Genomic DNA, 182278 nt, shown 5'->3' with positions numbered 1-182278 from the left:
GAACAGGAAGTCGACCTTGTCGCACCTTGCCTTCGTCGTCCCTATCGGGGTCGACCGGCCGTGCTGGGGCTGTCGGTGTCCTCGCCCAGGTCGAGCTTGATGTCGTCCCCGTCGTCCTCGGGCATGGTGGTGGACTCTTCGCCGCCCGCCGTGCCCTCGGCCGATGCAGACGCGCTCGCCGTGGTGTTGGGCGGGGTCTGCCTTTCGCGAGGCCTTTGCTCAGGCGACGAACGCCAGCGTCGACAAGGCAAGAGTCCAACGATGCATCCGGGAAACCTACCACGAACCACCCGTAGACCCGTTGGAACGGCGGATCAGCGCGCGTCTCGTCGAAGCGGCAGGCCACGAGCTTCCAGGTGGAAGTGGTCGTCGTCCTCTTCGGGTCGCTGCCCGGGGGTGAGCGGATTGCGGAACGACGCACTGTCCGCAAACACCCGCTCGACTGCGGCCAACTCGGCTACGTCGCCGTAGTCCCGTTTCACCACCGCGACCCGGCCATCGTCCAGCCGCACCTCGAACACGTCCATCGCCAGCCCGATCGCATGACGGCTGAGGATGTTGGTCTTACGACCGGTTCCGCTTCACGTGGCGGTAGTCGCACATGGTGGAAAACCGAGGGCTTCCACGCCGAGCGCGCGAAGCTTTGGCGCGACTTCGTGCACCACCCTCGGCTTAAAGGCAGTCCATCACGAACGGGCCCTTCCGCCATGTGGGCTCCAGCCGAAGCCCTCCCAGCTCCATCTTGGAACCACGATCGGAGAGTTGACCTTCTTGCCGTGCCCCGGCTCAAACGGCACGTCACGGTGGCTCAACGCCTCACGACAGGCGGCATCGGCCTCGAGCATCGCGGCATTGGGCGGCCAGCTCCCCAACCGCGCGGCATGTTCGGCACACGCCGCTTTGCCTTTGCCAGCCACCGGCGGACGCGGGCGTCAGCACGAGGGCCAACGCCACGACGAAGATGCGAGACGCCACGTCTGCGGGGACCACCGCCCCGCGGGTCGGGTTCAAATCAGGCGGCGAGAATGCGCTGGGCCGCACGAAGGCTGCGCCCAGCTCACGGACGCGTCCCGAACTATCGCCGCCGAGTGCCGCGACGTAGAGGAGGTCGCCATCGACCTCCAATCCCCGCACGGTCATCTCTTCTTCTCACCGCTGCGCCGGATGCGAGGCACCGCCTTGCCACGACCAACGATGGGCGTAACAGCGGCCAGCATGCTGAGATCCAGCGGCGTGAGGCTGTTGCTCACCAGCAGGCCCGCATCGTCGACCAACAACACCGCGTCCACGATCTCGCGCGCTCCGCAGCGTACGTCGCTGGATTCCAGCGCCTCGGCGTGGTGTTCTCCGAGCGCTTGATTCGGCGATCGGTCTGGCCTCGCTGGGGTTTGGGAGCTTCGCGATCCGCAGCGACATCACACTGGCCGTCCTGGCATTCGACTACCACCTCCCCCCCCCTGGCGGGTGGCGACGGCACCTGCGCGATGTGGAAGTGTGGCTTGCCTCTGGCCCAACGCCGACATGCATGCGAACACCAGTCATTAACGGACGGAGAACACCCGCGCCCCACATGCACGTCGACGCCATCACACCGTGAACTCTGGACCCACCATGGCCGATGCTTGGTCGATCACGCCGATCCCGGGCGGATGGCGGTGGCCGCCTGCTGTTCGGGGGACTCACCGCCGCAGTCATGGCTGCGCTGGCGCGCGTCGCGTCGAGCCCGATCCACAACGCGGGCTCCGCACCTCCAGCGGATCCAGTTTTGATCGCGCCCATCGTCGCAGGCGAGGTGCGCGGCGAGGTCTCCGTCCTCCGCCTAGGCAGCAACATCTCGTTCCTGGAGGTGCGCCTGTACCAAGAGGGAGCAGACGGGTTGCGCGCGCTCCACTCTCGTGCCTGCCAAGGCCCTCGAGAGCACGCTCGACGTCGCGGGTCCCCCTGCTCCTCAGACGCCCCGAGCCCGAGTCCCTGCGCCGCCCTGCCATACGTCGAAGGCCTCTTCCCGAGTTCGCTGCACGCTGCGATCGACATGCGGTGGACCGACGGCAGACTTCTACTCGGGCGCAACCGCCGCTTTCACGGGCATGTTCCGCTACCGCAGTCCCGCTCTCGGCGGCCTGCGAAGTCGTGTGCTCACCCTGCTCGACACCTGGCCCCTGCCGAGCCTGCTCGCTGGCGAACAAACCCTGCCCCGCCAGCACCGTGTCCTGGACTGCCCACCTGCTGGAGCATCCGATTCCTCGACGGATGGTTCACTATGAGTACGAAACGCTGGTCGGCGCCAACGGCCTGCACACGGTGCAAGGGCAATTTCTACGATCGCCTGGGCTACTTCTGGTGGTGGTCTCGAACAGCTCGTGGCCGTGTTCGCCGATTCCGCATTGACCGCTGTCCGGACACAGCGCAGATGATGCTGCTCTGGTAAAAGTTATGAAGCGCTTGTCAAACAAGAATTGAAAGAAGACTTGGAAGACAACTGGTCTAACCGATGGAATTCATGGAATTATGTACAACTCGCTCCAGGAACGGATAAAGCAGCCGTAGAAACCTATTTATCAGACGTAAGTGTCAAACAATATGCGGAACAAGAAAATGATGTTCCATCCTTCTATCTTCAGAAGATCACTGACATCAATCCAGGTCCCATGGTCGGAAACGCGATAGGCCCTGGTATTCCAATGTTATTTGTTTACTTCCTCGCCGGTATGGCTCTGGTCATTATTCTATCGGCTTGTTTCAACTACACCAATCTATCCCTGGCACGATCGCTAAACCGGGCAAGGGAAGTAGGTGTTCGAAAGGTGTTTGGGGCGTCTCGGGCACAGATCATTACACAGTTCCTGGCAGAATCCGTCTTGATTTCGGTTTTCGCTTTTATCTTTTCTCTTGGTGTACTTACTTTCATCAAACCCATCTTTTTGGGGCTCAATTTCAGTCAGTTATTGGACTGGAACCTGAGTGAGTCCGTGTCTGTTTACACCATCTGTTTGGGCTTCTCAGTTTTTGTGGGGCTGGCTGCAGGTATTGTCCCTTCCATCTTTCATTCTTCGGTTAGAGCGATGGAAGCACTCAAAAGCCTTGCAGGAGTTAAAGTCTTTTCAAAAATGGGCATGCGCAATTTCCTGATTGTCTCGCAATTTGGCTTGTCTTTGTTTTTGATCATTACCGTGAAGCTGGTCTACAATCAAATGAACTTCATGATCAAAACGGATTATGGATTTGATGCCGAAAACATTGTAGTGGTCAGAATGAATGGCGCGGATCCGCAATTGCTTCAAAATGAACTGATCAAATATCCAAATCTCATCAGCAGTTCTCAAGCAGATTTTGTGCCTGCCTCCGGAACCAGTTCTACCTCGGATGTTATGTACAACGAAGAGGAATACACATTCAATCAAATGTCCGTTGACCATGCTTACGTCAACAATATGGGGCTTGACCTGCTGGCAGGAACTGGACTTATCAAAGGTCAGGAAGATAATCAGGTAATTCTTAACGAATCCGCCGCAAAAGCCTTGCAATTTGATTTCCCCAGGGATGCCATCGGCCAACGATTGTTAAGAGGAGATTCAACCTACAATACCATCGTAGGGGTTGTTGCAGATTATCATCATGAAACCATGTTTTCTGCCATAAAACCTTTGATGTTATTTCATGATCCGGAACGTTTGAACATTCTACAGGTGAAAGTAAATGCGACCAATTTCTCGGCAGCGCTTCATGATATTGAAGCCGCCTGGGCTACGGTGAATCCTGACCTTCAGTTCGATTACAAGATCATGAATGAGGAAATTGCCTTTTTCGCAGAGTTGATCTTTGGTGACCTTTCTAAGATTGTAACGTTTATTTCTCTATTGGCGCTGATCATTGCGGCCCTGGGATTAATGGGTATGGTTGTCTATGCAATGCAAGTGCGTATGAAAGAAGTTTCTATCCGAAAAGTGCTTGGATCGACGAGCGGTCAATTAGTATACGTACTTTCCAAGAAATTCCTGATGTTGTTGGTAATCGCCATTATCGTCAGTCTGCCACTCACTTACCTGGTTAATTCCTTGTGGTTAGATGCCATTGCTTACAGTGTGAACTTAAGCGTGGGAGTCATTCTGTTTGGTGTAGGAGTAATTGTCTTACTCGGAGCCCTGGTAGTAGGTAGCCAAACCTGGAAAACGGCCAACACCAATCCTTCGGAAGTGTTGAGGTACGAGTAGATTTCGCCCTTCCTGCCTCGTGGCAGGACGGGCGAGTGCCTTAGGGTTCAAATTTGGAACTTGTCACCCTGAGCTTGTCGAAAGGTAACAAGTTCATTCATCCCCTTTTCAACGGTTGATCACTTTGTCTTTTAAGAATCGGAGTAGGTCCTTCACTTTTGAATGAAATTCAAAAACTTATGAAAAGGATCATTACATTTTATACCCTGTTCTTCTGGACGATCAGCTCACCACAGGCGAATAACATTATCAAGCCAAAAAATACGCATCAATTCAAAGCCTTTAATGGCATTCGCTTTGAATACAGCCTCCTATTACCTGAAGGCTATGACCGTTCAAAAAAGTACGAGATCATTGCTCTGCTATGTGAGACACATGAAAGTCATCGGGCCTGGGACAAAACCATGAATCTGCTATCAGACATTGATCTGGACCGGTCAATTGTCATTGTTCCGAAGATCCCAATTGGGAAAGACGGCTGGGGCACGCATCCGATCCATCATGCCTTCAATGACCTGCTCAAACATGTCAGAACTTCGCACGGTCGTGCCAAACAAAAATTCCACCTTATAGGATACGAATTTGGTCAGGAAGTAGCTTTTTGGTGGACTTACGGGTCGAAGGAACTCATCGCCTCTACTTCCATCATCAATGGTGACCTCTGGAGTCAAAATCACTGGGACGAAAAATGGTACAACAACCTCATGCGTTCTGGCATACCCATCATTGCATATGAGTCCGAGGAGCCTTCTAAATTCGATATGTCGAAGATCAAATTCCGGAATAAAGCTTCGCTGGCTCAAGTCATTGATGACATTGAAGGAAGTTGAATCTAAAGAATCATGGTCGCCAGGCATAACCAATCTTGAAGAATAAGGTCTGATTGACTTGCGTCAATGCAATCTGTCGTTCTTCAAATTCATCATTTAGCCCAGTATGATTATCAATGTATCCCAGAAACACAACGGACTGTGGATTGACTTTGTAGGATAGCAGTAGTTGGGCAAACACCGACTTATCTACGGTGTGAACGCTTGTCTCATAGAGATCAGGATTTCTGACGGTGTGGCGGTATTGTAAGATGAACTTGAAAAACAACCTTGGATTAAAGTTATAGGCACCCTGCAATTGGGTCAAATTAGCGGTAAAAATGGTTAATCCAGTTTCCTGCTGACGGAGCTGGACAAAGCGATGATTGATGGTCATATCAATGTGTGTCCCGATTCGAATATCGGACTCAATTCGAAACTGGGTATTATCCGCCTTCCGGTTATTCGCAAAATCTACCGCCGGACCCAGGTTTATCCAGCCATTGATGCCCAGATTGCCCAGTGGCTGAGTATCAAATCCAAACCAGAGTCTGCGCAATGTGTAGTTGGAACCTTGAAACTGCTGCCAGATCACATCAGGGTTCACCCAGAAATTGGTTTGTAAGGGCCCATTGATAAATCCACTTACCCACATTCCTCCTGACTCCAGGAGCCCATCCGTTGAAGTTCGACGAAAACCACCGGTGTTCCCACCAAAGTTGACAATAGGACCTTTATTATCGGGCCAAAAAACCCGTTCGACCCAAAATCGATGGTGTACAAAATCCACTTGTGGTACAAATCCCGCATCTGCCCGAAACCCCGGATCCCGATATTCAAAAGTGTACTGGGCATTCCAATTTCTAGTATCAAACCGACTCGTCAGGTTATACGAATTCCCAGAAGGTGTATCATCAGACAAGTTATTCTCATCGACGATACGATCATCGTAGCGGGTATCAGAGCTCATGTATTGCCAGCGAAAAGTCAGAGGCTGCCAAGGACGAATAAATCCATCAACACCCCCTACTCGATTGAGATAATTGGCCGAAGTACGATGCGTGAATAATCCTCCTATGTTCACATTTTCTCCTATATCTCTTCGATATCTTCCGATCACATTGGTCACTTTTTCCTCTGCGATGAAACTGCTGGAACTTTGAAATCCAGGTAGGATCAATTGATTGGAACGATCATCGGCCACCAACAAACCAACGGCATTTCTACCAACCTTTCCCGTGAGCTTGGCGCCAAAAGTAGGTGCAACGATTGATCGAGTAAAAAAGGCCTGTAAAGGTGTATTGAAAAAATCTGCTCCTTCAACAAAGAATGGACGCTTTTCCGGGAATCGCAAAGCAAAACGGTTGTTGATGTCTATCTGCGCAGCATCCGCTTCTACATTCGAAAAATCAGGATTGAAAGTACCATTAAAGCTTAAATCCGTGGTAATACCCCAACGTGCATCAAGTCCGACATTGTGTTCCCAGCCTCCTCTGGACCATTCCTTCTCCGGAAAGTCAGGCCTCTGATCGATCTTGTTCAATGTATAGGTCGGTGTGAATTCCAGGTTTCTACCTGGTGTGATGCCTTGCAGTCCAGTGAATGTCCTGGCCTGACATAGCACACAGGCATTGTCCTGATCAACAGACATGTTGTGGAACACCTTGAAAACACTACGAGGATATACCCTTCGTGCAAAGAAGCGCCAGGTTTGGATGTCTGTCGTATTCGGGAATCTCAAGGATTTGAAGGGAATAGCCCCTTCCACCACATATCCCCGTTCCGTGATCCGCCCGTTAGAATTCCAGATGCCATCCCAGCTCAAGTCTTCATTACCCGTTTGCTGATCAAAAAAGCCATCTTGTTGTATTCCAAACGGATTCAAGGTGAAGAAAAAAGCCCTCCTGGAATCGTTGAATGGATCCAGGAAAAGCGAAACCCGATCATTATCATCCAGCCGGTCTCGATCATTCAGGATGGCGCGTATGGCCGTCGGGTCAGGGTCAAACACTTCAAAAGCAAAGTATAATTGCTCCTGATCATAGGCCAACCTGAGTATCGTCTCTGTGGTCGCTTCAAGGTTATTCCCCGGATGAGTTTCATAATTTAAGCTGATTGGCACCGCTTTTTGCCAAATCGACTCTTGCAGCAAGCCATCAATAGTTACTTTTTCCTGGATCGCTTCAATGGTTACACTTTCCTGCGCTGTTGCCGATAACAACGAAAAACAGGACAAACAAAAAATAAGACAGTGCTTCATCTGCTTCGAGTTTTTGAGGTTTATTGATGAGCACGTCCTTTACACGGCGACAGATGTCTGATTTCGTTCGGAATCCGTCTATTCGTACCTTTTGATGGCCCTATTCGGGTTCAGCCCACCCAACATTCAAGATTGAACTACCGTAAGATTGGAGTATATGCTCCTACTGCTGTTCGCTGCCTGGCTACAACTGATACCCATATCCGATTCTACCCAAATCCGACGGTACCAATGCCCGCCCTGTGGTTGTGAAGCGGATGGTCACGTTCATTCCGGGCCTGGAACATGTGAGTCTTGTCAAATGCCTTTGGTCCCTATCGAATCGGCGACAGCAATCCATATAGATCAATCGATAGGTCCACTATTTAACGATGGTGCGTTAGGTATTTTTTATCCCAAGCTGATCTATCCGGTTTTCGTCATTTCCATACTGATGGGTTTAGCCTTATTCTGGAAGTTTCTAACCCACAAGAAAACAATGGATCCCTTCCTCACGCTGTTCATTTTGGTGATCGCTTCATATGGTTTTAAAAATCAGATTTATGGGGTGGACAATGGCATTACCAATAATCCCTATTACTTGTACTTGCCTATTTCATGGATCGTAGCGATCGGGCCACTAATTTGGCTGCACGTCAACATGGTCATCCAAAAGGATCGACAGTTGAAGCGTAGATGGACTTATCATTTCCTCCCCGCAGGAATGATCTGGCTTGGGTACTTTGTGTTAGCCATAGGGCCAGACAGCTGGCGTACCCGTCTCATGATCACTCCTTTTGAAACAGCTTTCAGCCATCTGGAACAAATAATTGCCTTAATGCTGGGTTGGGGATATTGGTACCTGGCATTCCGTTCCTACCGAATTTGGTCCGGAGTAGCGTCGAACCACGTGAAACACAAAAAGTGGTTGCGAACCTTTCTGTTAACCACGGGTTCGTTATTATCGGTTTGGAGCATGATCATCTCACTCAACATAGGCATTTACAAAGGCGGCATAACCACCCTGACTTACAATCCTTTATGGCTTGCGATTTTCTTCACCATTCTCGTGGTTACGGTTGCCTTTTTAAGGGACTCAAAATTCTTTTTCAGCAATGGATATCAGTGGCCGGACAATGTAAATGCCTGGTCCAATCACCCAGTTGAACAACAATTGGAGGACTTCATGCAGTCAGAAAAACCATACCTGGACCCTGAACTCAGCCTTAACAAACTTGCCCAACAAACCGGAATCAATTCCAAGTTATTGAGTGCGACACTCAACAAAGGTGTGGGTCAGAATTTCTACGATTACGTCAATGGTTATCGAATCGATGAAGTAAAAAAACTATTGCTCAATCAGGAAAATAAGAACCTGACCATTGAAGCAATGGCCAACATGGCGGGCTTCAAATCTAAATCCAGTTTCAACATGGCCTTCAAAAAGGTGACGCAAATGACTCCCCGTGAATTTCTTAAGCACGAGCAAGCAACCTAAAAATTGGCTGCTACTCAAAACTATTCTCAGCTGAAACTAAGCTCTCTTTTCCTTCCATATTCACCATATACAATGCCGGATATCCTTCTTGCTGACCTTCGGATAAATCTCTGGTAAAGGCAATGAATTGACCATCAGGCGACCAGTTCGGATAAAACAACTGATAGCCTTCTTTCTTGACCAACACTTGCTTTTCCCTGGTTTTAATATCCAATACCCAAAGTTCAAATACGCCCTCAGTCACCTGAACATAGCAAATTTTATCCCCGCCAGGGGACCAATTCTGATGAAACTCTCCCCGCTGGCCAATAGTGACCTGTTCCTTTTGTCTTGTTTTTATGTCCATCACATAAAGGTCAGAAGCTCCGAATTCATCTGAAGCCATTTTGTAAAGTATCTTCTTACCATCTGGTGACCATCTTGGGGTATATTCGAACGTTGAAGTTTGCGTGAGTGCGGAGATAGTTTTGTCTTCGAGATCATAAATGAATAGGTCGCTGTTCCCACTCCTGTTGCTCGAGAAAACAACTTTCTTTCCATCTGATGAGAAATGTCCATCCGTATCCTCATCATCCGAAACAATCAGCCGTTCAGTTTCGCGAGTAGCTAAATCCATTCGGTAGATCTGATGATTTCCATCTCGAACACTCGTGAAAATCAAGCTGTTTCCTTCCGGGGACCAGTCGGGCATAAAATCACGCTCAGGATGTTGGTCCAGTACCTGGAAATTGCTCCCATCAGTATTCACCAGGTAGATATCCTCGATGGCGTGGATGTAGAAGAAAGCCAATTGACTTCCGTCCGGTGACCAAACCTGAGCGTATGTGGTTAATATGCTAAGAAAAGATAAGGCACAAAGAATTCGACGCATGGTCATTTTTTAAAACAAATGACCATTGTTTAGCGCACATTCCATCAACTTTTAAATCGGCAGATGTACGAATACCGTCGATTCGGACAAATAAGCAACGCTTCTATTATTTCCTCGCTACAACAATATACCTGGTAGAGGCACAGGAATCATCATTTTCCTCGATCGGCTTTAGGTCAACCGCGTCATACAAGTCTACGGATTGGAAGTACTTTTCGAAGTAGCTCCTGATTCGGAAGACCGGAGCCAAAAAGCGTTTGTGTTTACCTGCATGATGGATATGCATTTTCCCTTCAAGCGTGTTGATATTTACAATTTCTGATTCCTGGAATGAAGCACCATTTTCCTCGATCAATACAGGAGTTCTGATCGATACTACTTTCTTTTCAGGACCATAGATCACATTAGGATACCATCGAATATGATCCGGTGTGATGAAATCTCCGAGAAAGTAACCTCCATCGTTCAGGATGTCAGCAGTCCGTCTAACAGCTTCCTCCAGACGTTCATGTGGCAGATATTGGTACACATTCAATCCTGAATAAGCCAGGTCCCATTTCCTGACCTCAGGATCCAGTGTCAACAGGTCTCCAACATCGGCATGAATACGCTGCTTCGCTTCAACAATCATCGATTCTGAGATGTCTATCCCATAGATCTGATCAGCAGCGAGGTTGTATTTTGAAATGATCCGCTCTTCTACCAATCCTGTGCCGCATCCGATGGACAATGTATGCGCCTGCGCAAAATCGACTCCATACTTCGTCACGAAGAAATCAATATAACGTTCCATGAAGGAGTCTAAACAGGAATGCCCGATGATCCGATCATACACTTCAGCATACTTGTGGAAAGTATCGGCAGTATTATCTGACTGGTCATGAGACGCTTGTACAGCCGCCGCTTCTCTTAATTCCCTCTGCAGAATTTTCCACTGGATGGAATGATTGACTTTATCCGTTTCCACATCCGTGATCTCCTGCAGATAGGTAATGAAAGGATTGATGTGTGCCGGATCAAAGACATACTGATAGTAGTCCTCAGCCTCAGCGTCATCGGCTTTTAACATCCTTTTGTAAGACTCCAAATGAAAGCGAAGCTCCGTAGCAAAATCAGCCTTAGGCCCCTCCTGCTTTTTGACAATCTGGTCTTTCTTCAAGTTGAAGAATGCACCTCCATTCACGCGTTGGATCTCCAGGTTATGCAAGTCAAATATTCTGGCTTCACCTGTGATATTATCTTGGGGATCAACGTGTCCGTAGATGTGTAAACTCAAAAATGGCTCCTGATCACTGTTGCCCATCTGATGGACCAGCGAATGTCCCACACCTAGCACGTCTCCTTCTTTTACCTGCCATCGGGCAAGCGTTGAGATGTCTTCATCCTCCCATCGGAAAGTCGCATGTTCTGCTTGTCCAAAGATCTTTACCGCACCCCACATCGTGTGGCCATGATCATGGATCGCGGAGAAGTCACCTTGATTCCAGGACATCACCATGATCTCATAGTTATCTCCTTTATAGACCATTTTTCTGCCATAGCTGTCTTTTCCAGGGTGGTCAAAATCTGCGTAAGGCAACAGGTCTTCTTTGGTTACGCCCGATTTTTTGACAATCGAAACGATCTGTGAGGGCTTGGTAGGCTGTTCTTTCTCTAAAACATCGACAATGGCTGCCAGCGCTTCGGGAAGGTTCATTCGGGGTTAATTTGAAGGTTGGGTGAATCACTTAACCAAGAGGATTCCCGTCAGGAAAGTCATGGTTTTCACCCACAAATTTATAAATCTCCACGAGCTTACTTGTTATAACAAGGCTTTTTTATATCCCTAAGAAAAAACATAAAAATGGCTCAACTTTATCTGTAGAGCCATCCGGCTTCATCACTTAATAATCAGTCAGAGTCCTGAGTCGCTCGAAGGACGAAGACTACTCATCCCTCAAAGATTTAGTAGGATTGGCCAGGGCCGCTCCGATGGTTTTTAGGCTCATGGTAATCATGGAAACAAAAAACGTAACCAATGCCGCTACAACAAAAACACCCCAACCCATTGAAATACGATAGGCAAAACCATCCAGCCACTGATCCATGACCCAATAAGAGGCAGGAATTGCCATGACCAGTGAAAGCAGATACAATTTGATGAAGTCATAAGAAAGTAACGCAACAATTTTCTGAACGGAAGCACCCAATACTTTTCTAACCCCAATTTCCTTGGCTCGCTGAGCAGTACTGAAAATCGTCAATCCAAACAGCCCCAAACAAGCCACGAATATGGCCAACCCTGAAAAGATTGAAAACACATTTCCAAAACGTGCATCTGTCTCATATTGCCTATTGAAATTCTGATCGTTGAATCGGGAAACAAAGGGATAATGAGGAGCTAAACCATTCCATATACCTTCCAATTCAGCTAAGGTCTCCTGAAAATCCTGGGAATTCAACCTCATTGAAAGCATAGAAGTAGTCCATTTGGTGGAATACCTCAAGGTCATCGGTTCCACTTCCTGATGAAGCGACAGGTAATTGAAATTCTTCACCACACCAATTACCTGGCCTTCTCTGCCCCATTGTGAAAATTTCTTTCCGACAATTTCCTTCGGGTCCTCATAGCCATAGAGTTTTGCGGCCGCCTCGTTTACAATTAAGGATGTTGCTGAATCTGCTGGGAAGCGTCGATCGAAATTTCTTCCAGCTACCATCTCCATTTGGTAGGTTGGAATAAAGTCTTCATCAATCTCATACAAAGCCGGACTGAAACCGAGCATTTCACCGTTTTTGGAGGCAATGGATGTTCCTGCTCCGGGGAAAAAATCTCCAGGAGTAGCTCTGGATGCAGAAATGGCCTGGACAGATGGGTGTTCCGCCAATGCCGATTTGATCACTTTCAGGTTTCGCTGCACTTTATTGTCCCAACCATAATCGATGACCAACACTTGTTCTGAATCATATCCTTTATCGTAACTCCGCAAATAATTGAGCTGATTGGCAACAACTGTGGTGCCCACCAACAAAATTACCGACAATGAAAATTGAAGGACAACTAATCCTTTGCGTAACCAAACACCATTTTTGGAACTTTTGAAGGAGCCTTTTAGCACGGTCACCGCTTTGAAGTTCGAGATCACAAAAGCGGGATAGCTACCGGTCAGTAATCCAAGAATCAGTACTCCGACCACAAAAAGAACATAATTGACTGGCTGTAAAAGCCCACTGACTGTCAATGACTTCCCTACCAGTAATTCCAGGTAAGGAAATCCGACGATCACTAGAACCAGGGCTAATGAAGCTGCAATACTTGTCATAAGTGTGGCTTCCATCAGGAATTGCACCACCAGCGCGGACTTTCTGGAACCAATCGTTTTGCGAATGGCTACCTCCTTTGCTCGCTCCATCGACCTGGCTGTAGACAAATTCATGAAGTTGATACAAGCAATGACCAGAATGAAAATGGCCACCGAAATAAACAGGTAGATGTTGCTACTGTTTCCTACGGGGCCAGGTTGTCTTTTTGCGTCTGAATTGAGATAAGCATCCGCCAAGGCCTCAAACCTCAGGTGATACCACGAAATTTCGTCGTATCGCTGCTTCAGGAATTCGGGAATACGTGTCTCCATGGAAGCTATTGAGGTGTTCTCCCGCAAAGTGAAATACGTATAGAAATCGACATAACCCCAGTTCTCGAAGATTTGAGGGCGCATGTTGATGAAAGAGGTCATGGACATGAATGCCGGATAATCGAAATGGGAATTGGGAGGAATTTCATAGACGGCTGTGACTTCATATTTTTCATCACCATCCATGGTCATTTGCTCGCCAATAGGATTCTCATTTCCAAAATATTTTTCAGCCATTGCTGCCGATAAAATGATTGTACCTGGACGTGTTAGCGCTGTTTTTGGATCACCCGCAATCCAATCCCATTCAAATACCTGATAAAGGGTGGAATCCGCAAAACAAATCCCTTTCTCCTGAAACCGATTCCCGTTGTATTCAACTAGCCAGTCAAAATCACTGGTAAAACGAAAAACGTGTTCCACTTCCGGAAAGAAATCCATCATAGCGCCCGCAACTGGTGCATTACCCCAAACCTGATATTCCGAAACCGGCAATTGATCTTCGGGAGAAGTAGCGATTTCACCTCCAAATCGCTGCAAAACACGATAGGTTTGATCGTATTTTGAGTTATACGTGTCATATGAAAGCTCATTTTGCACGAAAATGAGGATCATGAGACAACTGGCGATACCTATACCAAGACCTAGCACATTCAATAGTGTGAATGTTTTCTTTCGAAGCATGCTACGCACACTTACTTTTAAATGATTTTTGACCATACCGTAATTATTGAGTTTTTGAGTTCCGTCTACAGGTTTGATGATGTCCTTTCGGAATAGCTTGATCACCTCCAGGGTAAATTTCCAACGAGCTTTTCTCAAGCCCTTTTGTTCGATATTGAGATCAAACAGTTCCAGGAGGTCTCCTTCCAGGTATTTATGCAATTCTGGTCTGCAGAACCACTTAAAGAACCGAAGCATCCATTGTGGCGGCTCGTACCGGACTTCCTTCATCTACAAGGCAAATTTCAGATCGAGGGCTACCTTGGGGATTTCATCATACAATTGATTTCTGATCTTTCGGGCGTACTCAATGGCATCCCGTCCTGCAGCTGTTAGTGTAAAATACAATTTGGGACGACCGCCCCTGGCACTGGTAGATTCGCCTTCCTTAGAAAGCAAATAACCCTTCTCTTCCAATCGTTTTAGTGCAGATTGCAGTGCGCCCACGCTTACGGATCGGTTGAGTCGTTCTTCAATAGAAAGCTTGATCGAAACCCCGTAAGCTTCTCCATAGAGCACCCCTACCGTCAGTAAAACGATCTCTTCAAATTCACCTAATTGATACTTACCCATGGTATTTTCCTAATTGCAGTGTTGCAATATTAGTACACCAATAGGTAATTTCCTAATTGCAGTGTTGGTATTTGAGTTTACTCCGGATGATAAACCCTTTTGGCCTTCTTCCTCACTTCATCTATATCTAGCGTCATGGGTTTTAGTTGTTGATTAGCAAACATTCCCATTTGGTCATCATAGTGAGGACTATTGGGTTGGTTGGAAGATCCGTAGACATTGACGGTTTCTATGATTGGCAATCCTTGTTCAGGATACCGTACCAACATGATGTAGGACTCCCCTTGCACTGCATGCCGGGTACCGTCTTTTTGAGGTTTACTGTTCATGGCCGCCAGCACATCATTCATTCCATGAATCGGCACCTTTTTATCTCCGCGTACAAGGAATTGAAATTCATCTAGGCGAACATCTACTTTTCCAAAATGCTCTGTCAGGTATTCATGGGCATGAACCAATGCAGAATCAAGATCTGATGTTGGTGGTTTGAAATAAGTGCGATAAGGCGTCTTGTGTTTTCTATTCAGCCACTCATAAGTAAGCATCGCTTGTGCTGGGCCTATCGCGTCTTTATCTGCTTTTCGATCCCATCGACTGATTAAATTTTTAACCTCCCGTGCCGCTGCAGATGCTGGACGGTATTCGGCTCTTAATAAAGCATTTACATCAATAGGAAACATCAATGAATCCGGTAAAGTCAGGTCATATTTGATGGTTTTGAAACGATCATAGGACAATGACTCCTGCTCGCTCATCAATTGCAACAATCGGGAACTCCGGTTGTTTTCCCAAACCCGGTAACCCATGGTCGGGTCGTATTTATCCGGGTCAGGGTTATTTCCTTCAGAACTGCTACTGAAGGCTGAATTGTTGGTATTGAAAATGAATCCACTCGATGGGTCCAGGTTTTGTGGTAAGTCATCGAAACCATGATACTTGCCTGACCAAAGATCCTCTTTGTTTCCTGGCAGTGTGGCCCCCCAATCATATCCTTTCTTCCTCACTGGAATTTTACCATAACCGATGTGATAGATATGGTCTTTTGCATCCGCATAAACGATATTGAAGCCAGGATTGGAAACATCTTTTAAGATATTTCGAAACTCCTCAAAAGTCCTGGATTTGTTCATGTAATACCATTGTTCGATGGCGCTGATATCATCCAGCGTGCTCATACGGAAAGCAAATACACCCTTATCATTTCTCAATGCCGGACCAAAATCTGACCAAAGCACATCGCGTTTTACTGTCACTACCACCCCGAATACTTTCACCTTTAGCTTCACTCGCTCTTTCTCCAATGTTTTCCATCGTCCGTCTACACGGTATTGGTCTTCATCGTCTGGGTTCAACTCCAATTGATACGTATCGATTTTATCAGGATAATTGACTGTATGTGCCCAGCCTAAGTTTTCATTGGTCCCATGTAAAATAACAGGAGCTCCTGGAAACATTCCTCCCATCATGTTCCACCCTTCATCACTGACCACATGCGCCTCATACCAGGCTACTGGGCCTTCAAGTGGTTGGTGACTATTTACGGCCAGGTAAGTGTATTCATCATCTGTTTTCTTTCTTGAAACAGCGATTGCATTGGAACCTGTTGCTCCCCAGGAAGCCACGGGTTCTACTTTGCCGTTGTATAAATTCTTGATCAGTCCATCCGCACCGGAAATCACGGATAAAGACAGGCCATAGGCTTTCAGCACATCCAGTTCGGTAATCGGAAATGCTTTGCTCACCAAAACCCGATTTGGGTACTTCTCTGCGAAAGCATTCATCGCTGCCGCATAAGCGTTGACAAGTTTCCTGAATTTGGGATCAATATTCCTTTGATAGCGTTTAGCCGTTTCCTCTAGTCGAAGCAAGGCCGCTACATAATCTACGGCGGCCCCTCCTTTGCCCAGGTGTCTACCCAGCATTCGTTTCGCCGAGATCAACGGCAATTGAATGGTCTCAAAGTCATCTTCCGCATGTGCCCAGGCCAATCCATAGGTTGCAGCCTCGTCCGTTGGCGCATCGATATGTGGCACGCCCCATTGGTCGCGGATGATGTCAATTTGAGCCGGATCGATGCGTTGTGCAGGTAAACTGAGGGCCACCACTGTCAAGGCGATCAGCAGGAAATAGGGTCTCATCATTTGAGTTAATCTAAAAGGTGACCCAAAAGATATTCAATAAGGTCATACAGCAGCTGGTTTACCCGAATTATTCTCTAATTTTATGTTTCAAAGCCAAGGCTCCCATGGAAGACTTCAAGAAGCTGACGACCAAAGAAAAAGCGCTTCAACTCAATCTGAATGATAAGATCTACGGCACCATCGCGGAAATCGGTGGAGGTCAGGATGTTGCAGCACATTTTTTCAAAGCGGGTGGTGCCTCAGGCTCTATCGCCAAAACCATGTCTGCTTATGACATGACATTTAGTGATGCCATCTATGGCAAGACCAAACGTTATGTCTGTGAAGAAAAGCTGCTGAAGATGCTCGATAAGGAGTATGGCTTGTTGGCTCGAAGACTGACGGGCAGATCTAAACGCTCTCACTTTTTTGCTTTCGCCAATACGGTAGAGACCCTGAACTACAAGAAGACCAATAATGGTCACGGATGGCTGGGTCTTCGGTTCCAATTGCATGCAAATTCCGAGCATAATGATTGTATTATTCATGTCAATCTAAAAGACAATGATGCCGTTTGGCAACAGCAGGTGCTGGGTATGATTGGTGTAAACCTGATCCATGCATGTTATCATTACTCCGATGCTGAGGAGATCATGATGGCGCTTGCCGATAACCTATCCAATGACCGGTTTGAAATTGATATGTTCCGTATCTCCGGGCCCGATTTTCATCATGTGGACAACCGTGTCATGACCCTGAAACTGGTGAAGAATGGCTTGACCCATGCCGCCATGTTCGGTCCGAAAAGAAACGTAATGCAAGCCTCTCAAACACTGTACAAAAAAAATGTATTGGTGCTTCGTGGCAGGTTCAGACCCGTGACCATGGTGAACGTCGACATGATGTTCAGTGGGATGCGCAGCTTCAAAAAGGAAAAAGACGTCAATACAGACAACATCCTAACGCTGACCGAGCTCACCTTGAATGACTTGTCCATGGGCGGGGATATCGATGAAGCTGATTTCCTGGATCGTGTAGATTGCCTGTGTTCTCTAGGTCAGAATGTAATGATCTCCAATTATCAAGAGCACTATAAACTGGCCTCCTATCTTTCTCAGTTTACCCGAAAACAAAAACTGGCCATCATTCTGGGATTCAACAATCTGGTTCGGATCTTTGACGAATCCTATTACCATAATCTAGAAGGTGGTATTCTGGAATCATTCAGTCGACTATTCGGGAGTAATGTTCAGTTATATGTCTACCCTACGCTAGATAAAGATGACCAGGTGAAAACGATCAAAGACTTTGAGCCTGAACCACATCTTGAACACTTGTTCAAATATCTGGTGGCAAATGACAAGATTAACAATTTGGGTAATGCCAAAACGAGTCATTTACATATCATCTCCGATAACATCCTGGAAATGATCCGCAACAATGAAAAAGGCTGGGAAAAGAACGTTCCTCCACGGGTAGCTCGCCTGATCCAAGAACACCACATGTTCGACTATCCCTATGAAGTTCCTCTTGACGAAGAAGAGGATTATTTACAGGTGGATTGAAAATCATAGTCACCCTCAATTCACCCTAATCATTCACTCCTACTCCACCTTGATCGCCTTTACGGGATTTGAGGAGGCTGCTTTCCAGCTCAGATAACTGACGGTGAATACTGCAATAAGAAAGATCAACAATCCGGTAATCACAAAGACCCAAATCGGTTGATCGATGCGATATGCGAATGCTGCAAGCCACTGACTCATCAACCAGGACGCTACAGGAACCGCCATAATGAAGGACAATATGATCAGCTTGATAAACTGATGGTTGATCATATACATCAATCGCAGCGTTCCTGCACCCAGCACTTTTCTCAAACCAATTTCCTTGAACCTTCGCTCAGTGGTGAATAAGGCAGAACCAAATAAACCAAGTGCGCCGAGGAGTATTGACACGAAACTAAAAATGGTGAATAATTGCGTATTATTCTTCTCTCTTTCATAAAGATCCAGTGCTTGTTGGTCGAGAAAGTTATAAAAGAAAGGAACGGACTCCCCAAAAGTCTGATACCATCCGGATTCCAATTGTGCAATATTTTGCTGGAAGTTGTTGGACTTTAATCGGACGGAAATATAGTCCAGGCGATCCCAATTCACATACATCACAAATGGCTGAATCTCATGATGCAAGGATCGGTAATGAAAGTCTTCTACTACTCCAATGATTTTACCCGTGATATCTAATCCTGTATCAGTGATCGTTTTACCAATGGCCGCTTCCGGTCTTAACCCGATAGCCTTTACCGCACTTTCATTGAGCACAAAAGCATTGGAATCTGTGGATATGCTATGATCAAACCCTCTTCCTGTCAGGACATTCAGATCAAAGGTTTTGAGATAAGATTGCTCTACTGTGTATCTCTCCCATTTGAATTCCTCGTCTATGCCATTTATCTCGAAAATGGAGATATAGGTGTAATCAGAAAACATCTCATGAGAGGCTGCCGATACTTGTTCAATACCCGGATGAGTCGTCACCTCATTACGAAAAGCATTGATTTTTGGGATTACTGCCTCATCATTGTGGATAGGCATATTCACGATGACCGAATGATCAAAGCCCAGTTCCTTGTTCTGTAAGTACTGTAGTTGCAGGAAAACCATCATCGTACAAATTATCAAAATCGTGGTAATAGTGAATTGCGCGGTAACAATGGTCTCTCTTACAGTTTTACCGCCAGCCCCACCACGTCCTTGTCGCATGAGATGCAGCGATTGAATACCGGAAATGTAGAGCGCAGGGTAAGCGCCCGCGATAATTGCAACAAGTAATAAGATTCCAACAAAGAGTGATACGAACTTGAGGTTCAATAGATCAGCGATCGCATATTGATGTGAGGTAAGCTCAGCCAACAATGGAAGCAACAGATAGGTAATTCCAAGGGAAACCATACCCGCAAAGCATACAAAACAGATGGTTTCAAATAAAGTCTGCTGAGCAATTTGCTTCTTCCTACTTCCAAGCACTTTTCTAACACCAACTTCCTTGGAACGCTGCCCTGCCTGAGCGGTGATCATATTGGTAAAATTGAAAGCGCCCAGGCATAGGATGATCAAGCCAATTACCGCAAACATAGTCAGACTTTGTTGGTCGTTGCTGCTGCTCCACTCACCGATATCCTGGGGTTCGCTCAGATGAATGCTGGTCAATGGCTGTAATGAGGTTTTCCAGGCCGTAGGGTCATCGGGAGTGAAATTGGCCGAAGTGGCTTTCTGAGCTTCTTCTAATACCAATGCTGTAGTACCTGGTTTCACCTGAACATATGCACTGACGAACATGTTGTTCCAATCTCGCCACCTTCTGCCTCGCCACATGGTTTGTTCACATGTCTCAATGTTCGAAATCAGATCCAGTTGGAAGCTTGTATTGGAGGGAAAATCCTGAAAAACACCTACGACTTCTAAGGCCGTTTCTTCTTCCCAGCTAAAGATCAAGGTCTCTCCTATTGGGTTTTGATCACCGAAATACTTCTGAGAGATCCGCTCGCTGATGACCACTACATTGGGCCGGTCCAATGCGGTGCTGGCATCTCCATGAATGAACGGTCTGTCAAACATGTCAAAGAATGATGGGTCCGCCCAACCAAAGCGCGGTTCATTGAATGAATTCTGTGTATTGACAGCAGTGATCGGAATAGCTCTTCTGTATTTAAATATGCGGACTCCATTCTCTACTGATCCCAGGTTTTCCAAGAGATGCGGAACCATGCCCAGGGGCGCAAATCCATAAGACCTTCCGGACTTTTGACTTAAATGATTGATCCGATAGACTTTATCCGCATTGGCGTACACTTCATTGTAGGTCACTTCTTTGTTGAGGTACAAAAAGATCAGTGCGGAACAGGTGATCCCAAGGGCCAGACTTATGATTGATATGGTGGAATACGTTCTCGAGCGAGCCATGTTTCTGAACAACACCCGGCCATATTGAAGTAGCAATGCCCAACTGTTCAGTACGCTTGATTGGCGATAATTTTCCATGATTCCCAGATTTCTTCGATTCAGAGATTGTAGAATTTCTTTGTAGAGATGTCGGCGAGCCTTTTGGGGAGTTTCCCGGCACCTATCCTCATAGGCTTCAAGGAGATCCCCCTCGACTTCATCAATGAGGTCTGCCTTACAATACCACCTGAGTAGCTTAAATGGCCAATTAGGTAATCCGCGGTTCGCCATCAGAAAGACATTTTTGGAATAAGTGTCCAGAGTTCCTCGCGTTGATTTCGCAATTCCGTAATCAGTTGATACCCGGAATTTGTAAGCGTATAAATCCTTTTCTTTCGTCCCCCACGCTCCTTGGTTGGTGCTGAATCCTGAGAACGTAACAGCCCTTTATCTTCCAGCCTTTTGAGTACGGTATGAATCGCAGGAATGGAAATGTCCTTACTGGTTCTCTGGACATATTCTCTTCTGATCGATACCGCATATGCATCTTCTTGCAAAGCCGCCACCAATAAGATGACCAGTTCTTCGAGTGCACCAATTTTATACATTGATTTAATAAACTTTTGTATAAGTACGGAGAGGTGTACTAAAGGTTACGTGATTGCCAACTCAGCTAATTATAATTCAGAATTTGAATTAACTTTCCTCGCAATGAGGGCAAACCAATTATGGCTAAAAAGAAAAAAGTAAATTCCGCATTGATCATCGCCATCCTCGCGTTGGTCATCAACATCATTACCGCAAGCATCTACATTTATCAGGCATCCATCATGCGGGAAGAACAACATGCTGCGGTGTGGCCACATGTTGAATGGGGACTCCACTACGTCCAGGATGAAAGTTTTTATCTGGAAGTAAGAAATAATGGCGTTGGACCTGCACTGATCAAAGACACGGAAATGAAACTAAACGGAACCATTGCACCTTCAATCGATTCGTTGCTAGTACTTGCTACCGGAACACGCTCGCTGCCGCATGTCTATGGTACCGTAGACAATCGTGTGATTGCTCCCGGTGAATCAATCAAACTGATCAATGTAACAGATGATCTATGGGCCGAGCGATTGTTCTATAAAATTGCCCATTCCAACAAATTCGAGTACACGATAGCCTATGAATCGATCTATGGGCAGCAATGGATCAGTGAAGGATATGAGGTCAGATCAGCCGACTAACATTGGTTCCCTCCTTGATTCTAATCTGCTTTCAGGTACACGATTAAAATTCTTTCTTAAGCAAACGATATCGCTGATTAACATCATAGATAGATACGTGCATTTCTCATGTTTCCCGGAAAACTGATTAAACACCTTTGTTTCGGTCAACAATCACAGACCACTTAAATAAAGGCGTTCAACAAAAAACCAGGAACCATGAAAAATACAAACCTGAAATCCATATTTGAAGGGCTCGACGAATTAGGATTATCTAATGCCAAAGGAGTCATGTGGAACCTCCAGCCTGCTGAGTTGATTTCAGAGGCCGTAAAAAACGGCGAAGGAGTATTGGCCAACAATGGGGCGTTGATGGTAGATACTGGAAAATTTACCGGAAGGTCCCCGAAAGATCGATTCATCGTCAAAGACGAATTCACGGAAGATCGGGTTTGGTGGGGTGATATCAACAAACCATTCGATTCAGATAAGTTCGATTCCCTGTTCAATAAAATGATCGCAGAGGCGAATATGAAAAAACTGTATGTCCGTGATGCCTACGCTGGTGCAGACCCTGAGCATCGAATGCGGGTAAGGGTTATTGATACGGAAGCATCTCACAACTTGTTTTGCTACAATATGTTCATCCGTCCTTCTAACGAGGAACTAGTGGACTTTCACCCGGACTTTACGGTACTGGCCATTCCAGACTTCAAAGCCAGCCCTGAAATCGACGGCACTCGTCAGGAGAATTTCGCGATCATCAATTTTACCCGAAGACTGATCATCGTCGGAGGAACGGGCTATACAGGTGAAACCAAAAAAGGCATTTTTAGTGTGCTGAATTTCTTACTTCCCGAAACGGAGAACATCTTATCTATGCACTGCAGTGCAAACAAAGGAGAAACCGGAGATACTGCGCTCTTCTTCGGCTTGTCTGGAACAGGTAAAACTACACTATCTGCTGACCCAAACCGTCTACTGATTGGTGATGACGAACACGGATGGACCGAAGAAGGTATCTTTAATTTCGAAGGCGGTTGTTACGCCAAGGCAATTGATTTGGAAGAAGAGAAAGAGCCTGAAATCTATCGTGCTATTCGGTTCGGAGCCATCCTGGAAAATACTCGGTTTATTCCGGGAACTTGCGACGTAGATTACACCAACAGGTCTGTGACCGAAAATACCCGTGTTTCTTACCCTATTGATCATATTCCGAATGCCGTAGAACCCTCTGTGGGTGGTCATCCTAAAAACATCTTCTTCCTGACTTGCGATGCCCATGGCGTATTGCCTCCTATCAGCAAGTTGACGGTGAATCAGGGGATGTATCACTTCATTTCCGGGTATACGGCCAAAGTAGCCGGAACTGAAACTGGAATTATCGACCCGGTTAGCGTGTTCTCCGCTTGCTTCGGAGCTCCTTTCATGCCACTTCATCCGACTAAATACGCAGAATTACTGGGTGATCGAATTGATCATTTCGGTGCGAATATTTGGCTGGTCAATACGGGCTGGACTGGCGGACCATTTGGTGTCGGGAAACGCATGAAACTGAAGTACACAAGGGCCATGATCACAGCTGCCTTGAATAGTGAATTGGATACAGTAGTTTTCGAGGAAGATCCGATCTTCGGACTGGTCATGCCCACCACTTGCCCTGGCGTTCCTTCAGAAGTACTCAATCCGAAAAACACCTGGAGTGATCCTTTGGCTTATGACAACAAAGCGCATGATCTGGCTGAAAAATTCATCAAGAATTTCCGACAGTTTGAAACTGAAGCAAACCAAAGTATTCTCGAAGGAGGACCGAAAATCTCCGAACGGGAATTGGTATAATTAGCTAGTTCATTAAGAGGATGTAAGGCCTCCCTGCAACCAGGGTGGCTTTCTTTTTTTTATATACTTGGTTATACATATCTATTCAAACTCTCTTAACAATGTGGGAAAGAATCCGTATTTGGAAGGGAATTACAATCAAGCAATGAAAATTCCAAGTTGTCCTCCTGCTCCTGCCAATAAAGCTCAATACATCAATGAAATTGGTCACGAATTAGTGGCTACTTATGGCAAAAAGGACTTTTACAACCCCGAAGAAGTACGCCAGATTCATCGCAAGAAAAGTAAAGATACTACCGTAGAACTTGATCCCGATTTTGTCTGTTGGGCCATGAGCATTTTTAGCTCTCACGAAGACTTTGATGAATATCACCTATCCAAAGGAGATTCTTGTGATTACATCGAAATGCGCCAGGAAATGCTGGGAGGTTCGGAATCGAGTATATGGGATGATTTGATCAGTATGCCCGATATCGACATGGACGCCTCCTGGATTTCTTTTACCGAAGTACTTGGCTCCGTCTCTGATGGCGTCGGAAGTATCCTCTCAGGACTTACGGATCTCCTTGATATCTAAGTATTACTTCAACTTATCAGCGAATTGCTTGACGAATTTGTCTACTTTCGGACGCACCACAAACTGACAATACGGCTGCGATCCATTTTGATTGAAATAATCATCGTGATAGTTTTCTGCCTCGTAGAATCGTTCGAATGGCGCGATCTCCGTCACAATAGGATCTTTCCAGGTGCCTGATTGATCCAGTTGTACCTTGTAAGCCTCTGTTTGCTTACGCTGTTCATCATCGTGATAAAAAACCACGGATCGGTATTGCGTACCCACATCATTTCCCTGTCGATTAAGCGTGGTAGGATCGTGCGTATTCCAAAAAACTTCTAATAACTCATCAAAAGTAATTTGTTCGTCATCATAAGTGATCTGCAAAACTTCAGCGTGCCCCGAGGTTCCGGAGCATACTTCCCTATAGGTGGGGTTGTCGATTTTCCCTCCGGAATACCCGGACTTCACCTTCGACACTCCTTTAAGTTTTTGAAAAACGGCTTCTGTACACCAGAAGCATCCATTGCCAAATGTAGCTACTGCTTGCATGTGCGGTTATTGATTTGATAGAAAACAGCTCGCCAATATTAATGGTTCGGAGGGATCTGGAAAAAATTGGAAGTCGATTTTCTGAGGATTGTACAAAATAAAACCCCGCCTCTTTAAGAGACGGGGTTTTACTAGCTTAGACAAATAATCAACCAACACGTGATACGTGTAGACTGCAAACATAAGCTACTAAAGAATATTCGCAATAGCAATGAGGGTGACAAAGAGTATACACCGGACCAGCGGTCATTATCTCTTCTAAAGATGTTAGACCTGATCAGGAGCTACCTGAAAGTCCTCCAGACGATCTCCGCTAATGACAATAACACCCGGCTTCGGAATGGTTCCCGTACCTCCCGGCCAATTTGATGTCAGGTACTGAATGCCTTTACTGGTCTCCCCGGGATGTTGTACACTTAAAAACAATTCTCCATCGGGACCAAAACACGGTCCGGTAAACTCCGCATCATTCGGTGCACTGGCCATCTGGATCACTTGCCCGGCATTGACACCACTCCGAGGTACCACAAACAACCCATTGTTCCCAAAACTGTCGTAAGGTGGCAGATTCAATTCACTACCTGAAATATCTGACGTAAACCACAAATTACCCGCCGGATCGAATGCCAGGTTATCCGGACAGGCAAAACCAGTTTCTTCGCCGCCTGTCAGGTAAGTTTCATAACTAAACGTCAATCCATCATAGCCGTCGGTTTCCTTCAATCGCATCAATGAACCAAAATAGTTCTCCTCGGGTTTGTTGTTGGTCAGGGCGATGATCACACTTCCATCAATCGGATCGATCTCTATGTCTTCGGGTCTATCCAGAGGCGTTCCGTCAACATACTTAGCCGCAAGCCTGGTCTTGATCAGCATCTGTGTCTCACTTTCAAAGCGGGTCTTTAATTCAGGTCGTTCGTAATTAATGGCTTGCCACTGACCTGCACTAAAATCACCCACATACAGCTTTCCGGGATAGATCTTACCCGCCTCATCTGAGACATATTTATACAAGCATCCGCCATTCATGTCATCACCAGAATAGATCACTACCCGACCATCCGGTAATTCTTTTACCGTTGCACATTCATGAGCAAAACGCCCCAAACCAATGTGTTTCTTCGCTGTTTTCGAGGAAGGATCATATTCTACGACCCAACCATAGTGTTCGGTTTTGTTTCTGGGAAAAAACAACTCCCATTGCAAAGGGCTTGCCTCGTAAGTTCCCAGAAGGTCATTATAATCGCCGTAGAAGGTATCGTAGTTCTCTTCACAAGTTAAAATCGTACCCCAGGGGGTCACTCCTCCTGAACAATTAGCCAGTGTTCCCATTGCTTTTTCAGCCCCTGCTACCCGATCATGCCACTCAAAAGGGATTTCACTACTACCTGTCAGTTTGAAATTAGCTTCATCGTCCTGAATGATATTCCAGGAGCCTCCACTTTTTTTAATACGAAAGATGGAACCGCCCACATCTTCCATTTCTTGTTTTATCTTTTTTCTTAATCGGGCCTTATCAGTATCATACTCCGGATCCAGTACTGGATTCACAGACTCATGATTTACCCACAATAAGCCAGAACGTTTCGAATCTTTGAGAAAAGCAATGTAGTCGTTGTTGTACCCAAAGTTCATACTTGCGGTGATGGGGTCACCCCATTTTACCAACAGGTCATATTGTAAACCATCAGCCAATACAACCTCATCCCTGGCACTCGACGAAATTCCGGTGATAGCTTCTGTTAAGTATTCTCCACCTGATGTACATGAGGACAACAAACTGGTCAAAACCGGTGCGGCCACCATTCCCTTACCTAAAAATTCAATGAAGGATCTTCTGTTCATAGTTTCTAAATCGCTTCAAATCTAAGCATGCCGATGGAATCCCGTCCTATCTATTATCCTCTTCTCGCGCCTTCCATCATGTCAAAGACAAGATAAAATCTGAATCCGCGTTATCTTGTGAACCGATGACTAACTTAATATGAAGAAAGAAATTTTTGTTATGCTAATGGGGCTCATTATATATGCATGTGGCCCTTCAGAACAGCCGTACGAGACCAAGACTGCTACGGAAAACGGCTATACTTACGAGTATGTGGTGGGTGATCCGATGAATACCCGGATATACACGCTGGAAAACGGACTAAAAGTATACCTGAGTGATTATGAGAACGCTCCTCGTGTCCATGTCTTTATTCCGGTAAAGGCTGGCGGAAAAAATGACCCTGCCGATAATACTGGTCTGGCTCACTACCTGGAACACATGATGTTCAAGGGCAATGATGAGTTCGGCACCTTAAATTACGAAGAAGAAGTGGCCATGCTGGATAGCATTGAACAAATGTTCAATCACTACGGCACACTGGAAGATGCTTCTGATCGAAAAGCTTATTATGCCAAAATAGATCAATATTCCAATGAAGCTGCCAAGTTGGCAATTCCGAATGAATACGATAAAATGATGTCGATGATCGGTGCAAAAGGCCTGAATGCCTACACTACCGTAGATCGAACAGTGTACACTGTAGACATCCCAGCTAATGAAGTCGGTAGGTTCCTTAAGATTGAAGGTTCCCGCTTCAGCAAGATTGTTAATCGTCTCTTTCATACCGAATTGGAAGCGGTCTATGAAGAAAAGAACCGGTCTCTGGACAATGATTTTTGGAAAGTTTATGAAACGATGTATCAAGGTGCCTTTGAAAAGCACCAATATGGAACGCAAACGGTAATCGGCACCATCGATCACCTCAAAAACCCATCAATCACGGAGATCAAGAATTACTTCAACAAGTATTACCGGCCCAACAATGTAGCCATTTGCATGAGCGGAGACATTGATTTTAATGAAACCATCCAACTGATCGATCAGCATTTCGGCAGCTGGGAGTCTAATAAAAATCTACCTAAATGGGAAAAACCAGAAGAAGCTCCAATAACTGAGCCGGTAGTAAAAGAAGTTTATGGCCCGGATGCAGAGTTTCTGAATCTGGCTTTCCGATTTGGTGGCACCAGCTCTGAAGAATTGGTTAAAGTGAAATTGATTGATATGATTCTCAACAACGCTGAGGCAGGACTAATTGATTTGAACCTGAAACAAAAGCAGGCCGTGCTCAATGCAGGTTCTTATGTCGATGACATGAATGACTATTCGCTTCATACGGTCTATGGAAATGCCAAAAACAACCAGTCGCTTGAAGAAGTCAGGGATTTGATTCTTGAACAGATAGCATTGGTGAAAAATGGTGATTTTGATGACTGGCTATTAGATGCGGTGATCACGGATCTTAAGAAATCCAGAATGCAGGGGCTTGAAAGTAATTGGTCACGTGCCAACAACATGGTGAAGGCCTTCACGAATAATATGGATTGGTCGGATTACATCCAGGAAATCGACAAGATGGAAAAAATCACCAAAGAGGAGTTGGTGGCTTTTGCCAATGAAAATTACAACGACAACTATGTGGTCGTCTACAAGCGTAATGGAGAAGATACAAATAAGCAAAAGGTGGAAAAACCCGAGATCAATAAAGTACCTCTGAACAGAGAAAATAAATCTGATTTCCATCAGGCGATGGCCGATACGGAAGTGAATAAGCTCACTCCTGCTTTCGTCAATTTTTCCGAAGACATTGATCAATTTTCTGTCAATAACGTGGACGTCTTGTCCAAGAAAAACAAGGAAAATGAGCTCTTTCGATTGACCTACTTGTTGGACCTGGGTAAAAATGCAGATCCAAAGATGGCGATGGCCGTGCAATATCTGGAATTTTTGGGCACCGATGCTTACAACGCAGAAGAATTCAAAAAGGAATTGTACAAAATCGGTTGCAGCTTCAGTGTTTTTGCCTCGACAGAACGGACATATGTCACTTTATCCGGATTGGATGAAAACATGGAAAAAGCTACTGCCTTATTCGAATCACTCCTGGCAAACCCTCAACCTGATCAGGAAGCGCTGGATAACATGGTCGATCGAACCTTTAAATCACGTTCCGATGCCAAGAAAAACAAAGGCAATATTCTTTGGGACGGACTATACAATTACGGTAAATACGGAGAGGTCAATCCATTCAACGATGTGATGGCCAATGCCGAACTGCAGGAAGTTCAGGCAGAAGAGTTAACCGATATCATCAAAGGGATCACTAAACTTCCCCACCGAATCTTGTACTATGGTCCCCGTGAAGCTGATGCCGTCAGTGAGTTTCTTGCTACGAACCACCCAGTACCAGCAGAATTTGATCCGGTTCCGTCCTTGAAAAGATATGAGGAGTTGGCCATTGATGAATCTCAGGTATTCTGGACAGATTATGACATGGTACAAACGGAGATCATCTTCCTGGCCAAAGGTGAAAACTACGATGCTCAAAATGAACCTGCTGTCCGTCTGTTCAACGAATACTTTGGCGGTGGTATGAATAGCATTGTCTTCCAGGAAATCCGGGAGGCGCAAGGCCTTGCTTACTCGGTATTCTCCACCTATTCTCAACCCTCGAAAAAGGACAAAGCAAACTATCTGTTTGCCTATGTAGGCACACAAGCCGACAAACAGGCCGAAGCCATGAATGCCATGATGGGCCTATTAAATGACATGCCAGAATCGGAAGAAGCCTTCAACATTGCCAAAAATGCGATTCTCAATAAAATCGAAAGTGAGCGAATCACAGGCTCGGGTGTCTTGTGGAATTACATCAGTGCTCAGGACAAGGGACTGGACTATGACGTAAGGAAAGATATTTACGAACAGGTCTCAAGCATAGAATTCGAGAACCTTAAATCCTTCCATGAAAATTACATCAAAGACCAAAAGTATGTGACCGTCCTGGTAGGTGCCCGGGATAAAATTGATTTTAATGCTTTGAAAACTTATGGAGAGGTAACTGAGTTATCGTTAGACGAATTATTCGGTTATACTGATAATGAGCCCATCGAACCGGGCAAATAAAGATCTTACCCAAAATTGATTAGTAAAAGGCCATTCTCAATAGGATGGCCTTTTCAATTTCAGGGCTTCGTAACAAATGGGCTATTTCGTAATCGCTTCTGAAGCTCAATCCCTCTGATATTCCAATCCGGGGCCATCACAAGCCAGCCAGGTTCCGAATAAAGCATTGTTTCGAAAAGAAAGCAATTCCTTCAGGTCTCCTGTACAATTGCCGATGATCTCCGAGCTTTCGCTGTAGGTGAATTCGAAATAGGGCCCATCTGATAGATCGACAATCTGATAACTCCCTATAGCAGTAATTGTGGCTCCATCTTCCTGTCTTTCTTTGGTAAAATCACCACTTTCGGTCAGCGTATAAACTTCTTGCCAGGCCATGTCCGCTCCGGTCGTTTCGGAGTTGATAAAACTACCAGTCATTCGAACCAATCTCCATTGTTGATTCTCAATACGAATACCTTCTTGTTCTGCAGCTTTCAATTTCAAATCGTTACAAGCAAAATAAATCAATAATACGGTCAAAAATAGTAGAGGTGATTTCATCATCATTTTGTCTAGTGTGTATCGTGATTGAAACTAAAATTGTGCCGAAATGGGTTAAGTCTATGAAGTGATCTCATTTGAAGTCAATTTTAATAAAAAAGATGAGTTAGATGGGTTTTCATTTTGTGATCCCCCCCCATTGACCTTGTTTTGCTGTCGTTGATCTACGTCGAAGTTATACTGCCATTGCCCCTTCCGGGAACATTTACTTATTCAGTCCCAGACGAATTTGCAGACTATGCGCAACCGGGCCACCGGGTAGTTGTTTCATTTGGTAAAACCCAATTTCACACGGGTGTGATCAGGAGGATTGTCGAGAAACAAGACCACCTCTCTCGGATCAAACCCATCATAGATGCCCTGGACCTGGAGCCGCTTGTATCGGAAGATCAGTTCTTGTTTTACGAATGGATCGCTGAATACTACCTCTGTACACTAGGCGAAACCCTTCAAGCAGCATTACCATCTGGCTTTAAGCTGTCTTCAGAGGCGTTCATTTCTCTGGCACCCAATGCTGAACCTGACCTCTATATTCTGACCGAAAAAGAGGAATGGATCCTACGGAAGTTGGAAGACAAAGACCTGCACATTAATGATGTCCGTAAACTCACGGGGCTGGAACAGCCAATCAAATTGATCAAGTCATTGCAAGAACGGGGCCTGATCCAATTATTGGAAAAACTGAAAGACAAGTACACGCCTAAAAGGGAAAAACGGATACGACTCACCCAACCGTACCTGCAAGAAGCCCAATTAGACGAGCTACTGCAACAGCTGGAGCGACGAACCAAGCAAATTGATGCATTGGTCATGTACCTGCGAGATGTGCCTGTATTACAAGACCCTTCTCAAAACCTTCTGGGTGCCAGTAAACCGGAGATGATCAAAGAAGGTGTCAGTCCTTCTTCTCTTCAGACATTGATCAAGAATGGTGTTTTCGAAGAATGGGATGAGATCGTAGATCGCTTCGGATATAATTCTCTGAATATCGGGCCTTTACCCGAATTGTCGGACATCCAGGGATTGAAAAGAGATCAGATCCTGACTGCCTTTGAAACCCAGCGTACTGTATTGTTAAAAGGGGTTACCGGAAGTGGTAAGACGGAAATCTACATGTCGCTGATTCATCAGGTCATCGAGCAAGGTGGTCGGGTGTTGTATCTGTTGCCGGAGATTGCACTCACCACTCAGATCATAGGACGGTTCAGAAAAATCTTCGGCAATCGTTTTGGCATCTACCACTCCCGTTTTTCAGATACGGAACGAATGGAAGTGTGGAAGAAGTGCCTTAAAGGAGAATTTGACTTTATCATTGGAGTGCGCAGTGCAGTATTCCTTCCCATGACCAATGTCGAATTGATCATCGTCGATGAAGAACATGAATCTTCTTTTAAACAGCACGATCCGGCACCCCGATATCATGCAAGAGATGCAGCCATCTATCTTGCCCATCAACTGGATGCAAAGATCTTGCTTGGAACAGCTACTCCTTCTCTTGAAACTTATACCAATGCCAGAAGTGGCAAATACGCACTGATCGAACTCAATGAACGCTTCAGTGATCAGCCCAAGCCCATTTACCAACTGGTCGACCTGACCGATGAGCGAAAACGCAAAACCATCAAAGGCAGCTTTTCTTCCCGATTGCTCAATGAATTGCAAGAAGTGATTGGCCGGGAAAAACAAGGCATTCTTTTCCAGAATCGACGTGGATATGCTCCGGTGGTCATGTGTGAAAGTTGCGGACATACTCCCAAGTGCCCAAACTGCTCCGTGAGCCTCACCTATCACATTTACGCCAATACGCTAAACTGTCACTACTGCGGCTACAAAGAATCCATGGTTGAAACTTGTGCATCCTGTGGTGAGAGAAGCTTAAAAACCGTGGGACTGGGCACGGAGAAGATAGAAGAAGAACTTAGTATCCTACTCCCTGAGGTAAGGATCCAACGTATGGACCTGGACAGCACGCGGAGTAAATATGCCTATCAGGACATCATTGACCGATTCGAACGTCGAGAAATTGACGTTTTGGTTGGCACGCAGATGATCAGTAAAGGACTGGATTTCGAACGGGTAGAACTTGTTGGCATTTTTGATGCCGATCGGATCATTCATTTTCCCGATTTTCGATCTCATGAACGTGCATATCAGTTGCTAACCCAGGTAGGTGGCCGTGCAGGTCGAAAACTGGAACGCGGTAGGGTCATCGTACAAACCAATGATCCTTCATTAAAGTTACTGACTCAGATCCAACAAGAGGATTATGAAGGGTTCTACCACGATGAGATGAAAGAACGCCACAAGTTCCGCTATCCTCCCTTCTACCGCTTGATTCAGGTTACGATAAGACATAAAGACAAACAGACGGCTTACGAAGCAGCTGATCAGCTTAGTTTCTTCCTTCGAAAACAATTGGGTGAGAGAAGTTCGCCTCCTATTGAACCAACAATCTCCAAGATTCGGAATTACTATCGGTTCCAACTGGTGATTCGTTTGGAAAAAGAAGGCATCAACCTGCCAGGAGTCCGCGAATTTTTAAAGTCAAGTAGGGATACGTTATTAGCTTTGCAGTCGTTTAAAAGTGTCAGGGTACACTTCGATGTAGATCCAATATGATCATTAAGAAATTAGGTTGGTTTAGTATGGTCTTGTTGCTCCTCGTATGGGGATGTAACGATTGTGAAGAATGTGTCACAACCGTGGACGCGCCGCGGGTTTCATTCGTATTCCTCAATCAGACTTCACTGGACACCTTAAATACGGATTTGGGGGCCATTGATGCTTCTCTGACGGAACTGCAAACCATGGCAACATCGCTGACAGCATCCAATGTGACTTTAGATTCCTTGCTGGATTCGCTAACCGCCAGAATTGCACGTGGCATGATCGAATTACGTGACGACTCTATGGCTACGGCCAATAAAATTGAAGCCAATAATCAGTTACTAACCAGTAATGCTGAATCACAAAACAGTTTAAATACGGAACGATCGGACCTTACCTCCATCATTGCAACGGTAGAGAGTGGAAACTTATTGGTGGATACGGTAACGAATATTGAAACAGGTACCTTTCAGACCTTCGCGGATTCTGCAACTGCCTACAAGCTACCTCTGGATCCGAATAATGCTGCTATCAGCTATGCCTTTTCCATTGCATCAATGGAATACGACCTAACGGTTACCTACACTACCTCTACTTCGCAAAGTGCCCGAAGGAACATACTGGTGGGTGCCGAGAACATTGCCTATACAACGACCTCATTTGATTCAGTCCGGGTTGATCCTGAAACCAATAATACAAATGCGACTACTACTATCTATTGTTCTTTTTAGTGGCTGCGTATTCTGCACCCTGGCGCAGGAAAGTGATAGTCTGACAGTTGCTGCGACTGATAGTGTTGCTGCGGAAGATTCTCCTGGAAAAAAAACATTTAATCTGGGATTCCACATCGATTACGGCAAGGTATTGACCCTGCCATTTGATTTTGAAAATAAAATAGAGGGCGGTGTAGTGCTGGAAATCGTTGAAAACATTGAATTAGTCGGAGAATACGGTTTCTGGGATAAATCCTCCAATCAGGCGATTGAAAATGGCACTTACAATTCGACAGGGAGCTATTACCGAGCCGGAATGGGGTTTTCGTTTCCCTTCAACACACCTGGTAATCGTATTGGCATTGGTTTCCGCTATGCCAGCAGTCAATTCGACGATGAAGGTACTTATACCATCGATCCCACAGATAACCTTTCTACAGAATTTACTGACTCCTTTCAAAGACAAAACCTATCTGCAACCTGGATTTCCGGAGTACTGACTTCCGTCGGACAATTAAAGCTGCGTAAATCCGTTCCAGAGTCTCCACTCAATCGCATGTTTCGCATCGGATTACAGCTTAGGTGGCGATTCTTACTGGACCGTGATCGTTTCGGAGATCCTTCTAACCCGGAAGTCATTGAAGTGTATACCATCCCCGGTTATGGACGTACGCTGGCAGACAGCAACCTCGCGATGAATTTCTTTATCCGGTTTTATCCCTTCGGAATCTAGAAGCTTTCACTGAAGCCATCGTTTGAGTCTTCTCAAACAGCACTGTCGTTACTTAAAAGTTTGTGAGGTCACTTCCGAGGAGGTTTTAGGTTAATCTGACCAATTTTCACCAGATCATGTATCTTTAATCTGATACCTCAATCGACCTCCCTTATGAAAAAATCACTACTGATCCTATTCCTTTCAACCGGAATTTGGGCCAATGCTCAGGAATTGAAAGACTTCCTCTCCTATTCCTTTGCATCAGATCTGGTTCGTTCTCCTTCTGCCACTAATGTAGCCTGGGTAGAAAACAAGGAAGGTGTCCGAAACATCTGGATTGCCACCACACCAAATCTGGAAGCAAAACAAGTGACTTACTTTGAATTGGACGATGGTCAGCCTTTGTCCAATCTGACTTTTACCAATGATGAAAATGCACTGGTATATGTCAAAGGTTCCGGTCCGAACCGACGGGGAGAATTCGCCAACCCTGCCTTGATCAGTTCAGGTGTAAACCGAGAAATCCGAGTGGTCTACTTCGAATCTGCGATCGACAGCTTGATTACAAGAGGGAATTCTCCTATGCTTTCGCCTAAAGGAAATACCATGGCGTTTGTGAAAGGTGGAAAAGTTTGGACAGTTGACCTTAGTAGCAAAGAAAAACCTACCCAGCTCTTCCATACACGTGCAAGCTGCAACACCCTTTGTTGGTCCCCTGAAGGCAATCGATTAGCCTTCGTCAGTAGTCGAGGAGATCACTCATTTTTAGGCGTTTATGATTTAGCAAGTAAAGCACTGAACTACCTCAACCCATCGGTGGATCATGACCGACATCCTGTATGGTCTCCTGATGGAAAACAATTGGCGTATGTCAAAATACCCAACGAACGAGAAAAACTCATCTTCGAACCGCACCGCAGCGGCCTTCCCTGGTCCATCTGGGTGGCTGATGTTAATAAAGGAGAATCAACGCAGGTATGGAAAGCAGACGAAGGCGCAGGAAGTGTCTATCGATCGATTAGCGCCAGTAATCAGATTTTTTGGAGCGCTGACAATCAAATTGTCTACCCGTGGGAAAAATATGGCTGGACCAATTTGTTCTCCGTGGACGTAGCATCGGGAAAAGTTCAGAGACTGACCGATGGAGAATTCGAAGTACAATTCGTATCCATGGGGCCACAAGGAAAATCTATGTATTACTCTAGCAATCAAGAAGACATAGACCGTCAGCACATCTGGAAAACGGAAATAAGCTCTGGTAAAACGACCCAATTATCGAAAGGTACTGGAGTAGAATGGGGACCAGTTGCCATAAAAGATCAAGTGGTGGCCATCGCTTCTACAGGAACGCAGCCTGCATCGGTCGTTAAACTCGAAAAGAAAAGTATTGAACCATTATCTGACGCTAATGACAATTATCGTTCAAGTCAACTTGTGCAACCCGAGCAAGTGATCTTCAAAGCAGAAGATGGCATGGAAATCCATGCACAATTGTTCAAGCCCAGTAATTATGACCCTAACAAACAGTATCCGGGCCTCCTGTTCTTTCACGGAGGATCAAGACGGCAAATGCTCATGGGTTTTCATCATCGAGGTTATTATCACTATGCTTATGCCCAAAATCAATATTTAGCTAGCCTTGGATATATGGTCTTATCTGTCAATTACCGCAGTGGTATCGGGTATGGCATGGAATTCCGTGAAGCACTTGCATATGGTGCAACCGGAGCTAGTGAAGTAAAAGACGTGATTGCCGCGGGAAAGTACTTACAGGCCAGAAACGATATCGATGCAAAACGGCTGGGATTATGGGGAGGATCCTATGGTGGATACCTTACCGCATGGGGATTAATCAAAGCCCCTGACATGTTTGCCGCCGGCGTAGATATTCATGGGGCCCACGACTGGAACATCATCATCAAAAACTTCATCCCTTCCTACGACCCCTTGAAACGATCAAAGTTCGCAAAACTAGCCTATGATTCCTCGCCGATCGCACATGTTCAAAGCTGGGAAGCCCCAGTGTTATTGATTCACGGAGACGATGACCGAAACGTACCTTTTAGAGAAACCGTAGATATTGCAGAAGCCCTCAGACGCAACAACGTGGAATTCGAACAATTGATATTCCCCGATGAAGTCCATGGCTTCCTCTTACATCAGAATTGGCTTGATGCTTATCAGGCTACCGCTGAATTTTTCAATAGAAAATTAGAAAAGTAAATTCGGGTACAGTTCAAGCAGAATACTGGGTGATAATGCCCTGTACCATAAAACGCCTTTCAAGTTGGGCACTGGAGTCTCCGGCACTTTTCTCAAGGTGCTGATACACTTTTTTGGCACAGGCGATCACATCACTGGATTCGTAGCTTTCAAGGTCTTTTCGGATCTCATCCAGAAACGCCTCTATAGAAGCTGGTAAATTCATTGGCTCTTTTTTATTAGGTTTTAGGTTATCACAAATAAATACAAAACTTAGAATAACATCCAAGATATTACTGAAAAAATTTAAAACACTATAAATGAGCGATTTACATAACCATACTTCAATCTTAAGATGAATTAATTAAAATACATAAAAAAACCCTTCAACTAGAAGTAGAAGGGTCTCACTGTTTGATCATCTTTCGTATCAATAATCCTTAAATCAGTAACATAGCTGGCTCCAAATCACATGGTCAGCCATACAGCTGTATCTTCAATTTCATTAATTCCAAACTGAACCTCAAATCTCTCTCTTTTTATCGGAGCGGTTGCATTCGAAACACATCAGCAGGAATAAACCCCTCCTCACCCGGAATACTCAGTATTTAACGACGTTAGATAGGCCCATATTTAATTGGAAATAATCGATCCTGCACTAATAAATCGGACCAAAACAGTAACTTTCCACCTTCAATACTTGAGAGCCATACATGACCTACACCTGCATCGCGATCGATGACGACCCTTTGTTCCTAAAAATGCTTCAGGTATTGATAGCCGATATCCCGGAGCTGGAACTGCTTGCTACTTTTACCAATCCAGTAGATGGTGTGATGGCTGCTGTGAAGCAAAAACCAAACCTGATGTTCGTCGATTATGAAATGCCTTATCTTGATGGATTCGAGTCCCTTGAGATCATGGATGAATTACCCAAGATCATTATGATCTCAGGTTACCTACAGGCATATGAAGTCGAGGATTCTGAACTTGATATTTCAGGCTTTATCAGTAAAAATGATTTACGTACTCCTGATATGTTGAGACAAAAGGTCCTGGATGTAATGAGTTAAATCTTCATTGGTTTCCATTTAGTTATTATCTTGGCTTCATATCTTCGGATACCATTACATTTGACAACTACTAAAGATTGATGACCAGGCCTAAAAAACCCTTTCCTATTCTACGACAGACAGGAATGATGGAATGTGGAACAACCAGTCTCGCTATGGTATTCAAATTCTATGGCTATTATGACATTAAGCGATTTCTTGCAGAATATGCCGAAGTAAACAAGGAAGGGATCGACCTGTACACATTAGCCCAGATCGCACAAAGCTTTGGATTCGAAGCTGATGGTTATCAAATGGGTTATGAGCACATTGCCCAAGTCTCATTGCCATTCATTGCTCACTTTGATGGAAATCACTTTGTGGTTGTTTATAAAGCTACTGAACAAAAAGTCTGGGTAGCTGATCCTGCAAATGGCAAGCGAGTTTACTCGAAAAAAGAGTTTGAAGAAAAATGGAATGGGATTGGGCTTGTACTGGAGCCCACACCCGACATTTTCAAACATAATGAGCTAACAGAGCTGGTAGAAGCCCAGCGAGCTAAGGAGAAAAGCCTGGCCAAGAGATTCTACCTCGCCTCACTGGAGGCTTCAAAAAAGAACCTCGTCTATGTATTGATCGGATCCCTCTTCATTATGGCTGGTGAATTGACCATACCGATATTCACCCAAACCATCATTGATAAAGTCCTGGTAAACAAGGACATTAAGATGCTATATGTCATCCTGTTCGGCATCGCAAGCCTAACAGTTGCCAATATCCTCTTAATGCATGGCAGGGACCTCATTCTTACACAGTTCAGGATCAATTTTGAGCGAAGTTTCTTTAGCAAATTCTTTTTGCATTTTGTGCGTTTGAAATTGAGTTACTTTGATCGGTTCAAAAGAGAGGACCTGATCAATCGCTTTCAGGAAAACCTCAAACTCAGGGAGATCATCACCCCTGCCACACTTGGTTCTATCCTTGACTTCTTCTTCTCCATTTTTCTGATCCTGATCCTGATCAATTACAATGCCCTATTGGGATATAGTACTGCGATCTTTTTTGTTCTGTTCATCTTATTAACTTCCCTGATGAACCCTAAGCTCATGCGGCTGGATGAGCAAGCTTTTCAGGAAAGCATGAAATCGATGGGGATGTTTCTGGATACATTGCTTGGCGTACAAGCCACCCGCCTGCTTGGCATTGAATACCTGAAGTACCAAAAGTGGCGTAATCAGTATACTAAGAGCCTGAATCGTGAGATCAAGATCACACGAACTTATCTGAACTACACCATGATGATCATGTCCATATGGTTTGCCGGACAAGTTTTTGTGTATTGGTACGGGGCCTACCTTATTTTTGATGGCTCCTTATCGATTGGTAGTTATGTTGCTTTTACGGCCATCTTCATGCGTTTATTTATGACCGTAGCCAGGACGGTCAATCTACAATTCATGTTTGTTAGACTCAGGTTATCGTACAATAAGCTTAACGATGTACTGTCACAACCGGAAATTGACCTGAAGGAAGGCGGAGTGCAACTCCCCGCTGCTCCGATCGCAATCAAGATCAATGACCTGACATTTAAATACCTCAAAAACCATCAGAACAATACGTTAGAGTCTCTAAACCTGGAAATCACACCGGGTTCATTTGTCGGAGTTGTAGGCAGAAATGGTTCCGGAAAGTCTACGCTCATCAAGCTGATCAGTAGACTGTACGACGAATACACGGGAGAAATAATGTTGTCCGGCTCAGACATTACAACAATTAGTGAAGCCTCACTTCGAAAGCGCATGGGAGTCATTCCTCAGGATGTCTTTGTTTTTGATGGATCGATTCGGGAAAACATTCTCTTAGGTAATCCCCAAGCTACTGAAGAGCAATTACTGGACGCCATAGAAAAGGCGGATTTCATGGATTACGTGAGATCGCAGTACCTGGGGCTGAACACGCACATTGGTGAGAATGGTACCAAGCTGTCTGGCGGAGAACAGCTGAAATTAGCATTCGCAAGACTATTTGTCTCATCACCGGAGTTGATCATTTTGGACGAAGCGAGTAGCGCACTAGATGTTGAGACAGAGAAAAAAATCATGAAAAATGTTCATGAACAATTTGGGGGCAAAACCATCATATCCATAGCACATCGATTGTACACCTTGAAAAACTGCGATCAGATCCTGGTGATCGATAAAGGGCAACTGGCCGAACAAGGAGATCATGCATCGTTGATGAAACAAGAAGGTTTATACGCACAATTTATCAGTAATTATGTCTCATTCTGATCTACAAGAACAATATGGCTTAGAAGAGCAACAAATCGACATTTTACTGCAGGAGGATGATGCTCCTCTGGAGAATATTTCACGAAGGGGTCATCGGGTGTTTTTCCTTACAGGTTTTGCCCTGGTTTTCCTGTTTATCGTGTTTTCGATAACCATTACCTTGCCACAAGAAGTGCAGTTGAATTTCGTTCTGAAAGGAGGCTCCGTTGAAGAAGTAAAACGTGTGGGTGAACCCATATTCGTTCACAAGTTATTGGTCACTACCGGAGATGAATTACCCGCCAATACCCCATTAATGGTGATCTCCTCCCCTGGCATCTTGCAAATGATCAGTGACGTAGATCGAAAGCGGCAATTACTGAAATTTCAGGAAAGCACAGCTACCGATTATTTACAAAAAGAATTAGAAGTCTATCGAACCAAAGGCTGGAGTTACAGGGAACAGGTAGTAGAACTTAAAAAAGAACTCACCATTCTTAAGGAAAACAGAGCGGCCGAAATTCAAGCCATAGAGCAACAGATTGCTATCCATAAAAATGACTTAAATCGTCAGGAAGCATTATTTAAGGAGCAAGTCATTAGTCAGTCACAGCTTGAACAAGCTCAATTAACGGTCCAACAGCAGGAACAGGATAAACGAACCGCATTACGTGCTTATGTCCTGTCAGAACAAACTTTACAGCAACAACTTCGTCTGGCGCAGACAGGCATTCAAGAGATCAACACAACATTGGCATTGCTTGAGCAAAAGCACGCCCTTGATCGGGAAAAGCTTCAACAGGAAGTATCAATTGCTGAAGAACAGCTTAAACTAACATTTGGCTCGAATCGCATTGACGGAGATCGATTAATGCTGTTAACGGAAACGCAGGGCACTGTCAATATGATTCGGGAACCAGAAACAAGAATAGGTGCCGGTGAAATTGTATGGCGTCTGGAAACGCAAAATCAAGCAGCATATGTCTATAGTGAAGCCAACTCTGCACAGGTTGGTCACTTAAAAGAAGGGCAAAAAGTTGTAATGAAATTTGAAAGCTTCCCCTATTTCTACTACGGAGCCAAAAGAGGACAGATCACCAGCATCGGAGATAGCCCATCCGATGAGGGTTACTATCCAATTAATATCCAACTCAATCAAAAAGATGATTTCAAACCCGAATTAAAAAAAGGGATGACCGGCAGGGCATCCGTACTGATTGAGGAACTGACGTTGGCACATCTCCTTTATAAGATGGTAGCAAGGAAAGTTGACGGTGAATAAAAAAACCTCTGACTGATCAGAGGCTTATTTCGTTCAATTAAGCTAAACGTTATCCATTAGGAATCTGAATTTCAGGTCCTCCTTTTATGGTCTGTTGTGCTTTGATCGTTAGCTTTTTCATTATGATTATTTATTTAATGGTGAATAAAAAGACAGTTCAATTCAATCTTGAGGAATTTTGACTTCTGGCCCCCCTTTGATGGTCTGCTGTAACTTTACAGTTAGCTTTTTCATTGTGATTATTTACTTTTTGTTGAATAAAAAGACAGTTTACTCAATCTTGAGGCACTTTGACATCTGGTCCCCCTTTGATCGTTTGTAACTGCATAGTTGTTAGCTTTTTCATTGTTTAATTTTTTAGCTTTTCAGAAAGACAATTAAGGAACAGGGATCGTAACATCTGGTCCACCTTTTACTGTCTGTTGCGCTTTGATTGTTAGCTTTTTCATTTAAAATGTATCTATTGGTAAACCTTTAATTTAATTGATAATTGACACAATTCCATGAATTTGCAGTATTCGCAAAAAATGTCACTTGGAGATTCCTTAAGTAGTTCCTGGTGAATAAAAAATCGCAGATAATCATCAGGAATACTTACATGCTTCCTCTAAGAATCACCATCCTTTGTATCAGAAATTAAATGATAGTCGGGCGTATAAGACGTGGAAGAAATCAAGGATCAGAAATAAAAAAGCCTCGATTTTGTTCGAGGCTTTCCACGTCAATTTTGAAAGTAGCCAGTTACGGCTGAGGAACCTGTGCTTTAGGACCACCTTTTACAGTCTGTTGTACTTTGATTGTTAGCTTTTTCATATGTATTTTATCTAATTATTATACCTCCAAATTAACCGATCGCATAGGCAATTACCAGTTTTTGCATAACTAGCCAAAAACATCATTTGGAGATTCCTGAGCCTAATGTAGTAGTTTAAGTTTGCGGGATCTTAATATCAGGCCCACCTTTAATTTCTCGCTGTTGCTTTTCTGTTAGTTCGGTCATATTCTATTGGAATATTATGAGAGATGAAAATAAGAAATTTCACCTTAGCATCAAAAAACAATAGATAAGTCCGTGATTTTCTTAGAAACAGAGAATTTACTCTACCTCTGCCTGGATTTGTTTAAGATCGTAGGTAGGGAGTTTTACAGTAAAGGTAGTGCCCTTATTATCCTGGCTATCGACAATGATCTGTCCCTGATTGAGCTCTACAAATTCATGAACCAGTTGAAGACCCAATCCAAGGCCCTTCTCTCCTTCTGTGCCCCAGGTACTGTTCTCTTCATTCAATTCGAACAGATGCCCAAGCTTTTCTTTGGGTATCCCTACGCCATTGTCATGTACTTCAATTTCCACGCACTCATCTAAACTACGAGCGTTGATGGTCACATGACCTTCCCGGGGAGTAAATTTCAGGGCATTGCTGACCAGGTTTCTAATGATGGTCATGGTGGTGTTTCGATCTGCCCAGGCATGCAAATCTTCAGGAACTGAACTGGACAAGTTAATTTGCTTGGAATTGGCCATGGTGGTAAATACATCTACCAAATCATCGGACATGGCTTTGATCTCGATCTTCTCAGGCACGTATGGAAATTCTCCCTGTTGTTGCACGGCCCAATTCAGCAGGTTGTCCAATAAAGAAGAAAGCCGATCCACCGATTGATCAATCTCTTCTGCTAATACTTCCAGCTGATCAATTTGCTTGTTTTGAACAAAAAACTTAATCATTCGAGATACCCCGTGAAACGCATTGACCGGCCCACGCAAATCATGTGAGATGATTGAAAAGAATCGGTCCTTGGTTCTATTTACCGCTTCGAGTTCGGACTTTTGTGTTTCCAATTCAGTTTTTTGATCTCGAAGCTCTTTATTTATTCGCATCCTTTGGCGACTGTTACGGTATTGCGCAATTCCAAAAACAGTTAATAGCCCCAATCCAAAGATCAAGGCAACATTGACCACCAGTTGGGTTTGTCGTTCGGCAGCCATCGCCGCTTCAGCCTGACCGATTTCAAATTCAGTTCTTTGGTTGGCAAGTTTTCGAACTGTCTCTGTGTTTTGAATACTGTCTTTGTACGCGACAAATTGTTTATGATAGCTTAATGCTTTTTCGAATTCTCCATTCTTTTGGTGTAAAGTACTTAGCAAATCCGAAGCATCTCGAATTTGTGCTTTCAAGTCAATTTTTTTTGCTATTTCAAGGCCCTTCGATATCGTTTCGATTGCCTTTTCATCATCTCCTCTCTCAACGTAGACTTTTCCTAGCTCATTTTGAAAGTCAGCAATTCCATAATTATCTCCTAGTGGATCTAATATATCAATGGCTCTTTTAAAATCCACTTCGGCTTCTTCAGTTAATCCCATCGCAAGCTTAGCAATTGCTCTATTTCCCACTACGTAGGCAATTCCAAACTCAAATTCTGAGTCTTCAAAAATCTGTTCAGCAATTGAGTAATGATGAAATGAAGAGTCCATGACACCAATTCTGTAAAACTGATTTGCCGCATTCAGCGTAGATAGTGCATAAGAAATATTATCACCAAGGCTTAAAAAAAGATCCGCCGAAAGCTGATTGTATTTCAGAGCATTCCGAAAATCACTATTTGATGAATGAACTGTGGCTATTTCCCCATAGGCCTCCGCAAGTCTTTTGAAGCTTTTATTCGTCTCTGCCAAACGCGCACTTTCTATTAGATATTCAAGGGCTTTGTCTAAATTTCCTATTAACCTATAAGCAGTGCCCAATGAAATAAGAGCTGCTTCTATATACTTATCATTATTTCGAGAAGTAGCTAAATCCATCAGGTCGTTTGCATAATTAATCTTATCTGATGGTGATGAGGACCAAATGGATATCAAATAAATAGACTCCATTCTAGCAGAATCACTTAATTCATTTTTAAGTGATGCCACAAGGCTATCCGCTTTTTGTTGATTTTGTGCTTGTAATTGAGCAACCCAGAATAGATTGGATAAAATGGAAATTACCAATAAAATCCTGGGCTTTGCTCCTAAAAAGGTCCTACAAATAAAGTCTCTATCCTTGAGGAATCTGAACATCCGGATCAACCGTAGTTTCTTTCCCGTCAGGAGTCTTATAGGTAATGTCATATCCGTTGTACTCAGGGTCACTAGGATCTACAGAATCACTTTTGATAGTACCCTCAAAAGTCTTTCCAGAACTATCGGTCTTCTTAGGCTTTGATTCCCAGAAATCCTTCCAATTCTTGTATCCTGACTTTTCTTTGTTCACATCAATCTTCTGAATTTTTTCAATTGAATCGTCGGCGCAAGTCCATGCTACAGTCTGACCAGGATCTGCCCCAACGGTGGAGTCTTCTTTCACTATCTCATACTCGGACATTTTAGCGGTTTTATAATAAAGGACGCCATCCTTATCAATTAAATTAATTGTTACGTCTGCCATGGTTATAAAATTAAAATAGTTAGTTACGGTGGTGGGTGTACGCAAATGCGTTGTGGCAGTCCGTTTTGCCTCTGGTTCGTCAACATGAATATAGCTCTCGGTTGGTCAATGGTGGGAAGATACACCAAAATTCCTTTATGGCATTGTGAAGCACATATTCATAGTAGGCTCAAAACGTCCAAACAGGAAAATTCGGGGATCAACCGGAATTATTCAAGCATTTTCGGGAACTGCTACTTCTTCGAAAACAGGTAGCCAAACACTGAATGTGGTGCCTTGATCAGGTGTACTCTCGACATTGATCTTACCCTTATTCAAAGCGACAAAATCATAGACCAATTGTAACCCGAGTCCCAGGCCTTTCTCACCATCCGTACCCCAGGTACTCTTCTTTGCCTGTAGCTTAAAGAGGTCATTTAACTTCTCCGCTGGTATTCCTACTCCATTGTCCAGCACCTGGATCAATATGGATTCATCATCTACGTCTGCTTTGATCTTCACTTCACCTTCATGTGGAGTAAATTTCAGTGCATTACTGACCAGGTTTCTGATGATGGTCATGGTGGTGTTTCTATCTGCCCATGCTTCAGTACCTTCTTCTACTTCTGCGACCAGAGCAATGTTTTTAGAAGTAGCCATGGTAGAAAAAGTCTTGACCAGATCATCTGCTATGGCATGAATATCCAGTTTCTCGGGGACGTAAGGGAAATTTCCTTGCTGCTGTACGGCCCAGTTCAATAGATTATCCAAAAGACTTGATAATCGATCAACTGATTGGTCTATGTCTTCTGCCAACTCTTCCAATTGTCCCATTTGCTTCTGTTGGACAAAGAATTTAATCATTCGAGATACGCCATGAAATGCGTTTACAGGACCTCTTAAGTCATGGGATATGATCGAGAAAAAGCGGTCTTTGGTCTGGTTCAATTCCTCAAGCTTCGTTTTCTGATCGTTGAGGATACGATTGGTCTTTTTCTTCTGGATGTTGTTTCGGTACTGGATTAACGCAAAAACCACCACAAATGCCAATCCAGCGATTAGGGAAATCCGAACAACACGTTGCGTTTCTCCTTCAGCTGTCAATAAATCCACCTCGGCTTGTTTCTGTCCTACTTCAAATTCCGTTCTCAGATCTGCCATACGTTGGATATTTTCCGCGTTGGTTATACTATCACGATAAGCGTAGTATTTATTCAGGTTTTGAATTGCAGGACCGTAATCCCCTGTATCCATATATATTTCATAAAGCTTGTAAGAGGCATCTCGTGCCTGAACTTTTAAGCCTTTTTCTTCTGAAACTTCCAGGCTTCCTCTCGCGTACTGGAGAGCTTGCTTATAATCCTTTCGCTGCCGATAGATATCAGCTATTTCTTTTTCAAAATCTGAGATGGCGTAGTAATCTTCATATTCCCGAAGACCAGTAACAGCGTCCTGCATGTTTTGCTCAGCTTGAGCATGTTCACCCATTTTAGCATAAACCAGTCCAATGTTCCCTAAGCAATACAATACTCCTGTCTCATAATTAATTGAATCAAACATTACCGAAGCCATCTTATGGTAAAGCAATGAAGAATCCAGCATTTCAACCCGATAAAGTTCGTACCCTAGATTAGCTAATGTTGCAGCAATGTGTATAGAATCATTACTTCGAGATAAGATACCAAAAGCTTTTTGATAGTATGAAATGGCGTTTAAATGATTTCCATTATCTGAATAAACATCACCTAAATTAGAATAGACCTGACCCAATCCGTCTTCGTAATTAAGGTTTTCAGCTATCTTGATCGCTTGAAAATAAGATTCAATTGCTTGCTCTAGATTTCCACTCAGCGTATATCCTTGACCTAAAGAATAATATCCTTTCCAAAGATCTGTTTGACTCGATAACCTCCCAGCCACTTCAATGAGCTTTTGAGAGTAAGTCACCATTTTCATTGGGTCGTTGTGATTGAAGGCAATTTGATATAAAATATCCATTCTGCTACTGTCATGATAATCCACAGATTGCAGAATGGAAATTAAACTGTCAGCGATCCTCTTATCTTGACTCGCTACTTGAAACAAGACAGAAAAAATAAGAAATACGCTAAATAAACAATTTTTATAATTCATCCTTCATTATCGTCCTCAGGAGGGGGATCCCCGGCAGGAACTTTAATTTTTGGATCTAAGATGAAACTTTCGCCAGACCTATTGGACACTTCAAATACGATATCATATTTCATTTCATAGGTCGTATCACCGTAATTACTTATCAATGACCCTAACCACATATCGGTTCCAGATTCTAATGATGGTTCTACATCCCAAACATCATCACCAGTCACTTTATTAATTCCGGTAATGCTTACTGAATCAGTACCATTTTTGGATTCAGGTGTCCATTGAATGGAAACACCTCCTCCAGCTTTGATGATGTCGAATGTACTGCTATCCCCGGGGATATCATCTGTGTCGTCATTGTCATCTGACAGGACTACTGTCGTGTTTACGTTTTCTGCTGTTAGGTTCTCCGTGTCCACGGTAACCAAAACATTAATGTCGGCCATAGTTTTCTTTTAGATTAAGTGTGATTTAATAGGACTTTCGGTTGCTGCGACCAAATTAGCCAAAAAACCGCTTTTCAGATTGTACAAGCAAAAAAGTTTGTCGAACCTGGAAAAATGTCATGGATGTGACCCGACTACAATCGTCCCATCCCTCCTATTTCAACGCTGACTCAAAGATATAGAATTACTATGGCTCAGATTTATTCGTTACGCAAGACGTTTGCCGGGTTGGCCCTCGTGGCTGCACGGGTTTGCCAGGCAATTGTTGAAAGCCCGATGATCAACACCACCAGCACTCCCGACATCAGATCCAGTGCATTTACCGTAACGCGGTTGACAAAATCGACCAGCACCATCTGCTCGAAGAAGAAATAAGAAAAGGGCATCGCGATCATTGCCGCAATTAGGAACATCCGCAAGAATCCCTTAGAAAGCAAGTAAAACAAGCTATTGGAAGAGGCTCCTAATACTTTTCTTACACTGATCTCTTTCATACGCGTTTCTGCAGTAAATACGGCCATTCCTAACAGACCCATGGAGGCAATAGAAATGGCTAAAAATGCCAGAAAAGTAAAAACCCTGAATTGCATTTGAAAATCCCTGTATGAATGTTCGATTCGCTCTTTGTAGTAAAGTGCTTCGAATGTGTGTACCTTGTCTACATCGGCAAATACTTTCTCTAATTTCGTCATGAATGCCAATGGGTCTGCGGCAGAAACTTGCAAATTGATCCAGGTAAAATCTTCTGCTTTACCCTGTATCAGTACACTTGGCTTGGACTCACTCACAATTTTCGTGTACTGGTAATCATTGATGACTCCTGTGATCTGCAATTTCATTCTCCCTTGATCCAGAGACAATACTTCACCAACTGCATCTACTGGTTCAGAAAACCCAAGCCGTTTTCTCAACGACTCATCAATCACCACAAACTGACTACTATCCTTATCATCGAATGGGAAAGTAGTTCCCGCTACAAATTGCAGCTCATGAAGATCTATATAGTCCTTGTTTACATAGTTAACGTGGACATCAACCGAATCCATAGGGTCTTTGTATTTCGCATCATCCCCCCATTGCTCTCCAGTATTTGGCAGCATGCCTGACATACTGATCTTCTGGATTTCAGGTATCTGTTGCAGACCAGGAAGGAATAGCTCCGGATCATTTTCATATAGCAGCATATTGACCAAATTGTCTGTCTTGAATCCAAGATCAAAATTGATGGAGTATTTGTACTGACGATAATCTATGGTTGCGGCTATGATCAATGCCATGGATATGACAAACTGAAATACAATTAACACCTTCCGAAAATTGATGCCTTTGATCAGCCCTTTGCTTGTCGCATCCTGAATGATGGAAATGGCCTTGACTTTGGAAAGCATCCAAGCAGGCAATCCCCCCGCCATGAAGCCAATGACAATGGCAAAAGCTAAAAAATATAGTCCATGGATCCATTCAAAATCGAGTGCCATGGGTGTGGTCTCCAGGACTATTTGCACAAAAGAAGGTTTGATGATTTGATACAATCCAAAGGCCAGGATCAGCGCCAAAGTAGATAGTATAATGGCCTCAAAAACGAATTGTGCAAATACCTGTGGGCGGTTGGCCCCTACTACTTTTCGAATACCCACTTCCTTCATTCTTCGCAGAGATCGCGCAATAGAGAGGTTCGTATAATTAAAACAAGAGGAAGCGATCACGATAGCAATCAGAAGGCCTAACTGTGAAATCATTAGCCAGGAAGTTGTGGGACCAATATTATTGGATAATTCAGGTCCAGGTGTCATTTCAGTAAGGTTCTGCAAATGAAAAGTAATGGTGTATCGATCTCTCGTTGCATTTTCCCCCGCTGCGATACGATCCAAATTACTTTGTAATGCTTCCGATGCATAACCTTCTGGCAATAACACATAAACATGGTTCATCCAGATACTACGCCATGTGTTGAAAGACTCCTGCCCCTCTTTCAATGCTATTACTTCAGCCGTTTTGAACGAACATAGCACTTTGAACTGCATATGACTATTGAATGGAACATCCGCCATCAATCCCGTGACCGTAAAGGACTCTTCTCCGGAGTGTACTATTTGACCAAGGGCCGGTTCGTTGCCAAAGAGTTTTTTGGCAACACTTTCAGTAAGGACAAGAGAATACGGCTCAAGCAAGGCTGTTTCCGGATCTCCTTCCAGCAAATCGAATGAAAATAACTCAAAAAACGCTGCTTCCGCATACAGTCCTCTAGATGGGATCACATTGTCACCCTTTTTAAAATCACGTCTGAAATTCCGTCGCATGATCAACACCTCTTCGAGATCCGGCATTTCTTCGCGAAGTTTCTTGCCTAAGAAGACGGAATTGGAACCCAGATCAAACGGATCTGAACCTGTAATGTCACTGTAGGTTGAGTTGACACGATAGATGCGGTCTTTCTTATCATGAAACACGTCATATGAGAGCAGCTGACTCAAGTATGTGATCATCAGTATGCCTATGGACATGGAAATCGCTAGCCCCACAATATTGATCGTGGAGAATAACTTGTTTCTGGCAAGGCTTCTGATAGATGTCTTGAAGTAATTCTTGGAAAGGTGGATAAAACTCATTTGTCCTAATACTTTGGGTGTTCGAATGGTGTACAGGCGAAAAAACTTGATCACGTCAATCAGGAAAATCAGGTTAGCGAAGGGTTTTCCTTTCTTTGAGCAATTGCGTTGGTAGTATTCATGTAAATCTCCTTGTAAGTCTTCCAGCAATTCGGGTCGACAGTACAATTCAATAAGGCGGTCCAGCCAACGTGGTGGATTTGGAAGTGAACTTTCCTTCATTTCAATCCTTCAAAAACAATGTCCGGAATGCCACTCCACAAACGATCACGCTGTTCTTTGGCATTCAACAAGGCCACTTTCCCAGCATGGGAAACCTGAAAGAAACGCTTTCTTCGACCGCCCCTTTCTTTGGTGGGTTCCCCCAACTCCGAGGTGATCAGCCCTTTGTCTTCCAGACGCTTAAGCACCGCATGTACTACGCCCAATTTGGTCTGACGGCCTGTCCCCTCGCCTATGGCATCCACGATGTTGACGCTGTAAGCTTCATTCATCAAAGAGGCAATGGTCAGCAAAACAATCTCTTCAAATTCGCCCAGATGAGCTCCTTTCATAATCGAAATCTTATTTATTCACCAAATGTATGAAAAATGAATACGGAACTCATATGGCGAAGGTTTTATTTATTCACATTTTGTATAAAAAATGCAATATCGGAATAGCAACCCGATCCTGTGAATCTCTTTTAACTTCGTAAAACACATCACCTCGAAACTCACTCATGATAAGGAAATTGCTAATTCCAATCTACCTCCTTTTGTTTGTTGGTGCTGCTGTTGCCCAAGAGGAAACCGATACTACCTTCAACAAGATTGCCAGTAGGATATTTCTTCCCTCCTTTGATATTGGGTACCAGTTTTCGGGCTCTGACCTTATTGGAAATTCACTGGTTGCGAAAACATCGATAGAATATCGATTCAGGAACAATGATGATTTTTTCATCCGTCTTAGTCTGGATACTTATGGTGCTGAGTACAACCTGCGAGAAATCAACAATACCACAAATAACATCGAGGGCACCGTCCAATTCAATGACTTTCTTCTTGCGCCTGGTTATCGATTTGGCGATCATGAATTTCGAGTGTTGGTAACAGCCATGTCCGGGATCAAAACCTATGAATTTCCTACTGCAGATCTGAATGGAACAACAATTACCGTCAGACAAAAAAGCCGATCCATCTTCACCTCTACTTTTTTGATTGCGGGTGAACTTTATTTCGATCAAAAGTCAGCCGTAACCTTGAGTCTGCATTATAACCAGGTCTGGAAAAACATTGACTTTTGGGAAGATGGTGGCGGCGCCTATGGCATTTCCATGGGGTTCATTACCTCTCTCCTGTAAGGATCAATTACTTTGGATAATTGGGATGGGCTTTTACCTTCAGTATCTGCTTCAAGTGACGATCTGTATGTGAAAAGATCACCATATATTGCTGGTGTACATTCTGACTAAAGTTGATGTAGTGCTTTCTCAAATTCCGGGTTTCAGCTTGTATAAAATCAATGGACTCGGTACGCATGCCCAGCCACCAACTGATGTTATCGATCCCTTCATTGTACCCTCTGGGAATGGTGTACGTAAATGGCTTTGTAAATGACTCAGTTTTATTTGGATTGACTTCCGGGTCCTGATTCAGGAATGTACTATCCGGGATGTTTCGATTTAAACTTTCAATAGGGCCGATCTGCAGAGAAACAGCTGCTTCATGCAATAATATCAATTCCCAGATAGCGATGTGTTCGACAATCTGATTGATGCTCCAACGGTCAGGAGCTTCTTTGAAATGCCACTGGGACTCGGTAAGATAAGCTGTTTCAGTTATCAGCGCTTCTTTAGTTCGAATCAAATTTTCAAGCAGGTACTGCTGATCAGCATTTGTCCACTCTTTGGGCTGGTATCGACTCTTTTCTTGTGCGAGAGCGGTCAAACCTATGAGAAGAAAGGCACAAAATGAGGATAAAATTCGATTCATAATGGTCATTTGGGAGCATGAGCAAGGTAGTTGGTCTTATGGGTTTACCTATCATGTAACCAACTCAAGGGCGTTGTTTTAACAAGGTTTTACAATTGCAGAATTGCGCGTTAATGATTGATTTGACGCAATAACAATTTTTAACAATTGATGACCGCAGGTTTATGAATTCATCCCCGTCTAATCACATAAAGACGGATAAAATAAGTTTTTAGATATGAAAAAAATTGGAATCATAGTCCTGCTGTTGGTAGTTACATGTACTGCCTGGTCACAACAAAAAAGAGGTCAACGCCCTGAACCTCCTTCCATAGAAGAAAGACTCGAACAAGCAAAAGAACAGCTTACCCTTACCGATGATCAGGTTGTAGAATGGAAAACCATTTTTGAAAAGTACGATGACAAAATTCAGGAAGCCAGGCAAAACAGAGATCGGAAAACCGGCGAATCGCTTAGAAACACCTTGAATGAGGAACTTATGGCCACACTCGATGAAGCGCAGCAAGAGAAATTCAAAGAATTACAAAAGAACCGCCCGGAACGCGGGCGCAGAAGAGGTTAGTTCAGTTGGATTGGGAGATCAGGTGGTTGTGGGAGCGCCTCCTGACTCCTACCAACATCCTTCGAAAATAAATCTGAGTTCCAAAGATTTTTCAGTAAATGTGAAATACCTATAATTATCACCCTTGCCAGGCGCCCCTCAAATTCCCTAAAGCCATACCCGGCCAGGGGGATGTTCCAGAATCTCCCTTTTGGGCCTGGGCGGTCCGCCGTAGCGGTAAATTGTTGAAACCGGAAAACTCTTTTCTACAATCTCAACATATTCCAATTGAGCTTTATTTCAGAGTTCATTGACTCACGAATAATCCACCATTTCTTTCCACAAGTCCTCGAATTCCTTTAGGAATGCTCTAACCACTGATGGATCTCTTGTCAACAACAGGTTCTCATGATTGAATTTTGCTGCACTTCGGGTCCAGTTGTAGCTTCCAGTTAAAGCAATCTTCTCATCGGCAACCATGAATTTGTGGTGCATGTGATGTCGGGTATCATCAATTTTTACCGCCAGTCCCTCCTGGTGAATCCGATCGATATCAGAGCCTTTATCTTTTGTTTTATCGTTATCGGTGATGAGCCTGATCTTCAGCTTTCTTTTCTGTGCCTGAATCAGTGCATCGGCTATGAAATCATCGCTGATGGTAAAGACGCAGATATCCAGTGATTGTGTAGCCAATCCTATTTGATTAAGGATGGTCGCGCGACATGCTTTTCCTGGACTGAAATACACTTCATCCCCTACGTCCGCTGATGTCACCACCAATGCTTTACTGGCCTCTTCCACCCATTGCATGATAAAGGCAAAATTCTCTGCATTAATCCGTTCATTAGCCATATCGAAAACCTTACTTCTTAGCACCGCCAAATCATGCGTATTGGGTTGGTACTCAGCTACCAAAGAACGGACTGATTTCTTTTCTGCTCTGGAAAAATGCTCATCTCCAATACTTGCCTCAAGTTCTGCTAAAATGTCCTTCATTAACGTTGATAAGTCTAACATGAAAAAGTGGTCGGCTGGATAAAGCCACCACTTTCTTTTAATTGAAAATCAGGAAAATTTCACAAAGTCCCTTCTCTGTATAACTTGGATAAATACCAGAAATAAATGGCAGGTATCCACGGCACACCAAAGAGCAATATCCTGATCAATGCGTCATTCCATTGCAATAATGTAGCAATCACAATTACAGCAATCAACAGAATCGATCCAAACCAATGAATGTTAACCTTTAGGTTTCCTGCTTTGTATTGGATCATCAAAATGCTACTTCCCACAAAATGGACGATTCCAATAATTACTTGTGTGAATGCCAGCAATATCCAGAATCCCTGATAGACCAGGGTAAGCAAGCCGAAAACGATCCAAACGATCATCAAAATCGTCTGAAACCAATAATGGAAGATCTTCATAGGATTTTGAATTTAGTCAAATAGTTGTTGTTAGGAGCAATCTCGAGTTCATTACGTCGAAGAATGAACAAAACCGTCAGGTTAAGTAAATGAAGTGCTCCAAGAATCAGTAGAATACGTCCGATCTTCAAGCTAAGTGCTTCAATCATCACCTGCATGGTTGGTATGGGCTGGATCACTTTCATGGTATAGATGGCATATCCGAAATTGAGCAGATAAAATCCGACAATTAGAAGGTGATTAACACTGTCTACCAATTCCTGATCTCCATGAAAGATGGTCATCAGAAATACACGACCTTTTTTAAACAAAGTTTGACCTACCCATATGGCGAGTGCAATCGCAAGTGGTAGATAAATGAGGTAGTTTAAAATGTTGTAATTCATCTTAGTATTGGTTTTGATTAAAGGTTTTTAGTTTAAAATGCCTGAAAGAATCAAAAAGAGCCATAAGGAGATTGGCGTCAGAGGAAGCCATATGATTAATCGTCGATCCATTGAATCAAATTGCTTATATCGGATTAAGACGAAAATCAAATTGATCAAATAAATTGGTATTCCAAGGATCAGTCCATATCCTGGTATCAGCAAGCATAAAAAGGCCAAGACTGCTAAAGCACACCCAAATTGATTCAAGTATTGTTTAATAGTTGCATTTCTACTCATATTTTCATTTTTTTCAATTATTTCTGAAAATTCTAATCAAAAAAATATGTCCTGGTTTTTCACTCCACTGATCAGATAATAGCCGAACTGAGATTGATGTAAACCCAATACCATGGTCAGCAGTGGTGACTTAAGGTTATCCCATCTTTCCTTCGTCATTGGAACCTTTGAAAACAGCATTTGCTTCATCAAAAATTGTATGACCGTGAAAGGCACGTGAGCCACTGACGGAGCAACTCGCCATGAGATATCCTGCATCTCAATGTCTTTGAAATTCAATACTTCAAGTTCTTTGTTTATTTCCCCCACTACACCCAATTCGCTCAGTGCCCAGGATCGGCACAACTGTCGGTAGGCTAACCGTAAAATTCCTTTCAAAGGCTTATTGGTTCGCAAGAAGCCATCTGCCATTACAAAGGATCCTCCCGGCTTTAGTATGCGATGGATCTCTCGCAACAACGGCGCTTTGTTGACTTCTTCTGCATAACACCCGCTTTCTATCGCAATAACATGATCTACCGAATTGGCGGGAATACTTGTCTTCTTGTAATCTTCAATTAGTATTTCGATGTTTCGGAACTTACTAGACATGGTGTTCAATTGATCGGCTTGTTGTTTCTGCCATGGAACGAGCGTCACACCTTTACAAGTGAGATCTGGATATGTACTAGTAGCATATCTCATCGTAGCCCCTAACCCACAACCCATATCTACCAAAGTAGCGCTACTGGTTGGATCGATTTTTAGCAGCTTCAAAACCACGTCATTCATATTCTGGAGCATCTGTTCTCTGTTAAAGGGGTTCATTCCTTTTTGATAATACCCGAAATGCATATTGAAATTGGGACTCCATTCCTCATAATCTGGGCCTGCCTTTTCATAATAATCGATGAGCGGATCATGATCCTTGGTCGCATCATTGCTTTGTGCGAGATACGGACCGAATAATAAACAACTGTTGATCGCCATAATGGTCAAATTTTAATTTATTGTTATTTCAGTATTTTCAATTTTTTCTGAAATTCAAGATCAAAAAAATATTAGAGTTTCATCAGGAGCTTATAGAACCAGCTTTTCCCAGATTTAACAAACTTCTCTAACATCCCATCTACTTTGCCTGCAAAGTCAGAAATATCCTTTGTTACTTTCTGAAATTCTGCTACTTGCTCCTTATCTCCTTCTTTTACTTCCTTCAGCTCTGTCAAAACATCTAAAATGGGTTCTATCTCACGCCTCCTTCTTTCTTTAGTTACTTGTAAGGCAAGTTTCATGATGTCTTTCTCCGTTACAAAATAGGCCTTTCTCTCCCCTGGTTTATAGGCTTTGGATACGATGCCCCAATCTTCCAATGCCCGAATGTTCATGTTGACGTTCCCACGGGACATTTGCAATTCTTCCATGATGTCCTCTGTAGACAGTGGCTCCGTAGACACCAACAAAAGCGCCTGAATTTGAGCCATGGCTTTATTAATGCCCCAACTGGACCCCAGGTTTCCCCAGGCTTGAATGAATTTTTCTCTCCCCTCTTCGTATGTAAGACTCATATCAACACAAACGTAATATAAATTATAGAAGTTTCAATATTTATTGAAAATTAAATATTTTCCATCTATCACATATCAATTCAATAGTCGATGTGCCAGTCATCTCTAAGCGTTTGGCTCTGATCAGTTGCCTCAAAATGTCCTCATACGAATTAAAACATGACCCTTCATATAAATCCAAGAGAAATGGGTGACCTTGGCATAATTACTGCTATCATGTTCTCAAATAATTAAAATCAAAACCGATGAAAAAACAATTTCCTCACATTGCTCTGTTACTGATATGGTCGCTCTTATGGGCATGTAGTACAGAAGATCCAATCACTCCGGATATCCTTGGTCTACAAGCGACAGGAGATGAAGAACTCCTGGAATTTCTAAAAGATTTTGAGCAAGAGGCAAAGGCACGAGGGATCACCTTAACAGATGATTCTGTTTCTGTCGAATTTGTATCGGATTTGGAAGGAGATTGTACGAGAGCCTATTCTAATTTTGGAAATACCCAGAACAGGCGGGTTGAGGTCGAACAATCGGTTGATTGTTGGTCTGGAAAAACGTCTCTACAGCAAGAAACGGTTATGTTTCGGGAGTTTGGTCGCGCAATACTATCCAGGCCTTATGCCAATTTGACTTTCCCGTTTGGTTATCCCAGGACAATTATGTGCTTCGATTGCAATGAGATCAACACGTATTATCATCCCAATATGCGGGATTATTACCTGGATGAACTTTTCGACCCCAATACCCCTCTTCCCGATTGGGCCATCTTAGATGATTTCAACGGAAGGGCTTACAGAGAGAGTTTCGATGAAGGACCTTTAGATTGGGAAGAGATCATTAGAAATGACGAGAACAATGAGGCACGTTGGAAATCAAGCCTATACAAGGATGAGCTAGGGAACGGGTCTTTACGTATCACCACAGACCAGTCTCCTGAATTTTCTGCTTTTATCATTGTCCAAAAGCAGTTTGATACAAGGAATATCGCTGATTGCTCGGGACTTCAAGCCAGGGTATTAATAACCTTCAATGAACCCATGCGTGGAGACGTTGCGGTTGGACTTAGTGCGCGTAGACAATTAGAAGATGGCACTTATGATCAATTCGTCTATCATATCAGAGATACCCCAATCGACGAAAATGATAAGCACATACAAATTTCCAGGGAGATCCTATGCCTCCCGGAGGATACAGAGCAGGCTACCATCTCCTTTCACTTGAGATCAGAAGATCCAGTCGATGTTTCTGTGGATAATGTTATCGTTGAATTCCGGAATTAAGGAGTTCCAGTTTACGATGATCATATGACGTTCAGAATGTAGCATACATCATTCATATCGCAATGATTCCACTGGATTGATCAACGATGCTTTCAAGGCATGATACAAAATCGTGACCATGGCCACCAAAAACGTCAACCCACCTGCAGCCAGGAATGGCCATGCTTCGATGCTGATTCGATAAGCAAACCCTTCCAGCCATCTTTCCAAAAAGTAATATGACGTAGGTATGCTGACGACAAAAGCTACCAGGATAAGTATGACAAATTCCTTAGAAAGCAGCACCATGATTTGGCCTGTTTTGATCCCTAACACTTTGCGCAAGCCAATCTCTTTGGTACGTCTTTCGATACTGAATGTAGCTAGGCCAAACAAGCCTAAACATGCCACTAGAATTGCCAACACTGAAAAGATGATGGTGATCTTACTGAGCTTCTGCTCCGCTTTATAAGAGTCATTCAGACGGTCTTCCAAAAAGAAGAAGTCAAAAGGTCGGTTTGGCAAGGACGCACGCCAAGAGGATTCCAGATCGGTAAGGGCCGTTTGTAAGTTCCTACCATCTACTTTTACCGCCAGGTATTTGATGAATAGATTAAAAGCTCCCGGTCGGCGATTGAGATCCAATACCAAAGGTGCAATCGGATGGTGTTTGGAAACAAAATTGTAATCCTTGACCACTCCTACCACCTTGCCGCGCAATTCATTGCGATAGTAAAATCGTTTGTTGATGGCCTCTTCAGGCGTCCCCCAACCCATGGCTTGTACCATCGATTCATTGACCACTAGTCCTAGTGAATCATCTGTAACATAAGCTCTTGAATAGTCTCGTCCAGCCACCAGCTCTATGTCCATTGTTTCGGTGTAGTCTGGCAACACAAAGAACCTTGGGAAAGGTTTGGATCGTTCCATACCCTCAAATCGATAATTCCCTACCTGATGTTTGGCGCCGATGATCTCTTCTACTCCGGTCATTGAGGAAATATGAGGGCTTTGTAACGCGGAATTGCGGAACGTTTCATAGTGTTGTCCCATGGGTGAGCGAATCACAGGAACCATGATCACATGCTCCTGATCAAAGCCCGTTTCCTGATCTTGCAGCAAGTTGAATTGTTGAATACCGATGAAAGTTCCAGCAATTAGAAAAATTGAAATAGCAAATTGAGCTGTAACCAGAATTTTCCGAAAACCCATGCCTTGCGTTCGTACCAAACCACCTTTCAATACGGCAACCGGCCGGAACGAAGACAAGACAAAGGCAGGATAGAACCCAGAAAGCAGCCCAACAGTCAATGCCAATACCACCGCTCCGATCACAAATCTGATCTGTAAGAGAGCATCCATGGCAATCGCTTTTTCTACCAAGACATTGAAAACAGGTAACAAAAAGGCCACTACTCCAGCAGCAATAAATACTGCCAAAAAAGTCATGACCACTGACTCAAAAACAAATTGCGTGATCAATTGGCCTTTGGCACTACCGAGTGACTTCCTCACTCCCACTTCTTTAGCCCTTTTTGTTGCTCGTGCGGTACTGAGATTGATGAAATTGATCGCAGCAATGATGAGTACGAAAATGGCAATGGCTCCAAAAATGTAAATGTTTTTAGCATCGCTATTGGCCTGGATCTCATAGTCCAGCCGGGAATGCAAATGGATACTTTTCAAAGGTTGCAGTTCCAATGTCACATCCTCTTTGATGAAGTCCGGAAAGTACTTTTCAACGAAATCCGGAAATTGTGACGCAAGTTGGTCTGGCGTGGTGTTTTCTTCTAGTAAAATGTAAGTCCAGCAGGGATTCCAGTACCATGTTCCAGGATAATTTCCTCCATACCAGAAACGGAGACTGGAGAAAGAAACAATGAAATCATATTGAAAGTGAGCATTTAATGGCGAGTCTTCCAAAACTCCAGTTACTTGTAAGTTCTGTTGTCCTTGAAATTCCAGTAATTGTCCGATGGGGTCTTCATTTCCAAAATACTTCCTTGCCATGGTGGGCGTGATCAGCACACTATTAGGCTCATCCAACGCCGTGGCACGATCCCCTTCCAACAGTTCATAATCGAATACTTTCAGGAAACTGGAATCCGCAAAGAAGATCTTCGACTCATTGAATGCCTTGTCAGCTTCCTTATTGGCCAGGGCCAACGTTGGTGACTGAAAATTGAACAGTCGAACGACCTCCTCTACCTGTCTGGGGAAATCATTCTTCAAGGTAGGCCCAACGGGAAAGGGCTGTGAAGCAGAATGCTCCCCTACGCCTTCACTTTCAAAATGCTCTAACACGCGATAAATACGATCCGAATTGCTGTGCATTTTGTCGTAGCTCAACTCGTCCTGGATGTACAGGAAGATGAGCATGAAACAAGTCAATCCAATCGCCAGTCCACTGACATTAAGCAATGAATAGACCTTCTGCCGGATAAAGTTCCGGTAGGTGATCTTGAAAAAAGTTTTGAACATGATCGTAGTTTGAGTTTCTGGTCTTCGTTTCAGTACAAAAGGGCGACACAAGTCGAGCACTTCCAGGCAAAACATCAGATTGGCTCGGAAGCGACCTTTATCTTCCAGGCGATCTTCATAGAGCTCGTACAGATCACCGCGCATGATCTCCAGTTCTTCCTTGCGACAAAACCAGCAAAAGAACCGATCGAAAATCCTCGGTGGTCTGGGTTGCTTCATGACGTAGGCTTCAGTTTGGGCAACGATTGATAAAGCGATGATCGTAATTCGTAGGAATAGTCCAGCGCCTTCCGGCCGAATGCAGTGATCGAATAGAACCTTTTACGGCGACCTCCGCGCTCATTGGTGGCTCCCCCTTCAAATGATTGAATGAACCCTTTCTTCTGCAAGCGATTTAGTGCAGAATGCAACGCGCCAATACTTGGATTTCGCCCCGTACGGTCTTTCAACTCGTTTTTGATGAGGATGCTGTACGACTCCTCACCCAGCGAACCGATGATCAACAGCACCAGCTCTTCGAACTCACCTAGTTGTGTACTCTTCATGGTTATGACTCCTTTACGAGAGGTTCACAGCATTTGTTTCCTATTGGTATAAATAATGAAAAATATTTAACTCCTAATCGTATATATAATACAATTTCACTCAATCCAAGAGTATCTTTTTTTTACTCATTATCTTTGAGGTCATGACTGCAAAGCAATTATTACTTATAATGGTACTAAGCCTATCATATGGTTTGGTATTTGGACAAGGATGGCTGGAAGGCACTTTAATTACAACTCGGGGTGAAAATGTAAGCGGTACATTTCTATTTGACCAAACCTATCCCGAGGGAATGCTCATTCAAAAGCATCCTCAAGATTCTTCTAGAGTTGTTACATGGCCTGCACTTAAGGTAGTCCAGCTCATTCACGAAGAAGGATTAATTAAACCCACCACCTATCTCACAGATAAGGGAATACGACAAACCATTCTGGTGGAGCAGATTTTCGAAGGACAGTTGTATGAATTAATGATTACCAAACAACCACTTAAGGCATTTCCTTGGGGAGAATTTTTGGTGGGCGGCTGGATGTGGGCTCAACACGCTAACAAAATAGCCTATAAACAATTGGTCTTCCTTCATCACAAAGAAAACAACGAAACTACCTTAATTTCTACTGTAGGTAATGCAAAGAAAGCAGACAGGTTGGACAAACTAAATGAATTTCCGTACAACCAATCTCGATTGCTTAAAGCAATGAAAGTCAACGTATCAAAAATGAAAAAACTGATCCAAGAAAATAAAATCAAGACGAAGAACCTAGATGGGATGGTCCGATTAGTTCAGTTCGTGGAAAACTGGTATGGGACCAATTAATTAAACAATCAAAAATAATTTCTCACTTCGATCTTGATCAGGAGGTAACTTTTCTAAGTTCTATGCGCTTCTCAATTCTCTTAAAATTAGGGAGTACCACCGACGTGCTTTGAGTCTTCCTAAAGCACTCGATGAGTAGCTCAAAACAGATTGCCCTTTTCTCAACTCGATGTTGCTGTTCAAGGTAGAATCTCTCATAAGTCCCAGATCAGTCCTTTCAGTACCAAAAAAAAGAAAGCCTCAGACAAACAACAATTGACATACTAAAAGCCAACCATTAAAATTCGATAACGACCGCTCCCATTTTTTGAATTCCCCTTCCCTTCCTATAAATTGACTCGTCTAACCTTAAATCATCCATGAGCCTAACTTATTTAGCTGGATTGGGGAAGATCAGGAACGGGGTATTGGCTACCTTGCTCCTACTGACACCTTTCCTTAGCTTTTCCCAGGACGAATCATTCAACATCGGAGTGGTCACTGATTGCGACAGTGAGATTGATCGCCAGTTCGTTAATCGTATCCTAGCCGAAGCACGCATATTGGTCGATGACTATGTTTTGGTCATTGAAGACCGTCATTACTTAAAAGGAGACTGTTCGGCCGCTACTGTTAAAGCCAATCTGGACCGATTACTGGCAGACCCGGATGTCGATATGGTGCTGGGAATCGATGTGATTGCTTCCCACCTGATCGCAAAAAATGGCCCTTACAACAAGCCTGCAATTGGTAATGCGGTCATCAATGCCCAGGCACAAGACATTCCGATCACTTCCAAAGGCACTTCAGGAGTGGACAATGTATCTTATCTGGAACTGCCACTTTCTCCTCAAAGAGACCTGGAAGTATTCAACCAATTAGTGGGGTTTGAAAAAGTAGCGATCGTCATCGATGAATCCGTGTTTAAAGGCATCCCTGAATTGAAAACATTCCTCGAAGATGGCATCAACGCGGATAGCCTGGATTATGAATTCATCAATACTGAAAAAACAGCAAGTGGAACATTGGCAAAATTATCGGACCATGATGCGGTCTACTTTTTGCCTTCCAATGAACTGACTGATGCAGAATTTCAGCAATTGATCAATGGTGTGAATGAACGTGGCCTTAAATCCTTTTCAGTTTTAGGCAGACTGGATGTTGATCGGGGTGTATTGGCTGGGGTGGCCCCTGCTTCCAACATCGATTTGTTTACCCGTCGTACCGCTTTGAACATCCAACGGATCATCAACGATGAAAATCCCAAGAAGTTCGGAGTAAAGGTCAACCTGAAAGAAGAATTGGTCCTGAACATGGCTACAGCGCGTGCCATTGATTTTAGTCCCGGATGGGACTTGCTTTCTGAGGCAGTACTCTTGAATGAGGAAAGACTAGATATCGATCGGAACATCAGCATTTTCGATGCTATCGCAGAAGGCATTGGCGAAAACCTGACTTTGAACATCAGCAAACAAGATGTAGAAATTCAGGCTAAGGAAGTCACCATTGCTCAGTCCAATTTATTGCCTGACCTGACCGCAAATGCCAGTCACACCACCGTGGATAAAGACCTGGCGAGTGTTTCAAATGGGCAAAACCCACAGAATCGAGGAGCTGGAAGCCTGGCGTTTAGTCAATTGATCTACGCGGAATCAGCGGTCGCCAATCGAAGCATTCAGCAGTATCTGTATGAAGCAGAAAAAGCGAATTTGGAATCCCAAACCCTCGACATCATTTTGGAAGTCTCCAATACGTACCTTCAGTTGATGCAAGCCAAAACGCTTGAAAAAATCCAGCGTCAGAACCTCGAAGTGACCCGGAAGAACCTGGAGTTGGCTCGGATCGGCACCTCCATTGGTCAAACAGGACCTTCTGACCTCTATCGCTGGCAGGGTGAGATTGCCAATGGGAAAAGTAATCTACTGAACGCCACTGCCCAAAGGAAACAAGCAGAAATAGCCCTGAATCAAATCTTGAACCGCCCCATTGATGAGGAGTTTGGTACCCAGGAAATCGACTTGCTGGACAGCCGATACATCATCAACAATCCTAATATTGATCGTTTCATCAATAATCCCAGGGACTACAAGAAGTTTTCAGACTTCCTCGTGGCGACCGCCATGAAACAATCTCCTGATCTGGCCTCTTTAGAGCAAAATGTAAAAGCCATTGAACGATCGCTTCTTCTCAACAAAAGGAATCAATACATTCCCAATGTTTCAGTTAGTGCCAACTACAATCAGGAATTGTATCGCAGTGGTGCGGGTACGGAATTTGTATTCGGGGATCTGAACAAATGGAACTGGAATGTTGGCGTAGGAGCTTCCCTGCCCATCTTTCAGGGCGGAAGAAGAAAAGCCCTGGTGCAGCAATCACAAGTGCAGGTCATGCAGATCGGGACCCAAAAAACCAATTTGCAACGGATCATCGAACAGCAAGTTCGATCCCAGATGGAACAATTGCGTGCCTCCTACACCAACATCGAGTTGGCCAAAGAAGCAGAGGAAGCTACCGTAAAAAACTTCGAACTGGTGCAAGATGCCTACTCCCAAGGCTCAGTGCTGATCACACAACTGCTGGATGCACAGAATGCAGCGATTTCCTCGCAGCTCAACAGTGCCAACGTCATTTACCAGTTCTTGATCGATCTACTCACCATGGAACGAGCGACAGGTAGTTATTACATGTTGCTCACGACAGATCAACGTACCGATTTTGAATCAGAGCTTGCCAGTTACTTTTCTCAACCTTAAGACTTTATTCATCGATATCATGAAATCCATCTATAAAATCACCTGCTTAAGTCTATTGATCACATTGTGCTTTTCTTGTGGGAAGACCGAAGAAAAGAAAGCGGAAGTGATCCGTCCCGTAAAATACCAGAAGGTAGTCCCCGGTGGTGGCCTCCAAACACGATCCTTTACAGGGACCAGTGTGTCAGGCACAGAAACTCGCCTCAGCTTCAAAGTAGGCGGAACCGTGAACTCATTACGGGTCAAGATCGGTGAAGAGGTAAGTAAGAACACCTTGCTGGCCACGTTGGACGATTCCGATTACGAATTACAATATGAACAAGCTGATGCGGCCGTAAAGAATGCGGATGCTTCAGAAGAGCAAGCCAAAGCCAACTTTGAACGGGTCCGGTCACTATACGAGAATGGAAGTACCTCGCTGAGCAATTTCGAGAGTGCCAAAGCCTCCTACGAATCCGCCAAGGCGAACGAGTCATCCCTAAAGAAATCCAGAAAACTTGCCAAAGCCCAATTGGAATACACACGCTTGTACTCCCCTATCCGTGGCAAGATTTCTTCCGTGGATGCGGAAGTCAATGAAAATGTAGGTGCAGGTCAGCAGGTCCTGATCTTAAGTTCAGAAGGCGATTTGGAAGTGAACCTCGGGGTTCCGGAATCCTTTATCAGTTCCATCAATGTTCAGGATGTCGTTAGCGTCACTTTCTCTGCTGCCCCTGGCCAGACTTTTAGAGGTGTGGTTTCTGAAGTAGGCTTCAATATCAATAGCCAAACTTCCACTTACCCGGTGGTCATCAAGCTTGATGATCCTGAAAACCAGGTACGCCCTGGCATGGCAGCTTCAGTCACATTTGAAAAACGACAAGATCACCCCGAATCCGTATTACTGGTCCCTGCACAGGCTGTAGGTGAAGATGAAAATGGCAATTTCGTGTATACACTAATAGCAGAAGATGAATTCTATCTGGTCCAGCGACAAGGTGTCACTGTCGGTACTTTAACTGGTGAAGGGTTTCAAATTACCGATGGCTTGGTAGAGGGTGATTTAATTGCCACAGCGGGATTACAAATGTTGCTGGAAGGCATGAAAGTTCGCTTGTTCGAAAACTGATCCTAACCTAGAAAACACAACAGATGAATCTTACACAGTTTTCGATAGAAAAAAACAGGATCACCTTCACATTGCTGACTGTGATCATTGTCATGGGACTGGTCATGTATCAGGGCCTCCCGCGTGACAGCATGCCTCCTTATACCGTCCGTGTGGCTACCGTGGTATCGGAATTCACCGGGGCTAGTCCCGAGCGTGTGGAACAACTCGTAACGGACAAAATTGAAAAAGTAGCCCAGGAACTACCCGAACTCAAAGAAGTATCAAGTACTTCCAGGTCAGGTCTTTCCGTCGTTTCAGTTGAGCTAAAAGACGAAGTTGCTCCTGAAGAATTGCAATCCGTCTGGGATCGCTTAAGACGGAAGCTGAATGGCTTGAAAGGACTACCTGCAGGTGTACAACCTAAACTCAACGACGATGGCATAGGCGAGGTTTACGGTATTGTTGTCGGGCTGGTCAGCGATGGGTTTTCCTATGCGGAAATGAAAGAATATGCGGATGACATCAAGGATGATTTCATCAAGCTGGAGAATGCGGCCAAAGTAGAAATTGGCGGCCTACAGGCCGAAAGAGTATTCATTGAATTTGACGATGCATTGCTTAGCGAATACGGCTTAACCGCGAATATGCTACAAGGCGTGATTGCCTCTACCAACATTGTAAGCTCAGGAGGAGAAATCAACTTGAATGGTGAGAAAATCATTCTGGAACCTACTGGAAATTTCAATACCATCTCGGACATTCAAAATACCTTGATCCCTGTTGGGAATGGGACACAACTGGTGCGGCTGGGAGATATCACTAACATCAAAAAAGGATATATCGACCCGTCACAACAATTGGTTCGGGTAGATGGAAAAAACGCATTAGCCCTTCACATCAACCTGAAGAAAGGTGCGAATGTGATTGAACTTGGAGTTGCTGTTGATCAGATCATGGAACGATGGCAAGCGGAATTACCTATTGGTCTTGAGCTATCAAGGTTGTCTTCGCTGGACAGCTACATTGATTTCAAGATCAGTGATTTCATTGTCAACCTTGCACAATCCATCGGCATTGTGTTGCTGGTCATGTTGCTCTTTCTTGGGCTGCGCACCGGATCTGTCATTGCCAGTTTGATCCCCATCGTAACAATCATGACTTTAATGTTGATGGGTCTCATCAACATGGGATTAAATCAGGTGACCCTTGCTGCATTGATTATGGCACTGGGTATGATGGTTGATAATGCCATTGTGGTCGCAGAATCCATCATGGTAAAAATGGAAGAAGGTGTGGCAGCCAAGAAAGCGGCCATTGATTCGTGTTCGGAGTTGTTCACTCCCCTACTCATTTCTACCCTTACAACTTCAGCAGCATTCCTGGCTTTTTACATGGCCGAGTCGACTATGGGTGACATTGTGGGACCCATATTCGTGGTAATCTCCTTAGCCTTGTTGTCTTCCTGGCTGATCGCTCTGACCATCATCACCTTATTCAGCTACTTATTCCTTAAAGTGAAACCCAAAGGTGAAAACAAGCCTGGTTTAGTTGACCGCATCATCAATGCGATGAAACGTGCCTATAAAAATCTTATTCTATTCGCGCTGGGCAGAAAATGGGCTGTCATAGCAGTAATCTTTGTTATGTTCTTTGTATCGCTGGTTGGATTTACAAGAATTCCATTCCTGTTTTTCCCGGATAGTGACCGGAACATGATTACCATCGATGTGAACCTTCCTTTGGGAACTCGTATAGAAGAAACAACTGATATTGTGGCCAGCATTGACCAATTCCTGATCGATTCCATGCAAGTGGATAATGCGGCAACTGCCGGTGTGATCAATTGGTCCTCTTACACGGGTCAGGGACCTGAGTCTTACGATTTGGGGTACACCCCAGATGAAGCCAATTCAAGCTACGCCCACTTCCTGGTGAATACTTCGGCGGCAGCCTTCAATAATGAAGTGGTCACGAAGATCGATCAGTATTGCTTCGAAAACTTCCCGGAAGCGGACATCAAAGTAGGTACGCTTTCTGGCGGAGGTGGCGGAACTCCCATAGAAATCTTTGTCTCAGGCAGGGATGCCGATGTTTTGGCAGACCTTGGCCGTCGGGTTAAGACGCAGCTCTCGACCATCGAGGGGACCAAAAATGTGAAAGATGACTGGGGGCCGAAAAGTAAGAAGTTCATCATCAACATCGATCAAAACCGGGCTCAGGTAGCCGGAGTGAGCAGCCAGGACATTGCTACATCCCTGCAAACGGTGCTGGACGGTTTCCAAACGGGTGAATATCGAGAAAATGACAAATCTATTCCGGTAATCATGCGCAGTACCCGTGACCAACAACAATCATTGGAATCCTTACAAGCACTGAATGTCTATTCACAAAGCTCGGGAAGGAGCATTCCTCTTTTACAAGTGGCTGAGATCATCCCAGCGTGGCAGTACTCCAAGATCAAGCGCAAGGACTTGAACCGAACCATCAATTTGTCTTCGGAACTCAAAGAAGGCGGAAATGCAGCAGCCATTGTGGCCGAGATCACTCCCTGGATCGAAGAGGCTTCAAAAAGTTGGCCTGCCGGCTATACTTATGAATTCGGTGGAGATGCCAAAAATACCGCTGACAATATGGGCGCGGTGATCAAGTACCTTCCCCTATCAGGGTTTATCATTTTACTACTGCTGATCATTCAGTTCAATTCCATCCGAAAAATGGTCATGGTCACCTCTACGATTCCACTTGGAGTCATCGGCGTGGTGATCGGATTGCTCATTTTCGGAGAACCATTCGGATTCATGCCCTTCCTGGGTGTGATCTCCCTTGCTGGGATCGTAATCAATAATGCCATTGTACTGATCGACCGCATGGAAATTGAACAAAATGTGCTCAAGCGATCTGCACAAGATTCGGTGATTGCAGCCTGTTTGCAACGTTTTCGCCCCATCCTACTTGCTACTTTCACAACTGTACTCGGACTGATTCCTTTGTACCTAAGCGGTGGTGAAATGTGGGAAGGCATGGCCGTTTCTATCATGGTAGGTTTGTTGTTTGGCACCATCATCACCCTGGTCTTTATCCCCTCGCTGTATTCTATCTTGTTCAAGGTGAGCTACAAAGGGTACCAGTTCAATGACGAATTATTAGGTGACTAAGCATGAAACGTCTATTGAGATATCTGCTTAAGATAAGATTTGAACTGTTTTTCATCACACAAATGGCGGTCCTTTTCGGATCGCTTTTTTTTGAAGCGCATTTCTATATCGAGTTTATCTATCCTTTTCTGTTCCTCCTCAATTTGATGGCGGGCATGGTAATCATTTCAGTAAGAAAACATCATTTTTGGATTTCTGTGATGTTCTTTTTTGTGGCCTTAGCCTTTACAGAGGTCAATCCATTCATTGCGCCTCATTGGGAAGTTGGTGTAAATGTGGCTGAGATCATTTTCTACTTTGGTTTTTATGGTTTTGTGACCGTTAGGATCATTCAACAAGTCTGGAAATCTCGAGAAGTCACTTCAAATGTTGTGTTTGGCCTCATGAGCGGATACATTGCCTTAGGATTAATGGCCTTCTTTATCTTTTTCTTCATAGAGACCCTATTTCCCGGATCATTCAAAGGCTTGGCCATTGAGGGGGCAGATCAGCTCCAAAAGATCAATTCTTTGCTGTATTATAGCTTCATCACATTGATGACCATCGGCTATGGGGAAATCTTCCCCCTGACCGTAAAGGCACAAAAAGCAGCCATGTTAGTAGGTCTTGTCGGTCAATTCTATCTCGTGATCATTACTGCAGTTGTTATTGAAAAGTACATCCGAACCCGACATTTGACCCATGATGATCAATAAGAAATACCGTTGGTTCCTGATACGTGATCATGTATTGGTGTGGATATGTGCTTTCTTCCTTTTTGTCCTTATCCGAACCTCGGGAACCACCGACAATACGGGTCTTGACCTACCCCTACGCCAATCCTTCGCCCTAAGTATTTTTCTAGGCATCTTTTTCGGAATCATCTCAGGAATCGCCACACTTTATTTCTCAGAAAGATTCTATCGGCGTGTTTCCCTCAAAAGGTTCCTGACCTTACGGCTTTTGTTCACCCTGTCTTTTCTCATCACTAATGTTTTCTTTGTATTCATGATCTTCACGCGTGGTATCCAGGTGTTAGATGTCACTCTGAAGGAATTTCTTGTTCAGGGCCCAATATGGGTCTTCGTGATTTATCTGGCGATAGTAGACTTTGGACTGGCTTTATTCGGACAAATGAACCTGATGCTTGGCCGTGGCAATATCCTCAAGATCATTTCCGGTAAGTTTTATGAACCAATGGAAGAAGAACGCATTTTCATGTTCCTGGATTTGCAAGGGTCTGCCACCATTGCTGAAAGGATTGGTCATCTGTCATTCAGCCGGTTGATCCAGGATTGTTTCAATGACCTGGCCATTACAGAAAATTTTAATGCACAAGTCTATCAATATGTTGGCGATGAAGCCGTATTGACCTGGCCGATGGAGGGACTCAAAAACGGCAATTGCGTGAAAGCTTATTTCGCTTTTCATCACCTGATTGAATCTAAAGCAGCCTATTATCAACAACAATACGACGAAGTACCTTTCTTCAAAGCAGGCTTGCATATGGGACAAGTCACTGCTTCAGAAGTGGGTAAATACAAACGTGAGATCGCCTATCATGGAGACACCATTAATACAGCCTCAAGAATTCAAGGACTCTGCAACACCTTGAACCAGCATATCCTTATCTCAGAAGAACTGCACCAATCACTTAGTTCAATTACTGATCTGGAATTTACTTCCATGGGCGCGCATCATCTCAAAGGAAAAGAGAAAGAAGTGGAGTTGTGGGGAGTGAATGAAAAATAAAAGGGCCTGGCATACAGAAAACGAAACTTAACAGAGAAGCCTTTACACATTTAGGTGATTGATGTCTAATCAGAAAAGCGAAACCATAATGAATCCATTTAGCATCAATGACGGTGAAGATGCAATAGACAGGTCACTGATCAAAAGAACACTTGAAGGAGAAAAGAGCGCCTTGAACGATTTGATCGAAAGGCATCAACCCTTTATTTACAACATCGCCTGGAAAATGGTTGGAGACCATGCCAATGCCTCAGATTTATGTCAGGAAGCGTTGATCAAAATCATCTCAAACCTGGCGAAATTCAACTTTCAGAGTTCATTTCGAACCTGGGCTTACCGAATTGTTCGGAATCATTTCCTCAACGATCAAAAAAAGCCTGCTTTTGCTCTGGCTTCCAACTTTCAAGAACTCGGTGATGCTTTGGACTCCATTCCAAACGTAGCACTAACCGAGGAAGAACAACTCGACCGGTCAGAAGAAACGAAAGAAATAAGACTGACCTGTTTGTCAGGAATGCTGCTGTGTCTGAACAAAGAACAGCGCATGATCTACATCATTGGTGAAATGTTTAGAGCAAATCATACCATTGGATCAGAAATCATGGAAATGAGCAAAGCTAATTTCCGAATGAAATTGAGCAAGGCCAGAAAAGACCTCATCAACTTTATGCAAAGGAAATGCGGATTGATTGATCAATCGAACCCCTGCCGGTGCCACAAAAAAGTGACGGTTGCTAGTGACGCGGGCATGATCAACGCTAAAAGTCTTTTACAAAACCGACAGGATTTTACCACTTTTCGAGAGGCCTTAGCAGAAGATGCAGACTATCTTTCAGACGATTCGGAATTGAAATACCTCGAATTGCATCGATCGCATAGTTTCAAAACGAATTTTGATAAAAAGAACTTCATTACCCAGTTGTTAGAAAATGCTGACTGGAAAAACCGACTCGGCCTGAACTAAATGCCTTAAAGTCTTTACACATTGACGGGCTCCTTGTCTAACCAGGAAAATGAACCTTTCAATTGAAAAAACTTTAATCATGAAAAGAACATTCGGCGTATTAGCCATTATCGGCTCCATTGCGTATTTAGGAAACATCATTAACATTGGATTTACTTACGCCATTGCCTGGCAAAGACTGGATCCCATTGTATTTATGCAGGAATTTGAAACCACTTTCCTACTGCTCCTCCCTACGGTAGCTGTCACACTGCTTCCTGGTCTTATTGGGATTATAGTTACGATCACATCAAGTAAAGAAAATAAGGCAGCTCAAAAGAGCTGGAAAATGGCGCTTTACGCAACATTGATTTCTATTCTGATTACTTCTGTTTATCATCTCCCCACTAACCTGGCTTTTATGGATCAGAGCTACAGCGCTTCCGAAGCAGCTAGCAAACTGCAACTATGGGTCACGTTGCATTGGGTAAGGATTGTTCTTGCGATAGCCGCTTCTCTATTTACCATTCAGGGTTTTCAGAAAAACATTGAATCGGGATTGCAGTACAGTCAGTCATAAAATTCAAAGCCCTACAGGCGTAGAACCATCTACGCCTTTATCTTCAAGAGTAGATTTATTCTACCGGTTATCGCATTCCGCACATCATATGAAAAAGGAAGCAGGATTTTCCAGAATGATTGAGTAATAAAGAGTTAGATTTAAATTGATCCACTTAAAGAAGCTTAAACGATTCTGCCTTTGAAATACAAATCCACATTGCTCTTAATCTTTTGTACGGCTTCAGTTTTTGGTCAAGACATTAACTATTCAGTTGATACTAGTAGATTTCTAATTCATGAAGTGAATGTCAAAACAAGTGAATTGAAATTTTACTGGAAGGATGATAAAGGAAAGAGGTTTGGGTCCATTCAAAACCTTAAAGGTCATTTGAACTCAAATAATAAAGAATTAGTATTTGCCACGAATGGTGGAATGTACGCCAGCGATGGATCCCCACAGGGTCTCTATATTGAGAAAAGAAAATTGATCAAAAAGTTAGATGCTAAAACCGATGGCTATGGGAACTTCTATTTACAGCCAAATGGCGTCTTTTTCCTATCCAAAAATCGCGAGGCGTATATAAAACCAACCAACCAAATCAAGATCAAAAACATCTTATATGCCACTCAATCCGGACCGATGCTTTTGATTGACGGAATGTATAATAAGCATCTGAAGAAAGGATCGAAAAACCTTCATATCAGAAACGGTGTAGGAATCTTACCGAATGGGAATGTCATATTCGTGATTTCAATAGAAAAAACAAACTTCTACGATCTGGCTACATTGTTCTACCAAAAAGGATGTAAAAACGCACTCTATCTGGATGGTTTTGTTTCCAGAACCTATTTACCAGGAAAGAATTGGGAACAATTGGATGGCAGTTTTGGAGTGATCATCGCGGAATCAAAATAACATGGGGCCCATTTTAACAAAGAACTTAATCGTGAAATCAATTTACCTCTTCCTCGTTTTCGGAGGGCTCGCCTCCTCTTCCGTTCTGGCCCAGGACAAATCACAACACATCCTCAGGAATTACGGATTTGATTCAGCAAGAAGCTATCTAACTGATCATACTACATTAACTCCTGATCAGAAGTCGGCTTCATTACTCTGGGTTTATGAAAACAACCCGAATCCATTGTCGGTTAACGATATCTCCCTAAGCAATCTGGGCCTGACTGAAATACCAGCATTTGTGCTGAATTATGGCAATCTGAATGTGCTAGATCTTTCGAACAATAGCATCACGGTTATTCCGAATGAGCTTAAAAAGCTAAAGCAGCTACGGAACTTAAACCTTTCAGGTAATTCATTACAGGGTGTAGATTTTCAGCTACCACGATTGAAAAGAATCAAAACCCTGGACTTATCTAGAAATGAGTTGCAGGAACTACCTACCTGGGTGAAAAGGATCAAAAGGATTGCGCATCTGGATTTAGGCTATAATAACCTGCAAAGCCTTCCGAAAGTGCTCAAAAAATTCCGGCAATTGGAAAGTCTTGATGTTCGGAAGAACAACCTGATCAACTTTGGAGACAACTTCCGCACGGTGAAACGATTAAAGTCATTCCAAACCTTGATCGCCTATAATGCGCAAGTCAAGCAAATTCCAGACAACATCGCATGGCTTAAACACCTGAAAATCATAGACTTATCCATGAACCACATTCAATCCTTTTCGACGGAAATTGGAAATTTGAAGCAGTTGGAAGAACTGTACCTGCACAATAGCCATATCAAAGCATTACCGCCTGAAATTTCCGAGTGTCAGCGTTTAATCATGCTGACCTTGCAAAAGAATGAATTAATAAGGCTACCAGAGGAATTCACGGAATTACTGAATCTAACGAGTTTATACCTGAACAATAATCAGCTTGAATATTTACCTGAAGGGATTGGCAACATGAACCTGTCGGAAGTGTACATATATCACAACAAACTCACTTCACTTCCTACTTCGTTTAGCGACTTAAAGGATCTGGTTCATGTTCGGTTTGATAATACGTTTATCTCGGAGTTCCCTGTTCAGTTATTGAGCCTGAATCACATCGAATCCATCAATTTCACCGACTCGGACATATCGATCTTGCCAGAAGAGATCCTTAGCTTACAATCGCTCGAACTACTTGCTTTTCGGGAAGCAAAGATTGATAGACAACATCCCTCCAATGAACACTATGATGAGTTACTAAAGAAACTAGATGAAAGAGGTGTTGCACTTTATTTGATTGATTATCAGTAAAGTTTCCATTTTACCGGGAAGACGATCAGGAGGCTTTAGCGCCATAAGAACAAACAATTCAGAAGTTGAATCGATTTACTAATTTTAGCGCATCGACATGGAGCAAAGTCCAACCTCATCACCTACTCATTGTCTCAACTGTGGAACTCCCGTAACCGGAGAATTTTGCCATCAATGCGGCCAGCGTACTCGAGATAATTCAGACCGATCTGTAAGACGCTTACTTGGTGAAGTACTGGGGAACATCTTCTTTCTGGACAATCGGTTTTTCATCAGTGTAGGATATCTCTTCCGATTTCCTGGACGAATGACCATTGAATTTTTGGGAGGTAAACGGAAAAAATTCATTTCTCCTATCACATTGTTCTTATTTCTCAACCTGATCTATTTCTTTAACAAACCACTATCGGATTATTCTCTACCGTTAGAGGACCAAATCGACGGGCAACCTCATAGCATTTGGGCCAAGAAGGCACTCATAAAAAAGCTCCGAAAGGAATCACTGGATTACGAAACCTACGCCCCAATCTATCAAAATGCCACGGACAATGTTTCAAAATCCATCATGATCATAAACATTCCGATCATTGCCGCTTTCCTCTATTTGATGGCTTTTAAGCGGCGGCCGTTCTATTTTGATAGTCTGATTTTTTCATTCCATTATTTCACGTTGTACTTGTTTAGCTGGGTAATGCTCGGATGGGCAGATGATTTGCTATTTTTTCTAGGGTTGAGCGATACCATTGTCGACTCCATACGGTTCAATCTTTTTGTTTCAATTGTTCCGCTGATATACGGAATCTTAAGCATCAAAAAATTCATGGATATCCGATGGTATTGGGCCATTCCTGCGGGTGTTGTTACGGTAGTATCCGTGCTATTGGCTAATGCAGTCTATCGGATGATTATCTTCTATTTAACACTTTGGACGACTTAACTTACTTAATCTTCTTCCAGTTCTTATAAAAAATGCCGTTGATGGACCCCATCGTCACGTTCAGTACCCGGACAATGCCTCTGAATAGCCATGGCACCATTGAAGGCCGTATGATGTCTACAAACAGGCAATAACGAAGGTCATCGGTGTTGTTAAAAGACTGGTGTTGCAGGGTATCGTCAAAAATGAAGAGTTTATTCTCTGACCAATAGTGCTTCACGTCACCTACTTCGATATAGGCATCTTTACCGATCATGGTATTGATGTTGTACAAAACCCGAATAGAAGCACGCAATGGTCCAAAATGAGCAGATGTGGAAACTTTTTTATTGAAAACAGAAATACCGATGGTTGTTACCGTCTTGAACGACTCATGGAATTTCTCAATATGAAAATCATTCTGACGATTCTTCAGGTACCACTTGAAAAAGATCATTCCGCGTTTATGCTCAGACGACCTTTTTCGGACCTCTTCATGCACATAATCCTGATCGGAAGCCTGGATCAACTGCTCAATTTCCTCTTGATAGCCTTTTGGGAGGTCTTCTAATTGGTAAACTCCTTTGTTAATGAAAGGCAAGGAAAGCAAGTCCATCAATATGTTCAAAGGCGACAGCACCCAAACCAGTATACCCTTACTGAAGAAGTAATTCTGAACCAATTTCCAGGTAACCGGACGGTTCCTGCTCACGTCATACAGCCCGCAAAGGATGTAAAAAGTCATCAGCTTAGGCAAAAGGTAAGTCAACCCGCCTACTACGCCAATTTTGGTGATCAGTTTGATGATTTTCTTCGTACTCAAGGATAACAGGGATTGGGGTGTGAAGTTAGAAAGACTGAAGTTATTAAATCAAAAACGGGACTACCGATTGGATCATCCCTGTTGAATATTTTGCTGGTCAATGCGAATTACTCATTTCACAACCCATCTACCGGATTACTCATGGCTGCGTTGAGCGATTGAGACCCAAAGGCAAAAAGCAAGATCAATAATAACAGAACCGGTCCAATGATCAGGATGTCAGCATAGGAAGGCATCCGATATTCAAACCCTTCCAGCCATTGTTGCATTAAGAATAAACTGGCAGATAATGAGATGACCTGGGAAGCCAAGACAAGCCGAATGTAGCAGATAAAGAGCCAATTATTTCGAAATATCACTCAGAGTCCACAAAACCGACGAAATACATCCTTTTTTTGATCGAATAAATGATAAATCCATGTCCCTGATTGGTTAGTTTAGTCTTGAAAAAAATTCCAACCCCCAAGATAACCCGACGACAAGAATCATTCAGTGGAATAACACTTTCATGCTTGCTGATTTTGCTGATCGCAGCTTGTTCAACGCCCGAAAGGCGGACTCCAAAGAAAGAAAGCACTCCCAATATCGTGTTGATCGTAGCGGATGATCTGGGCTATCCCTATGCGGGATTCATGGGCGATACGCTGGTACAAACCCCTCACCTGGATCGGTTGACTAGTATGGGAACCGTCTTTACTTCTGGCATGGTCACAGAGAGTCACTGCGCCCCTTCGCTTCGAACAATCATTACCGGACTACATTGTGAAACATTTGATCTAAAACAGGAGCAATTACGAGAACTGTATCGCGATTCTTTGACTGCAAGCCTGTCTTCAGAAGATAGTATGATCTGGGAAAGGGAATTTCAATGGAAATCCATGTCCTTCTTTAAGACCCTACCGCACTACCTATCGGACAAAGGTTACAAAAGCTTTCAGGGCGGGAAGTGGTGGGAATTCAATTATCAGAACGGCGGCTTTACCCATGGCATGAGTACAGTTTGGACTAAAGAAGACCGCAAGCAACCCAACTTTTTTTACAAGTTGATGGGCAATGATGGACTAAAATTGGGTAGGGTCACCGATCAACCCGTATACGACTTTCTGGAAGAAGCGGGTACCGATCCATTTTTCATTTGGTATGCCCCTGACCTACCGCACTATCCATTGAATGCGCCCACAACTACTATCAGCTTTACGCCAATGAAAACATCTCCGAATCAGCCAAGCGATACTATGCCAATGTTACCTGGTTCGATGAAGAAGTGGGTGAAGTTATGGATCATTTTGAACAGAAAGGATTGATGGAAAACACCCTTTGGATCTACGTCAACGACAATGGCTGGGACAAGGAACCTCAGGCCGAATATCGGAATGATTCATTGCGCTGGCACAACGGTGGCCCCAGAGGAAAAGGCTCCTACTACGATCAAACCTATCGTTCACCGATCATTTTCACCTGGAAAGGGACCTTACCGCAAGCGAAGATCAAACATGAGCTGATCAGCTCTATGGACTTGCTCCCCACCATATTGGATTATGTCGACCTGCAAAAGCCAGTGGATCTACCCGGCAATTCGTTGCGCCGAAACATTGCAGGAGAAACCGATCAAGGTCGAGACCAAGTATTTGGTCGCATCACGCAATTGTTCGATCCGAATGATCCCACCTTCATAGGTCAGCAAGCCAATGGTTATTGGACGAGGACCGACCGTTATCATTTTGTCTGGGACGTTGACAATAAGGAAGAACTGCTTTTCGACATGCAATCTGACCCTAAAAATGACCAGAACATTGCTCAAATATTACCTGAAAAGGCAGAACAATTCAAAAAGGACATTATCGCCTGGCGAGGCAGGATCGGGATCAATTAGACATTTTCTTATCCACCCTTTGAATGAAATCTGTAATCAATGCGACTGTATTGTTTACAAACTCCGGATCGATTTTTTCTGCTTCATCCGTATCCTTATGATAGTCATCGTGATCCTCTACTCCGAAATAAACAAACGGGATTTCCGCTCGGTGAAAAGGTCCGTGATCCGATGAAAAAGTCCAATCGTTATAACCCAGTTTGGGATCATCATGTCCAAACTTTAAAGATACCTCCGATGCTTCACCCACTTTTTCAAGGATTGGTTTGAACTGCGGATAATAACTGGTTCCACAGGCATATATCTCATTTTTATCACTTCGGCTGATCATGTCCATGTTCACATTAAGCAAAATCGCTTCCTTGGGAATGTCCATATTTTCGACAAAATATTTGGCTCCTTGAAGGCCTTTTTCTTCCGCATCAAATGCTGCAAAAATCAAGTGGTGATCAGGAGCCTTTTTGCTAAAGTGAGCCGCTATGGCCAGCAGTCCTGCGGTTCCGGAAGCATTATCATCGGCGCCATTAAAGATCTTTCCATCTTTGGAACCCAAATGGTCATAATGCGCGGTGATCACGATGTATTGATTTGTCTTTCCGGGAATCATACCAATCACATTTAGCCCAGCCTGCTGTACGACTTCTCTACTATTTGCAGCTACTGTCATTGAAAAAGAGAAAGGTTGAAGGTACTCGTCCCCCATCTTTTTTAACCCAAGGCTTTCGAAACGTTCCAAAATATATTCGCGAGCCATTTCATTGCCAGTAGTTCCTGTTTCTCGTCCACCCAATTGATCAGAGGCCAAATAGCTGATGTCGGACATGACCGAAGCATCTTGAGAAAACCCCTGAAAAAACAGGCCGGTGAATATCAGCGTCAGCAGGGGTACATATGTCTTGTGAAATTTCATAAGCTAAGGTTAATCGCAACCCAATATTAATGAGCTTCTGCGATTTTGCGGTGGAGAAGTGGCTTGTCGATGAACGAATTGGAATTAATTTTTGACTTCTATTCAAATAAGGCAGATATTTACCCACGAAAACACACGCTCGGTGTAACGATCGTGTGCTGTATAACCGAACCTATAATCATGCGAATACACCTCCATCTTCAACGTTTTGCGTACTTATGTCTTTGCTTGTTTCTTTTTGCCGCTTGCGGCGATGGTCAGAAGAAACAGGAGGACGATGTAGCCGGTGATGTCAAGTTCTCTGATGCTGAGCAAAAGCTCATCAAAGACATCAGCAAGGTCATTGCGGACCTTCCTCCCCCATCCATCGTACCGAATACACTGATGAAACTGGGCACCGAATATGATCCGGACCTGGTCAATAGCATTGACAAGATTGAAGCTTATCAAACAGATGAAGACAAAGCTGCACTCAATCTGGGTGTTTATGCGACAGATGTAGGATATCAGGTAGCTTATCAGCAAGTAGAAGAATCACTATCACATATGGGAGCATTGCAAAGGCTGGCAGAAACCGTAGGTGTTTCTACGGCGTTTGACATCAGCTTGATGGAGAATTATGAAAAAAGCATGAATGATTCAGACGCGCTGACCAAGCTATTGAATGAAACCATGCTGTTAGCCGAAAAGAGATTGGAAAGCAGTGATCGACTCGGAATGGCGGCGTTAGTGCTGTCCGGTAGTTTTGTTGAAGGGCTTTATCTGGTGATCAACATTATCGAAGAATATGAAGGTGCCGGGCTATCCGCTCAAGAGCGTAATGAAAAACTTCAGCCTTTGGTCAATATCATTTTGGAGCAACGTCAGCCTTTGGATGATGTTATTGCCTTGATGAAAGACATCCCAAATCACAGTGGAGTTACAGGTATGATCTCCGAATTGGAAATCCTTAAACTGCTCTACGATAATGATTTACAGGAAATTGAAGAGGCCATGGGTGGCGACACGAATTATGTCATTCCTCCGGATATGTTAAGAGATATTACCTCTGAAGTAAAACGAATTAGAGAAGATATTGTGAGCTAAACTCATAAAGCCTATCTTAGGAAGCATTGGAACGTAGTTTCGATGCTTTTTTTATTTTAGCCCATAGCGAATCCATTCTGACCGTACTGCCATCTCATGAGCGAACAGATCCTAAAAGCCATTATACAACTCCTTGCCATTGTTGCCAAGGAAGATGACCTGACTAAAGACGAGAAAAGAGCCATAGAGGATTTCCTCCTCGAAAGTGTCTCTCACGAGGATGCGAAACGCTACATGAAGCTTTTTAAGCAGCTTGTGGATGAAAGTATCGCGTCTGCTGCGGACGAGATCAGCCGTATCAATGAGATCTGTGACAAAATCAATGCGGAGCAAACCATCCAGAAAAAGACCATCATCATTCTGGACCTCATCGAATTGATTGCTGCGGACAAACATATTTCTGATCGCGAAAATGAACTAGTCTATCACATTTCCGACCAACTGAACATCGAAAAAAAGCGTACCGACCTGATCAAAGCTTTTGTGACGATCAATGACCAAAACAAAATCAATTCGTCGAATGTATTGATCATCGATGATGGAAAGGAAGAAGTACCCGAAAAGTGTAAAAGGATCACCGTAAATGATCTGGAAGGATACCTTTCAGTACTTCGGATGCCTGGTCAGGAAACCTACTTCGCCAAATTCGTCGGCAATGATGAAGTCTTGCTCAATGGTCTCGCCATGAAAAGCAAGCACGTTTACATTTTCCCCCAGGGAAGCGTATTCAAACGGAGTGGCAACAATCCGGTCTTCCAAAGTGATGTTGCCAGTTCCTTCAGACTTGAACAGGCTGAACACCCACTGACCTTTGTCGCGGAAAATGTTCATTTCAAATTCAACAATGGCAAAGTAGGGCTGCAAAATGTGAATATCGCGGAGGAATCCGGTCGCCTGATTGGTCTTATGGGAGGAAGTGGCGCTGGTAAATCCACCTTGTTGAACGTATTGAATGGCAACACTACTCCCACCAGCGGAACCGTAAGGATCAATGGTGTCAATATCCATACGGATAAATCCAAAGTTGAAGGAGTGATCGGATACATTCCTCAAGACGATTTGCTGGTTGAAGAGCTTTCGGTTTATGACAACTTGTATTTTGCGGCAAAACTCTGCTTCAAAGACAAAGCAACCGAAGAACTGGAAGCACTGGTTGCCAAAACCCTGGAATCTCTGGGATTAGCAGAAATCAAAGACCTGAAAGTGGGCAACGCCCTGGATAAAAGTATCAGTGGCGGACAAAGAAAAAGACTGAACATTGGCTTAGAACTGCTTCGGGAGCCTTCTGTGCTATTTGTAGATGAACCCACGAGTGGGCTTTCTTCCAGAGACTCGGAAAACATCATGGACCTTTTGCGAGAATTGGCTTTCAAAGGAAAAATGGTCTTCGTTGTGATCCACCAACCTTCTGAAGACATCTTCAAAATGTTTGACCGATTGATTTTGTTGGATGTTGGTGGCTATCAGGTGTATTACGGAGATCCGGTTGAGTCTATCACTTATTTCAAGGAACTGACACAAATGGTGGACAAGCGCCGAAGCGCTAACCCTGAGTTGCTTTTCAACATCATTGAAGCCAAGGTAGTCAATGAATTTGGTAGTCTCACTAAACAGCGAAAAACACCTCCTGAGCGTTGGCATGAGGAGTTCGAAAAGAAGGTTGAATTGCCCAAGATCTCCGAACCAGATGTTTTGCCACCTAAAACGCTTAACATTCCCGGAAAGATCAAGCAGTTCCTCATTTTCAGCCATCGGGACCTGCTTTCCAAATTCAGCAACAAGCAATACCTGGTGATCAATTTTCTGGAAGCTCCTGTCCTTGCATTGATCCTGGCTTTTATTACACGGTACACTCCTGAAGACACAGAAGTATACCACTTCAAGGAAAACCTGAACATTCCTGTTTTCTTTTTCATGAGCGTGATTGTGGCCTTATTCATGGGACTTACGGTCAGCGCCGAAGAAATCATCAGGGACCGGCGACTACTTAAACGAGAATCCTTTCTGAACCTCAGCAAGCTCTCCTATCTGTGGTCCAAGTTTTCGATCTTGTTTGTGCTTTCAGCCGTACAGGCCATCTCTTACGTCCTGGTAGGCAGCGTGATCCTGGGCATCAAGGGCATGACCTTTAGCTTTTGGTTGGTGTTGTTCAGCACAAGCTGTTTTGCCAATATTTTGGGGCTGAACCTCAGCTCAGCCTTCAAATCAGCGGTGACAGTATACATTCTGATCCCATTAATGATCATCCCCCAGCTCATTCTGAGTGGTGTTGTGGTCAATTTCGATAAACTCAATCCGATGATCACCACTGAAGATCAGGTGCCAATCATTGGTGAAATTATGGCCTCCAGGTGGGCCTATGAAGCATTAACGGTTTCGCAGTTCAAGGACAATCGCTATGAAAGGAACTTCTTCCGTTTTGACAAAGTAATGGCGCATTCGGAGTTCAAAACGATCTACTTTGTGCCACGACTTGAATCCGATCTGGAATTTGTTCACCATCACATCAAAAACAAAACAGAAGAAGAAAAGCGAGCCGTTGAATACCGACTGACCACCATTCGGGAAGAGATCCGAAAAGAGATTACGAGCATTCCCGGAGCTGATTTTCCCCAGCTTGATCAGTTGTACTACGACAAGTTCACTGAAAATACCTTTGATACTACCCTTGAATTCCTCGAGAAACTACGCTCTTTCTACAACTTGAGATTCAATAAAGCGGATAAGGGTAGAAAAGAGATCATGCATTCCTTTACCGAAAATGAAGAGGCAAGGAATGATTTTATCGAGCTTCGATCTCAGTATGAAAACGAAGCGATTGCCACATTGGTCAAAAACACCACTACCGAACATCGGATCCTTGAACACAATAATGAGTTGATCCAAAAGATCTATCCTATCTACTCGAAGCATGATTTTCCAAAAAGTATTTTGGATTTTAGGGCACAGTTCTTTTCGTCAACCAAGCATATTTTCGGGCTGCACGTGGATACGTTGATCTTCAACATCATCATCATTTGGCTCATGACGACCTTGCTGATCCTTACTTTGTATTTCGACGTGTTTAATCGAGTAATTAACGGCTTCTCAAAAAAATAGTGTTCTTTATCCTTTCGAAAACGATCAGTTTTCTGATCACACCGCTGGCATGGATATTAATATCTGTGACATTTGCATTCATGACGAATAAGGCGGGCAGAAGAAAAAAGAGAAATTTTGTTGCCTTTTTCTTATTGATGCTCTTCACCAACCCCTGGTTGGCCAACAAAGCCATTGGATTATGGGAAATTCCGCCAAGACCAATGGATCAGGAACAATATGACGTGGCTGTGGTATTGACAGGGATGACCAAGCCTGACCTGACATACGATGATCATGTACAATTCAATGGTGCTGCTGAAAGGTTCATAGAACCCCTCCGTTTATATCACCAAAAGAAGGTAAAGAAAATCCTAATCTCCGGTGGTTCTGGTAGTCTGATTTTTCCTGAATTGAAAGAGGCACCTGCATTAAAGGAATTAGCGCTTCAACTTAAGGTAGATGAGAAAGACTTGATCATTGAAATGGAATCCCGAAATACTTTTGAAAATGCGAAGTACACATCAGCAATCTTGAATGAGCAATTCAACGATCCATCCATCTTGCTGATCACCAGCGCCAGCCACATGAAAAGGTCTGCTGCATGCTTTAAGAAGCAGGGATTGTCACCTTATCTTTACCCAGTTGATTTGCAAACAAATCCAAATCATCAGTCCTTTCTCAAGGAAGCTATCCCTGATATATATGCCCTGAATATGTGGACCGCTTTTTTCCATGAGTTATTCGGGTATGCTGCCTATTGGGTGATGGGGTATGTATAGAATCCCAAAAATTCCCACTTTGCAAAGGGGATGGTCGAAGACTGGGGGATTTTAGTATTGCTCTTCTAGAAATCAATGCAAACAATTGCCCACAAAAAAAGCCCAGGCTAATTAACCCAGGCTTCAATGGCATATAAAAATGAGTAAAGCTTACTCTTCTTCTTTCTTTTCTTCTTCAGTAGCAGGTGCTTCAGCAGCTACTTCTTCTTTCACTTCCTCTACAACCTCAGTAGCTTCTTCTTTCACTTCCTCTACAACCTCAGTAGCTTCAGCTTTTACCTCTTCTACAGGAGCTTTTTCTTTCTTCGCCTTAGGCGCTTTTTTCGCTTTAGCAGCTGGCTTGGCTGCACCAGCTTCAAATTCAGCTTTGATCGCCTCGACATCAATGTTCTTGATCACAGGCTTGGTAGCCAACCGCTTCATTGCGTTGACTCTCTTCTTGGCAACGTTCTTATTCTTTCTGCCTTTTCTTTCTAAACGGGTAACAGCCATTATATTCTATTCGTATTTTGCTCGATTCAATAAGAGCGCAAAAGTACGGTTTTATATAGTTTTGTCCAAATTTCTTGAATAAACGTGCAAAAACCTTCATTACCTAAGGGAACCAGGGACTTTGGACCCGAAAAAACCCAAAAAAGAGACTACATCATCTCTAAGATCAAAGAGAACTTCATTAAATACGGTTTTCAGGGGATAGAAACACCAACAATGGAGAACCTCTCCGTATTAACCGGCAAGTATGGTGAGGAAGGTGATCAACTCCTTTTCAAGATCTTGAATTCCGGAGATTTTCTTTCCAAAACCAAGCAGGAAGATTTCGAAGCAGGAAGTAAAGCATTTTTACCGAAGATCGCTGAAAAAGGATTACGCTACGACCTGACCGTTCCTTTTGCACGTTTTGTGGTCATGAATCAAAATGAGCTTGCGTTCCCCTTCAAGAGATTTCAGATCCAACCTGTCTGGCGTGCTGACCGTCCTCAGAAAGGTCGCTACAGAGAATTTTACCAATGCGACGCGGACATCATTGGTACCCAATCCAAATGGAACGAAGTAGAATTGACCATATTGATCCACGATGTTTTCCAGGATCTCAACCTGAAAGACTATGTGGTCAAGATCAATCATCGGGAAATTCTATTTGATCTGGCCGCCTGGACCGGAGCCAAAGGCAAGGAAATCCCTTTCTGTGCGACCATTGATAAATTGGACAAACTACCTCAGGAAAAGGTAAGTGAAGAACTGCAGGGTATCGGATGCGATGATACTAAGGTCGAAGAACTACTCTCTTTGCTCAATAAAACCGAGGAGAATGAGCAAAAACTAGCAAGCATCCAACAATTGCTGGGCGAAACCAATGCAGTGCAGGAGTTGAATCGATTTTTAGAACGATTAAATTCTTTTACCGATCGTACGTTCCACGTAGAGCTGGACTGGAGTCTGGCCAGGGGCCTCTCCTATTATACCGGCATGATTTACGAAGTAAAACCTACTTCCGTGTCCATGGGAAGTATTTCAGGCGGCGGTAGATACGATGACCTGACTGGGGTATTCGGTCTGAAAGCTGTTTCAGGTATTGGCATCTCTTTTGGTTTGGACCGCATCTATGATGTAATGACAGAACTTGACTTGTTCCCGGAATCATTTCCATCGAGCATGCAGGTGCTGATCACCCACTTCGACGAATCTTCTTTCCTGCATGGCACACAGATGCTGGCAAAACTCAGAGTAGCCGGAATTGCATCAGATATCTATCCCGATGTGTCGAAATTGAAAAAACAAGTGACCTATGCCAATAAAATAGGTGTTCCGTTTGTTATCACCATAGGCAGTAGTGAAATAGAATCTGGCCAGTATTCGTTAAAAGACATGACAAGCGGTGAGCAAACTTCATTGACCTTATCAGCAATGATTGATAAGTTGCAGTCGCTTGCATGATAAAATCCGTTTTTTGCGTCTTAGCGTACTATTAATATTGTTTGCAACCCAGGGCCTCGCACAGCAGTTCAGCCAGGTGGGTCGGTTTTCCGTTGAACACAACCGGGGATGTGCTCCCTTTACGGTAAATCTTAACATCGAGGATGATTTTGGGAACATCATCAGGCAGTATTTCTACGAAGGCGCATCCACGCAAACCATTGATACCTTTTATACCTACAATACACCAGGAACATATGAGATAGTCCAGCTCATCGGTGTAGATGTAGATCCGAAAACAGACACGCTCTTCATCGAAGTATTGGATCCGGTCATTCCTGCATTTGGTTTTTCCATCTGCGAAGGCAATGAAGTCCAGGTAACGATCCAGGATGTGGGATATGAAGAATACCTCGTCCAGTTCACTAATACAGACGAAGTAATTGTGCCTGCCAGTGACCTAACCGCCAATTTCAGTTATCCCAATACAGGAACTCAAAGTATTTTAGTACAGGGGAGATTTTTGAATGCAGCCAATAATTGTGGATTCTCCAGACAGTCTTTAGAAATTCAGGCTTTTGAAAATCAAGGAACCATCGATAACCTCGAATTGATCCGCAGCTGCATCGACAACCTGAGTGCCCGTCTTCAATTCTCATTGTCAACGCATCAATCCTATGAACTGATGTTATCTGAGAATGGGACTAACTTTTCAACCATAGCTAACCCCACTCCTGCTGACCCACAAATTGAATTGTCCAACATTTCAAACTCCACTAATGCCTCCTTGTTTTTTCGTCTGGATGCGCTTTCCGATTGTTCAGGGCTAAGGATTGCAGGAGAAGTCATGGAAGTTGAAAACCCTATAGCTAGCCTGCCCTCTCTGGAAAATGCATACGTATCCTGGAATGACCAGGGAATCAACTTTCGCCTTGACGATATTGGCGCAGGAGAATACACAGCCCGCAAAAGAGTACCCGGGTTTGATTGGGAGTTGTTGGACACCCTTTTCAATGGATACACCGATCCTTACGTTTCGGATTTCCGCATTTATGAATATGAGGTCAGCTTTGCTGACACATGTGGCAACAACGTTCCGACCGTTACTTTAAGTCCGGCCTTCATTTCATATAGGGAAACCGATATCAACACCTATGAAATTTCATGGATTCCTCCAGTAAATACTTTGAATGACGCGTTTTTTCATGAAATGGTCATCACTGGAAATAGCAATCGCCTGGTGATCGAAAACCCGCTAGAGCCACAAAAGATTTTTCTTACGGAACCTCAGGGAGCGATCCAAATTTTGTCTCTGGAAACCATCTATCGCTTCGATACCCTACGTTCAAATCCAAAATCCTTGATGTATAAATTCCATGCCTATCTCCCCGATGCCTTTACACCAAATAACGATTTCCTCAATGATGAACTCAGAATTTTGGGCATCACTGCAACCGAAGTAGATTTCAAAGTGTTTAATCGCTGGGGTGAGTTGATCCATGTAACCAGCAATAAGAATCCCGCATGGGATGGACAGGTCCGAGGAGAACCTGCTCCCGAAGGCAAATACTACTATCGTTTGAGTTTTTTATCAATTGAAAATAAAAGAATCGAGCAACGCGGTAGCTTTGTGTTGCTAAGATAAAAGCACGACTATGTTTGATATGATGAAAATGATGGGCAAACTGAAGGAAGTTCAGGAAGAGATGAAAAAAGCCCAGGCAGGTTTGTCCAGTATTACCGTAGAATCAGAGGCCGGAGCAGGCTTGGTCAAGGCAACGGTAAATGGCAATAAGGAGGTGATCAACCTCGATATAGATCCGACGCTGTTTTCAGATCAGGACAAAGACCTGGTCAAAGACCTGATCATTGCAGCGGTCAATAAAGGCATCCAGGAAGCTGAGATAAAAGCAAAAGAACACCTTAAAAAATCAACAGAGGGATTGATCCCTAACATTCCAGGACTGGACCTGAATGGCATGGTCTAAATGAATGCTGTAGCGGTCGTCATCCTCAACTATAATGGGAGAAACTATCTGGAACAGTTTCTCCCGGCGTTGGTCAAATTCAGTGAGGGCACCAACATCGTTGTAGCAGATAATGCCTCTACCGATGATTCTGTGGACTGGATGAAAGCACATTATCCAGGTATCGATCTGGTCATTCTGGATCAGAATTACGGATTTGCCGGCGGTTATAATGAAGCCTTAAAACAGATTGATGCTGATTATTACATCCTGATCAATTCGGATGTAGAGGTAACCTCACATTGGTGGCAACCTTTGGTGAAATATTTGGATGAAAACCCAACCTATGCCGCGTGCCAGCCAAAGATCAATGCGTACCACAACAAAGACCAATTTGAATATGCTGGGGCTTGTGGAGGTTTCATCGATAGTCTGGGCTATCCTTATTGCCGAGGCCGCATCTTTGATGTCTTAGAAATCGACCATGGTCAATATGATCAAACGATTGATATCTTTTGGGCTACAGGCGCCTGTATGATTATCCGAGCAGAGCTATTTCATGAATATGGTGGATTCGATCCTGATTTTTTCGCGCACATGGAGGAAGTCGACCTTTGCTGGCGGCTAAAGAATGCACAATGGTCCATTGCCTGTATACCTGAAAGCAAGGTTTACCATGTAGGCGGAGGTACCCTTGATAAATCGAATCCAAGAAAAACCTACCTCAATTTCAGGAATAGTCTGGCAGTGATCACTAAAAACCTACCCGGGTACACCCTTTGGTGGAAACTCCCACTGAGAATCGCGCTGGACCTACTTGCAGCAGTAGTTTTCTGGAAAACAAATTCCTACGAACATTTCAATGCAGTTCTTACTGCTATCGTGGACTTTCTGAAAAATTTTGGGAAACATTTCGCCAAACGACGGACATTGAACTCGTGGCGAGTAACTACGGCTCGTACCTCACGGGTTGCTGTAATTTTCGATTTTTTTATCAGGAAAAAGAAAAAATTCGCAGATCTGTAGGATCAATAATACCACAATGGGTTGTTCCTACGTCGTAGCAATTTTCTAATATTCATAATAAATGCAAGGCCGAGGTATACGATCAGCGGCGAACCAAATGTCAGAAAAGAAGAATAAATAAAGAGTATTCTTATGCTAACAGTTGGTATGTTGAATTTTTCGCCAAGCCGGGTACACACACCAAAGGCTTGTTTTTCAAGGAAATCTTGAGCTTTATTCAATTTTTTGGTTATTTAGACACAAACATAACTGTAATTGGTCGATTTTGTTGAAATCCCTCGTTTAGTTAATGTTTATTTTTACCTAATATTGCACAAACTAAAACCTAATTTTAGAAAAGCATTCGAAAAGCTTAAAAAGAAAATCATGATCAGAATGAAAACGCTCAACATTGCTGTTGGTATTCTTCTTGGTGCGGCGGTACTTTCAGGATGTACCCTGGGCAAGATGGTAAAGCTTGCAGCACAGCAAGATTTGCAAGTTGATCCAAATCCACTTGAAGCCCACGGAGGAAAAGTTCCTTTCACAGTATCCGCTGTACTTCCTCCCAAAATGTTACCTACGGGTAAAGTATGGACTTTGAAAACCCTTTACCAATACGATGATAAGGAAATGGAAGTTGGATCAGTCGAGTTCCGTGCCGACGACTTCCCTAACAGCAGCACATCTACTTCAAGAAAAAGCGAAGATTTCGTTTTCCCTTACAGTGATGATTTGAATCCTGGTAAGCTTTTCATTCAGGGAGTTGCTTCAGACCCAAGAAATGGTAAGTCCAAGTCCTCTCCTAAACTGGAAGTAGCTGTCGGTATCATCACCACTTCTACGGCAGTAAAAGACGTTTATCTTGCTGCTTATGCTGAGCATGGATACAACGACAAAGAAGAATTGATCCCAACAAACGTTCCTTTCTTCTTCCCTCAGGGTCGTTCTACCTTGACTTCCAGCCTTGCAACTGATGGAAAATCCAACAAAGACAAGCAAAGTGATCTTTCTGCTTTCATTGCAGACAAGAACGTAACAAGAACAGTAACCATCACTGGTACTCACTCTCCTGAAGGTACTGAGCGTGTGAACAGCGACCTGTCTCAAGACAGAGCTGAGCGAATTGAGTCATGGTACAGAGCTCAAATGAAAAAGTACGACTATAAAGGTGCTGCTGATTCTATCAAATTTATCTTGAAGCCAGTTGTAGAAGATTGGTCAGGTTTGAGAGATGCTTTGAGAGATTACGAAGGCGTAACCAGCAGTCAAAAAGCTGCCATGGTACGCGTGATCGACGGATCAGGCACCTTCGAAGACAAAGAAAAGCAATTGAGAAAGTTGGATGGCTATAAGAAAGTATTCGATGAAGTATATCCTTCTTTGAGAACAGCTAAAACCGAGATCCTTACAGTTAAGCCTAAGAAATCTAATGCTGAGATCGCTGTACTTGCAAAAGGTGTAGCTGGTGGTTCTGTAAGCCAGGACACACTTTCTAGTGAAGAGTTGCTTTTCGCTGGTACATTGACTCCTGCTGTTAGCGAGAAAATGGATATTTACGCTGCTGCGACTAAGAAAGACGGAAGCTGGGTAGCTCATAACAACCTTGCTGCTGCTCACCTTGATCAGGCAAGAAGTGGTAACGGAAACACAAGCAAATTGGTAGAAGATGCATTGACGCAACTTCAAATTGCTGCAAGCAAAAACGATGCAGCTGAAGTACACGCTAACATGGCTTCTGCTTACGTAATGCAAGGCGAGCACGCTAAAGCTTACGAAAGCGCAGGCATGGCACTAGGTAAAAACCCTAGCCAGGCTTTAAAAGCTGACTTGAACGCACTGAGAGGCGCAATAGAAATCAGAATGGGTAACTACGATGCTGCTAAGTCTTCTTTGGCATCAGGTTCTGCTTCTGACAATGCTACCTTCGACAAAGGTCTTGCACACTTGTTGAGCAAAGATTACTCAACTGCCGACACTTTCTTCGGTGACGTAACAGGTTCTGACGCTGTAGGAGCACACGCTTACTACTACAGAGCGGTAACTGCCGCAAGAAGAAACGCACCTGCTGACATTGTTACTAACTTGAAAGAGGCGGTTAGCCTAGACAAATCTTTGAAAGACAAAGCACTTTCTGATTTGGAATTCTCCAAGTATGCTAACTCTGTGAGTGAAGCAGTTAAATAAGAAATATCATATTTCCGATATAAAAGCCCCCTTCTGGAGGGCTTTTTTTATGTCCGGACATATATCCGTGTAAAATTCAAATCAAACAGTACTTTTTGAGTCGTACAATTTGGCTGTATCAATTAATTTAGCGGCTGAAAAATTGAGAAATACATGAGGGTTATACAATTCAGAGAAGCCTTAGGCGAAGCGATGAGTGAAGAAATGAGAAGAGATGAAAATATCTTCTTGATGGGTGAAGAAGTCGCTGAGTATAATGGAGCCTACAAGGTAAGCCAGGGCATGCTCGATGAGTTTGGAGATAAGCGAGTGATCGACACGCCTATCACTGAATTAGGTTTTGCAGGCATTGGTGTTGGAGCAGCCATGAATGGCTTGCGTCCCATCATCGAATTCATGACTTTCAACTTCTCACTGGTTGCGATTGATCAGGTGATCAACAGTGCGGCCAAAATGATGTCCATGTCTGGAGGTCAGTACAGTGTACCAATCGTATTCCGAGGCCCAACTGGTAACGCAGGAATGTTGAGTTCACAGCACTCTCAAAACTTTGAAAACTGGTATGCGAATACACCAGGTTTGAAAGTCGTGGTACCTAGTAACCCCTACGATGCCAAAGGACTATTGAAATCATCGATCCGTGACAATGATCCCGTAATCTTTATGGAATCTGAATTGATGTATGGCGATAAAGGCGAAGTTCCTGAAGAAGAATACCTGCTGGAACTTGGAAAAGCGCACATCACTCGTCGAGGAAGCGATGTAACCCTGGTTTCCTTCGGAAAAATGATGAAGATCGTTGAAGAAGCGGCTACAGAAATGGCCAAAGAAGGCGTTGATTGTGAAGTGATCGACTTGAGATCCGTACGTCCCCTGGACTATGCAACGATCATCGAGTCGGTAAAGAAAACAAACCGTCTTGTCATTGTTGAAGAAGCGTGGCCTCTGGCTTCTATCTCAACAGATATCAGTCATCAGGTTCAGCGACATGCGTTCGACTATCTGGATGCCCCTATTCATCGCGTCAACAGCAAAGACCTTCCTTTGCCTTATGCACCCACGCTGATCCAGGAGATCTTACCGAGCACACAACGAACTGTTGAAGCCATCAAAGCAGTAAGCTATCGATAAGTGGTCTAAATCTTAAAAAATAAGAAAGCCACTCCTTGGAGTGGCTTTTATTATTTTCAGGGATTTGAAAAAGTTACTTAAGCATATTGCCAAGGGCCTTAGCCCCACCCATCTTGTTCATGGTTTTCATCATTTTTCTCATCTGAGCAAATTGCTTGAGCAACTGATTCACTTCCTGAATAGTTGTCCCACTCCCTTTTGCGATGCGTTGCCGTCGGCTTCCGTTGATCACATCAGGATTCTCACGCTCTTGGGGCGTCATGGACTTAATGATGGCTTCAATCGGTTTCAATGAATCATCATCAATATCTATGTCCTTGATGGCCTTACCCACGCCAGGGATCATCCCCATGAGGTCTTTCAAGCTACCCATCTTCTTGATCTGTTCCATCTGATTGAGGAAATCGTCAAAACCGAACTGGTTTTTGCGGATCTTTTTGTTCAGCCGCTTGGCTTCCTCTTCATCAAAGTTCTGCTGGGCTTTTTCAACCAGGGTAAGCACGTCACCCATGCCAAGGATCCTTTTGGCCATCCGATCCGGGTGGAATACATCGATAGCATCCATCTTTTCCCCGGTACCAATGAATTTGATCGGCTTATTGACCTGCTTGCGAATAGAAAGCGCTGCTCCACCTCGGGTATCACCGTCCAATTTTGTCAGGACAACTCCATTGAAGTCCAGGCGTTCGTTGAAGGTCTTGGCAGTATTGACCGCATCCTGACCTGTCATGGAATCAACAACAAATAGTGTTTCAGAAGGATTGATGGCATTTTTCACCTCTTCAATCTCCTTCATCATTTGCTCATCTACCGCCAAACGACCTGCGGTATCTATGATGATGGTCTTCTTGCCATTTTCCTTACCGTATTTTACCGCGTTTTTAGCGATCTGTACGGCATTCTTATTTTCAGGCTCTGCATATACTTCCACATCTACTTGCTCTCCCAACACCTTAAGCTGATCAATCGCCGCAGGTCGATAAATGTCACAGGCTGTCAACATAACCGTTCTACCCTGCTTCTTCAGCATGTTCGCCAGCTTGCCACTGAAAGTCGTTTTACCAGACCCCTGAAGTCCTGAGATCAATATCACATTAGGACTACCATCAAGGTTAATTGGCTCCTGACTTACCCCCATCAGTTCCGTCAACTCTTCTGCTACAATTTTTGTCAACAGCTGTCCAGGAGATACGGCAATCAATACATCCTGACCAAGGGCTTTTTCTTTGATGGTATCAGTGACTTCTTTCGCCACTTTGAAGTTCACGTCGGCATCTACCAGGGCCCTACGAATCTCTTTTACTGTAGAGGCCACATTGATTTCTGTGATCCTTCCCTGACCTTTTAGGTTCTTTACCGCTTTATCAAGCTTTACACTTAAATTATCAAACATCTTTCGTGAATTTCAAGGTACAAATTTAAGGAAGTTTACCCCCTTGATGTAACCTTTTTGCAGCAAATCAGTATTGGTTTATATAACAGTACCTTGCATAACAAAATAGTAGGTTTAGAAAGGATTTTCTGAGAATTACCAAAATTTTTATTTGTGCCGAGGTGAAAAACTTAAAATAATAAAAAAGAAATTTGCTCACCACAAACCAAACAGTCATGAAAAGATCAACTACCTTAATTGTTCTGGCATTATTGATGGCCATCCCTTTTGCAAGTTCCGCTCAAAAGTTGAAAGAAAAAGACCTGATTGGCACGACCTGGAAGCTCGTCATTGATATAGAAGACGTGCTGGAAGAGGCCGAAGAAGAAATGGAAGAAGAGGATAATCTACTCGGAGAAGTCATTCTAAGAGGCGTTTCTGGGCTTGTAGAGGGGATTATTGAAAATATCGACGTTTATTTTGAGTTCAAGGATGACAATGAATTAAAGATCTATATTGAGGCTTTTGGTTCAGACGATGTTGAATGGACAGATTGGTCAATCAACCGTCACGGAGAGCTTGTTATAGAAGATAATGACCACATCAAAACCGATGGAGATAGCTACTGGTTCATGGAAGATGGTCTGCTAGTTCATGAAGATAGCGGCAAGAAAAGAGACGACCCGAAGATCTTTATGACCCGGATTGATTAAAATACCCCGAATTGGGTATTGTATTTGTAATAAATTATGATTTAGCTTTGTTCACTGTACTGATTTGCAAAGATCAGTACAATTTTTTTTGATCTCATCCGCCCGAGACTAATGAAAAAAATAAAGCAGTGGAGTAGGACATGTATCCTATTTGCAGTCTACGTCTTGTTAATGTCCTTTTTTATGACAGAAGAACAGACTGTATTTGAGAAGCTATTGATTCAAAACTTCCATAGCCTCAGTATTTATAAACCTTTCTAATCCGAAAAAGTTCAATCCTTCAGAATCTTTTTGAGATTTGCTGGTGAATAGTTAATGGATTTAAGGGTTTTGTTGTCCTCGGTTCTATAAACAAGGAACAAGCCATCAGCTTCTTTAAAGTAACATGGCGTATTTCTCTCCTTTTCGTAATAGGCTACTGTTTGCTCAGCCTCTTCCTCTGTCTTACACGCTTTACTCATGTTTGAGCGCTGTACTTCCTCGAACAAATCTTTGAAATTCTCGCCCATTCCGAATTCCAGTACCGCTCCTGACAATACATATTGGATATCACATAGCGCATCTGCCACTTCGGTAAGATCCTTATTATCGATTGCTTCCTGCAATTCTTTCAACTCTTCACTGATCAACTCTACCCTTAACTTACATCGGTCCTCTGAAGGGATTTGTGGCGTATCGAGAATGGGGTGTTTAAAAGTCTTGTGAAACTCTGCTACCTGATTAAGCGGATCAATTTTTTCCATGCGGCAAATTAAGTGTCTTTTTGGTTCTCTTTTTTAATAGCAATACGAAGAAAGAAAACAAATCCTCCCATGATGATCCCCAGGATCAACACCATACTGATCAATGCTGAAGTACTCATACTTTTAATTACTTTTTTGGCTGGTCACAAATTTCTTGTACAAGAATCGGTTGAGTAAGATCCCAAGGATCAATACACCGATCCATTGGGTGATCACGGAGGCATTGCTGTAAACATCCATTACGTTCCAGTTGCCATTCGCGTCAAACCAGGGATATTCGCTATATCCCTGTGACAGCCACCAATAGATCAGGAATACAGCTATACCAAGGTTAGTAATAGTCGTAATCAGGAAATAACTATTAGGCACCTTGAAGTCGGAATCGTGATCGATCAATTTCTCTTTGAAGGACAATGCACCAGATTTCACCACTGCAAACAGAATAAACAACCCTGACAGTATTAATCCAACTCCCCATACCCAATCTTGATTACTGAAGAAATCGAGGCTGTATGCCGAAGGAAAACCAATCAGGATAAATCCAGCCATCACAATGTAACTGGCTACTCTCCTACTCATGCCTACATTGAGCAGATTGCTAATGAATAGTTCGATCATCGGGAGCAGCGAACTAAAGGCGGCAAAGAAAAGTGCCAAAAAGAACAAGATGGACAAGAATCCTCCTCCGGAGAAATTAGAGAACAGTTTAGGAATGATCGTAAACGTCAACGCCTGATTTCCAGACTGTAGATACCCTAATGCTTCTTGTTCCGAAGCTGCCAGGGCAAATACCGCAGGTAAAATCGCCATGCCGGCGATCAGTGAAGCGGTGTTATTGCCGAATGCGCCAATGAAGGTATTGAGGGTAACATCTTCTTTTTCACGACTGTACGAGGAGATGGTCATCATCAGTCCCCATCCTGCTCCGGTGGACCAGGCCGATTGCGATAGTGCCTCTATCCAGACTACAGGATTACTAAAATGCTTTGGATCGATCAGGAACATGTATTCCAGCCCCTTTGTCCCATTGGGCATACTCAACGCAATCACAACGATGATCAGGATCAAAACAAACAAACTGGGAATGAGAATTCTATTGGCTTTCTCCAGTCCTTGTTTGATGCCTTTACCTAACAGAAAAACTCCCACCAGAACAACAATGATATACAGAGCAATCGTCAGACCATTCCCATTGGAGATACCCATCCATTGTTCTTGTAAAAAAGAAGGGTCGGCTGCGATCTTCTCTGAAAGGTCACCCGAAATCGTATTTTGAATGGAGATGCCAAGATATTGCAGGGTCCAGGCCGTAACCACAGAATAATAAAAGGCAATACCGAGCGTACATAAAGTGATAAAGAAACCCATCCAGGTGTAGGGTTTCCCTGCAAATTCCGCAAAAGAACCGATCACGCCTTTCCGATACTTTTTGCCGATCGAAAACTCTGCGAGGAGTAAGGGAATGGACCAAATAAACAAAAACAGGATCCACAATAGAATGAAGCTTCCTCCATACTGCCCCGCTAAACGTGGAAAGCGCCAGAGGTTTCCAGCGCCGATAGCCATACCAAGAGAGGCCAGGACAATCCCCCATCGGTTACTGAACGATTCGGTATTCGACATATTCACTTTTAGGTCAATGCCAAATATAATCAATCAGATCACTTGGAACTGACCTGATTGATCTTTCGAGAAGATTACTTAGAGTCAACACTAAACAGATTACATCGAAGTAGCGAACAAATCAGATTATTCCTAGTAATCTAATTTGTCAAGAGGTAGCCACAGGCTACTCGTCCTTCAACGTCCTCGCAGGGTCCATCAATGCAGAAGAAATGGTTCTGTGACTGATGGTTAGCAAGGCTACTAACATAGATAGAAAGAAAGCTACTATGAAAAACAAAGGGCTGATGTTAATGCTGTAGGTGAAATCATCCAACCAAAGATCCATCAAGTAAAAGGCACCAGGTCCGGCAACGATAAAGGCTATTGAAAGTAGAATCACAATTTCTTTAGAGTAGATCATCAGGATATTTCCAATTGATGCTCCAAGCACCTTTCTAACACCTATCTCTTTCATTTTATTGAGCGCGATGAAGGAAATCAATCCATAAAGTCCAATACAACCAATCAGTATCGCGATGATAGAAAACAGCTTCATGAGAGACGATACTTTCTGCTCGTCCTCATATTGATTTGCCAGCTGTTCATCGTAGAATTCCCAGTTTTTTACGTACTCAGGAAATACTTCCTCCCAGCTCTCATTGAAATGATCCAATGCAGCTTTGTAATCTGTTCGGGAGCCGATCTTGAATGAAATCTCGTAGTAAAACTCAGGATCATTGATTAGCATCACAAAATCAATATCATTCCTCAACGGAGTATTGTGAAAATTTTTCATCACTCCGATCACCGTTTTATCCCCTTTGAATCCACTGGTCAGTTTCTGCCCCAATACCTCCTCATAGCGATCTTTATAACCCATCAGGTCTGCTATTTTTTCATTGATCACTGCTACGTTCGTGCTATCGCTGCCGCGAAGCTTTCTACCAGCGACTAATTCCAGTTCATAATAGTCGATGTAGCGATCATCTACCGTTTTGAAACTTGAATGGTACTCATCTTCTGAATTGAGTGGTTCGTAATTGAAATTCGAAAAGGAACCTGATGTACCCAAGGGTGCACTTAAAGAAAATGTAATATCTGTGATTGAGGCAGATTGCAACATCATTGTTTTAAACCGATCTCGTTTTACCTCATCACGCTCAGGCAAATAAGTCAGGATCTTGGCATCACGATTGAATCCAAGGTCGGCGTTAAGGAAATAGTCCATCTGAGCAGTAATGATCAGTGTACCAACAATCATAAACTGTGAAATCGCAAACTGACAAATCACCAATACTTTTCTAAGAGAAACTCCCCCGGAACTGTTTTTCGAAGTGATCTTACTTTTCAACGCCTTCACCGTGTTCATCTTCGATAGCAGAAATGAAGGATAAGATCCGGCGAAGAAGGTCACAATAAAAAGCAGGCAAACGATAAATATGATGGAAGGAATGTCCGTAAAGGGAAACAAAGAAAGTCGATATCCTACCACTGATTCGAGGTGGATAAACAGTAACTCCCCAATCGCCAGTGACAGAACCGTAGCCACCAGAGTGATCAGAAAAATCTCACTCAAAAACTGGGTAACAATTTGAGAGCCTGAGCTTCCAATGGCCTTTCTAATCCCGATTTCTTTAGAACGGTTGGCTGCTTGAGCGGTCGCCAGATTTATAAAGTTGATGCATGCTGTAAGTACAAGGAATGCGGCTATGATCGCCAGGGCGTACAATGACTCCTTAGAAACGGAATCTACGTAATTGCTATATCGCTTACTATAATGAACATCTGACAATGGCTGGGCATGGTATCTATTGCCATCTGACTCTCCTTCCCCATGGTATTTTTCAACCATATCGATGAGTTTAGTGTCAAATTGAGTCGCATTGAAATCCGATCCTACCAGTATGTAAGCATTGGTATTTGAATTGACACTGTTCCACCTGTCTCCTTCTCCGAAATAAACATCCGTGATTTTCATTGCACTGTACTCTAAATACACCTCAAATGGGAAGTTTGTATTTTCCGGAGGATCAGCAATCACACCTACAATATCAAAAACCGCCTTGTTTTCATGTGAAATCTGCTCCCCTAGCACCTGGTCCGCTTCAGATGGCGCTAAATCGTAAAATTTCTTGAGTGTACTGGCGGTAATGATGGCCGTATTAGGGGTCTTAAGAGCATTACTTGAATCCCCAGCTAGCCATTGCTGAGGAAATATTTTGAAATATTCCGGTTTGGTATACAACAGCGTCCCACTCATCAAGAACTTCTTATCAATATTCCCCTGCTGCAAGGTATTGATCTGTCCAAATGCCTTTTGAGTTACTACTGACTCCAATACATCCGGGTAATCCACTTTTACCGCTGCTGCTAATGGATGAGGTACCCCCTGTCCGTAATCCGTCCGATCTGGATAAATGTCTTGAGATACAATGCGATAGATCCGATCATAATTGACTTGATGTTTGTCGTAACTCAATTCATAACGTACGACCTTGAAGATGACGATGGAACAACCGATGCCAAGAGCTAGTCCCAATACATTAAGTAATGCGTAAACTTTGTTTCGACTCAGATTTCGATAAGCAGTAATGATATAGTTTCGAAGCATGTGTAGTAAAGTTTCTGTGTCCGATCATAACCGAACACCATACCAGTATTGATAAATAGCTGGCTATCAGCATCTTAAAATATTTACCTAAGTCATTGCCAGTAAAAATCGTATGTTTTTATACAATGTGATGTTTGTTTTTGATACAAAGTTCGTATTCCTTTATTTCAATACTGAGGAAAAGACAGATTGCGCGTGAAAGAAAATGCTAAACTTTTGGTACTGGATGATGATGAGGCGGTATTAGCATCAGCTAAGATGTTTCTCAAACAAAAGTTCACCTATGTCCATACCCTCAGTAATCCCGATCAACTGAACAAAGTATTGTCGGATATCGAGTTTGATCTGCTGCTACTCGATATGAACCTTACTCGTGGTGAAAATGACGGATCACAAGGATTACAGCTCATAGAACAGGTTATTGGGGCTTATCCTGATGTGGAAGTCATCCCTATCACGGCCTATGGAGAAATTAATCTGGCCGTAGAAGCCATGCGAAGAGGTGCCAGAGACTTCATCACCAAACCCTGGAGCAACGACAAATTGCTTGCTTCCGTGCAAATGGCGCTAAAATTAAAGTCCAGTGCTACTCAAGAAAAGCCTTTGTTATCGACAGGAATTGAGCACCAACTCATCGGTGAGTCACGAGCCTTCAAAACGATGATGGGTCTGATTGATAAAGTGGCCAAGACGGATGCCAATATTTTATTATCAGGAGAAAATGGAACTGGAAAAAGTCTGGTAGCACAAACCATTCACAGCCTCTCCGACCGAAACGAACATGCCATGGTGGGTGTGGATCTAGGTTCACTCTCCAGCAGCCTATTTGAATCTGAACTTTTCGGACATGTAAAAGGCGCTTTTACCGATGCACACGATGCAAGAATGGGTAAGTTCGAGTTGGCACATAAAAGTACGCTCTTCCTCGACGAGATCGGTAATTTGGACTTACCTCAGCAGTCGAAACTACTGACGGCCCTTCAAAACCGCGAAATTACGCGAGTGGGTGCTAATGAAGCCATCCCATTCAATATCAGGCTGATTACGGCTTCTAATTCAGACCTGAAGCGCATGGTTGAAGAAAAAACGTTCCGTCAAGATCTTATGTACAGGATCAATACGATAGAAATTGAAGTACCGGCACTTCGTGACCGTATTGAAGACATTCCTTTGTTGGCTAATCATTTTTTGAAGTCGTACCGCAAGAAATATCAGAAACCGGGCATCAAGCTGCATTCGGAAGTCATTAAAGGGCTACAGGAATACGATTGGCCTGGCAATATTCGAGAACTTCAGCACGCCATGGAGCGGGCCATCATCCTGAGTGATCAGACCAACCTGACCTTTGCGGATTTCAACCTGACGCAAGATCCTGAAGACGAGCATACGATGAACCTCGACTTGAAGGAAATGGAAAAAACCCTGATCCTTAAAGCATTAGAGAAGAACAAAGGTAACATCACCCATGCAGCGAAAGACCTTGGTATTGATCGACTGGCCCTTTATCGAAGATTAGAGAAGTATGGTCTTTAATCGCTTCTTTTTCAAATTATTGTTTCGTCTGGCATTGATTACCGCCAGTATTGTTACTCTATCAACCATATTTTTGAGGGTAGACCTTTTCTTCACTCAGATCATTCTGGTAGGAATCATTATCGCTCAACTGGTCGAATTGACCTATTTCGTCAACCGGACTAATCTTGAACTGTCACGCTTCCTGTCTGGCGTAAGAGATGGTGACTTTCAACTTAGCTTTTCACAAAAAGCAGACTCCTCTTCCTTCAAAGCCCTGAATCATTCCTTTCGTGAGGTGATCCACGCTTTTCGTGAATATGAAACAGAGCGAATGGCCGAATATCAATTTCTCAACGAGATCATCAGTCAAATCAGTTTTGGTGTGATCGTATTTGATGATCAGGAGGAAATTCAAGTGATGAATCAAACGGCCTCAGACCTATTATCCTTGCCTAAGGTGACGAAATGGAAAAACCTCCGAAATCCCAATATCGCTTTTGTGGAACAACTCTATCAAATGGAACTGGCTCCTAATCAACTGATCGAGACCAGAGTAAGTGGTAAAGATCAGATGTTTTCGGTGACTGCCTCCCAAATCACCCTCCGTTCTGTGGTCATGAAAATTGTGTGTTTTCAGAACATTCAAAATGAGATCCGAAAAAAGGAAATTGAAGCCTGGCATAAGCTAATAAGGATTCTTACTCACGAAACCATGAACTCGGTGACCCCCATCGTATCATTGGCTGAAACCATGCAGATGATCCTCCATACGGAAGAGGGTCATCCCAAGTCTACCCAGGAAATCAGTGATGAGAACCTGGAAGACCTGGCCTTTTCTTTGGAGACGATCATTGGTCGAGGCAATGGTATTTTGAAGTTTGTCAACAACTACCGCAAGCTTACACGGATACCCAAACCAGAAATTGAACCAGTTACTATCGCTCCCTGGATTCGAAAGATCATCAACCTCACTTCTGCTGAGCCTAATACGCCTGGCATACACCTGGATATTGCGGATGAATCTGTGATCATCCCATTAGATCCAGTACTGATCGAACAAGTACTGATCAACTTGCTCAAGAATTCCAAAGAAGCACTCGAAAATTCGGAAAATCCTACAATAACTGTCAAAGTAAAATCCGAAGCTGGCAATACTTTGATCATTGTTCAGGACAATGGCCCTGGAGTAGATCAGGAAAAAATTGAGAAGATTTTCATCCCTTTCTATACCACTAAGAAGGAAGGTTCAGGGATTGGCTTAAGTGTCAGCAGGCAGATCATGAGTCTGCATGGGGGACATTTAGAGCTGCAAAGTGAACCCGGCAGCACCATTTTCACTTTATCATTTCAAAACTAAACAGATGGAAAAAGGCGTCATCAAAAAGCTCATGCAGTCCATGCCACAAGTAGGGACCATAAACTGGATTGGCTTAAGACCTGAAAGAAAGTCTCCTCTTCAATCCGTAAAATCGGCATTGGTTAATACAGAAAACGGGCTCACAGGTGATCATTTCAATGGCAAATACAGCGATAAAAGACAGGTTACCTTGATCCAAAAAGAACATCTGGCAACGGTTGCCAGTATTCTCGGAAAAGAAACTGTCGATCCAGGGCATACCCGGCGTAACATCGTTGTTTCTGGCATCAATTTGTTAGCGCTAAAGGACCAGAAATTTCAGATAGGTCAAGCTATTCTTGAAGGGACAGGCTATTGTCATCCTTGCTCTCAAATGGAAACAAATCTGGGAGAAGGTGGCTACAATGCCATGCGCGGCCATGGAGGTATTACTGCGAGAGTCATTCAAGAAGGTGCGATCAAAATTGGAGATGAAGTAAGGTTAGTGGTTGAAGAAAACTAATATCCAGCTCGCCCACATTTGCAATATGGTGAAATGTTACTGGGCATTTGTATTGCCTTCACCATATAAATCATTAAATTCGTTATCTAGAATATTGCCATTTAATTTTGTAATGGTTCATCTATTATTCCATATTTACGGATCAACAGGAAACTAAAAACAAGACCAAAAATAGAAGCGAACAGGTCATTCAGATCGTAGACATTGTTGCCTCCGATGTTATGGATTTTTAGCTCTTGTGTAATCACATACACACCCGCTAGAACCACACCGATAAGTTGAAGCACAGTCATATTCCTGAACCAAGTCCATCCGTAATACGTCAGAAAACCCGTCACAATAAAAGTGCCCATCACTGCCTCAATGAAGTTGGGAACAGAATAGGATATTGTTGCAACAAAACCCTGTATTTCATCCTCCATAATCCAGGGCCGCACAAAAAATTTATTGGCTATAAAAAGGAAAAACGCACTCCAAAAGATTATCCGGATGTGCGTTTTAAGTCTCATTTTAATTCTGATGTAGCTCGCCCACATTTGCAATGTGGGCGAAATATTTTTGGCTTTTGTAATGCCTGAATAGACTTTTATTCCTTGCTAGGATCTTTAGAAACCTTATTTACAGAATAGTAAATGAAGCCAATGATCACCAACAAGATCAACAGACCAATGTTTTCATGGATGAATGCCGAACCAAGCACTTCAGAATTGAATTGTGCACCTGCTACGATCGCAATAGCGATGATGATACCCATCAATGCTTCTCCAGTAATCAAGCCCGAAGCCAATAGCAATCCTGCATTTTTTGCATTTTCCATCATGTCCCTGCCACTAATCGATTTATTGACAAAGTATGCCAGGATACCTCCGACAAAAATGGCAGAATCCAACTCGAATGGCAGATACAATCCAACAGCAACAGCCAACACAGGCATTCTGAAACTAGAATTGCGTGATTTTAAATATTGATCGATGATAATGATCGTGATACCAATTGCCCCGCCTATATAAACCATATTCCAGGGAAGGCTTCCTCCAAATATCCCTGTTGCAACGCTCATCATCAAAGTAGCTTGAGGAGCAGTCAATGAATTTGGGTTTTCTGGCGTAGGAGCTCCCATGCCGTATGCAATCAAAAGAGAGTTTAATACCAATGGAATGACCAAAGCTGCGGCAATCACCCCTACCATTTGCATCAATTGTTGCTTGTAAGGAGTCGCTCCTAAGATATGTCCAGCCTTAAGGTCTTGCATGTTATCTCCGGCAATGGCCGCCGCACAACAAACTACCGCACCTATCAATATTGCACCGGCAGCACCGGCCAACTCGTTTCCAGTACCGATCAAAGTCAATAAAAGCAAAGAAGCAGAGAGAATCGTTGCAATAGTTACCCCTGAGATCGGGTTATTGGAACTACCGACCAATCCAGCCATGTAACCTGCAACTGCTGCAAACAAGAATCCGGCTACCACCATGATCAATGTCATCGTAATAGTGATCCCTACCGAACTAATAGCAGAGTAATAAATCAGGAATATTGGAACCAGCAACACACCAATACCAATGATCACCCAGGACATAGGTGTATCCATCTCTGTCCGGATCTGATCTTTCATAGCTGTGCCGCCTTGCTTGAATGCCTGCACACCGGACTTAAAGGCTGTAGCTAAAGAGTTTGTAAGACTTAGCAAAGCCCAAAGTCCTCCAACTACCATCGCTCCTACACCCAGGTAACGAATCTGTGAATTCCAGATATTTCCTCCCAGGGTTACGGCATCTACTCCTTCAGGAGCACCATTGACAGAAATGTACCATGGAATGGCGACAAACCAGCTAATGGCACCACCCAGGAAGAGCAGGAACGAAATATTGAATCCTACGATATACCCTACCGCTACAAGCGCAGGAGAAAGATTCAAACCGAAATAGGCGTAAATCTTATCATTAAGCAGAGATGCCTTCTGCCAGGATCCTTCCCATAGGTTCAATGCTGCATCTCCCAATTTGAAAATGGCTCCAATTGCAGATCCCCATACCAGGAATTTCACTGCTTTGCCACCTTTTTCTCCTGTCTTTAATACTTCCGCTGTGGCAACACCTTCGGGGAACATCAATTTCTCTTTGACGATTAGGGCTTGTCGCAAAGGAATCGTAAATAAGACACCAAGAACACCACCGCAAAGGGCGATCACAGTCGTTTCGAAATAGTTGAATTCTTCCCAGTAACCCATGATCACTAAAGCTGGTATGGTGAAAATCACACCAGCTGCCAATGACTCTCCAGCCGAAGCAGCTGTTTGTACAAGGTTGTTTTCCAGGATATTGGAATCTTTAAAAATCTTCAGGATCGCCATGGAGATCACGGCTGCAGGAATAGAAGCCGAGACGGTCAGACCCGCAAACAATCCAAAATATGCATTGGCCGCTCCCAGAATGACTGAAAGCAAGGCGCCTAAAAGGATAGAGCGAACTGTAAGTTCGTTGAGTTTTGTTTCCGGGCTAATGTAGGGTTTCTCCATGAGGTTAGGTTTGGTTATAAAAAATGAAATCTGACAAAAATGTCCATTCTGACCTACTAAACAAAATGAATTAAGCCAGCCCCAACAAAAAAGAGACCCTATTTAGGGTCTCTTGTATTTTAAATTCCAGTTAGTACTTGGTTTCAAAGTCTAATTCGTGATGTCAATATCACCGCTGGTAGTCACTCCTTTCACCCAGAAACCATCACCACGTTTGATGTACAGGTCTTTTTCACCGGATCTTCGCCCCGCGCGAAGGTTACCACTCCCTGATTCCAATTCGAAATTCAGGTCTTCGATCTCATTGACCAATTCGATCTCTATTTCCCCTGATGAGGCTTCCAGAAATAAGTCATCAGTGATTTCAAGGTCATAGCCTTCAATATTTCCTGAGGTCGATCTCAAATTCAGGGCTCCTTTTCCCCGTGAAACCGTGAGTTCTCCTGAAGTCGATCTTGATTGAATGTTTCCAGTAAACCGACGAATCTCTACATCACCTGAGGTAGAACGAGTACGAATATCCCCATCGATATCATTCAAGTCCATGTCACCACTGGAAGATTCTATCTCCAGCCTTCCGGTCATGTCTTCAATTTCGATATCACCAGAAGTCACATCGATTCGTACATCTGCGGTGATATCTGACAGGTCAATGTCCCCACTTGTAGCTTCTATTTCAATTTCAGAACCGGATAACGATCGACCGTAGGTATCACCAGAAGTATTTTCAACATACACTTCAATACCTGCCGGAACCGTCAAATCAAGTCGGGAGCGACTAATTTTATTCCAGTTCCAGTTCCTGGTGCGACTTCTCACTACAATTTCAAGGCGATCTCCGTCCAGTTCTGTCTGGATCTCAAAATCACCACGATCTCCACGCCCTTCGATCACCCCTTTGAAGTAGAGCTTGTTTCCACCTTCCAGATTTACATCGCAAAAGGTGTTTCTGATCACCACTTCGGAGATGTTATCCCCTTCAAACTCAGTGGAAGCCAATACATTTTGTCCAACTGACAGGTGAGCCGATAAAAAAGCAATTAGAACTGCTAGTATTTGTCTTGATGCACGCATAAATATCTCAATTTATATGAATAGACCCTCTTTCCCTCCAAAGGTTGCTATCCTTGCGCAAAATATCGAATAACCTATTAAAAAAATCATGAAGCACTTTCCAGCAATCCTTGTGCTAATCGCCATGGTGGCCTGTTCTGCACCTCAACAAGATCAACAGGCAGATATACCACCACCCCCGCCCCCCACGCGGAGTTTTACGGCTACAATGACGAAAGCTTTTGAAGCTCACGGCGGCATTGACAACTGGGATAAATTCCAAACACTGACCTACGAAAAGGTAGGCGAAGAAGAAAATGAAAAGCAGGTCATCGACCTGAAGAACAGAAAAGTCAGGGTTTCCACCTCGGACTTCACCATTGGATTTGATGGAACAGACGTTTGGGTAACTCCTGATAGCACAGCATTCCCGAGAAACGCTCGTTTCTACCACAACCTGTACTTCTACTTTTTCGCACTACCCTATTTGGCAGCAGATCCAGGTGTTAATCTGACTGATCTGGGCCAGGTAGAAATCGAAGGGGTCACTTATGATAAGACTTTGATGACTTTCGGTGAAAATGTAGGTGATTCTCCTAAAGACCAGTATGTATTGTATTTTGATGAGACGGGAATCCTTCGATTGATCAATTATTCGGTGACCTATTACGACGAAAGCCGTGCTACACAATATAGCGCAATCCGCTACGAAAACTGGACTGACGTAAATGGAGTGCAATTGCCTCAAGCATTGAATTGGTACAAATGGGAAAATGATACCCTCGGCGAAAAACGCGGTGGTGCAGAATTCACAAATATCACGCTATCCACTGAAGCCATGGATGAAAGTACTTATGCAAAACCAGAAGGTGCGTACGTAAGCCCGAAGTAGTTCTTAGCTTAAGGCTAAAGAAATTTGGAAAGGGTTCTACTTGAAAAAGTGGGACCTTTTTCTTTTTGGTAGAATTAGAATTTTTAGGAGGAATGAATACGTAAAGTAATTTTATTAATGAACTGCTATTCTTAGTTCCCCTCTTGAGAGGGGAATATCAAACAAAAAAAGTCCGGATCGCTCCGGACTTGTTCGTATTAAATCCTTAAGAGGTGTCTTATCCCACCTTGGTTCGGCTCATTTCAGCCAGCAATCTCAAAGCTTCTTTCAAGTAAGGATCCTCCGATAGCTTTTCTTCGTTTTCCTCATCTGTAAATGGAATTTCGGTATCCTCAATGGTTGTTGCCAATGGATCCTCATCTTGCTGATCTCGTTCTTCCTGACGCACATTGTAGTTGAGAGAAACCATAGAGTTAGTATCCTCTTCTTTCATCTTCTCTATATCCTGTGCCAGTTTTCTCAAATCCGAGTCTGTATTCAGATGATGTTCATATAGTTTGTAAAGTCGATCAATCAACTCCTCAGAAACTTCATTGGTTTGCGTGAAAGATGCGGAAGTGATCTCATCCCAGGGCAAAGAGTTTTCACGACTACTTTCACCAAAATCCTTCGCATCAAATGGCGTTGGGAACCCAATATCAGGTGCAACACCAATTTTCTGTGTACTGCTTCCTGTCACTCTGTAGAATTTTGCCAGGGTCATTTTAACCTGTCCGAGGGTAATTTCGCCAGAACGCAATTGGTCTCGCATTACCACCAAATCATCTACATCCTGATCTGCTTGCTTTCTATAAGCGATCATTCGGTTGAGATAATTCATCACGGGTCTTCCAAGATCGATTAGGTTCTGAACGGTTCCTTTTCCGAAGCTGTTCTCACCAACGATTACACCTCGCTTATAATCCTGAATCGCACCGGAGAAAATCTCAGAAGCCGATGCACTGTAACGATTGACCAAAACTGCCAGAGGACCATCATAAGCTACCGTTGCTTTATCATCGTCTGCCAATTTATCTACCGACTGATCGTAATTCCTTACCTGTACGACAGGGCCTTGTGGAATAAAAAGTCCAGTCAGGTCTATGGCCTCCTGCAACGATCCTCCCCCATTGTAACGAAGGTCCATTAAGATGCCGTCGACTTCCTGCTTTTTGAGATCATCGATCAATTTGCTTACATCTCTCGTGGTACTTCGATAATCCTTCTGCCCTTTGCTACGTGCCTCAAAATCAATGTAGAAGCTAGGCAAATTGATGACTCCCAGTCGGAAGGTCTGGTTGCCTTCAGTGATCGGTATTACTTCTGCTTTTGCTGATTGCTCTTCCAATTTGATTTTGTCTCTCACGATCATCAGCGTATCAGGCAGATCAGTCACTTCTTTTTCAGACGCCAGAACTAATAATCTTACCACTGATCCCTTAGGGCCACGGATTTTTTGTACTACATCATCCAATCGCCAGCCAATCACATCTTCGAAATCACCATTTTTTCCTTGAGCAACCCCTACGATACGATCATCTTCCTTCAACCGTTTGCTTTTGAATGCAGGGCCTCCTGGAACGATGCTCGCCACCATGGTATAATCCAGTTGTTGCGTCAATCGAGCTCCGATCCCTTCCAGAGACAAACTCATTTCAATTTGAAAATTCTCTTTTGCTATGGGTGAAAAATAGCTGGTATGAGGGTCGAACGCGCGTGTAAAGGAGTTCATGTACAGTTGAAATACATCCTCACTCTTATATTGATAAATGGCCTTGGCGACCCGGGCATATCGTTTGCTTAACAAGTCGATGATTCCACCCCAATCTTTACCAGACAATTTCAAATTCAATGCCTGATTCTTCAACAACTTCCGCCAACGATCATTCAATTGTTCATAATTGGTTGCCCATTCAATTTTATCGGCATCCGTCTCGTAGCTTTCTTCTTTAGAAAAATCATACTCTTCCTCTAGCTCATCTGCTACACTTTGCAGGCGTTTCAATGATTTTTCCCGGTAAAGCCCAAAAATCTGATAGGCAAAATCCAGGTTACCCGTCTGTAGATCATTGTCCAGTTGGAGTCGGTATTTAGAGAAATAATCGATCTCAGACTTCAGGAAATAAATTTTGTTGGGATCCAGTGCAGAGACATAATTATCAAAAATGACCGCAGAAATAGAATCGTTGACCGGCAACTTCCTGTAGTGATACTGATTCAACAGGTTGAGCATTGCAAACAAAGAGTTTTCATGCTCTGGCAAAGGTCTCAACACTTCAAGGGTATCGGCCCCTCGTTGCGCGAAAACAAATGACGTTCCGGATAAAACAAAGAAAATAGACAAACAAGTCAACGCCACTAATCTCTTTACCATGGTGTATATTTTTAATTCAAGAACGAATTTGAGACGAAATAGTCTTCTAAAATACCAGATTTTTTTTGTTTGAGTTCCAATAAAATGCATCAAACCCGCGCAAAAAAGATGTCAGTGGGAATTTACGATTAACTAAGGTGATCCCAAACCAATGCCGCCGCTCCAAGAATTGCCGCATTTTTATCCATCATGCCACTAGGCTCAATGGTGACCTTACCCTTATAATAAGGCAAAACCGCTTCTTCAAAATATTTGATGGTCGGGTCAAAGATCCATTTTCCGGCTTTAGCCAAACCACCGAGCAGAAATATGGTCTGAGGGTGTGAAAAAGCAACAAAATTAGCCAATTGCTTACCCAGCAATTCACCCGTGTAACGATAGGCTTCCACGGCAATTGGATCTCCATTTTCAGCAGCTTCAGTGATCTCCTCACCATGGATGTTATTGAAAGCAATGTCTCGAAACACACTGTCTTCCATGGAATCTGCTAATAAATGATAAATGGTTCTTTTGATTCCAGTAGAAGAAACATAAGCCTCTAGACCTCCTCTGCGACCAATTCCACTCATGCGACCGCCTTCTACCGCCACGACATGGCCCAGCTCTCCGGCCTGAGCGTCATGACCATAGATCAGATGACCATTAGAAACGATCCCGCTACCGAGACCTGTTCCAAGGGTGATGACCATAAAATCTTTCATTTCCCTTGCATTGCCGTAGATCATTTCCCCAATGGCAGCCGCATTGGCATCATTGGTCATGAATACCGGCATATCATAGATCTTGTTCAGTTCTTCCCTGAACCTGACCACTCCCTTCCAATCCAGATTAGCCGCATGTTCGATGGTACCGCGGTAGTAGTTGGCATTAGGCGCACCTACTCCTATCCCCGTGATGTTGACCTCTCCGTCATATGCAGCCTTCAGCTTATCAATCTCCGAACTAAGAATACTCAGGTACTCTTCAAAGTTGGCGCAGTTCTTGGTTCTGAAATCACTATGACCGTAAAGTTCACCTTCCCTATCTACCAACCCCACCTTAGTCAGGGTTCCTCCTATGTCTATACCAACTGCAATTTCTTTTGCCATCACGTACTGCGTTACAATTTTTTTATCAAATGTTCGCTGCTAAAGCCTCCAAATTACTTTATACATGCAGACCAATTCAGCAATAATAGGAAACAAAACTAAGAAGAAGCAAAAAGAAAAAACCTGTGAATTGTCGTTTCGGTTATTTAAACGATTGCATAGAAATCAGGAACCAAACTTATCTTTGAATTATGGGTAAGTCATTTATCATAGTGATTTGTTTACTAAGTGCCGTTGCACTTCAGGCGCAAAAGAGAAAGGAGATCGATTTGCCCGATCAGAAAGGTACACTTCTGAAAAAGGAAAAGATCGGCATTTGGAAGTTCTACGAGAACGGCAAATTGGTACTTGAGTATGATTATGATGCCGACCGGGTGATCTTTCAACAATCGATCGAAGACAAATCTTATTTCGTGAAAGGCCAAGACTGGTACCCTGTGGCCAAACTGGAAGTCTATCCTCGCTATAAGGGCTCTTATATCCAGTTTTATCAAACGATCTATAAACATGTGCAGTACCCACAGGAAGCACAAAACAAAGGCATAGAAGGCACGTCATTTTTGAGCTTTGAAGTTGATGAGCAGGGTAATGCAATTAATCCGGAGATCCATCACGACCTTGGATATGGTTGTTCCAGGGAAATCATGCGGGTATTCAATAAAGTACGTGACCATTGGATCCCCGCGGTTAAAGATGGTCAGGCACTACGCACCAAATTTGTTATTCCTTTTGTCTTTAGCTTTTTTGAAACGCCATATCTGTTAAGCATTGCGGAAGATCTTCCGTCTGCGGCATTGCTTGATGGAGTAAACGTAACTTTGGTAAGCTCCAAGATCAACTTATATGAATGAATGGTATTTTCCCATCACCCTTTTACCAGGCGTCGGATTGCTGATCATGTCTACTTCAAGCCTATCCATGGGACTGAGCAATGAACTGACCAATTTGCTAAATACGCCCGATAGCAACCACGACATCATACGAAAGAAAATAAGCCAACTTAGCCGTCTAAACCGTGCCCTGACTGCTTTCTACATTAGTTGCGCTGCCCTGGTCATTTCGGGCCTGATCAACGGCCTTTATGGTGAAGCCCATTCTCTGGGACCTAAATTCTCAGAGATACTGCTTTTTTTCTCTATTGTTTGTATCTTACTTGCCTTAACGCAGCTAATGATCTACGCGGCAAAAGCCGTCAGTATCAAAAGGACACAATACGAAGAACGATTATAGTTCCGTCAACCGAACAGCAGGTACGTTATTTTTTACGAAAACGATCCTGTCATGAAAAATATCAAGACCATCATCATCTTTGTGCTGATCGCCAGCAATGCTTTCTTCGTTGGTGCTTATCTAAAGGTGCAAAATGAAGTTAGCGGGGCTAAACTGATTGCTGATGAATCCTACCAAAAAGCCCAACAAGCAGCTTCCGATGCAAGACAAGCACAGCAAATGGCGGAAGAAAACCGCATTCAGGCCGAAGCTGCCATTGCACAATCGAATGAACAAGTCACTTTGATGAAAGAACAACTGGAAGCCTGTAAAAAGTGAGTCCGAATCAGAAAATAGCAATACACATCAAAATCACATTTCTCACTAAAAAATCAATTGATCAATTATGAAACCTATTCATATCATCCTGACCATACTGATTATCGGCTGTGTTGGTAGTGTCATCTATGCGCAGCAACAAAGAAGTGAAGCGTTCAGTTATCAAATGCAAGTCACTAAACTGCAAACAACGTTGAAGGACTATGAAGCAGACGCTTATAAATTAAAAGAGGCAGCTCAGATGGCGGCCTCTGATGCCCGTAAGGCCATGAATATGGCTCAACAGCAAGCGGAAGATGCAGAAGTAAAAATTCGTCAACTCGAAAAGTCCTTAAAGAACTGTAAGGTTGGAAGGTAAAAACCGTCACTGAATCTAAATTTTAGAAATATTAATACTATGAAAACGCTTAGAACAATATTAATGGTCGTTATGATGCTGGTCACCGTCTTTTTTGTCGTATTAGCACAAATCCAACGTGGATATGCTGTAGAAGCACAACAAGAGGCTGAAAAATTGGTCGAGGAAACTATCAAAAGTGAAAAAGAGGCGGTTCGATTGAAAGAAGAAGCTCAAAATCAGGCCAGACAAGTTCGAATACTCGAAGAAAAGCTCGCAGAATGCACCGGTAAATAGTAACACATGAATAGAAATCAAACGATATTATTGGTCTGCGCCATCCTACTCACGGCCTTTTTCGGTGTATTTGCAGAGATAAGAAAAGGATATGCCGAAGATGCCGAACAGATTTTAAAGGAAGGCCGCCAGCAACTGGAGTTAGCTGAGAGGACCAGTCTAGAAATAAAGAGCCATGCCCAACAATCAGCAGCAGATGCAAGGATCGCCTTGAACGACCTTGAAACTGTCGAAGCAGCTTTAAAAAAATGCAAAAACGGGGAATAAAATGAAAAAGTTACCCATCATCATCCTCCTATTCTGTGTCCTTTTTTCTGCCTACTTTCTATGGAAAGCAAATACATATACAAAAAGGGCTGAATCCGCCCAAGCAGAAGCTATGCGGTTGCAAGAAGTTAGCATTAAAATGCAGCAGGAAGTTGAACTGATAAAACAGCATGCATTAGAATCTGCTGCAGAGGCGAGGTTATTCCAGAATAAAGCCGAGGAAGCAATGAGGAAACTGGAAGCATGTAAAAAATAGCAGCATCATTTCCATTTTCTTCTCTCCATTTACTTGAGTTGTAATCACTTAGCAACGTATATTTACTGAAGCAACATCACCGACCTATGGCAACCATTAAGCTCAGATCACTTCAGTGCATTTTAAATGATGAAGTAGATAAAGACGAAGTTTACCTCAAACTTGACGGTAAAAAAATCTGGCCTTCCGGCCTATACAAGCAAATCAACTCCGGAGACAAAGTAGATATGAACCTCTCCTTTGAACATTCGGACGAGAAGATGCGAATCGAATTATGGGATTTTGATTTCCTAAGTAAAAATGATCTATTGGGATCATTTACCATAACACCCGGCGGAGAAAGAGGTGCCTTTACGGCCAACATGATGCTCGAAAGAGAAGGCTCAACTGCCAGCTACATGCTGGAATGGGAAGCGCGTGAATAACTTCGACTAGCTCAGTTTACGTCGACTAGCTCAGGCCAGGTAGACAGGCTCAGTTCAAGACGATAAACTCAGGCTTATCGACACACTCAGGCTATCATCTTTGAATATGCTTTAAACTAAGAAAATTAAGGGGTAAATCCTCGATTGCTGCGATTACGCCAGCTTCATACGGGGCAGTAACAGGTGATCCAGGTATTGGATGAAAACGACCAGTAATCCTATAAGAACACCATAGATCGCGATATTTTTCATACCTGTTAATCCCTCCCATCCAATAAAATAGAAAAGGCCCACAAATGCGAGGACAAAGAATGTGAGGATACCTAAACTTAAGATCACCCAAAATTGGCGTTGACTTCTCCGTTCCTGCGCACGGATCTTCATCATGATCTTTTCCGTGAATTGTGAACTAAAAGAAAAATCAAGGTCTTTTTCCAGAGACTTCATCAAATGAAACTCCGTTGACCCTTTCTCAGGGCGCTCCTGTTCATTAAGTAAACGATCTATCTCTTTCATTTCCTTCAAATTAATACTTCTTTCTCCAAAAATGGTTCCAAAAGTGTTTTCAATTTTTTTCTGGCGCGAAAAAGGTAATTCTTCACAGTCCCCTCCGGCATCTCCATAATCTCAACGATCTCGGGATACGAAAACCCATCCAGGTGATAAAGTGTTAACACCGTCCGATAAGGTAAAGGTAATTGTTCTATGGCCTTTCTCACGAATTCTGCCTGGTCCTCCGCCTCGTAAGTAGATTCTTCTAAAGCTACGTCCAAATCTTCATCCAGGTCTTTATGTCCTTGCCACTTCTTATTCTTCTTTAAGAAGTTAAGCGTATGACGATAAGCAATTGTAGCGATCCAGGTACTCAGTTTCGATTGGAACTGAAATTCCCCAATGCTGTGAAATACCTTTACAAATACATCTTGAGCAATCTCTTCACGATCCATCGAATGATCTACCATTCGAAACACAATATGCCCCACTAATCGCTGATATTGCGAAATTAAGTCGGAGAAGGCCCTGCGATCTCCGGAAACAATACGAGACACCAATGCTTTTTCGTCCATATTTGATCCAGTAGACAACCCGGTTTAAAAAAATGTTGCACTTTTTTTTAATAGGCTGCAACATTTCAATAGGCATGCTTTGTCCAATGAGGCAAATGAGGTTTTAAACTAAATAAAATATGGAAGATATCTTAGTTCCCATCGGTGTACTTGCAACAATAGCAGCAGGCATCGGATACTTTACGAAAATCATGACAGACTATCGATTAAAAAGAAAACTCATCGAAAAAGACCTGGTCAATGCCGATGCGGCGAACATTATCAATGATCAGGAATTAGATGGTAAATACGCTTCATTGAAATGGGGCCTGATCATTTTATTCGGTGGCATCGGACTGATTTTGATCAATATGGTAGATTTCTACCATGATTCTCCACTGCCATTTGGCATCATGGCCGTATGTATTGCAACAGGATTTTTACTTTATTTCTTTCTGGTCAAAAACAAAAAAGTATAATCCGATTTCAATTGGTCTTCTTGAGTTATCTATATTGGAGCTTGTCATTTTGGCAAGCTTCTTTTTTATCTCATGAGTGACCTTCTCTCCTTCTGCACCATACAAACGCCACTTGGTAACATGTGCTGTGGCGTCTTCAACGATAAACTGGTCTTGCTGGAATTCGAAAATGAAACGAGAGTAGCCGACCAACTCAAACAGCTTGCAAATCACTTAAATGCCAGGCCCGTACCGGAGGAAACCTCTCTTTCCAGGAAAGTGCAAGAACAACTCAATGAATATTTTGACCAGAAAAGACGATCATTTGATCTTCAATTGCTCATGGTCGGTTCCAAATTTCAGGAGAAGGTTTGGGAAAGTTTATTTGACATTCCATACGGTCGTACTACTTCTTATCAACAACAAGCCATCAAATATGGGGATGTAAAGGCCATCAGAGCCGTGGCCAAAGCCAATGGAGAAAATCGCATTGGCATCGTTATTCCTTGTCATCGGGTTATTGGTAGTGATGGATCATTGACTGGTTACGCCGGAGAATTATGGCGAAAGAAAGCCTTGTTGGAACTGGAAGGAGCTTTTGCAAAACAAGCCTCACTCTTTTGAATATTCACCTCCCATGAATTGACTCGCAAAAACAACCCTGCATTTCGGGACTTTCAATGTTCCTCAATGCCATTAAGCTAAGGAACAGGATCGTCATTGCGATGCTAAGATCGGACCGCTTCCGGTGTGATAAAAATTCATTTACACAGAAAATAAATGGTTTATTTTCGAGACTGACGACTTTTTTAAACTAACTCAAGACAGTAATAAAATGACATTCCAAAAGAACGGCAAATTTCAAGTACGGCGCTTTTACAATCAGAAGACAAAGCCTTAAATTTGTTGATAGCCTTTGTAAACCACCACCAACGAAGACTAAAGAACATTATGCTTAAACGCACACTTTTATTGGCCTTATCCCTTTTCCTCATTTCCACTGTCTTTGGCCAGGACCACAAGCGATTCGAGGAAGACGTAAAAAAACTTTCCACCGCACTCAAAGAGAAAAACTACGAGGCACCCATTGTTTTTGCCGGAAGCTCCAGCATCCGATTTTGGGATACCGAAAAGTACTTTCCCAATGGAAACATCATCAATCATGGTTTTGGCGGATCAGAAACCAGTGATCTGGTCTGTTATGTCAGGGAATTGATCCTTAAACCAAAACCTTCTCAGATCTTCATTTATGAAGGCGACAATGACCTCAATTCCGGAAAAACCGTAGATCTCGTATTGGCCGATATGAAGACACTACTTCGTATCATTAAGAGAAACATGCCTGAAACACCGGTCCATATTATTTCTCCAAAACCTAGTATTACCCGATGGGAACTCAGGGAAAGATATGTTAGTCTCAACGAACAACTCAAGGCCCTGTGCAAGGAAAGAGAGCAAGTAACCTATATCGACGTGTGGACTCCCATGTTGGATGAAGAAGGTAACCTGAAAGAAGACCTGTTCATTGAAGATGGTCTGCATATGAATGATGCTGGTTATGAGATTTGGACAACTGTTGTTCGTCCTCACTTGAATTGATTTTCTTTTGATCGTAGAATTGACGATAATAGCACGGAAATAAATGCTATACATGAAATTGCGTCTTTTACCCCTTATCCTGGTCTTTTTCATCTCATTTTCAGCCGTCGCGCAGAAAACTTTTGTAGAGTTCATCGGCGAAAGTGATCGAATTTTCTTCGATGGTGTTTTTGCGAACTCAACGTTTGCCAAAGACCACAAGGCCGAAATCAAACAGAAAGCGATCACAAAGGCGAACCTCGCACCAAAACGCATCGGTTTGATCTCAATGTATGTGTTTGAAGAAAATTTCCAGCGTAGAAAGGCGCACCTGACATATATCTATTCTAAGGAAGGTGAACTGAATTACTTCATCAATAACATTTCATCAAATGCGCTGCAAGGACTGACTGCTGCTTTTGAAGGATCGGGATATGAACTGGTACTACCTGAAGAATTTTTGAAAGGAGCTAATGCCAAAGCTGCATTAGATGCGACCCTGGAAGAAGTAAGCACCTTTAGTGATCCTTTTATCCAGGCCATACAAAGTTATGATTTGACACCTAGTGCAGAAGGGCAACTATTTGTTCACAACTGGGTAGAGGAAGGCACCAACGGCTACATTGCAGACCTTATGGCACAACTGGCTAAAGACCTTGGTCTCGACGCATTATTAACGGTGAAGATCTCTTCGTTGTACCAAACCAACACCATTTCTTTTTCTAGCGTAGACTTCTTGATGCATGGCATCAACCCTGCCGGTGACGAGCTGGAACAAGGTATTATCTTATCAAATTACATGCTTTATCCAGATTATCCCTATCCATTCGTGTCGGTAAGGAACGGAAAGACTTCCAGCGAACGATTCGGTGCATTTCGTAAGTTATTGGAACGGTCTGGAAAAGATTTCCTGAAATTTACTACGGATGAGATCGATGATGCCTTCTAGTGCATCCGATCCCCTCTTACTTCCATCGTAGCTAAGATTTCACGTTCGGCATCCAGAAATTCCTGCCATCGGCTTTTCACATAGTCTTCTGATATGTATTGTTTCGCCAATTCAATGAAATTGACATAGTGTCCCGCCTCTGAAACCATCAATTCATAATAGAATTTTTGTAATTCTTCCTCGCCGATGTTTTTCCAGAGCAGCTTGAAGCGCTCGCAGCTACGTGCCTCGATGAGTGCATTCATGAGCAATTTCTCTACCAGCTGCTGTTCACGACTCCCTCCTTTTTTCAGGATACCCGAAAGCGCAATGACGTATTCATCTTTTCGTTGCTTTCCTAGCGCATAGCCTCGCTTTTTCAACTGCTCCAGTACACGCTCGAAGTGTGCCCATTCTTCCGCCACTACAGGAGTGAGTACTTCTACCAATTCGGATTTATCAGGATACTGCACGATCAGGGAGATACATGAAGAGGCAGCTTTTTGCTCACAGTAGGCGTGATCTACCAGGATGTCCTCGATGTTCATCTCGGCAATATTCACCCATCTGGGATCAGTGGGTAATTTTAGACCCAATACTGTTTTTACATCCATACTTGTCAATCAAAAAACAACCAGCGTACTCCCAGGTCAATCACCCGGTTTTGTCCCGGATAATAAGGAGTAATGAAATAGCCAGTATTATTACCTTGATTCAAGTGCGTTACTTTCAGGAAAGCAAACACTTTGTCTACCCGCATGTTGACGAAAAAGTCTACAGCGACAAATGAATCGATTTGCAGGTCATCCTGCAGGTGAAATTGTTGCGTGACCGGATCAAATCCATTGCCAAAGTAAGCCGACTTGGCATGAGCATTGATGCCTATTTCGACAGGAACAGATCGCTGAAAGATATTACCCGCCCAGTAATAACGGCCATTGAAGAAAAACTCCGGCACCCGAAGCAAGTCTCCAGCGCCACCTGCAGTGGTGGTGTAGAGCATTTGATTGTGGAAATGGAACGCGTGATCGTACTCTCGGTTCGTGAACAATTTGTAGTTAACATGCCCTCCTATCTGGGTCATTATTGCCGTACCTACAGCCTGTTGCGCGATGCGGTTTTGATCGAAATAGAAGAACTCATCAAAGGTGGATAATGAAATGCCCGGTCTGAAATCTAGCTCTCCGAACTTCAGTTTCAGGTTCCCTTTTAAGATATTGGCAAAGCCCTGAGTATTCCCGTTTCGCCACTCATAGTGATTGCCAAAATAATTATCATACAAGTAACTGGACTCATACAGGGTACTGCGATAGGAAGCTTCTAAAATCGGGCTTTCTAATTTGCCTCGCAGGTCATACCCTCCGGTAGATAAAAACTCCGCCTTGGCCTCTACTTTGTAGCCCTTCCAGTCGAAGCGTGCCAGGCCACCCAAATATCCTTCAGTTACCCGATCCTGACTCAGCAGTCGATAGGTAAAGTCAACGTTTCTCTGCCGAACATAGAAGCGGTAGAATACCGAAGAAACGGATCCTTTGAGCCCTACTTCATTCGAAAAAGAGCTGAACTTCGCTCCTTCGATGGTACTGTCTGCATCGATCAGGAAATTGTCATAAAAATCTCTGTAAGTATCATAATCCGAAGCAGCTCCATCCTGAAAATCGGCATAGGTATTTTCCTGATTGAATCGATCTAATTGATGATACAGTTGAAATTGTTTGAAAAACCCATATTCATGATAAAGATGGGTGTTGTTGTAATTGTTTTCGGTAGTCGCTTCTTCTAACTGAATTCGGGAATCACGATACTGAAAAAACTCAAACTCCAATGGGTTTTCAGATAAGACCAGCACCCCTCCTGTTTCATCTCCTTTTTGAAGGTAGTTGGTGAAATTGAAAAACAGCTTGTATGGCTTTTCATCATGCTGATAAAAGGTGAAAATATCATACACGGTACTTCTGGCATTCAAATCGCCCTGATTTTGGGTAGCCCCAATCTGCTTGTCCGAGTTGATCCGATGATAATCAATGCCCACATTCCATTTTGGAGTCACATTTTGAGTGAAGGTGAAATCCACATTGGTCCGACCCTGCGCTCCAAAAACCGCCCCTACATTCATGAAAGGGCTTTTGGTATCATAATATTTCTGCTTATCAGGCCATTTGAAATGACGATCATAACTGGTGAACCCGGAAGACTTACCTATGAAATCCGGCACCTCATAAAAGATCGGAGCCATGGCCGTGGCGTTATTACCCAGGTCTTGGTAAAAGCGATCGTTTTGATCGTACAAGCTCCAGTTTTCAAATTTGTACAGGATCGTATCCAGGTCATGGCGCTTATCAATGTTGTTTTTGACATCCTCCTCATAGTAGATCTTGATCGTGGATGGACCATAAACTAACTTGGTGGAGTCATCTACAATCCTTTGTCCTCGCCCTTGATTTTGGCCTTGTCTTGGATTTTGACCTGGCCTTGGGTTTTGGCCGTAGGCAACCATTGCTATTCCCCAGAGGAACGTAAATACCAGTATTTTTTTCAAAAACACGCGCAAAACTAATGATCTTGTGGTTGCACGACAGTCTCGTGCGGGTATTCCTTTAAACTATTTTTGACTTCCTCTAAAAATTGAGATTCCTCATCCAGGAAAACAGTCTTTATCGGAACGTAGTAACAGGCAAATCCTTGTAACCCTTTAACCGTTTTTAACTTCACCCAGTCCTTTTCGGTTGTCAACAATCCCGTCTGAGGATTCAAGGCATCCGCAATGCGAATTAGGTCTTTTTCGGTATAATTATGATGATCAGGAAAAGTGAAGACTTCTTTTATGGAATAGGCTTCCTGACAGTATGCGACAAAATCAGCATTGTGGGCAATTCCTGCTACTACTACAAATGATTTGGGAGTAACCTCAGGAACAGCACTTTCATCAAATGCCACCGCCGCTTGATAAGCTACCTTGGTGAAATAAACGGGTGCATCCGCATATGTTCGAATATTACTGATGATCCGATCCTTTCCATCATTATCGAGATCATCCGGACACTTAGTCATGACAATGAGGTCCGCACGTTTCGCTCCAGTCCTGCTTTCTCGCAATTGCCCTGACGGCAGTAAATAATCGTCGTAAAAAGGTCGATCATATCGGGTTAACAGCACATTTAACCCTGCCTTTACCGTGCGATGTTGGAACGCATCATCCAACAAAATCAATTGCGTTGCTGGGGCTTCATAAAGAATACCTGGAATGGCATAAGCCCGATCCTCCCCCGCGGCAATGGTGGCCTGATTTCCATGTCGTTGATAGAACATATAAGGTTCATCTCCAATATCTCTGGCCGACGATTCCTCAGATGCCACCAGGAACCCTCTCGACTTACGCCCATAACCCCGACTTAATGTCGCCGCGGGGTATTCATGCTGAAGTTTTTCTAGTAAATAGCTCACCATCGGCGACTTTCCTGTACCGCCCACACTCAAGTTTCCCACGACGATGGTATTGACTTCAAAGTCAAAAGCACGCGTATAACCTATGTTAAACAGGTGGTTTCTAAATCTGGTGACCAGATTATAGAGGATCGCAAAGGGAAATAAAATAACTTGCCACCAAACCATAATTTCGAAATGAAGGTCAAAGATATTCTAACCTCTTTAGAAGCATGGGCTCCGCCGAGTTATCAGGAATCATATGACAATTCCGGACTTTTGATTGGTGATTCCTCCGCCACATTCACCAAAGCCCTCATTACCCTGGATGTCACAGAAGCAGTGCTTGATGAAGCCATTGAAAAAGGCTGCAATTTGGTCATCGCTCACCACCCACTGATCTTTGGAGGCATTAAAAGGATCACGGGCCATCACTGGGTAGAACGATGTATCATAAAAGCCATCAAAAATGACCTCATCATTTATGCGATCCACACGAATCTGGACAATGTACACGATGGCGTGAATGCAATGATCGCTCGAAAAATCGGATTGCAAAACGTATCTATACTAAAACCCAAGTCCGATACACTTACCAAATTGGTGACTTTTGTACCCGTAGCGCAAACGCAAGGTGTATTGGATGCTCTCTATCAGGCGGGCCTTGGAGAAATCGGTAAATACGATCATTGTAGCTTTCGAATGATGGGTACGGGCACCTTCAGGCCTGATGATACGGCCAATCCTGCTATTGGCACCCCAGGCAAAGATGAAGAAGTAGAAGAAAATCGCATTGAAGGAATTTTCCCCAGTCATGCAAAAGGCAAAATCGTTGCCGCATTGAAGCAGAACCATCCTTATGAAGAAGTGGTTTACGATATGTACGCACTCGAAAATAGCAATCAGAATATTGGAAGTGGAGCCATCGGCACCCTGGAATCACCGATGGAATCGGAGGCCTTCATTGTAACCCTAAAAGAACGCATGGAACTCAATACGGTGAAGTGTACGGCTTTCGTCAAAAAACACATCTCAAAAGTGGCTATCTGTGGTGGATCCGGCGGCTTTTTACTTAGAAATGCCAAAAGGCAAAAAGCAGATATCTTCATCACTTCGGATTATAAATACCATGAGTTCTTCGAGGCAGACGAACAGATCATCATTGCGGATATCGGCCATTATGAAAGTGAAGTATTCACCAAAAACCTGATTGCCGAGCGGCTTCAAAGTGAATTCGCTGATGAAGATTTCCTACTGTCAGAAGTTGTTACTAATCCAGTAAAATATTTCTAATCTCTAATAATCCTTTCCGTCATTCCCGCGTATGCGGGGTGCCCGACCAGGGAATCTCAACATTTAGGTGTATTGATAAGCTTTAGTTCTATTGATTTCGCTTAGCCTGGAACGGTCATTAAAACAAACAATTTTGGCGAGCAGGGAATGAAAGTTGAACTACAATCAGAAAATACAGAGGATAGCTTCGTAAGCAGCCACGATTAAACAAAATTTTCGCTAATATTGCAGTTCTTTTGTCAAAAGTGACTTTAGTCCCGTCAAAAATACTAAAAATCTGAATGGAAAATACGGTAGCCAAAAAGCTCGAAGCACTCGTAAAATTACAATCAATTGATTCTGAATTAGATGAGCTGAAGAAAGTAAGAGGAGCGCTTCCTGATGAGGTAATGGACCTGGAAGACGAGATCGCCGGATATCAAACCAGGATCGATAAGCAAAATGCAGAATTGCAGGAGTTTGAGCAAAATATCTCCAACAATCGATCTGCGATCAAGGATGCGGAAAAGTTGATCCAAAAGTACGAGGAGCAACAAATGAATGTCCGCAACAACCGGGAATACGATGCGATCACCAAGGAAATTGAACTTCAAAAACTTGAAATTCAAATCTTAGAGAAACGCATCAAAGAAGCCTACGAAAAGATTGAATCTAAAAAGGAGGAAATCGAAGGTACCAAAGGCATCCAGGATGAGCGACAAAAAGATCTGGAAAGCAAGAAGAAAGAGCTTGAAGTAATCACTCAGGAATCCGAGGATGATGAGAAGAAACTTGAAAAGTCTCGTGCCAATGCTGCTAAGAACGTCGAAGAGCGTATTTTCAAGTCCTACGAAAAGGTAAGAAACAACATGCGTAATGGTTTGGCAGTAGTTCCTGTGAAAAGAGGTGCATGTGGTGGTTGTTTCAACATTGTTCCCCCACAGAAACAAGCAGAGATCAGAGAGAAAAAGAAACTGATCGTGTGCGAGCACTGTGGAAGAATCCTTGCCGACGTTGAAGATGAGATCGTCGAAGAGGTGAAGCCAAAAAGAAGAACGAAAAGATCAGCATAACCAAAGGCTGACCTTAAAAGATAAAAGCGCACTAGTGGCGCTTTTTTTGTTGCTGACAGTTCTCCGTAAATCCTCAAGTCCTTTAAACTCTTCTAATACTTGCTAATTGAAAGGAATTGCCGCCTTGCCAAGGCCTTGATTCATTTTAGTTTTTTGAGTCAAAAGACGTGAAAAAATGAATCTGGTGCCGGCGGGGATCCGCTAGACTTTTTGACGGTCCGCCGCGCGGTTCTTTTCATCAATGGAAACAGAACAGTAATAACTTCTGGCATCTCAACTACCATCAATATCCTGAACACTATTATTCCTCCAAAACCACACCCTTCTCTGGATACTTTCCTTTGAATTGACTGAAGTATCGACGCATGTAAGCGATATCTTTCTCAACGTCGCCCGTCGGTTCTATCACCTCAGTAATGTCTACTGTCTTATGCTCATAATCCAGGGCAGCGAGCATGATCGGAACTTTGGCTTTCAAGGCGATGTAATAGAACCCAGTTCGCCATTTAGGAACATATGACCGAGTTCCTTCCGGCGAAATGACCATGATGAATCGCTCCTCTTGTTCGAAGATCTTAACCACATCATCCACCACATTGGATTTCTTCGAACGATTAACCGGTATCCCTCCGATACTTCTCAGGAACCAGCCTACCAATGGAATGGAGAAAAGTGAATCCTTACCCAGAAAACCAGGCCTGAATTCGTGCGGGAACATGTATTTTACCGGCAACGCCACGAAAAAATCGAGATTACTCGTATGAGGCGCCACAGCAATGACATACTTCTTCAATTCTAGTGGCTCGCCCTTAAGCTTCCACCCCGCAAGTTTAAAGGCCCAGGAAAGAAACAATCTCTTCATATGCCCAATGGTCCAGCCATAAACATACGGAGATTCCTTTCAGAAAACTAACTGCAAAAAGTATTAAGGAAAGATCTTCAATCGATCAGAAACTCTGGAATTCAATTACTTCAATTGGAATTGCCATCTCGTATTGGCCTTGATTCATTTTAGGATTTTGATTCAAAGAAGAGCAGAAAATAATAAAATTCTGTTCGAGCCTGGAGTGATTTCATTCGATAAACCTCATAATTTGGTGAGTTTATTTTATTCCTGCTCTTTTGGATCAAAAAGCGTGAAAAAATGAATCCGGCCTAGATTTTTGCCCCACTTTTCATCGATGGAAAAGTGGGATAAAGCCAAGGTGCTTACAATATCAATTGACCCGAAAACGCTAATCCTAGACGTACGGCAAGTCCAAAGTCCAAAAATCTACACTAAAAAAAGCTACCAGTATTTCAGGTTGAACCGAAATCTTTGTAGGCTACTAAATCCTAACGAACTCCCAATTCCGGATGCTTTCCTTTGATGCCTCGGAAGTAGTCCATCATTTTTTCCATGTCCTTTTCCACATCTCCACTTGGCTCAAGACGCTCCGTTAGCCAAACGATTTTGTTCTCGTAATCAAAGCCTGCAAATATGATGGGCACTTTCGCTTTGAGGGCCACATAGTAGAAACCTGTTTTCCACTTAGGCACGTAAGATCGCGTGCCTTCTGGTGTGATGGTCATGATGAAGTAGTCCTTTTGGTTGAAGACATCCACCACCTGATCCACCAGGCTATTTTTCTTGGAACGATCGACAGGATGACCGCCGATACTTTTAAGGAACCATCCAACCAGCGGGATCTTGAACAAAGAATCCTTGGCCATGAAAGACGGTTTGAAATAAGGATACATGTACTTCACGCACAGGCCAACAAAGAAGTCCATATTGCTGGTGTGAGGAGCTACTACGATCACATACTTATTGATCTCTGGTGGGGCTCCTTCTACTTTCCAGCCCCACGCTTTGAAGGCCCAGTTGAAGAATTTCCTTCTCATGAAGTCTGATAAACGCCCATATCCGCAAACTTCCGGATGCGTTCATCGATGCGAGTCTCCTGATCTTTTTCTTTCAACTCAGCATAAGCATCTAAGATCGCTTGTTTCACGTATCCCGCAGCAACTTTCATATCAACGTGTGCACCACCCAGTGGTTCTTCGATCACACCATCGATCAGTTTGTGTTGAAGCATGTCACTCGCGGTAAGTTTAAGTGCCTCAGCGGCTTGTTCTTTGTAGTCCCAGCTTCTCCAAAGGATAGAAGAACATGATTCCGGAGAGATCACCGAATACCAGGTGTTTTCCATCATCAAAATACGGTCGCCGATGGCAATCCCCAAGGCTCCACCTGAAGCACCTTCTCCGATGATCACACAGATCACAGGCACTTTCAGCATGAACATTTCCTTCAGGTTCCTGGCAATGGCTTCCCCCTGCCCTCTTTCTTCGGCTTCTATTCCAGGAAACGCACCCGGAGTATCGATGAAAGTAACAATGGGTTTGTTGAATTTCTCAGCCAGTTTCATCAGGCGCAAAGCCTTTCTGTAACCATCAGGATTGGCCATCCCGAAGTTACGTTCCTGACGCTGTTTTGTATTTCTTCCTTTCTGCTGACCAATCAGCATGAAAGTTTGCCCAGCGATGCTACCAAAACCACCCACCATGGCTTTATCATCCTTCACCGCACGATCACCATGCTGCTCGATGAACTCATCGGTCAACTCATAGATATAATCAAGCGTATAAGGGCGTTCAGGGTGTCTTGACAGCTGTACGCGCTGCCATCTGGTCAGATTCGAAAAAGTCTCTTTTTTCAACTCAACGATCTTTTTCTCCAGCTTGGCCGCGGCATCGGTTACATCCACATCACTTTCTTTAGCGAGGGCTTTCATCTGGATCAACTTCTCTTCAAGTTCCGCAATAGGTTTCTCAAATTCAAGCAACATATAAGGGGCTTATTCTTTTTCCGGGCGTAAAATTAGGTCAATAAGATGGATTGATTAAAAAAAATGAGTGTGGACAACTTTTTAGAAAATTTCTATGGAGATGTTGTGTAGTTTCAAGTGAAACTCTACTTTTGCATCTCCTTTAACAAGGAGGTCCGGTAGTTCAGTTGGTTAGAATGCCTGCCTGTCACGCAGGAGGTCGCGAGTTCGAGTCTCGTCCGGACCGCAAAAAAGCCTGAAACGTCAAGTTTCGGGCTTTTTTAGTTTTAGATCGGGGCAAATTCGGGGCTTAAAGGATTCCATCAATTCCGTGTAGAACGCAAAAAGCCTGAATTTAAATCCCTTCTGAAGAACAAAAGGATATTAACATTCGGCTTAGTGAATCGAAAAGTTTGAATTTTCAAGTATTGATTTTGGAAACGATTTTATTCCGCAGCAAGAGCAATGTATTTCCTAGGCCAAGAGCTTATTTATATTAATAGAAGCCACGCGTTCAAAACGCGCGCCAACTAGGGTACGTCCCGCCCTACGTTCAAATGGAACAGATGAAAAAGGAAGCAGCGGAACAGGCCAAAGGCAGCGAAAAGGTCAACATCGCTAAAAAACTCAAAAGGAAAGGCCTGAATGATCAACTGATCGCCGACTCTACTGGTCTGAGTTTGGAGGAAGTGAAAGGGCTTAGGGTGAGGAAGAAGCATCCCTAACGTTAACAGAGTTTAGAATCCACTTAGCGTTGAAAACTCAAATTTTTCTCAAGAAATCTTCAAAATTCTTTTTCAATTGCGGTCCAACTGTTCCAGAGAATACAAACGCACCAAGGATTTTCTCTACAGATATATTACGATGATGGATCAAATGGCTGAATACCCCTGATAAACGCCTAAAATTCGAAATTGAAAAACTCGTAAAATTATCGTTAATCTCAATCCGGGTTTTACGAGGACGATTATCAGTAAAAAATATATCGGATTCCCCTAATTGATCTGATAAAAGTTTAGGAAATAGCAGTCCATTTCCGATAGAACAATTTATCAGACTAAACTGGATTGCAAAGAGTTCATCTTCGTCATTTTCAATGACTAAATCCTTTAAAATTGAAGCCTCAATATTACAGTGGTAGATATCCGAATTATAAAATTTACAATTTGAAAAATTTGCACCTGCAACCACACAATTTTTGATAGAAACGTGATTAAAATAGCCAAAAGAGAAATCCAATCTTGATAAGTTTTTGTACTCAATAGTATTTTCATTTTCAGAACTAAAGTCAATCCCTAGAAAGCAACCTATAGCCCATTCTGGACACGCACTTTCATAAGCATAGTTGTACCCCTCTATCAGATTTAATATAGATCGATAAGGTATTTTCAACTCTCGATTAAAAAACTGTCGATTTTCTTCATCATTAAATAGCGTATTCCCAACTAACAAAGCCAACCATTTATCCATCGGATTCATGACCTGATTCAAAGTCTTATCTCCAAGAGAAATGAGTTCATGGTGATACAAACTGGTTTTGGGGTCTGCTTCGGTTTGCAGCATCGTGGTTTTGGATTTGAGAATGTCAGCCGCTAATTCCACTACTTCCTGAATAACTTCCTCATTGATGGGCCATTGTTTCAATAGTTCTTTAGGTGGTACTTTCGTGTATTCATCGATCTTTATTTGTTGGTACCACTGATAGTCAAGCGATGCACAATAGAATGGATTATCTTTTGTCAAGGTCAATGAAGCCACTAACGGAAACAACAACCTCCTTTTTTCAATCACATCAGTAGTCGCTTTCGAACCTGATACGTCTCTGAATAACACCAACATTTCTTTTAGAAACTCGATGGTTTGATCCGTAGGTTTGCCTATGAGTAACTTTGCCCGGACTTGATCAATATCTCTTTCCTCATCCAAAGCAAATTTGAGAAAGACCTTGAGGTAATACTCCGCCAATAAGATTTCTGCGAAAGACTGGTGCTGAAAATGCAACTCATTTTGATTTTCGCCAAAATAGGAGTGAGACAGAAAATGTATGTCTACCGCATCGCTGCCTTTGTTCTGCTCCAATACTTTGTCGTCTTCTTTGTGGATCAGTTTACCTTTGATGGCCCGACAGATGTCTGCCTTTTTCAACAATCCCTGCCTGCCGCTTTGTCGTTCTAGTGTCCACAGGCCAGCGATGGCATGAAGCAGCTTTCGAAACTCCAGTTCTTTACCCAAGTCCACCTGATAGTCCTTATCATAGTAGGGCTTGGCTTCCCGGGTCAGCAAATTGAGAAAGGAAAGGTAAACCCCGATTTTTCCGATCTTCAAAAAATCGACGCTGTGCAGCACCAACTGGTAGATCATGTAAGCGAAAATGGGTCGTCTCAATTCTGATTCGGATAAAGTTTTACTTTCCAGCAATTCTTTGTGCAGATCGAGTTCACCCGCTTCTAGTGCTTTTTTGATTTTCTTCCCAAGCGTATTTTTCTCCAAATTCTTTAGATCAGTCGAAGTGCGTAATGTCTGCGCAATCCACTCATTGAATTGCGATGGGGTAAACCCATATACACTGATGTATTGAGGGATATTTGTGCCTTCTTCATTAGGGATTTCGTAAGGACTGTGCCTTTTCATCTGCCATTCTAAACCGTCGCCAATGGGTCGGGAAGTCACAATCAAGCGATTGTCAAAGCTTTCTGTTGGGTCCAGGTCCTGAATGGCTTTCACCGAACGAATCACCTCTTCAATGGCATGCTGAGTTAACTCACCGCTCTCGTCCAGCGAGTCGAACAGAAAGACATATTTTTTCTTTTGGAAATGTGCATCCTCGATCTTGAGGTGATACTTCTTTTGAAGAAAATCATCAAGTACGCCAAGCTTGGAAACAGAGGAGAAATTTTTAAAGTCCCTCAAATTAAAATAGATCGGAAATAGACCAGACTGGGTACTGATATAGTCTCGGGCCATTTTGGCCGCATAGTTTCGCATGAAGACCGATTTACCCTTACCGAAATCGGCGATCAAAAAAAGGATTTTACTCAAGTGATCGTCATCATGAAAGTACTGCTCAATTAGCTCATCCACCAGATTTAGCTGGCCTTTCTCAACCTTATCTTTATCCATCTGATGCAGCGAAGTGATGGGTGTCCAATGACCGTAGGTTTCCTGATAAAGCAGGTCCTCCCCTTCTTTGAAACCAATGCGGGCACCTTGAATGGTCTCATAGAGCAGTTGGGATTCATTTTCCTCTAGTAAATACTCCTTTATCTCTCGTTGATGGGTGTCGTATTCTTCGCCGAATGCTTCATTTATGGATTGATGAATGTTTTTATTGAAGTCTCTATTGAATCGAGAACTGACGTCTCGCTCGGAAGACAATCCTTGAAGCGCGCTAGCCACGGCATCCCGTATTCGAACGATCATGGGGTGATAAACCGGACGAAACAGTAAAACCACATCTTCCTTTTTATACTGCTCAGCTTCGGAAGCCAAAGCTTCTAGTAGCGTTTTCACTACACCCTCTGGGTCCAACGAATCTTTCAGGCTGTTTTCCACCACCTGAATGGAGGACTGCACTTGCGTAAAACTTGCTTTCAGGTAGGTCTGGAAGCCAAGGTTGTCGAGTTTCTTTTCGGCCAGTTTATCGAAATACTTATCCAGCAGCGGTTTCCCCAATAAATTGATGAATAAGCCAAGTGTTCCTGAAGTATTCTCCAATATTTCCTGCCCATTTTCATCGAAATTTTTCTTAATGTAGCCAACAGCATTTTTGATGGCTCCAGGAATCTGTTTGGTGAGGTGTTCGGCTTTTTGCTTGTCCATGAAGATAGTTACTCCCGTTAATTGTATTCTAATATCGGAAATAACTTGGTATCTACCTCATAGACTAGGGAATTATAGTTATTTTCCGTCATTCCGGCGATCAGTGCAATGTCTATCCGAGTTTATTCAGTGTAAATTGATCTGCCGGAATCTCATAAAAGGAAGACTAACTATCAAACCTTGAGATTCCGCAAGACTGCCTGGCATCACATCAATATAATATTTGCAAAACACGAACTTTTACCGTGATGACCTGAATTAAGCGAGTGCCACGGCCCGCGAAGGGGAAATTCAATAAACTATAGCATCGACTCCCATTTTATGAGATCCCGGCAGATCAATGAACTTTACATTGCCAATCTCAAACCTACTTTGATCGCCGGGATGACCATCTGAGACGTAATGACCTCCTAAAAATTTCTTCCCCACCCCACTCCCACATTTACGGTCTACAAGAATTCTTTTATAGACTCATCTGAGTTTTAGAACCCAAAAAGAATTCTTCTTCGGATTGATCTCATTTTTATCCTCCCTTTCAATTTCTTTTTGGAGCTGATCTGGGTTTTATGGTCCGGCATATTTCTAAAAACGATCCTGTTCAAGTTTTATAGGCTAAAAGAATTCTTTTTTACACTCCTCTGAGTTTGGTGGCCTTGCTCATTTTCTTTTTACGATCAATCTCGGTTTTGTAACCTAAAAAACTTCTGGTTGCGCCTCACTCCCACTTTTCAGGTGAAAAATTCTTTTGGAAGACGTAACTATCATCGTCCCTCATCGTTGATATTATTGAAAGCAACTACAAAACAACTGTTTTCAGCAAAATCATTTTTCAAACAAATAACTAAGAACAATTATGCTTAATAAGCTAAGAACAAGCTTACTCCTACCTGCAGAACTGGTAGAAACCATCAACAGCTATCTTGAAATCATTCCGGTTACGGAATCGTCGGACGCTTTCCTTAATGTGGTGACGGGGCTGCTCAGAGAAGATGTGTCTCGACTCAGTGATGCCATTACGGCCGTCCGGGTAAACACACTGGTCAATGAGGTGGCTGAGTTGGATGCGGTGAGGGATGACTTGTTCATCGGATTCAGGGACATGGTAGATGCAACCAAACGCCGAAGAGATGTTGCGCTGGTTCAAGCGCATGCGGCCGTATGGCCAGTAATCGAAAAAGCGGGCACCACCCTTTATGCCCTGGGCTATGTGGCCCAAAGTGGTCGGCTAGAAGCCTTGTTTACTGAACTGGACAAAGCAAATCATCAAACGGCCCTGGCAACGATGGGTGTCAATGATATTTACACGGAACTTAAACAAGCGCAGCAGGAGTTCTCCGAGAAGTACATCACGCGCCTGGATGTAGACAGCCAGAAAACCTACCCCACGATGGGTGAAGCCAAAAAGAAAGCAGTCACACATGTCAATGTCCTGATCGATGCCATCAATGTGCTGGAAGAGGTCAATCCGGGGACTTACACGGATCTGATCGCACGATTTAACGTCATCACCGCTTCGATCATGTCTGTGGCCCGAACGCGCAAGACCCGTAATGAATCGGATACTACCAGCAATGAAATCACAGAAGAAGAGATCGCAGTGATTTAAGCTTAACCCCAATAATGTAGCAATAGTCCCCTCTGAGCAATCTGAGGGGTTTTTCTTTGAACTTAAATTAATAATGCCTACTAGTATATGTAACCTGACGAAATTTCATTTGTCAACAACGATAGAAACCGTTTTATTTCTTGGCTAAATTGAACGTTCCAATCGTCACTGTCTTTTGTTTCCTCTGATACCAATCATTTCCTGCCAGCTCCATATTCCCGACCCTTAAAAAACCAATATCCGTGTTTTTATGCTTCTCTACGAACTCAAGAAGTGCCGATTTGTTATCCAGTTGATTACCGAATCTCATGACTGTACTATGTACAGTTTTTAGCGTATAGTGTGCATAAATGGAATGTTGAAGCTTACATGCTTTAAATCGAATCCTCAACTTTTCACGAAGTTGGTTTAAGGCAGGATCAGGAAATCCCGTCATTAGAATTCCGGTCTTAGATGCCACCAGCTAGGTATTCCTGAATCATCTGATGACCCTCCGCCATCGTTAACTCAATACCATTTCTAATTCTTAAATTCTTGTTTTCATCCATTTTGGGTTATCACAATTGTGTAAACCTATTGCAGGACAAGACACAAGGACAGGTCCTCGGTTTATTGAAACTCTTACATGACACTTTAGTCAAACTGACAAAGAAACGTCAGAAATTACAAATTGCCAGATATTTCCGACGCTGTTTTGTTCACTTTCCGTGAAGCTTTAGATTTATAGCTCCATGTGGAAATATTTATTCCTTTTATCTTTCAATGTCTCACTGGCCCAGAACATTGTGCCGATCATCACGACTTATGATCGGGTAGCATACGGTGCTTCCAGTAAAAACTGGAGTGTGGATGTCGACTCTCGTGGGTACGTGTTTGTGGGGAATCATGCCGGGCTCCTGATCGCGGATGGAGACGAGTGGTCGCTAAAGGAATTGCCTGATAAAGGATTGATAAGATCCATTAAGGTTGATGCCAATGATCGGGTCTATTCAGGTGGATATGAAGAGTTTGGTTATTGGGAAAGATACTCAAATGGAGAACTAGGCTATTTCTCACTATCGCAAGACCTGGAAGATTTTGAGTTTCACAATGAGGAAATCTGGAAGATTATCGTGAAAGAGGATAAGGTATTCTTCCAATCCTTTGGTACAGTCTTTATCTATGATCTCCATAGTCAACAGGTCGATATCGTTAAACCCCATGGAGGTATTCTGTTTCTACTTGAAGCTGGAGACCAACTGGTAGCACAAAGTTTCGTGGGAGGTTTGGTGAAATTGGTGAATGGGAGGTTTGAACCTGTGGAGAATTCCCATTTACTAAATGGTGAGGAAGTAAAAGTCGTACTTGCCGACCATAATGGAGGTTATATATTGGGATCAGGAACGTCAGGCCTTTACCGGTGGACGAATGAAGGTCTTGCTATTTGGGATTGCGAGGCTAATCAAGTTCTGAGTAAAAAGCAGATCAATCACGGTGTGAAGGTTGGCGGTTTATTTGTACTTGGAACCATTACCGATGGGGTGTATTTTGTTGATCAATTAGGAAAAATTGTCAGGCATCTTAATGCTGAAAATTCCCTCAAGAATAATACTGTTCTTGGCCTGTGTACAGATGGTAAGGGCAATATTTGGGTTACCCATGACCAGGGGCTAAGTTTCATTCAATTTCACTTTCCATTTGTTCCTATCACATCAGAATCTAATCCTATTGGTGCCGTCCATGATGCCGCCCTGTTTGGTGATTATCTTTTTATAGGCTCTAACCAGGGTCTTTATCGCGCAAGGGTCCCGGATGACCATATCAGCTACAGGTTAGGTGACTTCAGTATGATTCCAGAGACTCAGGGTCAGGTTTGGACCCTGCGAGTGTTGGACGGTGAGTTGCTGATAGGACATACCAATGGTACTTTCTCTTTTAAGAATAACGTACTGAGGAAAGTTTCCGAGGTTTCAGGTGGCACAACTTTTGATTACCTGAGTGAGAAAACGCTCATTGGGGGGACCTATGCGGACATCATTGTATTGGATAAAGAGGACGCCACAGGGTGGAAGGAAAGTCAAAGACTCAAAGGGTTTGCCGAACCGCTAAAATACATTGAAGTCGATTTTCAGGGCAACATTTGGGCCAGCCATAGTAGAAAAGGAATTTACCGGTTGAAAATTGAATCTGACACAGTAAAAGAGCAAGTCTATCTAGGAAGAGATCAAGGTTTTCGACTCAATACACATTCCCATGTCTTCAGCATACAGAATCGTGTTGTGTTTACCTCCGGAAACGGATTGTGGACTTATGATGACTTGCAGGATCGAATTATCGCTTATGATAAGCTCAATAATGCATTGGGTGTGTCTGCAAATGCCAAGCGGATAGTGGAATCTTCGGATGGCTACTACTGGTTTATTGATTCAAATAACGCCGCCCTTTTCGAGATTGATGACAATAACATCAGTAAGAAAGTAGTCTTAAACCTGGGACATGCTAGCTATGGGATGGTGGATTCTTACGAAAATATTGTCCCTCTGTCAAATGGTTTGCACCTTGTCTGCCTTGAGGAGGGGTTTCTGCTTCTGGATCCAAATCAAGATTTTTCGGAACGTTACAGAGGTAAGATTTTCATCAACAACATCGAGGATCACCTTGGTCGAAAAATTAAAATAGGAACAACTCTCGTGGAAATACCCTACGATGGCAGGGAAAATTCAATTCGAGTCGATTTTTCAGTCCCCTTATACCCTTCTGATGGGATTGGCTATTCTACGTTCCTGGAAGGTTATGACTATGAATGGAGTAGCTACTCAGATGTCTCGGAGGTGGTATTCAATCGGCTCCCCTGGGGAGACTACCGATTACATATTACAGGAGTAGATGCTTACGGCCAACCGTTTGAGACAACCGAGTTAAATTTTATAATCTCACCTCCGTGGTATGTTTCTCAGTGGGCCATATATGCATACATCCTCTCAATGCTATTTGTTTTGGTGGTAATACGGAGATCTTATGTAATCAAACGTGACCGGTATTTCCGAAAACAACAGGAGAAGTTAGAAAAGGAAAAAAAGGAATTAGAGGAGAAGAAGCAGAATGAATTGGTGAAGCTTCAAAACCAAAACTTGCAGTTGAGACTTGAAAACAAGAGCAAGGAACTGGCTAACCATACTTTTCACGTAAAGCAACGAAATGAAACGCTTATTGAAGTACGAAACGCACTGGAAACCTTAAAAAAGAACGAACTGCAAGTCCACCAGAGAAATAGCTTTGATAGAATCATCGATTTGGTCAATAAGAACCTGAATAAAGGAGTAGAATGGGAGGCTTTCGAGGTAAATTTTGATCAGGCCCACAATAACTTTTTCAAACGCATGAAAGAGCAGTTTCCAGATTTAACGCAAAGTGACCTGCGCATTTGCGCCTACCTTCATTTGAATCTTACCTCCAAAGAAATTGCCCCATTGCTCAATATCTCTTTGAGAGCCGTGGAAAATCATCGATATCGGTTGCGGAAAAAACTTGGCTTAAGCGCTAACGAAAACCTGGTCGAATTCCTTCTTCAGTTTTAGAGAGTACTCCGTTAGGAATGAGTATAACCGTTAGTAGCTGCAAAATTTGCAAAAAAGTTGCTTTTCGAGTTGCCTCATTCAACAATTCATACTTTAATCCCTCATTTTCCTGAATTACTTCCATCATAACGAAGGAGTTATTTGAAAAAATTAAGAAATGTGAAAGTGCGATTGAGCGCTCCAATAGCCTTTTTTCAACGATCTTGAGTAGTAAAAATGAGGTGTCTGACGTTTGTTCAAGTTTGTAGTGAGGTAATTTTCTTGTTTTGAGTAGTTACTCTCCCCTAGTCTTGTGTCTATAGATATCAATAACCTGTGGCTAATAACATGTCTCATCCCTCTACCTTCTTCATCGTCATTACGATGATCCTCTTGCTCATAAACCCACTGAGAATGATCGCTCAAAACACGCAAAAAGTATCGGGCAGTGTTACTTCAGGAGATGCGAATGAGGGTTTGCCGGGAGTAACCATACAGGTAAAAAATAAGGGTACAGGAACAGTCACAGATATTAATGGACAGTACACCTTCTATGTTTCAGCAGGAGATACGCTAATTTTTTCATACGTAGGTTTCCTGACACAAGAAATCCCTGTTGGCAGCGAGACTTTGATCAATGTAGTGCTAAATGTTGATCTGGGACTTCTGGCGGAAGTCGTAGTAATTGGATACGGAGGCGTTCGCAAAAGCGATCTGACTGGAAGTGTTGCTACTGTATCATCGGAACAATTACAGGCAGTTCCCGCATTGAATGCAATTGATGCACTACAAGGACAGGTTTCCGGGTTGCAAATCACCAACGATTCGGGAGCACCGGGTGCGGCTCCAATTGTCCGAATCAGGGGCGTCGGAACCACAGGGAACACCTCTCCACTTTACGTGGTTGATGGCGTCTTACTGAACGACATCACATGGTTGAACAACTTCGATATCGCTTCTATTACAGTGTTGAAAGATGCATCAGCTACGTCAATTTATGGAAACCGGGGTGCGAATGGTGTCATCATCATCAAAACGAGAAGTGGCGACAAATCCGGAGAACCAGTCATTGGGATCAACTCTTATTACGGTGTTCAGGTCCAGCAAAATACCATTGATCTGCTCAATGCGCAGGAATATGCAGAAGTGAGAAACGTCATTGCACCTGGCACCTTCAACAACATTGATGGACCTGGTACAGACTGGCAGGATCTGATATTTGAATTGGCTCCTATTCAATCGCATAATGTATCTGTTTCCGGCTCCGGGAAGCAAAGTGATTACTACTTCTCTTTAGGCTATTTTGGGCAAGAGGGTGTTATTCCCGAGTCCCGCTTCCAAAGGCTGACCCTAAAAATCAATGAGCGCTATCGGGTCAAGGACTATCTGACTATGGGTACCAATTTGACTTTATCTGCATTCTGGCAGGACAATACCCGTACAGATGCGCCTTTCAATGCCTATAGAGCCAATCCGATCGTGGCGCCATTTGATGCGAATGGTAATTTCAACCCGGTAGAGGATGTAGGAAATATTTTGGCTGATCTGGCCTTCACTACGGACAACAAAACAACGGGTGTAAGAACAGTCGGCAATGTATTCATTGAAGGGATATTCCTCAAGCATTTCACCGCAAAGAGCAGTTTTGGCGTGGAATCTTTAAGAGAAATGAACGAAATATTTATTCCGGAATTCTTCGTCTCTCAGGAGCAGCAAAATGCCGCAACTGCCTTTTTCGAAAATCGCTTCGAGCGCAACACCTGGGTTTGGGAAAATACCATCAATTACGATTATGAGTTCGGATCTCATCGATTGAATGCCGTTGCCGGATATACCATGCAACAAGTGCGAAATGAACAACTCAATCTCGGAGCAGACAGCCTGTTCAGATCAGAAAGGGACTTTCGCTATTTCGATCAAACCAACGTCAATGTAGAGCAAGTGACCAATGGTGTAAGGGATTTCGGTGACTACTATAATCAAATTTCATATCTGGCCCGTGTAAATGTAAGCCTGTTTGATCGTTACCTGATCACAGCGACTTTTAGGAGAGATGGCAGTTCCAAGTTTTTAGGCGATAACCAATTTGGAAATTTCTATGCTTTTGCCGGAGGCTGGAACTTAATCAATGAAACCTTTTTTACACTTCCTCAATGGGTTAACAACCTCAAGCTAAGAGGGAGTTGGGGAATCGTTGGTAACGACAAGATCAACTATCTGGGTGCCTACAGCGTGGTGAACAACAACGTTAACGCCGTATTTGGAACAGACGAGCAGCTGAATTTTGGGCAGACAGATGGAGCACTGGGGAATGAACTATTGCAATGGGAAGAAGTGGAGCAAAGTAACCTGGGTTTTGAGTTTGCTTTTTTTGACTACAAACTCTCCGGTGAAGTTGACTATTACCTACGAAAAACCACCAATACACTGATAGGCTTAAGACCGCCAGCCTTTTCGGGAAATACCGCTGATGTGATTGTCAATGCGGGTGAATTTGAAAACAAAGGGATCGAACTTGCCTTATCGTGGTTGGATAAGCTAGGACCCATTGAATACAACATAGGGGCCAACTTTACAACGATAAATAATAAAACCCTGCAGGTTTCTGGTGTAGAAAATGCCCGTGAGATTTTTGGGTTTGCCGGAGGACAAACTGTCAGCAGAACCGCCGAAGGCCTTCCCATTGGAGCCTTTTTTGGATATGATGTAATGGGCGTGTATCAGTCTCAGGAAGAGGTGGATAATTTGCCCTCATTCGGGAATTCGGAGCCAGGCGATCTGATTTTTCGGGATGTCAACAATGATGGTGTCATATCAGAAGAAGATCGTACTTTTTTAGGTAGTAGTATTCCGGATTTCATCTATGGCATAGATCTTTCCCTTAGCCACAAAAACCTGACTTTGGCTTTCATATTTCAAGGCCAGAGTGGTAACAAGATCTTCAACATTAAAGAAACGATCCGTCCCGACCCCTACAATTGGGAGCAACACGTCATCAACTACTGGAGAGGCTCGGGCACCAGCAATTCTGAACCCCGGCCTACCGCGGGAGGCAATAATTATCAGCCCAGCTCCTATTTCATTCAGGATGGTAGATTCTTCAGGCTGAGGACCATCACCTTAAGTTATTCCCTTCCGCCAACCATCCTGAACAAGTTTAAGCTTAAAACAGCCAGCTTTTTCCTAAGGGGAAACAACGTATTCACAATAACGGACTTCACGGGTTATAGTCCTGAAATTGCCAGTGGTAACCCACTGATCAATGGGGTGAGTCTGGGGACATTCCCGGTAGCCAGTACCTATTCATTAGGATTGAATTTGACTTTTTAATCGATATGAAGACAATAAGAACAATATTCACGGGCGTTGCGCTGACGGTTATTTCACTCGGTTGCTCTGATTTCCTGGAGGTAACGCCTCAAAATCAATTGACACAATCCAGCTTTCCTTCCAATGAAGCTGACGCGCTGGCAGCCACCAATGCCATTTATCAAATACTAAGAGAGTCCAACTATCACCGCGGGTTTTATCCCATAGACGATATCATGTCTGATGATGCCCTTAAAGGGAGCAGTCAGGGAGATCAATCCGGCAACCTTGGCCCTTTCGATACATTTGATTTTGCTCCAACGAACATCTTCATCGGTAATTGGTGGGGAGCGTTGTATCAGGGTATTCGTAGAGCCAACGTGGTGATAAATAGGGTGCCCGGCGTAGAGATGGACGAAACATTGAGGCAACGATACCTTGGAGAAGCCCAATTTCTGCGTGCCTTGTATTATTCCGACCTTGCCCGTGGATATGGTGGGGTACCCTTGATCGTATCCGATCAGCCAAATTTATCTGCCGAACGGTCTTCCCTCGAGGAGGTTTACACATTAATTGAAGAAGATCTTCTGTTTGCCATAGATGCACTACCAGAAAAATCTGATTTCGGAAGTTCCAGTCTGGGAAGAGCTACCCGAGGTGCCGCAAAAGCCTTGCTATCGAGGGTGTACCTCTACGAAAATCGGTTTGAGGAAGCTGCTTCATTGGTAGATGAGATTGTGGCTTCGGGACAATATGACCTGGAACCGGTTTATTTCAATGCTTTTCGAACTGATTTCGAACATGGCGTCGAGTCGGTCTTTGAAATTGGGGGTATCGGGGTTGAAGGCACATCCGGTGGCGGTAATGAATACGTGGCCGGTCAAGGGGTAAGAGGCACGCCAAATCAAGGCTTTGGTTTCAACAGGCCTTCACTGGACCTCATCAATTCCTTTGAACCCAATGATCCCAGAATGCAAGCCACAGTGATCTTCCTTGGAGAAGTCATTGATGGAATTGAAATATTGGGAGATCCAGGTACTCCTGATATTACCTCGGATGGGCAGCCTGAAACCTATAACCAAAAAACTTGGACTGGCAGTGTCATTCCCGCCGGTAGCCGGGCCCATAACCGACGCTTGATCAGGTATTCAGAGGTGCTGCTTAATGGAGCAGAGGCACATGCTGAAGCTGGAAATATTACTCAATCACTGGCTTACCTGGAAATGGTTCGTGCAAGAGCAAGAGAAGGAAATACCACCATTTTGCCGGAAATAACAGCAACCAACCCGCCAGTATTACTCGATTTGATCTTCGAAGAGAGAAGACATGAATTGGCGATGGAAGGGTTCAGGTTTTGGGACCTGGTACGCTCAGGTAGAGCGCCTGACATCTTAGGGCCTTTGGGCTATCAAAGTAACCGGAACGAACTACTTCCCATCCCTCAATCAGAAATTGACATCTCAGAAGGAAGAATAATCCAAAATGTGGGCTGGTAGTCATTTTTTTCAATAAGTAGCAAATAATAATTATTCATGAAGTATTTAAAATTTACCTTCTTTGGTTTCGTAGCAGTGGGATTGGTATCCCTGATGAGCTGTAATGACGATGATGGGCCAACGGACATAGCGTTGGTCTCTTTAAATGCCAGCGGCACCAGTTTGGCAGATGGCACCACGGTATCCGTAGACCTTAATGGCGCCACTTCTGCAGTAGATGTTCCCCCAGATGCGATCATCACCGCAGAGTTTAGCGCAGACATTGATGCAACCTCTGTTAACACGACGAATATTACCCTTTCCACTGATGAAGGTGAGGCGGCATTCACCGCAACCGTAAGTGGAGCAACGGTAACACTCACCCCTTCCGGAAATCTTGTTCAGGGTACGTTATATACTTTGACGATCTCCGCAGAGGTACAGTCCACGGGCGGGTTGCCCACTATAGCGGCTACCCGAACCTTCACCACATCAGGTACTGCACCTGCGCAGGTTCCGCAGGAAGCCAGTCTGGTATTCTATGTGGACTTCAACGGGGAAGTTCAGGACGCCAATAATCACGCAGCACTTGTATCCGATGTTACGCTTGGGACTGACCGGTTTGGTAACCTCTCCAGTGCAGCTGAATTCAACGGAACCAGCAACTATGCGGCATTTGACTATGCGAATGACCTGAATAGCGAAAGTCACACGATCAGCTACTGGCTAAAGTTCCCGGCTAGTGCAGAATATGACACACATGTGAGAACTTCAGGTTACGTCACATTCGCACTGGGAGGCTTTGAAGGATACTTGCATGAGTGGGGCAGATTCGATTGCTGTGACAACACATTTGACTTCCTGAAATATGTGACCAGCCACAACAATGCGGGAACTGCCAGCGATTTCGCCAGTGAGTTTCTGGAATTGAAAGGCGAGAACAGGCAAGGCGACAACATCGATGAAATCAACAATCTTCGCTGGTTAGAGGATGAAGTTGGAGAGTGGATGCTGGTAACGACCAGCTATGATGCGGCCACCAAGACCAAAACCATTTATATCAATGGTGCTCAATACATCGAAATTACCCTGGTACCAACGGACGATGGAAGTTTTGACCTTTCCGGAATTGCCGTGAATGGTGATGCTATTGGAACCAATGAAAACAACAATAATAATCTGTATTTGGGTGCAGGTCTGCCTTTCTGGGGTAATGTGACGTCAGGAGATGCTATTGCACCTGTGAGGGGTGATTTAAATCACGCATTCAAGGGATCGATGGACGATTTTAGGATCTTCAATGTAGCACTTACAGATGCTGAAGTTGAGGAACTCTATAATGCGGAAAGACCATAATTAGTATTCGGTTTAGTTTAGGGGTGCCTCATGTCAGAGGCCCCTTTTCTTTTTTTATTATGATTTATGCGATTGAGCGTACTACCTTTTTTCACTTTACTTGTTTTCCTATTTCATTGTGGAGATGACACCTCGAACCCTACGGTGGACATTTTTCAGCTGTCTGCTCTGAGAGTCGGTACATTAAGTATTCTGAACACGGAAGTGGTGGACGCTCCATTAGACCAACCCATTGTCTGCTCATTTTCCAAGTCTCTTGATCAAGAGAGCGTGGAGTCGGCCTTGGAAGTTGTGGATAGTGATGGTATCCCCATTGACTTTACCATAAGCTATCTCGATGAAAACCGAACGCTTTCATTGCTACCAACGGAGATATTAATTGAAAACAGTACTTATACCCTGACAATCGAAAATTCGATAAGAGCCACCGATGGATCAAGGTTCCTTGGAATCACCACCACTTTCAGGACCATCAATACACCATTGACCGTTGTTTCCTCTCAAATAGATGGTCAGGACGTAGGCAACGAACGGATTGTGGATATATCATTCACTCCGGAAATAAAGATCACCTTTTCCGAAGCAGTGACCATTTCAGATGTTGAGAGTGAAGTGTCCATTGTGAGACCGGGTCTGAAAGAAACGCCAATCATCACACAGGAAGATGACAATACCCTGGTTTTCAATTTTGAGGAAGCCATCGAAGGATATCAGAAATTTAGATTTAAGATTTCAGCGAATGTCTCGGTGGATAATCGACCCTTTGAAGAATACGATTTTGAATTTTATACCAAACTAGATTCTACGTTGAAGTTTCCAGAAATCTCGGATGACGCGCTATTGTCACAAATTCAGGAGCAAACATTTAAGTATTTCTACGATTTTGCGCATCCCTTCAGTGGACTCGCCAGAGAAAGCAACAGCTCCGGAGACATAGTCACCATAGGTGGGTCCGGTTTTGGGCTCATGGCGATTATTGTAGCCATAGAGCGCGGGTTTATCTCTCGTGAAGAAGGAATCAATCGTTTAGACAAAATCATCAACTTCCTTGCTGATGCAGATCGGTTTCATGGGGTTTGGCCTCACTGGCTCAATGGGAATAATGGTACTGTCATCCCCTTTAGTCCTTCTGATGATGGCGCTGATTTGGTGGAAACTGCTTTTCTCCTTCAAGGTCTTCTGACGGTGCGACAGTATTTAGATGATCAGAATGATCGAGAATCAGCGATGATTAACAGTATTAACACATTATGGCACGAAGTGGAATGGAATTGGTTTCAGCAAGAGGGAGATAACTATTTGACATGGCATTGGTCGCCGAATGTTGGATTTAACATTGATCTTCCGATAAGAGGTTGGAATGAATCATTGATGGTGTATCTACTTGCAGCCAGTTCTTCTACGCATACCATAGACAACAGCGTTTATACCGAAGGCTGGGCCAGATCCGGAGGGATGATGAATGGAAATGAATTCTTCGGAATTACGCTGCCGCTTGGAGAAACAAGAGGTGGACCGCTGTTTTACAGTCATTATTCCTTTTTGGGGCTGGATCCAAGAAACCTGCAGGACAGGTATGCACATTATTGGGATCAGAATGTCGCGCATAGCAAGATCAACCAGTCCTATTGTACGGCAAACCCAAAGAATTATGTGGGATATGGTTCGCATAGTTGGGGCATCACCGCAAGCAATAACATTGAGGGGTATTTTGCACATAGTCCTACGCAAGACCGGGGTGTCATTGCACCAACGGCAGCAATTTCATCTTTACCCTATACCCCCGAAGAATCCATGGCGGCCATCCGTCACTTTTACTACATTCTGGGCGATAAACTATGGGGGCCCTACGGGTTTTACGATGCTTTCAATGTAACGGAGGGCTGGTACGCAGACTCATACCTGGCGATAGATCAGGGACCTATAGTCTGTATGATCGAAAACCACAGAACCGGCTTACTATGGGATTTATTCATGTCTGCACCCGAGATCCAAATGGGACTTGACAAACTTGGATTTACCTACTGAAAATGAAAATTGGCCAGCTTCTCATTTCGGTTGTCTATCTCCTGCTTATAAGCTGTGATCCGACTACTAAGTCAGCATTAACAAACCAGGAAATTCAGCAGCAGAAAGAGGCGGATCTTTCGGAAGATTCGCTGTTAAACGTGGTGCAAAGACAGACGATCAATTATTTCTGGGAGAATGCGGAGCCTCACTCCGGTATGGCCCGGGAAAGAACACATCTGGACGGAGATTATCCCCAGAATGACAAGAATGTCGTGACCTCAGGGGGTTCCGGTTTTGGCATCATGGCATTGATTGTGGGGATAGAGCGTGGCTTCATCCAAAGAGCGGATGCGATTGACAGAATGATTGTTATACTGAATTTCCTGGAGACGGCTGATACATTTCACGGGGCCTTCCCCCATTGGTGGTATGGGGAATCTGGAAAAACGAAAGCGTTTAGCCAAAAAGATGATGGCGGAGACCTGGTAGAAACAGCGTTTCTCATGCAGGGTTTGATTACTGCCAGACAATATTTTAACGGCGAGGACGAGAAAGAATTGGAGGTCAGGGAGAGGATCAACAAACTTTGGAAAGCGGTACAGTGGAATTGGTACACCAAAGAAGAAGAGATACTTTACTGGCACTGGTCACCAACATATGGCTGGGACATGAACTTTGCGGTAAGGGGTTACAATGAATGCCTCATCATGTATCTATTAGCGGCATCTTCGCCCACCTATCCAATTGATCCTGCAGTTTATCACCAAGGTTGGGCAAGAAATGGAGAGATCACTTCAGATATTGAATTCCTTGGATTTCGGACCATTTTGGATCATTATGCCGATAACAACTCCCCCGTCGGGCCATTGTTTTGGTCGCACTATTCTTATTTGGGACTAGATCCCAGAGGTTTGAAAGACAGGTATGGTGATTATTGGATGTTAAACGTCAATCATGCCAAAATTCACCACGCCCATTGCGTTCAAAACCCCAACGACTTTAAGGGCTATGGAGGAAATTGTTGGGGACTCACGTCAAGTTATTCTATTCAGGGGTATTCCGGACATCAACCGGATCGCGATATTGGTGTCATCTCTCCCACGGCCGCATTGTCCTCCTTTCCCTACACACCTGAAGAAAGTATGAACTTCCTGAAGTTCTTGTATTTGGAAGCTGATACGCTTGTCGGATCATATGGCCCATATGATGCATTTAGCTTAGAAGATCAGTGGTACCAGCCCAGGTACCTGGCCATTGATCAGGGACCTATCCCTGTGATGATCGAAAATTATAGAACAGGCCTGCTTTGGAAATTATTTACGTCCGCTCCCGAAGTAAAAGCGGGGCTGGACAGACTAGGATTCAGCTATGAATAAAATCAAATCATCCTACAATACAATATGCATCCTTTGGTTACTCTTTTCCTGCAACTCGCCAACCGCGTCAGGACCACCCGGATATACCCATCAGGTAGATTCTTTAATGGCGCTGATGACGCTGGAAGAAAAACTAGGTCAGTTAAACCTTCCTTCAGCAGGAGATATCAATACGGGACTTGCCCAAAGTACCGGTGTAGTTCAAAAAATCAAAAAAGGTCAGGTTGGTGGCCTGTTCAATATACGGGGCGTTGAAAAAGTTCGTGCTGCCCAAAAAGTAGCGGTAGAAGAAAGCAGATTAGGTATTCCTCTTGTTTTTGCCATGGACGTCATTCATGGATACCGGACAGTTTTCCCTATTCCGTTAGGTCTTTCCTGTAGCTGGGATCGGGCATTAATTGAACGAACAGCTCGGATTGCAGCACAGGAAGCCACTGCAGATGGGATCGCCTGGACCTTTTCTCCGATGACAGATGTCTCAAGGGACCCAAGGTGGGGTCGAATTTCAGAGGGATCCGGGGAGGACGCCTACTTAGGGTCAGCGATAGCGGCAGCTATGGTCCGTGGTTATCAGGGTGATGATCTTTCCGCTAATAACACGATGATGTCATGTGTCAAGCATTTTGCTCTCTATGGGGCAGCAGAGGCTGGTAGAGATTACGGAACGGTCGATATGAGTCGCCAGAGGATGTATAATGAATACATGCAACCCTATAAAGCAGCGGTCGATGCTGGCGTCGGAAGTGTGATGTCCTCCTTCAATGAAATAGATGGTGTGCCTGCCACGGGAAATAAGTGGTTGCTAACCAACTTACTCAGAGAAGAATGGAATTTTGACGGTTTTGTCGTCTCCGATTACACTGGTGTAACGGAAATGACCGAGCATGGCGTGGGCGATACTACCGCTGTAGCAGCTTTGGCTTTGTTGGCCGGTAACGATATGGACATGGTCAGCGAAGCTTTCATTAGCAAGTTGGGGGAAGCACTGGAGAAAGGAATTATTACTCAGGAAGCAATAGACCGTGCCTGTCGTCGCATTCTTGAAGCCAAATTCAAATTGGGGCTGTTTGAAGACCCTTATAGATACTGTGATATCAACCGGTCGATACTAGAAATTTTTACTCAGGCAAACAGGGATGTAGCACGAAAGATTGCTGCGGAAACATTTGTTCTCCTAAAAAATGAAGGTGATGTTCTTCCCTTGAAAAAGGCAGGAACCATCGCCTTGATTGGTCCAATGGCGGATAATGGACGTAATATGCAGGGAACATGGAGCGTATCGGGGAATCATGAAGCTACTCCCTCGCTGCTTGAGTGTATGATGGAAACAGTAGGTGAAGATGTCAAAATCCTGACAGCCAAGGGAAGCAACTTTGTTGAAGATCCCTCTCTTGAGTCCAGGATCAGCGTGTTTGGAAAAGACACAAAAAGGGACGATCGCAGCGAATCGGAACTGATCGCGGAAGCCTTACAAGTTGCCAGTCGGGCGGATGTGATTGTCGCTGCTATGGGCGAAGCATCCGAAAGTAGTGGTGAAAGCTCAAGTGTAACAAGTATAGAAATGCCAGAAAATCAAAGGAGATTGATGGAGGCGCTTCTGAGTACAGGCAAGCCAGTAGTCCTTGTTCTGTTTACAGGTAGGCCACTGGCACTCAAGTGGGAACAAGAAAACCTACCGGCGATTCTGAATGTTTGGTTTGCGGGCAGTGAAGGCGGTTACGCCATTACCGATGTATTATTTGGGGATGTGAATCCTTCCGGCAAGCTGAGCACCACATTTCCTCAAAATACCGGTCAAATACCCATTTTTTACAATTCTAAAAATACGGGCCGACCATTGCCCGAAGGCAAATGGTTTCAAAAGTTCAAATCCAATTACCTGGATGTGTCGAATGCGCCCCTCTACCCTTTCGGATATGGGTTGAGCTATACTTCATTCGAGTATGGGCCGGTTAAAGTGAGCAAAAGCAATCTCCACGGAGAGGAGTCACTGGCTGTTTCTGTGACAGTAACCAATGTTGGTGACATAGCCGGAAAAGAAGTCATTCAACTTTATATCAGGGATTTGGTTGGAACGGTAACTCGGCCAGTAAAAGAATTAAAGGGTTTCCAAAAGGTCGCCTTTCAACCTGGAGAGACCCAAACCATCGTATTTGAGGTAACCACAGAAGACCTGAAGTTCTACAACTATGATCTGGAACATGTATGGGAAGCCGGTGATTTTGAAATCATGATTGGGGGTAATTCCCGGGATGTTCAAACGGCCAAGATCAACTGGAGTAAATAAGTATTAGTCAAAGATCAATAATGTAAATAGAAACTAGTAGTTCTTTTTCATACCCTTTCTATTCGATAAACAGTCCCAATGCTTTAGGTTGGGACTGTTTTCTTTCAGATTACGGAAAAACAAAGGTCTAAGAAATCAGGGATTATAGTGAACCTAACATCGCGCATTCTTCCATACGATTGAGTGGCTGTCAATCATCTGATCTTATACAACGCAATCCAGGTTGCGAGGGATGGTGGGTAACCCGCATCTGGTTAGCTGGTAAGCAATGCCTCGGCACCAACGTATCGGATTTTCTTACCCATTAACAATACATGACGAAATACCGATGCTATGCAGGTTGATTACTTCTTTGAACTTCCTGAAGGATCATCTGAATATTTCCTCCGGTATGACGGTTTACATTTCAGAAATGAGGAAGAGATTGATGGTTACATTACAGATCAAATAAGCACCGATCATTTGGTCAATCATTTTCCCGAAATAACCGATTCCGGTTGAAGAACCCTTTCCGCCATGAGTTAATACATTGGATAAGAATATTGGTCTCTTGATGGATAAGCTTGAACACCAGAATCTGCTGAAACATACCATTGTTGTTTTTTTGAGCGAAAACGCAGGTAAATACCAGGACAATTTCTCCTATAACCAGGGCGTACTTAAAAACGCTTAAACTACCAGATATCTTTTATTTCCTGAAAAATTGGCAACTTCTGCCATGAATTAGTTTTTGAGCAAGTGCAAGGTTCTCACCTGATAAAGTACATTTTCCATGCATTCATCAATCTCGAAATCGAGATTTTAGCGTTAGCCTCAGGCTTCGTGCCCCGAATCAAAGTATAGGCATACGACTGCCGTCCGTATCTTACCTCGACCGCCATGTATGTAGTTCACCTTAGACGCCCAGTCGGGGAATTTCTCAGAAGGCCCTACTCTACTTACTCCCTCTCCGGATTAGGCAAAAAAGCCCGGGCAACAACCCGGGCTCTGGTAATCGTCAAAGAAGTCACTACCCTGCCATAAAAGCACTATTTTACGATGAACCTTCTTTTATAGAGTTGATCCTGACCTATTGCTATTTCAAGCACATAGATGCCGACAGGAAGTGTTTGAATACCCAGTTGCATGGTATTACTGCCTGCCTGGCCTTTAACTTTATTACTCTTGAGAAGCTGTCCGGCCAGGTTCACTACGTTGAAGGAAACCACTTCCGGCTGATCCAATTCGAATCGCACATGGAGTATATCTCGTGCAGGGTTAGGATAAATATCAATCTCCCCTTCGCCGAAAGCCTCTTCTGTCGCCAGTACCTGTTCCTCTGCTACAGACCTGCCGGAGGTGGATTCACTGTTACAAATGGTATATTGGTCTATGACATGCCCGGTGATATCCACCATTGTCAAGTCAAGGCACCTCCCTCCCGGGTTGTCCGGATCATCGCGCACCACACCCTGCATGGCGGCATGGGGAAGATTGGGACCTGAATGATGAACTACCGGAGTAGGACTTATGGAGTGATCCACTACATAGGAATAAATCGGTGCTCCGCCCATACCATTTACCAGGTAGGTCATGCCGTCCACTTCCCAGCGTTCATACATGTGTTCGTGACCGGAGAGGACCAGGTCAGCACCCCAATCTTTGTATGGCCACTGGATAACAGGGATACTTCCGTGACCGGGTTTATCCGTAAACCCGGAAGAATAGGGAGTTTGGTGGCCATAGACCAGCTTAAATTTGGCATCTGACGCAGCCAGTCTATCCTGAAGCCACAAGGCCTGATCAGAGGTTTCATCACGACCGTCGGGTTCTTGAGCATTCCAGTTCATGCCGAATAAATGGACATCTCCAATCCGCTTCTCATAGTATCGTTCCCCAGCAGGCTGATCAGGGAGAGTAAAGAAATTCAGCCACTCCTGGAGATACTGACCCGGCGGATCACTTGCTTTGTAGTCATGATTGCCCAGCACTGGCCAAAAACGATTTTGTGCGTTCGCACTTCCAGCACCATAATTGCCGAAGTAGGGAAATATATAGGAGTGATAATACTGGCCAACATTGTCATCGATGTTGTTGTTGAGCTTGTCCGCATAGCTATCATCTCCCAGGGAGATGATGAAATCCACCTGCCAGCTATCGATCATATTCGCCACGTTTTGAGCATCAGGTCCTTCCCATCCATAATCACCGATGGCCGCAAATGTTTGTTCGGGTAAGGGGAAATCGAAATCATTGTAATGCGCGAAGAAATCTTCCCCCGGAACATTGTCTGACAATTCAAACAAACTGGCCAAACCAAAGACCATCTTCGACCAGTCTACCAGCTGGATCTCATTGCTTCTCCAGCTTTGGAATTGTGGATCGAGGCTATACCTCCAAAGTACAGGCTTAGCAGTCCCTTCCATATAATATACGCCATTTGGGCTTCCTCCCGCACTGGCCAGCATGTCCTGGATATCCTGGGTAACGGAAACTTTATCTATTGGAATAAACCCTGCCATCACATGTGGAGAGACCATGTGGTGAGGATTATTGTTGATGCTATTGGCATCAAACCCGTTATTGACCGGACTACTTCCTTCTCCTAATCCCCACTGGTAGGTATGCTGCTGCTGCGCCTGGTCATTCCACCAACTCCTATCCCCTTTCATCGCATTGTCATAGTACCCCATGAAATAGTTGCTGGTGGTAAAATCATTGCACAAAAAGTAAATGAATTGAAGCGTGAAGGAAGGAATGAATTCTCCGGGTACGTCTGTGAGCATCTTCAAGCTGTCATACATTGATTTAGGTAAATTTTCATCTGCACCTAGGTCAACATTGAAAAAGGTGTCCCATAGATTGATCGCGTCCTGGTATTTAGGGGCAATATTGGCCCCATGCACCGTCACCTGTTGTTGGGCTTGTTCGTGGGCCAGATAGGCCAGGATCATGTATTCGTTAAAGGGGCTCGTACTGCCTGGCAACCCTTCCCCCTGATCACTGTTCGGGTTCATTTTGAAGTGAAGTTTCCCGGTGGCAGGATCATCGATGGACAAAGCCCAGTCGATGGAATTGAACAGCGCATCGGCATAACGGGCAATATTGGTGTTATCACTAAAGTATTTCTTCGCAAACAGCGCCCCGCAAACCATGATGGCCGCATCAATGGTGCTGTATTCATCGTCCCATTTCTCAAACCTCTGCCCTGTTTCAATGTCCGGCCAATGAAGCGGATAGCCTGATCTGGTCACACTTAGTTTAAAATCAGCACTTCCGGGTCTCAAATGATTGGTCAGCGTTTCCAGGGTCTTTTCAGCCAGAACAGCCGCCTCCCCTGATGCCTCCCAGCCCATTTTATCTGCTACCGTGAGGGCCACTAATCCCATACCTGAGCCGGATACTGAAGCGGGGTGGGCACGAAGCCCCCTCAATTTGTAGGTGTCATAGTACATGCCATTCTCATGCCTGGACCGCTGGAATACCTCGTACGAATTCTCGGCCAGTGCCCGAAGATCAGTGGTCTCTTTCGCCCACCCATCCATGTACACCTCATTCGGCAGACTTACGTTGTGGTCTATCGTTTTAACGTCGTTGAAGTAGGGATCAACCCTGGGTACCTGGTTCTTCACTACAAGATTTTGCGTGGAGGTGATGTCGAAGAGCAGTTTTTTGCCCGCCTTCAGGTCATGATAAAAATCCAGTTGATTGAGTGCATCATCTGAAATGGGTGTTTCCTCCCCAAGGGCCGTCTGCAACATGGGCAATGTCACATATGGATTCCCGGACCAGGCACCATCCGCCGAACTTCCATTTTGACCATTGAAAAACTCCTCCAAATTCACCATGGGTTTGGTGTAGTTCGCAATCTTTATTCCTTCATAGGGAGATTCTGCTAACCAGGGCAACCACCTCACAAAACCATATTCGCTCTGGAAGGAGGTTAAATCAAAAGCGCGTTGCATCTGGCCCCGGAAGACCGGCTCCGCTGGGTCTCTGAGTACATTTTCCGGATTAACCTGGGTTTCCGGAAATCGCTTGCCCGTGATCGAATACGGGGAATGTCTTAGCCAGACCTTATTCCATTCCGCAGGCCAGAAGGAAATGGGATCAAAGTCACGGAACCATGGTTCGTTATCGAGATCCGTGATTTCATTTTCATCTCTATACCATTTATAGACATTGGCAAAATTCCGCAACCCGCCGAAGGGATGTCCAAAACTGTTGGCCCTGGGGCCTTTGACAAATTGGTATTCACTTAACACATCAGCGATCTCCGCTATCATATAGTTATTGATCCTCGCAATATCAGCAGCCGTATTCCCAGTTTTATCCAGCAACCATTGTCTTTCTTCTTCACTCAAATTACGGATCTCAATGTTACCGCGCTGCTTGTCCACGGTAAGGTCGTCCAGCGCATCTGCCTCATAATCATCTACCACTACCACTTTGATGGACCCATTAGAATAGGGCATGTCCATGAAGTTGGAAACAATCTCGAATACACCCGTTTCATTCCAGGTGTAGGTGAAGTAGGCCTCGTTTTCTTCGGTATGCACCAATTCACCGGCATCAAAGCCATTTTCCTGGACCCTGCTCACGATGTACTTCAGGTATTTGGCCACCGTATCACGAGGCATATATTTGGCCAGGTCCCGCCACATGTACAAGTGGGGTGGTCCGGCGCCATTCCATATTTCCACTTTACCCGTGCCCACATCTGTGGCGGCAAACGTGATCTTGGTCCCTTTTTGTAATACATATTCCCGGGTGTACTTCGTTTGGCCCCAGCCGCCAAAACCGCGTTCCTTGTCCTCCTTGGATCTTGTTTCCCGGATGTATTCGTGTACCCTTTCTCCCGTCCCTTCTTTTAAGTCCAGTTTACCATCACCCACAAAGGGGATATCATTAGGTGCATACGTCCAATGGTTGCTCCCGGGAGCTGTGATCTGCTTCAATGGGTCCATGATCCACAGGTCCCGGCCAGCGACAATGCTTTTTTCGTTTACTCCCTCATACGAGGTATTGTAGTAGGCCACCACAACCGACCAACCACTCTCTAGCTTCAGGTCTACCGACCACTCTCCGGTTGCTGCATCCCAGCCTTCCGCACCAGCACTCCAGAATACCTCCTGATCAATATAAGTGGTGCCACCATAAGGGACTATAGCCCCTTCTTCATGCTCATAAGGTGGAATATACTGGCTATAGGGTCCGTACGGATAGCCTCCGAAGCCACCATCCGTATCTTCATAGCCCGCTATTTTGTAGGTCACCACTGCTAATGAGTACCGGGCCCTTTCTTCATCACTCAGGTCTTTCAGGCCGGTCAGGGTGTATTTGGCCGTTTGCCCCCAGCCCATGGGCGTGTTAGTGCCTTTGATCGTGCCGTAAAACCCTTTGTCCTCGGTCAGGGGGGGCTGCACCCGCATGCGAAAACTGATCTGACGACCATCCTGGGTGATTTTGATCACCCCCGGGTGAGCATTGTTCTGGCCGGTGGCTCCTGGTAAATCTTGCCAGGCCGCCAGTGGATTGTATTTGCAACCCGAGGCGCAGGGACTGGCTTCAGCAGTATTTCCTCCGATGACCGACCCTTTTAAGTTACCCTGCCGCCAAAGGCCATAATCTTCAATCAAATAACCTTTGTAATACTCATCATAGTCCGTGTTGCCATCTCCGCGTTGTTTGACTTTCCGGTAGGCACTGATATAATCGTTCACCACATATCCGGCACTTGGATACCCATCCTGATCATATTCCACGTCCAGGGCCTCCCCTGGCCACATGTATTGCCAATTCACGGGCAAGAAACTACTCGTGGTTTTATCAGTAAAGAACTCTGGTCCAAGGGTGTAGACATCAGGGTCTGTCGTATGAATGGCATCCATGTCGTTGGTGCCGATGTAGAGGATCTCATCTCCATCCACATCCAGCAGGAACCTCGGCCCGTCAGCACTGGCTTCATACGTGTTGTCACTGGCGTGCCTGTTCCAGTAGTGAACCAGTTCAGCTGCATAGCCCGTAGATTGATCTTCTCTTTGATAACCTCCAGGATCATAAGAGAAGTTGTCCTTGATGGGTGGGAATTTGATATCGGCCTGGTATTTGGTTTTGGAAGGATCCACCCTTCGCTCTGCAATCCAGTCCCAGGACCAATTATGAGCGCCTCCACTCCCATTATCAACCCAATCATCTACTTTTACCTCAAAGCCCGGTGGATACTTGTTGACCATGTACATGTGTACCTGGTCTTCCCACGGAATGAATTCGTTGTACTCTCCGGGCGTTAAATCAGGATTACACATAAATGCCCGGGAAGAGGAAAAACCCGAAATCCAGATATCCGGTACGCCTTCAATTTGGGGAACCGATCCCGATGGGGAAACCACCTCAAAGTTGATCTTGTCACCCATCACCGCATCCACGATAAAGTTCGGGTCCGAATCGTCATATTCGCCGTTGGTCACATCAAACCTGTAATTTTTAGTAGTCCCATCTGGCTTGGTGACTGTCACAAGGGTGTAGTAATCATCGGGAAAGATGTCCAGCGGATGCATGTAATCATAACCGGGAATGCGCAAACCAAATACCCTGGCATTTTGCCCGATCAGCGTCACCGCAACCGCTATTTTATCTTCATCGAAAAAGCCTTTGGCACTGTTAAGCCTTCGCTTGATATCTATCGAATTCCACTCCTCACTGGAAATCTTCCCCAGAAAATTCCGGAATAAGGCGTCCATATTCGATCCGGTACCCCCCAAGGTCAAAACCCTGTTACCATGATCGTCCAGGTTATCTTCCAAGCCATTCTCATCAACAGTACCTTGAAACAAAATATCGCCTTCTTCGATCAAGTAAGACTTGCCATTCACTGGGTTATCCAATAGGCCATAATTAGCGGTCGACTTTGCCGTGATTGTGAGGGAAAAATTGGAGGTGTTTTCGTCAATAAGGTCTGCAACGATACCTCCCAGGCGGTTTTTTCGGGAGGCTTTATAGATCTTTTTTAAATCTATCTCAATGATGGATTCCCTCGCGTCTCCATCCAAATCCAGGAATCCACTGGTGGGTCGGGTAAATTGGACAATGGCATCATTGATATCGCGGTGCACGTAATCGTCGTAGATCTCACTTGGTACCGTGGGGGTTGAGAAAAAGTTTCTGATTTTTTCCTGTATTTTCCCATCTCTGAGCTGAGGATGATTGGCTACAGTCGGATCCCCCTGGATAATCGAGATGGGTGCAGTTGCATCCTCCTCCTCAAAGCTGACTGAACCAAAGGGACCCGCCATCGCGATCAGCGACATGCATAGGATCAAAAGCACAATGGGTTTAAAGTAAGTTTTCATGATCGCATCGATTACTTTTTCAGGGATTTAATTTGATCAGCCAACTGAACAATAAGCTGGTCTCTTCCTTCCGGCGTATGCCACGCTTGTATCCGCCTGATCTCTTCGTCCTGTTGTAGCAGGTATAAAAACAGCTCTTCTATCTTGACGATGAATTTGCCTGTCATTTCGCTCAACTCCAGACCATTCGCCATCACCTCAGCCTCCGATGGGATGCCTGGCAAATGCCTGTTGGTAGACACATATGTGCTGAGTGATTCTAACGACATAAGAGGATAGGAATCCTCGAAAACGTAATCTCCCCACTTTTCATGAAGGTTCCGGCAGATATAATCATAGGTGGTGGTCCCTCCATTGATGTAGAGCAGGAATTCGGGATTTAAATCATTGACGACCGGAAAAGTCTCACTGCGGCCATCATTGTTGTCCCCATCTTCATCATCATCGCCGCAGGTCGGACAAAGGACTTCATCATCGCTATCGGGAAGATTCTTATAGTCCTTCGTAATCACCATTCTTCCCAACACGAACAAACTGTCATCGCATGTAAAAAGCTTTGAATTTTGGTATAGCATACCATCGGTTGCTCCGTCCATGCTTGCTTCAGCCAATTCATCGCTAACCATTGCTGGGTTTTCAACATCGGATATGGTAGCCTCCTGAAGAGAGTTGTCCTCTACATTTGCCAATTGGCCTAACAGATCGTCGTATACCTGATAGGAAGGCATCCCGGCTTTTAAGGCCTCAAGCTTACTTTGCCGATCGATGGTCAATAGCGTGAGTTCTTCGATTTTGGCCAGGTAGGCCGCATACAGCTCCGAAGGGGAATAACCATGCTCCTTCACTTCTTCTTCAGATGGAATACCTGGTAAATGTTTGTGCTCCGAAAGGAATTCCTCCACATCGGAAAGGGATGGCGTTTTGTAGGCCGGGTCAAATACATAATCCGCCCAACCGGGAATTTTAAATACACACAATTTATTGGATACGATGCCTTCTCCTACCCAAAGCATCGTCTCCGCTAACTGATTATTTGCGTTGTTGATGTTGATCGTATTGGGATCTGAAACGCCACCCACCAGGCCAAGGGGTCCATTAAATTGCAAAAAGGTATGTTCCCTTTTGTCAAAGGGACTGTTGGTTGCCTGGGCCGAGGACATCATCGATATCAGCGTACTTATCAGCAGACAGCACAGGTTAAATAAGTTTCGTTGCATGCGCTTAATTGATTAATTCACTAATTATTGTTGGGGCTATTCGTCTCCGGGTAACGCTTCATCCAGTTCCTTCCCAAGTTCAGAGAGCCATCGAAGCGTCCGATCCTCATCCATTGCTTCATCCACCTGCAATTGGCTCAGTTTCTTTTCTTCCTCGATCTGATACAGATAGAGTTCTTCGATCTTGGTCAGTAAGATCCTGTCTATGGCTTTCATGCTTTGACCTCCCGCCATTTTCATCTCCTGTACTGAGGGAACGCCCGGCAGGTGTTTGTTGGTATTGATGAAAGCCTTGACTTCCTCCAGCTTCGGTAATGGATAGTTCGCTTCTAATACATGATCTGCCCATGATTCGACTCCCGCATATTTGAGCCATGAGGTCAGGACACCCCGCTCCACCCAAAAGTTATAGTCCTCAACTATTTTCAAGTCCGGATCATCATTCACTACCTGTTTCATGTGATCCACGTTCCGATAGCTCTCCAAAACAAAAATCTTGGTATTCGCGAACGAAGTAAAGCCCTCGGGTTGATTGATGGTTCCGAGTGTGATGCCTTGCGCCTGACTAATATGGCAGAGTCCACCACATATAATAAAAAGAAAAATTCTATACATATTTTCTGCTGTTTACAGTTGAAATCTTCATATCCAGGTTTTTGATAAGCTGTGTATGTTTTATATTATGTTATATTTCGATCTGTCCCAAAATGTCTCCTTCAAATTACTCTCTCATCTGATATTTGATCAGAATACTCAATTGCTTCTCTTTCGAAGCAGGTCCCCGCTTCTGTTCCTTCAGGTCTTCCAGACATTCTGATTCTTCCTGACCTGGAAAGCATGGTCGATATCGACATTCGTTCTCTAACAATCATGAACTCATCAACCTGATCTTATAGCAGTATTGAAAGAGTGTTTCATCTTAAAGGACAATGCGGGTTCGCCATTTAACCAAGCCTCCCGGACTTTTCTGACATCATGTATGTTTGATCAACCAATAAAGCTGCGGAGACACTTCGACCGGTACTATGGCCCAGGGAGCAACACCCCTCCATGGAGCGCGGCGAAATGAGTTACATTCAGTATCTACATCTCACCGTCTAGTGCACCTTTCTCTACTGATTTTTTTAGCATTGGATCCAAGCTATATGGGAATTTGCGCATGAAGGGGGTCTACATCGTCACGATTTCCGATGGCCAACAGTAAAGGAACGAAGGGTCATTTTGCCATGAAGTTTGGTTCGTTAAGTTCAGGCCATGTGCAGCGCCGGAAATTGATTCGCAAATGTCGGTCTAGCATGTATCAGCTTCTTTATCGATCTTCTCAAATCCAATGTCAATTTTCATTCTCTTTTGATCAAAATATTTTCTCTCCTAACCAAATCTCCAGCCTCTATGGCCACCACATAGGTCCCGGAAGCAAGCTCCAGATTCCTAAGGGTGATCAACTGATGACCTTGACCAATTTCGTCTCTGGATAGTTCGTATACTTTCCGGCCTTGAAAGTCATAGATCCGGATCTGAAGGGGCCCAACCTGACGAACTTCAGTCAGAATGTTTAATTGGTTATTGGCAGGATTAGGGAACACTTTGAAGGTAGGCTCGACCTCCATTTCCGGTTTGGGCTTCTCCTCTCCTGCTTCAAATTCACTATTGATCTCACGACCGGCGACACCAGAAGTCCAATCCTTTGTGAAAAAGGCATCCACATAATACATGATCTTATTTTCTATTTCCGGGTCTGCTCCATTTAAGTAATCATCGTAGTTGCTTCCAAATTTGTATTCCGGAACATGGTAACTGGCCTGACCATTCATACCACCTTGATCCGGACCATCCAAGGTTAACAACTCAAATGTCCCACCAGTTGGTAACAGGGCATCGTCCCAAGCTTCTTTCATGGCTCCACCGCCATAAATTTTGGAAATTGAAAAATTGGGAAACACACTGATGATCCGCCCCCATGGCAAGCGTCCTCCATTGAAGGGGTAGTCATGACCCCACGGAACAACCGCATCCTCATGATGATGAATTTCGGCCGCATATCTAAACGGGGGGGTTAACATCCAGTCTGTCTTCGCCAGCGCACCCGCAAAGGATACGGATTTATCAACGCGACCATCCATGGAAGCGTAAGTATTGAGTTTTTGTGTGATTAATGCAGCTAACTCACCATCACTGCCTTGATAACTGCCATAGCTGCCATCAGTAGCTTTACTCAACACATCACAGGTGTTGTGTCCCTGGATGTTAAGGCAGGGAATGGGCTCGTAATCCTCCAGGCCAAATGTCAGGTAGTTCGGATTGCCACTATCATCCCATCCACCGTAACCATACCCTTCGGAGGTAGCTTCCAGAAAGTTGTCAGATTCATGTTCGTTTTCGTATTTGACTTCTGTCAGGAATAGATTCGTCTGGCTGGTGATCCCGCCTGCACTATGCCCCAGTGCGTAGACCTTTGATTGATCCACCTTCCACAATTCCTCAAAATCGTCATTCACTTCGTTTTCGTTCTCCGGCATCCGCCACCACTTGGTTGCCGCACGACTGTCCTGCCAGGCCCGAAGCATCGTTCGCAACCCAACTTTTTCCTCATACCCATACAGACCTACACGGTAGTCGATGGCTGCTACTACAAAACCCTTGCTGGCCAACCATTGGCAGGTCTTTTCCGTCAATTTACTTTGACGGGTATTCCACATGAAGGCACCACCAAAGTGGTAGATGATCAACGGCAAAGCCGACAGTTCATCCAGGGTGATCCCCTCTTTCGGCAACGGATAGTAAACGTCCATTCGGAGCTCCTGATCCACCAATTCATCAGGATCAGCCTCCTGATCGTTGGTAGAGATCGCCATCAGTGATTGGTCAAAGTCGGGATCGGCTGGATTAGGCACCGGATCCACTCTGTTATCGCTAATTGCATTGGCACCACTGGTGTACCAGCTTCCGGTTGCTTTGGCTGAAGCAAATCTAACATTGGACTTTTTACCTGTGTGAAATTCCAAACTACCAGGGACGGTCTCCTGATAGTATTCTGTCAAGGGCCCTTTCGTTTCTAAATAACCTCCTTCACCACAATAAGGAAGCACTGCTTCCGCAAAGTCCTCATATTCAACTGGCCTCAGTTCCTCACAAGTGGGTGCCACTAATTCAATCAGGTAATCCTCTACTTCGCCGATACCATACTCCCCATCATGGGTGATCAACTCATTCGAAACCGCTACTCGCATACGGGTCAGGCGCTTCTCTCCTGGATTTAGCTTTATTTCACGGGCTCTCGGCATTGGGTGATTAACCAACAACGTACCATCACTAGCGAAACCAGCGGCAATTTCCTCCATGGGATGAGCTACCGGATCATTTACGAAATTGTACGTATAACTATGAGATGGATCCTCAGGGTCAATTTCCCACCTGCCCTCTAAATCGTCTGAGTTGAAGTAATCGATCCATACTTTGTAATTGTACGGGAAGATTTGATTCACAATATCCAACGTAAGTTCGAGATCCCCTGCAGTAGGGCCGACCTTTACCGGACCGATCTTAAAATTGGGATTGCCCAAGTTTAAATATCCTCCGTTATTGCCTGACTTTATTTCTTGTAGCTGTTGTCCGTTCTGCTCGGCGCTCAATCGATTGATGAAAATAGGATCGGCATTGGCTCCCCGGCTGGATGGGTATTTGTAGCTCCTGAATTGCTGAGCCAACTCTTTCGGTTTAAACAATTGTCTGGCATTTCTCGGAACTTCTGCTGGATAGCTCACTGCTCTCACCTCGACAGACTCGCTTCCTACATTAGTCAGTCGGATCACAACCGGGATAGTTACATCCCAAAGTGATTGAACACCCTCTTCATGTGACGATTGAAGGCTCAATGCTCTGGCAAAGGCCGGTTTTATGGTCGTACTCCAATCAACTGGGCGATCGATAAGCCAAAATCCTGTATTTCTTTCACAGGGAGGAAATCCGACCGGAAGGTCGTTACAATCCCAGCCTGCGCCTCGGAAACCAGCAGATACCGGTGCATTTGGAGAGATCGTATTGTTGGCAAAAGTACCATACAACAATTGTTCGCGATATTGAGCCATTTCTGCATCCCAGATGATCTCATAAACGGTCAAAACCACTTTTGATGCATTAGGATCAGGCATATTAATGCCCAATATGCTTTCCCAACTTCCGAAGGAGGCCAGATCATTAAATATAATCGCTGGCCGTAGATAATGAACGCCTTCCTCTAATCTTGAAGGGTCTGATGGGTTAATTCCCTTTGAACTATATGTTTCCCCCCCGCCAATTTCCAGCATGAAATCAGACTGTACCGGGATCATATCAGACAAATACCCCCCAGGAATTTGGGTGATCCAGGTCTCATCGGGATCAAGCCAGTTCCGAAGGCCTTGGGCTCCATCTACATTGTACCAGACATTGGAAAGTGCAGAGGAAAAATAGGCACCAGAACTTGGGTGAAAACCACTATAAATGCCAATTAACGCCTGATTTGCATTAAAGAATCCCGAACCGCTCGCCCCGCCCTCAAGATGCGTACTACGATTGTTCCATCTGCCAGTCATTTCAAAAGCGTAACCCTTGAAACTTTGCAAGTCCTTCCATTTAAAGGCTTGACTTTCCGGATTGATGAATATTTTTTTGTGATCACTTTGAGGATGGGAAATATTAAATGATAAAGTGTTTTCTATTGACAGGTCCCAGCCCGCTGCATATACATTTTCAGGCCAGTTTTCGATTCCTTCGACCCGAAGTTCGAGTAAGGCCATGTCACTTATTTCATCCTTGTACAATAACGTACCTGAAACGTTATAAGCGTTTGTGATCACCACATCATCAACGTCCGTGCCCCTGTTTAGGGCATCAGACATTTCATAATTGAACGTAAGTACCACACCAATCTCACTACCCGAGTCTCGATTGGGGAAACAGTGAGCCGAGGTGCTTACTAAAATGCTACCGTCCTGCCTGACATTATTCATCAGCGTACAAGAACAAAATTCATCTGCCGAACCCGCAATAAATGCTGTAGCTCTTTTCAAATCCTGCATATCGGATCCATCTGGATGATTCACATTTCGATTATTAGGGTCCGAGGTGTTAATAAAGGGCCTGTCAGGAAAGTAAAAGCCTAATGGTTGCTGCGCTTCCAAACTAGCACAAGTCACCAGCAAGCAGCAAAGCAATTGAAATGATCTCAAGCGTTTCATTTGTGTGAAAAAATTACTTCATGTTCTTACTTAGCACGAGAATTAACTCCATCAGCTTCTTCTTTAATCTTGTCAGCGGACCTGGTTTGCTGTTCACTATGAAAGTGTAGTATGAGGGGCTCCCGCCCAGAGCCCCCACATTTACGAAACACATCACTTTCTTTCAATTTCTATGATCTCATGACCAATGCGTGATGACCATTAGTTCTGAGAAATTTATTGACCCGCCGGTGGTCCTCACCAGAAAAGTTCCGGAAGGAAGTGCTTTGACCGACAGATAACAAAATTGAGTAGCACTTGATGAATGGGTACACTTTTTGGCTTTCGCTACGCGCGCCATTCTCATTTTTTTGGCAGTGGAATAAAAAACATCCAAAAAGCCGCAATCACGTAATGGTAGACCTCCGTCGTAGATTCCACATTCCGCTGGCGCTCCATTCTGAATGACGGAGGTGGTGAGAGTTGCAACCGTGGTTTTCGTGACCTTAAAAACAAATAGAATGCTCAATTACAATCATCATGTTTTTGATTATTCTTCCGTGCATGCGGACTGCCCTCAATTCGCGACTCGAAATGGATTGACAAGAAAAAATCAGCTGAAACCAAATTCTCAATCCGCTATTCTATCATCATCATGACAACCAAATGCCTTGGACTAACCAAGCCGGCTTCGGTTTTGGATAAAAAATTGAGCAGCACTTGCTGAATGGGCACGCGTTTTGGCTTCGCAACGCGCGCCAGGATGATACGCAACACTCGCCAGAATGGCAAAGCAGAAAATAGTTTACAGGTCACCTGATAAGCAGACGTTTAGTTTGGTGCAAATTCGTACCATGAAGCTGGAGAATATAAACTCCCTTTTCCACCAGATCACCCATATCAACCTCCAGTGAGTTACTCCCTTCACGAAGATCAATAAATGTTCCGGAATATACAGTTCTCCCTGCAAGGTCCGTTATCCGGTATGGTATTACATCCTGATTTGTGACAGTCAGGTTGACTGAAAATTTCCCTTCTGAAGGATTTGGATATACGACAATTGACCATGCTTCTAATTGTGCAGGGATGTCTCTCTCTGTTACACCACTTTCAGATAGGTCAGGCCTGGCCGCGACTGTTGATACCGGGTCAAACGGCAAATCGATGATACGCTTATCTTGCAATGGGTAAATGGCCTCACTCCAATTTTGATAGGAAATACCATTATAGGGTCTGGTGAGCAGGTAATCCTGAAAATAATTGATTCTGTTTGGCATAAAGTCAATTGCCTGATTACTGAGTCTTTTGGCAAGTTGTATCCAATTAGTCTGACCACCGTTCCTGGCCTTTTTCTTAAAATAGTCATTTCTCAACCAGAGGAAAACGGCAAAATGCTCCGAAACTTGCTCCCTCTTGAAAGTCCAATCATTTTCTTGGACGTATTGCGAATAGTTTCTTCCATCCGCTGCAATTGATTTTGCCCAGTTTGGATCCCCGTGTTGATGAGGGAGGTGAGGCAAATCAAAATCTACAAGGTATTCATCCAATGTAATATGAACCGCTTCATGCAAGACAGTTTCTTCCATTTTTTCAGAACGAAAGTCACTGCTTAAAAGCATTGATTTGCTATCATGACCACATGCACTCGCACGTGGTTCTGTTTTCATATATATGTTTGTTACACCTCCTCTCAAAATTCGAGGAATCCGCCCCAATGCCTTGGCATATTCAAATACGATAACATCCCAAGCCTTCTCATTAGAATGATTGGGATCATAAAAAAGTAAAGGTTTCTCCGGACGCTTGGCAGTACCATCTGGTCTATAAAACTTGACATCTTTTTCTCTTACAAAGAAATTAACGGGATTCTCATAAATGGTACCTTCTTCATACCTGGCAGTCCACTTATATACACGCTCTATTGGCCATTCCTCTTCAATGCATGATCCAGACCCTGAATTAAAATTTTCAAAACCCAGGTCTGTCTTGCTCGATGGTTTGGTCCATCCATTTCCTTGTTCAGTGAATAATGTTGGGCTGTTCTCTGTAATGAAATTAGTTTCGTGAACAGTTCCATCATATCCCTCATTTGCCATAGTAATAATGGGTTGCCGTTTCTGTGGTTCATCAAAATTGAAAATCTCTTTTAACTTGGGTATCCCAGGAATATGAGAATCCCTAATGACGCTATTCGTTACGGTCATGGGTTCCTCTTCCTCTATGGTGACCCTCAATACAGCGGGAAGTCCATTCAGAGTAAAGGGATATCTAAAGTCATCATTCGGGTTTTCCCTCTTGAGGTATTCCATTGCCGACGCCAAGTAATTACTTCGCCAATCGTCACTCGCGCGACTAAACCCAGGACATTTGACAGTACCGAAATCATCCGGGGTTTTTGTTGGAGTTTGATGGAGGTTATAACGATTGCCATAAAGGCAATTTTTGACAGTATAGCTATTTCTTTCCCAATAGGGCGCCCCGAAAATTTTTATACCATAAAGGAGCCCATCCCGGTTAATGAAGTCATTTGATTTGTTTTCAAAAATATTCTGATCATAAATCTCTACTGTCATTAGGGACCCAGGGGGTAAAGGGGACAAAACTCCATAATTGCCTGTATTCTGAATCTCATTTTCGTCAAGAGAAAACGCCTCCTGCATATTCACAAATAATTTAAGAGACTCCTCGGTATGAGCCTCCACATATGGCACACCACTATTCAGAAATACTCCTGACTGATAAGTCCTGATGAACTTAGGGGCCTGAGATTGAGCTGAAATACTATTGGGACTTACACTAAGCAAAATCATTGCTATCATTAAAAGCCAATGGAAGTTAAGCTTATGTAATGGTACGGCATTTAATACCGATAATGCCAGATTGAACTTGCTAACCTCTCTCATGTCAGTCAGTATGAGTTTATGATTAAGACAACTATTTCTGATGTAAATACCAAGGTTTCTTCCATTTTTTGCCCAGGGCCAGTTTTTAGCCCATGCGATCAGACTCAAACGATCTCTCTATTAGGAAACTCTCCCCCACCTAATCCATCTCCAGACTGCAAAATCAAGACATATGATGTAGCAGGGTAGTTTCAAATATCTCAAAATAATCAACTGATGTTTTAGCTTTGCAACGCGCGCCAGACTGGCGGCCTTTCAGTTCTTTAGGAGATTGCGGCATTTTTTGGACGTGGATAAAATATACGACCAAAAAAGCCGCAATGACGATCGTAAATGGCGCTCCATTCTGCATGACGGAGGTGGTGGCATCTTCCCTTATCGCGTCATTCAGAGCGTTGCTTTCAGTAAGAGATTTATAGAATGAGCACGCGTTTTAGCTTCGCAACGCGCGCCAGACTGGGCTGCCTTTCAGTTCTTTAGGAGATTGCGGCATTTTTTGGCCGGGGATAAAATATACGACCAAAAAATCCGCAATGACCAAGTCGCGGAGACGAAAATAGCTGGCGCTCCATGCTGGATGACGGAGCTGGTATGTTCTCATCCGACCTGCGACTGTCCTAAAAAATAAAGGGCCTCCGCACCGAAGTGCAAAAGCCCTACTCACCCTGTCTATTATCTCATGTTACCCAAGGAAGGTGCTCATTCACTGATCTATGGCGATGCCAGGATCATTGAACTAAGGCATGAGACTTGCTCCAATCAGTTTTTTCTGAGTCTTTCTTCATTGATCAGCGAGCTTCGCTTCCAATTGCTCGATGCGTTTATTTTGCTCGATGATGTACAAGGTAAGCTCCTCCACTTTTTTCAGCAAAGTCTTGTCCATGTTACCGAGATCGATACCCTCTTCAGCTACATCAGCAGCGGAAGGTACTTCAGGAAGGTGCTTGTTTTTCGATATATAGGCTTCTACTTCCTCCAACGGAGTAAGCTCATATTCCGCATCGAAAACATAATCTGGCCAGTCATCAAACGAGGAATTAGCGCTTACGGCAAACCTTGTAGAGACTACCGAGCGGAATACTGCACTCAGATGTTTCATGTTTTTGGTATCTACTATGGCGCTCCATCCGTCATCCGCGTTATACACCGCAAGACCTCCGCCATCACCGTCAAAATAGTTTCCACCTGGCTCTTGAGCCCCGAAGAAATTCCTATCATAGATCACTAGCCCTTCTACCATTGGGTCGGCTAAAGATCCTTTCTCTGAGTTTCTAATCGTTAAACCCTGATGAGCTGCAATCGTAATGTTATTGTTCACCAACCCGCCATCAAATCCACCTACTGCAGAGATGCGAGCGTCCAGGCCGGTGATGTGATCAGGATCAATGTCTTCCAGGGCGCTACCATTTCCAATAAATCCGGTTGCTTTTACATTTCCATTGACATCCAGTCTTTCAGTTGGATTTTGACCGTTCAGGTTTATCCCCACCGATCGATTACTATTATTGATATTCACGATTGGATTCGGCCACGCCCCAAGGGTGATTCCTGAGTCGGCATGAAAATTCATTTTATGCCGGAGGTGCTCCTCAACACCGGTAAACTCACCAAAGAAGTGGATCCAATGCTTGGTGCCATCTACATCCGCTCTTATGGCGTTTAATGTACCCGTCCCGTTCAATTGGATATCTTCTGTGGCTTGGATATTACCTACTATGTCCAATGCTTCCGTTGGGTTGTCCTTGCCAATACCCACAAATCCAGCGTTGTAGAATATTTTATCACTGTTTTCCGACCACAGGGAATTGCCCTCAACAACAGCAGAGACCCTCGCATCTAAATCCGTAATGTTATCAGGATTGATATTGGTGATATCTTTACCATCTCCTACAAAAGCACTGGCTTTTACCGTACCATCGACATCCAACTTCTTAGAAGGATTGACTTTCCCGATACCTATTTTTCCATCTTTCTTAATCGTAAGAAGATCTTTTCTACCCGAATGACCAAGTTCCGGAATTGGACTATAGGAGAATGTGAAATCATTTGGGTTGGTTCTCATAATCATTACATTTTCCGGACTGTACATACCTGGATTGTCCAGATAGTTGGTTGGCGTACCCCCAGGGTACTTCGCCATGACGAGGACCGGACCATAGGTTGACCGGTCGATTCGCATACCTCCATCATTACCATCGTCCACGCCAACTCTGGTAAAATGGAATGTTCGTTCTGGGGTCAAGGTTCCTATTCCAATTTTGCCATCTGTGACGTTTATAGGTAGCGAATTGTCCGTTCCCAGGAATCCCGCATTCGCGAGATCTACAGAACTGGAATCACCAAGTGTTAGAATCGTACCATTGAGCTGCAGATCCTGCGATAAATTGTTGATCTGCGCGGCATCGATATTCATGAGGTTGGAAGCATCCAGTTCAGGAAGAACACCTGTCAGATTCGCGGCGTTTAAGGTCGTCAATCCGAAACCATTCCCGATAAATTCAGTGGCTTTGATATTTCCGGCTACCACAAGCGCTTCATCCGGGGAAGTGGTACCAATTCCTACTCTGCCATCAGATTTAACTACTATGCGTGTAAGGTTGTTAGTCGCAATGTTCAAGTCACCAGCTTCTTTGTTATTAATAATGGCATCCACAGTGCCGGAAGTCCCTACGTGGAACCCGTCGTTTGCTGTTTCACCGGTCGTTGATGAAGTGAATTTCATCCTTGCTAAACCAACGTCATGAAGATGTAAGGCACTGGCTTTTACAGTACCAGCTACCTCTAGTTTTTCGGAAGGTGATGTCGTGCCAATGCCCATATTGCCATTGCTTTTTATTTTTACTTTCGTGGTTATACTGCCGTCGTTAGTTAAAAAATCTATGTCACTTCCCTGCCGTCTGTTCATCAATACAAGTCTGTCACCTGTCAACCCAATGTCAACACCGTCGGTGTTTACATCACTCTTAACTCTAATTCTCGTGTTAACACTTTCCTTTATTTCAAGGGCCGCAGTGGGGTTGGTGGTTCCTATACCCACTCTACCTTGATCGTAGAATATTTTCGAACCGTTCTCTGACCACAGGGAACTACCCACACCTGTAGGCAAATTGGCGATCTGGCTAGCATCGATACCAGTCAATTGCGAACCATCTCCATCAAAAGTGGTGGCTTTAATCGTGCCATCTACCTCTAGTTCTACAGTAGGGGTGGGCGTATTTATACCAATCTTACCATTATTTAGAATAATGAGCCTCATTAAAGTTCCGCCATTGGAATCAGGTCCCTTTATTTTAAAATCTGTTCTACTACTTTCTAACTTCCATTTATTTCCTTGATCATCTTGTAACAGATAAAAGGCGCTACTTTCAATGCCATCTTTATTAATCTCGAGTTGATTTTGAGTAAATTTCTTGGCACTTTGAGCCTCGGACCTTTCAATCATCAGGATGATCAAAGGAATGAACAGGAACAGCCGCTTGAGCCACACCCCATGGACACCTCTTATATTTATCATTTGATTTCTTTTCATCGTATTATTCATTTAAGGTGGTGTGAGTCATCAATTCGAGAGGTTAAGCCATAACTCTGGCCTGATGATCCTTGAGGATTTTTAGGTCTGCCTAAATAACCTCCAAAAACAACTCCTCGTAAAGTCTTCATTGTGAATGATTTTTTCTGCCTCCTGAGCAGAAGCACATGGTTACTATTTGTTTTCGCGGGCACTACTTACTTTTACCTCAAGCGCATCCAGCCTCTCCAATAAGGCGGCATTATACGCTTGCTGCTCCTGAAGGGCCTTGTGCTGTTGGATGGTATATAAAGTAAGTTCTTCGACCTTTTCCAACAAGGTAATGGTCATCTGCTTGCCGCTTACAAGCCCTTTTTCCTTTACTTCTAGCTGGCTAATGACACCTGGCAAGTGTTTATGTTTTATGATAAAATCCTCTAGTTCGCCCAGGTCATGGAGTTCGTAATCTTCTTCGAAAACATAATCGGGCCAATTATCACCGACAGTGGTGTAGATCACGTCTTCAGAGACAATACCATCTTCCACAAAAAGGGTTGCGTGATCCAGCGCATCTACATCAATGTTTTCGAATGAATCAGCAGCACCATTCGTTTCCTTTCGGCTAATGTGTACTGGCCCATTGGCTTTTATGGCAAAAAGGTCATCGGATTTGGGAGTTATGGTTAGTACCCCGTCTACCTTTAGATCATTCACTTCCGTATCGGTATCTACTATTAAGTCTCCCTCCACTGTAAAGTTGTTCTCCACTATTAAATCATCAGCTATGGTTACATCATCCGAAAAATTAATAATACCATTATGTGTGTCGAATGTCGCTAGCGGAGTTGCCCCAGCACCTATAGTAATTTTATTTGCGAACAACCCTATCCCATTTTTTGTTATATCACCACCGGCATCTCTTTCGAAGGCGATGGTTCCTGTTAACTCAAATAAGTTGCTCTGAAGATTTTTGACCAACCCGTGTATAGATGAGGCTGTACCATCATCAGACCATAATTCCAACAAATCGATACCGGATCCTTCCACATGAAGTTGGGCATCTGGCAGTGCTGTGCCAATACCAACCTGTCCGTTACTTTTTATTTTTACTTTCGACGTTATACTGCCGTCGTTAGTTAAGAAATCTATGTCACTTCCCTCCTTTCTGTTCATCAATACAAGTCTGTGATCTTGCAGCCCAAAGTCAACACCGTCGGTGTTATTGTCACCCTTGACTCTAATTCTCGTGTTAATACCATCCTTTACTTCAAGGCCCGCACTGGGGCTACCGGCTGTTCCTATTCCTACTCGACCTACAAAGGACGCTAGAGTATTATCCCCTGACCACAAGGAACCAGTCAATTGCGAACCATCATCTAAAATAAAAGCAGTGGCTTTTACGGTTCCGGCTACATCGAGCTTTTCGGTAGGTGAATCAGTACCGATTCCCACATTGCCCTGATAGTCGATTCTCATTCTCTCCTCTAGATCAACATCTACTGATCCTTTCGGCTTGGTATAAAAAGCCAAACCACCCGGAGAATCACTTATGTCATTGGGATTACCTACCGTGCCATAGATAGCACCAGACTTCCATGAATCAAAGATAGTCGAGCTAAGAATCAACCCCGAAGACCTGTAGTTTGATCCTCCTAAATTATCAGCTGTAACATTCAGAGCAATATTACCGAGAATCTCCAGTTTTTCATCAGGATCAGCAATACCAATTCCCAATTCCCCGTTCTGGGTAAAGTGAAATCCTCTCGTTAAGTCTGTTGATAATAATTCGATATTCCCGGAATTAAGGTCCGTACGCAAGAGCCAATCTGATAAAGCCAGGTTTGTCATCTTAAACCTGATGCTACTGCCGGATGTTCCACCAGGCTGGTTCAATTGGAGTTCAGACTCAACGACCATTGCTGGACTGTCCTGGGCATGGGAACTGTGAAATACAGCTATGAAAAGGACAAACAACATGGCCATTCGCAACCCGAAACGTCCAGGACCCCTGATCACCCATAGGTCAGAACCCCGATTGCTCATTCCTGATGAGGTCCAGGGCTTTCGCTTTTCTTTTAAATGGAAATTCATATTCTATTGATTAAAGACATATTCTTGATAAGTAGGTTATTGAAAATCATACAGGAGAACTTCTATTTTCCAGTGGACATATGATCATTCTTATTTATCCGACAGTTATTTCGAGGGATCTAACCAATCCATGATCCGAAAAAGAATAACAAGGCAGAGATGCATGCTATTATCTTAAACCAAGCTAAAAGGGAAGCTTAATGTATTTACCCAAAAAATGGTGGCCAGTAGATACGACGCAATTCCTGCGATCTGGCCAAAAAAGCTGAAACGGAAAAAATAATTTCGGGTAACAACCGGATTCAGTTCTTATCTCAAGATCTGTAATCTTTTTTTGGCAGTCAGCCATCTTTTCACAAAAGAGATAACGATAGTCTCTAACCCTGAAACGCTGATCCTGGGCTTTCTAGATACCTGGAAAATTTTTAATCGGCCGTTGGTATGATCGTCGATTTTTATTGTCAGGTAGGAAAGGAGAAAAAGCAATCCTTTAAAACAAAAGAAAATTTAAATCTTACCCTACATGAAAAAGTTACTTCAACCTTCGATTTTGATCATACTGGTCTTGCTGGTAATCACTTCAAGTTTCAAGCTTGAGAAAGTAACCACGTCAAAGATTGGTTATCTGAGTATCAATGGTGCGGTATCCCAAATTCCTGTTTACCAGGAGCAACGAAGCAAATTGGACACCACCATCTACGAATTGAATCTGGCACTGCAAGGAAAGATCCAGGACTTTCAGCAAAAGCAACAAAGTTTTGTAAAAGACTCTGCCTCCATGAATGAACTGATCCGTCAGGATAAACTGACCGAGCTTCAAAACCTCTCTCAGGCCATCCAGGCTTTCAAGCAGGGATCGGAAGAGGAGGTCGCCCGACAGGATAGTATTCTTGTTCAGCCTATTTTGGATGAGTTACAGCTGGCCATTAAAGAGGTAGCGAAGCAGTATGGCTATACTCACATATTGAACACGGATGTCAGAGCGGTGAATGGACCACCCATGGTACTTTATGCCCAGGAAGAAACGAATGTAAGTGATCTTGTGATTGAGACTTTTGAACAAATGTCCAAGAGTCAGTAACCTGATTTGAGCTAAGTAGTAATTCAAGAGGCCTGTCAATAATTTTGACAGGCCTTTTTTTGTTTGTGTAAATCGCGTCGGGAGATGCTTCGCTCACCACCTCCGTCATGCAGCATGGAGCGGCAGCGTAATGTGGAATCTACGACGGAGGTTAGCAGGACAAGTTTCTATCGCGTCGGGAGATGCTTCGCTGCGCTCAGAATGACGCGATAAGGGAAGATGCCTGAAACATAAGCCATACTTGCAGTTTGTGGTGATGTGGTTAGTTGTTTTTTGAATGGGTTGATAGCAGCACTTGAGAAGATCACTTATTTCTTCGAAAAATGGAAACAGTCTTTGTTTCACTCCCCGGCCGTGGGGCCGTGTCTTCACCTCCGGAACTGAATTTTGCAATTAGTACTCATTCCAGGTTAATTACCGGAACGCAAAATAAGGTTACTCAAGGTAAAGACTGATATCTGCTTTTTAACTTTGATTCAATCTATTCTCCAAAGTGAGGTTACTAGCCTTAAAAAATGTCATGCTGAGCGTGTCGAAGTAGGCATTTTTTGTGATATCCGTGCTTTCGTCTACCCTTCGACAAGCTTAGTGCAACCAAACAATTTTTCTAGATTTATAGCCGCAATTGAGAGTATCCTCTATTTTCCACGAAAAATGGAAACAGTCTTTGTTTCACTCCCCGGCCGTGGGGCCGCGTCTTCACCTCCGGAACTGAATTTTGCAATTAGTTCCCATTCCAGGTTAATTTCCGGAACGCATAATAAGGTTCCTCAAGGTAAAGACTGATATCTGCTTTTTCTGGATGAGTACACCACTCCTGGGCATAGGATACATTACTTCCACGCCAAAAAATGCCGCAATCTCTTTATGAACAGAAAAGCCGTTTCTTTTCCAGGAATCTACGACGGAGGTCAGCAGATTAGGTGCTATTGCGTCGGTAGATGCTTCGCTGCACTCCGAATGACGCGATTAGGGAAGATGCCTCTACCTCCGTCATTCAGAATGGAGCGCCAGCGCAATGTGGAATCTTCGACGGAGGTCTAAACTAAACGTCATTGCGGCTTTTTTGGTCGTATATTTTACTCCTCGGCCAAAAAATGCCGCAATCTCTCAATGAACTGAAAGGCAGTTTTTCATTCCAGGAATCTTCGATGGAGATCAGTGATTTAAGTACTATCGAGACTGGAGATGCCTCGCTACGCATTGAATGACGCGCTAGGGATTTGTCGGGGGTAAGGTTGTTGGTCACAAGCTAGGTAAGTATTCAGCTTTTCATTTGTTAGACGGCACTCCTTTGGTTGAGATTCCGTAAAATGAAAAAATCAGGAAAGATCGTCGAAGAGATTGCAAGGACATTTTTCGCCCTTTTTAAAGGTTGGGCGAAAAATTCCGCAATGACCGAGTCGCGGAGACGATCTAATGAGAATGATACGCAACCTTCGTCAATCAGAATGGAGCGCCAGCGCAATGTGGAATCTACGACGGAGGTCAGCTATTAGGTACTATCGCGTCAGGAGATGCTTCGCTGCGCTCTGAATGACGCGTTAAGGGATTTGTCTAGAGTATGGCTGTTGGTCTTATGACCAATAACGGGAGGATCATCAAAAAAAAAGCTGACCTTTCCGATCAGCTTCTTGAATTATTTGGTATACCGCCCTGAATACCAAACCATGAAACCTCAAATCATTTCTAGAGTTTTTAGGACTAATTACCTGCCTTGTCAGCAAGTTGCTGAACCAGTTTTTCCAACTGATTCAACTTCTGGGTCAGGTTTTTTATCTGCGCCGCTTGTATTTTGATGGTCTTCTCCTGGGCAATGTTGTGCAACACCTGCTCTTCCAGGTTTTTCAGTTGACCGACCATCGCATCGTGGACCTGATAAAAGCCATCTGCTTCAATCTCGGGCTCAGAGATAATCCCTGGTAGGTGCTTTTCTTCTTTGACAAATTTTTCCAGCTCCTCCAATGGCATGGGCTGATAGTCCTCCTCGAATACGTAATCGGCCCATTGACCTTTTTCCGCTATTGCTAGATCTTCAGAAAGTATTCCTTTTTCGACAGCCAGGGCAAAGCCATCTTTGACTTTTGTATCCCAGGTTGGGGTAATAGGGGCTGTCGTCGGGTTATAGCGTATGAGGACAGGTTCTTTCTCACCTCCTGTTATAAGGATATGGGCCTTTCCCTTGCTATTCCCGTCTTGGCCTGCTCCAATTCTAATGTTATTTACACTGTAGAAATTAGCTCCACCGCTAAGAGCAAGGGTTGGATCAAGTGTGAGACTGTTATTTACGTCATTACGTATAACAACATATTGCTCTGTTATCTTGAGGATTTCGTTTGGACTAGATCCATCACTGTTCACAGATCCAATTTTAATGGCGTCACCTGTATTCTTTACCTGCCAAGTTAGATCATCAGATTTCTTGGGTCTTATAAATAATGCACCGTTGATAATAGTGCTGTCCATTCCAAAACTTCCTACATGATCTTCCGAAGAACCATGCCCTCTCCAAAAAGAGACATGATCCTCCTTGGTACCGTCCAAATCTAAACGTATATACTTCCCATTATCTAATTCAAAGTACCATGGTTCATTATGGAATCTGGTCCCACTAGTAAATGTCAATTCAAATAAAGTATTTACACTACCATTGTCTCTCTGCTTAGAGATAAAAAAATTATCATCATCGGATTCTAAGATAAATTTTGTCTCATTAGCTTGATTTGTGCCATATTTAGTGCTTAAAATTAATTTAGGCGGGGCAAATTCAGCAGGATTGTTAGTTATTACGCCCGTCAAAACCGTATTGGGAAAGAAGATTTTACCGTGATCGTCCTTCGGATCATAGCTAAAAACGGTTTTATTAACTCCAGGTTCATGGAATTGTAAAAAGAATAGATCATTGGCAGCTGGAGTGAACATATCATAAGCAAGAGTTCCGTCATCCCACAAATACCTCAAACGGCCATCATGCCCAATCGTTACACTGTTTGATGCTCCAAGATTGAACAACTCCCTTCCATCATCGGGATCCAGCACCCTGAGCTCATCGGCATAGAAGGTGATGCGGTCATTGCCATCATCAGCTGCATCAATGGAGTCAAATTTAATGACTTGCTGGTTCCCATCTCTGGTCCAAAACCCATCCTTATTCTGAACAACAGGTATCGTCTGCTGAGCACTGGTTTCAGCTAAGATCAGGTGAAACAGTATGAGACAGAGCACGATTCTTACGAACTCCAGCGGCCTTTTATTAGGTATAAATTCAGGTTTCATCCAAGTTTAATTTTTTGATTTGCATTTTGCTACAATAAGGGGACATGATTTTTCTTGGATTTAACTATCTTATGTTCAGGAAATTCTTCACACTGCCGTTTTCTGTTCAGAAAACCCCACATGTATTCACTTCAATCAATGGCGTCAGCGTGACCTTGAGGAGATGGCAAGGATACAAGACAGCAAGGTTTTCGGCATTTTAAAAAGATAAGCTAAAAAATTCCGCCTCGCCTCGGGAAACGGGAATGACAATCTGATGAGAATACAGCACTTGAGAAGATCATCTTATTGCTTCGAAAAATGGAAACAGTCATTGTTTCACTCCTCGGCCGTGGGGCCGCGTCTTCACCTCCGGAACTGAATTTTGTAAGCAGTTCCCATTCCAGATTAATTCCCGGAATGCAAAATAAGGTTCCTCAAGGTAAAGACTGATGTCTGCTTTTTCTGGATAAGTGATGAATCAAATAGGCAATAGGAAAATTGAACTTCTTGATCCAACCTACTTTAAAAAATGTCATGCTGACCATACCATTCTTCAAGATTGCGCCATATGAGAAGATTCTCTATTTTCTTCGAAATATGGAAATAATGAGGACAATTTGACCGGTCACTCAAAATATTCCTTGGGATATTTCCCGAAACGTTCAAAATATGCTTTGTTAAACCTTGAGACATTCTGCATACCGACCGAATAAGCAACTGCAGAAGCATTGTGGTAGACATCTTTTTCCAGCAATTCCCTCGCTTTTTGCAGGGCAACCTCCACTTGGAACTGTTTTGGTGTGAGACCGGTCAGTGTTTTAAATCTTCGGAAAAATTGTCTCTTGCTCAGGTGAAATTGGTTGGCCAGGTCTGCTACTTGAAATTCAGGATTTTCCAGCTCCTTAAGGACTATATCCTTGACTGTTTGAAGCCATGTCATCCCTAATTGACTTACTTGCTGTTGATCTATTATTTCCAATTCCCCCTCATTGATTTCCATTTCACTTTCACGATGGGGGTCGTAGTTTTCATCCATCCATTTTTTCCTCTCTCTATACCGGTCGATAAGGTTCGAGATCCGGGCCTGCAATTCCAGAGGTGAAAAAGGTTTGGTCAGGTAGTCGTCCACCCCTAACGCCAGGGCATCCAGTTTATTATCCTCCATGTTCAGGGCAGTGAGCATGATTACAGGTATACCTTGGAAATGTTTATCGCTCTTCAAGTGTTGCACAAGTGCGTACCCATCCATTTCAGGCATCATTACATCAGTAATGATTAGGTCAAAGGAATCGGTTTTCAGCATCTCCAGCGCTTCCACTCCATGAGTGGCCAGTGAGGTGAGGTAGTTCCGTTGAACCTGGTCATTGAGGTAAGCCCTCATGTCTGCATTATCTTCTACAATTAAGACCTTATGTTTTGGACCTTTTGGAGATCCCTTGATGACACGCTCTTCCGAATCTGGTGTGTAAGTATCAGGCTCTACCTTCTGGAAAACCTCTTCCACGGGAGCTTCCGTTTCCATCAGTGGGAAAATTAACGTAAAGGTACTTCCTTTGTGAAGCTCACTTTCCACTGTAATATCTCCGCCCATCAGGTAGGCCAACTCATGTGCCAGTGCAAGGCCAATACCTGTACCTCCCTGGATAGGAGCATTAGATTGCTTACTTTGAAAGTATCGGTCAAAAATATGGGGCAGGTCTTCACGGGCAATGCCTTGCCCGGTATCTGCTATCTCGATCATGACAGTATCCTCGCGCCTTTGTGCAGTAAGTGTTATTTTGCCTCCACTGGAAGTATACTTGATGGCGTTAAATAGCAAATTATTGAGAATCTTTTCTACTCGTTTGCTATCCATTAGGATCCAGCTGATATCAAGTTGTTCAATAGAAATTTTGTAATCAATGGAGAGCTGATCAGCCATTGATTCATAATTGGCCCAAATCCTTCTTAGAAAGACGGGTAGGTCCACGGAACTTTCGCGTAATTCAATCCCTTTATTTTCTACTTTCGATAAGTCCAGGATATCATTGACCAGTTCTTTGAGCTTCTTGGTGTTCCTGATCGCTAGCGGAAGCGTTTTATTGATCTCCTCTTTGGAGGGACTGTGCAATAAAGACTCCAATGGACCGGAAATTAGCGTAAGAGGTGTCCTCAATTCATGAGAGATATTGGCAAAAAAGCGTGATTTCAACTTGTCCAGTTCTTGCAGTTCTCGTTTTTGGTTAGAAATCTCTTGATTTTGTTGCGCAAGCAATTGATTCGATTGTTGCTTGATCCGGTAATTTCTGTAGACAAGAAAAGCAAGTAGAACCAACAATAAAATCATCCCAATGGAGCCATATATGATCCATTGTAAGCGGGATACCTCTTGTTCCTGGATCAATCGCTCTTGTTCTTGCTGGAAAGCCAGCTCCTGTTTTTCTTTCTCGTACTTATATTGAAATTCCACCCGGAGCAACTCTCGATTTTTTTCATCACTTTCCAGGCTATCACGGGTACTCAGGTATAGCTCTAACATTCCGAATGCTTCAATCGGTTTGCCAGTATTTTTGTAAGCCTCGTACAAGGTGTGTGCTGATTCCTTAATTTGGGCGAGATCACCCAGCTTCTGTGATAGTTTAAGCGATTGTTGGCTATGGTCTACGGCTTCATTGTATTTACCTAAAGTCAATTTCACACGCCCAATCCTACTCAGCGCGACAGATTTTTGAATATTAATCTCTAATTCTTCAGCTATTTTCAAGCCACGAGTAAAATAGTCTATTGCCTCAGCATATTCTCCAAGGTCCCTGTAGACTGATCCAATATTAATTAATGTGGAGGCCACACCTTGTTTGTACTCAATTTCTTCCCATATCGCTAAACTGCGGTTATGATAATCCATTGCCAGCATCAACTTACCCTGTTCTTTATAGATGTGTCCAATGCCTTCTAATGACACAGCCACACCTTGTCTATCCCCGATTTCTTCCTTTAACTCTAATGAGCGGTTAAAATGCTCAATTGCAAGATCATACTCTGCTATCTGTGCATAAACCCTTCCAATAGAACCCAATGACATTGCAACACCTTTTTTGTTCCCAATTCCTTTCATTATCCGTTCGCTCTGCTTAAAATGGTCAAGTGCCTGCGCAAACTCTCCGCGTTCCGAATAAATTAGTCCTGAATTATTCAAGGCGTTGGCTTGACCAAATTCATCCCCGACATCTTCCATTATCCTAAAACTTTGTTTAAATTGATCAAGAGCCAAGTCAAACTCTCCCCGATTTAAGTAAATTATCGCAGCATCATTTATCGTTCCCGCTTGACCTCTTTTGTACCCAATTTCTTCGAATATTGTTAAGGCACGGTCAAAATGATCAAGTGCATTGGCATACTCTCCAAGCATTTCATAAATACTTCCAAGAAGTTTTAAGGCGTTCCCGGCTTCTTTTTTAGCTCCTGCTTCTTTCGCTAATTCGTAAGCAAGCTTCGTTAATTCCAAGGCATCTCTGTTATTTCCTTTTATAGTACTTGAGTAAGCTTGGGTCCATAGAGCGAGCGACTGATACTTTTTTAGTCCTCTGCTTTCAGCATAGTCACGTTGAACCTGTGCAAAGAATTCCGCACTATCCGGTTGATCCGGTAAATATCCATAAGAGATATTATCGATGGCTTCCAAACGAATCGTGTCCGGAAGATTCGTATTATTCCACAAAGCCCACAAAGAATCCAGGTTCTCTTGGGCGAGAGATTGTTGTTTCATCATCAGGAACATGATGCACCACAATAAATATTTCATATAAGAGGCCTGTCACATGGTCATCAATAGCTGGCTACTAACTTTTCCTTGGAATTTAATAAAATTTGACTTTTCTTGATCGCTAAAACTGTAGCATGTACATGAGAATTCCCGTTTTGCAAAGTTGATCACGTAATGTGCATGAAAATACATTCTAAGAATCAAATCCAACCCTCGAAAATCCCTCAAAAGAAGAGAAAAATCAACGATTTTGAACAGAATTGGCAACGTTTGTTCGATTTTGAATGGAATCTCGAAAAATACGTGTTAATCCTTGATCTTTAAATCTTAGAGAACTTCATCATTTATACTATATAAAAAAACGAAAAGCGACCGGTGAAAAGACCGAAGATAAAGTCGCGTCAGGAGATTCTTCGCTGCGCTCTGAATGACGCGCTAAGGGAAGATGCCTATAACATAGGCCATACTTGCCGTTTGTGGTGATATGGTTGGTTGTTTTTGACTGGATTAATAGCAGCATTTGAGAAGATCATCTTATTTCTTCGAAAAATAGAAACAGGTCTTGTTTCACTCCCCAGCCGTGGGCCGCGTCTTCACCTCCGGAATTGAATTTTGCAAACAGTTCCCTTTCCAGGATAATTCCCGGAACGCAAAATAAGGTTCCTCAAGGTAAGACTGATATCTGCTTTTTCTGGATAAGTAGACCACTCCTGGGAGTTAGGAGGTCGTAAAAGTCGCTTCTCAAAATGTCCAATCAAGCAATAAGATAATTATGAGGTTTTTCTTCAAAAAGTGAATATCTCGAAATCTACTTCAAACCCTTGATTGCCAGTTGCACTTGATTTCTGACCGTCTGTTCCGCCAATGACAATTGACTGGCTACCTTAGCCACTGACAGCCCCTCCAGTCTACACATCCTGAGGATTTTTTGTCGCTGCATGGGTAATTGACTGATCTTGTCTTCCCATTCATCCATACACTCATCCATCATGAGATTTTCTAGTGGATCCAAATCATTTGTCTGGGCCTGGTACTCCATCTGAGACAGATCTACCGTGCCCAGTTTTCGTAATTTCAAGTAATTCAGGGCATGATTGCGCACGGCATAACGCAGGTAACCCAACACATTAGATTGAATGTTGATCTTATCCCTCCTGCTCCATATGGTAAAGAAAACATCTGACACGATTTCCTCCGCCACCGTGTCCACCTTTACGATCCCCACCGCCTTCCGGCAAAGGGTAACATAGTACTTCTTGAACAAGGTTTCAAGCGCACCTTCATCATGCAATTTGATGCCGGCGAATAGCAATTCGTCCAAGTTTTCATCTGACGGACTTATCGTTTGATCATTTTTTAACATGGCATTTTGGTTTAATTGGTAGCTGTGACTTGTCTGCTGTATTGACTATCTGAGAAATGAACCCCAGCGGGTAGATAAGTCATTTACAACAAAATCACTTTCAGATATGATAAATTCAAATTTGTTTATTGATGAGCGTGGATTTCCCGGATGTAAGCTATACTTCCTTAGTTCAGACACCAGTTCGTAGATGATATGGAAATCCGCCCTTACGTTTGTGGTCACTTCGGGGGATCGGAATCCGGTTACAGCAACCAGTAGCCCCAAAAGCACCATCATTGGAGGACGAATCAACTTTTTCATTGGCGTAGCGTTTTCCCTTTATCTAGTATTTGTCAAATCATTTACATGGATAAGTTTAGGTGAGTACATCTGTGAATTCCAGTCATTTCGCGACATCATATTTCATTTCGCGTCTTCCGCTTTCAATTCGTGTCAAAAACTTTCAATTCGCGTCATTTTGGGATTGGCAGAGATTGGAATAGGTTTTTACGCCCTCTTCGAGGAAAAACCATACGACAGTCCTGACCAAAGGCATCACGCTTTGCGCATCTGAAATAGAAGCACCGTGGTGACAGTGGCCACGCAAATTCAGATATACACATCAAATGAGGGGGTCAAATTCGTAATTGCTCCTAAGAAGGAGGCTCCAGCACCCAATTCTTTCTATATTTATTTACGGAACTTAAGTTCCTGGTAAACATGTGACCTTACCCCAATCCTATGAACTATTTGTTTACTGGCATTCTTTTCTTATCCGTCCTTCAATTCAGTCCAGCACAGCAACACCCGACTTTTGATTCCCTTTTGAATATTTTAGAAACCCAACTGGATGGGCTATCGGAAGAGGCAGCAGAGGACATTCTCGACAACATGACAACCGCCTACAAATCGTTGGATTCCACGCAGGCCATGCAATATATCAACAGATCAATGCTGCTGGCGGATGAAATTAACTATCCATTACTAAAGATCAATGCCCTCTCCAATCAGGGAGATTATAACTATTCCTACGGTAACTATGATGCCTCCGAAGGCAATTACCAGGATATGCTCGAACTTGCTCAAATGCACGACTACACAACAGGTAAAGGTGATGCCAAGATGGGGCTGTGCGATTTGGCCAAGAGAAGAGACGAATTCAGAAAAGCTTATCAGCTCTGCCTCGAATGTGTCGATTACTATGTCCAGGCCGGGAAGCAACAAAAGCTATTGGCGGTATATTCTCGACTTGCTATGATCCTACAGGTATTGGGCGACTTTAAGTCTTCGATTGAATATAGCTTCGCCGCCTTAAAACTGGCTGAAAGCCTTGGTGACCAAAGCGCGATGATGAAAGTTTATTCAGACCTTGGATCAGCTTATTCAGGACAAAAACATTTCAGCGCGGCTGTCGATTATTTGCTAAAAGCTTTGTCTATATCCACAGAACTAAATGACAGACGAGGTATGGCTCAGCAACTTGCCAATATCGGCGTGAATTACGCCGTACAAGGTGATTATGAAAAAGCGTTATTATATGACTTGAAATCCCTGAAGATCAAGGAAGAGACGGGATTGAGAAATGGTCATGTTGTCATTTCAATGAACAACATTGCCGACTCCTATTTCTACCTCAACAATCTTGATAGTGCCTTCTACTATGCCTCCGCAGCTCTCAAACTTGCAAGAGAACTCAATTTCAAATATATGGAACCTTATCCTATGATCACCATGGGGCAGGTTTATCAGGCACGAGGAAAACTGATTGAATCCCGGTTGCAATTCCAATCGGCAAAAGAAATAGGATTTCAGACCGGTGATCCTCAAGTGATCATTTACAGCACCGAGCACCTGGCCAGGGTTGAGGCGGAATTCGGCAACTTTGAGGCCGCCTACGAAAACCATATCACCTATAAGCAGTACTCCGATAGTGTGTTCAATGAAAGTAATACAAAGGCCATGATCCAGCTTCAGGCTGAACATCAATTTGAACAGGAGAAAGATTCCATTCAGTATGCCAATCAACAACAACAACTGATCGCTGACCAAACCATAAAACGTCAAACAAACAACCAATACGCGATGCTGGCGGGTGTAATTCTACTGCTGGTCATTGTTTTTATCCTTTTCCGTTACTACCAGTCCAAGCAAAAAGCCAACAATACCCTTCAGACAAGGAATAAGGAGATTGAGCAGCAGAAAAATGAGCTCGCGACACTCGAAAAAACTAAGTCACGGTTCTTTGCCAATATCTCTCACGAATTGCGAACACCTTTGACGTTGATCAGCAGTCCTCTGGATAACCTGATTGATCAAGAAGGCGCTTATCCTCCTGCTGAAACCACGCAAACGCTACAGCTCATGCAGCGCAACACGCGTAAATTGAAAGGCCTCGTGAATGACATCCTTGACCTGTCGAAGATGGAATCCAGCAACATAGCGTTGAAGGAAGAACCTGTTGAATTGAAGTCGCTCATCCAGCGGATCTCTTCCAACTATACTTCCATGGCGGAGCAACTAGAGATCCGCTACAGACATTCAATCGACGAGAAGTTGCCAACCTGGGTCTTACTGGACCCCCAGCGCATAGAAAAAGTACTGAACAACTTGCTCTTCAATGCTATCAAATACACCGCTGCCGGAGGTGAGGTCGAACTGGCCCTGTCTCGGCAAAATGAAAACCTGATGATCCAGGTGATCGATACGGGTCAGGGAATTGCACCGGATGATCTTCCGCACATCTTTGACCGGTACTTCCAGAGCAAGCAGCCCGATGCTCCCATCCAGGGCGGTACTGGTATTGGACTTGCATTGGCTTATGAGCTGGCAGGACGCATGGGAGGTGACCTAACTGTCGAAAGTGCATTGGACCATGGAAGCACCTTTAAGCTTGAAATTCCATGCAAACCTGCCGAAGCACCAGACGACAGGTCACCCCAGGAGGAAGGTGATGTAGTTGAGACCTGGGCAGCAGCCGAAGACAACCTCCTGCCCTCACCTATATCCGAAACATCATCGTTTAGGGTTTTGATCGTCGAGGACCATCCGGACATGCGGCAATATGTCAGTCAGTTGCTCGCGGGTGACTATGACATCTCCCTGGCCAAAAACGGAAAAAAAGCCCTGGACAAATTGTCAGCAGAGCCATTTGACCTGGTCATTACGGATGTCATGATGCCAGAGATGGACGGATACAGCTTGCTGGAACACATGAAATCGTCTGAGCAATTTCGCAACATCCCGGTGGTCATGCTCACTGCCCTCAATTTTGAAGACCGTAAATTGCAAGCCCTGGCGATTGGCGTAGACGATTACCTCACCAAACCATTTTCGCCTCAAGAACTCAAAGCAAGGGTCCAAAATCTGATTACCAGGTATCAAACCAGAAAAGAAGGAGCTCTGGAAATGGTCGAGGAGGAACCAGTAGAAGAAGGAAATATTGCCCATCAGGCCAATTCGTCGACCGTAATGTACAAATCAGACCTGGAGTGGCTCAAAGAAGTGGAATCAGTAATCTTACAAGAGCTTGAAAACAGTGACTTCCAGGTCGCGGACCTTGCGGATCACTTCAATCTGGGTAAGCGGCAGTTTCAGAGAAGACTAAAGAAACTGACAGGCCTTACGCCTATACAATATCAATTTGAAATCGCCTTGCAAAAAGCCAGAAAACTACTGGAAGACCAAGTGTATGGCAATGTCACGGCGGTCGGCCTTGCGGCAGGGTTTAACAACTCGAGCCGTTTTTCAGAGCGGTACGAACTTCGATTCGGAAAGAAACCCAGCGACTATTTCCGGGATGGTGTGCTGGATTGAATGCATTTGGATATCCTCCTATTTTGTGTTCCAACTTGCAAATATTGCGATAGCATATTGCCATTTCGCCCTCCGACATCCGTTTGGAGAACCGATGATTCTACCCCTGCAGCAACCTGACAACAAACGTGATTTTTTGCACTGAATGATGATCCAGCCTCCTCCCTCTAGGGGTAAATGGAAATTATTCCTAACTTGCTATTGGTTAGATAGAACGGTGGTCATTGTCTATCCATTGTTTGGAAGCCTCGCCAAAGCCTTCATTATTTATGTCAAAGAAAAAAAGTCGAAAAGCGTCCGGTGAAAAGTCCGAAGATCAGGCAATGGATGCAAAAGACCTGACACAGCCATTGGCATCGGATTCGGAAGAAGCCCCTACTAAAAGATTTGATCCAGATCAAGCCTTCAGGAAATTGAAGAAAAGAATTGACAACTCATGACGACTAATTTTTCATTGACTTGACCTACCATTAAAACTTATGACCGATTGAAGAAAAATGGTGTAGATGGAGTTATTATCATCGACTGTCCAATCGATAAAGTTGATGATAAATTATTATGCATTGATTCAAATAATTTACTTTAATTACGCAAAAAATTGCTGGACTTCTTTCTAAAACTGTAAAATGTTGATTGAAGAGGATTGATTCATTTCGTATCGCGGAAATGTAATCTAATCTTCACAATTTGTGAATAACTCCTTGCAGGTAACCGGACAATATTTTCGTATCAGCGCTTCAGCTTGTGTAGCACCGAGCTCATGCGCTCTTTTCCAATCCGAACAACCTTCCTTCAGGCGTTTTGACCTGGCTCGACAAACCCCAAGGTTAAGAAAATAATTGGCTTTTGTATCATCTAGTGCGATAGCTTTTTCTAATGAAGATATTCCTACCTCATAGCGTTCCAGTTTCAT

Annotated in this window: 136 protein-coding genes and 1 tRNA gene (1 of these 137 running past the window's edge); 73 read left to right on the top strand and 64 right to left on the bottom strand. The window is 43.7% G+C overall.

What is annotated here, in order from left to right:
- Positions 1-314: 314 nt before the first annotated feature.
- A complete protein-coding gene (locus R8G66_08470) occupies positions 315-557 on the bottom strand; it encodes an extensin family protein (protein ID MDW3192385.1) in 243 nt (80 codons plus the stop codon).
- Positions 558-2456: 1899 nt separating this feature from the next.
- Here R8G66_08470 and R8G66_08465 point away from each other — a divergent pair.
- Positions 2457-4211 carry an FtsX-like permease family protein gene (locus tag R8G66_08465; protein ID MDW3192384.1) on the top strand — a complete coding sequence of 585 codons (1755 nt, stop codon included), beginning with the start codon at positions 2457-2459 and terminating at the stop codon, positions 4209-4211.
- 179 nt (positions 4212-4390) lie between these two features.
- The gene (locus R8G66_08460; protein MDW3192383.1) at positions 4391-5041 is read left to right on the top strand and encodes a hypothetical protein; all 651 of its coding nucleotides are present in this window, start codon (positions 4391-4393) and stop codon (positions 5039-5041) included.
- A 10-nt stretch (positions 5042-5051) separates the two neighbouring features.
- Here the strand turns inward: R8G66_08460 and R8G66_08455 are convergent, their stop codons facing one another.
- Positions 5052-7280: a DUF5916 domain-containing protein gene (locus R8G66_08455; protein ID MDW3192382.1), complete on the bottom strand. Its 2229-nt coding sequence runs from the start codon at positions 7278-7280 to the stop codon at positions 5052-5054.
- Positions 7281-7437: 157 nt separating this feature from the next.
- On the opposite strand from R8G66_08455, the gene R8G66_08450 reads away from it, so the two are divergent.
- Positions 7438-8757 carry a helix-turn-helix domain-containing protein gene (locus tag R8G66_08450; GenBank protein ID MDW3192381.1) on the top strand — a complete coding sequence of 440 codons (1320 nt, stop codon included), beginning with the start codon at positions 7438-7440 and terminating at the stop codon, positions 8755-8757.
- Positions 8758-8767: 10 nt separating this feature from the next.
- Here R8G66_08450 and R8G66_08445 read toward each other — a convergent pair whose 3' ends face one another.
- The 5 genes from R8G66_08445 to R8G66_08425 form a co-directional block, all read right to left on the bottom strand.
- On the bottom strand, positions 8768-9628 hold the full coding sequence (locus tag R8G66_08445; GenBank protein MDW3192380.1) for a DPP IV N-terminal domain-containing protein: 861 nt from the start codon (positions 9626-9628) through the stop codon (positions 8768-8770).
- Positions 9629-9734: 106 nt separating this feature from the next.
- Positions 9735-11324 carry a methyltransferase domain-containing protein gene (locus R8G66_08440; GenBank protein ID MDW3192379.1) on the bottom strand — a complete coding sequence of 530 codons (1590 nt, stop codon included), beginning with the start codon at positions 11322-11324 and terminating at the stop codon, positions 9735-9737.
- A gap of 229 nt (positions 11325-11553) precedes the next feature.
- Positions 11554-14196, bottom strand: a complete 2643-nt coding sequence (locus tag R8G66_08435; GenBank protein MDW3192378.1) for an ABC transporter permease — start codon at positions 14194-14196, stop codon at positions 11554-11556.
- The gene (locus R8G66_08430; protein ID MDW3192377.1) at positions 14197-14538 is read right to left on the bottom strand and encodes a helix-turn-helix transcriptional regulator; all 342 of its coding nucleotides are present in this window, start codon (positions 14536-14538) and stop codon (positions 14197-14199) included.
- 77 nt (positions 14539-14615) lie between these two features.
- Positions 14616-16679 carry a penicillin acylase family protein gene (locus R8G66_08425; GenBank protein ID MDW3192376.1) on the bottom strand — a complete coding sequence of 688 codons (2064 nt, stop codon included), beginning with the start codon at positions 16677-16679 and terminating at the stop codon, positions 14616-14618.
- 104 nt (positions 16680-16783) lie between these two features.
- Between R8G66_08425 and R8G66_08420 the strand changes: the two genes are divergently transcribed.
- Complete coding sequence (locus R8G66_08420) at positions 16784-18223, top strand: TonB-dependent receptor (protein ID MDW3192375.1); 1440 nt, start codon at positions 16784-16786, stop codon at positions 18221-18223.
- Between the two features lie 39 nt (positions 18224-18262).
- On the opposite strand, the gene R8G66_08415 is transcribed toward R8G66_08420, so the two are convergent.
- Positions 18263-20893 carry an ABC transporter permease gene (locus R8G66_08415; protein MDW3192374.1) on the bottom strand — a complete coding sequence of 877 codons (2631 nt, stop codon included), beginning with the start codon at positions 20891-20893 and terminating at the stop codon, positions 18263-18265.
- Positions 20893-21210 (bottom strand): PadR family transcriptional regulator, encoded by a 318-nt coding sequence (locus R8G66_08410; GenBank protein MDW3192373.1) that lies wholly within the window; start codon positions 21208-21210, stop codon positions 20893-20895. The genes R8G66_08415 and R8G66_08410 overlap by 1 nt, the downstream gene beginning before the upstream one ends.
- Before the next feature lie 120 nt (positions 21211-21330).
- On the opposite strand from R8G66_08410, the gene R8G66_08405 reads away from it, so the two are divergent.
- From R8G66_08405 to R8G66_08395, 3 genes are all read left to right on the top strand, one after another.
- Positions 21331-21837, top strand: a complete 507-nt coding sequence (locus R8G66_08405) for a hypothetical protein (GenBank protein ID MDW3192372.1) — start codon at positions 21331-21333, stop codon at positions 21835-21837.
- A 198-nt stretch (positions 21838-22035) separates the two neighbouring features.
- Positions 22036-23655, top strand: coding sequence for a phosphoenolpyruvate carboxykinase (ATP) (gene pckA / locus R8G66_08400; protein MDW3192371.1), 1620 nt, complete (start codon positions 22036-22038; stop codon positions 23653-23655).
- Between the two features lie 103 nt (positions 23656-23758).
- Positions 23759-24232: a hypothetical protein gene (locus R8G66_08395; GenBank protein MDW3192370.1), complete on the top strand. Its 474-nt coding sequence runs from the start codon at positions 23759-23761 to the stop codon at positions 24230-24232.
- A 3-nt stretch (positions 24233-24235) separates the two neighbouring features.
- On the opposite strand, the gene msrA is transcribed toward R8G66_08395, so the two are convergent.
- Positions 24236-24766, bottom strand: a complete 531-nt coding sequence (gene msrA / locus R8G66_08390) for a peptide-methionine (S)-S-oxide reductase MsrA (GenBank protein MDW3192369.1) — start codon at positions 24764-24766, stop codon at positions 24236-24238.
- Between the two features lie 267 nt (positions 24767-25033).
- Complete coding sequence (locus R8G66_08385; protein ID MDW3192368.1) at positions 25034-26611, bottom strand: DUF839 domain-containing protein; 1578 nt, start codon at positions 26609-26611, stop codon at positions 25034-25036.
- 139 nt (positions 26612-26750) lie between these two features.
- Between R8G66_08385 and R8G66_08380 the strand changes: the two genes are divergently transcribed.
- Entirely contained in the window at positions 26751-29714 is a 2964-nt protein-coding gene (locus R8G66_08380) for an insulinase family protein (GenBank protein ID MDW3192367.1), read from the top strand.
- 105 nt (positions 29715-29819) lie between these two features.
- Here the strand turns inward: R8G66_08380 and R8G66_08375 are convergent, their stop codons facing one another.
- On the bottom strand, positions 29820-30191 hold the full coding sequence (locus tag R8G66_08375; GenBank protein ID MDW3192366.1) for a hypothetical protein: 372 nt from the start codon (positions 30189-30191) through the stop codon (positions 29820-29822).
- Positions 30192-30413: 222 nt separating this feature from the next.
- On the opposite strand from R8G66_08375, the gene priA reads away from it, so the two are divergent.
- The 4 genes from priA (at position 30414) to R8G66_08355 (ending at position 36512) form a co-directional block, all read left to right on the top strand.
- Positions 30414-32873: a primosomal protein N' gene (gene priA, locus R8G66_08370; protein ID MDW3192365.1), complete on the top strand. Its 2460-nt coding sequence runs from the start codon at positions 30414-30416 to the stop codon at positions 32871-32873.
- Positions 32870-33592: a hypothetical protein gene (locus R8G66_08365; protein MDW3192364.1), complete on the top strand. Its 723-nt coding sequence runs from the start codon at positions 32870-32872 to the stop codon at positions 33590-33592. The genes priA and R8G66_08365 overlap by 4 nt, the downstream gene beginning before the upstream one ends.
- Entirely contained in the window at positions 33561-34307 is a 747-nt protein-coding gene (locus R8G66_08360) for a DUF6048 family protein (GenBank protein MDW3192363.1), read from the top strand. Before R8G66_08365 ends, R8G66_08360 begins: the two co-directional genes overlap by 32 nt.
- A 153-nt stretch (positions 34308-34460) precedes the next feature.
- The gene (locus R8G66_08355; protein MDW3192362.1) at positions 34461-36512 is read left to right on the top strand and encodes a prolyl oligopeptidase family serine peptidase; all 2052 of its coding nucleotides are present in this window, start codon (positions 34461-34463) and stop codon (positions 36510-36512) included.
- A gap of 13 nt (positions 36513-36525) precedes the next feature.
- Here R8G66_08355 and R8G66_08350 read toward each other — a convergent pair whose 3' ends face one another.
- Positions 36526-36717 carry a hypothetical protein gene (locus tag R8G66_08350; protein ID MDW3192361.1) on the bottom strand — a complete coding sequence of 64 codons (192 nt, stop codon included), beginning with the start codon at positions 36715-36717 and terminating at the stop codon, positions 36526-36528.
- A gap of 487 nt (positions 36718-37204) precedes the next feature.
- Here R8G66_08350 and R8G66_08345 point away from each other — a divergent pair, with 487 nt between their 5' ends.
- The 3 genes from R8G66_08345 to R8G66_08335 all read left to right on the top strand — a co-directional run bounded on the left by R8G66_08345 (position 37205) and on the right by R8G66_08335 (position 41095).
- Entirely contained in the window at positions 37205-37564 is a 360-nt protein-coding gene (locus R8G66_08345; protein ID MDW3192360.1) for a response regulator, read from the top strand.
- A gap of 80 nt (positions 37565-37644) precedes the next feature.
- The gene (locus R8G66_08340) at positions 37645-39834 is read left to right on the top strand and encodes a peptidase domain-containing ABC transporter (protein MDW3192359.1); all 2190 of its coding nucleotides are present in this window, start codon (positions 37645-37647) and stop codon (positions 39832-39834) included.
- Positions 39821-41095 carry an HlyD family efflux transporter periplasmic adaptor subunit gene (locus R8G66_08335; protein ID MDW3192358.1) on the top strand — a complete coding sequence of 425 codons (1275 nt, stop codon included), beginning with the start codon at positions 39821-39823 and terminating at the stop codon, positions 41093-41095. The genes R8G66_08340 and R8G66_08335 overlap by 14 nt, the downstream gene beginning before the upstream one ends.
- Before the next feature lie 1096 nt (positions 41096-42191).
- Here the strand turns inward: R8G66_08335 and R8G66_08330 are convergent.
- From R8G66_08330 to R8G66_08305, 6 genes are all read right to left on the bottom strand, one after another.
- Positions 42192-44009 (bottom strand): tetratricopeptide repeat-containing sensor histidine kinase, encoded by a 1818-nt coding sequence (locus tag R8G66_08330; protein ID MDW3192357.1) that lies wholly within the window; start codon positions 44007-44009, stop codon positions 42192-42194.
- A 124-nt stretch (positions 44010-44133) separates the two neighbouring features.
- Positions 44134-44523, bottom strand: coding sequence for a hypothetical protein (locus R8G66_08325; GenBank protein ID MDW3192356.1), 390 nt, complete (start codon positions 44521-44523; stop codon positions 44134-44136).
- Positions 44524-44736: 213 nt separating this feature from the next.
- Positions 44737-46500: a tetratricopeptide repeat protein gene (locus R8G66_08320; protein MDW3192355.1), complete on the bottom strand. Its 1764-nt coding sequence runs from the start codon at positions 46498-46500 to the stop codon at positions 44737-44739.
- Between the two features lie 131 nt (positions 46501-46631).
- Positions 46632-47072: a hypothetical protein gene (locus R8G66_08315; protein MDW3192354.1), complete on the bottom strand. Its 441-nt coding sequence runs from the start codon at positions 47070-47072 to the stop codon at positions 46632-46634.
- Between the two features lie 200 nt (positions 47073-47272).
- Positions 47273-49903 carry an FtsX-like permease family protein gene (locus tag R8G66_08310; GenBank protein MDW3192353.1) on the bottom strand — a complete coding sequence of 877 codons (2631 nt, stop codon included), beginning with the start codon at positions 49901-49903 and terminating at the stop codon, positions 47273-47275.
- Positions 49900-50235 carry a PadR family transcriptional regulator gene (locus tag R8G66_08305; GenBank protein MDW3192352.1) on the bottom strand — a complete coding sequence of 112 codons (336 nt, stop codon included), beginning with the start codon at positions 50233-50235 and terminating at the stop codon, positions 49900-49902. Before R8G66_08305 ends, R8G66_08310 begins: the two co-directional genes overlap by 4 nt.
- Before the next feature lie 167 nt (positions 50236-50402).
- Between R8G66_08305 and R8G66_08300 the strand changes: the two genes are divergently transcribed.
- A complete protein-coding gene (locus R8G66_08300) occupies positions 50403-51023 on the top strand; it encodes a hypothetical protein (GenBank protein MDW3192351.1) in 621 nt (206 codons plus the stop codon).
- 7 nt (positions 51024-51030) lie between these two features.
- Here the strand turns inward: R8G66_08300 and R8G66_08295 are convergent, their stop codons facing one another.
- Positions 51031-51654, bottom strand: a complete 624-nt coding sequence (locus tag R8G66_08295; protein ID MDW3192350.1) for a DinB family protein — start codon at positions 51652-51654, stop codon at positions 51031-51033.
- 217 nt (positions 51655-51871) lie between these two features.
- On the opposite strand from R8G66_08295, the gene R8G66_08290 reads away from it, so the two are divergent.
- Positions 51872-52216 carry a hypothetical protein gene (locus R8G66_08290; protein ID MDW3192349.1) on the top strand — a complete coding sequence of 115 codons (345 nt, stop codon included), beginning with the start codon at positions 51872-51874 and terminating at the stop codon, positions 52214-52216.
- Between the two features lie 294 nt (positions 52217-52510).
- On the opposite strand, the gene R8G66_08285 is transcribed toward R8G66_08290, so the two are convergent.
- From R8G66_08285 to R8G66_08265, 5 genes are all read right to left on the bottom strand, one after another.
- On the bottom strand, positions 52511-53191 hold the full coding sequence (locus R8G66_08285; GenBank protein MDW3192348.1) for a phospholipase D-like domain-containing protein: 681 nt from the start codon (positions 53189-53191) through the stop codon (positions 52511-52513).
- An 80-nt stretch (positions 53192-53271) separates the two neighbouring features.
- Positions 53272-53622 carry a hypothetical protein gene (locus tag R8G66_08280; protein MDW3192347.1) on the bottom strand — a complete coding sequence of 117 codons (351 nt, stop codon included), beginning with the start codon at positions 53620-53622 and terminating at the stop codon, positions 53272-53274.
- Complete coding sequence (locus R8G66_08275) at positions 53619-54008, bottom strand: hypothetical protein (protein ID MDW3192346.1); 390 nt, start codon at positions 54006-54008, stop codon at positions 53619-53621. Before R8G66_08275 ends, R8G66_08280 begins: the two co-directional genes overlap by 4 nt.
- A gap of 315 nt (positions 54009-54323) precedes the next feature.
- Positions 54324-55256: a class I SAM-dependent methyltransferase gene (locus R8G66_08270; protein ID MDW3192345.1), complete on the bottom strand. Its 933-nt coding sequence runs from the start codon at positions 55254-55256 to the stop codon at positions 54324-54326.
- A gap of 71 nt (positions 55257-55327) precedes the next feature.
- Complete coding sequence (locus tag R8G66_08265; GenBank protein MDW3192344.1) at positions 55328-55831, bottom strand: ArsR family transcriptional regulator; 504 nt, start codon at positions 55829-55831, stop codon at positions 55328-55330.
- 245 nt (positions 55832-56076) lie between these two features.
- Between R8G66_08265 and R8G66_08260 the strand changes: the two genes are divergently transcribed.
- Positions 56077-57111 carry a hypothetical protein gene (locus tag R8G66_08260; protein ID MDW3192343.1) on the top strand — a complete coding sequence of 345 codons (1035 nt, stop codon included), beginning with the start codon at positions 56077-56079 and terminating at the stop codon, positions 57109-57111.
- Positions 57112-57159: 48 nt separating this feature from the next.
- On the opposite strand, the gene R8G66_08255 is transcribed toward R8G66_08260, so the two are convergent.
- The gene (locus R8G66_08255) at positions 57160-59790 is read right to left on the bottom strand and encodes an FtsX-like permease family protein (protein MDW3192342.1); all 2631 of its coding nucleotides are present in this window, start codon (positions 59788-59790) and stop codon (positions 57160-57162) included.
- Positions 59787-60116, bottom strand: a complete 330-nt coding sequence (locus tag R8G66_08250; protein MDW3192341.1) for a PadR family transcriptional regulator — start codon at positions 60114-60116, stop codon at positions 59787-59789. Before R8G66_08250 ends, R8G66_08255 begins: the two co-directional genes overlap by 4 nt.
- 143 nt (positions 60117-60259) lie before the next feature.
- Here R8G66_08250 and R8G66_08245 point away from each other — a divergent pair, with 143 nt between their 5' ends.
- From R8G66_08245 to R8G66_08195, 11 genes are all read left to right on the top strand, one after another.
- Entirely contained in the window at positions 60260-60934 is a 675-nt protein-coding gene (locus R8G66_08245; protein MDW3192340.1) for a hypothetical protein, read from the top strand.
- 359 nt (positions 60935-61293) lie between these two features.
- Complete coding sequence (locus R8G66_08240; GenBank protein ID MDW3192339.1) at positions 61294-63666, top strand: TolC family protein; 2373 nt, start codon at positions 61294-61296, stop codon at positions 63664-63666.
- Between the two features lie 19 nt (positions 63667-63685).
- Positions 63686-64774, top strand: a complete 1089-nt coding sequence (locus R8G66_08235; protein MDW3192338.1) for an efflux RND transporter periplasmic adaptor subunit — start codon at positions 63686-63688, stop codon at positions 64772-64774.
- 23 nt (positions 64775-64797) lie between these two features.
- Positions 64798-67911 carry an efflux RND transporter permease subunit gene (locus R8G66_08230; protein ID MDW3192337.1) on the top strand — a complete coding sequence of 1038 codons (3114 nt, stop codon included), beginning with the start codon at positions 64798-64800 and terminating at the stop codon, positions 67909-67911.
- A gap of 2 nt (positions 67912-67913) precedes the next feature.
- Positions 67914-68606, top strand: coding sequence for an ion channel (locus tag R8G66_08225; protein ID MDW3192336.1), 693 nt, complete (start codon positions 67914-67916; stop codon positions 68604-68606).
- Positions 68593-69642, top strand: coding sequence for an adenylate/guanylate cyclase domain-containing protein (locus R8G66_08220; protein MDW3192335.1), 1050 nt, complete (start codon positions 68593-68595; stop codon positions 69640-69642). Before R8G66_08225 ends, R8G66_08220 begins: the two co-directional genes overlap by 14 nt.
- 61 nt (positions 69643-69703) lie before the next feature.
- Positions 69704-70606: a sigma-70 family RNA polymerase sigma factor gene (locus R8G66_08215; GenBank protein ID MDW3192334.1), complete on the top strand. Its 903-nt coding sequence runs from the start codon at positions 69704-69706 to the stop codon at positions 70604-70606.
- A gap of 79 nt (positions 70607-70685) precedes the next feature.
- Complete coding sequence (locus tag R8G66_08210; protein ID MDW3192333.1) at positions 70686-71165, top strand: anthrone oxygenase family protein; 480 nt, start codon at positions 70686-70688, stop codon at positions 71163-71165.
- 303 nt (positions 71166-71468) lie between these two features.
- Complete coding sequence (locus R8G66_08205) at positions 71469-72062, top strand: phosphodiester glycosidase family protein (GenBank protein MDW3192332.1); 594 nt, start codon at positions 71469-71471, stop codon at positions 72060-72062.
- Between the two features lie 31 nt (positions 72063-72093).
- A complete protein-coding gene (locus R8G66_08200; GenBank protein ID MDW3192331.1) occupies positions 72094-73392 on the top strand; it encodes a leucine-rich repeat domain-containing protein in 1299 nt (432 codons plus the stop codon).
- A 97-nt stretch (positions 73393-73489) separates the two neighbouring features.
- On the top strand, positions 73490-74329 hold the full coding sequence (locus tag R8G66_08195; protein ID MDW3192330.1) for a DUF3667 domain-containing protein: 840 nt from the start codon (positions 73490-73492) through the stop codon (positions 74327-74329).
- 1 nt (position 74330) lies between these two features.
- Here R8G66_08195 and R8G66_08190 read toward each other — a convergent pair whose 3' ends face one another.
- Both R8G66_08190 and R8G66_08185 read right to left on the bottom strand, forming a co-directional pair.
- Complete coding sequence (locus tag R8G66_08190; protein MDW3192329.1) at positions 74331-75131, bottom strand: aspartyl/asparaginyl beta-hydroxylase domain-containing protein; 801 nt, start codon at positions 75129-75131, stop codon at positions 74331-74333.
- A 116-nt stretch (positions 75132-75247) separates the two neighbouring features.
- Positions 75248-75442, bottom strand: a complete 195-nt coding sequence (locus R8G66_08185; protein ID MDW3192328.1) for a hypothetical protein — start codon at positions 75440-75442, stop codon at positions 75248-75250.
- A gap of 201 nt (positions 75443-75643) precedes the next feature.
- Between R8G66_08185 and R8G66_08180 the strand changes: the two genes are divergently transcribed.
- Positions 75644-76435 carry a sulfatase-like hydrolase/transferase gene (locus R8G66_08180; GenBank protein ID MDW3192327.1) on the top strand — a complete coding sequence of 264 codons (792 nt, stop codon included), beginning with the start codon at positions 75644-75646 and terminating at the stop codon, positions 76433-76435.
- Positions 76396-77004 (top strand): sulfatase-like hydrolase/transferase, encoded by a 609-nt coding sequence (locus R8G66_08175; protein MDW3192326.1) that lies wholly within the window; start codon positions 76396-76398, stop codon positions 77002-77004. Before R8G66_08180 ends, R8G66_08175 begins: the two co-directional genes overlap by 40 nt.
- On the opposite strand, the gene R8G66_08170 is transcribed toward R8G66_08175, so the two are convergent.
- The gene (locus R8G66_08170; protein ID MDW3192325.1) at positions 76997-77914 is read right to left on the bottom strand and encodes a M28 family peptidase; all 918 of its coding nucleotides are present in this window, start codon (positions 77912-77914) and stop codon (positions 76997-76999) included. The genes R8G66_08175 and R8G66_08170 overlap by 8 nt on opposite strands.
- Before the next feature lie 180 nt (positions 77915-78094).
- Here R8G66_08170 and R8G66_08165 point away from each other — a divergent pair, with 180 nt between their 5' ends.
- The 3 genes from R8G66_08165 to R8G66_08155 all read left to right on the top strand — a co-directional run bounded on the left by R8G66_08165 (position 78095) and on the right by R8G66_08155 (position 82860).
- Complete coding sequence (locus tag R8G66_08165) at positions 78095-79000, top strand: hypothetical protein (protein ID MDW3192324.1); 906 nt, start codon at positions 78095-78097, stop codon at positions 78998-79000.
- A gap of 96 nt (positions 79001-79096) precedes the next feature.
- Positions 79097-82099 carry an ATP-binding cassette domain-containing protein gene (locus R8G66_08160; GenBank protein ID MDW3192323.1) on the top strand — a complete coding sequence of 1001 codons (3003 nt, stop codon included), beginning with the start codon at positions 79097-79099 and terminating at the stop codon, positions 82097-82099.
- Positions 82100-82179: 80 nt separating this feature from the next.
- Positions 82180-82860, top strand: coding sequence for a YdcF family protein (locus tag R8G66_08155; protein ID MDW3192322.1), 681 nt, complete (start codon positions 82180-82182; stop codon positions 82858-82860).
- A 150-nt stretch (positions 82861-83010) separates the two neighbouring features.
- Here the strand turns inward: R8G66_08155 and R8G66_08150 are convergent, their stop codons facing one another.
- Positions 83011-83352 (bottom strand): hypothetical protein, encoded by a 342-nt coding sequence (locus R8G66_08150; protein ID MDW3192321.1) that lies wholly within the window; start codon positions 83350-83352, stop codon positions 83011-83013.
- A gap of 84 nt (positions 83353-83436) precedes the next feature.
- Here R8G66_08150 and hisS point away from each other — a divergent pair, with 84 nt between their 5' ends.
- The 4 genes from hisS to R8G66_08130 are packed head-to-tail and all read left to right on the top strand — an operon-like array spanning position 83437 to position 87767.
- A complete protein-coding gene (hisS, locus tag R8G66_08145) occupies positions 83437-84795 on the top strand; it encodes a histidine--tRNA ligase (protein MDW3192320.1) in 1359 nt (452 codons plus the stop codon).
- Positions 84796-84808: 13 nt separating this feature from the next.
- The gene (locus R8G66_08140) at positions 84809-86419 is read left to right on the top strand and encodes a gliding motility-associated C-terminal domain-containing protein (GenBank protein MDW3192319.1); all 1611 of its coding nucleotides are present in this window, start codon (positions 84809-84811) and stop codon (positions 86417-86419) included.
- A 28-nt stretch (positions 86420-86447) separates the two neighbouring features.
- A complete protein-coding gene (locus R8G66_08135) occupies positions 86448-86762 on the top strand; it encodes a YbaB/EbfC family nucleoid-associated protein (GenBank protein MDW3192318.1) in 315 nt (104 codons plus the stop codon).
- A complete protein-coding gene (locus R8G66_08130) occupies positions 86763-87767 on the top strand; it encodes a glycosyltransferase family 2 protein (protein ID MDW3192317.1) in 1005 nt (334 codons plus the stop codon).
- A 2-nt stretch (positions 87768-87769) separates the two neighbouring features.
- Here R8G66_08130 and R8G66_08125 read toward each other — a convergent pair whose 3' ends face one another.
- Positions 87770-87988, bottom strand: a complete 219-nt coding sequence (locus R8G66_08125) for a PspC domain-containing protein (GenBank protein MDW3192316.1) — start codon at positions 87986-87988, stop codon at positions 87770-87772.
- A gap of 145 nt (positions 87989-88133) precedes the next feature.
- On the opposite strand from R8G66_08125, the gene R8G66_08120 reads away from it, so the two are divergent.
- On the top strand, positions 88134-89933 hold the full coding sequence (locus R8G66_08120) for a tetratricopeptide repeat protein (GenBank protein MDW3192315.1): 1800 nt from the start codon (positions 88134-88136) through the stop codon (positions 89931-89933).
- A gap of 153 nt (positions 89934-90086) precedes the next feature.
- Positions 90087-91064: a pyruvate dehydrogenase complex E1 component subunit beta gene (locus R8G66_08115; GenBank protein MDW3192314.1), complete on the top strand. Its 978-nt coding sequence runs from the start codon at positions 90087-90089 to the stop codon at positions 91062-91064.
- 73 nt (positions 91065-91137) lie between these two features.
- Here R8G66_08115 and ffh read toward each other — a convergent pair whose 3' ends face one another.
- Positions 91138-92457 carry a signal recognition particle protein gene (ffh, locus tag R8G66_08110; protein ID MDW3192313.1) on the bottom strand — a complete coding sequence of 440 codons (1320 nt, stop codon included), beginning with the start codon at positions 92455-92457 and terminating at the stop codon, positions 91138-91140.
- Between the two features lie 215 nt (positions 92458-92672).
- Here ffh and R8G66_08105 point away from each other — a divergent pair, with 215 nt between their 5' ends.
- Entirely contained in the window at positions 92673-93149 is a 477-nt protein-coding gene (locus tag R8G66_08105; protein ID MDW3192312.1) for a hypothetical protein, read from the top strand.
- Positions 93150-93421: 272 nt separating this feature from the next.
- Here R8G66_08105 and R8G66_08100 read toward each other — a convergent pair whose 3' ends face one another.
- The 4 genes from R8G66_08100 to R8G66_08085 all read right to left on the bottom strand — a co-directional run bounded on the left by R8G66_08100 (position 93422) and on the right by R8G66_08085 (position 98108).
- Complete coding sequence (locus tag R8G66_08100) at positions 93422-93892, bottom strand: nucleoside triphosphate pyrophosphohydrolase family protein (protein MDW3192311.1); 471 nt, start codon at positions 93890-93892, stop codon at positions 93422-93424.
- A gap of 8 nt (positions 93893-93900) precedes the next feature.
- On the bottom strand, positions 93901-94011 hold the full coding sequence (locus tag R8G66_08095) for a MetS family NSS transporter small subunit (GenBank protein ID MDW3192310.1): 111 nt from the start codon (positions 94009-94011) through the stop codon (positions 93901-93903).
- A gap of 4 nt (positions 94012-94015) precedes the next feature.
- Complete coding sequence (locus R8G66_08090; GenBank protein ID MDW3192309.1) at positions 94016-95515, bottom strand: sodium-dependent transporter; 1500 nt, start codon at positions 95513-95515, stop codon at positions 94016-94018.
- Positions 95516-95681: 166 nt separating this feature from the next.
- Positions 95682-98108, bottom strand: coding sequence for an FtsX-like permease family protein (locus R8G66_08085; protein MDW3192308.1), 2427 nt, complete (start codon positions 98106-98108; stop codon positions 95682-95684).
- A 195-nt stretch (positions 98109-98303) separates the two neighbouring features.
- Between R8G66_08085 and R8G66_08080 the strand changes: the two genes are divergently transcribed.
- Genes R8G66_08080 through R8G66_08070 form a run of 3 tightly spaced genes read left to right on the top strand, consistent with a single transcriptional unit; the run spans position 98304 to position 101482 of the window.
- The gene (locus R8G66_08080; protein ID MDW3192307.1) at positions 98304-99641 is read left to right on the top strand and encodes a sigma-54 dependent transcriptional regulator; all 1338 of its coding nucleotides are present in this window, start codon (positions 98304-98306) and stop codon (positions 99639-99641) included.
- On the top strand, positions 99631-100980 hold the full coding sequence (locus R8G66_08075) for an ATP-binding protein (GenBank protein ID MDW3192306.1): 1350 nt from the start codon (positions 99631-99633) through the stop codon (positions 100978-100980). The genes R8G66_08080 and R8G66_08075 overlap by 11 nt, the downstream gene beginning before the upstream one ends.
- Positions 100981-100984: 4 nt before the next feature.
- Positions 100985-101482 carry an MOSC domain-containing protein gene (locus R8G66_08070; protein ID MDW3192305.1) on the top strand — a complete coding sequence of 166 codons (498 nt, stop codon included), beginning with the start codon at positions 100985-100987 and terminating at the stop codon, positions 101480-101482.
- A gap of 101 nt (positions 101483-101583) precedes the next feature.
- On the opposite strand, the gene R8G66_08065 is transcribed toward R8G66_08070, so the two are convergent.
- The 3 genes from R8G66_08065 to R8G66_08055 all read right to left on the bottom strand — a co-directional run bounded on the left by R8G66_08065 (position 101584) and on the right by R8G66_08055 (position 105074).
- Positions 101584-101919 (bottom strand): hypothetical protein, encoded by a 336-nt coding sequence (locus R8G66_08065; protein MDW3192304.1) that lies wholly within the window; start codon positions 101917-101919, stop codon positions 101584-101586.
- Positions 101920-102068: 149 nt separating this feature from the next.
- Entirely contained in the window at positions 102069-104000 is a 1932-nt protein-coding gene (locus R8G66_08060; GenBank protein MDW3192303.1) for an oligopeptide transporter, OPT family, read from the bottom strand.
- 150 nt (positions 104001-104150) lie between these two features.
- Complete coding sequence (locus R8G66_08055) at positions 104151-105074, bottom strand: DUF4097 family beta strand repeat-containing protein (GenBank protein ID MDW3192302.1); 924 nt, start codon at positions 105072-105074, stop codon at positions 104151-104153.
- An 88-nt stretch (positions 105075-105162) separates the two neighbouring features.
- On the opposite strand from R8G66_08055, the gene R8G66_08050 reads away from it, so the two are divergent.
- A complete protein-coding gene (locus R8G66_08050) occupies positions 105163-105945 on the top strand; it encodes a hypothetical protein (GenBank protein MDW3192301.1) in 783 nt (260 codons plus the stop codon).
- A 217-nt stretch (positions 105946-106162) separates the two neighbouring features.
- On the opposite strand, the gene R8G66_08045 is transcribed toward R8G66_08050, so the two are convergent.
- Together R8G66_08045 and R8G66_08040 are read right to left on the bottom strand one after the other, a co-directional pair.
- Positions 106163-108298 carry a carboxy terminal-processing peptidase gene (locus R8G66_08045; GenBank protein MDW3192300.1) on the bottom strand — a complete coding sequence of 712 codons (2136 nt, stop codon included), beginning with the start codon at positions 108296-108298 and terminating at the stop codon, positions 106163-106165.
- A gap of 128 nt (positions 108299-108426) precedes the next feature.
- Positions 108427-109386 carry an ROK family protein gene (locus R8G66_08040; protein MDW3192299.1) on the bottom strand — a complete coding sequence of 320 codons (960 nt, stop codon included), beginning with the start codon at positions 109384-109386 and terminating at the stop codon, positions 108427-108429.
- Between the two features lie 191 nt (positions 109387-109577).
- Between R8G66_08040 and R8G66_08035 the strand changes: the two genes are divergently transcribed.
- From R8G66_08035 to R8G66_08000, 8 genes are all read left to right on the top strand, one after another.
- Entirely contained in the window at positions 109578-110237 is a 660-nt protein-coding gene (locus tag R8G66_08035) for an energy transducer TonB (GenBank protein ID MDW3192298.1), read from the top strand.
- The gene (locus R8G66_08030) at positions 110230-110616 is read left to right on the top strand and encodes a hypothetical protein (protein ID MDW3192297.1); all 387 of its coding nucleotides are present in this window, start codon (positions 110230-110232) and stop codon (positions 110614-110616) included. The genes R8G66_08035 and R8G66_08030 overlap by 8 nt, the downstream gene beginning before the upstream one ends.
- Positions 110617-110667: 51 nt before the next feature.
- Positions 110668-110934 carry a hypothetical protein gene (locus tag R8G66_08025; GenBank protein MDW3192296.1) on the top strand — a complete coding sequence of 89 codons (267 nt, stop codon included), beginning with the start codon at positions 110668-110670 and terminating at the stop codon, positions 110932-110934.
- A gap of 67 nt (positions 110935-111001) precedes the next feature.
- On the top strand, positions 111002-111292 hold the full coding sequence (locus tag R8G66_08020) for a hypothetical protein (GenBank protein ID MDW3192295.1): 291 nt from the start codon (positions 111002-111004) through the stop codon (positions 111290-111292).
- Between the two features lie 39 nt (positions 111293-111331).
- Positions 111332-111568, top strand: coding sequence for a hypothetical protein (locus tag R8G66_08015; protein ID MDW3192294.1), 237 nt, complete (start codon positions 111332-111334; stop codon positions 111566-111568).
- A 6-nt stretch (positions 111569-111574) separates the two neighbouring features.
- Complete coding sequence (locus R8G66_08010; GenBank protein MDW3192293.1) at positions 111575-111835, top strand: hypothetical protein; 261 nt, start codon at positions 111575-111577, stop codon at positions 111833-111835.
- Between the two features lies 1 nt (position 111836).
- On the top strand, positions 111837-112091 hold the full coding sequence (locus R8G66_08005; GenBank protein ID MDW3192292.1) for a hypothetical protein: 255 nt from the start codon (positions 111837-111839) through the stop codon (positions 112089-112091).
- Between the two features lie 86 nt (positions 112092-112177).
- A complete protein-coding gene (locus tag R8G66_08000; protein MDW3192291.1) occupies positions 112178-112516 on the top strand; it encodes a hypothetical protein in 339 nt (112 codons plus the stop codon).
- Positions 112517-112669: 153 nt separating this feature from the next.
- Here R8G66_08000 and R8G66_07995 read toward each other — a convergent pair whose 3' ends face one another.
- Both R8G66_07995 and R8G66_07990 read right to left on the bottom strand, forming a co-directional pair.
- The gene (locus tag R8G66_07995; protein ID MDW3192290.1) at positions 112670-113032 is read right to left on the bottom strand and encodes a hypothetical protein; all 363 of its coding nucleotides are present in this window, start codon (positions 113030-113032) and stop codon (positions 112670-112672) included.
- A gap of 5 nt (positions 113033-113037) precedes the next feature.
- A complete protein-coding gene (locus R8G66_07990; protein ID MDW3192289.1) occupies positions 113038-113583 on the bottom strand; it encodes a sigma-70 family RNA polymerase sigma factor in 546 nt (181 codons plus the stop codon).
- Between the two features lie 119 nt (positions 113584-113702).
- On the opposite strand from R8G66_07990, the gene R8G66_07985 reads away from it, so the two are divergent.
- The 4 genes from R8G66_07985 to R8G66_07970 all read left to right on the top strand — a co-directional run bounded on the left by R8G66_07985 (position 113703) and on the right by R8G66_07970 (position 116547).
- Positions 113703-114041: a DUF6249 domain-containing protein gene (locus tag R8G66_07985; GenBank protein MDW3192288.1), complete on the top strand. Its 339-nt coding sequence runs from the start codon at positions 113703-113705 to the stop codon at positions 114039-114041.
- Positions 114042-114113: 72 nt separating this feature from the next.
- Positions 114114-114644, top strand: coding sequence for a methylated-DNA--[protein]-cysteine S-methyltransferase (locus R8G66_07980; GenBank protein ID MDW3192287.1), 531 nt, complete (start codon positions 114114-114116; stop codon positions 114642-114644).
- A gap of 327 nt (positions 114645-114971) precedes the next feature.
- On the top strand, positions 114972-115619 hold the full coding sequence (locus tag R8G66_07975; protein MDW3192286.1) for an SGNH/GDSL hydrolase family protein: 648 nt from the start codon (positions 114972-114974) through the stop codon (positions 115617-115619).
- A 52-nt stretch (positions 115620-115671) separates the two neighbouring features.
- Positions 115672-116547, top strand: coding sequence for a hypothetical protein (locus R8G66_07970; GenBank protein MDW3192285.1), 876 nt, complete (start codon positions 115672-115674; stop codon positions 116545-116547).
- On the opposite strand, the gene R8G66_07965 is transcribed toward R8G66_07970, so the two are convergent.
- The 3 genes from R8G66_07965 to lpxK are packed head-to-tail and all read right to left on the bottom strand — an operon-like array spanning position 116544 to position 120138.
- Positions 116544-117140 (bottom strand): tRNA-(ms[2]io[6]A)-hydroxylase, encoded by a 597-nt coding sequence (locus R8G66_07965; GenBank protein ID MDW3192284.1) that lies wholly within the window; start codon positions 117138-117140, stop codon positions 116544-116546. The two genes, R8G66_07970 and R8G66_07965, sit on opposite strands and share 4 nt — an antisense overlap.
- 5 nt (positions 117141-117145) lie before the next feature.
- Positions 117146-119065 carry a putative porin gene (locus R8G66_07960; GenBank protein MDW3192283.1) on the bottom strand — a complete coding sequence of 640 codons (1920 nt, stop codon included), beginning with the start codon at positions 119063-119065 and terminating at the stop codon, positions 117146-117148.
- Positions 119066-119079: 14 nt separating this feature from the next.
- Positions 119080-120138: a tetraacyldisaccharide 4'-kinase gene (gene lpxK, locus R8G66_07955; GenBank protein MDW3192282.1), complete on the bottom strand. Its 1059-nt coding sequence runs from the start codon at positions 120136-120138 to the stop codon at positions 119080-119082.
- 9 nt (positions 120139-120147) lie between these two features.
- Here lpxK and R8G66_07950 point away from each other — a divergent pair, with 9 nt between their 5' ends.
- Both R8G66_07950 and R8G66_07945 read left to right on the top strand, forming a co-directional pair.
- Complete coding sequence (locus tag R8G66_07950) at positions 120148-121242, top strand: Nif3-like dinuclear metal center hexameric protein (protein MDW3192281.1); 1095 nt, start codon at positions 120148-120150, stop codon at positions 121240-121242.
- Positions 121243-121523: 281 nt separating this feature from the next.
- Positions 121524-122294, top strand: coding sequence for a C4-type zinc ribbon domain-containing protein (locus tag R8G66_07945; GenBank protein ID MDW3192280.1), 771 nt, complete (start codon positions 121524-121526; stop codon positions 122292-122294).
- 301 nt (positions 122295-122595) lie between these two features.
- On the opposite strand, the gene R8G66_07940 is transcribed toward R8G66_07945, so the two are convergent.
- The 3 genes from R8G66_07940 to R8G66_07930 all read right to left on the bottom strand — a co-directional run bounded on the left by R8G66_07940 (position 122596) and on the right by R8G66_07930 (position 125125).
- Positions 122596-123156: a lysophospholipid acyltransferase family protein gene (locus R8G66_07940; protein MDW3192279.1), complete on the bottom strand. Its 561-nt coding sequence runs from the start codon at positions 123154-123156 to the stop codon at positions 122596-122598.
- A gap of 473 nt (positions 123157-123629) precedes the next feature.
- Entirely contained in the window at positions 123630-124178 is a 549-nt protein-coding gene (locus tag R8G66_07935; GenBank protein ID MDW3192278.1) for a 1-acyl-sn-glycerol-3-phosphate acyltransferase, read from the bottom strand.
- Positions 124175-125125, bottom strand: coding sequence for an acetyl-CoA carboxylase carboxyltransferase subunit alpha (locus R8G66_07930; protein MDW3192277.1), 951 nt, complete (start codon positions 125123-125125; stop codon positions 124175-124177). Before R8G66_07930 ends, R8G66_07935 begins: the two co-directional genes overlap by 4 nt.
- A gap of 152 nt (positions 125126-125277) precedes the next feature.
- Between R8G66_07930 and R8G66_07925 the strand changes: the two genes are divergently transcribed.
- Together R8G66_07925 and R8G66_07920 are read left to right on the top strand one after the other, a co-directional pair.
- Positions 125278-125351: transfer RNA gene (locus tag R8G66_07925), tRNA-Asp, on the top strand.
- Between the two features lie 319 nt (positions 125352-125670).
- On the top strand, positions 125671-125829 hold the full coding sequence (locus R8G66_07920) for a hypothetical protein (protein ID MDW3192276.1): 159 nt from the start codon (positions 125671-125673) through the stop codon (positions 125827-125829).
- A 37-nt stretch (positions 125830-125866) separates the two neighbouring features.
- Here R8G66_07920 and R8G66_07915 read toward each other — a convergent pair whose 3' ends face one another.
- Entirely contained in the window at positions 125867-128923 is a 3057-nt protein-coding gene (locus tag R8G66_07915) for an NACHT domain-containing protein (GenBank protein ID MDW3192275.1), read from the bottom strand.
- A gap of 853 nt (positions 128924-129776) precedes the next feature.
- Here R8G66_07915 and R8G66_07910 point away from each other — a divergent pair.
- Positions 129777-130529, top strand: a complete 753-nt coding sequence (locus R8G66_07910) for a DUF6261 family protein (protein ID MDW3192274.1) — start codon at positions 129777-129779, stop codon at positions 130527-130529.
- Positions 130530-130662: 133 nt separating this feature from the next.
- Here the strand turns inward: R8G66_07910 and R8G66_07905 are convergent, their stop codons facing one another.
- Positions 130663-130965 (bottom strand): hypothetical protein, encoded by a 303-nt coding sequence (locus R8G66_07905; protein ID MDW3192273.1) that lies wholly within the window; start codon positions 130963-130965, stop codon positions 130663-130665.
- A gap of 295 nt (positions 130966-131260) precedes the next feature.
- On the opposite strand from R8G66_07905, the gene R8G66_07900 reads away from it, so the two are divergent.
- The 8 genes from R8G66_07900 to R8G66_07865 all read left to right on the top strand — a co-directional run bounded on the left by R8G66_07900 (position 131261) and on the right by R8G66_07865 (position 146379).
- Positions 131261-134086, top strand: coding sequence for a triple tyrosine motif-containing protein (locus tag R8G66_07900; GenBank protein ID MDW3192272.1), 2826 nt, complete (start codon positions 131261-131263; stop codon positions 134084-134086).
- A gap of 327 nt (positions 134087-134413) precedes the next feature.
- Positions 134414-137395 (top strand): TonB-dependent receptor, encoded by a 2982-nt coding sequence (locus tag R8G66_07895; protein MDW3192271.1) that lies wholly within the window; start codon positions 134414-134416, stop codon positions 137393-137395.
- A 5-nt stretch (positions 137396-137400) separates the two neighbouring features.
- The gene (locus R8G66_07890; protein MDW3192270.1) at positions 137401-138870 is read left to right on the top strand and encodes a RagB/SusD family nutrient uptake outer membrane protein; all 1470 of its coding nucleotides are present in this window, start codon (positions 137401-137403) and stop codon (positions 138868-138870) included.
- Between the two features lie 36 nt (positions 138871-138906).
- Positions 138907-140205: an Ig-like domain-containing protein gene (locus tag R8G66_07885; GenBank protein MDW3192269.1), complete on the top strand. Its 1299-nt coding sequence runs from the start codon at positions 138907-138909 to the stop codon at positions 140203-140205.
- A 66-nt stretch (positions 140206-140271) separates the two neighbouring features.
- Positions 140272-142233, top strand: a complete 1962-nt coding sequence (locus tag R8G66_07880; GenBank protein MDW3192268.1) for a glucoamylase family protein — start codon at positions 140272-140274, stop codon at positions 142231-142233.
- Positions 142234-142235: 2 nt separating this feature from the next.
- Positions 142236-143591, top strand: a complete 1356-nt coding sequence (locus tag R8G66_07875) for a glucoamylase family protein (GenBank protein MDW3192267.1) — start codon at positions 142236-142238, stop codon at positions 143589-143591.
- Positions 143584-145878: a beta-glucosidase BglX gene (bglX, locus tag R8G66_07870; GenBank protein ID MDW3192266.1), complete on the top strand. Its 2295-nt coding sequence runs from the start codon at positions 143584-143586 to the stop codon at positions 145876-145878. The genes R8G66_07875 and bglX overlap by 8 nt, the downstream gene beginning before the upstream one ends.
- 333 nt (positions 145879-146211) lie before the next feature.
- The gene (locus R8G66_07865) at positions 146212-146379 is read left to right on the top strand and encodes a hypothetical protein (GenBank protein MDW3192265.1); all 168 of its coding nucleotides are present in this window, start codon (positions 146212-146214) and stop codon (positions 146377-146379) included.
- Between the two features lie 527 nt (positions 146380-146906).
- Here the strand turns inward: R8G66_07865 and R8G66_07860 are convergent.
- The 7 genes from R8G66_07860 to R8G66_07830 form a co-directional block, all read right to left on the bottom strand.
- Positions 146907-153209: a metallophosphoesterase gene (locus tag R8G66_07860; protein MDW3192264.1), complete on the bottom strand. Its 6303-nt coding sequence runs from the start codon at positions 153207-153209 to the stop codon at positions 146907-146909.
- Positions 153210-153220: 11 nt separating this feature from the next.
- Positions 153221-154426 carry a hypothetical protein gene (locus R8G66_07855; GenBank protein ID MDW3192263.1) on the bottom strand — a complete coding sequence of 402 codons (1206 nt, stop codon included), beginning with the start codon at positions 154424-154426 and terminating at the stop codon, positions 153221-153223.
- Between the two features lie 36 nt (positions 154427-154462).
- The gene (locus R8G66_07850; protein ID MDW3192262.1) at positions 154463-155041 is read right to left on the bottom strand and encodes a hypothetical protein; all 579 of its coding nucleotides are present in this window, start codon (positions 155039-155041) and stop codon (positions 154463-154465) included.
- Positions 155042-155766: 725 nt separating this feature from the next.
- Complete coding sequence (locus R8G66_07845; GenBank protein MDW3192261.1) at positions 155767-159645, bottom strand: T9SS type A sorting domain-containing protein; 3879 nt, start codon at positions 159643-159645, stop codon at positions 155767-155769.
- Between the two features lie 791 nt (positions 159646-160436).
- Positions 160437-162434, bottom strand: coding sequence for a T9SS type A sorting domain-containing protein (locus tag R8G66_07840; GenBank protein ID MDW3192260.1), 1998 nt, complete (start codon positions 162432-162434; stop codon positions 160437-160439).
- Positions 162435-163308: 874 nt separating this feature from the next.
- Positions 163309-166041: a hypothetical protein gene (locus tag R8G66_07835; protein ID MDW3192259.1), complete on the bottom strand. Its 2733-nt coding sequence runs from the start codon at positions 166039-166041 to the stop codon at positions 163309-163311.
- Between the two features lie 189 nt (positions 166042-166230).
- Positions 166231-168126 carry a hypothetical protein gene (locus tag R8G66_07830; protein ID MDW3192258.1) on the bottom strand — a complete coding sequence of 632 codons (1896 nt, stop codon included), beginning with the start codon at positions 168124-168126 and terminating at the stop codon, positions 166231-166233.
- A 523-nt stretch (positions 168127-168649) separates the two neighbouring features.
- On the opposite strand from R8G66_07830, the gene R8G66_07825 reads away from it, so the two are divergent.
- Complete coding sequence (locus tag R8G66_07825) at positions 168650-169207, top strand: OmpH family outer membrane protein (GenBank protein ID MDW3192257.1); 558 nt, start codon at positions 168650-168652, stop codon at positions 169205-169207.
- A gap of 1704 nt (positions 169208-170911) precedes the next feature.
- Here the strand turns inward: R8G66_07825 and R8G66_07820 are convergent.
- The 4 genes from R8G66_07820 to R8G66_07805 all read right to left on the bottom strand — a co-directional run bounded on the left by R8G66_07820 (position 170912) and on the right by R8G66_07805 (position 177873).
- Positions 170912-172483 (bottom strand): hypothetical protein, encoded by a 1572-nt coding sequence (locus tag R8G66_07820; GenBank protein ID MDW3192256.1) that lies wholly within the window; start codon positions 172481-172483, stop codon positions 170912-170914.
- A 607-nt stretch (positions 172484-173090) separates the two neighbouring features.
- A complete protein-coding gene (locus R8G66_07815; protein ID MDW3192255.1) occupies positions 173091-176246 on the bottom strand; it encodes a tetratricopeptide repeat protein in 3156 nt (1051 codons plus the stop codon).
- 769 nt (positions 176247-177015) lie between these two features.
- The gene (locus R8G66_07810; protein MDW3192254.1) at positions 177016-177570 is read right to left on the bottom strand and encodes a sigma-70 family RNA polymerase sigma factor; all 555 of its coding nucleotides are present in this window, start codon (positions 177568-177570) and stop codon (positions 177016-177018) included.
- 45 nt (positions 177571-177615) lie between these two features.
- On the bottom strand, positions 177616-177873 hold the full coding sequence (locus R8G66_07805; GenBank protein ID MDW3192253.1) for a hypothetical protein: 258 nt from the start codon (positions 177871-177873) through the stop codon (positions 177616-177618).
- Positions 177874-178293: 420 nt separating this feature from the next.
- On the opposite strand from R8G66_07805, the gene R8G66_07800 reads away from it, so the two are divergent.
- Positions 178294-181365: a response regulator gene (locus R8G66_07800; protein ID MDW3192252.1), complete on the top strand. Its 3072-nt coding sequence runs from the start codon at positions 178294-178296 to the stop codon at positions 181363-181365.
- Between the two features lie 269 nt (positions 181366-181634).
- A complete protein-coding gene (locus R8G66_07795; protein ID MDW3192251.1) occupies positions 181635-181805 on the top strand; it encodes a hypothetical protein in 171 nt (56 codons plus the stop codon).
- Between the two features lie 233 nt (positions 181806-182038).
- Here R8G66_07795 and R8G66_07790 read toward each other — a convergent pair whose 3' ends face one another.
- Positions 182039-182278, bottom strand: the end of a protein-coding gene (locus tag R8G66_07790; GenBank protein ID MDW3192250.1) for a hypothetical protein. It continues 393 nt past the right edge of the window; only the last 240 of its 633 coding nucleotides appear in the window; its start codon lies off the right edge, out of view; the stop codon is at positions 182039-182041.

Source organism: Cytophagales bacterium (genome assembly GCA_033344775.1).
Classification (GTDB): Bacteria; Bacteroidota; Bacteroidia; order Cytophagales; family Cyclobacteriaceae; genus JAWPMT01.
This window is presented reverse-complemented; position numbering and strand designations above follow the sequence as displayed.

Coding starts and splice junctions, on each gene's coding strand:
- R8G66_07965 (MDW3192284.1), bottom strand. CDS start 117,140: ATGGATGTAAAAACAGTATTGGGTCTAAAATTACCCACTGATCCCAGA.
- R8G66_08160 (MDW3192323.1), top strand. CDS start 79,097: ATGAGCGAACAGATCCTAAAAGCCATTATACAACTCCTTGCCATTGTT.
- R8G66_08460 (MDW3192383.1), top strand. CDS start 4,391: ATGAAAAGGATCATTACATTTTATACCCTGTTCTTCTGGACGATCAGC.
- R8G66_08285 (MDW3192348.1), bottom strand. CDS start 53,191: ATGAAGGACATTTTAGCAGAACTTGAGGCAAGTATTGGAGATGAGCAT.
- R8G66_08220 (MDW3192335.1), top strand. CDS start 68,593: ATGATGATCAATAAGAAATACCGTTGGTTCCTGATACGTGATCATGTA.
- R8G66_08040 (MDW3192299.1), bottom strand. CDS start 109,386: ATGGCAAAAGAAATTGCAGTTGGTATAGACATAGGAGGAACCCTGACT.
- R8G66_07810 (MDW3192254.1), bottom strand. CDS start 177,570: ATGTTAAAAAATGATCAAACGATAAGTCCGTCAGATGAAAACTTGGAC.
- R8G66_08335 (MDW3192358.1), top strand. CDS start 39,821: ATGTCTCATTCTGATCTACAAGAACAATATGGCTTAGAAGAGCAACAA.
- R8G66_08355 (MDW3192362.1), top strand. CDS start 34,461: ATGAAAAAATCACTACTGATCCTATTCCTTTCAACCGGAATTTGGGCC.
- R8G66_08425 (MDW3192376.1), bottom strand. CDS start 16,679: ATGATGAGACCCTATTTCCTGCTGATCGCCTTGACAGTGGTGGCCCTC.
- R8G66_07935 (MDW3192278.1), bottom strand. CDS start 124,178: ATGAGAAGGAAATTCTTCAACTGGGCCTTCAAAGCGTGGGGCTGGAAA.
- R8G66_08410 (MDW3192373.1), bottom strand. CDS start 21,210: ATGTATAAAATTGGTGCACTCGAAGAACTGGTCATCTTATTGGTGGCG.
- R8G66_08100 (MDW3192311.1), bottom strand. CDS start 93,892: ATGGAAAAAATTGATCCGCTTAATCAGGTAGCAGAGTTTCACAAGACT.
- R8G66_08325 (MDW3192356.1), bottom strand. CDS start 44,523: ATGGCAGACGTAACAATTAATTTAATTGATAAGGATGGCGTCCTTTAT.
- R8G66_07970 (MDW3192285.1), top strand. CDS start 115,672: ATGAAATTGCGTCTTTTACCCCTTATCCTGGTCTTTTTCATCTCATTT.
- bglX (MDW3192266.1), top strand. CDS start 143,584: ATGAATAAAATCAAATCATCCTACAATACAATATGCATCCTTTGGTTA.
- R8G66_08135 (MDW3192318.1), top strand. CDS start 86,448: ATGATGGGCAAACTGAAGGAAGTTCAGGAAGAGATGAAAAAAGCCCAG.
- R8G66_08120 (MDW3192315.1), top strand. CDS start 88,134: ATGATCAGAATGAAAACGCTCAACATTGCTGTTGGTATTCTTCTTGGT.
- R8G66_08310 (MDW3192353.1), bottom strand. CDS start 49,903: ATGAAGGAAAGTTCACTTCCAAATCCACCACGTTGGCTGGACCGCCTT.
- R8G66_08225 (MDW3192336.1), top strand. CDS start 67,914: ATGAAACGTCTATTGAGATATCTGCTTAAGATAAGATTTGAACTGTTT.
- R8G66_07985 (MDW3192288.1), top strand. CDS start 113,703: ATGGAAGATATCTTAGTTCCCATCGGTGTACTTGCAACAATAGCAGCA.
- R8G66_07885 (MDW3192269.1), top strand. CDS start 138,907: ATGAAGTATTTAAAATTTACCTTCTTTGGTTTCGTAGCAGTGGGATTG.
- R8G66_07880 (MDW3192268.1), top strand. CDS start 140,272: ATGCGATTGAGCGTACTACCTTTTTTCACTTTACTTGTTTTCCTATTT.
- R8G66_07915 (MDW3192275.1), bottom strand. CDS start 128,923: ATGGACAAGCAAAAAGCCGAACACCTCACCAAACAGATTCCTGGAGCC.
- R8G66_07840 (MDW3192260.1), bottom strand. CDS start 162,434: ATGATTTTGCTTAGTGTAAGTCCCAATAGTATTTCAGCTCAATCTCAG.
- R8G66_08430 (MDW3192377.1), bottom strand. CDS start 14,538: ATGGGTAAGTATCAATTAGGTGAATTTGAAGAGATCGTTTTACTGACG.
- R8G66_08255 (MDW3192342.1), bottom strand. CDS start 59,790: ATGAAGCAACCCAGACCACCGAGGATTTTCGATCGGTTCTTTTGCTGG.
- R8G66_07805 (MDW3192253.1), bottom strand. CDS start 177,873: ATGAAAAAGTTGATTCGTCCTCCAATGATGGTGCTTTTGGGGCTACTG.
- R8G66_07930 (MDW3192277.1), bottom strand. CDS start 125,125: ATGTTGCTTGAATTTGAGAAACCTATTGCGGAACTTGAAGAGAAGTTG.
- R8G66_08115 (MDW3192314.1), top strand. CDS start 90,087: ATGAGGGTTATACAATTCAGAGAAGCCTTAGGCGAAGCGATGAGTGAA.
- R8G66_07820 (MDW3192256.1), bottom strand. CDS start 172,483: ATGAAACCTGAATTTATACCTAATAAAAGGCCGCTGGAGTTCGTAAGA.
- R8G66_08315 (MDW3192354.1), bottom strand. CDS start 47,072: ATGGCCGACATTAATGTTTTGGTTACCGTGGACACGGAGAACCTAACA.
- R8G66_07995 (MDW3192290.1), bottom strand. CDS start 113,032: ATGAAAGAGATAGATCGTTTACTTAATGAACAGGAGCGCCCTGAGAAA.
- R8G66_08320 (MDW3192355.1), bottom strand. CDS start 46,500: ATGGATATTTTATATCAAATTGCCTTCAATCACAACGACCCAATGAAA.
- R8G66_08380 (MDW3192367.1), top strand. CDS start 26,751: ATGAAGAAAGAAATTTTTGTTATGCTAATGGGGCTCATTATATATGCA.
- R8G66_08405 (MDW3192372.1), top strand. CDS start 21,331: ATGGCTAAAAAGAAAAAAGTAAATTCCGCATTGATCATCGCCATCCTC.
- R8G66_07905 (MDW3192273.1), bottom strand. CDS start 130,965: ATGACGGGATTTCCTGATCCTGCCTTAAACCAACTTCGTGAAAAGTTG.
- R8G66_07815 (MDW3192255.1), bottom strand. CDS start 176,246: ATGAAATATTTATTGTGGTGCATCATGTTCCTGATGATGAAACAACAA.
- R8G66_08270 (MDW3192345.1), bottom strand. CDS start 55,256: ATGGCGATCAACAGTTGTTTATTATTCGGTCCGTATCTCGCACAAAGC.
- R8G66_08455 (MDW3192382.1), bottom strand. CDS start 7,280: ATGAAGCACTGTCTTATTTTTTGTTTGTCCTGTTTTTCGTTGTTATCG.
- R8G66_08435 (MDW3192378.1), bottom strand. CDS start 14,196: ATGAAGGAAGTCCGGTACGAGCCGCCACAATGGATGCTTCGGTTCTTT.
- R8G66_08085 (MDW3192308.1), bottom strand. CDS start 98,108: ATGCTTCGAAACTATATCATTACTGCTTATCGAAATCTGAGTCGAAAC.
- R8G66_08345 (MDW3192360.1), top strand. CDS start 37,205: ATGACCTACACCTGCATCGCGATCGATGACGACCCTTTGTTCCTAAAA.
- R8G66_07895 (MDW3192271.1), top strand. CDS start 134,414: ATGTCTCATCCCTCTACCTTCTTCATCGTCATTACGATGATCCTCTTG.
- R8G66_08015 (MDW3192294.1), top strand. CDS start 111,332: ATGAAAACGCTTAGAACAATATTAATGGTCGTTATGATGCTGGTCACC.
- R8G66_08215 (MDW3192334.1), top strand. CDS start 69,704: ATGTCTAATCAGAAAAGCGAAACCATAATGAATCCATTTAGCATCAAT.
- R8G66_07850 (MDW3192262.1), bottom strand. CDS start 155,041: ATGTATAGAATTTTTCTTTTTATTATATGTGGTGGACTCTGCCATATT.
- R8G66_08240 (MDW3192339.1), top strand. CDS start 61,294: ATGAGCCTAACTTATTTAGCTGGATTGGGGAAGATCAGGAACGGGGTA.
- R8G66_08260 (MDW3192343.1), top strand. CDS start 56,077: ATGAAAAAACAATTTCCTCACATTGCTCTGTTACTGATATGGTCGCTC.
- R8G66_08150 (MDW3192321.1), bottom strand. CDS start 83,352: ATGGCTGTTACCCGTTTAGAAAGAAAAGGCAGAAAGAATAAGAACGTT.
- R8G66_08250 (MDW3192341.1), bottom strand. CDS start 60,116: ATGAAGAGTACACAACTAGGTGAGTTCGAAGAGCTGGTGCTGTTGATC.
- R8G66_08045 (MDW3192300.1), bottom strand. CDS start 108,298: ATGGTAAAGAGATTAGTGGCGTTGACTTGTTTGTCTATTTTCTTTGTT.
- ffh (MDW3192313.1), bottom strand. CDS start 92,457: ATGTTTGATAATTTAAGTGTAAAGCTTGATAAAGCGGTAAAGAACCTA.
- pckA (MDW3192371.1), top strand. CDS start 22,036: ATGAAAAATACAAACCTGAAATCCATATTTGAAGGGCTCGACGAATTA.
- R8G66_08300 (MDW3192351.1), top strand. CDS start 50,403: ATGATAAGGAAATTGCTAATTCCAATCTACCTCCTTTTGTTTGTTGGT.
- R8G66_08230 (MDW3192337.1), top strand. CDS start 64,798: ATGAATCTTACACAGTTTTCGATAGAAAAAAACAGGATCACCTTCACA.
- R8G66_08295 (MDW3192350.1), bottom strand. CDS start 51,654: ATGAATCGAATTTTATCCTCATTTTGTGCCTTTCTTCTCATAGGTTTG.
- msrA (MDW3192369.1), bottom strand. CDS start 24,766: ATGCAAGCAGTAGCTACATTTGGCAATGGATGCTTCTGGTGTACAGAA.
- lpxK (MDW3192282.1), bottom strand. CDS start 120,138: ATGGTTTGGTGGCAAGTTATTTTATTTCCCTTTGCGATCCTCTATAAT.
- R8G66_07795 (MDW3192251.1), top strand. CDS start 181,635: ATGTCAAAGAAAAAAAGTCGAAAAGCGTCCGGTGAAAAGTCCGAAGAT.
- R8G66_08265 (MDW3192344.1), bottom strand. CDS start 55,831: ATGAGTCTTACATACGAAGAGGGGAGAGAAAAATTCATTCAAGCCTGG.
- R8G66_08235 (MDW3192338.1), top strand. CDS start 63,686: ATGAAATCCATCTATAAAATCACCTGCTTAAGTCTATTGATCACATTG.
- R8G66_07845 (MDW3192261.1), bottom strand. CDS start 159,645: ATGAAACGCTTGAGATCATTTCAATTGCTTTGCTGCTTGCTGGTGACT.
- R8G66_07890 (MDW3192270.1), top strand. CDS start 137,401: ATGAAGACAATAAGAACAATATTCACGGGCGTTGCGCTGACGGTTATT.
- R8G66_08340 (MDW3192359.1), top strand. CDS start 37,645: ATGACCAGGCCTAAAAAACCCTTTCCTATTCTACGACAGACAGGAATG.
- R8G66_08130 (MDW3192317.1), top strand. CDS start 86,763: ATGAATGCTGTAGCGGTCGTCATCCTCAACTATAATGGGAGAAACTAT.
- R8G66_07865 (MDW3192265.1), top strand. CDS start 146,212: ATGCAGGTTGATTACTTCTTTGAACTTCCTGAAGGATCATCTGAATAT.
- R8G66_07920 (MDW3192276.1), top strand. CDS start 125,671: ATGAAAAAGGAAGCAGCGGAACAGGCCAAAGGCAGCGAAAAGGTCAAC.
- R8G66_07835 (MDW3192259.1), bottom strand. CDS start 166,041: ATGATAAATATAAGAGGTGTCCATGGGGTGTGGCTCAAGCGGCTGTTC.
- R8G66_08075 (MDW3192306.1), top strand. CDS start 99,631: ATGGTCTTTAATCGCTTCTTTTTCAAATTATTGTTTCGTCTGGCATTG.
- R8G66_07945 (MDW3192280.1), top strand. CDS start 121,524: ATGGAAAATACGGTAGCCAAAAAGCTCGAAGCACTCGTAAAATTACAA.
- R8G66_08095 (MDW3192310.1), bottom strand. CDS start 94,011: ATGAGTACTTCAGCATTGATCAGTATGGTGTTGATCCTGGGGATCATC.
- R8G66_08070 (MDW3192305.1), top strand. CDS start 100,985: ATGGAAAAAGGCGTCATCAAAAAGCTCATGCAGTCCATGCCACAAGTA.
- R8G66_07990 (MDW3192289.1), bottom strand. CDS start 113,583: ATGGACGAAAAAGCATTGGTGTCTCGTATTGTTTCCGGAGATCGCAGG.
- R8G66_07855 (MDW3192263.1), bottom strand. CDS start 154,426: ATGCAACGAAACTTATTTAACCTGTGCTGTCTGCTGATAAGTACGCTG.
- R8G66_07940 (MDW3192279.1), bottom strand. CDS start 123,156: ATGAAGAGATTGTTTCTTTCCTGGGCCTTTAAACTTGCGGGGTGGAAG.
- R8G66_08440 (MDW3192379.1), bottom strand. CDS start 11,324: ATGAACCTTCCCGAAGCGCTGGCAGCCATTGTCGATGTTTTAGAGAAA.
- R8G66_08020 (MDW3192295.1), top strand. CDS start 111,002: ATGAAACCTATTCATATCATCCTGACCATACTGATTATCGGCTGTGTT.
- R8G66_08060 (MDW3192303.1), bottom strand. CDS start 104,000: ATGGAGAAACCCTACATTAGCCCGGAAACAAAACTCAACGAACTTACA.
- R8G66_08030 (MDW3192297.1), top strand. CDS start 110,230: ATGAATGAATGGTATTTTCCCATCACCCTTTTACCAGGCGTCGGATTG.
- R8G66_08105 (MDW3192312.1), top strand. CDS start 92,673: ATGAAAAGATCAACTACCTTAATTGTTCTGGCATTATTGATGGCCATC.
- R8G66_08010 (MDW3192293.1), top strand. CDS start 111,575: ATGAATAGAAATCAAACGATATTATTGGTCTGCGCCATCCTACTCACG.
- R8G66_08350 (MDW3192361.1), bottom strand. CDS start 36,717: ATGAATTTACCAGCTTCTATAGAGGCGTTTCTGGATGAGATCCGAAAA.
- R8G66_07900 (MDW3192272.1), top strand. CDS start 131,261: ATGTGGAAATATTTATTCCTTTTATCTTTCAATGTCTCACTGGCCCAG.
- R8G66_07980 (MDW3192287.1), top strand. CDS start 114,114: ATGAGTGACCTTCTCTCCTTCTGCACCATACAAACGCCACTTGGTAAC.
- R8G66_08360 (MDW3192363.1), top strand. CDS start 33,561: ATGCGACTACTACTATCTATTGTTCTTTTTAGTGGCTGCGTATTCTGC.
- R8G66_08025 (MDW3192296.1), top strand. CDS start 110,668: ATGAAAAATATCAAGACCATCATCATCTTTGTGCTGATCGCCAGCAAT.
- R8G66_08445 (MDW3192380.1), bottom strand. CDS start 9,628: ATGCGTCGAATTCTTTGTGCCTTATCTTTTCTTAGCATATTAACCACA.
- R8G66_08165 (MDW3192324.1), top strand. CDS start 78,095: ATGCGAATACACCTCCATCTTCAACGTTTTGCGTACTTATGTCTTTGC.
- R8G66_08055 (MDW3192302.1), bottom strand. CDS start 105,074: ATGCGTGCATCAAGACAAATACTAGCAGTTCTAATTGCTTTTTTATCG.
- R8G66_07860 (MDW3192264.1), bottom strand. CDS start 153,209: ATGAAAACTTACTTTAAACCCATTGTGCTTTTGATCCTATGCATGTCG.
- R8G66_07825 (MDW3192257.1), top strand. CDS start 168,650: ATGAAAAAGTTACTTCAACCTTCGATTTTGATCATACTGGTCTTGCTG.
- R8G66_08415 (MDW3192374.1), bottom strand. CDS start 20,893: ATGGCGAACCGCGGATTACCTAATTGGCCATTTAAGCTACTCAGGTGG.
- R8G66_08245 (MDW3192340.1), top strand. CDS start 60,260: ATGACTGCAAAGCAATTATTACTTATAATGGTACTAAGCCTATCATAT.
- R8G66_08365 (MDW3192364.1), top strand. CDS start 32,870: ATGATCATTAAGAAATTAGGTTGGTTTAGTATGGTCTTGTTGCTCCTC.
- R8G66_08005 (MDW3192292.1), top strand. CDS start 111,837: ATGAAAAAGTTACCCATCATCATCCTCCTATTCTGTGTCCTTTTTTCT.
- R8G66_08420 (MDW3192375.1), top strand. CDS start 16,784: ATGGAAGACTTCAAGAAGCTGACGACCAAAGAAAAAGCGCTTCAACTC.
- R8G66_08195 (MDW3192330.1), top strand. CDS start 73,490: ATGGAGCAAAGTCCAACCTCATCACCTACTCATTGTCTCAACTGTGGA.
- R8G66_08050 (MDW3192301.1), top strand. CDS start 105,163: ATGAAGCACTTTCCAGCAATCCTTGTGCTAATCGCCATGGTGGCCTGT.
- R8G66_08450 (MDW3192381.1), top strand. CDS start 7,438: ATGCTCCTACTGCTGTTCGCTGCCTGGCTACAACTGATACCCATATCC.
- R8G66_08385 (MDW3192368.1), bottom strand. CDS start 26,611: ATGAACAGAAGATCCTTCATTGAATTTTTAGGTAAGGGAATGGTGGCC.
- R8G66_07800 (MDW3192252.1), top strand. CDS start 178,294: ATGAACTATTTGTTTACTGGCATTCTTTTCTTATCCGTCCTTCAATTC.
- R8G66_08290 (MDW3192349.1), top strand. CDS start 51,872: ATGAAAAAAATTGGAATCATAGTCCTGCTGTTGGTAGTTACATGTACT.
- R8G66_08275 (MDW3192346.1), bottom strand. CDS start 54,008: ATGAATTACAACATTTTAAACTACCTCATTTATCTACCACTTGCGATT.
- R8G66_07875 (MDW3192267.1), top strand. CDS start 142,236: ATGAAAATTGGCCAGCTTCTCATTTCGGTTGTCTATCTCCTGCTTATA.
- R8G66_08035 (MDW3192298.1), top strand. CDS start 109,578: ATGGGTAAGTCATTTATCATAGTGATTTGTTTACTAAGTGCCGTTGCA.
- R8G66_08170 (MDW3192325.1), bottom strand. CDS start 77,914: ATGAAATTTCACAAGACATATGTACCCCTGCTGACGCTGATATTCACC.
- R8G66_08155 (MDW3192322.1), top strand. CDS start 82,180: ATGACGAATAAGGCGGGCAGAAGAAAAAAGAGAAATTTTGTTGCCTTT.
- R8G66_08305 (MDW3192352.1), bottom strand. CDS start 50,235: ATGAAAGGAGCTCATCTGGGCGAATTTGAAGAGATTGTTTTGCTGACC.
- R8G66_07910 (MDW3192274.1), top strand. CDS start 129,777: ATGCTTAATAAGCTAAGAACAAGCTTACTCCTACCTGCAGAACTGGTA.
- R8G66_07975 (MDW3192286.1), top strand. CDS start 114,972: ATGCTTAAACGCACACTTTTATTGGCCTTATCCCTTTTCCTCATTTCC.
- R8G66_08210 (MDW3192333.1), top strand. CDS start 70,686: ATGAAAAGAACATTCGGCGTATTAGCCATTATCGGCTCCATTGCGTAT.
- R8G66_07830 (MDW3192258.1), bottom strand. CDS start 168,126: ATGAATTTCCATTTAAAAGAAAAGCGAAAGCCCTGGACCTCATCAGGA.
- R8G66_08090 (MDW3192309.1), bottom strand. CDS start 95,515: ATGTCGAATACCGAATCGTTCAGTAACCGATGGGGGATTGTCCTGGCC.
- R8G66_08280 (MDW3192347.1), bottom strand. CDS start 53,622: ATGAAGATCTTCCATTATTGGTTTCAGACGATTTTGATGATCGTTTGG.
- R8G66_08000 (MDW3192291.1), top strand. CDS start 112,178: ATGGCAACCATTAAGCTCAGATCACTTCAGTGCATTTTAAATGATGAA.
- R8G66_07950 (MDW3192281.1), top strand. CDS start 120,148: ATGAAGGTCAAAGATATTCTAACCTCTTTAGAAGCATGGGCTCCGCCG.